The organism is Streptomyces cupreus (assembly GCF_014257025.1).
In the GTDB taxonomy this organism is placed as follows: Bacteria; Actinomycetota; Actinomycetes; order Streptomycetales; family Streptomycetaceae; genus Streptomyces; species Streptomyces cupreus.
Genome location: NZ_JACMSF010000002.1, coordinates 113,828 through 344,513, shown reverse-complemented (window position 1 = coordinate 344,513; position 230,686 = coordinate 113,828). Strand labels below are relative to the sequence as shown.

Sequence of the window (230,686 nt, the reverse complement as noted above, 5' to 3'; positions counted from 1 at the left end):
GGGGACTGCACCTTCCGGACGAGGCGGGGCCCTTCCTCACCGAGGCGAACGCGATGCCCGACTTCGTGTACCGGCTCCCAGGCGGAAACGTGGCCGTCTTCGTCGACACACCCGACAAGGAACAGGACGCCTTCCGGGACGAGGACGCCGAGGACCGTCTCTTCAACGCCAGTTGGGACGTCGTCCGCTTCGCGCACGGCGACGACTGGGACGCCATCGCTGCCGCCAACGCCCGCTACTTCGGCACGCCGACCGCCAACTGACGACCGCCTTCTCCTGAGGACTCGAAAACACACATGGCACTCACGTACTCCGCAGGTTCCCTGGTGAAGGCCCGCGGCCGCGAATGGGTGGTGCTCCCCGAGAGCAAGCCCGACCTGCTCGTCCTGCGCCCGCTCGGAGGCTCGGACGACGACATCGCCGCCGTGTTCCCGGCGTTCGAGACGGTCGAGGAGGCCCGGTTCGCCGCGCCGGAGCCGAGCGACCTCGGCGACCAGCGGGCGGCCGGCCTGCTCCGCACCGCCCTGCGCGTCGGCTTCCGCTCGGGCGCGGGCCCGTTCCGCTCGCTGGCCGGCATCGCCGTGGAACCGCGCGCGTACCAGCTCGTCCCGCTCCTGATGGCGCTGCGTCAGAAGACGGTCCGTATGCTGGTTTCCGACGACGTCGGCATCGGCAAGACCGTCGAGGCGGGCCTGATCGCGAGCGAACTCCTCGCGCAGGGCGAGGCGTCGGGCCTGGCCGTGCTGTGCTCGCCCGCGCTGGCGGAACAGTGGCAGCAGGAGCTGCGCGGCAAGTTCAGCATCGACGCGGAGCTGGTGCTGTCGTCGACGGTGACGCGCCTGGAGCGGCGCCTGGACCTCGGCCAGTCCCTCTTCGACCGCTACCCGAACGTCATCGTCTCCACGGACTTCATCAAGTCCACCCGCCACCGCGACGACTTCGTACGGCACTGTCCCGACCTGGTGATCGTCGACGAGGCCCACACATGCGTGGCGGCCGACGACACCAAGACCGGCACGCAGAACCAGCTGCGCTACGAGCTGCTGCGACGGGTCGCCGAGGACGCGGAACGGCACCTGCTGCTGGTGACGGCGACACCGCACAGCGGCAAGGAGTCCGCGTTCCGGAACCTGCTGGGCCTGGTCAAGCCCGACCTGGCGCACGTGAACCTGGAGTCGGAGACAGGCCGGAAGCTGCTGGCGCAGCACTTCGTGGCCCGCAAGCGCGCGGACGTACGCCAGTACCTCACCAAGGAGGACGGACTGGCCGACGACTCCCTCGCGGAGCGCACCGCGTTCCCCTCGGACCGCTACTTCAAGGACGAGACGTACAAGCTGTCCCCGGAGTACCGGGCCCTGCTGGACGACGCGATCGCCTACGCGAGCGAGCGGGTGGAGGAGGCGGACGGCCGAGGCCGCAGGGAGGCCCGAATAGCGTGGTGGTCGGCGATCGCGCTGCTGCGCTCGCTGGTGTCGTCCCCGCGGGCGGCGGCTCAGACGCTCCGCACGAGGTCCGCGGCCGCGGTCGCGTCCTCGGCGGAGGAGGCCGACAAGCTCGGCGCCCCGCTGAACAGCGACGCGGCCGACAGCGACTCGATGGAGGGCATGGACGTAGCGCCGGGTGCCGAGATCGAGGCCGACGACCCGCGCTCGCGCCTCGCCGAACTCGCCGAACGGGCGGAGGAGTTGGAGGGACCGGCGCAGGACCTCAAGCTGAAGGCCCTGATCAAGCACCTCAAGGGCCTGCTCGCCGACGGCTACAACCCGATCGTCTTCTGCCGCTACATCCCCACGGCCAAGTACCTGGCCGAGCAGCTGGCGAACGACCCGGAGACGAAGAAGCGCGGCCCGCTGGGCGCGAAGACGGTCGTCAAGGCGGTCACGGGCGAGCTCTCGCCGCAGCAGCGCATCGACAACATCGAGGCGCTGGCGACGGAGGCCGGCGAGGACGCCGCCGCGCGCCGGGTGCTGATCGCCACGGACTGCCTGTCGGAGGGCGTGAACCTCCAGCACTACTTCGACGCGGTGGTCCACTACGACCTGGCGTGGAACCCCACCCGCCACGACCAGCGCGAGGGCCGCGTCGACCGCTACGGCCAGCGCCGCGACGAGGTCCGCGTCATCACCCTGTACGGCGAGGACAACGGCATCGACGGCAAGGTCCTCGAAGTCCTCATCAAGAAGCACCGCCAGATCAAAAAGGACCTGGGCATCTCGGTGTCCGTCCCGGACGAGCTGTCGACAGGCGTGACGGACGCGATCGTGGAGTGGCTGCTGATGCGCGGCCGCGAGAACGAGGACGCCTTGTTCGGCGCGGACGCGTTCAAGGTGAGCACGGCGAAGCTGGACAGCGACTGGAACTCGGCGGCGGAGCGGGAGAAGGCGTCGCGTTCGCGGTTCGCGCAGCGCTCGATCCACCCGGAGGAGGTGGCCAGGGAGGTCGCCGCGATCCGGGACGCGCTGGGCGGTACGGGCGAGGTCAGGACGTTCGTACGGGAGGCGCTGGGCTCGCTGGGCGCGGTGCTGCGGGGAACCGACCAGTTGGAGGACTTCACAGCCCAGGTGGGCGGTACGCCGGCGGGGCTGCGGGACGCGCTGGCGACGGCCGTGGGTGCGGAGGTGATCGAGCAGGACCGCCCGATCCCGTTCCGGACGGACCCGGCGGTGGCGCGGGGCGAGGCCGCTCTGGTGCGGACGGACCCGGTGGTGGGCGCGCTCGCGTCGCACGTCCTGAACGCGGCGCTGGACACCCAGGCGGACGGCGCACGCCCGGCACGCCGCTGCGGTGTGGTGACGACGGACGCGGTGACGACGCGTACGACCCTGCTGCTGGTCCGCTACCGCTTCCACCTGACCCTGCCGTCGCGGAGCGGCGAGAAGCAGCTGGTGGCGGAGGACGCGCGGCTGCTGGCCTTCGAGGGCTCCCCGAAGAGCGCGGTGTGGCTGTCGCAGGAGCGTGCGGCGGCGCTGCTGGACGCGACGGCGTCCGACAACACGGACCCGCACTTCGGTGAGCGCATGATGAAGCGCATCCTCGACCAACTCCCGGAAGCGAACGGCTACCTGGAGACGTACGGCGAGGAACTGGCCGCCGAGCTGGACGCCTCGCACCGCCGGGTGCGGCAGGCATCCGGCGAGATCGTCCGGGGCCTGTCGGTGACGGCGCAGAAGCCGGCCGACGTCCTGGGCGCGTATCTGTACCTGCCCGCCAACCCCTCTGCTTCCTCTCCTGCCCCTGCTGCTGTCTCTGGAGCGTCCGCCTGATGTCCGCCACGACCCGCAACCAGGTGTTCACCGCCGTCCACACGGTCGGAGGTTTGCTGCCGGCCGACATGCTGCTGCGCATCTCCGAGGGCAAGGACGTCCCGGGCTCGAAGCCCGCCGACTACGGCCTGCCGTCGTCGCGTTCGGTACGGGACGAGGCGGAGCGCAGCTGGGAGTATCTGAAGCCGCTCTGGCGCGAGCTGCGCAAGCACCTCCCCGAGGACCGGGAGACGGGCCTGCCCGCGACCGACCCGACCGGCCGTGCGGGCGCCGACTGGCTGGCGCCGCTGTGGCGGGAGCTGGGCTTCGGCCGCCTGACGCCGATCGGCACGGACGGCGTTACGGCGGACTCGGACACGGAGAAGCGGTTCGAGGTCTCGCACCGCTGGCAGCACGCGCTCATCCACCAGGTGTCCTGGAACGCCAACTTGGACAAGCGACCGGGCGGCGCGGGCACGGTCCCGCCGCAGTCGATGCTCCAGGAGTGTCTGAACCGGACAGAGGCCCACCTGTGGGGCATCCTGACCAACGGCCGCCAGGTCCGCCTGCTCCGGGACTCCAGCGCCCTGGCCACGGCGTCGTACGTCGAGTTCGACCTGGAGGCGATCTTCGACGGCGAGCTGTTCAGCGAGTTCGTACTGCTGTACCGCCTGCTGCACGTGTCCCGCTTCGAGGTCGCGGAGGACGCGGCGCCGTCGACGTGCTGGCTGGAGAAGTGGCGCACGGAGGCGATCGCCCAGGGCACGCGGGCGCTGGACCAGTTGAGGAAGGGTGTGCAGCGGGCGATTACGACGCTGGGCACGGGGTTCTTGAAGCACCCGGAGAACCGAGAGTTGAGGGAGAGCCTGGAGGTCAAGACCTTCCACTACGCGCTGCTGCGCATGGTCTACCGGCTCCTGTTCCTGTTCGTGGCTGAGGACCGCGAGGTCCTGCTGTCCCCGTCGGCCGACGAGACGGCGAAGGAGCGGTACGCGGCCTACTTCTCCTCGGCCCGCCTGCGCCGGCACGCCCAGCGCCGCCGGGGCACGGCCCACGGCGACCTGTACCAGGCGCTGCGCTTCGTCCTGTCGGGCCTGGGCAACGACGACGGCCTTCCGGAGTTGGGCCTGCCGGGTCTGGGCGGCATCTTCGACGACACGGAGGCGGACAAGGTCCTGCACGGCCTGTCCCTGTCGAACGAGCCGCTGCTGGAGGCGGTCCGGGCGCTGTCGATCGTCCGGGACACGAGCAGCAAGCGGAACCGGGTGGTCGACTACCGCCACCTGGACGCGGAGGAGCTGGGCTCCATCTACGAGTCCCTGCTGGAGCTGGTCCCCAAGCACAACGCGACCGAGCGCACCTTCGAGCTGGTCGAGCTGGCGGGCAACGCGAGGAAGACGACGGGTTCCTACTACACCCCGTCCTCGCTGATCGAGTGCCTGTTGGACTCGGCGCTGGATCCGGTGATCGACGATGCGGTGAAGCGGGGTGAGATCCGGGCGACGCACTCGGGCCAGCCGGACCCGGGCCCGGTCATCGTCGAGGAACTACTGAACCTGACGGTCTGCGACCCAGCTTGCGGGTCCGGCCACTTCCTAGTGGCTGCGGCTCGGCGGATTGCGAAGCGGGTGGCCGCGGTACGGGAGCAGAACCCGGAGCCGACGATCGACGCGGTGCGGCACGCGCTGCACGAGGTGGTGGCCCGGTGCATCTACGGGGTCGACCTCAACCCGATGGCGGTCGAACTGGCCAAGGTGTCGCTGTGGCTGGAGGCACTGGAACCGGGGAAGCCGCTGGGCTTCCTGGACGCTCACGTCAAGCACGGGAACGCGTTGATCGGGGCTACGCCGGCGCTACTGGCCAAGGGCATCCCGGACGACGCGTTCAAGCCGATCGAGGGCGACGACAAGAGGATCGCGTCGGCCATCAAGAAGCGGAACGCTGCGGAGCGCGGAGGCCAGTTGAGCTTCCACACGGAGGAACGCATCTGGGTGTCGAACGCGGCCTTCGCGGCGAGCCTGCGCGACATCACTGAGGCGCCGACCAACACCTTGCGCGACGTCCGACTCCAGTCCAGCCGGTTCCGTGACCTGGAGCAGTCGGCGGACTATCTCCGAGCGCTGCACATCGGCGACGCCTGGTGCGCTGCTTTCGTCTGGCCCAAGGTCCAGGGCGCGCCGACGCCGGTGACGGAAGCAGTATTCCATGACCTCCAAAGCGCGGGCGCGGGCATCCCGGTGAGCACAAACGACGAGATTATCCGGCTCGCGCAGCAGTACAAGTTCTTCCACTGGCATCTGGAGTTTCCGGAGGTGTTCGCAGTCTCCGAGGCTGCGGACAGTGACGTTGATTCGACTACGGGGTGGCTTGGAGGCTTCTCCTGCCTATTGGGGAACCCTCCTTGGGAGCGCATCAAACTTCTGGAGCAGGAGTTTTTCGCTCAGCGAAATACCGCGATTGCAACGGCAGAAAATGCCGCCGCACGCCGAAAACTGATTTCCCAGCTGGCCAGCACCCAGCCGGAGTTGGCACTCGAATTCAGCGAGGCCAAGCGGCAGGGCGATGGCGAGGCGCACTTTATCCGAGATTCCGGAAAGTTTGAGTTGACCGGAATCGGCACAGTAAACACGTATGCAGCATTCTCTGAAAGTAGTCGCCGCCTCACCGACCCACGTGGCCGTATGGGCGTCATCGTACCTACGGGCATCGCGACGGATGCGACGACGCAGTACTTCTTCAAGGACCTGGTACACAACGGTTCGATCGCGGCGCTGTACGACTTCGAGAACCGCAGCAACCTGTTTCCTGCTGTTGACTCCCGGATGAAGTTCAGCATTCTGTCGCTGACCGGCCGCGGCATGCGTGAACCGGCCGCACGATTCGCCTTCTTCCTCCACGATCCGTCCGATCTGGACGATTCAGGCAAGACCTTCACGCTCACTCCGGAGGAGATCACCCTCCTTAACCCCAACACGGGCACCTGCCCCGTCTTCCGATCCCGCCGTGACGCCGAGATCTGCATTTCTATCTATCAGAGAATCCCGGTCCTGAACAAGCTAAACGACCCACATGGAAACCCCTGGCGAGTATCTCTCGGTCGAATGTTCCACATGTCCCAGGATTCACACCTATTCCAAACGGCCAACTCCCTAGAATCCAGCGGATGGTCCATTCACGGAAACCGATTCGAGAATGAGGGATATAAGATGCTGCCACTTTATGAGGGGCGAATGGGACACCAATACAATCATCGCTTCGCCCACTCGACAGACGGCCGCGAGGCCACTGAAATTGATTTGCTGAAGGCGGATTTCGTAGTCCAGCCACAATACTGGGTTACCGAAACAGAAACTCGCAGCCGCCAAGAGCGGCGGCACCATGAATGCAAAGTCGGACTACTTGGGCAGCGACGTATCGCTCGAAACAACGACGAGCGTACATCCATCGCTGCTATCATTCCGTGGGGCGCCGCTTCATACGGATGGACTCTTTCCACCGGACCCTCCACCATTCAGATTTCCTTGTTGGTGGCCGTATACAACTCCTTCCCTTATGACTATGCACTACGAAACAGTTTTAGCCAGCCGAGTATTCCGCAAAGCACATTCGAGCAGATCCCCGTCCCCCCATCAAAGGCTCTTGAACGACACCGTGAGTTCATCATTCCGCGCGTCATGGAACTGACTTACGTCGCCTATGATATGGCCCCGTTTGCGCACGATCTAGGTGATACAGGAACTCCTTTCCATTGGGATAAGCGGCGCCGGGCAATTATTCGGGCCGAACTCGACTCCCTCTTCTTCCACATCTACGGAATTTCACGCGCCGACGTCGACTACATCCTCGACACCTTCCCCATCGTCCGCCGCAAGGACGAGGCCAACTATGGCACCTACCGCACCAAGGAACTGATCCTCGCCGAGTACGACCGCATGGCCACAGCTGGCGTCAGCCTCGGAAACCCCTTGGTGGACGGCGAGAATTACACCTCCACTCTCACCCCGCCCCCGGGCCACGGCCCCCGGCACCCCGCCTGATCGCCCGGCGATCGCCGCGCGCACCCCCGATCACCCTCAACTGCGACAAGCCACTTCAGGAGCGGGCAATGGCCAACGAGATTCAGCTGATCAGTGACGGCGACGGACTGGCGGTCATCGGGAATGCGACGGATGTCGAACGCTTCCTCCTCTCGGAGGGACTGCCGTCGAAGGACCTCGGTGTGCAACGCCTCAAGTCCGTCTTCGGTACCGGGGCCGCAGCCGCTCAGGCAGGTTCGGAGATTGCCGCCAACTCCGGTCGGTGGGTGATGCTGACCAAGGAGTCCGCGGAGCGTGTCAAGAAGTTCGGGCTTACGGAGACCAAGAGGCCAGGCATCAGCCATGCGATGGTGGGGAAACCTGGCTCGATCAAGAACTGGCTCCAGGTCGAGAAGGGGGCCGGCTCGTTCCTGGCCAACCCGGCGCGTCTGGCTGGTGCCGCAGGGATCATGGCACAGCTCGCGATGCAGCAGACCATGGACGAGATCACCGACTATCTCGCGAGGATCGACGAGAAGGTCGACGACGTGCTCCGCGCTCAGAAGGACGCTGCGGTGGCCCGCATGATCGGGGTGGACCTCATCATCGAGGAGGCCATGACCATCCGGGAGCAGGTGGGCCGGGTCTCCGAGGTCACGTGGTCGAAGGTGCAGGCCGCGCCGACGGCGATCGCAGACACCCAGGCGTATGCGTTGCGTCAACTCGATGCACTCGCGGAGAAGATGGAGGGCAAGACCAAGATCGGTGACCTCGCCACGACGGCCAAGGAAGTCGAGTCCAAGGCTCGGGAGTGGCTCGCTGTACTGGCTCGTTGCTTCCAATTGCAGGACGCGTTCGCGTTGCTCGAACTCGATCGAGTGCTGGACGCGGCTCCGGACGAGCTGGACCGGCATCGCCTCGGGCTTCGGGTTGCCCGAGAGAAGCGGCTGGATGTCATCTCGCGGAGCACCGAGCGTCTGGTGGCCCGGATGAATGCGGCTGCTGACGCGGCCAACGCGAAGGTGCTGCTGCACCCGACCAAGTCCCCGGCCGTAGTCCAGTCGAGCAACCATGTCGCAACCGGCGTCCATGACTTCCACGGGCGGCTCGGGATTGAGTCTGGTCGCCGGTCATCAGAGGCGAGGCGATGGGTGCACGCGGCCGCGGAGGTGAGGGACAAGGCGCTCGAGACAGGAGCAAAAGGCGTCGATGCCGCCAGAAGCCTCGGCAGCGAGACGCTCGACCGGGCCACCTCGGTCAAGGGCAGGCTCTCCAGTGAGATCGCCGAGCGGGCGCGCCGTCGGCGTGGGGGTGAGGAGGAACGCGCCGAGGAAGGCTGAGTGAACGCCGACCGTCAGCCACGTGGACAGCCCCAAGTACACCGTCAACTGCGAAGAGCCGGTCTACGCGTCACGGTGGCACGCGCCTGCGGGCCTGCCACCGTGACGCTTCGTCTTCAGGCCTCCGCCACAAGGTTCAGGAAGCGCGACCAGCCGTCCCGGCCCACAGCAAAGGGGGTGCGCATCACATCCTTGGAGTCCCGCACGTGAACAGCCTGCTCGGTGACGGCCACCTCCACGCAGTCGTCGCCCGAACTGCCGCTGTAGCTGGACTTGAACCAGGCGAGTTCCGTCGTGCTCATAGATCTCCTCGCATCCGCTCCAGCAGGCCTTGTGAGTCTTTGGGGTGCAGGGCCTGCGAGCGCAGTGTGTCATAGCGTTGACAGAGAACGCTCACCTCTTTCGGGCCGGAGATCAAACGGCCGCTTTCCTGCCCCTCCGAGTACGCGAGCCGCCTTCCCTCCGGGGTCTCCAACAGCCGTAGCGGGCCGTCCATGCATGAGTGGTACTCGGCCTCCAGCGGCACAATTTGCAGAGTCACGTTTCGAGCGGCCGTCTGCTCCAGTACGTGGTCCAACTGATGGCGCAGTACCTCGACGCCGCCCAGCCTCCGCCTGAACACAGACTCCTCAACGATGAAGCTGAAGGGAACAGTCGGCCGCTCACGCAGCATTCTCTGCCGCTCCAACCGAGCTGATACCTGTGCCTCCAGCTGCTCGTCCGTAAGCAGCGGAATGCGGTTCTCGAACAGCGCCCGCGCATACCCCTCTGACTGCAACAACCCAGGCACCAACCGGCACTCATACGTGCACAGACTCACCGCCCTCCGCTCCAGCCGAGCCCACTGCCGGAACCACGCAGCCAGCCCCGCCTCCCCCCGAGTCAGAAACCGCGCCGAATGCCGCAACGCCCCGGTGTTGCCCAGGGCCTCCTCCGCCCGCTCCACGAACGACGCGTCCGGCATCCGCCGCCCCAACTCCACCGACTCCACAGTGTGCTTGGAGAAGCGGACCATCTCCCCGAACTCCAAACCCGGCTCAGCCCCGCATGCTCGCGCAGCGCCTGTACCACCGCCCCGAACGTCCGCAGACTGTCCGACGGATCCGGTTCCCGCTCGCACTCTCCGCCCAGCCCCACCGGTTCGACGTGGTCGGTCGTCATTCGAGGCCCACCTCCAGGTGCACGCGTGCCAGTTCCCCCTGATCGAGAACACCCAGAGTGGCCAAGCCAATTCGTACTGTCCACCGAACGTGTCCGTACTCTGACTCAACGTACGGGCCACGCTCCTGGCGCACGCCGCCCACGCGGGTCACGGTGGCCCCATGAACGTGAGCTCGCCGCACTCCCCCGCCACCGTCAACTGTCGTCCACCCGTCGCGGCGCACGACTCGCCCGTCTGCTCGCTGTCGCGGAGTTCCAGACCTGGCAGGTGCCGCCGTCCGTGGCCGAGCGCGCGGAGCAGATCGTGGCCGAACTGGCCGCCAACGCGGCACTGCACGGCCGCACCCAAGGCTGCGACCGTCCGCCGACGTCGTCCTCCGCATCGCCGTCACCGATGCCCGAGGTGATCAATTGCCCACCCCGTCGACGGATGTCGAGACACCACCGGACGCCGAAACGGGCCGTGGGCTCCTGCTCGTCACCGTCCTGGCCGACCGATGGGGCACCGAGCCGTATCCGCCCAGTGGGAAGACCGTGTGGGCCGAACTCGGCCTCGGTCCATGCGAGCCGAGGCCGATCCGTTAGGAGTTGAGAGTCACCGGCTCACCAGCCGGGAGAGCGGTCCCGTTCTCCCCTGGCCCTACAGCCCCTCGTTCCCCGGATCGGGTTCATCGTCCGGAACCGTCTGCCCAGCCCCCAACGCAACGGCGGCCGGGCCCTGGTCTGTGTGGGTGTGCACGTCCAGAAGGGCCACGAGGCGCTGTCGCATGCGCTCCCGGCGTACGTCGTAGAACTCCAGGAACCCCGTCACGTCCTCTGGCAGGTCGATGGCGTCGAACTCCCGCAGCCAGCTTTCCCGCTCGGCGTCCGACCGGAAGTGCTTCCGAAGCCAGTCGGCCGGCAGAGAGGCCTGCTTGGAGGTGTTCTCGCCTCCTCTGAGGAGTTGCAGGTTGGCTGCCCTGTCCGCGCGGTCCTCGATCAGCGGGAGCGCGTCCTCGGGTACACCGGTCTTGCGCAGCTTGGCCCGTGACCGCAGGAGACTGCGCGGGAAGATGTGGTCCTCGTGGAAGTGGTCACGGGTGTCGACCCCGGGGTACAGCATCGCCAGCATCGGGAACAGCCGCTTCGATCCGTACTTGAGGTCCAGGAGATCGTCGATCTCGGCCGGCTCGAAGCGCAGCGACTTGCCCTGTCGGGCCATCTCACGTTCGATGGCCTCGGTCGGCCAGCCGTGGCCGCCCTCCTTCTCCAGAGTCGTGCGCAGGCCGGTGAGCAGCCGGTCGAGACCGCTGCCCCACACGCCGGACTTCATGAGCGAGCGCTGGAGCCAGCGGCGGATCGCCGCGCGATCGTCTCGGGAAGCGTCCGAAGTGCGGTAGTTCTCACCCAGGTTGCGGTGATGGAGGTGGTAAGCCAGCGGGATCAGCACACTGTTGGCCGTGAGCGTGACACCGGAGAACCCGAAGTCGGCCAGCAATGCCACGCCGAGACGCAGGGCGCCCTCGATGTCGGACCAGTGCTTCTCCAGGTTGGTCATGGTCTCGCGGTCGAAGTTGTCGACCTTGAAGCGGATGTCCCCCTTGCCGAGCAGCACCAGACCCGTCTTGAGGATGAGGTCCTTGCTGAAGGCGAATCCCTGGCCGACTGCGTTCAGCTCGTCGACGAGCCGGTGGATGGTCTCCCTGGCGTCACGCTCACCCCACTGCGCGGTGGCGACCGACAGCAGCAGATCGGAGTAGGAGAGAACCGCCCCGCCCGAGTTGACCCGGATGAAGATGTTGAGGACCTTGTCCAGCTCCTGCGCTTCTTCCAAGAAGAAGTTCACGGTCGGGGTGACGTGGACAACTTCCTGGAGACGGCTCAGCACGTCGCCGGCCGTGTCGTTGTCTACGATCCCACGGTGCTGAAGCGTGCGGACGGCGTCCCGGACGGTGCGCACTTCGCGCACGTCCTGGACGCGGTACCAGTGAGCGTCTCCGCTCTCGGTCCCCGCCGTGGCCTCCTCCGGCGCGAGGAACCGGAAGTCGTACTCGACTCCCAGGTCGTCGTCCTGCCCTCGATTCAGGAGATCCACGTACAGGAACTTCTTCGGGTAGGCGAGGGGGTTGTTCGCCCACATGCGCGGGAGCTTGGCGGTGAACGACCCGTACAGGCCGATGTTCAGGGCCGTCAGCCGCTGTTGGCCGTCCAGGATCGCCGTGACCGCCCGGCTGCCGAGGGGGCCCGTCGGCGCGCAGTGGGCGTTGTCGCGCTCGTGGTAGTCGCGCATGAAGTCGTAGAAGGTGAAGCGGCCGGAGTTGCCCTCCTGGACCTGCCACATGAGGAAGGAGCCGATCGGATAGCCACGCATCAGGCTGTCGAACAGCCGAGTGATCTTGTCGCGTGACCAGACGAACTCCCGCTGGATCGCCGGAAGCACGTACTCACGGCGATGGATTCTCTCCAGCGCGCTCGCGATCGTGATCGGCGTCTGGAATGACATGCGTCCCCCCACCGGACTCAGACTTCGTCCACACCGTATCGCCCCCGGTCGGGGCCCGCAGCGAACGGCGACGATCAGAGCGACGCAGGCTCCCACCGGTAGTCGTCGCGGACCTCGCCGTACGGCCGCAACAACGGCTTCAGCTCGGTGCGCACGAGGTCGGCATCGCGAGGCGGCAGCGTCAGCGACGCCCGTCGCATGCGGGCGCTCCACGTGGCCGGGTCGGGGAAGACCGACAGCCGCGGAACCATGTCGCGCAGGACCAGCCCCTCGCGGAAGCTGGCCAGGCCGGACACCTCCAAGCGGCAGCCCTCGGTGAACGCGCGCTCTCCGAAGACGACCGGCTCGTCCAGGACCCGCACGGGACTGGCAACCAAAGCCCGGCCGACGACACGTCCCAGGTCGCGCGTAGGGTTCCGGAAGCAGGTTCGAGTGGTGTAGAGGAAGACCTCGTCGCCCTCCTCCAGAGCACGGGCCGCCGTGGACCGCCCCGCCGGGAACGCCATCCGCTGCTCGGTCACCACCCAGCTCAGGGCGGCCCGGTCTCCGATGATCAGCAGGTGCGTGGACGGCATGCCGATCACGATAGCCGGGGTCGGGCCGCCGGGCGCGCCTGCGGCTCCACGCCTCCGTATCACGCGCGGTGACCTGGTGATGCTGACCGCAGCCGGGCCCCGGGCCGGGGCTTCGGCCCCGGCAGCCGTCTCACAGACGGGCCCGCCCGGCACAACCGCCGGCGCCTGCCGCCTCACTGTCTGCACCGACCGGTGTCGCGCAGCGCTCACGGTCGTGTGAACGGTGACTGTCGACGGCCGGCGGCAAGCGCACTGAGGCGGTCGCCGATGACGGAGACACCAGGGCGGGGCTCGGTTGCGTAGTACCAGGGCTTGCGTCGGCGCAGCAGCGCCTCGCCGTGCTCGCTCCAGGTGAATCCGGGCTTCCGCAGCAGCTTTCGGAACACGGTGTCGGCTGTCTCCGGGTACGCGGCAGCCAGTCGGCGGATCGGCAGCGGTCCGATCGACTCCTCGCGCAGGTACGTGCGCAGCAGGTCCTGGTGCTGCCTGCGACCCGCGAGCGCCGGGTCCGCGAAGAGGTCTCGCAGCATTCCGTAGTCCGCGTAGAAGTTGAGCCCGTCGACCTGGTCGTAGATGACACCGATGGTGTCCGAGCCCGCCAGTTCCGGCGGCAACTCGAAGAAGGGCAGGTCCAGGCCGGGCAGCCGTCTGCCCTGGGCGCGGTCGGGCCGTCCGGCGACGGCGGCCTCTTGGCGGTGGCGGTAGTAGGCGTTGAGGAGGTCCTCGACTTCGGCAGGCGGAAGGACCAGTTCGTCGCCGCCGCAGAACTCGACGAACGCGGCCCGGTCCTCCCGCATCGTCTGCCATCCCTGCTCGATCTTCTGGGGGTTGCGGAAGACCAGTTCGGGTCGGGTGGTGGCCAGTTGGAGAGCGGCCTGGGCGATCTCGGTCGCGCTGGACTTGGGGTAGCTCGACATCGCCCCGGACACCAGCCACGCCCCGTCGGCCGCGTGGACGGGTACCAGGCAGGTGTGGAGGAAGTCCCCCTTGGACACTCCGCGGAACGCCGCCCGCCCGACGTTCGAGTACGTGCGGTACTCCAGGTCGTCGACCAGGTTCAGCAGAACGATGGCATCCTTTTCCTTGCGCTGGATCTCGAAGATGCCCTCGACCGGGTCACGCCAGCCGAGCAGCATGTCCCGGTCGACCGCGGTCAAGTCCGTCCGTCCGGCGACGAACCGGTCCACCACGGTCGAACCGTCCGGCAGCCGGTACCGCAGGATGAAGTGGTCGACGATCCGGATCGCCTCGCCCTCGTCCAGCTGCCGCTCGGGCCCTGCGGCCTCCAGCAGGAGGGGCGTCAACCACCGGTCGAAGCGGGAACTCTGCCCGAAGGCGACCAGCTGCCCCTTCAACTCGGCACTGCGCTCGATGAGGTCGGTCAGCGACCGTTCGCCGGCTTCCTGATGCGTGCCCTGTTCGGCGTCAGTCATTTTCAGCCCTTTCACACAACCGCTTTCGCGTGCGTGCGAGTGCCCGGCCTCAACCGGCCCAGTGACGGTACGCCTCGATCCACTGCGCGCCCTCGGGCGCCGGGCTGGGCAACGGCAGATCCAGGATTCCGATCGACTGCCGCATGCCGCCGTGAGAGCACAGGACGACGATCCTCCCGTCCAGCGTGAGATCGATGCCGCCCACGGTCACCTCGACGCCGAGAACCACGGTGGTGAAGGGCAGGTCGAGGTGCTCCTCAAGCATGGTGAATAGGCCGGTCAGCTGCTCGTCCTCGTTGTAGGCGTCAACAGTCGCCTCTTCGATCATGGCCGCGAGCTCGGCCTTGTCCAACGCGCTCATGGGGCAACACTAACGACCCACGTCGGCACTCGCCGTTGTCTGAGGAGGGCCCTATCGTTCTTGGTGGATCTTCTGCGCGGTGTGGGGGGAGTGGTGACCATGGCCGACGACGGTCTGGGATACCCGGAGTTCTATCTGCGGCTGCCCAACGGCGGGCCGGTCGCCCAAGGGCGCCCTACGGATGAGGTGGGCGACAACGGCAGCCGCAGCTTCGTCGTGGATGCCGGCCAGCCCGTGCGGCCCGAGGTCGTGCCATCGTTCGCCGGCCGGGCAGCGGCCGCGCACCGGCAGCGTGAGGAGCTGATGCGGGAGGGACGGATCGGGCCGTCCGAGAAGTGGCCCGGTTGGCTGGAGACGACGGAAGCGATCACCTTCGGTTCCCCGTCGAGAGCGGCGGCGGTGCTGACGGGGCGCAACCCGAACGGCTGGGTCGACTGGAAAGCCGAGGACGGCCGGCCCCTCGCCGACTTCATGCCGGGGACCTGGCCCGGCCCGAACCGCCCGTGGCTGGTGCGTGGTTCGAACGTCAGCGGGCTGGACCTCGTCCAGCGGCTGTGGCTGTCCGAAGGGCGGGTCACCCTCGCCGCGTCGCGGCTGCGGCAGGGTGTCGGGCAGGGCATCAGCAAGGACCAGCTGCGCGCACTGGTCCAGGAGGACTACGAGTCCACGGCCACCTACAGCCAGAAGCAACAGCTGGTGGAAGAGTTCCACGCGTTCCTGTCGCGCATGAAGCCCGGCGACACGGTCTGCACCATCTCCGATGGGAGCCTGTACGTCGGGGAGATCACCGGTGAAGTGGAACAGACGGAGTCCGAGGACCGGCGGTCCAACCTGCGCCGGCCCGTGGAGTGGCAGCCCGAAGGCCATCCGTATGACGAACTGCCCGAGGAACTGCAGCAGAGGCTGTCCGTCCAGCACGACGTCGTCGACCTGTCGTCCGTCCAGGCCCTCGTCGAGGGTCTGGGCCTGAGCGATCAGGAGCTGGCCGAGGAAGCCGAGGCCATAGAACGGGATCCCAGCATCGAACTCGCCGCACTCACCGCCCGCCGCGAGCTCGAACTGCCCGAGCCGACGGACGAGCTGGCCGCCGAACTCCTCGTACATGACGTGGAATGGCTGCGCGAGGTTCGAGATCTGCTGTGGGACGAGCGGCAGCTTGTGCTGTACGGGCCGCCCGGCACCGGAAAGACGTACCTCGGGCTGAAGCTAGCGGAGTTCCTGGGTGGGGGCCCGGAGCAGGTCAAGCTCGTGCAGTTCCATCCCTCCTACGCGTACGAGGACTTCTTCGAGGGCTTCCGGCCACAGGAGGACCCGGAGACGCGGGAGGTCGCCTTCCGGCTCACTGCCGGGCCGCTGCGCGAACTCGCCGACCTCGCCTCCCGCGAGGGCAACCGGCACATCCCGCACTTCCTGATCATCGACGAGATCAACCGCGCCAACCTGGCGAAGGTCTTCGGCGAGTTGTACTTCCTGCTGGAGTACCGCAACAAGTCGGTTCGGCTGACGTACTCCGGCGATGACTTCGCGCTGCCGCCCAACCTCTTCGTGATCGGCACCATGAACACCGCCGACCGGTCGATCGCCCTCGTCGACGCGGCGATGCGCCGCCGCTTCGCCTTCGTCGAGCTGTCCCCGCGCACCGAGCCGACGAGCGGGCTGCTGCGCCGCTGGCTCACGCGCGAAGGCCGCGATGCCGAGCCGGCTGATCTGCTCGACGCACTCAACTCCCGTATCGACGACGCCGACTTCCGCATCGGGCCCTCGTATCTGATGAAGAGGGGTGTCTATCGGGAGGGTGGTCTCGAGCGGACGTGGCGGACCAAGATCCTGCCGCTGCTCGAGGAGTACCACTACGGGGAGGGCGTGGACGTCGAGAAGCGGTACGGGCTCGCCGCCTTGCGGGAGTCGTTGGGGTGACCCAGGTCGTCGAACTCGTCGAGCACGCACCGGCCATGGGCGTCGCCCTGCCGGACACTGTCGGACGCGCGCTGGCGGCCGGGGACATCGTCGACGCGGCTCCTGATCCGTACGTCTCGGGGCACTGGTCACTGCGGGCCGGCAGCAAGGTCGGCGCCGTGGCGGTCGCGGTGCCAGGGAATGACCAGCCGATCACCGTACGCGTCACCCCCAAGGTCCCCGTCGCCCGCCTGTTCTTCCTCCTCGGGTACAGCCTCGACCCGAAGGGCGGCTGGCGAGAGGGGGAGGTCGACGTCGCCGAACACCACGATCTGCTTCCCGCACTCGCCCATGCCGTGGAGCGGCAGATCGACCGCGCCCTGCGGCAAGGGCTCCTCCAGGGATATCTGGTGACCGAGGCGACGTCCCTGGTCGTCCGGGGTCGCATCCGGGAAGCCGAGCAGATACGGCGGCGGTTCGGAGCGACGCTGCCGGTGGAGGTGACGTACGACGAGTTCACCACCGACATCGCGGAGAACCGCCTGCTGCGCGCCGCCGTCGAGCGCCTTCTGCGGCTGCCCGGCGTACCCCACGATGTGCGTCGCGGGCTGCTCCACCAGCGTGCCCGCCTGGCCGATGTCACGGTGATCGTGCGCGGTCGGCCGCTGCCTGCCTGGCAACCGAACCGACTCAACTCGCGCTACCAGCACGCCCTGCATCTCGCCCGTACCGTCCTGGAGAACGCCTCCGTCGAGCACGCGCCCGGCGGACTGCGCGTCGACGCGTTCCTGTTCGACATGAACAAGCTCTTCGAGGACTTCGTGACCGTGGCACTGCGTGAGGCATGCCGTAGCCTCGGGCACTCGGCGCGGCTCCAGGATCCGCATCACCTCGACGAGGCGGCCGCGATCCGCATGAAGCCCGATTTCGTGCTGTACGGGCCGAACGGCGCCCCGTGCGCCGTGGTGGACGCCAAGTACAAGGCCGAGAAGCGGGACGGTTTTCCAGACGCCGACCTCTACCAGATGCTCGCGTACTGCACCGCCCTGGGCCTGCGCGAAGGCCACCTGGTGTACGCCAAGGGCAACGCGCCGCACGCGGCCCACAGGGTGCGGCACGCGGGCGTCGTCATCCACCAGCACGCCCTCGACCTCGACCAGGAACCCTCCGGGCTGCTCTCGGATGTGAAGAAGGTGGCCGCCAGTCTGGTGAGCACCCCGCGCGTATGATCGACTGCGGAGTGTCCGTTCAGGGTGGGGAGTGCGCCTCGTGCCGCAGCTCGCGTTCGCCAACAGCTTCTGGGAGAGCTACGACGTCCTGGAGCGGCCCGTCAAAGCCGGTGTGCGCAAGGCGATGCAGAAGTTCCAGCAGCTCACCGTACCCGAACTGCAGGCGGACAAGGGGCTGCACCTGGAGTCCGTGGAGAACGCCCGCGACCCACGCATGCGGACCATCCGCATCAACGACTTCTGGCGGGGCGTCGTCCTCGCCCCGGACGACGGCAGTGACGTCTTCCTGCTCGTCAACGTCGTCCCCCACGACGACGCCTACACCTGGGCCGCGAAGCGGCTGTACACGACGAACTCCGCGACCCGGGCGCTGGAGGTCCGCAACGTCGCGGCGATCGAACAGCTGACCCCGGCCCTGGAGAAGGCCGCCGCGGTCGCCGACTCGCTGCTCTTCGCGAAGTACTCGGACACGGTGCTGCGCGAACTCGGCATCGACGACCAGGTACTCAGGGCGGTGCGGACCATCCTCGACAAGGCGCAGCTACGGGCCTTCGAGACACTGCTGCCGGAGGACCAGTGCGAGGTGTTGCAGTATCTGGCCGAGGGGTTTAGCCCCGAGGAGGTGTACCGGGACGTGGTCGCCGTCCGGCGGCCCGTCGATGCGGGGCCCGACCCGGATGAGAGCCTGGCCGTCGTCATCGCCAACACCACGAGCCGCATCACCCTGGTCACCGGCCCGGAGGAGCTCGCCGACATCCTGGAGAAGCCGTTCGCGGCCTGGCGGGTATTCCTGCACCCCTCGCAGCGCCGTGTCGCCTACCGGGTGTCGTACGGCGGCCCGGTGCAGGTCACCGGCGGCCCGGGGACCGGCAAGACGGTCGCGGCACTGCACAGGGTCAAGCACCTGCTCACCCGCTCCCCGGACGCCCGCGTGCTGCTCACCACGTTCACCAATGCCCTGGCCGCGTCGTTGCGGGAAAACCTGACCGCTCTCCTGGACGACGACGAGTCGCTGCTCACCCGTGTCGAGGTGACCACGGTCAATGCCTACGCGCACGGCATCGTGACCCGTCTCGACGGCCGGGCGCCCTCCCCGATCGGCGACCGGGAGGAGCGGCAGGTGTGGCAGCGGGTCGTCAAGAAGCTCGGCCTGCCATGGACGGAGCAGTTCCTGGCCCAGGAGTACCGCCACGTCGTCCTCGCCCAGGACCTGCGCAGCCTGGACGACTACCGCGCGGCCTCCCGGCGCGGTCGCGGAAGCGCACTGTCGCCGACCAAGCGGGAGCAACTGTGGCCCGCCGTCGAGCTGTTCGAGTGCATGCTCCGCGACCGGAAGTCCACTACCCACCTCAAGGTGTGCGCCCGCGCGGCCGAGCTCCTGGCGGCTTCCTCACCCACGCACGACCACGTCGTGGTCGACGAGGCACAGGATCTGCACCCGGCCCAGTGGCGCGTCCTACGTGGCGCGGTGGCGCCCGGCAGCGATGACCTGTTCATCACCGGCGACCCGCACCAGCGGATCTACGACTCGAAGGTCTCACTCGGTTCGCTCGGTATCTCGGTGGCCGGGCGCACGCACCGCCTGCGCATCAACTACCGCAGCACGGAGGAGATCCTCGCCTGGTCGACAGGCATCCTCAGCCCGGTGTCGGTCGACGACCTGGGCGGCGAGGGCAGCGACACCCTGGCGGGTTACCGGTCGCTCCTGCACGGCCGCAGACCGCACGTGGACGGGTACGCCTCGGAGCAGGCGGAGATCGCGGCGCTCGTCGAACGCGTCGAGGCTTGGATCGCGCAGGGCATCCGGCCGTCGGAGATTGGCGTGTGCGCCCGCTTCAACGTGCTGCTCGACAAGGCGTACGACAAGCTGGCCGCGGCCCGGGTGCCGGTGGTCCGGGTCAGAGACAATCCGGGACCGGATGCGGAGGGCGTACGGCTGGCCACGATGCACGCCATGAAGGGACTGGAGTTCCGCTGCGTCGCCGTCCTCGGAGCGACGGCGAGCGCGCTCCCCTTCGCCCGCGAAGTGACGCCGGCCTCCGTGGATGCGCTGCAGCACGACTCGGACCTGCTCCGGGAGCGGTGTCTGCTGTTCGTGGCCTGCACACGGGCGCGGGAGGCGCTGGCGGTGTCGTGGAGCGGATCGGCCAGTCCATTCGTTCCGCAGGCGAAGTGACGTACCGCTCCGATGACGTGACTGCCCGTCAATCCCCTGGTGTAAGCGCCCCGTTGCCGAGCCCGTCCCGTGCCAGCGACGCTGCCTGCTTGCTGAGTTCGGCCACCTTCCGCGCCCGCTCCTCGAACTCCTGCAGTGCGCGGAACGCTGCCCCGTAGCGACGCTGTTCGGCGATGTCCATCTGCGGGATGCGGGCGCCCTTGCCGTCGAGCCGGTAGGTGCCGCTGGCGCTTGTGGACCGGCGGGTGTTCGCCGCGCTGCGCAGAAAACCCTGGAGATAGTCGGTGTCGAGCTGATCGCTCGCCGAAACCGGCTCCGGATCGCCGTACTCGACCAGCCCGGCACGCGCGAGGTCGGCGACACTGACGGACGGCCCCTCCAGGGCGCTGGAGCCGACGCCCCCCATCAAGGTCGGCAGCAGGTCGGCCAGCAGCCGCACCTGCTCGGCCAACTCCTGCCGCAGAGCCCGGTACTCGGTCGCGTAGTCGCGGTGGGACTCCTCGACGTGACGGCCGGGAGTGAGATCCACGGCGTCGTCGAGGAGTTCGATCAGGGGTACGTCCGCCGTCTGGTCGGGCCCTGGCTCCAGCGGGCCGTCCAGATCGTTCGCCGTAAGGTCGACCATGCGCACCCTGGCGACGGCATCATCCGGGGACTGCGGGCGACGCAAATGCCAGAGGTGCACGGGGAGGGCATGCGAGGCAGCGCTCCCAGGTGGTAGTGCGATGACGTGCGTGAGGATGCCGCGGCGCACGAGCTCGGCCCGGATACGGCGGCCGGCCTTTCGGTAGGCGACCGAGGCGGGCATGACCAAGAGGACGCGCCCGCCCGGACCGGTGTGCGCGTAGGCGTGTTGCAGCCAGGCGAGTTCGCCTTCGGCACGCGAGGGTGTGCCGAGCTCCCACCGGGGGTCGAGGAGCAGGTCCTCGCGTCCCCAGTCGGTGCCACCGACGGGCGGATCGCAGACGACGAGATCGGCCTTGAGGTCCGGCCAGTGGTCGTCGCGCAGGGAATCTCCGGTGAGGATGTCGACGCCGGTGCGTCCCGTGAGATCGGCTCGCAGCTGCGCGAATCGAGCACTGCGGGCGTCGGCCTCCTGACCATAGCGCTTTGGCCCGAGCTCGGGTCCGACAGTCAACAGGAGCGTTCCGATACCGCACGCCGGATCGAAGAGGGTCGCATCAGCAGGCACCTCGCCTGCAAAGTGCCGCACCGCATGGACGATGCGCGGTGATGTGACCTGGTCGGACCCGGCCCGGCGCACTGAGTCGGTGAAGCGCTCGGTAAGCGCGCTCAACACGTCACCGGGTGATCCACTGTTGCCGAGCTTCCGCGCCAGTCGAACGGCATCCGTTGGCAGAGCTTCCGGGGCCTCGCCCTCGGCACCGGCGAGCAGCTGGGCGACATCGGCGAGCCCGCCGATCATCTCGTCGCCGTAGGCCGCTCGCAGGGCCTGCCACAGCTGCACCTCCTCCGAGACGTCCTGCCCCTTGCGCTGTTTGTCCAGCCACGCCTGCACCGCGGCCAGGTCGAACAGCGGACTGTTCGCACCGCCGCCTGCGGGCGCGGGAAAGTCCTCGTACCGCCGCCTCCAGTTGGAGACTGCGGCACGCGTGACACCAGCGAGCCGGGCGATCTCGGAGCCGGTGACAAGCGGTCCACCGACTGGCGGGGCGGGATGGTCTGCCATGCGCGTCACCGTACACGGGTCCTATGGCTCCATCAATCAAGAGAGTGCGTTGACAGTGTACACATACCTATGTCTGCCGCCTGGGATCCCTCATGGAGATGCCGCTCTTCACGCTGCTTCTCGAGAAGGCCCTGAACCGAGTCGCGTACGAGTTCGAGCAAGGGCAACGGGTCGGCCTGGCGCAGTCGTAGTCCTCGAAGGAGGACCCCATGCCGCGGGCGAGCTATCGGGCCACATGTCGAACGTTCCGAGCGCACGTCAGTAATCAGACACTCGCGCCCACACAGCGGGCGGGCGGTCAGCAAGCGGGGACTCGACTGCGACACATGCTGACCGTTTTGCTGACCCGAGGTGAGCCAACAGGGCCCTGACCTGCACAAACGTCCAGGTGCTAGATCTTGGACTTGAACATGGTGCGAAGCATCGAGGCACTCCCGGATCTAGGCTCCCTGCCTGCGTTTTTGCAGGTCAAGGGCTGTTTTCTCAGCTTACAACGGCTCGTCCGCCGGACAACGCTCGCCACCCGTTGAGGGTTTACACCGACCGCTTGCCGAGTTCGCTGACGGGTTCGCCAGTCAGGCATCGAAGACCGCTCATGTCCTTCCGCCTCACCCGCGACCGACAGCCAGAGTATGGACCTGCACCCCCGAGCCGCATCGAGATCCCGGTCACGTCACGTTGGGGCGGCGAACGCGGGTGGCCGGGGATGCGGGTTCCGGTCCTGACGCCGGCTCCCGGCATCGAGATCAAGGGCCGCTAGCGGCACGTCGCGGGCGACACCGGCAGGCTGCCGCTGTCACCAATCGGTTCCCGGCCATGCCTCCACCTCCGTCGGCTCGCCGTTCACCACAGCCGTCAGGGCCGTCGACGCGCTGTGCGGCAACCCGCCCACGGCGATGCGCAGTCGAGGCCCGCCGCCCTCGGTGCGGGCCGTCAGGAGGTCGCCGTCGGACAGGTCTGCGCTGATGACGGCACGGGCGCCGCCCTCGTCATGCAGGACCGTCCGAGCCGTACGGGAGGCCGCGGCCTGTGGGTGCACCCAGACGGCCGTCACCTCGCGGAAGGGGGCACTGCCCGCGCGGTCGGCTGAGGCCATGGTGAGCAGGAGGGCGCCGACGCGCAGCCAGAGCGGTGCGGTGGCGAGCGGGAGTTCGACGTGGTGCCAGGCCGGGCCGGTGACCGGTGCGCCCCCTCGGTACGGCAGCCAGGTTCCGGGAGGGAACCACACCTGTCGCCGTCCTCCCGGCGCGTACAGCGGGGCGACGAGCAGATCGGGGCCCAGCAGGTACTGGAGGTCGGCGGTGTGGGCGTCCGGCCGGTCGGGGTGGTCCAGGAACATGGGGCGGGCGAGGGGCTCGCCGGTGCGGACCGCCTCGACGGCGGCCGAGTAGAGGTGGGCCAGGAGGCTCATGCGCAGGCGGGCCGCGTGCAGGACGGCCGCGTACGCCTCCTCGCCGAAGTCCCACGGCAGCCGGGAGGTCATGCCGTGGAATCGGCTCAGTGGTGACAGCAGGCCGAACTGGGCCCAGCGGACGAAGAGTTCGGCGTCCGGAGTGCCATGGAAGCCGCCGATGTCATGGCTCCAGAAGGGGTGTCCGGAGAGGGAGAGGGACAGGCCCGCGCGGAGCGTCGAGGCCAGGTCCGGCCAGCCGGCGTCGGGGTCGCCGGTCCACTTGGCGCCATGCCGCTGGCCGCCGGTCCAGGTGGAGCGGCCCCAGGTCAGGCCATGGCCGGCGGTGGCCTCCCGGGTGACCTCGGCGACCAGGTCGTTGTAGAGGAGGGGGTAGAGGTTGTGCAGGCGGTCGCCGGTCATGCCGTTGTGGGCGACCGTGTCGGCGGGGACGGCCTCGCCGAAGTCCGTCTTGAGGACGGACGCGCCGCTCGCGAGGGCCTGGCGGATGCGGCCCCGGAACCAGTCGACGGCCCCGGGATGAGTGAGGTCCAGCACGGCGGTGTCCGGATGTGTGCCGCCCCAGACCTGGCCGACCCAGGTCGTGCCCGAGGAGGTGCTGCGCAGGAACCAGCCGGCCCGGTCCGCCTCGCCGTAGAAGGGGCTGTCGACCCCGACGTACGGGTTCATCCAGAGCGAGACATGGAAACCCTGCCCGCCCAATTCCTCCACCAGCGCCCGCGGTCGGGGGAACGCCTCGGTGTCCCAGCGCATGTCGGACCAGGAGCCGTGCGGCTGCCAGTACGTGTCGATGTGCAGGACGTCGCAGGGGAAGCGGTGTTCGCGGATACGGCGGGCGCGTTCGCGGACCTCGTTCGCGGTGTCCTGGCGGAAACCACCGGAGATCCACGGGCCGAAGGCCCACTTGGGCGGCAGCAGGGCGGGGCCGGTGAGGTCGCGGTAGACGGCCAGGCACTCGGCGGGGGTGCCGGTGATCACGTAGTAGTCGAGCAGCTCGTCGGGGACGGTCATCGACCAGGCGCCGGTGTTGCTGTGCGCGAGGTCGAAGACCGCCGCCGTCGTGGTGTCCACGAGGACGGCGTAGCCGCGGCTGGAGAGAAGGTAGGGCACCGCCTTGTAGGAGCGGGTTCCGGTGGAACCCTGGGCGTCCTGGATCCAGCACTCGACCGACTGACCGCGCAGGTCAGGGCCGGTGAAGCGTTCACCGAGGCCGTAGAAGTGCTCGTCGGGTTCGGTGATCCAGCTGTCGTGGTGGGCGAGCCGGCCGTCGGCGAGCTCGGTGACGCCCAGCGGTAGCACGGTGAGGTCCCCGGACGGGCCCCGTACGTCCGTCGCCTGGCGCAGGACGTGACCCTGACAGTCGGTCAGTTGCATGGAGAAGGGCGCCAGACGGACCTCCACGCGCAGGGCGTCGAGCTGGAGTGCGACGGCGTTCGGCGCCCGCTCCGTGTGACAGCGTTCGCCGGCCGGCGCGTCGACGACGGAGACCCGCGGTGCCGTCGGCACTCCCGCCATACGGAGGGTGACCCGCACTGATCGTGCCGTCGTGGGCCGCAGACGCAGGGTGCCGGCGCGTCCCGCGGCGGTGCGCACGTCCAGAACCGCGGCGTCCGCGCCGGCCCGCACGATGGTGGCGGTGACAACCGGGTCGAGCGCGGTGGGACCGGCGGGGATCAGAGGCGGGGGCGGCGCCACGAAGGACGCCTGGTCACGGGGATGCAGTGGTGAGGGCATGGCTCTCCAGACGGCTTTCGGGCATGGCGCTCTTCGGCGGACGCATCGTCAGCCCCGGACACTGCCGGCGGTGAGCCCGCCGACGATGAAGCGCTGGAAGAGGGCGAAGACGCAGACCACCGGAAGGCTGATGAGAGTGGCGGTGGCCATCAGCGCGCCCCACGACGTACCGTGCTGGCCGACGAACGCGTTGAGCAGGACGGTGACGGGCTGGACGTCGGGCCCGGCGGCGAGGGTGAGGCCGAAGAGGAACTCGCCCCAGCCGATCAGGAAGGCCAGCCCGGCCGCCGCGACCAGTCCCGGCACCATGAGCGGCAGGACGACCCGCAGCAGTACGCCGAGCAGTCCACACCCGTCGACCAGGGCAGCCTCCTCCAGTTCACGCGGGATGCTGCGCAGTACGGGACGCAGCACGATCACGGTGAAGGGAAGCGTGAGGGTCGTGTCGGCGGCGATCAGGCCCACGTATGTGTCGTCGAGACCCGCCCGGCGTTCGAGGATGAACAGGGGTGCCGCCAGCACGATGGCGGGCGGCAGCTGGGCGACGAGGAGGGCGAGCACCATGCCGCCCGAGCCCCGCATCGGGACCCGGGCCAGGGCGTAGGCGAGCGGGACGCCCAGCAGCAGGGTGACCGCCACGACCCCACTGGAGATCACCAGGCTGTTGAGCAGCGCCCGCGGAAGCCCCTCGTAGTCCAGTGCCGTCGAGTAGTTCTCGCCGGTGAGCGGTGCGGGCACCCATTGCGGGGACGGGGTCAGGATCCGGTCCGGCGGGGTGAGGCTGGTCTTGGCCATCCAGTACACCGGCAGCAGGAAGGCCGCGGTGATCAGGGTGGCGACCGCGGTGAGCAGCCAGGGATGGCGGGGTGGCTTCACGCGGACCCCCCTGCCGGTTCCTCCCGGCGCAGTCGTCGTACGTACCACACGCCCGTGAGCAGCGGTACGACGAGCAGCAGCAGGCCCGCGGCGGCGCCCTGCCCGAACCGGAAGAACTTGAAGAAGACCTCGTAGACGTAGAGGGAGAGCACCCGGGTGGCGTCCACGGGACCGCCGCCCGTCATCACGAAGATCAGGTCGAAGACCTTGAAGGTGTAGATGAGGCCGAGCAGCAGCACGGTCACCGACACCGGCCGCATCAGCGGCAGCGTGATCCGGCGCAAGCGCTGCCAAGCACCCGCCCCGTCGATGGCCGCCGCCTCGTACAGCTGCGGGTCGATGGTGTGCAGGCCCACCAGGAGCAGCAGCATGTTGAAGGGCACGCCGACCCAGATGTTGGCGAACACGACGCCGGCCAAGGAGGTGGACGGGTCGGTGAGCCAGTCGTGGGACAGGGAGCCCAGGCCGACCGCCCGCAGAAGCGCGTTGTAGGCGCCGGACTCCGCGTCCAGCAGCCAGCGGAAGAGGGTGCCGCTGACCACCGGGGGCAGCAGCCAGGCCACCAGAAGCAGCGAGCGCAGCAGGCCGTTGAGCGGGAACGGGCGGACGAAGAGCAGGGCCAGCGCGAAGCCGAGGATGAACTGGAGGACGAGCGAGCCGATGGTGAAGATCAGTGAGAGGCGTACGGAGTGCCAGAAGGCCGCGTCGTCGACCACGGCCCGGTAGTTCTCGAGGCCGTTGAACCGTTCGGCTCCGCCGAGCAGGCTGCTCAGCTCCACGTCGTGGACGGACGTCCAGATGTTGTAGAGCAGGGGGTAGGCCAGGAAGAGCGCGAGGAAGGCCATTCCGGGGAGGCAGAACAGGTAGCCGGCGCGTCGGCGGTGCGTGGACGGGGCGCGGCGGTGCCTCATCGTCAACCCAGCGCCTTGTTGATCTTCGTTGCCGCGGTCCTCGCCGCGGCCGAGGGCGACGCGGAACCGGTGAGGACGGCCTGCTCCGCCTCCGCGATGGCCTGCGAGGCGTCGGCGTAGTGCTCTCCGTACTGACGCGGGCGGGCGAGCGGTAGCTGGCTGAGGAACAGCCGCAGGGCCGGGTCGGACGCCCAGGTGCCCTCGTCGGCGAGGTCCTTGCGCGCGGGGAGCTCGCCGAACGACGTCAGGTAGGGCACGAGAACAGACGGTCGCTGGGTGTACTCCAGGACTTCCCACGCCTTGTCGAGGTGCTCGCTCTGGGCCATCACGACCCAGTTCTCCCCGCCGAGACAGGTGGCGGCTTCCTTGTCGCGGGGCAGGGGGACGACGACCCAGTCGAAGTCCGCCTTCTTGAGGGTGGGGATCTGCCATGGGCCGTTGATCTGCAGGGCGGCGCGCTGGTTGAGGAACCGCGTGTTGACGTCCTGCTGGGTCCAGCCCACGCACTGCTCGGACAGGGAGCCCTTGCGGACCAGGTCCTCGATGAACGACAGGGCCGTCGCGCCGTCCGTGGCGAAGGTGTCCAGGTCGCCGCCCGCCTGCCACAGGAACGGCAGGAACTGGAACACGCCCTCCTCGGTCTTGATCGCGCTGAGCGCCAGGCCGAACCGGTCCCCACTGGTCAGCCTCTGGGCCGCGGACGCCAACTCGTCCCAGGTGGTGGGGGGTTCCACGCCGGCTTGGTCGAGCATGCGGATGTTGCAGTAGAGGGCGAGACAGTTGCTGTTGTTGGGGATGCCCAGGGTCTTCCCGGCGACCTGGCAGCCCTCCCACGGGCCCTTGTAGTACTGATCGGCCTGGCCCCACTGCTCCACCCGGTCGGTGAGGTCGGCCAGCAGGCCGCCGCCGCCCAGAGTGTTCATGGCGACGTTGTCGACGATGGCGATGTCCGGCAGGTCGCCGGAGATCGCGCCCAGGGTGATCTGCCGGTCGAGCTCCGCGAAGGGGAAGGTCCGCCGCTCGATCCTCACGTTCGGGACGCCCGCCTCGATGTCCTTGATGAGGCGGTTCATTCCGGGCTGGAAGTTGTCCAGCGTGAAGTAGTCCCACCAGGTGAGGGTGACCGTGTCCGTCTCGTCGGACCCGCAGGAAGCCAGGGACCCGCCGAGGCCGAGGGCAGCCGCTCCCGCGCCCGCGGTGCGCAGGAAGCCGCGGCGGTCGACCTTGTGCGACATGTTCCCCTCCAGGAGGACGTATCGGATAAAGAGCGAGAAAGCGACGTATCCGAAGTACGGCGTATCAGAAATCGATGTCGAATTCCGGGAACTCGGGCTCGGGTTCCGATCCGGGCACCGAACGGCAGGGACCGGTGCTGGCGCGCAGCGTGATCAGGGGTCTGAGCAGGACGTGCCGGGGAGGCGCCCCTGGCTTGCGCAGGCGTTCCACCATCAGCTCGACGGCGGCCCGGGTCATCTCCTTGGTGGGTATCTCGGCGGCGGTGAGCTGCGGACTCACCTGCTCGGCCCAGGGGCTGGCCGCCACGCCGACGACCGAGAAGTCGCGCGGCACGCTGCGGCCGTGCCGGGTCAGACCGCGGTAGACGCCCTCCAGGGCCGCCTCGTTCTGGGTGACCATGGAGGTGGTCATCGGGTCGTCCAGCAGGATCCGCTCGACGACCTCCTCACCGGAGGCGAGGTCGTCGCCGCAGAGGTAGGCGCGCGGCACGAGCCCGAGCTGGGTCATCGCCTCGGTGTAGCCCTCGTCGCCGAGCCGGGCGAAGCCGTAGCCGCTGTCGAACAGCTGCTCAGAACGGTTCACGAAGACGATCCCGCGGTGGCCGAGGTCTGCGAGATGCCGCACGCAGCCGCTCGCCAGGCCGGCGAAGTCCAGATCGACCCAGCCGACCGCGTCGGCCCGGTGGTTGCGGCCGATGGCGACGAAGGGGAAGCCGGTGGCGGCCAGGTGCTCGACGCGGTCGTCCTCCCGGCGGATCTCCATGACGATCACGCCGTCCACGCGAGGACCTCCGTACGCCGGCTCCTCGCCGACCATGCGCCGGAACGAGGGGTCGTCGTCCGTGGCGGCAGGAGAGAGCAGCAGGTCGTAGCCGTGTCTCGTGGCGGACTCGGCCACTCCGCCGATGAAGGCGAGCTGCATGGTGGTGTAGACCTGGTTGCGTCCGGCCGGCGGATAGAGCAGCCCGAGTGTGTGCGTCCTGCCAGCGGGGGACGCTGTCGTCGGCTCGTCCCTGTGCTCGGTCATGGTCAGCTGACGGGGAGGGGTTGTTCGGCCCAGATGGTCTTCCCGGTGGCTGTCTGGCGGGTCCCCCAGCCCTGGGTGAGCTGGGCGACCATGTGCAGGCCCCGCCCGCCCTCGTCGTACGTGCGGGCCCGGCGCAGATGGGGCGCCGTGCTGCTGGCGTCGGACACCTCGCAGATCAGGGTCCGGTCCCGGATCAGCCTCAGTCCGATCGGTACGGCTCCGTAGCGGATGGCGTTGGTGACCAGCTCGCTCACCACCAGCTCGGTGACGAACGCCGCGTCCTCCAGCCCCCAGAGCGCCAGCTGCCGCGAGGCCTGGGCCCGGGCGTCGGCCACGATCGCCGGGTCGGACGGCAGTGCCCAGGCGGCGACCTGGTCGGCGTGCAGCGCCCGGGTGCGGGCGAGCAGGAGGGCCACGTCGTCGGCGGGGCTGTCGGACAGCAGGGCCTTGAGGATGGCGTCGCAGGTCACCTCCAGTGAGGGAACGGGAGAGGCCAGGGCCTCGCAGAGCCGCTCCAGGCCCAGGGTGATGTCGCGGTCGCGGGCCTCGATCAGGCCGTCGGTGCAGAAGGCGAGCAGACTGCCCTCGGGCAGCTCCAGCTCGGTGGCCTCGAAGGGCAGACCGCCGACGCCCAGCAGCGGACCGGGAGTGAGACGGACCACGCTGACCGTGCCGTCGGGCAGCAGCACGGCGGGCGGGATGTGTCCCGCGCTGGCCATGGTGCAGACGCGGGAGACCGGATCGTAGACGGCGTACAGGCAGGTCGCGCCGATCTCACCGGTGTCGTCCCGGAAGCGGCTGTCCACGGTGTCGTCGTCCGAGGTCAGGTGAATGACCAGGTCGTCGAGGTGGGTGAGGAGCTCGTCCGGCGGCAGGTCCACGTCGGCGAGGGTGCGTACGGCGGTGCGCAGCCGCCCCATGGTGGCCGAGGCGTGGATGCCGTGCCCGACCACGTCGCCGACGACCAGGGCCACCCGGGTGCCCGACAGGGGCACGACGTCGAACCAGTCGCCGCCCACTCCGGCGCCCGTACCGGCCGGCAGGTACCGGTACACCGCCTCGACGGCCGCCTGCTTGGGCAGGTCGCGGGGCAGCAGACTGCGCTGGAGGGTGAGCGCGTTGGTTCGCTCGCGGGTGTAGCGGCGGGCGTTGTCCACGCCGACGGCGGCCCGGCCGGCGAGTTCCTCGGCGACGATCAGGTCGTCCTGTTGGAAGGGCTCGGAGCCGTCGGTACGGAGGAAGACCGCCACTCCGAGGGTGGTGCCCCGGGCCCGCAACGGGGTGGCAATGATCGAGTGATACCCGTACTTCCGCGCCAGGGCGGACCGGGCCGCGTCCTGGCTGATCCAGCGGACGAAGTCCGGATCGTCCGCTCCGCTGAGCACCGGCTGCCCGCTGACCAGCGAGCGGGCGGGCGGCGAGAACGAGGGGTAGGCATCGGTCTCGCCGAGATCGACGGCCGTCTCGGCCGCGCCCTCGGCGGAGAACTGCTGCGCGACCCGGCGCAGCACCACGTCGGCGTCGACCGGCCCGGGGGTCGGCTCCTCGCCGCACATCACCGAGTCGAGAAGATCCACGCTCACGAAGTCGGCGAGCCGGGGGACGGCCAGATCGGCGAGCTCCTGGGCGGTGCGCGTCACGTTCAGCGTCGTCCCGACGCGGGTGCCCGCCTCGTTCAGCAACGCCAGCCGTTGACGGGCCGAGTGGTGCTCGCTGCTGTCGAACGCCGCGGTGCCGACCCCGACCACCTCGCCGGTATCCGGGTCCCGGACGGGCCACAGCTCGACGATCCAGGTGCGCTGGCGGGCGGAGGCGGTCGGCGGGGCCGGGGCGAAGTGTTCGTACCGCATCGGCCGGGCATCCTCGGCGACCCGGCGGACGCAGCGCAGGAAGCCTTCGTCCGTGGCCGTCGGGGCCTGCTCGTCGCCTTCCGCGACCGCGTGCGGCTGCCGTGAGCCCGGCGAGGCCGAGTCCGCTGCGCCCGCGCCCGGACTCGTCGAGGCCGGATAGGCCGACAGTGCGATCGAGGACTGGGCGAAGGCCCACTCCCGCAGCCGCCGGTCCGGCTCCGACTCGGCAGGTCGGCCGGTCATGGCGGTCACGACGAACCCCTGGGCCGCGCCGTCGCCGCCCAACAGGGGATCGACGAGCAGGGTGAACTCGACGGGATGGCCGTCCCGGTGCCGGAGCACCGCCGTGCCGCTCCACTCCCGGGAGCCGAGCGGGAGGAATCCGGCGGGTGGTTCCGGCCCCGCGAGGAGGTCGGTCACGGCACGTCCCACGATGTCCGGAGGCGAGTGGCCCAGCATCCGCCGAGCGCCCTCACTCCACCCCATGACGACGCCTTCCAGGCTGATGGTGGCTGTCGCGGCATCGGTTGACCACCCATAGTGATCGCTTTTCTGATCAACAGTGGTCATTGTCGTGCTCATTCTGGGTCAATTCGCGCCGGTGAGGCGACTCACCGTTCCAGCGTGCGCGCCAGGAGAGAATCGGACAAGTCGGATGTGCGTACACATACAGGGGGTGCGGATGTGCGGCCCGCCGGTGCGGACGGCGGCTCACACGGGGCAAGTGACCCGCAGCCGGAACCGCCGATGCTCCGCGTGAGACCAGGCTTCGCGCCCCGTCAATGACCCCTGCCGCACGCCGGGGCGCCCACCCCTACGATGACCGCGTGATCGACGACGTGAGCGGGCGGAGCTATCGCGCACAGCGGTGGGCGGCGCGGGTGGCGCTGGCGGCGGCCGGGCTCGCGCTGCTCGTCCCGCTCGGTTACGGCGGCCTCGACGGCGTGCTCATGCTCGTCGGCGGCGCCGTGGGGCTGGTCGTCACCGCCGTCGCGGTGTGGTGGACGGTGAGTCTGCGGGGGCCGTTGCGGTGGGTGGCGGCGCTGGTGGCCCTGGCCGTCCCCGCGTGTGTCGTCGCCCTGTTCGCCGCCACCGTCTTCTGGGCACTTCCGCTGTCGTTGGCGCTGTGGGGCCTCGCCGTCTGGTGCGGCCGGTACGCGCTGCGCGGTACCGGGTCCTACCGGGTGAAGGAGCGCCGCTGTCCCCCGCCGAAGCGGCCGTTCCTGATCATGAACCCGCGCTCCGGTGGCGGGAAGGTCGTCCGGTACGGCCTGGTGGAGCGGGCCGAGCGGCTCGGCGCCCGGGTCGTCGTACTCGATCCCGAGCGCCCGCAGGACGTGACCGCGCTCGCCGAGGCCGCCGTCGCCGACGGTGCCGATCTGCTCGGGGCCGCGGGCGGCGACGGCACCCAGGCGCTGGTCGCGGCCGTCGCCGCCGGGCACGGGATCCCGTTCCTGGTGATCAGCGCCGGTACCCGCAACCACTTCGCGCTGGACCTGGGCCTGGACCGCGACGACCCCGCCGCCTGTCTCGACGCGCTGACCGACGGCGTCGAACTCCGGGTGGACCTCGGTTTCGCCGGTGACCTGCCGTTCGTGAACAACGCCTCCTTCGGCGCGTACGCGGCGATCGTGCAGAGCCCCTCGTACCGCGACGACAAGCTCGGCACCAGTCTTGAGCTGCTGCCCGATCTGCTCGCCGGCCGGCAGGGGCCGCGGCTGACCGCCCGCGCGGGAGCGGTCACCCTCGATGCCCCGCAGGCCGTGCTGGTGAGCAACAACCCCTACCGGACCGGCGATCCCTTCGGGGTCGGGCGGCGCGACCGGCTCGACACAGGCGTGCTCGGCGTCCTCGGGATACGGGTGGAGAGAGCCGCCGAGGCCGCCGCGCTGCTGCTCGATCCGGCCCCGGCCGCGCTGACCGTCCACACCGCCGCCGAGGTCGTCGTCGAGTCCGACCGGCCGGAGGTCGAGGTGGGCCTCGACGGCGAGGCGCTGGTGCTGCCCTCGCCGGTGCGCTGCCGCATCGCGCCCGGCGCGCTCAGCGTCCGCGTGCCCCGCAAGCGGCCGGGGCTCGCCCGACGCGAACCCCGCCTGGACTGGCGGCGGCTGCGCAAGCTGGCCGCGACGGTCGGACGTACGGCCGCACCCCGCCGCCGGCCCTGATCACTCCGTCGACGTGGGCCGCCGCGAGGCCCGGGTCGCCTCGGCCACGTCGGTCAACGGGCGCAGCCGGTAGGTGTAGGCGTAGTCGCGGTTCGCGAACAGCTTGTACTCGTCGTGCGTGTGCGCGCCCCAGCTGTTGTCGCCGCCCACGCCCATCTGGCGGTGGTTCACCCGCAGGACGACCTCCTCGCGCGGGGTGAGCTGGTAGTCGTGGCGCGCTCCGGTCGACAGGTCCTCCGGGGTGAGGTGCGAGGCGTTGATCTCCAGCAGCGGCTCCCCGCTGACCAGCAGCCCGACGCCGTCGCGGTCGGTGAGGGCGGCCCAGCGGACGTCGGTCTTGTTGCCGTTCTCCTGCGGGCGGATGTACGAGGTCCACTGCTCGGCGACGGTGCCGGACCACAGGCCGACATCGGTGCCGTTGTTGCGGTCCCAGTGGTTCTCCTCGGGGCCGCGGCCGTAGTAGTGCAGCCTGTCCAGGCGGCCGGGGAGGAAGAGGAGGGTGCCGACCTCCGGGATGTACGGCAGTGAACTCGCGCCCGGGTGGAGGGTGTTGTCGACCTTGATCTCGCCGTTGCCGAAGACGGTGTAGGTGGTGGTGTACGTCGACTCGGTGGCCGTCGGCAGGGTGCCGCTGACCTTGATCTCCACGGCCCGGTCGCGCAGGCTCCGCACGCCGACGTCGGTCACCTCGCGGTGCGCACCGGCGTCGCGCCAGGTCTGGTTGCGGGTGTGCTGGCCGTTGCCCTTGTCGTTGTCGGTCGGTGCGCGCCAGAAGTTGGGAGCCGGTCCGGAGTCGATCAGCCGGACGCCCGCGGCCTCGTACGACGTGATGACACCGCTCTTCTTGTCGACGGTGACGGAGAAGCCCTCGCCGGTGACGGTGACGGAGTTCTCGCCGTCGACGTGGCGAAGCGCCGGCACGTCGTCGAGCGGTACCGGTGTCACCTTCGGGCTCCCGGCGTCGACGGGGAGCTGCTGCCGCGCCACCTCGAAACCCGCCTCGGCCCACTTCGTGGACTCCTTGGTGGTGAAGGAGAGTTCGAGGAAGTACTCGGCGCCCGGTGCCGGATCGGCCGGCGGCCTCAGCGGCACCGTGACGTCCTTGCTCGACAGCGGCGGCACATCGAGCTGCGTCCGGCTCAGCTTCCCCCGCTGCACCACCTTGCCGTCGGCAACGAGGGACCAACTTCCGTCGAACTCACGGAGGTTGGTGAACAGGAACTCATTGGTGAGGGTGACCGTGCCCGCGGGGCCCGCTGCGGTGGCGGCGTTGATCGCCTGGTAGACGCGCTTGATCTCCGCCGCCTTGCAGGTGTGCCCGCGGTCGGCGGTGACGACGCCGTCCGCGACGAAGTTCCCGTCGTTGGGGTTGTCACCCCAGTCGCCGCCGTAGGCGAAGAACCTCTTCTCCCTGGGCCGTTTCTCGGTGAAGCCGACGGTGGCGGCGTCGAACCAGAAGCGCACGCCGTCGTCGTCAGGGCGGCGGCTGTCGGAGGCGAGTTCGGCGGCGCTGAGGGCTCGGGCGTAGACGCGGGCGCGCCGGATCGTGCCGCTGAACTCACGGGTCCAGTTGTCGACATCGGTGGCGAGGGCGAGGGGGGCGGTGTTGCTGCCCGGCCTACGGGTGGTGGTGCGGGTGGCCTTGGCCTCGCCGTCGACGTAGAGGGTCAGGGTGCCGGCGTCGGCGTCGAAGACGCCCGCGACGTGGTGCTCGGTGCCGGTCCAGCCGTCCGACGGCAGCGCCCAGGTCGCGGTGATCCACTGGCCGCCGCCGTAGATGAAGAACTCCAGGTTCCTGTTGGTCTGCTTCAGGGCGTACTGGGTGTCGCCCTTGGCGATGATCGGCTGGTGGTAGCCGGTGACGTGCGGGGTGACCCAGGCCTCCAGGGTGAGGGAGCCGGTGAGGTCCAGGGCGGGGTCGCGGGCGAAGACGGTGCCGCCGTGGACGCCCTTGGCGCGGTCGAAGGTGCCGGAGGGGGCGAGGATCTCGCCGCGCAACCCGGTGGGGCCGGTCTCGGTGAGCAGCTTGCGTGTCGGCGTCGGCCAGCTCAGGGACTGGTCGACGAAGTCCCAGATCCAGCCGCCCTGGAGGACGTCGTAGCTGCGGACGAGGTCCCAGTACTTCTTGAAGTTGCCGTTGGAGTTCCCCATCGCGTGCGAGTACTCGATCATGACGTACGGCCGGGTGTCGGCCGTGTCCTTCGCGCGGGCCTCGACCCGGGCCGGGCTGTCGTACATCTCGGAGCGGATGTCGCTGATGCCGGGCCGGTCGTCGCCCTCGTACTGGATGACGCGGGTGGGGTCGTAGGACTTGATCCAGTCGTGCATGGCGGTGAACGTGCTGCCGGTGCCCGCCTCGTTGCCGAGGGACCAGATGACGACCGAGGCGTGGTTCTTGTCGCGGTGGACCATGTTCTGGGCGCGGGCCACGCAGGCCTCGGTCCAGTCGGCGTGGTTGCCGGGGTACTGGCCCCGGATGCCGTGTGTCTCCACGTTGGCCTCGTCGACGAGGTAGAGACCGTACTCGTCGGAGAGTTCCAGCCACAGCGGGTTGTTGGGGTAGTGCGAGGTCCGGACCGTGTTCATGTTCAGCCGCTTGATGATCTCGATGTCCTGGATCATGTCGGCGCGGGTGAGCGCGGTGCCGCGGTCGGGGTGCATCTCATGGCGGTTGGTGCCGCGGAAGGACACCGGCTTGCCGTTGATGCGCATCAGGCCGTCCTTCAGCGCGAACTCGCGCAGCCCGACCCGGTGGGACAGCGTCTCCACCACCTTGCCGGCCGGGTCGCGCAGCCGCAGCACGGCGGTGTAGAGGTACGGGTGCTCGGCCGACCAGAGCTTCGGCGCGGGCACGGACTTCGCCGCGTCCACGGTGGTGTCCTCACCGGCCGGTCCGACGTCGACGGTCTGGTTCAGCGGCCGGGACCAGACGGCGTGGCCGTCGGCGTCGTAGAGCTGGGTCTCGACGGTGTACGAGCCCGAGGCGCCGCCCTCGTAGGCGCGCACGCTCACCGTCACCGAGAGCTCGGCCGCCTTGTGGTCGGCGCTCAGCGGGGTGTCCAGCTTGAAGTCACGCAGATGCACGGCCGGCGTGGAGTAGAGGTAGACCGAGCGGAAGATGCCGCTCAGCCTGATCATGTCCTGGTCCTCCAGCCAGTCGCCGTCGGAGTAGCGGTACACCTCGACCGCGATCTGGTTGGTGCCGGGCTTCAGGTGCTCGGTGATGTCGTACTCGGCGGGGGTGAAGGAGTCCTCGTGGTAGCCCACGAGTTCGCCGTTGATCCACACGTAGTGGGCGGACTTCACGCCCTCGAAGTGCAGGAACGTGCGCCGTCCGGACCAGGAGCCGGGGACGGTGAAGGTTCTTCTGTACTGGCCGACGGGGTTGTAGCGGGTCGGCGCGGCGGGCGGCCGAGGTTCTTCGCCCAGGCCGTTGGGGCCCCAGTACGGGTAGGTGATGTTGACGTAGATCGGGAAGTCGTAGCCGTGCATCTGCCACACGGAGGGGACGGGAATGGTGTCCCAGCCCTTGTCGTCGACATCGGTGCGATAGAAGTCCGCGTCCCGGTCGTCGGGGCGGTCGACGTAGGCGAACTTCCAGGTGCCGTCGAGGCTCAGCCGGTACGGCGAGCGAGTGCGGTCGGCGGCCAGGGCCTGCTTGACGTCCGCGTACGGCATGAGCGTGGTGTGCGGCGGCTCGGTGCCCAGTCGGAAGACGGCGATGTTGTTGTTCCACTCCGGGGTGGCGTCCGCCTCCTCGGCCGCGTACGCGCGGGCGGACGGCAGTCCGGGCAGGGCGAGCGCGCCGAGGACGGCGGCTCCCCCTTCCAGGAGACGGCGACGGCTGACGGCCACACCCTGGGGGCGGTTCGAGTGGCCGGGAGACACGGGGGAGAGCGACATTGACCGTGGCCTTCCTCGGGACGACAGTGCGGCTCTGCACTTGCTGTGAGGGAGCGTCAGATCCTGTGCGGTGCTGTCGGGAAACCGACCAGAACCCTAGGATGTGAACACAAGTGAAGCAATGCTGCTGTCGTTCTTTGTGTGTTTCTGATGGGCGAGTTGGGCCGCACGGCTGGATCTCGTCCCTGAGCCCCTAGGCCGCCGGGGCCTCCGCCCGCGGGTCCGCCGTCGTCCGCTCCTCGAACTGCGTCCGGTGGAGCTCGGCGTAGCGGCCCTCGGCCAGCAGGAGTTCGTCGTGGGTGCCGCGCTCCACGATCCGGCCGTCCTCGACCACCAGGATCTGATCGGCCGCCCGCACCGTCGAAAGGCGGTGCGCGATGACGACCGCGGTCCTGCCCTCCAGGGCCTCGGCGAGGGCTTCCTGGACGGCGGCCTCGGAGGTGTTGTCGAGGTGGGCGGTGGCCTCGTCGAGGATGACGACGCGCTGGCGGGCCAGCAGCAGCCGGGCGATGGTCATCCGCTGGCGCTCGCCACCGGACAGGCGGTAGCCGCGCTCCCCGACCACCGTGTCCAGGCCGTCGGGCAGGGCGCGGACGAGGTCGTCGAGGCGGGCGCGGCGCAGGGCGTCCCACAGTTCGTCGTCGGTCGCGGTGGGGCGGGCCAGCAGCAGGTTGGCGCGGACCGTGTCGTGGAACAGATGGCCGTCCTGGGTGACCATGCCGAGGGTCTCGCGCAGGGAACGGGCGCTCACCTCACGGACATCGACGCCGCCGAGGCGTACGGCACCGCCGTCGACGTCGTACAGCCGCGGCAGCAGGCTCGCGATCGTCGACTTGCCGGCGCCGGAGGAGCCGACGAGCGCGACCGTCTGTCCCGGTTCGGCGCGGAAGGTAAGGCCGCGCAGGACCTCGGCGCCGCCGCGGGTGTCCAGCGAGGCGACCTCCTCAAGGGAGGCGAGGGAGACCTTGTCGGCGGACGGATAGCCGAAGCGGACGTCGGCGAACTCCACGGAGACCGGGCCCTCGGGGATCTCCTTGGCGTCGGGCCTGTCCTGGATGAGGGGTTCGAGGTCGAGCACCTCGAAGACGCGCTCGAAGCTGACGAGGGCGCTCATCACCTCGACGCGCGCTCCGGCGAGGGCGGTCAGCGGGGCGTACAGACGGGTCAGGAGCAGAGCGAGCGAGACGACGGCGCCGGGTTCGAGGCTGCCGCGCAGGGCGAAGAAGCCGCCGAGGCCGTAGACCAGGGCGAGTGCGAGGGCGGAGACCAGGGTCAGGGCGGTGATGAACGCCGACTGGGCGGTGGCGGTGCGGATCCCGATGTCGGCGACGCGGCGGGCGCGGGCGGCGAACTCCTCGGACTCCTGCTCGGGGCGGCCGAAGAGCTTGACGAGGGTGGCGCCGGGGGCGGAGAAGCGCTCGGTCATCCGGGTGCCCATCGCCGCGTTCAGGGTGGCCGCCTCGCGCTGCATCCGGGCCATTCGGCGGCCCATGCGGCGGGCCGGGATCACGAACACCGGGAGCAGCACCAGCGCGAGCAGGGTGATCTGCCAGGACAGGGTCAGCATGACGACGAGGGTGAGCAGCAGCGTGACCAGGTTGCTCACCACTCCGGAGAGGGTGTTGCTGAAGGCGCGCTGGGCGCCGATCACGTCGTTGTTGAGACGGGAGACGAGCGCTCCCGTACGAGTGCGTGTGAAGAACGCGACCGGCATGCGCTGCACATGATCGAACACGGCCGTCCGCAGATCGAGGATGAGTCCTTCCCCGAGCGTCGCCGAAAGCCGCCGGGCGACGATCCCGAGCGCCGCCTCCAGGACCGCGATGAGGGCGATCAGCAGGGCGAGGCGTACGACCTTGCCCTCGTCGTCGCCCGACACGATCGTGTCGACGACCAGGCCGGCCAGCACGGGCGTCGCCACGGCGAGCAGCGCGGTGACCACCCCGAGCACCACGAACCGCGCGATGCGCGCCCGGTGCGGGCGGGCGAAGGCGCCGATGCGGCGCAGCGTCTCGCGCGCGAACGGGCGGCGCTCCTGCTCGGCGTTCATGACGGTGTGCAGCTGTGTCCACGCTGTGGTCTCCATGCTCATGGGAGAGAACCTAGAACCTCAAGCTTCCTTGAGGTCAACGCGCTTCCCGAGACCACCTGTACGAAGGTCCCGATGACCGGACGTAAGCCGGAAGCCCCGATTCCGCAACCCGCAGTTGGCGCGGCGCGGAAAACCTCTCCGAGTGTGACTGCGGTACAACTCCCCGACCCGCCCAAGGGACGACTCCCCCGACGCGTCCCCGTCCGGCAGATCCTGTGTCTGCTTCCACTCGTGCTGGTCGCGGTGGTGGCGGTGCAGCACCGTGCCGTGCTCGCCGAGGGCTTCGCGCATCTGGGCACCGCCGAGTGGCCCTGGCTGGTCGCGGCGGCCGGCGCCACCTGTCTGACGTGGGTGGCGGCGGCGTGCTGCCGGCAGGGCGCGGTGGTCGAACGGCTGCCTTCGGCACGGCTGCTCGCCACCCAGTTCGCGGCGGGCGCCGCCAATCATCTGCTGCCGACCGGCCTTGGCGCGAGCGCGGTCAACCTGCGGTTCATGACCGTGTGCGGGCTGCCGCTCGCCCGCTCCTCGGCGGCCATCGCGCTCTATCTGCTGGCCGAGTCCATAGGCCGGGTCGCCCTGCTGGCGGCACTGCTGCTGGCCTTCCCCGACGCGCTACGGCTGAGCAGCCTGCTGCCGGAGGGGGCGGTGGGCCCGCTGATCGTCGCGCTGGCCGTGGCGGTGCTGCTGACGGCGGGCGTCCTGGGGTTGATCCGCCGCGTGCGCACCACGGTCGTCTCCTTCCTGCGCACCGCGCTCGGCGAGGCCCGCTCGGTGCACACCCGCGCGTCCCGGGCGCTGGCCCTGTGGGGCGGCGCGTTCGCGTTCCCGGCTCTCCAGGCGGCGGGACTGGTCGCGGTGGGCGAGGCGCTGGGCCTTGATGTGCCTCCGCTGCACATGGCGGTCGCCTACCTCGCCGCGACGGTCGCGGTCGCGCTGATCCCCACGCCGGGCGGCCTCGGTTCGGTCGAGGCGGCGCTGATCGTGGCGCTGGTGGCGGCGGGGGGTCCGGCGGCCGTGGCAACGGCGGTGGTGCTGGCGTACCGGATCATCACGGTGTGGCTGCCGATACTGCCGGGGGCGTTGACGCTGGGGGCGCTGGTGCGGTGGAAGGTCATCTGACGGCGCATTGATGTTGCCGGAGAACCGGAGAGGACGAGGCGCCCCCGCCCTACCGGGGGCGCCTTTCGTGTGCGTGTGCCGGGGGGATCTCGAAAAACCTGAGCGAAAAGATGTTGGCCCAGCATGCCCCGCAGGCGCCCGTTCACGAGGCCCGGCTGACTCTCCCCTCGGTCGAGGTCTCGGTTCCCGCCTCCCGGCACTTCACGGAGGACCGGCTCAGCAGCTGGGGCGTCGACGCGGACGCCTGCGCCTCCGCCGCACTGATCGTCGACGAGCTGGCCTCCAAGCTGTCGCGGCGGTGAGTGCTGGGAATTCCCGAAACTTCGTGTATTGACTGCGCAGCGGGCACCCTTTCGCGGGCCCGATTGACGTCCCTGAGCTGCTGATGAATGGGCCGGCAGGGGGCGGGAACTTGGTCGGCACGGAAGGCGTCTTCCCGAGCGAGCGAGGTGGGGCTGCCCACCTGCCATACCAAGAGACGAGGACGACGCATGAGTGACAAGGCCCGGCGACTGTTCGAGGCGCTCGACCTCGACCAGAACGGGACCCTCACCCGGGACGAGGTGATCGTCGCCCTGCAGAAGAAGGGACCGTCGCTGGCCGCAGCGGGCGTTCTGCCGGTTTGGGGGGTGCAGGACATCGAAGCGTCGTCGGCACTGTTCGACGCCGCAGACCAGAACGGGGATGCCGTACTGACTCTGGAGGAGTTCACCGCGGTGGTGGACCGCCGGTTCGGCTGGAGCTGACGCCGGATCGGCGAAACCGCGGACCAGGCGCGGGTCCCCACAACATCCGCCTGCTCGTGCACCAGAAGGCCGAGGTCGGACATGGCTCCGGGGTGGCCGGCGTCGGCGGAACGCTGCCAGGCGCGCTCCGCCGGGGTGCGACGCCCCGCGACGTACCGCCGTATCGGTTCCGACTGATCATCGGCCCCGCCGATGGGTCGGGCCGGACCCCGAGTACTGTGCCGATCCGACTCACGGGAAGGGGCTCTCTCATGCCGGTCCGGATCGAGCGCCGGCGTCATGTCACCACCGTCGTCCTCTCCCGCCCCGAGGTCCGTAACGCGGTGGACGGTCCGACGGCCGTCGAACTCGCGGCCGCCTTCCGGGAGTTCGAGGCGGACGACGAGGCGCGCGTAGCGGTGCTGTGGGGTGAGGGCGGCACGTTCTGTGCGGGTGCCGATCTCAAGGCGCTCGGCGGCGACCGTGGGAATCGGGTCGCCGAGGACGGCGACGGCCCGATGGGCCCGACCCGGCTGCGGCTCTCCAAGCCGGTCATCGCCGCGGTCGCCGGGCACGCCGTGGCCGGTGGCCTTGAGCTGGCGCTCTGGTGCGATCTGCGGGTCGCCGAACAGGACGCCGTCTTCGGGGTCTTCTGCCGCCGCTGGGGCGTGCCGCTCATCGACGGCGGCACGGTACGGCTGCCCCGGCTGATCGGCACGAGCCGCGCCATGGACCTGATCCTCACGGGACGGGCGGTGCCGGCCACCGAGGCCTACGAGATGGGCCTCGCCAACCGCCTCGTACCGACCGGCACCGCCCGCGCCGCGGCCGAGGAACTGGCCGCCACCATCGCCCGGTTCCCGCAGGAGTGCCTGCGCGCAGACCGTGCGTCCGTGTTCGACCAGGAGGGGCTGGACGAGCCGGGCGCGCTGCGCTCGGAACTCCGGCACGGCATGGGGGTGTTGGCGCAGAGCCTGGAGGGAGCGGCACGGTTCGCCGCGGGGGCGGGGCGACACGGGGCTTTCGAGGATCTGTGAGCTGCAGGGCCGTCAGTCTCTGGGCGACCGAGGCGGCCCGGGGTGACTCGCACACCTGACCCCCGCTCCACCGGGTGCAGCACGGTGCCCACGGTCGGACGGCCGTCGTGGTGGCGTATGCCTCCCGTAGATCACCGCACGCCGGCCTGCCGCCGGGGCCGCGCGCGGCGTCAAGCGAGGGACCGGCGGGCGGAGTTCACCGGAGAATGCCCGAAGCCGGTCGAAAGCGTCGCCGGGGTGGCACGATCCGGTCGCCCGCCCTGGTACGAACACCTGTGCCCGATACGGCAGGATGGGCCATCGCGTCGGACTTGGGGGAAGGTTGGCCGGCGCCCCGGCACATCGCGGACATCGAGCAGGTGACAACGTGACGAAACTTCACATCCGGCCGTCGGCGGAGTATTTCGCCGTCGCTTCTTGTACCGGAGGTGACCGGTGAAGCGGGATCTCACCATGGATGACCTGGTCATTGCCGGGATCGCCGTGGCCGCGGGGCTGCTGGCGGCATTTCTGCTCCGGATGTTGCTGCGCTGGCTGGGCAAGCATGCCGATCGGACCCGCTGGAGCGGTGACGATCTGATCGTGGACGTGCTGCGGACCGTGGTGCCGTGGGCGGCGTTCCTCGGCGGCGCGGCCTCCGCGGGGGCGGCGCTGCCGCTGACGAAGACGGTTCAGCACAACGTCAATCAGATCCTGACCGTGCTGCTCATCTTCGTCGTGACGCTGGCGGCGGCCCGCGGCATCGCCGGTGTGATGCGGACGGTCACCCAGTCCCGCCCCGGTGTGGCCGGTTCAGCCACGATCTTCGTCAACATCACCCGGATCCTGGTCCTGGCCATCGGCTTCCTGGTGGTGCTCCAGACCCTGGGCATCTCCATAGCGCCCCTGCTCACCGCCCTGGGCGTCGGCGGTCTGGCGGTCGCGCTCGCCCTTCAGGACACGCTCGCCAACCTCTTCGCGGGCATCCACATCCTCGCCTCCAAGACCGTCCAGCCCGGCGACTACATCCGGCTGAGCAGTGGTGAGGAGGGCTACGTCGAGGACATCAACTGGCGCCAGACGACTGTGCGCAACCTGTCCAACAACCTGGTCGTGATCCCCAACGGGGAGCTCGCCAAGACGAACATGACCAACTTCATGCGCCCCGAGCAGGAGTTGACGATCCTGCTCCAGGTCGGCGTCGCCTACGACAGTGATCTGGAGCAGGTCGAGCGGGTGACCAACGAGGTCATCGCTGAGGTGATGACCGAGGTCGAGGGCGCCCTCCCGGACCACGAGCCGATCATCCGTTTCCACACCTTCGGCGACTCCCGGATCGGCTTCACCGTCATCCTGGGCGTCGGTGAGTTCAGCGACCAGTACCGGATCAAGCACGAGTTCATCAAGCGCCTGCACAAGCGCTACCGCCAGGAGGGCATCCGTATCCCGGCGCCCGCCAGGACGGTGGCGCTCCAGCAGGGCTCTGTGGCGATCCCGCAGCAGCGCGGCCCGGAGAACGAGCCGGGCGAAGCCCCGTCCGCCCGGCTCGACTGACACGTCAGAGCGTGGCCGAGTTGTCGTGGTGGTGGCCGTTGCGCCGCCTGTTCGGACTGGCCGACGGCGCCGTCACGGGGTTGACCGTCCAGTCCGGGTGGCCCGGCATCCGCGGCGTCTTCGTGCTGTAGAGCCACTCCCGCAGGAAGCCCGACAGATCCTGCCCGGACACCTCGCAGGCGACGGCGATGTAGTCCTCGGTCGAGGCCGACGCGTCGCGGTACCGCGCGAGGAAGGCGCGCTCGATCGCGTGGAAGGCGTCCTCGCCGACCGCCTGCCGCAGGGCGTACAGGACGAGGACGCCGCCCAGGTAGCGCTGGGAGTCGAAGAGGTTGACGGCGTTCGGCGCGGCCACCGGTCCGGAGGTGGCACGCCACTGGTCACCCTTGGCGTAGGTGTCCTTCATCCGCGCTTCCATGGTGGTCATGCCGAGCGAGTCGGGCCAGCCGCGCTCGTAGCGGTACAGCAGCCCGTAGAAGTCGGCGTGGCCCTCGTTCAGCCAGAGGTCGGACCAGGTGGCGGGGCTGACGCTGTTGCCGAAGTAGGAATGGACCAGCTCGTGCATCATGTGCGAGCCGATCTTCGACTCCTCCTGGAGGAGGTACTTCGGCCGGTAAATGGTGAGCGTCTGGGTCTCCAGGCCGGTGAAGCCGAAGGGTTCCGCGAGGTCGGAGTTGCAGGGAAGCAGGCCGTACGTCTCGAAGGGGTAGGCCCCGAGGCGCCGCTCGACCCACTCGACCAGGGCCGGGGTGAGCGCCAGCGCCGGTTCCAGTGCGGCGGCCCGCGCGGTCGGTACGACGTCCCTCAGCGGCAGCCCGTGCGGGCCCTGCCGGTCCTTGATCACATAGTCGCCGACGGTGATCTGCACGATCTCCGTGGCGATCGGCGAGCGGGAGCGGTAGGTGTACGCGGTCCGGTCGCCGTCGAGGGTCTCGGTGCGTACGAGCTGCCCGCTCGCGACGCCGCGCAGGCCCGTGGGGACGGTGAGGCGGAAGGTGAAGTCGGCCTTGTCGAGCGGGTGGTCGTTGCAGGGGAAGACGGTGTGCGCGGAGTCCGGCTGGCAGGCCACCGCGAAGCCGTCCGGGGTGGGGACCCAGCCGGTGTGCGGGAGGCTGCGGCGCGGGTCGGCGCCGTACTCCACACAGACCGTGACCCTGGCCTTCGCCGGCAGGGTGGCGGCCGGTGTGATCCGCAGCTTCTCCCCCGCCTGCTCGAAGGTCGCCACGCGCCCACCGACGCGGACGGCGCGGATGTCCAGGCCGAGGGCGTCCAGGGAGAACCGCGTCAGGGACTGGGTGGTGCGGATGCGCAGGGTCGCGGTGGCGTCGACGAGCCGGGTCGTCGCGTCGTAGGCGAGATCGAGGTGGTACGCCGAGACGCGGTAGCCGTCGTTGCCGAGGGCGGGGTAGACGGGGTCACCGAGGGTCTCGGGGCCGGGGGTGCCGCTCCTGCCCCCGGTGGCGTGGGCCGAGGGTGCCACGGTCAGGGCCGCGGCTGTGCCTATCAGGGCGGCCGGGGCTGTCACTCTCGTGCGATATCTCATGGTCTGCTTTCGCTCGGGCGGCCGGGTGGTCAGGTCCGGCCATCGCCTCGGATGAGTGATCCACCTGCAGGACCGCCGAAGCGCGGGCGGAGGTTGCACTTCCGGCCGAAACTCGTGTCCGGCTCGTCCCGCCCGAGTGCGGACCCCTGTCGAGTGAGGGGGGATCACGAGATATCTTGATGTCGAGCAATGTTGCAGACGTGGAGCGGAGCACCCGGTGACTGACTCGACCATCATCTATACGCACACTGACGAGGCCCCGGCCCTGGCGACGTATTCCTTCCTGCCGGTGGTCCAGGCGTACGCCTCGCAGGCGGGTGTCGCCGTCCAGACGCGGGACATCTCGCTGGCCGGCCGCATCATCGCGGTGTTCCCGGAGTACCTAGCCGAGGACCAGCGCATCCCGGACGCCCTCGCCGAGCTCGGTGAGCTCGCGAAGACGCCCGCGGCCAACATCATCAAGCTGCCGAACATCTCGGCGTCGATCCCCCAGCTGAAGGCGGCCATCGCCGAGCTGCAGGGCCAGGGCTATGCGCTGCCGAACTACCCGGACGACCCGAAGACCGACGAGGAGCGGGACGTCCAGGCCCGCTACGACAAGATCAAGGGCTCCGCGGTCAACCCGGTCCTGCGTGAGGGCAACTCCGACCGCCGCGCCCCCGCCTCGGTCAAGAACTACGCCAAGACCCACCCGCACCGCATGGGCGCCTGGACCGCCGAGTCCAAGACGAACGTGGCGACGATGGGCGGGAACGACTTCGCCAGCACCGAGAAGTCCGTGGTGATCCCCGAGGACACCACCCTCCGCTTCGAGCTGGTCGGCGCCGACGGCTCCACCACCGCCCTGCGCGCGCCGCTGAAGGTCATCGCCGGCGAGGTCGTCGACGCCGCCGTGATGCGGGCCGCCGCGCTCAACGAGTTCCTCGCCGCGCAGGTCGCCCGTGCCAAGGCGGACGGCGTGCTGTTCTCCGTGCACCTGAAGGCCACGATGATGAAGGTCTCCGACCCGATCATCTTCGGTCACGTGGTGCGCGCCTTCTTCCCGAAGACCTTCGAGCAGTACGGCGCGGCGCTGGCCGCCGCCGGCCTGTCCCCGAACGACGGTCTCGGCGGCATCCTCAAGGGCCTGGAGGCGCTGCCCGAGGGCGACGCGATCAAGGCGTCCTTCGACGCCGAGCTCGCCGAGGGTCCGGCCCTGGCGATGGTCGACTCCGACAAGGGCATCACCAACCTGCACGTCCCCTCGGACGTCATCGTCGACGCCTCCATGCCGGCCATGATCCGCACCTCCGGCCACATGTGGGGCCCGGACGGCCAGGAGGCCGACACCCTCGCGGTGCTGCCGGACCACTCCTACTCCGGCGTCTACCAGGCCGTGATCGAGGACTGCCGCGCGAACGGCGCCTTCGACCCGTCCACCATGGGCTCGGTGCCGAACGTCGGTCTGATGGCGCAGAAGGCCGAGGAGTACGGCTCCCACGACAAGACCTTCGAGATCCCGGCCGACGGCACCGTCCGCCTGGTCGACGAGGCCGGCAACGTCGTCCTGGAGCAGGCCGTCGCCGCCGGTGACATCTTCCGCGCCTGCCAGACCAAGGACGCCCCGATCCGCGACTGGGTCAAGCTGGCTGTGACCCGCGCCCGCGCCACCGGCGACCCGGCGGTGTTCTGGCTGGACGAGAACCGCGGTCACGACGCCGTGATCATCGAGAAGGTCAAGCAGTACCTGCCGGAGCACGACACCGAGGGCCTGGACATCAAGATCCTCAGCCCGGTCGAGGCCACCAAGCTCTCCATCGAGCGCATCCGCCGCGGCGAGAACACGATCTCGGTCACGGGCAACGTCCTGCGTGACTACCTGACCGACCTCTTCCCCATCCTGGAGCTGGGCACCAGCGCCAAGATGCTGTCGGTCGTCCCGCTGATGGCGGGCGGCGGTCTGTTCGAGACGGGCGCCGGCGGCTCCGCGCCGAAGCACGTCCAGCAGCTGCTCAAGGAGGACTACCTGCGCTGGGACTCCCTCGGTGAGTTCTTCGCGCTGGTGCCGTCCCTGGAGCAGTACGCGACGGCCACCGGCAACCCGAAGGCCAAGGTCCTCGCCGACACCCTCGACCGCGCCACGGCGACCTTCCTCAACGAGGACAAGTCCCCGACCCGTCGCGTCGGCGGCATCGACAACCGCGGCAGCCACTTCTATCTGTCCCTGTACTGGGCGCAGGAGCTGGCCGCCCAGACCGAGAACGCGGACCTGGCGAAGGCCTTCGCCCCGCTCGCCGAGACGCTCGCGTCGAACGAGCAGAAGATCGTCGACGAGCTGCTCGCCGTCCAGGGCAAGCCGGCCGACATCGGCGGCTACTACCAGCCCGACCCGGCCAAGGCCGCCGCGGTCATGCGCCCGTCGGCGACCTGGAACGAGGCGCTGGCGTCCCTGAGCTGAAGCGTGCGCTGACTGACTGAAGGGCCGGCACCCTCGCGGTGCCGGCCCTTCGGCTCACCGGACGATCTCGTTCAGCCCTGGGAAGGAGGGCCGGCTGCGCCGACGTCGCGCTGCCGAGCACCGCCCGCGCCGAACCGAGGCAACGGCAACCGAGTTCGCCCCTGACATGCTGTTTGGCGGCAGGTCCTATCTGACCTTCAGCGACACCAGCGCGGACCTGCACATCGAGTTCCGTGCACGGCCGCGTTGTCAGTGCCGTCCGCTACCTTCGGGGCCATGTCGATCACCGCACACCTGCGCGACTCGGTGAGGCTGCCGGGTGGAAGAGCACTGGTCAATGGCTTCGCCCTGGAGCACCGCGGTGGCAGGGCGCCGCGCGCTCTGCTGCACCACGGGCACGAGCTGGAGCTCTATGACCTGTACGAGGTCTTCGACGGGGAGTCGGCACCGGCCGCCGTCTTTCCGCTGCCCTGGCCCGGTTGGGACCGCGGCGTTCATTCCGTGGGTCCCGATGGGGAGTTCGCCGTGTTCTCGGGGCAGCGTGCGGTGCGGGCCGTGGGTGTCGGTGGGGAGACGCTGTGGGAGTACCGGCACGGCTGCTGGGGGCCCGAGATCGGCCACCCGCACAGCGGGGACGAGCAGGAAGTGTGCCGTGGCCTTGAGCACGGATCGTGCCGGGTCTCTGACGACGGCCGGCTGGTCTGGGCGCATGTCGTGCTGGAGCCGGAAGAGGGCGCTTGGCAGGAGTGCTGGGCCGTCCTCGACGCCCGGGACGGACGCGAGCTGGCCCGCCTGCCGCTGGACAGCGCCGCCGCCGGCTCGCACCAGCTCTCCCATCCGGACGGTGCGCACATGGGCCTGTGCATCGGCATGGGGCAGGACGGCATCCTGATCCACTGGGCGCGCTGGGACGGCGTAAAGCTGACCAGCCGGGACAACCAGGGGACCATGGACCGCATCCTGACGGACGTCCACCCGGCGCATCCGGGCTTCCTGACGGTCGAGCACTACGGCACGGACCTGCGCCTGCACGCCCTGGACGGCACCGTGCTCGCCGAGCGGGAACCCGAGGAAGCGGACTGCTGGGACTACGGCTGCGGCTTTGTCGACGCCGACACCGTCATCGCCTCTACCGTCGAGTCCGACGAGGACCCGGACCTGGCCCGCCACTGGCTCCTCGATGCCGCCACCCTGGCGATACGCGGGACGGTCACCTACCCCTCGGGATCGGTCGACAGTTACGTATCGCCCCTCGGCGACGGCACCTGGCTCACCTACGACGACGGGACCGAGACGCTCAACCGCTGGGTGGTGCAGTAATAATCGCTTGCGCGCCGCGCCCGCGCTCACCATCGTGAGCCCCGTGAGCGACGACACACCCCAGCGGTGGACTCAGGCCAGCGTCTACCCCGACATGTGGGCGGACCCCGACGAGGATCCCCGCGACAATGACGGTCCAGGTCCGGACGGTGAGTTGGCGACGTACCAGTCCGTCCTGCGGGACTTCCGGCTGACCCTGGAGATGAAGTGCCAGGGGCTGGACCCGGAGCAGCTGGCGCGCCGCTCGGTGCCGCCGTCGACCATGTCCCTGCTCGGTCTGGTCCGCCATCTCGCCGAGGTCGAGCGGGACTGGCGCAACTGGATCGTGCCGGGCGACCCGGAACCAAAGCTCTACGGCGCCCGTGACGCCGACTTCGACGACGTCGCCGCGGAACAGGCCCTGGTCGACGGTGCGTTCGCCGACCTCGCCCGCGAACAGACGGCGACGGACACGGTACTGACCGGCTATCCCGACCTGGCCACCCGGGTCGGCAAGGACAGCAACTCCATCCGCGAACTGTGGGTCCACCGCATCGAGGAGTACGCCCGCCACTGCGGCCACGCGGATCTGCTGCGCGAGTGCGTCGACGGCCGGGTGGGGCAGTAACGACCAGGCGTTGTCAGTGCCATGTGGCACCTTGATCATCCAGTACGTCGACGACAACGCCCCGGAGCCCGCCCATGAACTTCGCCCTCTCCCCCGGTGCCGAACACTCCCCCGTGATCCTGCATGTCCCGCACTCCTCGCGGGAGATACCGGACGACGTGCGGGACGGCATCGTGCTGGACGATGTGGCGCTGGAGCGGGAGCTCGATCACATCACCGACTCGCACACCGCGCGGATCGCCGGTGAGGCGGCGCAGGCGGCTGCCCTGAGACCCTGGGTGTTCGCCAACCGGCTGTCCCGGCTCGTCGTCGACCCCGAGCGGTTCCCCGACGAGCGGGAGGAGATGCTCGCCGTCGGCATGGGCGCCGTATACACGCGGACCACGCACAAAGAGGTGCTGCGGGATGAGGGCGGCGATCCCGAGCCGCTGCTCGCGCGGTACTTCCGGCCGTACGCGCAGGCCATGAGCGATGCCGTCGCGGGACGGCTCGCCGCCACCGGGCGGGCCGTGATCGTCGATGTGCACTCCTATCCGAGCGCCCCCTTGCCTTACGAGCTGCACGGCGACGGCCCCCGGCCGACCGTCTGCCTCGGTACCGACTCCTTTCACACGCCCCCCGGGCTGCTCGCCGCGGCCCGCGAGGCCTTCGCGGACTGCGGGGACATCGGGCTCGACAGTCCCTTCAGCGGGACGTATGTGCCGCTGGAGTTCTACGGGACCGATCCGCGCGTGAGTGCCCTGATGGTGGAGATACGTCGGGACATCTACATGACCGAGCCCGGTGGACCCGCGGGGCCCGGGCTCACCCGCCTCGCCTCCGCCCTCGCGCGGCTCGTCGACGCGCTGCCCGGGTGAGAGCCTGTGTCACATCCCCGGCCGGATCAGCGCGCGACGTCTGTTGGGTGCGAGCGTGCGTGCGTGCCAGACGACGTGCGCCCGGCCGGGGATGTGACACAGGCCCTGGTCTCCGGCTGATGGTCGCTCGGTGACTCAGGCGCGCAGCCACTCCGTGACGACTACCTCCCCGCCGGTCCGCAGCCGCAGCGCGAAGGGGCCGGTGGGCGGGGCGTCGGTGGTGAAGCGGCCCATGGCGTCCGCCGTGAGGGGCGCCGCCGACTGAGGGCCGCTGAGCACCTCGATCCGGGCCGGCTGGGGCGGCAGCACCTGCCCCATCAGGCCCTGACCGGTCACCTCGACGTCGACGGTGACCTCGCCTGCGCGGAAGGTCAGCATCCGCGGGACGTCCGTTGCTCCCCGTACGGGGATGGCGTCCACCACCGAGTCGAAGGTCAGCTCGGCGATCCGGGCGTCGAGGTCGTGCAGCACGTAGGCGTCGACGGCGATCCGGCTCAGTTCCGCCGGCACCGGGTCCAGGATGGCGGCGGCCCGCCGGAGTTCCTCCTCCAGCAGGGCGCCGTCGAAGCCGTCCTCGTCGAACTCCTCCAACTCGTCGTTCATGTCGTCGTCGTTCACAGCGCTCCCCGTGCGTCTAGTCGGGCCCTCAGGCGGCGCAGACAGCGCTGGCGCAGCGGCCCGATGCTGCCCACGGCGATGCCCAGCGCGGCGGACACCTCCTGGTAGCTGGGCGGCGGTGTGGACATCAGCACGCGCAGCAACTGACGGCAGCGATCGCCGAGTTCCTCGAACTCCTGCCACAGCCGCCGGACGCGTTCGCTCTGGGCGGCCGCCTCCTCGGAGTCCAGCAGCGACTCCTCGGGCGTACGGTCCTCGCTGACCCGGTCCAGCAGTTGCGGGTCGTCCGTCGGTGTCAGCCGCCTCAGGCTCTTCAGGACCTTCAGGCTCTCGTGCCGGGCGGTGCTCGCGAGCCACGACCCGGCCTTGTCCGGTTCACGGATACGGCCCAGATGCTGGGCGAAGCGGAACCAGACGGTCTGGTACACCTCGTGCGCGTCGGCGTCGGAGAGCCGGTGCGCGCGCACCACCGACCACACCAGCGGGCTCAGCCCTTCCACGAGCGCCTTCCAGGCCGCCGCGTCACCGTCGACGGCGGACTGGACGAGCGCGCCGACATCTGCACGATCCACGGCCCCACCCCTCGTGTACGGCAAGTCATCGTACGCCGCGGAGGGGGCGGTTCCGACCCTCATGCGGGAGGAGTGAGGGGCACGACGGGGACCGGGCGCCAGGTGGGCGGGCGCAGCGCCGGCACATGCGCCCCGCGCACCTCCGCGAACTCGGTGTTCGCGGCGAGCAGTTGCGTCCGGGCGGTGCGCGGGTCGGTCTCCTTGTGCGCGGTCATATGGGCGGCGACCATGCCGGCGACCACGGGCGTGGCGAATGAGGTGCCGCTCCAGTGCGCGAACCCCTCGAACATCACCTGGTCCGGCTTGCCGGAAGTGGTCGCGGCCGGCTCCTCGCTCAACAGGCCGATGTGCCTGGGCGACTGGCAGGTGCACACATAGGCGAAGCCGTAGCGGCAGGCGTCGTACGTGGAGTGCTGGTACACGTAGGGGACGGGCACGTCGAAGCCGGTCAGCGAGCTGGTGAGGCGCTCGCCGGGGGCGTAGGCCTTCACCCAGGCGCCGTGGTTGCTGAAGCAGGCGCCGTACTCGCCGTCCCCGCGCAGCGCGCCGATCGACAGCACGGAATCGGCGTAGTCGGGGAGGTCGGCGTAGGCCGCGGGCCAGAAGGGTGTGGCGCTGGCGTTGTTGCCGGCGGCGGCGACCAGCAGGGTGCGCTGGGTGCGCAGTTCCTGCATGAAGGCGTCGAGGCCGAGCAGTCCGTCGCTGCGGCCGTTGGAGGTGCCGGCGGACAGGCTGAGGATCTCCGGCCAGCCACCGCGGTCGACGGCCTCGAAGAGCTTGTCGCCGAACTCGGACTCCAGGATGGCCCCGGCGTCGTTGAGGGTGTTGCGGACGGTGATCTCGGTGTTGGGGGCCACGGCGGCGACGAGTCCGGCGATGAACGTGCCGTGTCCGACGTACTGCTGGAGGATCCCGTTGTCGTCGCACTCCTTGATCTGCGCGTCGCCGTCGGTGTGCGCGAGCAGGGGGTAGGAGCGGTAGTCCTTCATCAGACCGGTGTCGATGACGAGGACGCCGACGGCGGTGTCCGCGTCGTAGAGACCTTCGGCCGCCGAGGGGTTGGGCGGCTGGGTGAGCGGGGCCGGTACGGGCTCGTCGCCCGGGCAGGCGTTGACGGCGATGGACACCACATGGTTACGGCTGACCAGGCGGCGTCCGGCCCGGCCCTCCGCGGTGCGCAGGGCCCTGAGCGCGCCGGCGACGGCCCGGTCGCCGCGCCGGTCACCGTGGCCGGGGTCGCCGACCTGGATCCGGGTGATGCCGGAGCGGTTGGTCTCCGGGCTCGCCCGGCGCACATGGTCGGCGGTGAGACCGGTGAACGCGGTGAAGTGCTCGCGTACGGTGTCCTCGACGACGCGGGCCTCCTCGCCGTCCCGGGCCAGCACGACGCCCTTCTCGTAGAAGAACTCGGCGGAGTCGTCCGGCCCCATCGCCAACGGGATGTCGGGCATGGAGCGTTGGATCTGGTCGAACTGTTCGTGGAATCGCTGAGGTGCCATGGCGTGTCCTCCCCCTGAGGCCGACAGTCGTCAGACAGAGCCTCGGAGCCGTCGATTGATACAGCGCCAAACCTGTATGGCAGGCAAGGGGGAGCACTACCATCCGTGGAGTGACAGCGGGAAGCGACTCGGTTCTCGAACTGCTGCCGAAGGTGTTCGCCGCGCCCGGTGAGGCTCTGGCCGGGGCGGAAGAGGTGCTCGGCGCCGATCCCTCACCGTTGCACGCCTCGATCGCCCATCAGGTGATCGGCATCTGGCAGCGGGACTTCGGCGATCTGCGGCTCGCGCTCGCCCATCTGCGGCGGGCCCGCGATCTCGCGGCGCGCGCGGACTCCGCGGACCGGGAGGCGGACGTGCTGGGCACGCTCGGCGTGGCGCTGGTGCACGCGGGCCGCACCCGACAGGGGCTCGCCGCGTTCGAGCGGGGTGTCGCCCGCGGCACGGGACACACCCGGGCGCGGGTGCTGTACCGGCGGGCGTACGTCTGGTGGGTGCTCGGGCATCACCGCGAGGCGCTGGAGGACGTACGGCGGGCGATCCCGGTGCTGCGGCAGGCGGATGACGTCATCTGGACGGCGCGGGCGCTGACCCTGCGCGCCACGGTGCATCTGGCGCTGGGCGCGGTGGAGCGGGCGGACGCGGACTTCACGGCGGCCGAGGCGCTGTGGGACACCACGGGCCAGGAGCACGACAAGGCGGACGCCGTGGAGAGCCGGGGCCTGGCCGCGTTCCGGTCCGGGGACATCCCGGCGGCGCTGCGGCTGCTGGACGAGGCCGAGGAGCGGTACGCCAAGCTCGGCACGCCGACGTTCATGCTCGACATCCGGCGCTGCGAGGTGCTGATGGCCGCCGGTCTCGCCCCGGAGGCGCTCGCCGAGGCGGACGCGGCGATAGGGGTGCTCGACGAGATCGGCGGGCAGTCCACCCGCAAGGCGGAGCTGCTGCTCGTCGCCGCGCGGGCGGCCCGGCTCGCGGGCGATCCGCACACCGCCCTGGCGCGCGCGGCGCTGGCGGTACGGCTGTTCGCCGGGCAGCGGCGCACCTGGTGGGAGACGCACGCCCGGCTGGTGCTGATCGAGGCGCGGCTAGTCACCGGACGCGCCTCGGGGCGGCTGGTCGCGGACGCCGCCGGGGTCGCCGAACGGCTGGCCTCCTTCGGTGCTCCGGCCGCGCCCGAGGCCTCGCTGCTCGCGGGCCGGATCGCGCTCGCGCTGGGCTGGCGCGCGGACGCCGAACAGCACTTGGGGATCGCCGCCCGCAGCAGGCACGCCGGACCGCCGCTCGCGCGGATGACCGGCTGGGCGGCGCAGGCGCTGCGGGCGCGGGCCGCCGGGTCCGGGCGCGGGGTCCTGGAGGCGTGCCGACGCGGCCTGGACGTGCTCGACGACCACCGTACGACGCTGGGCGCCTCCGAACTCCGGGCGCGGGCCACCGCACAGGGCGCCGAACTCGCCGCGCTGGCACAGCGGGTGAGCCTGGACTCCGGGGGGCCGCGACGGCTGCTGGTGTGGAGCGAGCGCTGGCGGGCCACGGTGCTGACCGCCCCGCCGACCCGGCCGCCCGCCGATCCCGCCCTGCAGAGCGGACTCACGGCGTTCCGGGAGATCGCGGCCCGAGCGGAGGCCGCCCGTATGGAAGGCCGGCCGGTGCCCGCCCTGGAGCGCGAACAGCGCCGACTGGAACGGGAGATACGCTCGCGGACCCTGCACATGCGCGGGGAGGCCCCCGGCGACGGCGACCGCTTCGACCCGGCGCGGTTGCTGAAACGGCTCGGCGACGACACCCGGCTCGCCGAGCTGGTCGTGGTGGACGGGCGGGTGCAGGTGCTGCTGTGCGGGCAGGGGCGGATACGGCGGTACGAGGCCGGGCTGCTGGCCGACGCGGAGACGGAGGCCGAGCATGTGCAGGCCGGGCTGCGGCGGCTGGCCCACCCGGGCGCCGAGGGACGGCTCCCGGTGGTGGAGGCGGCGGGTCGGCGGCTTGAGGAGCTGCTGCTGGGCCCGGCGGCCGAACACCTGGGCAGCGGCCCTGTGGTGGTCGTGCCGCCCGGCCGGCTGCACCGGGTGCCGTGGTCGCTGCTGCCGTCGCTGCGGGAGCGGGTGGTCAGCGTGTCGCCCTCGGCGAGCAGTTGGCTGCGCGCCCGGGAGACCGAGCCGCCGCCGGGCGGCCGCCAGGTGCTGGTGCGTGGTCCCGGCCTGGCCACCGGGGGCGCGGAGGTGCCCGAGCTCGCCGACCGGTATGGCACGCCGACGCTGCTGGAGGACGACCACGCGAGCGTGCCGCGCGTGCTGGAGGAGCTGGACGGGGCCGCGCTGGCACATATCGCCGCGCACGGTACCTTCCGGGCGGACAGCCCGCTGTTCTCCTCGCTGCGGATGGCCGACGGCCCGCTGATCGTGCACGACTTCGAACGCCTCGACCGCAGCCCCTACCGCATCATCCTCCCCTGCTGCGACACGGCCCGCTTCGCCTCGGTCGGCGCCGATGAACTCCTCGGCCTGGTCACCGCGTTGCTCCCGCTCGGCACGGCAGGGGTCGTGGCGGCCAGCGCACCGGTCAACGACGCCGCGGTGGTCCCGCTGATGGTCGCGCTGCACAAGGGCCTGAGCGCCGGGCTGTCCCTGGCCGAGGCGCTCCGTGACGCCCGCGCCGCGGTGCCCGGCGACGCCGTGCACCAGGCGACGGGGTGGGCGTTCTCCGCGTTCGGGGCGGCCTGAGAGCGCCCGTCACGCGGGCTGCGCCTCCGGCAGTTCCACCAGCCACGTCAGCGCGCCCCGGTCGCTCGCGCCGAGGCGGGCGTACGCACTGTAGAGGTGGTTGCCGACCGTGCGGACGGACAGGGTGAGGCGTTCGGCGATCTGGCGGTTGCTGAGGCCTGCCGCGGCCAGCGTGACGATCTGGCGTTGGCGGGCGGTGAGTTCGCCGAGGACCAGGCCGGACAGGGCGGGGGTGCGGGCGCCCTGGCAGCGGCGGGCGAGGGCCACGGCACGGGTGCGGGAGGTGCGGGCCGCCCGGGGGTCGCGGTGGGCGCGTACGGCCTGGGCGTGCGCCTCGGCCGCGTACAGCAGCAGCCCGCGCTCCTTGAGCGCCTCGGCGGCCCGGTCCAGCGCGGGACCGTCACCACGCGCGAGCGCGTCGGCATGCTGCGCGAAGACTCCGTCGAGCCGTCCTGCGGCACGCTCGGGCGCGCCGAGGCGTACGGCGTCGTAGGGCTCCACGGTCGCCAGCGCGGCGTCGATGTCACCGCGCGCGACGGCCGGCCAGCCGTTCCTGGCGTCGTCGGCCACGGCTGTCACCTCGCCCGACTGCGCCACCGCGAGGGCGAGTTCATCGCGGCAGTGCCGGTCCTCCGGCGCGTCCCGCAGGCCCTCCCTGGCCCACGCCTCGGCCTCCCGAAGCCGCCCGCCGATCCGCGCGAACCGGGCGCGTACGGCCGCGTATCCGGCCGGGACCCGCGCCCCTTCGTCCACCAGCCACTCCCCCACGGGCGCCGACACCGCCCGTACGTCGGCCTGTCGGACACTGCGTGCCAACGCGGCCGCCTCGGCGTCGAGGGCCGCCGCGCACTGGTCCGGGGTACGGGCGAGTCGCCTCGCCCGGAGCCGGCCGGCCGCGGCCCGCAGCACCGGGCCGTGCAGGGGGTGGGCGAGACGGACGGTGCCCTGGTCGTCGATGCGGATCAGTGCATCGGCTTCCAGGCGTTCGAGGACCCACAGGTCGAAGAGGTCCATGTCCAGGGCGAGGGGTTCGCCGAAGGCGAGGCGTTCGAGGGTCTCGCGCTCCTCGGGATGGGCGCGCTCCAGGACGTGCGCGGCGCGCTCGCGCACGGTCGCCGTCAGCGGCAGCGGGCCCCGCCAGGCCCAGGTGTCCGCGTCCGGGACCCGGGTGAGCATTCCGCGCTCGCGCACCGCGCCCAACAGGTCGCGCAGCAGCCGTAGATCCCCTTGGCACAGGCGGTGCAGCCGGTTCACGGTGAGCGGATCGAGGCCACCGCCGAGCAGGTGTGCCGTCTCCTCGGGGGGCAACGGGTCCAGGAGGAGGCGGGGCAGCAGTTCGCCGGTCCACAGCCGGGAGATCGCGCCGGGCGCGGGGACGCCGTCGGTGGCGGCGACGACCAGCAGGCGGGTGCGGCCCTGTACGGCCAGCTGGTGGACCAGGGCGGCGGAGGCGTCGTCGAGGAGGTGTGCGTCGTCGATGATCAACAGGCGTACGGAGGACAGGAGTTGTACGGCCCGGTGCAGGGTGACCCCTTCGGGCAGCAGATGCGCGAAGGCGGCGAAGGGGATCGTGCGGGCCTCGGGTGTGCCGGCCACCTTGGCGCAGTCGGTGCCACGGGTGGCCTCCGCGACGAGCCGGGTCTTGCCGCAGCCCGCGGACCCGGTCACCACGATGCCGTGCCGGCCGGCCGCCAGGGACCGGCGGATCAGCTCGACTTCGCTGTCCCGTCCGGTGAACGGCCAGGGCAGCTCCAGGGTCTTCGCATCCCGTTCGAATGTCATCACACCTACAAGAGCCCCCCTACTCATCCCTGATACAGGGCGACTTGAGTAGCCCCCGACTCAGGCGCCAGGACGCCGCCGACGGCAACCTTGGCGCATGACCGCTCGCTACTGCTCCCTCGCACAGCAGTCGGCCCCGCTTCCGGCACCGGGGCTGACCGCCGAGCGGCAGCGCGCGATCGTCGGGGGACGCCGGATGTGGGTCAACAACACGGTCCTGCACTACTACTTCTTCGACGGCGACAGCGACGCGTCCGTGATTCCCGTACCGGGGACCGGGGGGTCCCGGCGGGTGTCGTGGGTCGGCTCGAAGGAGCAGCAGGACGTGGTGCGCGAGTGCTTCCAGGAGTGGCGGGGCCTTGGCATCGGGGTGTCGTTCACCGAGGTCTTCGACCGCTCGGAAGCCGAGTTGCGGATCGGGTTCCAGCTGGGTGACGGTTCGTGGTCGACCGTGGGCAAGGACGCGCTCCAGGTCGGTCAGAACGAACGCACCATGAACTTCGGCTGGGACCTGACCGTGCCTTCGGAGCGCGGGACGGCGCTGCACGAGATCGGGCACGCGCTCGGCATGCTGCACGAGCACCAGAGCCCGTTCGCCGGCATCCACTGGGACGACGAGGCCGTCTTCGCGGATCTCGCGGGTCCGCCGAACTTCTGGAGCCGGGAGACGACGTCCTTCAACATCCTGCGCAAGCTGGACCCGGACGAGGTCAACGGCTCCGTCTGGGACCCCCAGTCGATCATGGAGTACCCCTTCGAGGCGGGGCTCATCCTGGAGCCTGAGCAGTTCCGCGCGGGTCTGAACCCGCCCGGCACGCTCTCCCCCGCCGACAAGGAGTTCGTCCTGCGCTGGTACCCGCCGGCCGGCCCTCCTCGGCCGCCCGCGCTGGTGCCGTTCCGCTCGGCGCCGATCGGTCTCGGCCCGGGCGAACAGGCCGACTTCGTCGTCGAGCCGCCGGAGACCCGTGAGTACACGGTGGGCACCTTCGGCGACAGCGACACCGTCGTGGTCGTCTTCGAGGAGCGGGACGGCGAACCCCGCTACCTCACCGGCCAGGACGACGGGGGCACGGCCGGCAACGCCACGATCAGGGCCCATCTCGTCAAGGGCCGCCGCTACTTCGTCCGTGTGCGCCTGTACTCCACCTGGGGGTCGGGGGAAACCGCGGTGATGTGCTGGTAACGGCACGGGTACAGCCGCACGCGGGCGGACGGACCACCAGTCCGGCGCCGGGGGAGTGGCCGAGAGACGTCGCCTTCGGGGGAGGGTGACGTCTCTCGGCCGCGTCGCTGTCCGTGGCGACGGACAGCTTCGCTCAGTGCAGCTCCGCCCGTGCGGGGCTGTCGTCCAGGAAGCCCCCCGACTGGTGCTGCCACAGCTTCGCGTAGGCGCCGTCCGAGGCGAGCAGTTCCTGGTGGGTGCCCTGTTCGACGATCCGTCCGCGGTCGAGGACGACGAGTCGGTCCATGGTGGCGACCGTGCTCAGCCGGTGTGCCACCACGAGCGCCGTCCGCCCCTCCATCAGCCGCCACAGCGCCTCCTGGACCAGGATCTCGCTCTCGGAGTCCAGGGCACTGGTCGCCTCGTCGAGCAGCAGGATCGGCGCGTCGCGCAGGATCGCCCGGGCGAGGGCGACGCGTTGGCGCTGTCCGCCGGAGAGCTTGATTCCGCGTTCGCCGACCATGGTGTCGAAACCGTCGGGCAGCGCGTCGGCGAACGCCGTGACGTGAGCCGCCTCGGCCGCGCGGCGGATCTCGGCGTCCGTGGCGTCCGGCCGGGCGAACGCGATGTTCTCGCGCAGCGTGCGGTGGAACATCGCCGGGTCCTGCGGTACGTAGGCGATCAGGCTGCGCAGGTCGGCCTGGCGCAGCTTGCTGATGTCCTGGCCGCCGAGCAGGATCCGGCCGGCGTCGATGTCCGCCATCCGCAGCAGCAGCCGGGTGAGCGTGGTCTTGCCGCCGCCGGACCGCCCGACCAGGCCGACCCTGGTGCCGCAGGGCACCGTCAGGTCGAGGCCCTCGAACAGCGGCTCGGCGCCGCCGTGGGCGAAGGTCACCTGCTCGAAGCGGACGTCGGCCGGCCCGGACGGCAGCGGTTCGGGCACCGGCGGGTCGAGCACGGTCGGCGGTGTCAGCAGTAGTTCGGTGAACTGGGCGGCCTCCGTCATCGAGCTCTCCAGACGGCGGTAGATCTGGTTGAACTCGAACATGATCCGCGTGGCGTTGGCGTAGTACGTGAAGGCGACCACCACCGCCTCCACACCGTGGTCGCCGCCGCCGAGTGCGACCGCGAGCAGCAGGCCCAGCGCGTTGGTCAGGACGGACATCGGCGCGACCAGGGTGTCGATGCGCAGATTGCCGTAGTCCCAGGACCGCAGGGTGAGGCGGCGGGACACCGCGACGCGGGAGCGGTGCTCGGCGGCCTCGCGTTCCTCGGCGGCGAACGCCCGGACCGTGTCCATGTTCATCAGGCTGTCGGCGACATGGCCCGACACCCGGGCGATGGCCTCCTCCCGCCGTCCGACGAGTACCTGGCGGCGCCGGATGAGCGGCACCGCGCACACCGCCGTCAGCGCGATCATCGCCAGGAGCCCGACGACGAGCAGCGGCTCGTAGCGCCACAGCACCACCGCGCCGAAGGCCAGCGGCACCAGGCTGCCCACGATCTGGAACGTCAGCGTGTCGACGAACTGCTCGAAGCGGGTGGCGAAGCTCAGGACACGCTTGGTCAGCGATCCGGCGAAGTTGTCGTGGAAGAACGCGGCGTCCTTGGCGAACAGTTCGTCCACGCCGATCACGTACAGGTGCTCGATGCCGAGGGCGTCGAGGCGGTTCAGGCAGTGCAGGGCGACGCGCCACAGCGCCTCCGCGAGCAGCAGGACCCCGGCGAAGCCGAGGACGTACGGCAGCGTCGAGGCGACGGTGACGTCCGTGTCGTCGGCGAGGTCGCCGACGAGCTTGGCGACGATCAGCGGCGCGATGTAGTTGAGTCCGATGTTGCCCAGCGCGGACAGCAGCATCGCGGGCGCGGTCAGCCGGCGAAGCCGGGCCAGCTCCTGTCGGTAGTAACGAAGTACGAGGAGCACCGAGCCCCTGCGCGGCGGGACCTTGCGTAATTCAGGCGTTTCCATCCCCACCCCCCGAGTAGCACGGCAGTGTCCCGCGGCGGCGACCGCGCAGTCCAAGCGTTTTCCGGCTGATTGATACCGATGGACCGTCAGTTCACGACTGCTGCAAGGGCATTGACGTAGAAACCGCTTGCTACCTACGGTCTCAACCGGAATCGCGGACATCATTCGGTATTTCGAATATCCAGAAGGAGTCGAAGCGGGATGCGTACGCAGCGAAGACTCGGATGGGCGGCGCTCGCCGCGGCGACCACCGCGGCACTGGCCGCCGGAGTGCTCACCGCCCCGGCCGCCCACACCGCGGAGGACCCCGTGGAGATCGTGGTGAACGGGGACCACGTGCGCGCCGACAACGTCAACGGGCTGACCTACAAGGGCCTCGGGCTGCTCAGCTGCAACAGCACGAGCAATCTGCTGATGGACTACAAGGCCGAGCAGCCCGAGCGGTACTGGCAGCTCATCAGGGAGTTGTTCGGCGGCCGGAACCCGCTGATCAACCACGTGAAGATCGAGATGGGTTCGGACACGAACACCTCGACCGGCGCCGACCCGGCGACGATGCGCACGGCGGACGAGCACGCCGACGCCTCCCGCTCCCCCGGTTTCCAGCTGGCCGCCGACGCCAAGACGGTCAACCCGGACCTCAAGGTCTCGATCCTGCGCTGGGTGATGCCCCGGTGGGTCCAGACCGAGTGGAACAAGGGCACCGGCTCGGACGAGATGTACAAGTGGTACAAGGAGACGATCCTCGACGCGTACGAGAAGTACGGCTACATGGTCGACTACGTGAATCCGGACACCAATGAGACGCGGAATCCGGACGTGTCGTTCATCAAGTGGTACAAGAAGGCGCTCACCAGCGACAACGACTTCGCTGATCCGCGGTACGGCCTGCCCGCGGACAAGCGGCAGGAGGCCGCTCGGGCCTATCGCAACATCAAGATCGTCGCGTCCGACGAGAACACCACGAAGAACATCGGGCCCGCCCTGCTCACGGACGCCGAACTCTTCGGCATGGTCGACGCGGTGGGCTACCACTACACCACCGACGACCGGCTCGACGGCTCCCCCGACAGCGCGACCTACCAGCCGTACACCAAGCTGGCGACCGGCGACAACACGTACCAGCAGGACAAGGAGGTCTGGTACAGCGAGGGCGTCGGCTCCTTCGGCCGGACCGACTACCGCGTCCGCAACACCGAGGGCCCGGGCGGCGCGAGCACCGGGATCGGCGGTGTGCAGAGCGCCCTCGACCTCGCGAACCGCTCCGTGAAGGGCTACGCCAACTCCAAGCGGACGCACTACGTCTTCCAGCCGGCGATCGGCGCCTTCTACGAGGGCGCGCAGTACAGCCACAAGGAGCTGGTGAGCGCCCGCGACCCGTGGTCGGGCCACCTCCACTACGACGCCGCCCTGTATGTGATGCAGCACTTCACCCAGTTCGCGAAGACGGGCTGGGAGAACGACACCAACACCAAGGGCATCTGGCGCACGGTGCCCGAGGCCAGCTACAGCGGGGTCAGCGGCACGGAGAACGTGGACGGCTCGAACGGGGCGCCCAGCTACATGACGCTCGCCGACCCCGCCCTCAAGGACTTCTCCACGGTCGTCGTCAACGACAGTGACAGGGCCAGGACTTACCGCATCAAGGCCGAGAACATGCGCCTGGGTGATCCCGCCCTGGAGGTGTGGGAGACCCGCGCGGCCGACCCCGGACAGGCCTACGACGCGAACTTCAAGCACCTGGCCGACGAACTCCGCCCCGACGACGACGGCTTCTACACCTACACGGTGCGGCCGCGGTCGATCACCACCCTGACGACGCTCGACCGCAGCGACGACGAGGAGACCCTGCGACGCCTGCCCGAGTCCGGCCGGCGCACGGTCCTGGACACGGACACGACCGGCAAGGCGCACGACACCCGTGACTCCGTCCTCTACGCCGACGACTTCGACTACGAGGAGGAAGGGAAGGTCCGGGTCGGCACGGACAACGGCGCGCGCCGGACGGCACAGCCGTATCTGAAGTCCCGTGGCAACCAGCCGCGTTACCTCGTCGACCAGACCGGCGCCTGGGAGGTCGGCCGCGACGCGAACGGCGACCACGTCCTCTACCAGTACATGGACCAGTCCATGAAGGACACGGGCGCCTGGAACAGGAACACCCCGAACACCACGGTCGGAGACTTCCGCTGGGAGAACTACCGGGCCTCCGTCGACATCTCGTTCCCGGACCCCGCGGGCGGACGCGCCACACTGGGCGTGCGCCAGCAGAAGGGCATGGCTGCGACGGATGCCGCGTACAGCGTGGGCATCGGCCCGGACGGCGCATGGACGTTGTACGACTACGGCACCGCGGTCGCGCACGGCACGGTCGCCGCGTCCGACGGCTACCGGCTGGCGGTCGAGGCGAAGGGCGCGACGATCACCGCCTACGTCGACGGCACGGCCGTCGCCACGTACCGGGACGCGACCGCCGAGACGCAGGGCCGCGTCAAGCTCGGCACCGACTTCCACCGGACGGCCTTCGACAACCTGAAGGTCGAGAAGATCGACGGATACACGCCCTACGCCACCACGCTGCTCGACAGCATGGACAGCTCGGTCGCCCACGAGGGCGCCTGGAGCAGGAAGGCCTCACTCGGCGACGCCATGGACTGGTACCGGTCCACGTCGACGAGCACGACCGCCGGCGCGTCCGTCACGGTCCCGTTCAGCGGCACGGGCATCGACGTCATCGGCGGGAACGACGGCAGCGCCGTGCTCGACGTCCACATCGACGGCAAGCCCGTCGCCAAGGACGCGACCACCACCGCGACCGCCAAGCGCCAGGCGACGTACACGCTGCGCGGACTGCCCGACGGCAGACACACGGCGACGTTCGTCCTGAAGTCCGGGAAGCTCGTCGTCGACGCCTTCCGCTCGCTCTCCGCGGACGTGGACGGGACCGTGGACACCTCCCCGGTCCGCTCCGCCCTGGAGGCGATCGGCAACCCGGCGCAGGACGACTACACGGCCGACTCCTGGGCCCTGTTCGACACCGCGCGCTCGGCCGCGAAGGCCGCGGTGAGGGGGCAGAAGGGCCTCGACGTCATCGGCGTCGAGCAGCTCACGCACCGGCTGGACCTGGCCCACGCCGGTCTGGTGCGCCGGTAGAAGCAGCCGGCGGGCCTGCCGTCTCCGGCAGACCCGCCGGCGTGCAAGTTGTGTGCAGGAGGCTCCGTAATATTTCGGGGTACAGCCACTCATTGCGGCGCCCCACGGATACCATCCAGCCGGCCTGGGATCGAGCGCCGCCCGCACCGTCGACCGGGCGGCCCAGTACGGCTGCCGGGCCCTGCCGTACAGCCGCCCACCGCCGGCTGGCGCCGCCGCGCCTCGGACGCCTCGCCCCGCTCCTCGGTCGGCGCGCGGGAGCCGGTCTCGGCCATCGCGCTCCAAGCGGAGCTCATTCGCCGTAGCGGGCAGCCGCGGCCGAAGCCGAGCGCGCCGCCCGGGCCGCTTCGGCGGGCTCGCCGCACTCGACCGCGTCGAAGGCGGCCGTCGCGCAGAGCCGCTGCCACGGGCCGTCGGCGATCTCCCGTGGGCCCCACCTGCACCCCGAAACCGCCGAGCGACCGGATCCGCAGTGCGAGCATGCGCGACCGCCTTCGCAGCCGATACTTCGAATCCACGCCCGGGGACATCCCCCGCGCGCTCTCGCACCTGCTCCGGAGCAGGCCGGTATCGCCACCCGCGACGTGCGCGTCTTACCCTCTGTTATGAGGGCGGGCGGTGGCCGGCCTCTCGACTGACGCCCGCCTCGTTGAGAGGAGGCGGACATGAAAGCGTCAGTACGACGGTCCGCGATCTTCGCCGGCGCGGCGGCCCTGCTGGTGGCGGCCGTGGGCGTGCCGGGCGGTGCCCAGGCCGTGGCCCCGGCCGGTGAGGAAGACGGTGAGCTCAAGTTCGGCTACGTGCTGCCGGAGACCGGGCAGCTCGCCTTCCTCGGACCGCCGCAGATCGAGTCGTTGAAGTTCGCGATCCAGACGATGAACGATGCGGGCGGCGTCCTCGGCAAGCCGGTCCCGGCCGTGGTCTCCGGAGACGAGGCCGGTCAGGAAGCCGTCGCGGCCCAGTCGGCCGACCGGGTCCTCGCCGCCGGCGTGGACACGATCATCGGCGCGGCGGCCTCCGGGATGTCCCTGGCGTTCATCGACCGGGTGACCGGAGCCGGCGTGGTCCAGTGCTCGGGTTCGAACACGGCACCCACCTTCACCGACTACGACGACGGCGGCTTCTACTTCCGCACCGCCCCGAGCGACGTACTGCAGGCGCCGGTCCTGGCAGACGTCATCCGCGGAGACGGCCACGACCGGGTGGCCCTGATCGGGCGGGCCGACGACTACGGGCGCGGCCTGCTGGAGTCCACCGAGAAGGAGCTGGAGGACGACGGTGCGACCGTGGCGCTCGCGGAGACCTACGACCCGAAGGCGACCAACTTCGACCAGATCGTGCAGAAGGTGAAGGACTCCAGGCCGGAGGCGGTCGTGGTGATCGCGTTCGAGGAGGGCGCACAGGTGCTGCAGGCCCTGATCGAGGCAGGGCTGGGTCCTGACCGGGTCGGCGTGTACGGCGCCGACGGCCTGCGCAGCGAGGAACTGCCCTCGCTGGTCGCTCCCGGCAACCCGCAGCGACTCGCCGGGATGAAGGGGACGGCCCCCGCGTCGGCGACCAACGCGCAGTACGTGAAGGACCTGAAGAAGTTCGCGCCCGACCTGAAGGAGCTGCAGTTCGCGCCGCAGGTCTTCGACTGTGCGATGACCGTCGCCCTCGCGGCGGAGCAGGCGAAGTCCGACAACCCCGAGAAGTTCGCGGAGGAAATGGTCGGTATCACCAAGGACGGGGAGAAGTGCAACACGTTCGCCGCGTGCAAGGAACTGATCGCGGACGGGCGCGACATCGACTACGACGGAGTGAGCGGTCCGCTCGACTTCACCGACGACGGTGAACCGGGCCGGGCCACGATCGAGGTGTACGCCTACGACGACCAGGGGAAGCTGCAGACCGTCCGCACCGAGGAGAGCACCGCCCAGGAGTGAGAGAGGGGGTTCACCCGAGCCGAGCGGGGTCAACGGACGCGGGCGAGGGTTCCCAGGTAGAGCTCGATCACCTTCTCGTCGTGCAGCAGCCCCGAACCCGTACCGGTGTACGCGTTCCGGCCCTGGTCCAGAACGTACCCGCGGTGGCAGATCTGCAGGCATCTGCGGGCGTTCTGTTCGACCATGAGCACGGCGACGCCCGCGCCGTTGATCCCCTTCACTCGCTCGAACACGAGATCCTGATGAGCCGGGGACAGTCCCGCGGACGGCTCGTCGAGCAGCAGCAGCCGCGGCTCCATCATCAGCGCCCGTGCCATGGCGAGCATCTGCCGCTCGCCGCCCGACATCGAGCCGGCCTTCTGCTTGCGGCGGGCGGCCAGCACCGGGAAGAGTTCCTCCAACTCCGCGGCCCGCCGGGCGAAGTCCTTGGGCCGCAGATAGATCCCCATCCGCAGGTTCTCCTCGACGGTCAGCGCCGGGAACACGTTCTGCAGTTGGGGTACATACCCCACGCCCCGGCGGACCTGTTCGTGCGCCGGCCGGTTGGTGACGTCCTCGCCGAGCAGCCGTACCGTCCCGCCCCGCACGCGCAGCAGACCGAAGACCGCCTTGATCAGGGTCGACTTGCCGGCGCCGTTGGGGCCGATCACACCGACGAGTTCGCCGGGCTCCACCCGGACACTGCATCCGCGCAACACGTCGACTCCCGGAAGGTATCCGGCGACGAGGTCTTCGGCCGTCAGCACCGGTGGGTGTTCGTCGGCGGACATCACAGTCACGGCTCCTCCTGGATCGTTCCTGGTTCGTCGTGCCGTTTGCCCAGATAGGCGTCCACCACCGCTCGGTTCCGGGCGATCGTGTGCGGTGGGCCCTCCGCCACCAGACGGCCGTCCGCCATGACGGCGACCCAGTCGCTGATGCCCATCACCACGTCCATGTCGTGTTCGACGAAACAGACGGTCATTCCCTCGTCCCGCAACTCGGTGATGTGCCCGAGCAGGCTCTGCGTCAGTGCCGGGTTGACGCCGGCCATCGGCTCGTCGAGCAGGACCATGACGGGCCGGGCCATCAGGGCGCGGGCCAGTTCGAGCAGCTTGCGCTGGCCTCCCGACAGTGTGCCGGCGTGGTCGTCGCGGAGCCGCCCGAGCCTGAACCGCTCCAGCAGTTCGTCCGCCCTGTGCCCGGCCTCCCGCTCCTGGCCGTGCCACAGCGGCCGCAGCAGTGCGGGCAGCAGTTGCTCGCCGCGCTGCCCGGAGGCCGCGAGCAGCATGTTCTCCCGCACGGTCAGCCGGGGAAGCACCCGCGTGAGCTGGAACGTACGGACCAGGCCGTCACGCGCCACCCGGTGCGCGGGACGCCCGGTGAGGAGACGCCCGTCGAACCACCACCGGCCGCCGTCGGCCCGGTCGAATCCGCTCACGATGTTGAACAGCGTCGTCTTGCCGGCGCCGTTGGGGCCGATGAGCGCCGTGATGGCCCCGCGCTGCACCTCCAGATGGTCCACCCGCACGGCGACGAGTCCGCCGAAGCTACGGGTCACCCCGTCCAGGACGAGCAGCGCGTCGGGCTTGGGCACGCCCGGCTCGGGCGCGGTCCCGGCGAGCCGTCGGCCGGCCGCGGCGGACGCGCGAACGGTGGGTGCCTGGTCATCGCTCACTGAGCAGCATCTCCTTCCGGCTGCCGAGGATGCCCTGCGGCCGGAACACGATCAGCAGGATCAGGGCGAGACCGACCAGCGCGAAGCGCACGGCCCCGATCTCGGACGTGCTGATCAGGTCGGACGATATGTACCCGGCGTCGATGGCCTGCCGCAGCGCGCTGTCGAGGAAGGTGAGCACGAACCAGAACAGGATCGAGCCGATGACCGGGCCCAGGATCCGCCCGGCACCGCCCAGCACCAGCAGCGTGTACAGGAAGAAGGTGACGGCCGGGTCGAAGCTGTCGGGGTTCACCGACTGCACCTGGATCGCCTGCAGCATGCCCGCGACCGCCCCGATCACTCCGCCCAGCACCAGGCTCTGCATCTTGTACCAGTAGACGTTCTTGCCGAGGCTGCGGGCCGCGGTCTCGTCGTCGCGGATGGAGCGGACGACGCGGCCCCACGGGCTGTGCACCAGCAGGGCGAGCAGCACCCCCACCACGGCCACCAGTCCCCATCCGACGATCAGCACCCACAGGTCCCGTGCGTTGAACTCCACGAGCCACACCCCGTAGGTGCCCGGCGGTATCGGACTGAGGTCGTAGAAGTCGCTTGCGAAGCGCTGCAGACCGAACACCCCGCCGGTGACGTCCTCGGCCCAGCTGGAGCGGTAGAACAGCCGCAGTGTCTCCCCCGCGGCGATCGTGGTGATCGCGAGATAGTCGGCCCGCAGCCGCAGCGTGGGGACACCCAGCAGGAGGGCCAGCACGACGGCGCAGGCGAGTCCGGCCAGGACACCGAGCCACATGGATCCGTCGTACGTCGCGACCGTGACCGCGAGCCCGTAGCCGCCGACCAGCATGAAGCCGACCTGGCCGAAGTTGAGCAGGCCGGTGTAGCCGAAGTGCAGGTTCAGACCCATTGCGGCGAGCGCGTAGACGGCGGCGATGGGACCGATGCCGGACCGCAGCGCGTCGGAGAAGATGACCGAGAAGTCCATGCTCCCGCCCCCTCATCCCACGCGTTCGCGACGGCCGAGGATGCCCTGCGGCCGGACGAGCAGAACGGCGATGAGGACCAGCAGCGCCCAGGCGTACTGAAGGTCGACCGGGAACCACAGGGTGGACACCTGGGCGACGATCCCGATGACCAGGCTGCCCACCATCGCGCCGTAGGCGGAGCCCAGGCCGCCCAGGATGATCCCGGCGAACATGAGCAGCAGCAGCTTGAACCCCATGTCCCAGGTGATGATCTCCACCAGTCCGAAGAAGACCCCGCCCAGGGCGGCGAGGGCCCCGCCGAGCATCCATACCGCGAGCACCACCCGCTGCACATCGATGCCGGATGCCTCGGCGAGGTCGCGGTTGACGGAGACGGCGCGGACGGCCGTACCGATCCGTGTCCGTTGCAGCAGCGCGGCGACGCCGAGCAGTACCAGGACGGAGAGCAGGGTGACCGTGAGGTCCCGCGGGGTGATGGCGACCGGCCCCAGGTCGATGGTCTCCTGGATGTCGTACTGGGCGAAGGAGCCGGGCCGTGTCCCGTACAGCACGAGCACGATGTGCCGCAGCAGCAGGGACAGCCCGATCGTGACGATGAACAGGTTGATCAACCCGGTGCCCCGCCTCCGCAGCGGGCGCCATATGACGCGGTCCACGGCCCCGCCCAGCAACGCTCCGAAGAGGACCGCCGCGATCGCGGCCGGCACGAGGTGCCAGCCGGGCCCCGTCGGCGAGACGTTGAGGAAGAACGCGAACGTCGCGCCGATCGTGACGAACTCCCCGTGCGCGAAGTTGATCAGGTGGATGGTGCCGAAGATCAGCGACAGTCCGACAGCGGTGATGGCGATGATCACGCCGAACTGCACACCGTCGATCAGCGCCTGCAGCAGCCGCGCACCGAATCCCCGGCCGCGTGGGACCTCCTCGCCCTGTCCCCACGCGGGGGATGCGCACAGCACCACGAGTGCCAGAGCGAGCGCCGGAAGGAGAATGCGCGGACGGCACATGATGTTCCCGGTATGCCCTGAATATTCCTGTTACTCAGTGTAGGAGCGGAATAGGCCCTGCGAGCGGGCGCCGGTTGAGTGGCACACCTGATGCTGGGCTTGGGGAAGGCGCCGGACGTGCCCAGGGTCCGGTCAGCCCGCCGCCGTGGGACCAGGACGGAGGTCTGGGGCGCGGTCGGTGCGGCACACCTGGTGGGAGCAGCGTTGGCTGTCACCGGGTGGTGGGCGGTCGAGAGTTCAAGGTCAAGTAGCCATGGCGGGCTCCGATAGTTCGCTGGGCGAACTTGTCGACGGCGGTGATAACCACGGCGGGGCGAGGCGCTAGGGCAGGCACAGTCGGCGCTCCTCCGGCTCCTCGGAGGCCCCCGGAGGACCGGGGCCCAGCGGGTCGTCGATCGGCAGGAAGACGGCCGCCCGGTCGTCGGGGAACGCGGCCGCTCGATCCTTGAGGTACCGCCGGACCTGTCGCTTCGCCCGCGGCGCACGTCCGTGGTGCGATGGAACTGGGGGCGGAAAGGAGAGCGATCATGCCCGCAGCGAAGCGAACGAGTGCCGCCGCCTCGGTGTCGGTCCGCCCGCTGGTTGAGCCGGACCTGGATCGGGCCGACGAGATCTTCAGGGTCGCCTTCGGGACCTTCCTCGGGGCCCCCGAGCCGGAGACGTTCTTCGGGACCGCCGACTATGTCCGCACCCGCTGGGCGGCAGATCCACACGCGGCCTTCGCAGCGACCGTCGAGGGCGAGGTCGTCGGATCGAACTTCGCCGCCAACTGGGGCAGCGTCGGGTTCTTCGGCCCGCTGACCGTACGTCCGGATCTGTGGGACCAGGGCATCGGCAGGCGCCTCATGGAACCGGTCATGGCCTGCTTCGACACCTGGGAGAACCGCCACCTCGGTCTGTTCACCTTCTCGCACAGTCCCAAGCACCTCGAGCTCTACCGCCGGTACGGTTTCTGGCCCCGATTCCTTACAGCCATCATGAAGAAACAGGTCGCCGTCAGTGCCGCAGCCCCCGGCCTTGCGCTGTACGGCGAGCTGACCGCCGCCGAGCGGCCCGACGCACTGAGCCTCAGTCGCGCACTGACGGGGGCCGTGTACGAGGGCCTGAGCCTGGAGCGCGAGATCATGGCCACACAGGCGCAGGGGCTCGGTGACACCATCCTCCTCGAGGGCGCCGACTCCGACCTCGACGGTCTGGCTGTCTGCCACTGCGGAGCGGGGTCGGAGGCCGGTGAGGACGTGTGCTTCGTCAAATTCGGCGCCGTACGCCCTGGCCCGGACGCCGCGGACCGGTTCGAACGACTGCTGAATGCGTGCGAGCAGTTGGCCACCGAGAAGGGACTGGGGCAACTGGACGCCGGAATGAACCTGGCCCGCCAGGACGCCTACCGGCGCATGGTCGACCGCGGTTTCCGTACCTGGCTGCAAGGCGTGACCATGCACAAGCCCAACGAACCTGGCTACAGCCACCCGGACGCCTACGTGATCGACGACTGGCGCTGAGTCCACCGCCATACTCGGCTTCGGGGAAGACCCGATGCCGTCAGGAGACGACTGACACCAGGACTCCACGCTGAACGACCTGTCGCTCACCGCCCGTCACCGTTCCCACTGACCACGTCGGCATACCGCAGGGATCACGAGACGTGAACCCTGCGACACCACGCTTTGAAGGTCAGTAGTCCTTGGGCGCCCGTTCAAGACGGACAACCAAGCGCGTGTACGTCCATCCCGACCCGCAGAGTCTCAAGGCAGGCTCGGAGAAGCTGAGCGAGCTACTCGGTTGAGGGTGTGGGAGGCTCACGACAGGACCCGTGCGAGCGCCGCGGCTGCGGCGGCACCCGACCCAGTCGCATGCGTTCATGACGGACGCGCCATCACTGATACTGGCATCCATCAACTCGACGATCGGTACATCCAGATCTAGTTCCAAAGGCCTGTCTCGATCGAACTGTTGGCTGGGGATCGCATGTCGTCCAGAGTTCTTGATCTCGACGACAACGAGGTAGGGATCAGTTGGCAGTATTCCGTTGCGGTGCACCTCAATCGTCCCACCACCTGCCTGAAGGCCAGCTCTGTTGACCAAGGCCGTGGAGCTTGCCAGAGCGGGCTGACTGCAATGCTGGCCCCCTTCCCCCAGACCGCCCCGCAGGGGCAGTTGTGCCCGGAAAGGTACCGCCCGCTGAGAGCGTCGGCACCACCGTTGCTTAAGTCGTGACCGAGCGGCCCCGGTTGCGAATCGCGGCCTCATATTGTGAGTCGAAAGCCTCAGAAACGATCAAGGGCCTCGTCTCACCTAAGTGATCCAAGGCCCTGACCTGCGACAACTAGTCGTATAGCTGTCGGGACGACAGGATTTGAACCTGCGACCCCTTGACCCCCAGTCAAGTGCGCTACCAAGCTGCGCCACGTCCCGGTGCGTTCCTCTCGCGCTGATCCGCGAGAACTCGCAGGTAAACCATAGCGTATGCGGCCGGATGCTCCTGTCTGACTCCCGCTCTGGCGTACGTACGTCCCCCTCGCCGGCCGTCCCCCGATCGGCCGGCGACGAGCCGGTCAGGCGGGCGGGTTGAGGCCGAACTTCTCCGCCGCCTCCGTCAGTTCGCGCCACACCCTCGGCGTGACCGGGATCCCCTGCGCGGCCCGCTCGTCGGCCACGGCGGCGTCCGGGTCACCGAAGGCCGCCGGGTCCACGGCGATGAGCAGGGCGTTCTGGCGGTGCTTACGGCCAGGAAGGCCAGTCAACAATCTCATCGACGATTCGGTACGGCCCCTGACGCGGTCGCGCTACGCGACCGGTGGCGTCCCGTGCGTATGGAAGGACTCGATGGTCTTCAGGCCCCAGGCCTGCCCCTTCTTGCGCTCCTCCTCGGTCCAGGTGATCAGCGGCCAGTCGGGCGCCAGCACCAGCCGGGTGAGCGGATTGCACAGCTCGATCCGGTTGCCGCCGGGCTCGTAGACGTACAGGAAGAACGTCTGCTGGATGGCGTGCTTGTGCGGTCCGGTCTCGATGAACACCCCGCTGTCGATGGCGAGATCGGCGGCGCGCAGGATGTCCTCGCGGGTGTCGGTCGCGAAGGCGATGTGGTGCAGCCGCCCGGCGGAACCGGTCCAGTCCGAGGTGTAGACGACGTCGTACGACTTGTTCGTGTACGTCAGCCAGCGCGCCGCGATCTTCCCGCTGTCGAGCCGGATCTGCTCCGTCGGCCGGGCGCCGAGCACGTTCTGCTGGAACTCGGCGTTGGCGAGCACGTCGGCGGCGAGGAAGTTGATGTGGTCGAGCCGTCGTACGCCCACGCCCCGGTTCGGTTTGGCCTGCGGCTGGTTCTTCAGCGCGGGCCTCAACTCCTCGGGCGCTTCGTAGTGTTCGCTCTCCCAGTACAGGGCGTGTTCATGGCCGTCCGGGTCGGTGGTGACGTACAGCTTGCCGAGACCGGGCTCGTCCTCCACCCAGCGGCCGGAGCCGCCCGCCTCCTCCACCGAGCTCACCCGCCGCTGGAGCGCCTCCTCGCTGGAGGTGCGCAGGGCGAGCCGGCCGAGGCCGGGCCTCTCCCGGGCGGTGAGCACCAGGCTGTGGTGCTCGTAGTCGTCGAAGGTCCGCAGGTAGACGGTGTCGTCCTGCTGTCCGTTGACCGTCAGGCCCAGGTAGTCGGTGCAGAAGGCGACGCTGGCGTCCAGGTCGGGGGTGAACAGCTGCGCATGGCCGATGTGGGCGATGTCGCCGAGCGGCGGAGTCATCGTTGACCTCCTGTGGGTTGTTCGGCGGACCTGGGAAACACGGAGCCGTCGAAGATCTTGCGGGCCGTACGGAGCACGGCGGTACGGCGGGGGAAAGGAAGACCGTCGGCGTCCGCGCCGAGGCTGCTTTCGATGTCCAGGAATCCCGTGGGATGTTCTATGCGAATCCGTTCACTTCCGGGATCGATCTGGGCGATCCCCTCCCCCACGCTGCCCTCGATCCGAAGGCCTGCGGCGACACTCGCCGCCCCGAGCACTCCGATCGCGGTATGGCAGCGTACGGGAATGAAGGTGCGGGTGGTCACCGCGCCGCCGTCGCGGGGCGGGGCGAGGAGCGTGAGCTTGGGCACGGTGGTGTCCGAGACGTCACCGAGACCCATGAGCCGTCCGGCCGCCAGTCGTAGCTTGCGCAGCCGGTCGGCGAGGGTGACGTCCTCCTCCAGGTCCGTGGGTGTCTCGTACCCGGTGACCTTCAGATCGGAGGCTGCGATCAGCACGGTCGGCATGCCGTTGTCGACGCAGGTCACGGGGGTGCCGTGGATCTCGTCGCGCACCCGCCCGGTGGGCAGCAGCTTCCCGGCGCCGGCCGAGAACTCGATCACCACGGGCGCGGCAGTGCCCGGCACACCCGAGATCGCGGCGCTCCCGGTGTAGTCGACCCGGCCGCCCGGCGTGGGGAAGGTCGCCGTGGCCCGGTCGCCGGAGTTGACCATCCGGATACGGACCGAGGTGCACTCCTCACCGGGCCGGACCAGTCCGCGCTCGACGGCGAACGGGCCGACGCCGGCGAGGATGTTCCCGCAGTTCTGACGGTCGCTCACCTCGGGCCGGTCGACGGCGACTTGGAGGAACAGATAGTCGACGTCGGCGCGCGGATCCGCCGAGGGCGAGACGACGGCGACCTTGCTGGTGAGCGGGTGCGCGCCGCCCAGGCCGTCGATCTGCCGCTCGTCCGGGCTGCCCATGATCCTCAGCAGCAGCTCGTCACGGGCAGCCGGGTCGGCGGGCAGGTCACCGGCGAGGAAGTAGGCGCCCTTGGAGGTGCCGCCGCGCATCAGCAGACAGGGCACCTCCTCGGTCACGGCCGCTCCCCTTCGTACTCCTCGTACGTCCGGTACTCGACGCCGAGTTCCTTCAGCTTCCCGCGCAGTCCGTAGCGGTCCAGGCCGAGTTGGCCGTCGAGGAAGGCGGCCCGGGTGGCGGCCTCCTTGGCCTCGCGGGCCCCGGACTTCTCGACGGTCTCGCGGACGCGTTCACGAGGGACGACCACGACACCGTCGTCGTCGGCGAGGATCGCGTCGCCGGGGCGGATCACCTGGCCGTCGATGGCGATCGGCACGTTGACCGACCCGCCCGTCGCCTTGACCGTGCCCTGCGAGGAGACCGCCCGGGACCAGGCGGCGAAGCCCATGTCCCGCAGCTCCTGGGTGTCGCGGACGCCCGTGCTGAGGACGACGCCGCGCACGCCGCGCTGGTGCAGGGCGGTCGCGAACAGCTCGCCGAACAGGCCGTCCGTGCACGGCGAGGTGGTGGTGACGACCAGGATGTCGCCCTCGCCGCACTGCTCAACGGCCGCATGGATCATGAGGTTGTCGCCGGGCCAGCTCAGTACGGTGACGGCGGTACCGGCGACCCGGACACCCTGCTGGACGGGGCGAATTCCCGGGCCCAGCAGGCCGGTTCGGCCCATCGCCTCGCTGACGGTGGCCACGCCGTGACCGGCCAGCGCGTCGACGTCCTTCAGATCCGCCTTCGGCGGGCCGGTGACGATCACGCCGCTCATGCCAGCTCCTTCGCGATCTGCGGGTAGGGGCGCATGTATGCCTCGGCCATGGTCTTGTGAGCGAGACCCAGGTTGGGGCCGGCGTTGCGCCTCAGCTGGACGCCGCGGCGGACGGCGAGGTCGGTGTAGTAGTCCCACAGATGCTGCTGGGCGCCGAGGCACTCCATGGCCTTGCGCTTGGTCTCCCAGACCTCGGTGATGTCGAGGAGCACCTCGGGCCTGAAGCCGCTCATCTCGGGCTGGTGGGGCTCGAAGAAGAAGACAGGCGGGGCGCCGATGATCTCGCCCTTGCCCGGGTAGCCGATGGCCTGGGCGAGCACCCGGGCCTCCAGGGCCATGCGGTTGGCGGCGGGGTGGTCGCCGTTGTACGGGTCGTCGGTGGGGTGGGTGAGGACGACGTCCGGCTGGGTCTCGCGGTACACCTCGACGAGCTGGTCGGTCAGCTCCGGGGTGGCGATCAGCGGGTAGTCGCCGGCGTCGAAGAAGCGGACCTCGGCGCCGAGGGTGGCGGCGGCCCGCTCGGCCTCGTCCCGCCGTATCGCCTTGATCTCGTCCAGTTTCCTCCCCTCGCGCCACGCCTTGGCGGACTCCCCGCGCTCACCGAAGGTCAGACAGGCGATGGTGACCTTCTCGCCGCGGGAAGCGGCCAGGGCGATGGCACCACCGGCGCGCCACACGAAGTCCCCGGCGTGCGCGGTGACGACGAGCGTCGAACGTGGGCGGGCGGGCGCGTTGGCCTGGGTCATTGCTCAAAACTCCTCGGGTGACAGGTGTGCCCGCCTCACCCCCCGTCTCAGTCGCGCAGCGCCTCGATCACGCTGGTGAGGTGGGCGCGGACGGCCGCCTCGGCCGCCTGCGGGTCCCTGGCCCTGATCGCCTCGATCATCGCCAGATGCTCATTCAGGGACTGCTGCGGACGCCCCGGCCTCAGCGCCAACTGGAAGCGGTGACGCACCAGTTGGGCGTTGAGCCGCTCCAGCAGCTCCAGCGCGGTCCGCTGGCCGGAGAACTCCCGGATCCTGGTGTGCAGTTCGTGGTTGAGGTCGGAGTAGGTGAGCGGCTCGCCGTCGGCCACGGCCTTGGTCATCGCCGTGCCCAGCTCGGTGAGTTCGGCCAGCTGCTCGTCGCTCGCCGCGACGGCCGCCTTTGCCGCGCACAGTCCTTCGAGGACCATGCGGCATTCGGTGATGGCGACCGCTTCCTCCACCGTCACCACCCGCACCCGCGAGCCGCGGTTGCGGATCCGCTCGACGAGGCCCTGGGCCTCCAGATCGATGAGCGCCGCGCGGATGCTCGCCCGTGTCACACCGAACTGCTCAGCAAGTTCGTTCTCCACCAGCCGCTGTGCCGGTGCCATCTCGCCGTGCAGGATCGCCTGCCGCAGCCGCGCGAGCGCGTGCCGTTTGGCCTGCTCCCCGGTGCTCGGACGGGCTTCTTTCGGCATCGTTGCCCTCCCTGAGTGAGTGCCTGTCGAACGTAAATCTAGCCAAACAGAATTGTCAACAATTTTGTCCGACGTATTGCCCGCACGAATCGGCGGCGAGGGACGACGGAGAGGCCGGTTGCCCTTCAGTCAGTTGCTTGACTTAATCAAGTGCGACATGCTTGCCTGAAGCAAGGAAAAGAAAGCGAGGCATCCCATGGCCACGATGAAGACCGTCAGAACCGGCGCCCAGAACCAGATCGAGATCGTCGAGGCCGAGCGGCCCGCCCCCGGCCCCAAGGACGCCCTCGTACGCGTCCGCGCCTGCGGAATCTGCGGCACCGACACCTTCTTCCTGCATATGGGCGGTGCCCCCTTCGGCCCCGGCGGATCCATGGTCTCCCTCCCCCTCGGTCATGAACCGGCCGGTGAGATCGTCGCGGTGGGTGCCGAGGTCACGGGGCTGAAGGCCGGCGACCGCGTCGTGGTGAACCCGCAGGGCGCGCCGTCCGGGATCATCGGCTGCGGCGGACCGCTCGGCGGCATGAGCGAGTATCTGCTCATCGAGAACGCCGAGGTCGGCACGAGTGTCGCCGTCTTCCCCGACCATGTCCCCTTCGACGTCGCGGCACTCAACGAGCCCATGGCGGTCGCCCTGCACTGTGTCAACCGCTCGGAGGCGAAGCCGTCCGACAAGGTCGTGGTGTTCGGCGCCGGGCCCATCGGCCTGGGTGCCACGATCTGGCTGAAGCTGCGCGGAGTGGAGCACGTGGTCGTCGCCGACGTCCTCCCGGAGCGCCTGGAGACCGCGCTCGCGGTCGGCGCCGACGCGGTCGTGAACTCCGCGACGGAGAACGTCACCGAGCGGCTGACCGAGTTGCACGGCGGGGCCGCCAACGCCCTCGGGCAGCCGCGCGCCGGGACCGACATCTACATCGACGCCGCCGGTGCCCCCGCGGTCTTCGACGCCGTCATCGGCGCCGCCAAGTGGGGCGCCAGGATGGTCATGGTCGCCGTACAGAAGAAGTCCGACGCCATCGACCTCGGCGGGATGCTCCGCAGCGAGTTGACTCTGATCGCCTCCCAGGGCTACCCCAGCGAGATCTTCGAGGTCACCCCCCAACTCGTCGAGCACCAGCAGCGGTTCGCCCGACTGATCAGCCACCGCGTCCCGTTCGCCGAGGCGGAGCGGGCCTTCGCGCTGGCGATGACGCCGGGCGCGGCGGAGAAGGTGGTCGTCACGTTCGACGAGTAGGGCTCACTGAACGGGCGGCGCTCCCTCGTACGCCCCGCGCAGCACCTGAAGCACCCCGTCCATCGTCACGGGGCGGGGGTTGACGAACACCTCGCCCGTGGTCTGCGCGGCCGCCGGCTCCAAGTCGGCCTCGGCCAGGCCGAGTTGGGCGAGGGAGTGCGGGGCGCCGAGGCGCCTGGGCAGCTCCCACAGGGCGCGGGGGGCGTCGTCCGTGTGCAGGGCGCGGGCGACGGCCGCGGCGGCCTCGGGGGCGGCGGGCGCGTTGTAGGCGAGGACGTGCGGCAGCACCAGCGTGTACGTCTCGGCGTGCGGGAGGTCGAAGGAGCCGCCGAGGACATGGCACAGCTTGTGGTGCAGGCCCATGGTGGCGGCGCCCAGACTCACCCCGCACAGCCAGGCCCCGTACAGCGCGCGGCTGCGGGCGTCGAGCGACTCGGGGTCGTCGGCCACGGCGGGCAGGGCGGCAGCCATCGCCCGGAGGCCCTCCTCGGCCGTCAGCCGGGTCAGGGGCGAGGCGTCCGGCGCGTAGAGGGCCTCGACGGCGTGCGCGATGGCGTTGACGCCGCTGGTCACGGAGAGCGGGACCGGCAGGGAGAGGGTCAGTTCGGGGTCGTAGACGACACTGCGCGGCTGTACGACGGGGTCGCGGCCGGTGCGCCTGACGCCGTGTTCGGTCAGGCCCCAGACGGGGGTCATCTCCGAGCCGGAGTAGGTGGACGGCACCGCGATCAGCGGCAGGCCGGTGCGCAGGGCGACAGCCTTGCCGAGGCCGATCGAGGAGCCGCCGCCGACCGCGACGCAGCCGTCGGCGCCCGCCGCGCGCGCCGCCTCGACGGCCCGGTCGGCCACCTCCACCGGGACATGCATCAGCGCCTCGGCGTGCACCGCGACGCAGAGCGGGCCGAGGGAGTCCGCGACGGCCTGCGCGGTCCCGGCGCCGCGCGGGCCCGAGAGCACCAACAGCCGCCGCAGCCCGAGCCGTCGGGCCTCGTCGGCGGTGGCCGTGATGGCGGCGCCGGGGCGCAGCACGATCCGCACGGGCGGGGACTCGTGGATGAATGCGAGGGGGTCCTTGTCGTTCACGATCGCTCCAGTACGGGGTCGTAGCGCGCGTTCACTTGATGAGCGCGTTGGCCACCACTACGCCTACCCCGAGCAGCGCGTCCACCAGCCCGGTCAGTACCGCGGCCGCCCATGACCGCTGCGACCACCGGGCCGTGACCAGGCCCAGGGTGAACAGCAGGGCGATGTTCAGGGTGAAGGCGGGGTACTCCACACCGTTCGCGGGCCACCAGCCCCAGCCGGCCCCGGCCAGGATCGCCACCGTGGGCAGTGCGGCCGTGACCAGGGGCCATTCGTCGGCGAGGGCGCGCAGCGCGTCCCAGCGGCGGCGCGGTGAGCGCTCGGCGATGTGGTGGGCGTATCCGTGGGCGAGGGCGGAGGCCAGCGCGGTCACCAGCAGCCACAGGGCGTCGTAGCGGCGGCTGGCCTGGGAGGTGTGGCCGTACTGGGTGAGGGCGGCGACCATCGAGCAGGCGAGGACGGCGCCGTAGACGCCGCCGAACAGGATCGCCTCGCGGGTGTCGTGCCGGTGCGGTTCCGCGACGGCGACCTCGGTGCCCTGCGCCATGCCCTCCACGATCACCCGGCTCCGGCCGCCCCGCCAGTCGTGACGGCATGAGCCACGGTTTCGTCGTCCACGTCCCCGAGGCGGTGCCGCGCGAGGGCGACCGTACGACCTGGACGGTGCACGAGACGCTGCGCGTACGCGATCAGTCTGTGAGCGGCGGGGCCGTGGTGCCCCGCGTCTTCAGCGCGGGCGCGGCCAGATGGACGCGGCCCGGTTCCTCGGGACGGTCGAAGCGGTCCAGGAGGCAGCGGGCGGCGCGCCGGCCGACGTCGTGGCCGCCGCCGTCCACGGTGGTCAGCCACAGGTGCCGCAGCCGGGAGATGCTCGTGTTGTCGTAGCCGACGACGGACAGGTCGCGCGGCACTTCGAGGCCGAGTTCCTCGGCCGCCGACAGCGCGCCGACGCAGGCGATGTCGTTGACGGCGAACACGGCGGTCGGCCGGTCGGGGCGGCCCAGCAGCCGGACCATCGTGCGGTAGCCGCCCTCCTCGGTCATGTCGCTCGGTTCGACGCGCGCGCCGTCCGCGAGTCCGTGCGCGCGCATCGTCGCCTCGAAGCTGCGCCGGCGCAGTTCGCCGACCGCGCCGTATCCCGCGATGTGCGCGATGCGCCGATGGCCGAGGCCGATGAGGTGCTCGGTGACCAGCCGGGCGCCGTGCTCGTCGTCACCCGCGACGACGTCGACGCGCGGCGGCACGGCCTCGCGGGCGCCCGCCACGACCACCGGCATCCGCTCGGCGACCGCCCCGAGCGCGGCCGGGTCGGGCAGGGTGCCGACCACGACCAGGCCGTCGACGCGCAGGTCGAGGAAGGGGTCGGCCGGGTCCTGACCGGTGCGGCGGTTGAGCCGGGCGTCGGCGAGCAGCATGTGCAGGCCGTTGTCGTGCAGCAGCGAGTTCAGCCCGTCGAGCAGCTCCACGAACCAGGGGTTGCGCAGGTCGTTCAGCAGGACGCCGACGGTCCGGGTGCGCCGCTCGCTGAGGCTGCGCGCGGCGGTGTTGGGCCGGTAGCCGAGTTCCCGCACGGCCCGCAGCACGGCCTCCCGCTTCTCGGGCCGCACCTGCTCGGAGCCGCGCAGCACCAGGGAGACCAGGGACTTGGAGACGCCGGCCCGTTCGGCCACGTCACGGATCGTCGGCGGTCTCATGGCATGGACCGTTCCATGGCCCGCCGGAGCTTGTCAAAGGGTTGACACCCGGCTGCAATCCCGCTCAGTGTGGGTCGGACAGGTTCTGGACCGGTCCAAAGAGGGGCTGTCATGGTGGATGCGCTCGGGGTCGCCGTCGTCGGGTTCGGCTGGATGGGTCGGGTGCACACCCAGGCCTACGCCCGCGTCCGCCACCACTATCCGCAACTTCCCCTGCGCCCGGAGCTGGTCACCGTCGCCGAGGAGGTGCCGGGCCGGGCCGAGGAGGCCGCCGCACAGTTCGGCTTCGCCTCGACGACCCGCGACTGGCGCGAGGTGGCCGCCGATCCCCGGGTCCGGGCGGTCAGCATCACCGCCCCGAACTTCCTGCACCGCGAGATCGGCGTCGCGATGGCCGAGGCGGGCAAGCACATCTGGATCGAGAAGCCGGTGGGCCTGACCGCCGAGGACGCCCGCGCGGTCGCGGACGCGGTCGCCAAGGCGGGTGTGCGCAGCGCGGTCGGCTTCAACTACCGCAACGCGCCCGCGGTGGAGAAGGCGCGTGACCTGATCGCCTCGGGCGGGATCGGCACGGTCACGCACGCGCGCGTGCGGCTGTTCAGCGATTACGCCGCCCATCCCGAGGGCGCGCTGACCTGGCGCTACGAGCGGGAGCGCGGCGGCAGCGGAGTCCTTGGCGACCTCGCCTCGCACGGCGTGGACCTGGCCCTCTACCTACTCGGCGACATCACGTCCCTCACCGCCGACACGGCCGTCTTCGTGCCGGAGCGGGCCCGCCCGACCGGCGCCACCGCGGGCCACTCCAGGGCCTCGGGCGGTGAACTCGGCCCGGTCGAGAACGAGGACTACGTGAGCTGCCTGCTCCGCTTCGCCTCCGGGGCCCGAGGTGTCCTGGAGGCCTGCAGGGTCTCGGTCGGCGAGCAGAACAACTACGGCTTCGAGGTGCACGGCACCAAGGGCGCGGTCCTGTGGGACTTCCGCCGGATGAACGAGCTCGGCGTCAGCCGCGGTACGGCCTACCAGGAACAGCCGGTCAGCACGGTGTACGTCGGCCCGGGCGACGGCGAGTTCGGCGCCTTCCAGCCCGGCGCCGCGAACGCCATGGGCTACGACGACCTGAAGGTCGTGGAGGCGTACCGCTTCCTGCGCTCGATCGCCGAGGACAAGGCATACGGCGCCACGCTCACGGACGCCGTGCGCAGCGCCGCCACGCTCGACGCGATGGCCCGCTCCGCCGAGACCGGCACCTGGGTCGACCTGCCTTAGAGCCTGTCAAGCCGTAGGCATGTTGTAGGGCGTGACCACCTGGATCGCGGACGGCAGCGAGGGCCCTGCGGGCGGCAGGGCGCCATGGGACCGCATCACGTGGTGGCAGGCCTCGCGCATGTCCTGGCGCAGATCGTGGTGGAGGACGACGGACAGCCGGTGCTCGCGCAGCAGACGGGTGTTGTCGTGGTCAAGGTCGTGGGCGACGAACACCGCGCACTCGCGGCCGAGGTCCTCGAAGGCCCGCAGGGTGGCGATGTTGCCGCCGCCGATGGAGTAGACGGCCCGGATCTCCGGGTCGCGTGCGAGGGCGGCCCGGACGAGGTCGTACTGGGTGGCGTCCAGGCCCTGGCCTTCGGCGATCTCCACCAGCGCGCGCTCGGGGTGCCGGGCGCGCATGGCGCTGCGGAAGCCCATCTCGCGCTCCTCCTCGTTGCGGAAGAAGCCGCTGGAGAGGCTGGTGAGCACATTGCCGGGGCGGTCGCCGAGCCACTGGCCCATGAGGTACGCGGCGGTCGCGCCGGCGGCCCGGTTGTCGATGCCGACATAGGCCAGGCGCGGGGTGGACGGCAGGTCGGTCACCAGCGTCACCACCGGAATCCCCGCCTCCGTCAGCCGGCCGACGGCGGCCGTGACCTCTGGGACGTCCGGCGCCTTGAGGATCACGCCCTGCGAGCCGCGCCGGGCGATCCGGTCCAGCGTCCGGGTGAGCTCCTCGACCGGCCCGGTCTCCCGGAAGTGGAACCGCGAGCGCACCACCGCCGGGTGCAGGGACGGCAGTTCCGCCTCCAGGGCGGCCCGCACGGCGGTGGAGAACCGTTCCGGGGACTGCATCACGATGTCGACCATGAAGGTACGGCCGACCAGACGGACCTGGGTGCGCTGCCGGTCCAGGTCGGCGATGGCCTGGCGGACCTCACGCTCGGTGCTCTCCCGCACCCCTCCCCTGCCGTTGAGCACCCGGTCCACGGTGGCCTCGCTCAGGCCCGCCTGACGTGCGATCTCGCGGATCGGGAACGGGTGGCCCATGCCGATGCTCCTTGAGGGGTTTTTGATGGCCGCCTGCTGGTTGTTCGACGTCTTTGTCCTGACAAGAATGACAGCACTGAGTCGCCGCTGTCACCGAGAGGACACCGATGTCCTTCCCCTCCTGGCTGTCCGCGCAGGACTGCGACCTCGACTCCTTCCGCAAGCTCGTCGAGCGGACCACCGACCCCGCCGGCTACCCGCACGCCGTCGCCGTCGAGCGCAATGTGCTCGTCTACGACGGGACCGTCCCCGGTGACGAGCTGGTCCGCGCCCTCACCGACGGCCCCGGCGTGGTGGTCTTCCGCGACGCCTTCCCCGACCCGGCGGTCGTCGACCGGGTCACCGAGGTCTTCGAGGCCCTGATCGCCGAGCAGCGCGCCTCGGGCGCGCACGCCGGCGACCACTTCGCCCGGCCCGGGGCCAACGACCGGGTCTGGAACGCGCTGGAGAAGGCCGCCCTCCACGCCCCCAAGGCCTTCGCCGACTACTACGCCAACGACATCCTGGCGCTGGTCTCCCGGGCCTGGCTCGGCCCCGGCTACCAGGTCACCTCGCAGGTCAACGTCGTGAACCCGGGCGGCGCCGCCCAGACCGCGCACCGCGACTACCACCTGGGCTTCCTCTCCGACGAGACGGCGGCCGCCTATCCGGCGCATGTGCACCGCCTCTCCCCCGTGCTGACCCTCCAGGGCGCCGTCGCACACGGCGACATGCCGGTGGAGTCGGGGCCGACGATGTACCTGCCGTACTCACAGACGTACGAGCCCGGCTATCTGGCCTGGCGGCGCCCGGAGTTCCAGGAGTACTTCGGCACCCACCACGTCCAACTCCCGCTGGCGAAGGGCGACGCGGCCTTCTTCAACCCGGCCCTGTTCCACGCCGCCGGCACCAACCGCTCCACCGACATCCGGCGGATGGCCAACCTCCTTCAGGTGTCGTCCGCGTTCGGGCGGGCGATGGAGACGGTGGACCGGGAGGCGGTCGTGAACGCCGTCTATCCCGTGCTGCTCAAGCGCCGCAGTGAGGGCGCCGACGAGACCGGTCTTGAGAACGTGATCGCCGCGAGCGCCGAGGGCTACCCCTTCCCCACGAACCTCGACAGCGACCCACCCGTCGACGGACTCGCCCCGCCCTCCCAGGCGGACGTCGTCCGGCGCGCGCTCGCCGAGACATGGACTCCCGAGGCTCTGCGGGATGAGCTGCGGGCCGGCGCCGAGCGGCGCCAGAGCTGAAAGGACCCTCAAAGACATGGGACTTCTCGACGACAAGGTCGTCCTCGTCAACGGCGGCACCCAGGGCGTCGGTGCCGCCGTCGCGCGGGCGGCCGCGCGCGAGGGGGCGGTCGTGGCCGTCACCGGCCGGCGCCCGGAGCCTGGTGAGGCGCTGGTGGCGGAGCTGACCGCCGCCGGCGGCAAGGCCCTGTTCGTCCGCGCCGACCTGGCCGACGCCGAGCAGGCGAAGGCCTCCGTCGCCGAGGTCGTGGCGGCCTACGGCCGGATCGACTGCCTGGTGAACGCGGCGGGGCTGACCTCCCGGGGCACCCTGCTGGACACCACGCCCGAACTGTTCGACCGGCACATCGCGATCAACCTCAAGGCGCCCTTCTTCGCCATGCAGGCGGCGGTCGCCGACATGGTGGCCCGCGAGGCACCCGGCACGATCGTCAACATCATCACGTCCTCGGCGCACGGCGGACAGCCGTTCCTCGCGCCGTACGTCTCCGCCAAGGCCGGGCTGATCGGGCTGACCCGCAACGCCGCCCACGCGCACCGCTTCGACCGGATCCGGATCAACGGCCTCAACATCGGCTGGACCGAGACCGAGGGCGAGGACGCGACCCAGCGGACCTTCCACGGCGCCGGGGACGACTGGCGCGAACGGGCCGCCGCCCGGCTGCCGATGGGCAAGCTCGGCCAACCGGACGAGATCGCCGACTTCGTGGTGTTCCTGCTCTCGGATCGCTCCGGGGTGGTCACCGGATCGGTGATCGACTGGGACCAGAACGTGCTCGGCGGACTCGACTAAAAAACCCTCAGCTAGGAGTTGCACCACCATGCGCATCGGAATCCTCGGCCTCGGCCGTATCGGCGCCTTTCACGCCGAGACCCTCTCCGGACTCGACGCCGTCGACTCCCTCGTCCTCACCGACCCGTTCGCGGACGCCGCCAAGTCCGCCGCCGAGCGGTTCGGCGGCGAGGTCGTGGACTCGCCCGAGGCCCTGCTGTCCGCCGGGGTGGACGGCATCGTCGTCGCGGCGGCCACGGACGCCCACCCCGCGCTGATCCTCGCCGGGGTCGAGGCCGGCATCCCGGTCTTCTGCGAGAAGCCGGTCGCCAAGGCCATGAGCGAGGGCGTCCGGGTGCTCAGGGCCGTCGAGGGCAGCGGCGTGCCGATCCAGATCGGCTACAACCGCCGCTTCGACACCGGATTCGTCGCCGCCCGCGCCGCCGTGCAGGCCTGTGAGCTGGGCAAGCTGCACACCGTACGGTCGACCACACTGGACCCCGCTCCCCCGCCGGCCGCGTACATCGCCGCCTCCGGTGGCATCTTCCGGGACTGCTCGGTGCACGACTTCGACATCATCCGCTGGGTGACAGGGCGTGAGGTGACCGAGGTGTACGCGGTCGGCGGCAACCGGGGCGCCGACTACATCAAGGAGGCGGGCGACGCCGACACCACGGGCGCGATCCTCACCCTGGACGACGGCACCATCGCGGTGGTCTCCAACTCCCGCCACAACGCCCGCGGTTACGACGTGCGCATGGAGCTGCACGGCTTCCAGGACTCCATCGCCGTGGGCCTTGAGGACAAGCTGCCGCTGCGCTCGGTGGAACCCGGGGTGACCTTCCCCGGGGGCACCCCGCACGACTTCTTCATGGACCGCTTCGCCGCCGCCTACCGCGCCGAACTCACCGCGTTCACCGAGGTGGTGGCCGGCACCCGGACCTCCCCGTGCACGATCGCGGACGCCCTGGAGGCCGGCTGGATCGCCGAGGCGTGCACACTGTCGCTGCACGAGCACCGCCCCGTCACGATCGAGGAGGTACGGCAGGCATGAGCGAACCGGGCCGGGAACCGCTGCGCATCGGAGTGCTGGGCGCGGCACGCATCACCGAACGCGCCCTGGTCGACCCGGCCCGGGCCACCGGCCACCGTCTGGTGACGGTGGCCGCCCGCGACCGGTCCCGCGCCGAGGCCTTCGCCGAGGCGCACGGCGTGGAGCGGGTCGCGGACTCCTACGCCGATCTGCTCGCCGACCCCGAGGTCGAGGTCGTCTACAACCCGCTCGCCAACGGACTGCACGGACCGTGGAACCTCGCCGCCCTCGCGGCGGGCAAGCATGTGCTCTCGGAGAAGCCGTCGGCGAGCAACGCCGAGGAGGCCACCGAGGTGCGGGAGACCGCCGCGCGGGCCGGGACGGTCTTCATGGAGGGCTTCCACTACCTCTTCCACCCGGTCACCCGGCGGCTGCACGAGCTGCTGGAGAGCGGCGAGCTCGGCGAACTGCGGCGGGTGGAGGCGCTGGTCGCGATCCCCGCGCCGGACGCGGGCGATCCGCGCTGGTCGCTGCCGCTGGCGGGCGGGGCGCTGATGGACCTGGGCTGCTACAGCGTGCACGCCGTACGGTCCCTCGCGCCCTGGGCGGGCGGCGCGCCACGCCTCACCGGCGCCCGGGGCGGCGAGCGCGCCGGCGCGTCCGGTGTCGACGAGTGGCTGGACGCCGACCTGGAGTTCCCGGCCGGTGCCACCGCCTCGGCGCGCTGTCACATGGCGTACGACGGTCTGGAGATGAGCTGCCGGATCGTCGGCACGCGCGGGACCGCGTACGCCCCGAACTTCGTGCTGCCGCATCGGGACGACCGGGTCGTCGTCCGCACCCCCGACGGCGAGCGCACCGAGTATCTCGGCACCCGCTCCTCGTACACCTACCAGCTGGAGGCGTTCGCGGCGCGGGTGCGCGAAGGGACGCCGCTGCCGCTGGACGCGGACGACGCGCTGGCGACGATGACACTGATCGACGCGAGCTATCGCGCGGCCGGGTTCGAGCCCCGGCCGCGCACGGCTGTCAGCCCTCCGAGCCGCTGATGTTGACCATCCACGGCACGCCGAAACGGTCGGTGCACATGCCGAAGACGTCGCCCCACATCTGCTTCTCCAGCGGTACCGACACCTGGCCGCCCTCGGACAGCTTCTCCCAGTAGCCGCGCAGCTCGGCGTCGTCGTCGCCGCTCAGGCTCACGGAGAAGTTGTTCTCGGCCTGCTTGCCGGTCCCCTCCGGGTTGTCGGCGCCCATGAGGGTGAAGCCGCTCGGGGTCTCCAGCATGCCGTGCATGATCTTGTCGGCCATCGGGGTGTCCTTCTGCCCGAAGTCGCCGTAGGAGTTCAGCACCAGGGTGCCGCCGAAGACCTCCTTGTAGAACTCCATGGCCGGCCGGGCGTCGCCGGCGAAGGTGAGGTAGGGGTTGAGTCGCGAAGCCATCAAAAGCCTCCCGGGGCGGGAACGGTCACTGCTGTGCACGCTAGCGCCCGGCACTGACAACGGCCTGTCGAGCGCTCAGCCGTAGAGCGACGGCCGTTCGACCAGCTCCACCTCGACCCGGCCGCCCTCGTGCAACGCCCGCACGCCCGCCTCGCAGACGGCGGCCGCCGCGTAGCCGTCCCAGATGCTCGGCCCGGTGACCTCGCCGCGCCGGGTGGCGTCGACCCAGGACTGGATCTCCCGGTCGTAGGCGTCGGCGAACCGCTCGGTCCAGTCCTGGGCGATGCTGCCGCCCCAGCGGCCCGCCATGGCGGTGACCAGGGCGTGGCCGTCGCCGACGCGGGCGGTGCCGCGTTCGCACACCACCTCGGCCTGGACCTGGTAGCCGAATCCGCAGTTGACGAAGATCTCCACGTCCGACAGGGCGCCGCCGGCCGTCTCCAGGACGACGAACTGGGGGTCGGCCAGGCCCTCGGGGGCGCCGGCCGAGGACGCCGGGCGCAGCACGGTGACCGCCGTGATCTCGTGGCCGAGCAGCCAGCGCGTCACGTCCACCTCGTGGGCCACGGAGTCGGTGATGAGCATCTCGGAGGTGAAGAAGGCCGGGCTCGCGACATTGCGGTGCCGGTTGTGCAGCATCAGCGGGCGGCCCAGTTGCCCGGTCTCCAGCAGCGCCTTGAGCCGTGTGTGCTCCGGGTCGTAGCGGCGCATGAAGCCGACCTGGACGCGGCGCCGGCCGAGGGTCTGTTCGGCCTCGACGAGGCGCAGCGCGGAGGCCGCGTCGGGGGTGAGGGGCTTCTCGCACAGCACGGGCAGGTCGTGCGCGAAGGCCGCCATGAGCGCCGCCTCGTGCGCCGGGCCCGGGGAGGCGACGAGGACGGCGTCGACGTCCGCCGACGCCATCGCCGCGGCCGCGTCGGTGTGCACGGCGCAGCCGTCGACGCGGGCGGCCACGGTCTTGGCCCGCTCCGCGTCGACGTCCACCACGGCGGTGACCCGCGCCCCGCTGATGACCTCCTGGATACGGCGGACATGGTCGGCGCCCATACGGCCGGTGCCGATGACGGCGACTCCCAGGGGTGTGGCCATGACCGTCCTTTCAGGCGCCGCAGGACCTCAGGAACTTTCGGGTGCGCACCGCGATCGGCAGCGGCTTGTCCGGCTCGCAGGGGTACATGTCCTGCTCGACGATGGCGAACAGCTCGACCCCGAGCCGCTGCGCGGCCACCAGGACCGGCTCCAGCTCCGGGACGCCGGAGGGCGGTTCGCACATCACACCGCGCTGCACCGCCGGGCCGAAGGGGATCTCGTTCTTGACGACGTCCGCGAGGATCTCCGGATCGACCTGCTTGAGGTGCAGATAGCCGATGCGCTCGCCGTAGGCCTCGATCAGCTTGACGCTGTCGCCGCCGCAGTAGGCGTAGTGCCCGGTGTCCAGGCAGAGGTTGACGAGCTCGGAGTCGGTGGAGTCGAGGAACCGCTCCACATGGTCCTCGGTGTCGATATGGGTGTCGGCGTGCGGGTGGACGACGATGTCGAGGCCGTAGACCTCCTTGACCTCGTGGCCGAGCCGCTCCATGCCCTTGGTGAGGTGGGCCCACTGCTCGCCGGTCAGCTCCGGCGGTTCCAGGATCTCGGCGGTCTTGTCGTCGCGCCAGAAGGAGGGGATGACGACGAGGTGCCGCGCGCCCATCGCCTGGGTGAGCGCGGCGACCTGGCTGACGTGCTCCCAGGTGGACTCCCAGACGGAGGGGCCGCGGTGCAGGCCGGTGAAGACCGTCCCTGCGGACACCTTGAGGCCCCGGCGGGCGACCTCGTCGGTGAGCCGGGCCGGGTCGGTGGGGAGATAGCCGTACGGGCCGAGTTCGATCCACTCGTATCCGGCCTCGGCGACCTCGTCGAGGAAGCGTGCCCAGGGCACCTGCTGGGGGTCGTCGGGGAACCACACGCCCCAGGAGTCCGGGGCCGAGCCGACCCGGATGCGGTCGAGCGCCGCCATGTTCACGCCCTCCCTTCGGGGGTGCCGGCCACCGGCGCGGTGAGCTCGTCCTCCTCGGGGAGCTCCTCCACGTCGACTCCCCGCACCTGCGACAACTCGTGCTTGAGGGCGGCGAGTTCGGCGCCGCCCGCCATGTGGTTGGTGAGCTCCTCCAGGCTGACCTGGTCGCGGGAGGCGGACAGTTCCAGGGTGCCGAGCCGCAGCACGCTGAAGCGGTCGCCGACCATATAGGCGTGGTGCGGATTGTGGGTGATGAAGATGACGCCGAGGCCCCGGTCACGGGCGGCGGCGATGTACTTCAGGACCACTCCGGACTGCTTGACGCCGAGGGCGGCGGTGGGCTCGTCCAGGATGAGGACGCGGGCTCCGAAGTAGACGGCACGGGCGATGGCCACGCACTGGCGCTGGCCGCCGGAGAGGGTGCCGATGGGCTGTTCCAGATCGTCGAGGACGATGCCCATGTTGCGCAGTTCCTCGTCCGCGGTCCTCTTCATCCGGTCGATGTCGAGGCGCCGGACCGGCCAGGGGCCCTTGGTCATCTCGGAGCCGAGGAAGAAGTTGCGCCACACCGGCATCAGCGGGACCGTCGCCAGGTCCTGGTAGACGGTGGCGATACCGCGGTCGAGGGCCTCGCGGGGGGTGGTGAAGCGGACCGGTTCGTCGTCGACGAGGAACTCGCCCTCGGTATGCTGGTGCAGACCAGAGATGATCTTGATGAGGGTGGACTTGCCGGCGCCATTGTCGCCGAGCACACAGGTCACCTTGCCGGGGTGGACGGCGAGGCTCACGCCGTGCAGGGCGCGGATGTTGCCGTAGGACTTGCCGGCGCCGCGCAGTTCGACGATCGGCCGTTCCTCCTCGGGGACCGTGTCCTTGAGGATGGCTCCGTGAGGGGTCGTCATTGCGGTCACCTCCGGGTCGCCGTCTGGCGGACCCACAGATTGATGAGCGTGGCGCCGAGGAGCATCACGCCCAGGAACGCCTTGAACCAGTCGGGGTTCCAGCCGGCGTACACGATGCCCTGCTGGACCATGCCGAACATGAACGCGCCGAAGACCGGGCCGATCGCCGAGCCGTAGCCGCCGGTCAGCAGACAGCCGCCGATGACGGCCGCGGCGATGTAGATCAGCTCCTGGCCGACGCCCTCACCGGACTGCACGGTGTTGAAGGAGAACAGCTGGTGCATGCCGACGAACCAGGCGCCGAAGCCGACCAGCATGAACAGCGAGATCTTGGTGAACGTCACCGGTACACCGACGGCCCGGGCGGACTCCTTGTTGCCGCCGACCGCGAAGATCCAGTTGCCGTACTTGGTGCGCAGCAGCACCCAGGTGGCGAGCGCGGCGAAGACCAGCCACCAGACGATGGTGATCTTCACCTGGACTCCGCCGACGTCGAAGGAGGAGGCGAACAGGGCCTTGGCCTGGTCGAATCCGTCCATGGTGCTGATGTCGTCGGTGGCGACGTTCCCGGTGACCAGCTTGGTGATCGCGAGGTTCGCGCCCTGGAGGATCAGGAAGGTGCCGAGGGTGACCAGGAAGCTGGGCAGTCCGGTCTTGACCAGCATCCAGCCGTTGAAGAGCCCGACCGCGAGCGACACGATCAGGGCCACGATCACACCGACCCAGACGTTCATGGTCAGTTGGTAGCTGATCATGCTGGCGGTCAGCGCGGAGGTGATCACCGCGACGCCCGACGACAGGTCGAACTCGCCGCCGATCATCAGCAGGGCCACAGGCAGCGCCATGATCCCGATGGTCGACGACTGGTACAGGATGTTGGCCATCGAGCCGCCGTCGCGCACCGGCGGGGCGGTGATGAGGAAGAAGACCAAGACCGCCACGGCGCCCAGGAAGACGCCCACTTCGGGCCGGGCGAGGAGCCGCAGCGCCAGGGGGCGCTCGGCGGTCCGCCCGTCGGTGTCCTTGGGGCCGGGGGCCGGCGGTGAGGTCACCGCCGGCTCAGCCTGTTGGGTCATGCTCATCACCGGGTGCCCTTCGCGGCGAAGCCCGCGACCGCGTCGACATTGGACTTGTCGACGAAGGCCGGACCGGTCAGCACCGGCTGCTCACCGCCGCCCATGTAGTTGCCGTTGTTCTTGTAGAGCCACAGCGAGTCGATCGCCAGGTAGCCCTGGAGGTAGGGCTGCTGGTCGACGGCGAACTCGATGCTGCCCTTGCTGATGGCTCCGGTCAGGTCCTTGTTGAGGTCGAAGGTGGCGACCTTGGCCCCGCTGCCCGACTCCGACACCGCCTGCGCCGCGGTGAGCGCGAAGGGGGCGCCGAGCGTGACGACGTAGTCGATCGCCTTGTCCTCGGCGAGCTTGGCGGTGATCGTCGACTTCACGGACGGCATGTCGGTGCCGTTGACGTTCAGTGTCTCGACGGTGCCGGAGAAGGTCTTCTCGACGCCGTCGCAGCGCTGGGTGAGGCCGATGTTGCCCTGCTCCTGGATGACACAGACGGCCTTCTTGGCGCCGGCTTCGTTCAGCCGCTTGCCGAGCGCCTCGCCCGCCACCGTCTCGTCCTGGCCGAAGAACTCCATCAGGCCGAGCTTCTGCCACTCGCTGACCCCGGAGTTGAGGCCGACGACGGGTATGTTCGCCGCCTTCGCCTTGGCTATGACGTCCTTGAGGGCGTCCGGCTTGGCGAGGGTGACGGCGATGCCGTCGACCTTCTGGTCGATGGCGTTCTGCACCAGGTTGGCCTGGACGCCGGCACTGGGGTCGGCCGAGTAGATCAGCTTGACGTTGTCCTTGGCGGCGGCGGCCTCGGCCCCCTTGCGGACGATGTCCCAGAAGGTGTCGCCCGGCGACTGGTGCGTGACCAGGGCGACCGTCATACGCGGTGTGTTCGCCTTGCCTGCGGCGGCTCCTTCCGCGCTTTCCTCGGCCTTCTTGCCGCCGGAGCCGCTGGAGCAGCCTGCGAGGGTCAGTGCTGCCGCAGCGGCCAAGGCCACCAGGGGCGCCATTCTGCGGGAGCGGGAGTGCGAAGAGCGGTCCATCTTTCCTGCACCTCACTGTGCTACGGGGGAACGACGGGAAAGAAACGCGGCTGGTGCGTTGGTCCCGGATCCAATCCCCTGAGGAGCCCGCTGTCAATACTTTGTTAAGACATCATTTCACAATCAGGTCCGAATGTAAGTACAAACTATTGACACCGCCATGCACGGAGGCCTACACCTGGGAGGCGGCGGGGACGATCTCTACCCGCTGCGATCGGGCGTATCCCTGACGCGGGTGTAGACCTTGAACGGAGCCCCAGTTGAGCAACACGACCGTCCGTCTGACCGTCGCCCAGGCGCTGGTGCGGTTCCTGTCCGCCCAGTACACCGAGCGTGACGGAACCCGGCACCGGCTGATCGCCGGGACCTGGGGGATCTTCGGGCACGGCAATGTCGCCGGGATCGGGCAGGCCCTGCTGGAGGCGGGCGGGGAGGCGATGCCGTTCCACCAGGGCCGCAACGAGCAGGCCATGGTGCACGCCGCCGTGGGCCACGCCCGACAGCTCAACCGTCTGTCCGCACAGGCCGTGACGACCTCCATCGGCCCCGGCGCCACCAATCTGGTCACCGGAGCCGCCCTCGCGACGATCAACCGCATCCCGGTCCTGCTACTGCCCGGCGACTACTTCGCCACCAGGCCCGCCGACCCACTGCTCCAGCAACTGGAGCACCCCGCCCAGGCCGATGTCTCGGTGAACGACACCCTGCGCCCGGTCTCCCGGTACTTCGACCGCATCACCCGCCCCGAGGCCCTGATCCCCTCCGCCCTCGCCGCGATGCGCGTCCTGACCGACCCGGCCGAGACCGGCGCCGTCACCCTCGCCCTGCCGCAGGACGTCCAGGCGGAGGCCTTCGACTGGCCCGAGGAGTTCTTCACGGACCGTGTCTGGCGGGTACGGCGGCCCGCGCCCGACCCCGTCGAACTGGCCGACGCCGTAAGGGCGATCAGGTCCGCCGCCCGGCCGCTGATCGTGGCGGGCGGCGGGGTCCACCACAGCGAGGCCGAGCGGGCGCTTCAGGCGCTGGTGGACGCCACCGGCATCCCGGTCGCCTCCACCCAGGCCGGCAAGGGCTCCCTGCGCCACGACCACCCCGCCGACCTCGGCGGCATCGGCCACACCGGCACCGCGGTCGCCGACGACCTCGCCCGCACCGCCGACCTGGTGATCGGCGTCGGCACCCGGTACACCGACTTCACCACGGCCTCGGGCACCCTTTTCCAGCACCCGGAGGTCCGGTTCCTCAACCTCAACATCACCGCCTTCGACGCCCACAAACTGGCGGCCAGGACCCTGGTGTGCGACGCGCGGACCGGTCTGGAGCAGCTGACGCAAGCGCTGGACGGGCAGCGCTTGGACCCGGCGTACGAGGCCGAGTACCGCGCGGGGAAGGCGAGTTGGGAACAGGTCGTCGAGGGCGCCTACCGCGCCGACGACCCCAGCGCCGTACCGACCCAGACGCAGGTGCTCGGCGCGCTCGACGCGGTCGTCGGGGACGAGGACGTGATCATCAACGCGGCCGGTTCGCTCCCCGGCGATCTGCACAAGCTGTGGCGGGCGCGGAGCCCGCGCCAGTACCACCTGGAGTACGGCTACTCCTGCATGGGCTACGAGATCCCGGCCTCGATCGGCGTCCAGCAGGCCACCCCGGACACCCCGGTGTGGGCGCTGGTCGGCGACGGCACCTATCTGATGATGCCGACCGAGATCGTCACCGCCGTCCAGGAGGGCCTGCCGGTCAACCTGGTCCTGATCCAGAACCACGGCTACGCCTCCATCGGCGGTCTGTCCGAGTCGGTGGGCGGCGAGCGGTTCGGCACCGCCTACCGCCATCGCGCCGCCGACGGCACCTTCACCGGCGCCCCGCTCCCCGTCGACCTCGCCGCGAACGCGGCCGGCCTCGGCATGGACGTCCTGCGCGCCAAGACGGTCGGGGAGCTGCGCGAGGCCCTCGCCGCCGCCCGTGACTCGGACCGCCCGACCTGCGTGTACGTCGAGACCGACCCGACGCCCACCGCTCCCCCGGCCGAGGCCTGGTGGGACGTACCGGTGGCTGAGGCCGCCTCCCGCCCGGCCGCCGTAGAGGCCCGCCAGGAGTACGACCGGCAGGCCGCCGCCCGCCGCCGCCATCTCTGAAACACCCCACGAAAGGCAGGTACGTCCATGGCGAAGACCCGAGACCGCGCCCGCGACCGGGCCGCCTCCGCTCTCGACGCCCTGCACTTCGCCCTGGACCGCAACAGTCCGGTGCCGCTGTACTACCAGCTCGCCCAGCAACTGGAGGCGGCGATCGAGCACGGGGCGCTGGCCCCGGGCAACCTCCTCGGCAACGAGATCGACCTGTCCACCCGGCTCGGCCTGTCCCGGCCCACGGTCCGCCAGGCCATCCAGTCCCTCGTCGACAAGGGACTGCTGGTACGCAGGCGCGGGGTCGGCACCCAGGTGGTGCACAGCCAGGTCAAGCGCCCGCTGGAACTGAGCAGCCTCTACGACGACCTGGAGGCGGCCGGACAGGGCCCGACCACGCAGGTCGTACGCAACGAGACCGTCCCGGCCGGCGCGGACGTGGCGGCCGCCCTCGGCCTCGCGGAGGGCGCCGAGGTGATCCTCCTGGAGCGGCTGCGCTGCACCCACGGCCAGCCGGTGGCGCTGCTGTGCAACTACCTGCCCGCGGCGCTCCTGGAGCTCGACACGGCCCGTCTGGAGGCGACGGGCCTGTACCGGATGATGCGCTCGGCCGGGGTCACCCTGCACAGCGCCCGCCAGACCATCGGCGCCCGCTGCGCCACCGCCGAGGAGGCGGCCCAGCTGGACCAGAAGGAGGGCGCCGCCCTGCTCACCATGCAGCGCACGGCGTACGACGACACGGGCCGGGCGGTGGAGTACGGCACCCACATCTACCGCGCCTCCCGCTACGCGTTCGACTTCCAGCTGCTGGTGCGGAGCTGAGCGCGAGGCGGCGGCCCCCGGCGCGGTTCACTTCGTGAGCGACTTGCTGAAGAGGGTGACCGGGCGCTCCTGTCGTTCGCCGTCCACGACGAGGTCGACGGCCTCGTTGTAGAAGGCCAGATGTCCCTCGATGGCGCCGACGGCGGGCAACGGCTCCGGGTAGCTCCAGACGACGTTCCGCGGGACGTCGGCCTCGCGGCTGAAGCTCCAGTACCGGGCGTTGCCCTTGTAGGGGCACAGGGACTTGTGCGCGGTGGGCTCGAACAGGTCGAGGCGGACGTCCTCGACGGGGATGTAGTACCGCTCCGGCAGCCCGGTCTCGAAGAGCAGCACCGGGCGGCGGGTGTCCGCCACGACGGTGCCGTCGATCTCGACCTGGACATGGCGGCTGCTGCGCAGGGCGTCCACCCGGTGGTGCGGGTCGCGCGGGTGGCCGAAGATCTCCTCTTCCTCCTCGTACCAGTGGTCGAGGCCGTCATCCCAGCGCAGGAACCACTCGAAGGCGATGTGTCCGGCGAGGTCGGCGGCGGGGAACGTCCATGCGGCGTTCTCCACCCGCTCTCCGCCGACTTCGAGGTCGTAGAAGATCTGCGAGCCGGTGTGGGTGCCGGTCGGGGGTTTCTCAGCCGGGTGCAGGAGGTCGGTGCGGACCTCCTCGCGCGGGAAGGCGTAGCGCGGGACGGGGATCCCCTCGGGCTCCCAGACGAGGACGGGGTGGCGGCTGTCGACGACGGTGACCTCGCCCTTCACACCGCGCACCCAGCGCTCGCAGGGCTCCCACAGCAGGCCTTCGGGGGTCGTACGGACGGACCGATCGCCAGGAATGGGCATGATCCACGCTCCTTCGGCTCCCTCTTCGGAGCGTAGTCCACCCAGGCTCAGTGGGCGGCGTCAAGACGGCCCCGCTGCTCGGCCGTCAGCTCCAGGTCCACCGCGGCCAGATTCTCCTCCAGCTGGGCCACCGAGGACGCCCCGGCCAGCGGGATCACCGGCAGCTCCGCCCCGATCTGCCACGCCAGCACGACCTGGTTGACGGTCGCGTCGGCCTCCTGGGCGACCTCCCGCAGCACTTTGAGACGGGCCGGGGTGCCCGGGTGGTCGTAGTCCGGCGGCAGCGGCTTGTCCTGCCGGGTGTAGGCGCCCGTGAGCAGCGGGGAGTACGCGACCAGGGTGAGGTCGGGCTCGGCGCGCAGATACCCGAGGAGCTCGGGCCCCGCGTGGCCGAGGCTGCCGTCGGGGAAGAGGTCGCTCGGCACGTCGAAGCGCGGGCGCAGATGGCTGTGCTGGTACTGGAGCACCTGGTAGCCGGGCAGTCCGGCCGCGGCGGCCAGCGCGCGGGCCCGTTCCACCCGCCACACGGCGTGGTTGCTGACGCCGAGCACTCCGACGGTGCCCTCGGCGACCAGCTCGGCGAATCCCCCGACGGTCTCCTGGAGGGGCACCCGCTGGTCCTCGATGTGCGCGTAGAGCAGGTCGATCTTCTCCACGCCGAGCCGTTCCCGGCTGCGCTCGGCGGACTCTCGGATCACCTTGGCCGACAGCCCCTCGGGGTTGTCGACGTAGCTGGTGCCCGGGGCCAGGGGGCGGGCGCCGAGCTTGGTGGCGAGGACGATCTCGTCGCCGACGCCCCGGCTGCGCCGCCACCGGCCGAGCAGTTCCTCGCTCTGGCCGCCCTGGCCGCCGTCCTCCCAGAAGGCGTAGTTGTCGGAGGTGTCGATGAAGTTCCCGCCGGCCTCGACATAGCGGTCGAGTACGGCGAAGGACGTCTCCTCGTCGGTGCGTGAGCCGAAGAGCATCGCGCCGAGCGCGAGGACGCTGACCTCGCGGCGGTGTTGTGGGTCGGTGCCGATCGTGCGGTACTTCATGCCGGATCCCTCCCGTTGGTGGTGGTCGGGAGGGAGTCTTCAGCTTGAAGCGCACTTCAAGTCAAGTGCGCAGAGCCTACTTGGCGAACGGTCCTTCCAGCGCCGCCCATTGGAGCAGCATGATGGTCTTGGCGTCGGCGATCTCCCCGGTGCGGATCATCTCCAGGGCCCGGCGGAAGGGCAGTTCGAGGATCTCGATGTCCTCGCCCTCCTCGTCGAGGCCGCCGCCCTCGTGGGTGCGGGTGAACGGCCCGTACTCGGCCGCGTAGAAGCTCACCCGCTCGGTGACCGAGCCAGGGCTCATATAGACGTCGAACACATGCTGTACGGCCCCGATGGTGTGGCCGGTCTCCTCCACCACCTCGCGCCGCACGGCGATCTCGGGGTGTTCGTCGTCCTCGTCGAGGAGTCCGCCCGGGGTCTCGACGAGCATCCCGTCGGGGTGGCCGTTGACGTACACAGAGAAGCGGAACTGGCGGGTGAGCAGCACGGTTTCGCGTTCCGCGTCGTACAGGAGCATCGTGGCGCCGTTGCCGCGGTCGTGGGTCTCGCGCTCCTGGGTGCTCCAGGTGCCGTCGGCGTGCCGGAAGTCGAAGGTAGTGGTCCGCTCGATGTACCAGTGGCTGGAGAGCAGCTTCACGTCGCGCACCTTCACGCGCGGGTTGCCGGTCAGGTCCAGTCCGGTCCGGTCGAGTCCGGTACGGCCGCGGCGGTCAGGGGTGTCGATTCCGGGCACGGAAGAAGAGGTCATGGTCCGCTTCTACCATCACGCGCCGCGTCAGCCCTCGGCGCCCGTGTGCAGCGCGGCCAGCACATCGGCGTCCGTGACCTGTTCGAAGTTGTCGTACCAGAGCCCGACGGCCATGAAGTCGACCGGCTGGTGCAGACAGATCACCTCGTCGGCCTCCGGGCTCAGCAGCTCCACGCCCTCGGGCGATCCGACCGGCACGGCGAGGAGCACGCGCTCGGGCGACTGCCCCTGGATCCAGCGCAGCGCGGCCCGTGCCGTCACTCCGGTGGCGAGTCCGTCGTCGACCACGATCACGGTACGTCCGCGCAGGTCGAGGGCCGGACGGCCGTGCCGGTAGAGCTCCTCGCGGCGGTGGAGTTCCGCGCGCTCACGCGCCACGATCGGCGCCAGTGTGGCCTCGGTGAGCCCGAGCCGGCCGAGGGCCCAGTCGTCGAAGACCGGAGGATCGTCGCCGCAGATCGCGCCGACGCCGAGCTCCTCCTGGAAGGGCGCGCCGATCTTGCGCGCGACCAGTACATCGAGCGGGGCGTCCAGCGCGCGGGCGACCTCCTGGGCCACGGTGACCCCGCCCCGAGGAAGCGCCAGGACGACGGGATCCTTCTCGTGTCGGCTCCGTAGCTTCTGGGCCAGCTCCCGTCCGGCGTGCCCACGATCACGGAACAGCGTCATGATCGTCACCCCATTCCCGTGCCGCGCGCTCCGCGTACCCAGGGGACGAGGGATCGATGCACCCCGAAGGGATCAGCTGGAAGGATGACCGCCTCCGACGCGTTCATGACACTCTCCTCCAGGCCATGGATGACGCCTGAAGGACCAGCGACGCCCAAGCGCACCGGCCCAGATCCCCTACCGCCGATCGCCGCAGGCTCGATCGACGGCTCCCGCGGCACCTGGGTCCGGGACCGCCTCAAGATGACCGGGGTGCAGCGGGGCCTGACCAGCCGTCACCCGTGACCATGCGGGCCTGCTGAGAGCAGTTCGCCGGCGGCGCGCTCGACGTCGGCCTGGGACACGAGTACCAACTGCGCTGCCTTACCCAGCGGGATGAAGCTGTCCTGGCCGGCGACCCGTCGGATGGAGCCGGTGAATCCGGCATCGGCCAAGGCGGTGACGACTCCCTCTGACACGCCTCCCGTACGGCGGGTCTCGTCGACCACGAGGACGCGTCCCGTCGCACGGGCTTCCCGCAGCAGGTCGTCGACCGGCAAGGGTGCCAGCCAGCGCAGGTCGACGACCCGGCACGCGATGCCCTGCTGCTCCAGCCGGCGGACGGCCCGAAGCGAGATGTGCAGGCCGTTGCCGAATGTCACGAGGGTCAGGTCCGTGCCTGTGCCGTAGGTGCGTGCCCGGCCGATCGGTACGTGCTCTGCGGGTGACGGGTACGCGGCGAGCCAGGCGTTGTCCCCCTCCGTATGGAGATCTCGCGTGTGGTAGAGCGCGATCGGCTCCAGGAAGACGCTGACCGTTCCGTCCACCTTCCCGGCCGCCACACACGTACGAAGCATCGCGGCGGCGTCGTCAGGGCGGGACGGGGAGGCGACGACCAGACCGGGAATGTCACGCAGGACGCCCAGCGCGTTGTCGTTGTGGAAGTGACCGCCGAACCCGCGCTGGTAGCCGTAGCCGGCGATGCGCACCACAAGGGGGTTGCGGTACTGGCCCTGGGAGAAGAACTGCAGCGTGGCGGCCTCGCCGCGCAGTTGGTCCTCGGCGTTGTGCAGGTACGCGAGGTATTGGATCTCCGCCACCGGCAGCAGCCCGGACAGCCCCGCACCCAGCGCGAGGCCGAGGATGGCCTGCTCGTCGAGCAGGGTGTCGAAGACCCGAGCGGTACCGAAACGCCGCTGCAGTCCTCGGGTCAGCCCGTAGACCCCGCCCTTGCGGCCGACGTCCTCGCCGAAGACGACCATCTCCGGGTGGCTGCCGAGCAGGTCGGCGAGTGTGTGGGTGATGGCCTGGGCGACAGTGACGGGCTCGTCCACGGGCACCGCGGACGGTTCGCTCGTACGGCGTGCCGCAGCCGCCACCAGGCCGGGACGGCGGGGTGCGATGGGGGCGGCGATCTGCGTGGCGGTGGTCAGGGGCTCGCTGTCGAGGGCCTCCTTGGCAAAGGCGAACACCCGTCCGCCCACCTCGTCGTACCGGTCGAGAATCTGCTGCGGGGTGCGGACGCCGGTCGTTGTGAGCAGCCGGGCCGTGGCCAGCAGCGGATCGCGTTCCAGATCCGCGGTGACTTGGGACGGCGTCCGGTAGGCGGCTTCGGCGTCCGAGCCCGCATGGCCGAGGAACCGCACCATCGACAGGTGCAGGAACGCCGGTTGCCGGTTCTTGCGTACATGGTCCACTGCCTCGCACGCGGTGTCGAAGGCGGCTTGCGGATCGCACCCGTCCGCGGCGAAGTAGGCGAGAGAGGGCCGGTTGCCGTAGGCGCGCCGCACCCAGTCATGCGGTGTCGGCACGCTGATCCCCAGGCCGTTGTCCTCGCAGACGAACAGGATCGGCATCGGCAGGCCCTGGTAGGCCGCGTGGCAGGCGCTGTTGATGGCGCCTGCCGCCGTGGAGTGGTTGACCGAGGCGTCACCGAAGGAACAGCAGACCACGGCATCGCCGGGCCAGGCGCACTCGGTCCCGAGCCGCTTGGCGCGGGCGATGCTCCACGCCACCCCCACTGCCCGGGGCAGGTGGGAGGAGATGGTCGACGTCTGCGGGATGACGGCCAGTTCGCGACGCCCGTACACCTTGTGCCGTCCACCGGCGATCGGCTCGTCGGCCCCGGCGGCCACCCCCAGCAGCATGTCCCTGACCGCGTCGACGCCGCCGGCCTGCCGGGCGCGGGCGCAGTAGAAGGCGCCGGAGCGGTAGTGCAGCAGCGCCGGGTCGGTGGGGCGCAACGCGAGGGCGAGTGCGGCGTTGCCCTCGTGCCCGCTCGATCCGATGGTGTAGTAGCCGCGGCCCTGCTGCTGCATCCAGCGCGCGGCGGCGTCGGTGTGGCGGCTCTCCAGTTGGGCGTCGAACAGGTCCAGTGCCGTACGGGTGTCCAGTGCGGTACGGGTGTCCAGTGGGCCTGCGGCGTGGGCGGCAGGCCCGAGACCGGCCACTGCCTCGCGGAAGTGCCGGTCCAGGTCCTCGACGCCGCTCACAGGCGGAAGGACAGGTCGGGTTCGAGCGTGGCCACGTCCATCTGTGCTTTCTGCAGACGGCCGGAGTGGTCCCAGTTCATCGACTGCCAGCGGGTGAACTGGTCGAGCACCCACTGCCCCGACTGGCGACTGCCGTTGCCCGACTTGCCGTTGCCGCCGAACGGCAGGTGCGCCTCGGCTCCGGAGGTGGTGTTGTTGACGCTGACCATGCCCGCGGAAATGCCGCGCCGGAACGTCCACACCTCGTGCGGATCGGTGGTGTAGATCGCGGCGGACAGCCCGTAACCGTGGGCGTTGGCCAGATCGAGGGCCTCGTCGAAGTCCCGGTAGGTGGTCACTGAGACGATGGGCCCGAAGGTCTCGGTGAGGAACAGGTCATCGTCGCGGCGCACTCCGTCGACGATCACCGGGTGGTAGAACATGCCCGCTTCAGGGTCCCCGACGAAGCCCTTGCGCGGGTTGTCGGTGGTGATCCGCCCGATGCCGTCGGAGCCGTACGTCCGGTGGTGGTCCTTGATCCACCCGAGGAAGGTCTCGTAGCGCTGCGCGAACCGCTCGTCGAGCATCGGGCCGTACAGGACGTCCTCGAACGCGTCGCCGATCCGGGCCGCGCGGCTGGCGGCGTCGAAGCGGGCGAGGAAGTCCTCGTGCACCGACTCGTGCACGATGAGCGTCCCAAGAGAGGTGCACCGCTGCCCCGCGGTGCCGAATCCGGAGAACAACGCCCCCTCGACCGCCAGGTCGAGGTTTGCGCTCGGGGTGACCACCTGGGGGTTCTTGCCGCCCAGCTCCAGGCACGGGGTCTGCAGGTGGCTTCCGCACAGGGCGCCGATCTTCCGGCCGACGAGCGTGGACCCCGTGAAGCCGACCTTGTCGACCAGCCCGGCGTCGAGGGAGGCCTCCAGACCGGCGTACGTCTGCTCCCCGTCGGCGAGTACGAGGTTGAGCACGCCGTCGGGCAGGCCGCCGCCGTGCACGAACAGCTCGAAAAGGGCCTTGGCGCTCGCGGCGGCGTACTCGGCGGGCTTCCACACCACGGTGTTGCCGGTCACGAGCGCCGGCACGAGGTACCAGGACGGCACGGCCACCGGGAAGTTGCCCGCGGTGATCACCGCGACCGCGCCCATGGGGTTGCGGAAGGTGAACAGTTGCTTGTCGGGCATCTCCGAGGGCACCGTCTGCCCATACAACCGACGGCCCTCGCCCAGGAAGAAGTCGCAGGTGTCGATGATCTCCTGGACTTCGCCGAGTGCCTCGGCGAGCGGCTTGCCGATCTCTTCGGTCACGATGCGGGCGAGCCGGTCCTTGTTGGCTTCGACGAGCCGGCCGATCTTTCCGATCGCGGACCCGCGCACCGGCGCCGGGACGTCCGCCCAGGACCGCTGGGCCGCCTTCGCGGCCCTGGCGGCCTCGACGAACGTCGAGGCGTCCCCGAGCGAGACCTCGGTGACCAGCTCGGCGGTACGGCCGGGATTGGGGCGCTGAAGAGTCCCGCCGGGAGCGCCGGCGACCAGGCGGCCGGCAACGATCGAGGCGACGGAACGGGCCATGACTTTGCTCCTTGTCGGCTGGTACGGGGTCAGTGCACACCGGCGAGCACGCGGTCGAGGGCCCGCAGGGCGATGCCGAGCTCGTCCTGGGTGATGGACAGGGCAGGGCGGAAACGCACCCCACGCTCACCGCACGGCAATGCGATCACCTGCTCCTCGGTTCGCAACCGGCGCAGCACCTCGTCGCGAACGCCGCTGTCGGACAGATCGATGGCACTCATCAGTCCGCGCCCCCGCGAGTTGGACGCCACCGCTGCATGTCGAACTTCCAGATCACGCAGTTCGGCCAGGAACCACGCTCCCACGGCAGCGGCATTGGCCACCAGATCGTCCCTCTCGATGATCTCCAGAATGCGGCGTGCCCGGACCATGTCGACCAGCCCGCCGCCCCAGGTGGAGTTGATACGCCCGGAGACCCGGAAGACGTTGTCGGGCACCTGGTCGACCCGGCGGCCGGCCATGATGCCGCCGAGTTGGACCTTCTTGGCGAAGGCGACGATGTCCGGCGCGAGGCCGAGTTGCTGGTAGGCCCAGGTGGTGCCGGTGATCCCCACCCCGGTCTGCACCTCGTCGAGCACGAACAGCGCGTCGTACTCGTGACAGAGCGCCTGCATCGCCTGCAGGAACTCCGGGCGCATGTGGTTGTCGCCCCCCTCGCCCTGGATGGGCTCGGCGATGAAGCAGGCGACGTCGTGCGGGTTGTCCTCGAAGGCCTGTCGCGCCTGCTCAAGGGCCCGTCGCTCGGCCTCCTCGACCTCGGCAAGGTGCTGCGCGAGGGGGAACCGCACGGCGGGTACGTCGATGCGCGGCCAGTCGAACTTCGGGAAACGGGCCGTCTTGTTGGGCTCGGTGTTGGTCAGCGAGAGCGTGTATCCGCTGCGGCCGTGGAACGCCCGCCGAAGGTGGAGCACCTTGGTGCCGAGCTCCGGTGAGCGGCCTGCGGCCTCGTTGCGGCGGCTCTTCCAGTCGAACGCCGCCTTGAGCGCGTTCTCGACGGCGAGCGCCCCGCCCTCGACGAAGAACAGTCTCGGCAGGTCCGGATCGCCCAGCACCCGGGCGAACGTCTCGACGAATTCGGCGTAGTGCGTGGTGTAGATGTCCGGGTTGGCGGGCTTGTTCGCCGCCACCTGCGCGAGCAGGGTCATGAACTCCGGATCGTCCACGATGCCCCGGGCGTTGAGCCCCAGCGGAGCGGACGCGAAGAACGAGTAGAGGTCGAGGAACTTCTCACCGGTGCGCGCGTCGACGATCCACGAGCCCCGGCTGGCGAGCGGGTCGAGCACAAGTTTGAAACCATCGGTCAGCACATAGCGGCCGAGCCTCTCGTGCACCTCGTCCGGGCGGACCGTCGACGCAGCAGCAACCGTCATGGAGCACCTACCCTCGATAGCCGATCACGGAAGATCTTTCGCCAAATGCGAGAAGCGGCGAAAGTATTTTAGGTATGGCGCAATAACAGCCGCAAGGTATTGCTCACCGGCAGATGCTCGCAAGGGTGCAGGCGTACTCGGACGGGTAAAGGAGGTCCGTGCGTCCGCCCGTGGGCCGGCACGTCACGAGCGCTCCTGCGGTTGGATCCACCCCAGGGACCGCTCGACGGCTCGCTTCCAGCTGGCGTACTCCCACTCCCGCCGTTCGGGGTCCATGTCCGGCATCCATTGAGCGGCCCGGTGCCAGTTGCGGCGCAGGACCTGCAGATCCGGCCAGTAGCCGGCCGCGAGGCCGGCGGCGTAGGCCGCGCCCAGCGACACCGTCTCGTGGACGAGGGGCCGCACCACGGGAACGTCGAGCACATCGGCCAGGATCTGCATGAGCAGGTGGTCGGACGTCATGCCGCCGTCCACCTTGAGCTGCTTCAGGGCGAGCGCGGAGTCGGCGTTCATGGCGTCGACGACCTCACGGGTCTGCCAGCCGGTGGCCTCCAGGACGGCACGGGCCAGATGGCCCTTCGTGATGTACGACGTGAGGCCGACGATGACGCCGCGGGCGTCGCTGCGCCAGTGGGGTGCGAACAGACCGGAGAACGCGGGGACGATGTAGCAGCCGCCGTTGTCCTCGACGGTGCGCGCCAGTGTCTCGATCTCGGGAGCGCTGTTGATCAGGCCGAGCCGGTCGCGGAACCACTGGACGAGCGAACCCGTGACGGCGATCGGGCCTTCCAGGGCGTAGATCGTGGGCTGGTCGCCAATCTTGTACGCGACGGTGGTGAGCAGCCCGTGCCGGGAGCGTACGAGGTCGGTGCCGGTGTTCATCACCAGGAAGCTGCCGGTCCCGTAGGTGCACTTCGCCTCACCCGGCGAGAAGCAGGTCTGCCCGAAGAGAGCCGCCTGCTGGTCGCCGAGGGCCGCTGCGATGCGCAGGCCCGGCAGCACCGCGCGGGCCTCGCCGTAGATCTCGGCCGAGGACCGGATCTCCGGCAGCATCGGGCGCGGGATGCCGAAGAAGTCCATGAGCGCTTCGTCCCAGGTCAGCGTCCGGATGTCCATGAGCATGGTGCGGCTGGCGTTGGTGGCGTCGGTGATGTGCAGGCCGCCGTCCGTACCGCCGGTGAGGTTCCAGATCAGCCAGCTCTCCATCGTGCCGAACAGCACCTCGCCGTCCCGGGCACGCTGCTCCACCCCGTCGACGTGGTCGAAGAGCCAGCGGATACGGGGCGCGGAGAAGTAGGTCGAAGGGGGAAGACAGCAGTGTTCGAGGAAGAACTCGTCTCCGGGCTGTTTCCTCAGCTCCTCGACGAGCGGGGCGGTGCGGGTGTCCTGCCAGACGATGGCCCTGTCCAGCGGAGCCCCTGTCCGCCGGTCCCAGAGCACCGTCGTCTCGCGCTGGTTGGCGATCCCCATGGCCGAGATCTGGCTCGCGTCCACGTCGGCGTTCGACAGTGCCTCGGGTACGACGCGCTGGAGATTGCGCCAGATCTCGACGGCGTCGTGCTCGACCCAGCCGGGCCGGGGGAAGTACTGCTGGTGCTCCCGCTGGGCGACCGACGCCAGACGACCGCCGTGGTCGAACAGGATGCATCGTGTGGAGGTGGTGCCCTGATCGATGGACATCACATACCGTTCCACCATGATCGGCCCTGCCTTCCGATGTGTCGCGGAGTGCTGGGGGCCTACCAGCGGGCCGCGCCCAGGTCTCTGGAGATCGCGCGTGCCGCCTCCCGCAGCACGGTGATCAGGGCCGGCTGAGGCCGGCCTTTGGTGTCGCAGATCCGCTCGACGGCGCCGGACACTCCGATCGCTCCCACCACGAGACCGCCCTGTCCTCGGATCGGCGCGGCGATTCCGGCTTCGCCCATGCTCATCTCCTGCACCTCGGCGCCCCAACCGAACTCCCGTATCTCGCCGAGCGCCCGGTTGAGCTGCTCCGGGTGGACCAGGGTGTGCCGGGTGTACGCCTCCGGTTCGTCCTCCAGCAAGGGATCGACGGGCGTGGCCCCGAAGGCCAGCAGGACCTTGCCGAGCGAGGAGGCGTGCAACGGCAGCAGCGCGCCGACGTCCAGGGTCTGCAGGGTGTCGTCCGGCCGGAAGACATGGTGGATGACGAGCACCCTGCCCTCCAGAGGCGTGCCGAGGCGCACGGCCTCCCCGCTGCGGGCGGCCAGGGCGTCGGCCCAGTTGATGGAGCGGGAACGCAGTTCATTGACGTCGAGGTAACTGGTGCCGAGGTGCAGGAGAGCCGCCCCGAGCTGATACTTTCCGGTCGCCGGGTCCTGCTCCACGAAGTCCACATGTTGCAGAGTGCGCAGAATTCCGTGGGCGGTGCCCTTGGCCAGGCCCAGCGACGAGGCCACCTCCCCCAGTCCCAGCCGACGGGATCCGCCGGCAAGCAGGCGCAAGATCGCCGCCGCCCGCTCGATGGACTGGACTGGGCCGGCCATGAAAGCGATTTTAGTCCCGGTTTTCCCGATTGGGGACTGCCGTTCGACAATGCCGACCGAGGTTCGTTGACGGGCGGCATTTACCTCCTTAGCGTTCCTTCACGCCCGGCCCGGCAGCCGGCAGCGCTTCCCTGAGGAGGAGGAAACATGACAACAGCGCAGCTCGGCGCCGCGCCTCGCGGGGGAGTCGAACACGTCTTTCCGTTGCCGCACACCGCCGGGGCCGTCTCGGCCCTACGCGGACGCATCCGTACGGTCCTCACCGACTGGAACCTGGCCGCGGACATCACCGAAGACGTACTGCTGGTGGTCTCGGAGCTGCTCACCAACGCGATCGTCCACGCCCTGCCCCCGGCGACGCTGACGCTCTCACACAGCCACATGGACACGGGCGAAGCCGTACGCGTCGAAGTGACCGACATGGGGCCTGCCCACTTGGCAGGGCCGTCGGCTTCCCCTCTCGACCCGGACGAGCACGGCCGGGGCCTCAGGATCGTCACCGCCCTGGCAACCCGGTGTGGCATACGAGTGCACTCCGGCGGGACGAGTCGGTGGGCAGAGCTGCCGTTCGGCCAGAACTGAGGCCGGCCACCTTCAAGGGCGGCCGCCGGCAGCCGACTTACACGCAAAAGGGCCCCCACAGGCTCTCGCCTGCGAAGACCCTTCGCATCGTCGGGACGACAGGATTTGAACCTGCGACCCCTTGACCCCCAGTCAAGTGCGCTACCAAGCTGCGCCACGTCCCGGTGCGCTCACACGGAGTGAACCGCGTGATCGCGCGAACAGAACTTTACCCCACATCGGGGGCGGCACCGAAGGGGGCACGGGACGCGGGACAATCGGGACCATGGGCAGCACATCGTCAGGACGGGCGGCCGGCGCACGGGACCGGGACAGCGCGGGGCGGGCACGCAATGCCCGGCCCCGGGACGGACTGGGGCGGCCTCTGCCGTACGGCGCGGACGGCGTGGACCGGCAACCGGAGGGAGTCGTCCGCACCCCGGAGCAGACCGTCGCCGAGGCGCAGGAGCTGCTGGACGCGGGCAAGCCGTTCCACGCGCACGAGGTCTTCGAGGACGCCTGGAAGTCGGGCCCCGAGGACGAGCGCGAGCTGTGGCGGGGGCTGGCGCAGCTCGCGGTGGGCCTCACCCACGCGGCCCGCGGCAACACCACGGGCGGCGCTCGCCTGCTGCGCCGAGGCGCCGGGGCGTTGCAGGAGTGGACCTCGGCTTCCGGACGGACGCGACCGCACGGGATGAACCTCAGGAGCGTGACGGCCTGGGCTCGGGACCTGGCGGAGTCCGTGGAGGGCGGCTCGGAGCCTGTGGACGCGGAGGGGCGGGCGCCGCGGCTACGAGGGTGACGGGCGCCGTGGGCGCCATCGGCCGGATGTTCGTCCCGGGTGAGAGTGCGATGCGGGGCGACGAGCCGCCGCGAAGGCCGCCACCCACGGCCCGGCGCGCGGGGCGGCGAGCGCCGGGCTCGCGCGGCCAAGGACCGTCGCCCGGGCACCGCGGACACAGGCGGCCCGCCCGACCGTGACCGCCCCCTGCCCACGCCCCGGTCGCGACCGGCACCCGATCGCCGACGCGGTGTCCAAGCCGTCAACCCCGTGCGGCAGACTCGGGGCGTGCGAAAGATTCATGTCATCGGTATCGGCGCGGGCGACCCCGACCAGCTGACCCTCCAGGCGGTCAGGGCGCTGCGGAACACGGACGTGTTCTTCGTCCTGGACAAGGGCGAGGTGAAGTCGGACCTCACCCAGCTGCGCCGGGACATGCTCGACGCACATGTGCCGCAGGGAACGTACCGCGTGGTCGAGGCGCGCGACCCGGAGCGGGACCGCTCGGCCGGCGGCTCCGCCTACTCCCCCGCGGTCGGCGACTGGCGCAGCGCCCGCGCCGACATCTACGAGCGGATGATCACCGAGGAGCTCGGCGAGGACGGGACCGGCGCGTTCCTGGTCTGGGGCGATCCGGCGCTGTACGACAGCACGCTCGGGATTCTTCAGGAGGTGCTGGAGCGGGGGCGGGTGACCTTCGCGTACGACGTCGTGCCCGGCATCAGCAGCGTCTCCGCGCTCGTCGCCCGCCATCGGACCGGGCTCAACCGTGTCGCCCGTCCCGTGCAGATCACCACCGGGCGGCGGCTCGCCGAGGGGTTCCCCGAGGGCGTGGACGACGTGGTGGTGATGCTCGACGCACACCAGACCTTCCGGCAGTACGCCGACCAGGACATCGACATCTACTGGGGCGCCTACATAGGCACCCCGGACGAGATCCTCGCCTCCGGCCCGATCGCCGAGGCGGCGCCCCGTATCGAGCGGCTGCGCGCCGAAGCCCGGGAGCGCAAGGGCTGGATCATGGACACGTATCTGCTGCGCCGCAACCCGGACAACGACTAGCGGACCCGCGCGGGCCGCTCCCACATGCGGGGGCGACCCGCCGGTGTGATCGTGTCCTCGTGACCATCGCCGAGGAAACCGCGCGGCCGCCCGCCTCGGAGCCCCCCGTGCTGGACGCGCGCCGCCGCAACATCGTCTTCGTGACGATCATGCTCGGCATGCTGCTGGCCGCCCTGGACCAGACGATCGTCGGCACCGCCCTGCCGACGATCGTGTCGGACCTCGGCGGTGCCGAGCACATGTCATGGGTGGTGACGTCGTACCTCCTCGCCGAGACCGTCGCGACCGTGCTGGTCGGCAAGTTCGGCGACATGTTCGGCCGCAAGGTGGTCTTCCAGGTCTCGGCGATCGTGTTCATCACGGGCTCGTTCCTGTGCGGCCTCGCCGACAACATGACGCTGCTGATCGTGTGGCGGGCGATGCAGGGCATCGGCGCGGGCGGGCTCATGGTCACGTCGATGGCGCTGATCGCCGATGTGATCCCGCTGCGCGAGCGCGGCAAGTACCAGGGCGCGATCGGTGCGGTGTTCGGGGTGGCCACGGTCATCGGGCCGCTGCTGGGCGGGTTGTTCACCGACCATCTGTCGTGGCGCTGGGCGTTCTACGTCAACGTCCCCATCGCGATCGTCGTCGTCTTCGCCGCCGCCCGCACCATCCCCGTCATCAAGGCGGCCTCCCGGCCCGTCATCGACTATTTCGGCATCGCCTTCGTCGCGGTCGGCGCCAGCGCGCTGATTCTGGCGACGAGTTGGGGCGGCAACGAGTACGCGTGGAGTTCCGGCGTCATCATCGGCCTGTTCGTCGGCGGTGTGCTCGCCCTCGGGCTGTTCTGCTGGGTGGAGACCCGCGCGGCCGAACCGATGCTGCCCATGCGGCTGTTCGGCAACCCCGTCTTCACGGTCTGCTCGGTCCTCAGCTTCATCGTCGGCTTCGCGATGCTCGGCGCGCTGACCTATCTGCCGAGCTATCTCCAGTACGTCGACGGCGACTCGGCCACGGTCTCCGGCGTACGGACGCTGCCGATGGTGATCGGCCTGCTCATCGCGTCGGTGTTCAGCGGCAACGTGGTCAGCAGGACCGGCAAGTACCGGCTGTTCCCGATCATCGGCTCGCTGGTGATGGGGATCGGCCTGTATCTGATGTCCCTGATGGGGCCGTCGACCGGGGCCTGGCTGGAGTCGCTGTACATGTTCGTGCTCGGCACCGGCATCGGTCTGAGCATGCAGGTGCTGACGATCGCGGTGCAGAACACCGTCGACTACGCCGATCTCGGCACCGCGACCTCGGGCGTCACCTTCTTCCGCACACTGGGCAGCTCCTTCGGTACGGCCGTCTTCGGCACGATCTACACCAACAACCTCGCCCCCAACCTGCGCCAGGGCATCGCCGAGGCCTCCGCGGTCCCCGGCGCGGACCCGGCGACCGTCGCCCAGGCGGCGACCAGTCCGGAGGGCGTGCACGAGCTGCCGTCGGCGGTGGCCGCGCCGATCGTGGACGCCTACGCGGACACGCTCCAGACCGTGTTCCTGTGGACGGTGCCGGTCGCCGCACTCGGTTTCCTCATCGCCCTCTTCCTCAAGCAGGTCCAGCTGCGGGACAGCGCCCGGATGGGGTCGACCGACATGGGCGAGGGGTTCGCGCAGCCGCGCGGCGCCGACTCCCAAGCGGTCCTGGAAGCCTCCGTCGCGAAGATCATCGGCAGTACGGACCTGGACACCGCGCGCCGTCTGGTGCGGTCCTCCGACACCCGGCTCGATGTGGCGGGGGCCTGGGCCGTGATGCAGGTGGAGCTGTTGAACCGGGTGGTCGGCCATGCGAGCCTCGGGCTGATCGCCGCCCGCCGCCATCTGCCGCCGGAGGTGCTGCTGCCGGTCTTCGACCGGATGGTCGACGAGGGCTATCTGACCCGCGACGGCTCACTGCTCTCGCACACCCATGCGGGCGCCCGCGAGGCCGAGGTCATCACCAGCGCCTGGGCCGCCTGGCTGGAGGAGCGAGTGGAGCAGGACATCGGCCGCCCCTCAGGCACGGCCCTGCGCGCCGCCGTCGACACCATCGCCAAGCGCCTGCTCGTGGAGGACCTGACCAGCGGCCTGCCGGGCGGCAAGCCGGTACCGGCTGAGACCGGCGCCCACTGAAAGCCGATTGCTCCAAGGCGCCGGCCACGGTCATGATCGGGCCATGTCTCCCGCCCCGGTCCGCTTCCACGACCCCGGCACGACCGCCCACGCCTTCCGTGACTCGGTGCTGGTCCGCTGCCCGCGCTGCGACCGGGTCGCGCGCTTCGAGCGGGCGCGCGTGATCTGCCGGTCCTGCGGCCTGTGCGGCCCCGTCGCCCAGGGCACCTGGCCGACGCTGTGGCTTCAGGCCGACACCCGGCACGGTGAGCTGTGGGCGTACGGCCTCGAACACCTCGATCTGATCCGCCGGTTCGTCGCGGCGGATCTGCGCGAGCGGGCGCCCTGGTACGAGCACGGCCGGAAGATGACCTGCGTCGGCAGACTCCCCGCCTGGGTCAAGAGCGCCAAGCACCGCACCGAGGTGCTGCGGGTCATCGACCGGATGCGGACCTCGGTCATCGAGGACTGAGACCGAGCCACTCCAGCACCCCGGCCACGTCCGGCACCGGCACGACGTCCTCGGGCAGTGGAGGACGTCGTACGACCACCACGGGCAGCGCCAGATGCCGCGCGGCGGTGAGTTTCGCGGCCGTCGCCGCTCCCCCGCTGTCCTTCGTCACCAGTACGTCGACGCAGTGGGCGGAGAGCAGGGCGGTCTCGTCCTCCACTGTGAACGGGCCCCGCGCGAGGAGGACTTCGGTGCGCGGCGGCAGCGGCGGCTCGGGCGGCTCCACGGAGCGTACGACGAAGTGCAGGTCCTTCAGATGGGCGAAGGCCTTGAGGCCCAGGCGGCCCGTGGTCAGGAAGATCCGGCGGCCGAGGCTCGGCAGCAGGTCGGCGGCCGCGTCCAGGGAGGCGACCGGATGCCAGCGGTCCTCGGGTCCCGGCCGCCAGCCGGGGCGGCGCAGCACGACCGCCGGAACGCCGGTCGCCGCGGCGGCGTGGGCCGCGTTCGCCGTGATCGACGCGGCGAAGGGGTGGGTGGCGTCGACGAGGGCGTCCACACGCTCCTCACGCAACCAGTTCGCGAGCCCCTCCGCACCGCCGAACCCCCCGATGCGGACCTCCCCGGTGACGGTCCCCGGTCGGCTCACCCGCCCCGCGAGCGAGGTGGTGACGCGGACGCCGGGCAGCGCGGTCAGCGCGGCGGCGAGCTCACGGGCCTCGGTGGTGCCGCCGAGGATGAGGACGTGTGGGGGCATGGGGTGAGCCTACGGCCGGGCGCCGCTTGAGTCCTGGCCGGTATGGCAGGTGGTCTTCGTGGCGAGCTGCGTTCCGCGAAATCGTCCATGACCGCCTGGGCGGCCGGAACCCGTTCGCCAGCCGGGGTGTGTGGTACTCGGGTTCGCACGACGACCGGCCGCGCAGGAGGAGGCGTGGAGCCGTGTCGCGGGGGTCGGGATCGCGCCCTGAGGCGCCCCGGTCGCTATGGTCCGGGCATGGAATCCGTGCGCGCCGTGCTGATCGACATCGATGGTGTCCTCACCGTCTCCTGGCAGCCGCTCCCGGGTGCCGTCGAGGCACTGCGGGAGATCCGGGAGGCCGGGTTCGGGGTCGCGCTGGTCACCAACACGACCTCGCGGACGCGCGCTTCGATCGCCCGGACGCTGGCGGACGCGGGGTTCCCCGTGTCGGCGCAGGACATTCTCACCGCGCCCTCGGTCACGGCGGCTCATGTCGCCGAGCGCTTTCCGGGGGCGCGGTGTGCGCTGCTGAACAGTGGGGACGTGCGGGAAGACCTCACGGGGGTCGAGTTGGTCGATGAGGCTCCGGATGTCGTGATCGTCGGTGGTGCCGGGGAGGAGTTCGGGTATGCGGCGCTGAACCGGGCCTTCGGGTATCTCCAGGGCGGGGCGCGGTTGGTCGCCATGCACCGGAATCTGTACTGGCGTACGGACGAGGGGTTGCAGCTCGACTCCGGGGCCTTCCTGGTCGGGCTTGAGCAGGCGGCGCGTACCGAGGCCGAGGTGACGGGGAAGCCGTCGGCGGCGTTCTTCGAGGCGGCGCTGGGCCGGCTCGGGGTGGGCGCGGAGCAGGCGCTGATGGTCGGGGACGACGTGGAGTCGGACGTGCTGGCGGCACAGCGGGCCGGGGTCACCGGGGTGCTGGTCAGGACCGGCAAGTTCCTCCCGGAGACCCTGCGCGAGGCGAGCGGCACGCCCGACCATGTGATCGACTCCTTCGCCGACCTGCCGGCGCTGCTGCGCGGCTCAGGGCAGCAGTAGCTGGACGCCGCCCACCACGGTCGCCGCGATGACGAGTTGCTCGAACAGTCGCTGGTTGATCCGGTTCACAGCCCATTTGCCGATGAACGCACCCGGTACGACGAACACCGCGAGCGCGGCGTCAAGCAGCAGTGAACGGCCGTCGATCAGGCCGAGCCCGACGCTGAAGGGCACCTTCGAGACGTTGACGATCAGGAAGAAGAAGGCCGAGGTGCCCAGGAAGCCGAGCTTCCGGAAGCCCGCCGAGAGCAGATACATCGACATCACCGGGCCACCGGCGTTGGCGACCATGGTGGTGAACCCGCCGAGGACGCCGTAGGAGCGGGCCTTGATCCGGCCGCCGCGGGTCGCCACCCCTTCCGGATCCCGCTCGGCGTCGGCGGCCCGGCGCCGCCACACCGTCACGGCGGCCATCAGCAGCAGGATCGCGCCGATCGACGTCCGGACGATCCCGTCGTCGGCCCACATCAGGAACAGCGTGCCCGCGACCACACCGCCCGCGACCGCGGGGAACAGCCGCCACAGCGTGGGCCAGTGCGCGTGCCGCCGATAGGTGAGCACGGCGAGCACATCCCCGGCGATCAGCACCGGAAGCAGTACACCCGTGGAGGCACGGGCCGGCAGCACCGCGGCGAAGACCGCGAGACTGACCGTATTGGCTCCGCTCACGGCGGTCTTCGAGAACCCGACCAGCAGAGCCGCGAAGGCGAGCGCGACGAACTCCCAGCCGGTGATGTGCCACAACGTCATCGTGTCCATGCGGAGACTGATGCTATGCACATTCAACCAACGCCGTCAGTACCGTCTCACCAGATGACAGATGCACTCATGGCGTGTGCCCAGGCAAGCCGGGCGTGTATGCGGCTCCGCCGCGGGGCGCGACCAGCCGCGACGGCGCCGCAGCGAACCGACGTCACATCGCGGCACTTGCAGCGGAACGCTCAGTGGCGCTCCACCAGCAGCGCACTCCCCTGCCCCACCCCGACGCACATCGTGGCGAGCCCCCGTTCCGCCCCCGTGCGCCGCATCCGGTGCAGCAGGGTCGTCAGGATGCGTGCGCCCGAGCAGCCGAGCGGATGCCCCAGCGCGATCGCGCCGCCGCTCGGATTGACCAGTTCCGGATCGATTCCCAGCCGGTCGACACAGGCCAACGCCTGCGCCGCGAACGCCTCGTTGAACTCGGCCTCCTGGAGGTCCCCCACACTCCATCGCGCCCGGGCGAGCACCTTCTGCGTGGCCGGAACCGGCCCGATCCCCATCACATCCGGATGCACACCCGCGGACGCGCCGCCGACATACCGCCCGAGCGACTCAAGACCGAGCTCGTTCAGCGCCTCCTCGCTGACCAGCAGCAGCCCCGCCGCACCGTCGTTCATCGGCGAGGCGTTCCCCGCGGTGACGGTGCCGCCCTCCCGGAAGACCGGCTTCAGCCGCGCGAGCTTCTCGTACGACGTGTCCTCGCGCACGCACTCGTCAAGCTCCACGACGATCCCGTCCGGCCGCTCCACCGGCAGCAGCTCGTCGTCGAAGTGGCCGTTCTTGCGGGCCTCGGCGGCCAGCCGGTGGCTGCGCAGCGCGAACTCGTCCTGCCGCTCACGCGAGACGCCGTGCCGCGAGGCGACCTCCTCCGCGGTCTCCCCCATGGACAGCAGCCCGTGGAGATCCTTCATCGCCGGGTTGACCAGCCGCCAGCCGAGCCGGGTGTCGACGGTCTCGATACGGTGCGGGAGGGCCTCGTCGGGGCGGGCCATGACGAAGGGCGCGCGGCTCATCGACTCGGAACCGCCCGCGAGCACGATGTCGGCCTCGCCCGCGGCGATGGTGCGGGCCGCGGTGGTCACGGCCTCAAGGCCGGACGCGCACAGCCGGTTCACCGTGGCGCCGGGCACCGACTCGGGCAGCCCGGCCAGCAGCGCGGCCATGCGGGCGACATTGCGGTTGTCCTCGCCGGCCTGGTTCGCGGCGCCCCAGTACACGTCGTCGATGCGCGCCGGGTCGAGCGCGGGCACATCGGCGACCAGCCCCCGGATCACGGTCGCTGCGAGGTCGTCGGGCCGCAGGGAGGAAAGGGCTCCGCGCAGTTTGCCGATGGGCGTGCGGCGGGCGGCCGCGAAGTGGACGGGACGCACGAGAAGGACTCCTGACCGACAGCGCCGCCGGCCTTACGGCCGGCCATGAACAGCGGCCTCTTAATTAGCACCGCTAGTTTTGGACTATAGACCGCCGACCGCACCCCTGGGAAGATCCCCGAGAACCTTCACCGACGCAGCCGGAGGAGACATGGCCGACCCCCGCGAACACATCCTCGCCGGAACCCACGGCCCGATCGTCGTGCGCGAGTGGCCGAGAAGGGAGCCGCGGTACACGGCGCTGCTGGTGCACGGCTACGGGGAGCACGTCGGCCGGTACGAGGGGGTGGCCGGTGTCCTCACCGGGCATGGCGCGGCCGTGTTCGCCCCCGATCACATGGGGCACGGGAAGTCGTCGGGCGAGCGGGTCGTGATCGAGGACTTCGAGGACGTCGTCAGCGATGTGCACACGGTGGCGGACCTCGCCCGGACCGCCCACCCCGGCATCCCGCTGGTCATGGTCGGGCACTCGATGGGCGGCCTGATCTCGGCCCGTTTCGCCCAGCGGTACGGCGCCGAGCTCACCGCACTCGTCCTGTCCGGGCCGGTCATCGGCGACTGGCCGCTGCCGCGCCGGCTGCTCGCGCTGGACGAGATCCCGGACACCCCGATCAGTCCGGGCGCGCTCTCCCGCGACCCGGAGGTGGGGGCGTCGTACGCGGCGGATCCGCTGGTCTGGCACGGCCCGATGAAGCGGCCGACCGTGGAGGCCTTCACCCGGACCCTGGAGACCGTGTCCAAGGGCGGCGACGTGGGACCGCTGCCGCTGCTGTGGCTGCACGGCGACGACGACCGTCTGGTGCCGCTCGCCGGAAGCCGGGCCGGCGTACAGGAGTTGCGCGGCGACCGGCTGACCGAGCGCGTCTATCCGGGCGCCCGGCACGAGGTGTTCCACGAGACGAACAAGGCCGAGGTCTTCGACGACCTGGTCCACTTCCTGGACGCCGTACTCGAAGACTGAGACGACGGACCGCCGCGTTTGCACCAGTACGCCCTGGGCACCCGCGCCCGCATGGAGCGGTTGCGGAGAGCGGCCTGCGTGGGGGAGCAGGCGGACAGGCCTCCGGCGTGCGGGGCGGGAACCCGCGAGGAGGAGCGCGCCGTACTGCTCCGGATGTCCAGGCAATACGCGGAGAGGAGAAGCGCGCCATGACCGTGGTGAGGAGCACCCTGCCCGACAAGGAACGCCGGATCGCCGGTGACGCCCTCCAGGACACACTGGTCGACCTGCTCGGTCTGTCATTGGTCGGCAAGCAGGCGCACTGGAACATCGTCGGACCGAGGTTCCGCTCGATCCACCTCCAGCTGGACGAGGTCGTCTCGGCCGCCCGCGACTACGCCGACACCGTCGCCGAACGCGCCGCCGCGCTCGGCGTCCCGCCGGACGGCCGCCCGGAGACCGTCGCCGCCTCCTTCGGCCTGCCCGGCCCCGGGGACGGCTGGCTGCGCGACACCGAGGTGGTCCAGCTGATGGTGGCCTCGCTGGAATCGACCATCGGCCGACTGCGCGACCGTATCGAGGCCACCGACAAGGCGGACCTGGTCACCCAGGACCTGTTCATCGGCATCACCCGCGAACTGGAGAAGCAGCGCTGGATGTTCGACGCCGAGAACTGGCCCCGGGACGAGTGAAGGGGGAAGGAAATGACGGACTCCCTCGAACTCGACGCGCTGTGGGAGAACTTCCACCGCGCGGTGAACATGACCTCGCAGGAACTGGCCGCCTGGCTGCGGGTCAGCGACGCCTCCGAGGAGACCGAACCGCTGCCGGACCACGCGGGCACGCCGACCGGACAGCATGTCCTGGCGATCCTCCAGAAGCGCCGCACGGACCTCACCGACGACGACATCGAGGTGATGTACGAGGTGGTCGACACGGTCGCCGAACAGGCGGACGTGGAGAACGAACCCGAGGCGGAGGACTCCCGACGCAGGCATCTGCTGATGTCGCTCGGCCATGACCCACTGAAGCCATGAGTCCCGAACCGGGCGCGTCCGCACGGGCGTTGAGGTGCCCGGCGCCCGCCCGGGAGGTGGCCGAAGACAGTCTCCGCCGTCGACGATGATCGTGAAAGACTGCCCGCAGCGCAGACCTTGCCGAGCGAGCAGAGGAGCACCGTGTGACCGGGACCGAGCCGGCCGTCCGTATCGACACGACCCGGCCCCATCCGGCCCGGGTGTACGACTGGTACCTCGGCGGCAAGGACAACTACCCGGTCGACGAGGCCCTCGGCCGGCAGATCATGGCGATCGACACGGGGGCGCCGCGGGCCGCGCGCAGCAACCGCTGGTTCATGCAGCGGGCCACGCGCCACCTCGCCGGAGCGACGGGAATCCGCCAGTTCCTGGACATCGGCACCGGCATACCCACCGAGCCCAACCTCCACCAGATCGCCCAGTCCTTCGCACCGGACGCACGCGTGGTCTACGTCGACAACGACCCCATCGTCCTCGCTCACGCCGAGGCACTGCTGCGCGGCACCCCGGAGGGCGTGACGGAGTACGTCCAGGCCGACGCCCGCGAGCCGGGGGCGATCCTCGAACAGGCCGCCCGCGTCCTCGACTTCGAGCGCCCCATCGCCCTGTCCCTGATCGCCCTGCTGCACTTCGTCGCCGACGAGGACGGCGCGTACGACCTGGTGGACACCCTCGTCGAGGCGCTGGCGCCGGGCAGTTGCCTGGTCCTGTCGTGCATGACCGCCGACTTCGAGCCGGAGAACGTACGGCAGGGCATCGAGCGCTACTCGGCGGGCGGGGTGACGCTCGTCGCGCGCTCGCACGCCGAAGTGGGCGGCTTCTTCAGGGGACTCGACCTGATGGAGCCGGGGATCGTGTCGGTGAAGGACTGGCGCCCCGACCTCGCGCGGGACGAGTCGCCGCTCGGCGACGGGCCCGTGTCGCTCTACGGCGCGGTCGGCGTCAAGTACTGAGGGACCACGAAGGACTCCGGCCCGCTTCACCTACGGCTGATCGCGCGGACCGGTGAGCATCCGCTCCAGCCGGTCGAAGCGGGCGTGCAGGGCGCGGGTCGTCTCGTCGTACAGCTCCTCGGCGTCGTGGGCGAGCCGGTGCCGGCGCTTCTGCTCCCGCCCGACGAACCAGGTGGCCAGCGCGGCAGTGACCATGCCGTACGTCGTAATCCCCACGGCCATTACCACCGCCGCGATGACCCGGCCCCAGAAGGTGACCGGGTAGAAGTCGCCGTATCCCACGGTCGTGGCGGTCTCGATCGACCACCACAGGGCCTTCGGATAGGACGTCAGGTTCGCGCCCCTGGCGCCCTGTTCGGCGGCGACCACCGCCCATGACCCGGCGAGCATCACCACGCCGAGGGCGCCCGTCGCCCCGATCGCCGCCTTCAGATGCAGCGAGCGGCCCTCCCGGCCGAGCAGCGCGGCGACCGCCCTGGCGAGGAATCCGGGCAGCATGGTGACTCCTTCGGGTACGGGCACGTCATGGGGTCAGTGTCGGGGCGGCGCCAGGACCGGGCATGCCGGGAGGCGCGTTCGAGTTGCCGCGCCGCCACCAGCCAAGGCAACACCCGCCCCGCGCCACCACCAGCGCCGCGCGACGGCACGCTCCTCGTGCCGCGCGCCCGGCGCGTGCCGGGCAGCGGGGCGTACGCATCGCTGGACGGCACCGTCCTGATCACCGCCTCCGGCGAGGGCGCCGCCGCCATCGCCCTCGTCCATCACCCCGCTCACCCGATCGGGCCGGTGCGGCTGGTGGGACCGCAGGGCCGGTGGTGCGCTGAGGGAACGTGTCACGTTCTCAGGAGGCCCCCCGCCATGACCCGCTCCCGCCCTGTCCACGCCCTCGCCTCGGCCCTGGCGGCAGCCGCCCTGCTGACCTGCGCCGCCTGCTCGGACGACAGTGACAGCGCTGCGGACGTCGCCGCCTCCCCGCTCGCCGCGCAGACCACCGCGGCGCCGGCGGAACTCACCGAGGCCGGAGCCCAAGCCGCGCTGATCACCGAGTCCGACATCGAGGACGACTGGACCCAGGTCGAGGACGCCTCCGGCTGGCGCGACTCCCTGCTCGTCGGCCAGGTCGACGTGGCCGACTTCCTCACGGCGAAGGCGGACGCCGCCGACTGCCAGCGGCTCCTGGACCGCCTCTACAGCGAGGACCTGCTCGGCAAGCCCTCCGGCGCCTCGGCGCTGCGCGGCTTCGAGCAGGGCGACTCCCGGCTGCTGTACCAGGTCGCCGCCTACGACCGGGCCGCCCTCAGCGCCTCCCTGGCCTGGCTGAAGACCCTGCCGGTGAAGTGCGACCAGTTCACCGCGACCGACGACGCCGGCGAGGAGCGCACCGTCCAGGTGATCGAGACCTCGCTGCCCGACGAGGGCGACGCCCGCCAGGGCCTGCGCGTCACCGTCAAGGGCACGGCCGACGGCTCGCCCGCCACGCTCACCCTGGACGTGGCCGCCGTACGCGTGGGCTCCGACGCGATCACGGTCACCGCGGGCGGCCTGGACGGCGGCGAGGACGACTCCGTCGAGGACGCCGTCGAGAAGGGCACCCAGCGCCTGAAGGACGTACAGGCGGGAAAGACCCCTTCGCCGTGACCGCTCGAACTCCGCCGATTTTCCGTTGAGTTCACCCTCCCGCAGCCCAACCGCCGCCGATCCTGTGCCGATTCCGGAGACAGAGTGATCAAGGGACGGCACAATGGCCACCACGGCCGGTTTCGGCCGTACGTGCGAGGAGAGGACGAGTCGTGACCGAAGGCCACACCCCGGCGGACGAGTCGGCGAAGCTGAACACCGGTGTGGCGCACAACGCGCGTGTGTGGAACTACTGGATCGGCGGCAAGGACAACTACGAGGTCGACCAGCAGGTCGCCGAGCACGTCGCCGGAATGTTCCCGATCATCCGGGACATCGCCCGCGCGGACCGCGAGTTCCTCGGGCGGGCGGTGCGATTCCTCGCCGAGGAGCGCGGGGTACGGCAGTTCCTGGACATCGGCACCGGCCTGCCGACGGCGGACAACACCCACGAGATCGCCCAGCGCGTCGCCCCGGACGCACGGATCGTCTACGTCGACAACGACCCGATCGTGCTCCTGCACGCCCGCACCCTGCTCACCGGCACCACCGAGGGCGTCACCGACTACATCGACGCCGATGTCCACGACCCGGAGGCGATCCTCGAACGCGCCGCGCACGCCCTCGACTTCACTCGGCCGGTCGCGGTGCTGATGCTGGGCATCCTCAACTTCGTCCTCGACATCGACAAGGCCCGGGACATCGTCCACCGCGTGATGGCGGCGGTCCCCTCCGGCAGCTTCCTGGTCCTGACCCATCCCACCCACGACGACGAGGTGGGCGGCGCGGGGCAGATCCCGGCGATGGAGTTCTGGAACGAGAACGCCACTCCGCCGATCACCGCCCGCAGCGGCGCGGACATCGCCACGTTCTTCGAGGGTCTGGAGCTCCTCGAACCGGGCCTGGTGTCCTGCTCGGCGTGGCGTGCCGAGTCCAACTCTCCCGTGGTGGTTCCACAGTACGGCGCCGTGGCCGTGAAACCCTGACGCCCACAGCGAGTTTCGCGGCCCAGCTCGACGAGGAGAACGCATGACCACCCTTGCCGATCCCGTGCCCGGAGGGCGTCCCGGAGACATCGAGCGGGCGACCGCGCTGAGCGGGGAGCTGTCCGGGCGGGGCGTGCACGGAATCGTGCTGGCCTATGTGGACACCGCCGGGATCGGCAGGGTGAAGGCGGTCCCGACGGCGAAGCTGCCCTCGGCGGCGGCCTGGGGGGTCGGGATGTCCCCGGTGTTCGACACGTTCCTGGCGAACGACTCCATCGTCACCACCGACGTCCTCGGCTCCCCGGACGGCGATCTGCGGCTCTACCCCGACCTGGACCGCCTGGTGGTGCTGTCCGGACAGCCCGGCTGGGCGTGGGCCCCGGTGGACCGGATCACCCAGGAGGGCGACCCGCATCCGGGCTGCGGCCGCACCTTCCTCCGGCACCTCCTCACGGAGTCCGCCCGCCAGGGCATCGCCTTCCGGGCGTCGATCGAGATCGAGTGGGCCGTCGGCCACGGCCCCGCCGCCGAGGGCGAGTTCGTGCCCGCGGTGACGGGTCCGGCGTACGGCGCCACCCGCCAGGTCGAGCTGAGCGAGTGCACCGCCGAACTGCTGGCCGCGCTCGCCGAGCAGGGCGTGGACGTCGACCAGATCCATCCCGAGTACGCGGCCGGGCAGTTCGAACTGTCGGTGGGCGCGCTGGACCCGGTGGCCGCGGCCGACCGCAGTGTGCTGGTGCGCCAGACGATCCGGGCGGTGGCCCAGCGCCACGGCCTGGTGGTCTCCTTCGCCCCCGCGGTCTTCGCCGAGGGCGTCGGCAACGGCGGCCACCTCCATCTCTCCGCCTGGCGCGACGGCGTCAATCTGCACGCGGGTGGCGACCGCCGCCACGGCATGACGGCCGATGCCGAGTCCTTCACGGCCGGAGTGCTCACCCGCCTACCGGCGCTCACGGCGGTGACGGCACCCAGCCCCGCCAGCTATCTGCGGCTCAAACCCTCCCAGTGGGCGGGGGTGTTCACGGCCTGGGGCCGGGAGACCCGCGAGGCGGGCGTGCGCGTGATCACCGGCACCAGCGGCCTCCAGGACCAGGCGGCGAACATCGAGATCAAGCCGGTCGACCTCGCCGCCAACCCCTACCTCGCCCTCGGCTGCGTCATCGCCGCCGGTCTCGACGGCATGGCGAAGTCCCAAGCCCTGCCCCAGGAGATCACCGGTAACCCCGCTGACCTGCCCGCCGAGGAGGCCCACGCCCGTGGCGTGCGCCGGCTGCCGACCTCGCTCGGCGCGGCCGTGGAGGCGTTCCGCGGCGACCAGGTGCTGCGCACCGCGCTGGGGCCGGTCCTCGCCGACGCGGTGATCGCCGTGCGACAAGGGGAGATCGCGGCCGTCGACGGGCTCGATGAGGCAGGGATCGCGGCGGCGTACCGCTGGCGGTACTGACGTGACGGCCACCGCGGTCCACGAGACCCTCGCCGCCCAGCCACTGACCGACCACCACTGCCACGGCGTGGTCACCGAGGGCCTGGACCGCCCGGGCTTCGAGTCACTGCTGACCGAGGGCGCGCCCTGGCCCGGGATCTCCCCGTTCGACACCCCGGTGGGCGTGGCGGTACGCCGCCACTGCGCACCCCTGCTGGACCTGCCCCGGCACGCGCCCGCCGAGGAGTACCTGGCCCGGCGCGCCGAACTCGGCCCGCGGGAGGTGAACCGGCGCTTCCTCACCGCCGCCGCCACCGACGTCTTCTGCGTCGACACCGGCTACACCCCGCACCCCCTCACCGCCCCGCACGAACTGGCCGAGGCGGTCGGCGGCAGCGCCTTCGAGGTCGTACGACTGGAGAACGTCGCCGAGTCGACCGTACGGGCCGGGGTCGAGCCGGACGCGTACGGCGCCGCCTTCCGCGCGGCCGCCGAAGAAGCCGTACGACAGCCTGGCGTGGTGGCGGTGAAGTCCGTCGCCGCCTACCGGACCGGCTTCGATCTGGACCCGGCGCGCCCCACGGACGCGGAGGTCACCGAGGCCGCCCGGCGCTGGCTCGCTACGGGCGGACGCCTCGCCGATCCGGTGCTGGTACGGCATCTGCTGTGGACGGCCGTCGATCTCGGCCTGCCCCTCCAACTGCACACCGGGTTCGGCGACAACGACATCCGGATGCACCGCGTGGACCCGGCCCACCTCACGGACTGGCTGCATCTGAGCGCCGGCACGATCCCCGTACTGCTCCTGCACTGCTGGCCGTATCAGCGCCAGGCCGCCTATCTGGCCGCCGTGTTCGAGCAGGTGTATCTCGATGTGGGCCTGACCCTGCACCATGTCGGTCCCGCACGCGCGCGTGCGGTCCTGGAGGAGGCGCTGGAGATCACCCCGTTCCGCAAGCTGCTGTACAGCTCCGACGCCTACGGTCTGGCCGAGTTCTACCTGCTCGGCGCGCTGTCCTTCCGGCAGGGTCTCGGCGCGCTGCTCCAGGACCGTGTCGAGGCCGACGAGCTGAGCCTGCCGGACGCGCTGCGGATCGTCCGGTGGACCGGCTCCGCCAACGCCCGCCGCCTGTACGGACTTCCCTCCGAAACCGTCCCCCGTCGCGACTGAGCGCGCGTCGATCCCGGAAAGTATGATCAAGCAATGTCTGATATGACCGAAACCACGCCCGGTTGGCTGACCTCCGACGAGCTGGAGATGGCTCGCGCCCGTATGCCGATCCTCTATGTCGAGGCCGTGCCCGTGCGCGTCGACGACAGCGGCGAGGTGACCAGCATCGGCCTGCTGCTGCGGATCGGACCGGACGGAACGGTCAGCCGGACCCTGGTCTCCGGCCGCGTGCTGCACCACGAGCGGGTCCGCGACGCTCTCCTGCGGCACCTGGAGAAGGACCTCGGCCCGGTCGCGCTGCCCCGGGTACCGGCCTCCCTCCAGCCCTTCACGGTCGCGGAGTACTTCCCGACGCAGGGCATCACGGCGTACCACGACCCACGCCAGCACGCCGTCTCCCTTGCCTATGTGGTGCCGGTGACCGGCGACTGCCGTCCGCGCCAGGACGCCCTCGACCTGGTCTGGTTCAGCCCCCAGGAGGCCCTGTCCCCGGCGGTGCAGAGCGAGATGCCGGGCGGCCACGGCGTGCTGCTCAAGCAGGCGCTCGCGCATGTCGGCTGTGTGATCTGACGGTCACGGACTGTTTCTCGTGCGCGCCATGAGGCGGAATGGAGTCGCGTGCGGGAGGGTGCTGCCGTACGAGTGACAAGGCCTCGCGGACCGGCCCTCCCCTCGACGTCTGCGCGCCACCAAATTTGAACCGTTAGTTTTCTTGAATCGTTCGTGTTTATGAGGGTAGGTTCGGCGTATGAGCTCATCCGGAACCCCGACCACCGCCGAGGAGCTGCGCGGTGCCGGCCTGCGGGTGACGGCTGCCCGGGTCGCGCTGCTGGAGACCGTCCGGGACGGCGACCACCTGGGCGTCGAGGCCATCGCCTCCGGGGTGCGGGACCGCGTGGGCCACATCTCCCTGCAAGCCGTGTACGAGGGCCTGCACGCCCTCACCACGGCGGGGCTCATACGCCGTATCGAGCCGGCCGGCAGCCCGGCCCGGTTCGAGGGACGGGTCGGGGACAACCACCACCACGTCCTGTGCCGGTCGTGCGGTGTCGTCGCCGACGTCGACTGCGCGGTCGGCGACGCCCCCTGTCTGACCGCCTCGGACGACCACGGCTTCGCGATCGACGAGGCCGAGGTCATCTACTGGGGCCTGTGCCCCGCCTGCTCGACTTCGCAGACTCTCTGAGCACGAGATCCACCAAGCCCGGAAGGATTCGCCATGGCTGAGAACCCCGACGCAATCGTCACCGACCCGAAGACGGAGGAGAGCACGGGGGGCTGCCCCGTCGCGCACGGGCGTGCCGCGCACCCGACCCAGGGCGGCGGCAACCGCCAGTGGTGGCCGGAGCGCCTCAACCTGAAGATCCTTGCCAAGGACCCGGTCGTCGCGAACCCGCTCGGTGAGGAGTTCGACTACGCCGAGGCGTTCGAGTCCCTCGACCTGGCGGCCGTGAAACGGGACATCGCCGAGGTGCTGACCACCTCCCAGGACTGGTGGCCGGCCGACTTCGGCAACTACGGCCCGCTGATGATCCGGATGGCCTGGCACAGCGCCGGCACCTACCGCATCAGCGACGGCCGCGGCGGTGGCGGCCGCGGGCAGCAGCGTTTCGCGCCGCTGAACAGCTGGCCGGACAACGGCAACCTCGACAAGGCCCGCCGTCTGCTGTGGCCGGTCAAGAAGAAGTACGGCCAGTCCATCTCCTGGGCCGACCTCATGATCCTCACGGGCAACGTCGCGCTGGAGCAGATGGGCTTCGAGACCTTCGGCTTCGGTGGCGGCCGCGCCGACGTCTGGGAGGCCGACGAGGACGTCTACTGGGGTCCCGAGACCACCTGGCTCGACGACCAGCGCTACACCGGCGACCGCGAGCTGGAGAACCCGCTCGGCGCCGTCCAGATGGGCCTCATCTACGTCAACCCGGAGGGCCCGAACGGCAACCCGGACCCGATCGCCGCGGCCCGCGACATCCGCGAGACGTTCCGCCGCATGGCGATGAACGACGAGGAGACCGTCGCCCTCATCGCCGGTGGCCACACCTTCGGCAAGACCCACGGCGCCGGGCCGGCCGACGCGGTCGGCAACGACCCCGAGGCCGCCGACATGGAGCAGCAGGGCCTGGGCTGGAAGTCCACCTACGGCACCGGCAAGGGCGGCGACGCGATCACCAGTGGTCTGGAGGTCACCTGGACCACCAAGCCGACCCAGTGGAGCAACGACTTCTTCAGCATCCTCTTCGGCTACGAGTGGGAGCTGACCCAGTCCCCGGCGGGCGCCCACCAGTGGGTGGCCAAGGACGCCGAGGCGATCATCCCCGACGCGCACGACCCGTCGAAGAAGCGTCTGCCCACGATGCTCACCACCGACCTCTCGCTGCGCTTCGACCCGATCTACGGCCCGATCTCGAAGCGCTTCCACGAGAACCCCGCCGAGTTCGCGGACGCCTTCGCCCGCGCCTGGTACAAACTGACCCACCGTGACATGGGCCCGAAGTCGCTGTACCTCGGCCCGGAGGTCCCGGAGGAGACGCTGCTGTGGCAGGACCCGCTGCCGCAGGCCGAGGGCGAGGCCATCGACGCCGCCGATGTCACGGCCCTCAAGGCCAAGATCCTCGACTCGGGTCTGACCGTCTCGCAGCTGGTCTCCACCGCGTGGGCGTCGGCCTCGACGTTCCGCGGCAGCGACAAGCGCGGTGGCGCCAACGGTGCCCGGATCCGCCTTGAGCCGCAGCGCGGCTGGGAGGTCAACAACCCCGACGAGCTCGCCCAGGTGCTGCGCACCCTTGAGGGCGTCCAGAGCGAGTTCAACTCCGGCGCCAAGAAGGTCTCCCTGGCCGACCTGATCGTCCTCGGTGGCTCCGCCGCCGTGGAGAAGGCCGCCAAGGACGCCGGCGTCGAGGTCGAGGTGGCCTTCTCGCCGGGCCGTGTCGACGCGACCGAGGAGCACACCGACGCCGAGTCGTTCGCGGCCCTGGAGCCGACATCCGACGGGTTCCGCAACTACCTCGGCAAGGGCAACCGACTGCCGGCCGAGTACCTGCTGCTGGACCGGGCGAACCTGCTCACGCTGAGCGCCCCCGAGATGACCGTTCTCGTCGGCGGTCTGCGCGTCCTCGGCGCCAACCACAACGGCTCGAAGCACGGTGTCCTCACCGAGACGCCGGGCAAGCTGACCAACGACTTCTTCGTCAACCTGCTCGACCTGGGCACGGAGTGGAAGTCGACGTCCGCCGACCAGGCCACCTTCGAGGGCCGTGACCTGGCCTCGGGCGAGGTCAAGTGGACCGGCACCCGTGCCGACCTGGTCTTCGGCTCCAACTCCGAACTGCGGGCGCTCGCTGAGGTGTACGCGAGCGACGACGCGAAGGAGAAGTTCGTGAACGACTTCGTCGCGGCGTGGACCAAGGTCATGGACCTGGACCGCTTCGACCTGGTCTGAGCGACCCGACCCCGACACCCGGGCCGGCCGACACACCCGTCGGCCGGCCCGGCCGTCTGTCCGTCCGTCCGAAATGAGGCTGAGCTCTTGGAATTCGCCTTCACCGGCCAGGTGATCGAATGGCGCGGCCCGTCGCCTTACTACTTCGTCCCCGTACCGGACGAGCTGACGGTCCGGTTGAAAAACCCCGAAACATGCAGGTGACGAGGGCTGCGGGGCGTATAGAGCAGTCGCAGCGGGGAAGCGGCGTGGGTTCAACAACTCAGCCGCGTCCGCGACATCCGGGCCCGCGTCTGTCTCGCGCTCTCCTGACCTTGGTCACCAAGGTCAGGAGGAAGAGTGTGGGCGCACAAGACCGGGAGCGTCGGCCCTCCCTCCGGCCACGATGCCGCGGAGGCCGCCGCATCAGCCCCTTCGTCACCACCGAAAGCGAGACAGGGCCGTTCGTTTGACACCCCCCCGGTAGGTCCCTGGGCCGCCGTAACCCGTGGCACGCGTTCGCAGTTCTCATGCAGCGAGGAGGCGGCAGTGTAGTGCCACGTGCTCGCAAGCGCTACATGTGCACTGTTGCTCACTCACCGAGAGTCGATCGAGGGATACGCTACGTCAGGGCGGAATTCCCGGCGCGCAACGGAGGGCACCATGCCGCGAGGGGAACGAGTTGTGGTGGGTCGGGCCGAGACACAGCAACGGGGGACGCAAGCGGGAGCCGGGGAACAGTGCGATCGGAACCCGGGGGGCGTCCCGAAAACTCTTGAACGAGACGTGGAACTTGCTGTTGCACAGGCGGCGTTGGACGCCCTGAGCAGTCGTTCACAGACCGGCGGGGCGAGCCTGCCGCCGCGCCGGAGCGGCGTGCTGGCCTTCACGGGTGCTGCGGGAGCGGGTAAGACGACCCTTCTGGACGAGGTGCGCAGGCTCGCGGCGGAGCGCGAGTGCCGTGTGCTGTCCGCCAAGGGGGGCGAACTGGAGCAGGGCGTAGCCTTCCATGTGGTGCGGCAACTGTTCCAGCCGCTGTTGGCCTCGTACTCCGACAGCGAGCGGCGCGAGGTGCTGGGCGACTGGTACGCGATCATCGGGCCGTGTATTGGCCTGTGCCCCACGGGAGAAGGGGTCGCACCCGATCCGCAGGGTGTGCTGGACGGCTTGGACTGGTTGGTCACCAATGTGGCGCTGCGGCGCGGGCCGTTGGTCATGATCGTCGATGATGCGCACTGGGTGGATCTCGAGTCCCTGACGTGGCTGACCTCCTTCGCCCGACAGGCCGAGGACCTGCCGACACTGATCGTGGTCGCATACCGGCCGGAGGAATCGACCGAGGCCGCGAAGGCGTTCAGCGGCATGATGGAACGGAACCGGGTGAGGCCGCTGGCCCTGGAGCCGTTGACCCCGGCTGCGGTCTCCGCGCTGCTGCGCGGGGCGCTCGGGACGGACGTCGACGAAAGCTTCTGCCACGAGGCGTGGCAGGTCACTGGCGGCAATCCCTGGGAGACAGTGGAGTTGGTTGCCAGGATCCGCGAACGGGGAGTGGATCCCGTACGGGAGAACGTCCGGCTGCTGCGGGACCTGGCGGCAGCCACCACCATGGGCGGCGGCCTGGTGGACCGCCTCGAGCAACTGGGCACGTCCGCCACACGCCTCGCCTGGGCGGTGGCCATTCTCAGCTCGGAGGCAACCCTGGATCTGGTGGCCTCCCTGGCCGCACTGGGCCCGGCCAACGTTTCGCAGTCAGCGGATCTGCTGCGGGCCGAGCACATCCTCAAGCCCGGCCGGCGGCTGGAGTTTACGCATCCGCTCATTGCCACGGCGGTGTACCGGTCGATTCCTGGCGGAACTCGGGTGGCCATGCACGGCAAAGCGGCGCGGGAACTCATCGACGCGGGGCTGGGTCCGGCAGTGGCGGCGCGGCATCTGCTCGAGACCCAGCCCGAGGGCGACGACGCAGTGGCGCGCCAACTACGCGACGCGGCCCGCGAGTACGTGCGCCTGGGCGCGCCCGATGCCGCCCGCCGCTGTCTCAGCCGCGCGTTGCGCGAGTCTCCCGTCGGGGAGTTGCGGGCCGCCATCCTGCACGAGCTCGGTTCGCCGGCTCTGGCACACGAACCGGCGACCGCGGTCAATCATCTGCGGGCGGCGCTGGACGAACCCGACCTGCCGCCCGTGTTGCGTCAGGGCATCGCGACCCGTCTCGCGCGGGCGCTTGCGTACTGCGACCGGATGACCGAAGCCATGAGCGTCCTGGAAGAGGAAGCCCGCACGACCGCGGGCGCGCGGGGCCGTCTGCGGCTGCTGACCGAACATTTCCTGCAGGCGGCGTTCACGTCCGAGGCCCACGATGCCCCGGCACTGTCCCGTCGGCTCGCCCAGCTCACCGAGCGTCTGACCGGACGCGAGGCAACAGAGCGGTATCTCTTCGGGCTACGCGGGTGGGACGCCGTAGTACGCGGCGAGTCGGTGTCGACGGCCCTGGAGTACGCCGAGCGGGCGATGAGCGACGATATGAGCTGGACCGACGAGCGCTGGGGGTTCGAGATCCCGGCGCTGGTGGCGCTCACCTTCCTGCACTGCGACTGCCCCAAACGGGCCGAAGAACTGTTCACCCGCGGCATCGCGGAGTTCGAGCGCGAGGGCTGGCGCGGAACTCCCCTGGCACTCGGTTACACCTTCCTCGGCTACATCCGGTTCCGTTGCGGTCGGCTCACCGATGCGGAGGACTTCGTACGGGCAGGGCTGCGGCTGGCCGACCGAGTGAGTCCCGACGTGCCCGTGCACTGGTACGCGATCGGAAGTCTGATCGAGATCCTGCTCGCCCGGGGGCAGGTCGAGGCTGCGGAGAGGATGGCAGCGGAAAACGGACTCGGTGAGCCGTTCCCGTCCGCCGTGACGTTTCCCGACGCACAGACCGTCCACGCCGAGCTACTGCTGGCCCGGGGGATGGCAAAAGAAGCGGCAGCGGAACTGTCGCAGGTGGGACAGCGACTCGACGCACACGGAATGCGCAATCCGGGGCTGTGCCCTTGGCTTCTGCAGCTCGCCCTCGCAACCGCCGCCACGGATGTCCAGCAGGGCCGGGAACTGGCGCAGGAAGCGCTGCACCGGGCCGAACGCTTCGGCGCGGCGTCCGCCCTGGGGCATGCGCTACGCGTCATGGCACGCCTGAGCGACGGTCCAGGGTCCATCGCTCTCCTGCACCGTGCGGTCACGGAATTGGAGCGGTCGGACGCCTCGTACGAACTCGCCTGTGCACTGGTCGAGTTGGGAACGGCACTTCGCCGGGGCGGCAGGGCATCGCAGGCCGCCGAGTCGCTGTACCGGGGGGTGGATCTCGCCGTTCAGTGCGGTGCCGACGCACTGGTGACTCAGGCACGTGACGAACTCATCGCCGCGGGGCTGGGGCCGCGCCGCCTGAAATAGGAGCCCAGGAGCAGCCACTTGGAGAGTGTTCCCCCGGAGCGGGACGCGTCCTGCCCGGCGCGCGACGCCGCGCTCTGGTGGGAGCGCGAGGGAACCCGGGAGTGCGCCCCGAACACACCGGGTCGTGAACCGAGGTGCGCGTGGGGACCGTTGCACGTTTCGCTAACGCGTGACCAGTGAAAGCTCCACGTGAGCCCTGGAGGAATGAGGATTTTCCCGAACCATCACTGTTGACGCCCGTCCGGCAGCCCCCTCCGGAGCTCCTCTGTCACGGCGCATCCCTTGGGGGGGCCATGCGAGCGGCGATCGGCACAGAGAATCGGACCTTGACCACACTCGATCACTCAGCGCTGGAACTTTCGGAGATCCGGCATATGACAGACGCTGCCCTGGACGAATTTCTCGACCGGAAATCTCTCACGGCAGCGTCCCATCAGATGCTCGAACTGGTTGAGACACTCCGTGGTTTCCTGTCCTCGGGTGGCAAACGCATCCGGCCGGTCATGTGCCTGTGCGGCTGGTACGCGGCGGGCGGTAAGGAGACTCCGAGGCCGGTGGTGAAAGCCGCCGCGTCTTTGGAGCTGTTTCACGCCTGCGCTCTTATTCATGACGACGTCATGGACAACAGCGACGCGCGCCGAGGACGGCTGACTCTCCACCGGCTTCTCGCCGAGCGTCACCGGCGCCGGGACCCTCCGGGGAATGCGGAACGGTTCGGCACCAACGCCGCCATCCTGCTCGGAGATCTCGCCCTGGCATGGTCGGACGAGATGTTCCACACGGCAGGTCTCTCCCCCGCGCAGGTGCAAGCGGCTCTCCCCATGCTCGACGCGATGCGCAGCGAGGTCATGTTCGGCCAGTATCTCGATCTTCTGGGCACCGGGCGGCCGACCGGCGACGTCGGGGAAGCTCTGATGGCCAGCCGCTTCAAGACCGCCAAATACACGGTCGAGCGCCCCCTGCACATCGGTGCCGCGCTCGCAGGATCCGGTCCCGCCATCCGGGACGCGCTGACCGCCTACGCGCTCCCTGTCGGCGAGGCCTTCCAACTGCGAGACGATCTTCTCGGAGTCTTCGGCGACTCCAGGCAGACGGGCAAACCCGTCGACGACGACCTCCGCGAGGGCAAGTGCACGGTACTCATGGCGCTCGCAGTGGCACGAGCCGATGCGGCACAACTGAGGGTGCTGCGCTCGCTGGTGGGCTGCTCGGACCTCGATGCGGAAGAGGCCGACGCCATCCGTGACGTTCTGGTGTCCACCGGTGCCCGTTCTGTGGTGGACCAGATGATCACCAGCAGATGCCGCAGGGCCCTGGGCGTGCTGGACCGTGCGCCCTTCCCTCTTCCTGCCACCAATGCCCTGCGCCGCCTGGCTCACTCCGCCTCCGTGCGTACCTCCTGAACGCCTCGGCGCAGGTGTGGGCCACACCCGTCAAGAACTCCCGTGACTCCAGGGGATCGCATGTTTGACATCGCACCGCAGCGCACCGGCACCTCGTCGCCCGCCCGGCACGAGTACGAGAAAACCGAGGGGTTCTTCCTTCCCGAGTTGCCGCGGCTTCTTCCCGTGGCGTACCACCCCAAGGCCGCGCAGATCGAGTTCCGATCGAATGCCTGGCTGCGCCGATATCTGTCCGGGTGTTTCGTCGGCGAAGGGGACCTGCTGAAATTTCTGCGCGAGCGAGTGGGACTGTACGGACCCCTCATAGCCCCGACGGCCGACGAACAACACGCGCTCGATCTCGCCGACTTCTACCATTTCGTCGCCGTCATCGACACTATGGCAGCGGACCACTCCGGGCTGGGAGCCAGCCATTGCGGAGCACGCGATGTCTTCGACAGGATCATCGCCGACTTTGCGGCCGTGATCGAACCCGGAATGAGCGACAATTCCCCGTTCGGACCGGCGGCCCGGGACCTGTGGCTGCGCATCAGCGCGGGGCTGACGCCACATCAAGTCGAGCGGTTCAGGACAAGTATGAGCAGTTTCCTGCGAGGAGTCGCCAGCGAGCTTCCCTACCAACTGAATGGCTCGGTTCCGGACTACGACACCTACATGGCCGTGCGACGGGACAGCTTCGGCTGCGACTTCATCCTGCTGCTCACCGAATACTCCCTCGCCGTCGACATGACGGAGTTGGCCGCATCACCACAGTTCGCGAAGGTGCACGCCCACGCGATGCGCCAGTTGATCCTCGTCAACGATGTGCTGTCCCTGCGCAAGGAACTGGGGGATCCCATGAACGCGGTCCGCGTGCTGCGCCGCCACAACGGGCTGACGCTCCAGCAGGCCGTCGACGCGGTCTGCGAGTTGGCCGAGCGCCATGAGCGTGCGTATATCGCGGCCCGGGACGCCGTGCGGTACGGCCCGTTCGGCGCCCACACCGACGTCCGCACCTACCTCGAGGGGCTCGATCATCTACTCGCCGGCAGCCAGGAGTACGAATACCTCACCCCTCGCTACTTCGGCGATGGATCCGTGTGGGACGGCTCCACCTCCGGGTGGGTCAGCCTCACCGCTCCGATCGCCAGATTCCTGCCCCAGGCCGGTCCCGCCTCGGAACAGCGGCGAACCAAGGCCGTCAGGATCCACACCCGAAGGAGCTGAAGAGATGACGACGAGCCACGAGGCGCGAGCGGAATCGTGCCCACCGACCAGGGGCATGGCCCCGGGTGGACTCCCGCTGCTCGGCCATGCGTTACCGCTGCGGCGTCGGCCCTTGGAGTTCCTGGCCGCGCTGCCGGCCCAAGGCGATCTCGTGGAGGTGCGGCTGGGCCCACGCCGGATGTATCTGGCCTGCCATCCCGACCTGGTCCAGCAGGTCCTCCGCGACTCACGCACCTTCGACAAGGGCGGCCCGATGTTCGACAAGGTCCGCCTCCTCACGGGGAACGGCCTGGCCACGTCCTGCTGGGCGGAACACCGGCGTCAGCGCAGGCTGGTGCAGCCTGCCTTCCACCAGGAAAGGATGGCCGGCTACGCCGCCGTGATGGACCACGAGATCACCTCCATGCTCGACTCATGGCAGGAAGGCCGTGTCCTCGACGTTCACGCCGCGATGCAGGCGCTCACGGCGCGCGTCATCGTCCGTACGCTGTTCTCGACCCGGATCGAGGACTGGGCCGTCGACGAGATACAGCGCTGTCTCCCGGTCATCACGCGAGGATTCTTCACGCGCATGGTCGCGCCACTCGGCCTGATGGAGAAGCTGCCCACCCGGCGCAACCGCGAGTTCGACCGGGCGCTGGAGCGGATGCGCAACGTCATCGACCAGACCGTCAGCAGCCATCCGACCGGAACCGATCACGGGGACCTGTTGTCCAGCCTGCTCGGGGCCGAGGACGAGGAAACCGGCGAGCGTCTGGCCGGGCACGAGATCCACGATCAGGTCATGACCTTGCTCATGGGAGCGATCGAGACCACTTCGAACACCCTCGCCTGGACGTACCACCTCCTCGGCGAGAATCCCGAGACCGAGGCACGGTTGCACCGTGAAATCGACAGCGTCCTCCCCGGCCGCCGGCCCGGCTTCGACGACCTACCCCACCTGGGCTACACCCAGCGTGTCGTCACCGAGGCACTGCGCCTGTACCCGCCCACGTGGTTGCTCACCCGGTCGACCACATGCGAGGCGGAGCTCGCAGGACTCCGACTGGCCCCGGGCACCACCGTGGCACTCAGTTTCTACGCCCTTGGCCATAACCCGGCCCTGTTCTCCGACCCCGAACGGTTCGACCCCGACCGCTGGCTGCCCGAGCGGGCCAAGACCGTACCGCGGGGTGCCTGGAACTCCTTCGGTGGCGGCAGCCGCAAATGCATTGGCGACAGGTTCGCCACGATCGAGACCACGCTTGTGCTGGCCGCCGTCGCCTCGGGCTGGCGTCTGAAGCCCCACCCGGGCCCGAGCATCCGACCAGAGCCAAAGGCGAGCCTGAGCACCGGCCCCCTCCCGATGATCCCCGAGCGACGCCGTCAAGGCAGCTCCGCCCCGCCCGGCCCACTCAGCAGGGAGTAAACCGGTCCCCAGCTGGTCCCCAAAACATCCGGCGCCGGCACTCAAGCGGCACGCTCGCCGTGGACGCTCACCGCGCCGCCGTCCGATGATCACTGTTGAGCCGGAGTCACCGGTCATGACCGTAATCGCGTCCGACAGGGGTCCGGTACCCGGTCCGTCCGACGTCTTCCGTACCCCAGCACCCCAGGGCGTTGTCAGCGGTCAAGGGCCCGCTCGCAGTCGCCCCGATGTTCCTGCACCAGATCAAGAGGCCGTATCGGCATGCCCCGATACGGCCCCTGACCTGCTACTTCGCAAGTCGGGACGACAGGATTTGAACCTGTGTTTTCAGACCCCCGCCGGGCAGCCTCGTCGCCTCCCGAACCTCTTCCCCTGATCGATGGGAGCCACTGCGAACGCTTCCATCGCCACGCCTCAGCCGAGAGCAGGCAAGTCAGCGGATGAGAACGGCCCTTGCGCTCTGAGCATCCGTGGCCGACCTCCCTCCTTGTGGCCTGGTACGGCTCCCCCACACGCGCTCGCAAAGAACTGATTGGTTATCAGGTATGCGAAGCATGCAGGCGACGACGCCTGCGGGGCGTATAGGGCAGAAACATGGCTGGTCTCCTGCTCAAGGGCCATGGGGCCCGGCAGCCTTCGGTAGGCACCGCGAGCGGACAGCTGATCAGCCGGTGCAGTCGATACCTCTCGGCCCCAATCCGCGGTGGGCGCTGGGGAGTCGGTACGCGTTACCAGGCGGCACGTTGGCCCTTGGGGCCGGAGGAAGGACCGCCGTGGCTCAGGGTGGAGCGGCCGGTGGTTGACCGAGCGAGGGGAGCTGCGGGCTCCGCCGGTACCGTGTTCCCTGTGGCCGGACAGCTGAGTGACGCGGAGCTCGACGAGCTGGTCGAGCAGGCCACCGTGGACGCCTACGCCGACGAGGAGCAGCTCACGGGCCTCTTCACGATGCTCGCAGAGCATCTGGCCGTCCCATTCAAGACGGTCGTTCTCGGGGTCGAGGTCACCGTGAAGAAGGTGGACCTGCTGCCCGGCAGCCAGATCGTGGCGGTCTGTACGCGAGGCAGGCACCGGCAGGCGATCGGCATTCTCGACCTTCCGTTGCCGGATCCGGCGCCCGAGGGGGCCGAGTGGATCGAGGGCTATCGGCACTGGGGACCGTAAGAGCGCCCGGGTCAATGGCCGGTCGGCAGCGCCGGCCGGTAGCCCTGATCGGCGAGCCAGGTCCGGGCCCGGCCATGCTGCCGTTCCGCGGAGAACAACCAGTACCGCTGCAGCTGCGCCGGTGACGTGGCCAGCATGTCCTTGAAACGGCGGAACGCCCCAGGGCCCTGGAACGCGATGCCGAGGAAGCGGGCGAGGTCCTGGTCGTCGAGGGTGGCGATGAAGTCCTCCATGTCGCGGTAGGCGTCGCGCGATCCGGCGCATGGGACATGGAGCCACCGCTCGGTGCCGTCCGGTTCGTTCTCGTCCCACGACTCATCGGTGTCCGCGAGGGCGGCTCGGCACTCGCCGGTGTCCAGGTCAATGCGGCCATCGCCCCAGGCCGGGTCGCCTTCGAGCAGACCGGAGAGTTCCTCCAGGTCGACCGGCAGCGGCCGCAGCATGCGGCCGGCATCGCCGCCCGCCGTGTCGAGTTGCCGGGCGAGGACCTCGTCGCCGGGCCAGCCCCGTTCGCGCAAGGTGGTGGTGCAGGCGGTCGCTGTCTCCTGGGCGCCGGGCACAGCCCGGGAAACGGCTGCGGTGAGTGCGTCCCCGCACTGCTGCAGCACGCCGGCGGGGTCATGCGTACGCAGCAGGGAGAGCAGGGACGGGCCGTCGGCGGTGTGGCAGCTGGCGCGGAGTGCCTTCAGCGCGTGGTCGGTCCATGCCTGGGTCATGCCCGCGAGGCTACTCCCCAAGTTCTCGGCTGTGCTCGAACAGGGCCCCCATGGCGCACTGCGAGCGCCATCGTCTCCGGTGCGACAATGCGCCGGTGAGCACGGCAGACAAGTCCCCTTCAGACGTCGGCCGTCGACGTTCGGCCCGGAGCCGTGGCCTCATCCACATCGCCGCCATAGCCCAAGCCTCCCCGGAACCGCCCGCCTCCGCTCACCCCAGGACCCTTGAGTATGACGTCCGGTCAACTCCGGCCGCCTTGCACGCTCTCCGTCCGAGCCCACCCACCAGCGGCGGCGATAGGGTCCGCCGTGTGAGCGAGTACCAGTACTACGAGTTCCAGGCCCTCGACCGCCCGCTCAGCCGCGAGGGGCAGGACCAGTTGCGGGCCCTCTCCAGCCGGGCCCGGATCACCGCCACCAGTTTCACCAACACCTACAACTGGGGTGACCTGCGCGGGAATCCGCGCCGCATGGTGGAGCGCTACTTCGACGCCCACCTGTACGTCACCAACTGGGGCACCCACCGCCTGATGCTCCGCCTGCCCAGGCAAGCCCTGGCCCTGCCCACGGTGAAGCCGTACTGTCTCGACCACCACATCGACGCCCGGACCACCCGCACCCACCTCCTGCTCGACCTCACCAGCGAGGACGATGGCGGCGACTGGATCGAGGGCGCCGTCGACTCACTGGCGGCCCTCATCGGCGTACGCGACGAACTCGCCACCGGAGACCTGCGCCCCCTCTACCTCGCGTGGCTCTCCGCGCTCGCCGCCTGGGAACTCGAGGACGACGACGAAAACGAGTACTTGTCCTGCCCCGAACCGCCCGTCCCGGTCGGCCTCGGCGAGCTGACCGCCCCGCAGCGCGCGCTCGCGGACTTCCTGCGTGTGGACGCCGATCTGCTCGCGGCCGCGACCCAGGCCAGCCCACCGAGCCCAAGGAAGTCCGCCGATCCCACGAAGACGGAACTCTCGCCTCTGATTGCCGCCCTCCCGGAGAAGGAGAAAGACGCCCTGCTCCTGCGGCTCGCCCTCGACCCCGAACCGCAGCTGCGCACCGACCTCCTGCACCGCCTGCGCGGCACCACCGCCCCCACTGCGATCCCCGGGCGCCGCTCCGCCGCCCAACTCCTGGACGCCGCCCACACCCTGCGCACCGAACGCAGACAGCACGCCGAACACGAACGAGCCGAAGCCCGCGCCCGGCACCTGACCGCCCTCGCGCACGAGGCCGAGTCCGCCTGGCAGCGGATCGAGGCGCACATCGCCACCAAGAAGACCACCGCCTACGACCAGGCCGTCGCCCTCCTTGCGGAACTGCGCGACGCCTACGCCCACACCGGACGGGACACCGACTTCCACCAGCGCCTGACCCGCCTGCGCGAGCACTACCAACGCCGCCCCGGCCTCATCCACCGCCTCGACCGCCAAAGTCTCCGGTAACGCCCCCACTGCCACGGGGCCGAGGAAGCACGGGCAGGACTCCTCAGGGAAGCAGTGTGAACGCAGGAACGTGCTCGGGCACGAGGGCCCGGAAATGCCGGTGGTCGAGCGTCGCGACATCCGTCAGCTTCAGCCGCTCCGCCACAGCGAATCCCGTGCATCGGGAAACACCTGCACGAGATCACCGCCGACCACAGACTCCACCAGGTTGACTTCAGCCTCGGCACCCAGATACTTCCCGACCAGATAACAGCATTCGGTCAGCACATACGGAGTGACCAGCAAGTCACCGTCGTACGACTCCAGTAACTCGGCGCACCGCTAGTGATCAGGGTCGTTACGGTTGAGGAAGGCGACAAGCGGTCCGGTGTCAACGATCAGCATCGTCCTCGCCGATCTCCGCCCGTGCGATGTCCTTCGCCCGGGCGCCTAGATCGGTCGCCGGGCCATCGAAGCTCCGCAGTATCCGGAACCGACTCGGCGCGGGCTTCACCAGACGCAGGGCGTGACGATGCAGCTCCTCCGCCTGCTCGGGCTCCAGGCGATCGATGAGCTCGTGCAGTTCTCTGTAGTCGTACGCCGAGGTCATGGCCGCTTCCTCTCCGCCACGCAGTACGTCCACGATAGCGTTGGCATCCCGAGCCCGTGACCATGTCAGCAGGCTCCAGGTTCATCGTCCGGGCTGGGTTCCGCCGACAGCGCCGCCGCGTCCGCGGCATCCGTGGCCGCGTCTGCATCGCGCCCTACGGCAGCGGCGGCGTCTTGCCCCGTGAACCGTCGCTCTCATCTTCCTCAGCCTCTCGGCGTCGCTCAAATCTGACCCACTTGTGACCTTCATCCGACCCTGACCTTGGTGATCAAGGTCAGGAGGAAGAGGCGATCCACGTAAGACTTCCGAGCCGCGTTTCCCTTGGCGCACAGCCAAGGGAAACGCGCTGGTCGCGGCAGGCATGGGAGGTTTAGTTGTCGCATGTGGTCGCACGAGCTGGGAGTGTCGGCCCTCCCTCCGCCTCCTGGAGGCGATCGTCATGCGTACTACCGCCGACCGCGGCCGCGTCTACCGAGGGTGCGGCTGCCGAGACGCCCACCGCCGCCGGCTCGGAGCCCTGCCCCCGCCTGCTCACCGACGATCACCACGGGACGTGGACGTTCGCCGTCGACGTCCCCGCACCACACCACCGCCGGACGACCGTCCGGCGAGGCGGCTTCACCAGCCACGACGCCGCGGAGACCGCGGTGCGGACCTTCCTGGAAGGCGAGGCCGGCGGGTTCGACGCCGACCCGATCCAGGCCGTCCCGACTACCTGAACACCTGGCTGACGGCCAAGGCGCTGGTACTCAAGCCGACCACCATGGCCGCTACCGGGACGACGTGCACAACGATCTCGCCCCCGCCTTCGACAGCCTCAAGCTGGACGAACTCAGGCACCGGCACATCAGCGCATTCGTCACCAGCCAACTCTCCGCCGACCGCGGTCGCACCACCCTCTACCGGTGCCTGGCCACGCTCTCCAGCGCGCTGGGGGACGCGGTCCACCAGCACCGCCTCGCCCACAATCCGGCCAGCCCTCCGGCCCTGCGGCGGCCACCCGCGCCGGAACGCAGGATCTGGACCGCCGACGAGGCGGTCCGCTTCCTCCGGCACTGCTACCAGGCGGACCCGGACATGGCCGACCTGTTCGAGTTCCTCATCGGCACCGGCCTGCGCAAGGGCGAGGCCCTCGGCCTGCACTGGGACGACGTCCACCTACGCGAACGCGTTCTCTACGTGCGCTGCACACTCTCCGCCATCGACAACAACCGGCTCGCCATCACCGCCCCCAAGACCCGCTCCAGCAAGAACTGGGTGGCCATCTCACCCCGCGTCACCGCCGCCCTCCAGCACCGCACCCGCTCCAGCGCCCACGCCCACAGCGACCCGAGCGCCCCCTTCACTGGGCTGGTCTTCCGCCGACCCGACGGCTGGCCACTGCGGCCCAGCGCCGTTCTGGACCGGCTCCGGCGACTGTCCGACGAAGCGGGTGTTCCCCGGGTGACCGTTCACGATCTGCGGCATCTGGCAGCCACCCTGACCATCACCGCCGGTGTGCCGCTCACCGTGGTCTCCAAGACCCTGCGTCACTCCACCGTGTCGACCACGGCCAACATCTACAGCCACCTCACCCGGCAAGCCGCCCGCGAAGCCGTCGACACCATCGAGCAGACCCTCACACTGGCCGAGCAGAAGGCCGACCGGCAGGCCCGGCAGAAGCGACTGCGATCACCACGCGACCACATCCAACGGCTCCGCGAAGCCCTCCACCGGCTCCGCGCCCCCGCCCCGCCGTCCTTCTGCACCACCGCGACGCGTCCCCAACTCCGGCCTGCGACCACACTGCGACCACCAGCCCTCCGGGAACGCGAAAAGCCGCCCTCCCGTAAGCGGCAGAACGGCTTCCGACCTGCATCAAAGCTGGTCGGGACGACAGGATTTGAACCTGCGACCCCTTGACCGCCAGCGTGCCGCCAACCGCTGTGCATATCCGGTTCGTTGCCTTCACGGTCTGCCTGTCAACGCCCCAACAGGCCTGCTGTCGTCGCTGGGCGACGACCATCGCGTGCTGCTCCACCCCTGTCGTGCCGTCCGCGGCGGTGATGGCCGAGATCTGCGTTCGGGGGAACGCGTGGGGAACGTCCGCGACCTAGCGTCGGGAGACAGGCCACGGACTAGGAGCGAGGTGGTCACGATGCAGGAACAGGGCAGGTACTGGGCTTCGGGCAACTGGCGGGTGACCGACGGCAAGGCCGAGGAGTTCATCGCCCGCTGGACGGAGTTCCTCACCTGGACCAAGCGGGCCAGTGACGGCTTCGAGGCGGCCCGGTTGATCCGCGATCTGCAGGACCCGGACCACTTCGTGTCCTTCGCGTCCTGGCGGGATGCCGAGGCGATGGGGGCATGGAAGAACAAGCCAGAGTTCGCCGAGCACTTCGGGAGCTGCCGTGCACTCTGCATCGATATGCAGGGCGCCGGCTACCAACTGGTACGCGCCATCTGATCCAGTGATCAGCGCAACGGCCTGGCGGCAGATCTGCCGCCAGGCCGTGCATCGAGTCGCCGTCAGCCGGGTTCTCACCCCACCTCCACGGGCACGCCAACCAGCGAGCCGTACTCGGTCCAGGAGCCGTCGTAGTTCTTGACGTCCGGGTAGCCGAGCAGTTCGTGCAGGGCGAACCAGGTGTGCGAGGAGCGCTCGCCGATACGGCAGTACGCGATGACCTCGCTGTCGGGGGTGAGCCCCTTGCCCTCGTACAGGTCGCGGAGCTGCGCCGCGGACTTGAAGGTACCGTCGTCGTTGGCGGCCTGCGCCCAGGGGACGTTCGCCGCGTGCGGAATGTGGCCCGGCACCTGCGCCTGCTCCTGCGGGAGGTGCGGGGGTGCCAGCTTCTCGCCCCGGAACTCCTCGGGCGAGCGCACGTCGACCAGGCCGATGCCGGTGTCCTCCTTGGCCAGCACCTCGTCGCGCAGGGCGCGGATCTCCGGGTGCTCCTGCCCGGTCACCTGGAAGGAGGTGCGGGGGTAGTCCTTGACCTCCTGGGTCATCGGACGGTTCTCCAGCTCCCACTTCTTGCGGCCCCCGTCGAGCAGCTTCACCTTGTCGAAGCCGCGCAGCCGCAGGATCCAGTAGGCGTACGCCGCGAACCAGTTGTTGTTGCCGCCGTAGAGCACGACGGTGGTGTCGTCCGTCGTGCCGACCGCGCCGAGCAGCTCTCCCAGGCCGTCCACGTCCACGTAGTCCCGGCCGACCTCGGTGTGCAGGTCGGTCGTCCAGTTCCAGCCGACGGAGCCGGGGATGTGGCTCTGCTCGTAGGCGCTGGTGTCCTCGTCCACGTCGATGATCCGCAGCGTCTTGTCGGTCAGGTGGTCGGCCAGCCACTCCGTGCTGACCAGTGTCTCCGGATGTGCGTAGCCGTTGGTGCTCATCCTGTTCTCCCTTCTGTGGTGGGGTTCGTCAGGTCCCGTGCCCCGCCCCTGACCACTGCTGTGACCGGGATGCCGGCCCGGTCGAGAAGGCTGGCCGCGACGGCCGCGCGCCGCCCGCGACCGCAGACCGTCCACACGTCGCGGTCCCGGGGGATCTCGGCAAGCCGCCGGGGCAGTTCGCCGAGCGGGATGGCCAGTGCTCCAGGGATGGTTCCGGGCTCGGTCGGGGCGCGGACGTCGAGAACCCGCACCCGGGCGTCGCGCACGAGCAGCGAGAGCAGTTCGTGCGCGTCCGCGGCGCGGAAGGAGCGGATCGGGCGGCCCTCGGCCTGCCATCGTTCGATCCCGCCGTCCAGGTAGCCCTCGATCCGCTCGTAGCCGATCCGCAGCAGCTGGATCACCGCTTCGGCCGCCGCGTCGGCGACCGGCTCCGGGAGGACCAGTACCAGGGGTGTACCGAAGGGCACGACCTGGCCCACCTGACCGGCAAAGCTGTCGTCCAGCTCGTCGCAGAGCGATCCGGGCAGGTGCGCCGCGGCGAACGCCCGGCGCTCGCGCGCGTCGACCACCAGCGCCCCGCCCCTGGTCAGCCGGTCGACGGTCGTCGGCGTGAGCGGCCGAGAACCGTGCGGCGGACCGCCGAGCACGGTGGGACCGGCCCGGTTGAGCGAGGCCATGTGCCGGTAGTACGCCGGGTACGGGGGCAGACCGAATCGCTCGCTGACGAACTTCTCCTCGTCCACCGCCAGGGCCGGGTTGGTGCGCCGCTCCGCGCCCACCGTCGTCGTCCGGTCGGCCGAGGCGGGGCCGGCGGAGCAGGAGCTGCCGGCCCCGTGCGTGGGCAGCACCAGGGTGCCGTCCGGCAGCAGCGCCAGCCGCCGCAGCGACCGGAATTGTGCATGGGCCAGGCTCTCGGTCCGTTGCTCGCCCGACAGGTCGGTGCGGCCCGAGCTGCCGACGAGCAGGCTGCCGCCGCTGAAGACGGCCTGCGGTGCCAGCTGGGCGTCGCCGAAGACCAGGTACGAGGTGTGCTCGGCGGTATGGCCGGGCGTCTCCATGGCCCGGACCCGCAGGTCGCCGACGACGATCTCGTCGTCCTCGGCCATCGGCAGGTGGTCGAAGGCGTACGCGGCCCGGGCCGGACCGGCCACGGTGGCCCCGGTGGCGGCCTGTACTTCCAGGGCACCGGAGACGTAGTCGTTGTGCACATGCGTCTCCAGCACGTACCGGACCCGCACCCCGCGTGCAGCGCAGTCGGCCAGCAGGCCCCAGCAGTCCCTCTGGGGGTCGACCAGGGCGGCCTCGTCACCGCTGACCAGGAGGTAGCTGGTGTCGCCCAGCGGGGCGGTGGTGACGATCCCGATCTCGTACTCGTCCATGTCAGTCAGCCTGTCCTGCCGCCGTTCCCTGGGCGTTCCGGAGGTCAGTCGGCCCGTCGCCGGGCCAGTACCTCCACGCTGGGGGCCGCGTTGCAGCCGTAACCCATCGCATTCCACGGCGCCCGCAGCGGCTGCGTCTCGCCACGCGCGTCGGTCGCGCGGACCAGCAACCGGTGGCGCCCGGCCCGTCGCGGGGTCCAGCGCAGCGACCAGCCCGTCCACGCGTACGGTCCGCTCGGCCGGCCGAGTGCGGCGCGGTGCCAGCCCTCGTCGTCCACCCGCATCTGGACCAGCCGCACGGGTACGCCGCCCGACCACGCCCAGCCGCGGACGATCACTTCGGTGCCGAGGACGAGGACCGCGTCCGGTTCCGGGGCGGTGATCAGCGACTTGACGCGCAGGGTCGAGACCGGGCCCTCGGGGGTGCCGCGTGCATCGCGGTAGACGTACTCGTCCGTCTGGAACACCCCGGTGAACGGTTCGGCCACGGCCCTGGCCCCCACCAGCCACTTCACATCGGCCACCCCATAGCGGCCGGGCACCACCAGCCGCACCGGGGCCCCGTGGACGGGGGCGAGCGGCACCCCGTTCATGTGGGTGGCGAGCAGCGTGTCCGGGTGCAGTGCGACCTCCAGCGGCAGGCTGCGTTCGAAGGCCACCCGGCGGCCGTGCTCGTCGCCGGAGTCCGCGCCGGTGAACACGAACTCGACCGTCCGGGGGTTCGGCCGGGCCCGCGCGGCGACTGCCCGGAACGGCACGCCGCCGAAGCGGGCACAGCCCACCGCCCGCTCGCCCCAGGGCAGTCCCGGCGGGCGTGGAGTCATCAGACCGCGCCCGTTCCCGGCACACTCCAGTACGACATCGAGCTCACGCCACCCGAGCGCCGACAGTTCGTCGTACCCGACCGCGCAGGGTGCCTCGACCAGGCCGCCGAGGCTCAGCCGCCACCACCGCGGCTCCAGCCGCGGAATGCCGAAGTGATCGCGGACGAAGAGCGCGTCCACGGGCGTGGTCCGTTCGGCGAGCGCGGCCGCCGGCGTCTGGGCGTTGTACGGGTCGGCCGTCACCGTCTCGGGCGCGAGGGTCCCGGGCCCCCGGGGCTGGATCCCTCCAGTCATCTCGCTCACCTTCCTCCGGAGCCCTGCGGTACGACGGCGACCGCGCGCAGCGGGCGCTCGGCCCCGAGCGCCTCGAAGGTGGCGGCTGCCTCGTCCAGGAGCCCCTGGTCCCCCGTCGGCCGCGGACCGGCGAGCGCGGCCCGCACCTTCGACCGGGCGGCCCAGTACGGCTGCCGGGCCCGCCCGTACAGCTCTGCCGCCGCCAGGTGCCGCCGCCGCGCCTCGGAGGGCTCGCCCCGCACCTCGGCCAGTGCGCCGGAGGCGGTCTCGGCCATCGCGCTCCATGCGGAGCTCCGGAACAGGCCCGCCACGCGTTCGGCCGCCCGCGCGTGCTCGGCCGCTCCGGCCGCGTCGCCCAGGGCGGCGAACGCCTCGGCCGCCACGGGGTAGAGCAGCGCCGTACAACTGGGGCATTCGCCGTACCTGGCGGCGGCGGCCGATGCCGAGCGTGCCGCCCTTACCGCTTCGGCGGGCTCTCCGCGCTCGACCGCGTCGAAGGCTGCCGTCGCATACAGCCGCCCGAAGGCGTGCTGGGCCAAGGGGGAGATCGCCGCGGCGGCCATGCCCCGCCGCAGCTGCCCCGCCACCGCCTCGCTGTCACCGCGGCCGGCGGCGAGCTCGGCCAGCCGCTGCCGCGGCAGCGCGCTGGACCGGCCGCCGAGTTCGTCGTGGATCTGTGCGCTGCGCTCCAGGCACCCCGCGGCCTCGTCCCAACGGCCCTGGAGCAGCAGCGACTCACCGAGCAGGCACCACGCGAACGCCTCGGCCCGGCGTGCGCCACGCGACAATGCCAGATCCAGCGTGCGCCGGGCGTACTCCTCGACGCTGTCGCTGAGGCCGTCGCCGTACAGGTGGTACTGCCCGATGCAGCAGTGGATGTCGAAGATCCGCGCCAGCGTGGCGTCCTTGTCCGCGCCGGCCCCGAGCCGCTCGATCTCGCTGTGCAGGCCTTCCCGCCAGTTCCCCCGGCAGTGGTGGACGATGGCCAGCTGCTCTTCGGCAGCGGCCACGTCCTCGGACGTGCCGTACCGCTCGGCGGCGTGCCGGCTCGCCTCGGCCGCCTGCTGCGCCTCGGCGTAACGGCCCACCTCCCACAGCCAGTTCGCCCGCACTCCGCGCACCCGCCCGGCCTCGGCCCGGTCCTCGTGGGCCGCTCCCCGCCACTCCTCGGCGACCCGCAGGTGCAGCCCCGCGGCCTCGCTGTCGTGCTGCTGGAGGTACGCCGTCGCCGCCTTGCGGTGCAGTGCGACGCCGGTCAGGTCCCGCGGACCGCGCCCGGCCGCGTCCAGCGCGCAGGTGTACGCGGCAGCCGCGCCGGCGGCGTCCCCGGAGAGCATCCGCAGATCGCCCACCTGCCCCCACAGGTCGCCGGTCAGCTCCGGCTGGAAGACCTGGCCGGTCCGGATCTGCTCGTGCAGTCGCTCAGCGGCCGGGCCGGGGCCCGCAGCCGACTCGCGCTCCATGGCCGCCCGCAGCCGCCGGTACTCCCCGAGCGCTTCATGCCGCCGGCCCGCCAGCGCATACACCCGCATCAGCGCCACGGCCGCGTCTTCATACGGCGGGTCGATCCCCACCGCCGTGCGCAGCACCGCGGCGGCCGAGTCGAAGTCGACGCGGGCCTCCAGCAACCGGCCCAGCTCCACCAGCAGAGCGAGGTACTCGGCCCGCAGTGCCTCCGCGCGTTCGATCGCCCACTCCGCGTAGCGGTCCTCCGGAAGCAGGTCCCCGCCGTACAGCGCGATCGCCCGCCGGTATTCCGCCGGATCCCCCGCGCGCCGCGCCTGAAGCGCCGCGTCCTCGAATGCTTCGACGTCGACCCAGGTCACCGCCCGACAGAGCCCCAGCCGCTCACCCGACTCCAGGTAGCGGTAGGTCGCCGCCGGATCCGGATCAAGGGTGCGCCGCGCCTCGTGCAGCACCTTGCGCAGCTGGTTGTCGCCGGCCTCCGGACTGAGCTCCGGCCACAGCACGTCCATGACCTGCTCCCGGTGGAGACGGTGGCCCGGCGCCAGCGCCAGCAGTTTGACCAGGCTCTTCGCCTTTCTGAGTCGCCACTCCCCGTCGGCGATCTCCCGTCGACCGACATCGGCCCTGAAGCCGCCGAGCAACCGGATTCGCAATTCGAACATGCGCGACACCGCCTTCGCGGCCGACACTTCGAATCTACGCCTGGAACACCTCAGCCGCTCGGTCACCTGCTCCCACTACCGCGTCACCCGGTCAGCGGGCGGCACGGAGAGGTCGTCACGCCGATGAGGGAACTGCGAGGCAAGGACGGTTTCTCGGTTACGAGATCACGACTCAGCAGGCCCGGCTGAAGCAACTGCGACCACCACGCGACCACATCCAGCGGCTGCGCGAAGCCGTCGACCGGCTCCGCTCCCCCGCCCCGCCGTCCTTCTGCACCACCACGAACCAACGCCAAACCGGGCCCGCGACCACAGTGCGACCACCCGCCCGCCGGGAACACGAAAAGCCGCCCTCCCGTAAGCGGGAGAACGGCTTCCGACCTGCATCAAAGCTGGTCGGGACGACAGGATTTGAACCTGCGACCCCTTGACCCCCAGTCAAGTGCGCTACCAAGCTGCGCCACGTCCCGATGCCGTCTGACCTGGGCTTTCCCCTGGCCGAACGAACAGGGAAACAATACCGCACTCGGGTCCGTGGTCGCGCACCGGTTATTCGGCGCGTGCCCGCTCCGGCTCCCCGGCGGGTATCGATCCGGCGGTGGGTGTGCCGGCGCGTTCCAGGGCGCGGATCGGCCGTACCGCGAGCAGCGCGGCCGCCACGACCAGGCTCATCACGCCCGCGACCAGCAGCACGTTCTCGGCGCCCAGGGCCGACGCGGACGGGCCCGCCAGGGCCTGGCCCACCGGCATCATCGCGAGGGAGCCGGCCACGTCGTAGGCGTGGATGCGGTTGAGGACGTCGGGCGGGACCTGGGTCTGGACGGTGGTCGCCCACATCACGCTCCAGAAGGACATGCCCGCCCCGGCCACGGCGGCGCCCGCCGCCATCGCCGGTACGTCGAGGCCGAGCCCCACCGTCGCCGGGAAGCCGACGAAGGCGAAGAGGCTGATCGCGCCGGCGTGGAGCATGCGGCGGGGGCGCAGACGCAGGGCGAGGAGGCCGCCGATCACCGTGCCCGCGCCCAGGGCGGAGTTGATCAGGCCGTAGGCGCCGGGGCCGTGGCCTTGGACCACCTCGGTCGCGACCAGGGGGAGGCTCGGGCCCCAGACCATGAGCATGTAGAGGCACCAGACGGCTATGACGCCCCAGAGCCAGGTGCGTGCGCGGAACTCCCGCCAGCCCTCGACCAGGTCCGCCCGGAAGGTGCTCGGTATCGGCGCGCTGCCGGGGGTGAGCGGGGGCAGGCGGAGCAGCAGGAGGCACAGGGCGCTCACCGGTCGCCGCGTGGGCCGCGAAGACGCCGCCCGGTGAGGCGAGGCCCACCAGGAGACCGGCGAGCGCGGGGCCGGCGAGCTGGGCGGCGGACTCCGCGATGCGTATGGCGCCGTTCGCTCCCTGGACGTCGGTGGCGAGCCGGGGTGTCGTACTGGCGACGCCGGGTTGGAAGACGGCGCCCGCGACGCCGTTGACGAAGCCGATCGCGCAGATCTCCCACAGCACCACATGGCCGGAGAAGAACAGGCCCGCGGCGAGCGCCTGAGTGCCGAGGCGCACCACGTCGGCGCCGATCATCAGCCTGCGCGTGCTGAAGCGGTCGGCGATCACTCCACCGAAGACGACGAACCCGGCGAAGGCGGCGGCCGTGGCGGCCATGGCGAGGCCGACCGCGCCCGCGCCGTAACCGTGCTGGAGCAGTCCGGCGGCGAGGGCCACCGGCAGCATGGTGTCGCCGAGCCGGGCCACGGCACGGGCGACGAAGAACAGGGCGAAGTCACGTGACCAGACCGGATGAACCCCGGCCGACGCCTTCGACAGCCCCCTTGCCATGCCCCGCGCTCCCCTCCCCGTGAACCGGATGTGGGGGGAGCCGGGGTCCCCTCCCGCCCCGGCTCCCCCCACACGCCTTCGGATCATGCCACGCGGCACTGACAACGCCCGAGGGGATTTCAGTCCGCGGTCGGCAGCCCCAACTCCGGGTAGGCGTCGAGGAGTCGGGTGGGCGCCGCCTGGCGCCAGGAGTCGGCGAGGATGTCCCGCAGCTCGTCCTCGTCCTCCAGCGCCGCGAGCCGGACCCGAACCCAGGCGAACTGTGCTTCGTGGTCGGCGATCCAGAACTTCTCCGGTTCGGCCAGCACCAGTTCGTCGCGCTCCTCCTTGGGGCAGCGCACGGCGATGGAGGTCTCGTCCTCGGGCAGCGTCGCGAACATCTTCCCCGCCACCCGGAACGTGGGCATGCTCCAGGCGATCTTCTCCGTGGTGTCCGGCAGGGACAGGGCGGTACGGCGTACGTCTTCGGCATCCTGCATGGCAGGCACCGTAGCCGCTCCCACTGACAGTCACGCGCGCACGCGTTTGTAGTAGAGGGTCGTCCCGCGCAGCACCCCGCCGGGGTCGGCGGCATAGTCGGGGATCACCCCGGCCCGGGTCCAGCCGGCCGAGCGGTAGAGGTGCTCGGCGGGGCTGTCGGTCTCGGTGTCCAGATGGAGGAGGGTGATGCCCGCGGCGGCGGCCGCCTCCTCGGCGGTGGTCAGGAGCGTACGGCCGAGGCCGCGCCCACGGGCGTCCCGGTGCACCATGAGCTTGACCAGCTCGGCGCGGTGGCGGCTGTTGGGCTTGTCGGGGAAGGCCAGACTGACGGTGCCGACGATCCGCTCGCCGTCGCGCGCCACCCACACCGCGAACTGCCCGTCCGCCCGCGACTTCCACCAGGCCTCCGCCACCGCACGGTCCAAAGGCGCGAGGAAGCCGATCGAGGCGCCCGCGTCCACGGTGTCCACCATCAGGTCCGCCAACTCGCCGGTGCACGCCGGCAGTTGGGCTTCGTCCAGTCGCGAGAGGATCACGGCAGCACCACCGCCAGCACATACCGCGCCTCATCCGGCCCTGCGCACCGGAACCGCGTCGGCCCCCACACCCGCAGCCGCAGACAGTCCCCGGCGTCCAGATGGTGCTCGGCATCCTGAGCCGTGACGTCGAGCGCCCCTTCGAGCACCCAGATGTGCTGCTCCAGACCCGGCACGGGCGGCCGGTCGTAGGCGATGTCGGCACCCGCGGCGAGCCGCCCCTCGACCAGCTCGCCGCGCAGCCCGGGATGGGGCGGGGACACGGAGCGCCGTACGAACCCGGAGGCCCGGTCCTCCCAGACCTGCTGCTCAGCGGCCCGCACCAGCAGGGCGGGCTCGGACTCGACCTCGCTGAGCAGCTGGGACATGGTCCGCCCGTACACGCCACACAGCCGGTTCAGCAGCGAGGCGGTGGGGCTGATCTCCGCGCGCTCGGCCCGGGACAGGGTCGACTTGCTGATCCCGCTGCGCTCCGCGACCTCACCCAGCGACCAGCCGCGCTCGGCCCGCAGCTCGGCCAGCCGCGCGCCGAGCCGGGCGTCGACGGGATTCAGATCCACGCTCTGTTTCATATCCGGGACCCTATCCCAGATACGCAACGAACTGTTACTCCCTGCCGCCGAAGGCCGCCAGCGTCCGCTCCAGCGCCGGCAGCGCCCGCACCACCCGCTTCGACCTGATCAGCAGATCCCACGCGGGCTCGAACTTCTTCCACCCGCCCGCGTACGCGAGATGCCGCAGCCGCTCATGCGTACCGGGCTGAGCACCGGCGCCCCGCCAGATGTTGGACCAGCGGTAGAAGTCGCGGTACGCCCGCCAGTAGCCGTCCTCCAGCTGACGTGGCGTCATGCCCTTGGGCCGGTAGACGACATGACGCGTGTCGTACAGATCCCAGTCCCGGTGCACGATCCGGTCCTCGGCCTCCAACTGCTTCCACAGCCCCGTCGACGGATACGGCGTCATGATGTGGAAGGTCGCCGTCTCGATCCCCTGTTCCACCGCCCAGGCCACCGTGCGGTCGAAGACATCGGGCCCGTCCTGGTCGAGCCCGAAGACGAAACTGGCGTTGACCATGACCCCGGCGTCATGCAGGCGCCGTACCGCCGCCGCGTAGTCGGTGCCGATGTTCTGGTTCTTGCGGCGCTCGGCGAGGTTGGCGTCGTTGACGGTCTCGAAGCCGACGAACAGACTGCGCAGCCCCGCCTCCACCGCACGCTCCAACAGGTCCGGTTTCAGTACCGAGTTGACCGTCCCGGCCGCCTGCCACAGCCGTCCCATGCCCTTCATGCCGTCGAACAGGGCCTCGGCGAAGCGGCGGTTGCCGAGCAGATGGTCGTCCAGGAAGTACAGGTGCCGGCCGGGGAGGCGGTCGATCTCCGCGAGGGCGTCGTCGACGGTCTGGGTGTAGAAGGACTTCCCGCCCTCGAAGAAGGCGTCCTTGTAGCAGAAGTCGCAGTGGTGCGGGCAACCCCGGGAGACGACGATCGAGTTCGGCACCAGATAGAGGTGACGCTTGATCAGGTCCCGTCGTACCGGCGGAAGTCCGGCCAGGGTCCGCTGCTGCGAGTCGTAGCGCCGCGCGGGGACGCCGTCGCGGAAGTCCTTCAGGAACAGCGGCCAGGTGTCCTCCCCGGGGCCGGTGAAGATCGTGTCGGCGTGGGCCGCCGCCTCCTCGGGCAGCGAGGTGACATGCAGGCCGCCCATGGCGACATGGACGCCCCGGGCGCGGAAGTGGTCGGCTATCTCGTAGCTGCGCCGGGCCGAGGTGATGTACGGCTGGATCACCAGCAGGTCTGGGGTGTCGAGGGACTCCAGGTCGATCCGCTCGACGTGCTCGTCATGGAGGGTGACCTCGTCGTCGGGATCCAGGTAGCCGGCCAGGGTGGCGAGGCCGAGCGGCGGGAACAGCGAGTACTTGATGGGCCGGAACAGGGGGCTCGTCGCCTCGGTCAGGGCCGGGAGGATCATCGTCACATGCATGACAACCGAGACTGTGTTCACCCTGTGGCCGGTTCCCTACCCTTCGGCCGCCGCCCGCAGAGCGTCCAGCACCGGGCGGATCAGCGGGTGCTCCTCGGCGCCACGGCGTACGGCCGCGAAGACCCGGCGGGTGGGCGCGACCCCGTCGACCGGGCGCACGACCACCCCGGTGAGGTCCATGCCGCGCAGCGCCGAGCGCGGGACCAGGGCGACGCCCGCGTCCGCCGAGGCCAGCGCCACGACCGCGCGGAAGTCGTCCGAGGAGTGTTCCAGGCGTGGCTGGAACCCGGCGCTCTCGCAGGCGAGGACGACCACGTCATGGCAGGGGTTTCCGGGGTACGGCCCGATCCACGGGTCCTTGGCCAGTTCCCCCAACGGCACCTCGGCCGCATCGGCCAGCCGGTGGGTCATCGGCACCACCGCGTCGAAGGGCTCCGCGTACAGCGGGACATGGCTCAGCCGGGGGTCGTCGGCGGGTGGGGCCCCGCGGTACTCGACGGCCACCGCGATGTCGACCTGCCGGTCCAGCACCATCGGCAGGCTGGCGTCGCCCTCGGCGTCCTGGACCCGGATCCTGATGCCGGGCGCCGACTCGGCGAGGCGGGCCACGGCCGGGGCGACGACCTGGGCGATCCCGGTCGCGAAGGCGGCGACGGTGACCGTGCCGGCCGCCCCGGAGCCGTAGGCGGCCAGCTCCGCCTCGGCGCGCTCCAGCTGGGCGAGGACGGCGTTGGTGTGGCTGAGCAGGATCTCACCGGCCGGGGTGAGCCGTACGCCCTTGGCGCCGCGCTCCACCAGGCGGTGGCCCGTCTCCTGCTCCAGCGCGGTGAGCTGCTGCGACACGGCCGAGGGCGTGAGGTACAGCGCGGCGGCAGCCGCCGTCACCGTGCGATGGTCGGCCACCGCACGGAGGATGTGGAGCCGCCGCGCTTCGATCACCAATCGATTCTCTCAGGTCAGCCGGCCAGCTCCGCCCGGGCGGCGACGAAGGCGTCCACGGCCCGGTTCACGTCCTCGGTGGAGTGTGCGGCGGACAGCTGCACCCGGATGCGGGCCTGGCCCTGCGGCACCACAGGGTAGGAGAAGCCGATCACATACACACCGCGCTCCAGCAGCAGCTCCGCCATCCGGCCGGCGACGGCCGCGTCACCGATCATCACGGGCGCGATGGCGTGGTCGCCGGGGAGGATGTCGAAGCCCTCCTCGGTCATCCGACGGCGGAACAGCGCGGTGTTCTCGTTCAGCCGGACGCGCAGGTCGTCGGCCGACTCCAGCAGATCGAGCACCTTCAGGGAGGCCGCGGCGATGACCGGGGCGAGGGTGTTCGAGAAGAGGTACGGCCGGGACCGCTGCCGGAGCAGGGCGACGATCTCCGCGCGGGCCGCCGCATAGCCGCCGGAGGCGCCGCCGAGGGCCTTGCCGAGGGTGCCGGTGATGATGTCGACGCGGTCCATGACGCCGTGCAGCTCGGGGGTGCCACGGCCGCCGGGGCCGACGAAGCCGACCGCGTGGGAGTCGTCGACCATGACCATGGCGTCGTAGCGGTCGGCGAGGTCGCAGATCTCGGCGAGGGGCGCCACATAGCCGTCCATGGAGAAGACACCGTCGGTGACGATCAGCCGGCGGCGCGCCGACTGGGCCTCCTTCAACTGGGCTTCCAGATCGGCCAGATCACGGTTGGCGTAGCGGAAGCGGCGGGCCTTGGACAGCCGGATGCCGTCGATGATGGAGGCGTGGTTGAGGGCGTCGGAGATCACCGCGTCCTCAGGGCCGAGCAGGGTCTCGAAGACACCGCCGTTGGCGTCGAAGCAGGAGGAGTACAGGATCGTGTCCTCCTGCCCGAGGAAGGCCGAAAGCCGCGCCTCCAGCTCCTTGTGCACCTCCTGCGTGCCGCAGATGAACCGCACGGACGCCATGCCGTAGCCCCAGCGGTCCAGCGCCCGGTGGGCGGCGGCGATCACCTCGGGGTGGTCGGCCAGGCCGAGGTAGTTGTTGGCGCAGAAGTTGAGGACCTCACCGGGGCGGCCGCCCGCGCTGACGTTGACGGTCGCGGACTGCGGGGTGTCGATCACGCGCTCGGGCTTGTGCAGACCGGCGGCGCGGATCTCGTCGAGGGTGGCGCGCAGGTCGTCGCGCACGGAGTCGAACATCGAAAAGGCTCCTAAGGGGGTTACGCGGTCCAGTCGAGGATGACCTTGCCGCCACGGCCGCTCGCCGCGTCGGCGAAGGCCGACTCGAAGTCGCGGTAGTCGTACCGGCCGGTGATCACGGGGGTGAGGTCGAGGCCGGCCTCCAGCAGGACGGACATCGCGTACCAGGTCTCGAACATCTCACGGCCGTAGATGCCCTTGATGGTGATCATCGAGGTGACGATCCGGGCCCAGTCGACCGCGAACTCCTCGGCGGGCAGGCCGAGCATCGCGATCCGGCCGCCGTGCGTCATGTTGGCGATCATGTCGCGCATGGCCTCGGGGCGGCCGGACATCTCCAGGCCGATGTCGAAGCCCTCGCGCAGGCCCAACTCCCGCTGTCCGTCGGCGATCCGGGTCTCCGCCACGTTCAGCGCCAGGCTCACGCCGACCTTGCGGGCCAGGCCCAGGCGTTCCTCGCTGACATCGGTGATGACGACATTGCGGGCACCCGCGTGCCGGGCGACCGCGGCGGCCATCAGACCGATCGGGCCCGCGCCGGTGATCAGGACGTCCTCGCCGACCAGCGGGAAGGACAGCGCGGTGTGCACGGCGTTGCCGAACGGGTCGAAGATCGCGGCGACATCGAGGTCGACCGGGACCCGGTGCACCCAGACGTTGGCGGCGGGCAGGGCGACGTACTCGGCGAACGCGCCGTCGCGTCCGACCCCGAGCCCGACCGTGGCCCGGCACAGATGACGGCGTCCGGCCAGGCAGTTGCGGCACTTGCCGCACACCAGATGGCCCTCTCCGCTGACCCGGTCGCCGGGCCTGATGTCGGTGACGTCCCGGCCGGTCTCGACGACCTCGCCGACGAACTCGTGGCCGAGCACCAGCGGGGTGCGGATCGCCTGCTGCGCCCAGCCGTCCCAGGACCGGATGTGCAGATCGGTGCCGCAGATGCCGGTGCGCAGCACCTTGATGAGTACGTCGCCGGGTCCGACGGCGGGCTCCGGGACGTCCGCGAGCCACAGCCCGGGCTCCGCCTTCTCCTTGACCAGCGCCTTCACGCGTACGGCTCCTGAGGGGTACGACCCCGGGTCCGGGCATGCCGAAGGCGCCCGCAACCGGGGAGAGGAGTGGAATCGCCCAGCAATCTGCCGTACGAAGCCGTCCCCGGTCCATCGAGGATTTCTTAAGCGGAGCCGCAGATCTCCTTCACACCGGGGCCCGTAAGACCCCCCACGCCCCCGCGACACCAGCGACAATGAACGCGGGACACCGCCCGGCCGACGCCTCTGGAGCCGCTCATGAACACCGCACGGGATCTCGCGATCGTCGCCCTGGAGCCCAGTCGCTCCGTGGAGCAGGGCGACCTCTCGCTCGCGCTCGCGGGAGCCGAGGTGCTGGACCTGGTGGCGGCCGGGGCGCTCACGCTGGACGACGACCGCCTCGTACCGGGCCCGAAGTCGGCGACGGGTGACCGCCTGCTGGACGAGGCCACCGCGTCGCTGGTCCGGCAGGAGCCCTTCGAGACGATCGAGGACTGGCTGTGGCGCCGGGGCCGCGAGCTCTCCTCGGCCTACGTCGACGATCTGGAGAAGATCGGCCTGACCGCCCGTAGGCGCGGGCCCCGTTTCCCGTTGCGGTCCGGACGGGCCGTGCCCGTCGAGTCCCCGGCCCGCAGCCGCGCCGAGGAGCGCCGGGCGTCCGGCGAGCCCGTCCTCACCGCGCTGGCCGCGGCCGTCGGCATCGAGGACGAGACCGCGCCCCCCGAGAACCTCACCGACGACACCGTCACGACCGTGCTGGCCGCCGTGGGCCACGCGGTGATGGAACTGGAGGCGGTACGGCAGCGGCGGTCGATCGAGGACGCCGCGTTCGACAACGTGTGGCGGGGCTTCTAGATCAACGACCCGTCTGGATCAACGACCCGTCTGGATCGGCAGCCCGTCGCCCTCCCGTCGCTCCAGCCGGGCGACGAGATCCGCGGCCGACGCCTTGATCGTCTCCAGGCCCGGCCTCCCCCACGGCCGTGGCTCCACGTCGACGACGCACACGGTGCCGAGCACCATCCCCGTACTCTCGATCAGCGGTGCGCCGAGATAGGAGCGGATGCCGAACTCGTCGACGACGGGGTTGCCCGCGAACCGCGGATAGTCGCAGACGTCCTCCAGGACGAGCGCCTTGCGCCGGACCACCACATGGGGGCAGAACCCGTGGTCGCGCGGCAGGGTGCGGCCGACTTCCGGACTGGTGCCGTCGCCCTTCACGAACAGTGCGGCAGCCGGAAGGTGCAGGCCGGCGAAGAACTGCCGGTTCTCGTCGATGAAGTTGACCATGGCGTACGGCGCCCCGGTCACCTCGGCGAGAGCGTCGGCGTAGGCGTCGAGGACGGGCTCCGTCCGCTCCCCGAGGCCGAGTCGGCGCAGCCGGTCCGCTCGGGCGGGTGCCTCCTTGTCCTCGGGCGTGAGCAGCAGTCGACCTGCCGGGCGGGGCGGGTCGTAGCTCATCGGCGCACTCCATCGATATGGGCGTACTGCATAGGCGGGCTCCGTGGGGTGTGCGGGGATCACATATGGGCGCCGTGGCCGGTCGCGGGGGCCGGGGCGTGCGCGATGAGGTGTTTGACCAGGGTCAGCAGGGTCTGGACGCCCGAGCTGGAGATCCGGGCGTCGCAGCGCACGACGGGGATCCCGGGGTCGAGGTCGATGGCGGCGCGCACCTCCTCGGGGTCGTAGCGGTAGGCGCCGTCGAACTCGTTGATCGCGAGGATGAAGCCGAGGCCGCGCTGTTCGAAGAAGTCGACGGCGGCGAAGCAGTCCTCCAGGCGCCGGGTGTCGGCGAGGATGACGGCGCCGAGCGCGCCTTCGCAGAGCTCGTCCCACATGAACCAGAACCGTTCCTGTCCGGGTGTGCCGAACAGGTACAGCACATGCTGGGGGTCGAGTGTGATGCGGCCGAAGTCCATGGCGACCGTGGTCTCGACCTTGTTCTCGACGCCGTCGAGATTGTCGGTCGCGGCGCTGACCGTGGTGAGCAGCTCCTCGGTGCTGAGCGGTGCGATCTCGCTGACGGCGCCGACGAAGGTCGTCTTGCCGGCCCCGAACCCGCCCGCCACCAGGATCTTCAGCGCGGTGGGGAAGGGGTCGGTGCCGCCGTCGTAGTCAGAGCTGTCGTCGTAGTCCATCGAGCACTGCCTCCAGAAGAGCCCGGTCAGTGGGGTTGTGGTGGAACTCGGGGGGCTTGGTGGTGAGCGCCCCGCAGTCGACGAGGTCCGACAGCAGCACCTTGGTGACTGCCGCCGGCAGCTTCAGGTGGGCCGCGACCTCGGCGACCGAGACGTGGGCGCGGCACAGGTCGAGCGCCTCCGTGTGTTCGGGGCCCAGATAGCCGAGGGGGGTCGCCCCGGTGGCCATCACCTGGGAGATCAGGTCGAGGGCGACGGTGGGCCGGGTCCGGCCGTTGCTGACCGTGAAGGGGCGCACCAGTCGTCCGGCCGCGTCGTCGAGCCAGGGCCCGTCGCCGGCCGCCGCCACGCTCAAGGCCTCGACGCCGACGGTTCGACGGTGTGCTGCCGGGGTGCGGTCACCAGGTAGGGGCGGACGCTCTTGACCAGCATCGCCATCTCGTAGCCGAGGACGGCGGCGTCGGCGTCACGTCCTGCCAGTACGGCGAGACAGGTGCCGGATCCGGCGGTGGTCACGAACAGTAGCGTCGAGTCGAGTTCGACGACGACCTGGCGGACGTCTCCGCCGTCGCCGAAGCGGACCCCGGCGCTGCGGCCGAGGGAGTACAGGCCGGAGGCCAGGGCCGCCATGTGGTCGGCGCTGTCCGGGTCGAGGCCGTAGACCGACTTGACGAGCCCGTCGCAGGAGAGGAGCACCGCACTGTTCGTGTGCGGTACGCGCTGCACGAGGCCGCTCATCAGCCAGTCGAGATCGGATGCATGGCCGGTCGGCGCTTCGCTCGCCATGGTGGATCGACTCCTTGAGGTACGAAGGTCTGACGGAGCGCTGGGGGTGGGGGTGGGTGCGTGCCTGGTCATCCGGCTGATGCGCTCCCGTCGTGCCGGTTGGTGTGCTCGGAGCGGGACAGGTGTGCGGGGCGCGCCTCCGGTATGCGCGCCGGGGTCACGTCCGCCTCCATGAAGTCCGCGGTGAGGGCGTCGGAGCCGAGCTGGTCCGGATGCTCCGACTCCAGGTGCTGCTGTGCCTCGGCGAGGCCGATCCCGCGTTGGAAGGCGGCCATCAGTCCGGGGTCGTGTCCGGCGAGGTGCTCGGGTTCCTGGCGCGGCGTGGGACCGTCGCGCAATTGGGGGGCGATGTGTTCCTGGGCGCGGCGCCGGGGCAGTTGGGGCCTGCCCATGGTGCCGCGCACGGCGCCGGAGCGCGGGGTGGGCGGGGCGACGGTGTGCTCGGCGACGACCGCCCGGTCCTCGGGCCTGATGCCGGGCACGGCCTCCGCGATGTTGCGCCGCGCCTCCTGGGCGCCGCGCACGGGCAGCGGCACGGGTCCGACGCCGTTGGCCATGGGCGCCGCGGCCCGCGGGTCCGGCCGCTGCGGCGCGGTCGGCGAGGGGGGCGGCACGGCCGACTGCGGCTGCGGTACTTGCGGGGCCCCGGCTGCCTGGGCGCCGCCCGGCCCGGTGCCCAGCAGCCCCTGCGGTACGACGAGTACGGCCTGTACTCCGCCGTAGATGTTGGTCTGGAGCCGGACGTTGATGCCGTGCCGTCGGGCGAGCTGGGAGACCACGAACAGGCCGATGCGGCCGTCGGCGAGCAGGCTGGCGACGTTGACCTGGTCGGGGTCGGCGAGCAGGGCGTTCATCCGCTCCTGTTCGCCGACCGGCATGCCGAGTCCGCGGTCCTCGACCTCGACGGCGAGCCCCGAGGTGACGAGGTTGGCGCGCAGCAGTACCTGGGTGTGCGGGGCGGAGAACACGGTGGCGTTCTCGACGAGTTCGGCGAGCAGGTGGATGACGTCGGCGACCGCGTGTCCGCGCAGGGTGCCGTCGATCGGCGGCACGAGCTTGACCCGGGAGTACTGCTCGACCTCGGCGATGGCCGAGCGCAGCACCTCGGTCATGGAGACCGGGTTGCTCCACTGGCGGCGCGAGACGGCGCCGCCGAGGACAGCGAGATTCTCGGCGTGACGGCGGATCCGGGTGGCGAGGTGGTCGACGTGGAAGAGGCCCTTGAGCAGGTCGGGATCCTCGATCTCGTTCTCCAGCTCGTCGAGGATGGAGATCTCGCGGTGCACCAGCGACTGCAGGCGCCGCGCCAGGTTGACGAAGACCTCCAGCTTCTGTTCGCTGCCTGCCTGACTGGACAGTTGGGCGGCCTTGACGACGGCGGTGACGGCTCCGTCGTGGGCGCGGGCCAGGTCGGCGGCGAGCAGTTCGAAGTCGTCGGCGTCCTCCGGCGGGCCGCTGCGTGGCTTGCGCCGGGGCGGGCTGTCGCCCCGGCGCAGCGTTTCGACGAGGGCGCGCAGATCGGCCTCGCCGCGGGCGCTGCTGTGGCGCAGGGCGCCGACGCGCTCGCTCACGGAGCGGGCGGTGCGGTCGGCGACCACGGCGGCGATCACCATGGCCGACAGGGCCACGGCGACCGCGCCGGCGAGCATCCCCCACAGGGTCAGACTCGGCCGTGCGCCGGTGGTGCGGACGGTGAACAGCACGGCCGCGCAGGCGGCGAGGGCGACGGCGACCGGCGGCAGCACGGCGAGCCGGAGGAGCTGCGGCCGTATGTGCGTCTCGGGCAGCGCGGGGGTGGGGCGAGCGACCGGCCGTCCGTGCCGCCCGCCCTCACGGCGGTCTGCGCGTGCGGCCGGTGCGCGGAGGTGAGACATCGGTGTCCTCGTACTGTCCGTCGGGCGTGCCGCCGGGCCGGAGCGCGGGCGGGGGCGGCCTGTTCCACACGACGCCCGGCTCGGTCTGCGCGTCGGGCGTGCGCCATCGCGGTGTCGGTCGAGAGAGCCGAAGAAAACGGCCCTGCGTCGCCCGACGGACACTGACAGTAGTCGCCAACGCATCATGTGCGGTGGGCAGTTGACAAACTCATACACGGAGCGTCCGGCTCTGGTATGAGGGCCCGTACGGGAGATCGACAGCCGACGGCAGACTCCGCTCCCGAACGACAAGACTTCGATCACACCTGATTGGAAGCGGTCTCGGGCGAACGGCGAGGGCCGGGGCGCCACGCGCTCCCCGGCCCTCGCCGTTCGCCTTTTCTCCGACTGCGGTCAACCTGCCGATGCCGTTTTCACACTCTCGGGGGTTCTGGCCCGACTGTCACCGGCGGTGTCGGCGACGGTGTGCCCTGCTTCAGCGACACCGCCGACTCACGGGGGGAGTGCGACGCCAGCTTCCGAGCAGGTCCGCCGGGACGGGAGCTTTCGCCGCTGCTCTCCGGGTCAGTAGCGCGGGTCGGGCCGGGAACGGACCCTGGGAGTATGGAAGAGGTTCTCGCGTATGCCGCCGCGGGCCTGGTCGGGCTGTCGAGCGCTGCTGACCTGCTCGGCAGTGCTCTTGCTGATCGCCGGCCTCGCCTGAACATTGCTCAGACCCATGGCGTATGAGTCATCTCCCGAGGATCTGGTCCGAGCGGCGCGGGCCGTGGGGGTGACGGACGAGCGGCTGCTCGATGCCGTCCGGGGCATCCCGCGGGCGGAGTTCGTCCCCGCCGAGCACGTGGCGTCCGCCTACCGGGACACGCCCGTACCGCTCCCACACGACCAGGTGACGACCCAGCCCTCGCTGGTGGCCATGATGGTGTCCGCGCTCGGCCTCACCGGAGGCGAACGCGTCCTGGAGGTCGGCACCGGCTACGGCTGGCAGACCGCGCTGCTGGCCCGTCTCGCCGCGTATGTGGTCAGCGTCGAACGCTGGCCGGACCTGGTCGAGGAGGCCCGCTGCCGGCTCGGCGGACAGGGCATCGAGAACGCCGCGATCGTCCTCGGCGACGGAACCCTCGGTGTGCCGGACCGAGCTCCGTATGACGCAGTCATCGTCTGCGCGGCCTTCCCCGAGGTACCGGAGCCGCTGGTCGCGCAGCTGCGGACCGGTGGCCGGCTCGTCCAGCCCATCGGCCCCGGCGGACGGGAACAGGTCGAGCTCTACGAGCGGCGGGCTCACGGCCTGGTGCACCACTCGACGGTCACGCCGGCCCACTTCGTCCGCCTTTACGGGGCGCATGGCTACGATCAGCACGATCAGCGCTGATACGTGCCGACCAGGGCGCCGACGGCCAGCTTCTTGCCCTCGACCGCACCAGCCAGCCAGAACACCCGAACCGCGGCGTCCACACGCCGAGCGCGCGCGAAGACGGCAGTGTGTCCAGGATGGCAGTGTGCCGACAAGGATTCTGCTCGAAGGGCGCCCGGGCATGGGCAAGACGACCGCCATGCGGCGGCTCGCGGCGCTGCTGCGCACGCGCGAGGCGGTCGGCTTCACCACCGAGGAGATCCGGGAGGCCGGTACCCGGGTCGGTTTCGCCCTGGAGACACTGACAGGCCGGCGGGCCGTCCTCGCCCACACCGGCTTCCCGGGCCCGACTCGTGTCGGACGGTACGGCGTCGACCTGAGCGTCATGGAACGGCTGGCGGCCCCCTCGATCCAACCGACGGCGGCACCCGGTCGGCTCGTTCTCATCGACGAGCTCGGCCGGATGGAACTGGCCTGCACCCCGTTCCGGGACGCGGTCCAGGCGTTGTTCGACTCGGACGCGGACATCGTCGCCACGGTTCACGCGGGCCGCGACCCGTTCACGGACGCCCTCGGACAGCGGCCCGACGTCGAGGTCGTCCACCTCACCCCGGCCAACCGGGACAACCTGCCCGAAGCCCTCGCGGCCCGGCTGGAGCACAGGGGCCCTGATGAACCGTCCTCCGCCTGACAACCGGCTCCCAGGACGTCCGGGCAGCAGAAACCGATCTCCACCTCGGTCTGTGCAGCGGGCTCAGGGATCGCGACGCACTCGACGTGACAGGTGAACTCGGCAAGGTCGTCGCCGATCGACCTTACGGCTCGCCCGCGAGGTCGAGATCGCCGCTGCGCGGCTCGGTCGCGGCCTCGGCACGCCGGGGGCGGCGCCAGGGGTGGTTGAGGGGCGCGGAGACGGATCGCCACCAGGGCTGGACGGGCAGCAGTCCGGCGGGCTCGAAGGGCTCGCCGGGCCGGGGGAAGGCGGCCGCCTGGCCGGCCTCGTCGGCCGCGTCCCGGGTCCACTCCCCCGGCTCCGCCCACGCGTGCGGGGCGAGGTTGAAGGTGGCCCAGTGGATCGGCAGCAGCACGCCGTGCGGCTGTCCGCCCTGCAGGTCGAGGTGGGCGCGCATGCCCTCCTCGGGCGTCATGTGGATGTCCGGCCAGAATTCGGCGTACGCGCCGATCTGGATCATCGTCGTGTCGAACGGGCCGTACTCGGCGCCGATGTCCTTGAAGCCCTCGAAGTACCCGGTGTCACCGCTGTGGTAGATCCGGTGCTCGGAGCCGGCGACGGACCAGGAGGCCCACAGCGTGTGCTGGGTGTTGCGCAGGCCGCGCCCGCAGAAGTGCCGGGCCGGGGTGGCGGTCAGGGTGAGCCCGCCGATCTTGGTCGACTCGTGCCAGTCCAGCTCGCGCAGCCGGTCGGCGGAGACTCCCCAGTGCTCCAGGTGGGCGCCGACGCCGAGCGGTACGGCGAACACGGTGTCCGTGCCGGCCAGCGTCTTGATCGAGGGCAGGTCCAGGTGGTCGTAGTGGTCGTGCGAGATCACGACCACGTCGACAGGGCCGAGCGCGGCCAGCGGCAGCGGCACCGGGTGCAGCCGCTTGGGTCCGGCGAAGGAGAACGGGGAGCAGCGCTCGCCCCACACGGGGTCGAAGAGCACCCGGTGCCCGTCGATCTCCGCGAGCACGCTGGAGTGGCCCATCCACGTGATCCTGAGTCCGGTGGCGGGCGGGTGCGCGAGGTCGGCGAGCGTGGTGGCGTGCACGGGCACGGTGCCCTGGGGGGACCTGCGCGGTCGCTCGTCCTTGGCGAAGAAGACCTTCGCGAACTCCAGCATCGAGCCGGAGGGCCGGGTCCGGGCGACCCCGCCGGGGTTCTGGAACACGCCCTCCTTGAAGTGGGGCGATCTACGGATGCGCGCCAAGCGATCGCCCGTCGGCTCCGCGCCGAAGGCCGCCGGCTCCAGCGTGCGGAGCACGGAGCTCAGGGAACGGAAACCGGTCACGGTACCTCCATGTGGAGTCGTCGAGGCATCCCATTATGGTCGGCTCCTCCGACAACTACGTCAGCCCGTTCCCTACTGAAGATCCGTTCAGCACATTGACAGTGCCGGCGTCCGCTCAAGATACTGACCGGTTATTCAGTAAGGAGCTCCTTATGGCCACCCCCCTGCTGTCGCTCACCTGGACCGATGACGTCACCAGCCGCCAGGGCTTTCTCGTGATCGACCGGCTGGTGCGCGGGGTGTGCAGCGGCGGACTGCGGATGCGTGAGGGCTGCACCCTCGACGAAGTCACGGGGCTCGCCCGGGGCATGTCCATGAAGGAAGCGCTGCATTACGACCCGGAGGGCCGCTACATCCCGCTCGGCGGCGCCAAGGGCGGCATCGACTGCGATCCGCGCGATCCTGCGGCGTACGACCTGCTCGTGCGCTATCTGCGGGCCGTACGGCCGTACGTCGAGAGCTTCTGGACGACGGGCGAGGACCTCGGGCTCAGCCAGGACCTGGTGGACCGGGCGGCCGCCGAGGCGGGCCTGGTGTCGTCGATCCAGGCCGTGTATCCGCTGCTCGACGACGAGGTCGCCGCGCGGCGGCGGCTCGCGGACGCCTTCGCCGTGGAGGTGGACGGCATCGGGCTCGACGAGCTGGTCGGCGGCTGCGGGGTGGCGGAGTCGGCGCTCACGGCCCTGGACCGGGCCGGGGTGCCGTACGCGGGCACGCGCGTGGCCGTGCAGGGGCTCGGCACCATGGGCGGGGCCACGGCACGGTTCCTCACGCGCGCGGGGCTGACGGTGGTGGCCGTCGCCGATCTCAAGGGCACCGTCGCCAACCCGGCGGGCCTGGACATCGAGAGCCTGCTCGCCGCGCGGGACGCGTACGGCACCGTGGACCGCGCCGCGCTGCGCCCCGGTGACCGTGAACTGCCGGGCGACGCCTGGCTGTCGGCGGACGCGGAGGTGCTGGTGCCGGCGGCCGTGTCGTACACCGTCGACACCGTGAACCAGGAGCGGATCACCGCCCGCTGGATCGTCGAGGCGGCCAACATGCCGGTGCTGCCCGAGGCGGAAGCGCTGCTGGCGGCGCGGGGCATCACCGTGCTGCCCGACGTCGTGGTCAACTCCGGGACGAACGCATGGTGGTGGTGGACCCTCTTCGGCGACATCGGCCCGGACCCGGCCGAGGCCTTTGCCCACACCCGCCGCTCGATGCGCGCCCTCACCGAGCGGCTGCTGTCCCGCGCGGAGGCCGACGGAACGACCCCGCGCGCGGCAGCCCACGCCATCGCCGCCGACCGACTGCCGGTGATCGCGGAGCGGTACGGCCGGTACCGGTGAGCGCGTGCCCGGTGCATCTGTCTTAGGGTGAGCCGCGTGGCGAGGGTGCGGTTGAGTGTGGCGGAGCGGCGTGAGGAGTTGCTGCGGGCCGCCATCGAGCAGATCGAGGCGCGGGGCGTGGCGGCGGTCAGGATCGCCGACGTGGCCTCGGCGCTCGGCGTGAGCAACGCCCTGGTGCTGTACCACTTCTCCACCAAGGAGAAGCTGGTCGCGGCCGCCTTCGCGTACGCCGCCGAGGACGACCTGGCCCATCTGCGCAAGCTGCTCGGGCGCCGGACGACCGCGCTGCGCCGACTGCGCGCGGCGGTGCGCTGGTACGCGCCCACCGGCCAGGCCAAGGGCTGGCGGCTGTGGATCGAGGGCTGGGCGGCGGCGCTGCGCGAACCGGCGCTGCGCGAGGTCACCCAGGCCCTCGACACGGAGTGGAAGGCGGCCATCGCCGAGGTCATCGCCGAAGGGGTGGCCGCGGGCGAGTTCCACTGCCCCGACCCGGTCGGCGCCGCCCTGCGTCTGACGGCCCTGCTCGACGGGCTCGCCGTCCAGCTGACGTCCTACCGCGGCGCACTCTCACGCGCGCGTGCGCAGGAGTGGGCCGACGAGGCGCTGGCCCGCGAACTCGGTGTGGAGCGGGAGGCGTTGACCACGTCGGCGCGGTGAACACCGCAGTCAGGCAGGCCCGTACACCGCCGTGACCCTGACGTCGTCCTGGATCTCGCCGGCGGCCGCCTCAGACCGCCGACTCGATCCGCATCTTGATGTCGTCCGGCGACAGGCTGCCCTTGGCGGTCACATGGTCGCCCGACGACTCCCCGCGCAGCCGTCGTCCGATCCACGGCACCAGGTATTCGCGCGCCCAGTGCACATCGTCCCGCCGGACCTCCAGCGTCCCGCGCGGCGGCAGCGGCGGCCAGGGCTGGTCCGGGTCGGCCGGCACCTCCATGCCGAGGACCTGGCCCGCGCGCAGCGCCACGCGCGTGTGCCCCTCGGGCGACAGATGCAGCCGGTCGTCGTCCCAGGCACGCCGGTCCTGCACGGTCTTGAGGGACCACAGGTCGAGCACCGGGCAGCCGTACCGGTCGGCGATGGAGCGCACATGCAGGTTGTACGTGGCGATCTTGCCGCGCAGATGCTTGAGCACGGGCACGCCACGGGTGTCGAAGCCGGTCGTCACCATCACGGTGCCGACCGCCTCGGTAAGCCGGGCGACGGCCCGCTCGAACCGCTCGGCGACCTCGTCGGGGTCGGTGCCGGGCCGGATGATGTCATTGCCGCCGGCGCAGAACGAGACCAGGTCCGGGGCGAGTTCGAGGGCCCCCGGGAGCTGGTCCGCCACGATCTGGTCCAGCAGTTTGCCGCGTACGGCCAGGTTCGTATAACTGAAGTCGCCCTCGGGCCGACGGTCCGCGAGCAGCACCGCGAACCGGTCGGCCCAGCCGACGAACGCCCCGTCCGGGCCGGGGTCGCCGACGCCCTCGGTGAAGCTGTCCCCCACCGCCACGTACGACCCGATCACTGCCCTGTCGTCACTCTTCGAATCGTCTGCCACGTCGGCCCATGATTCACCTTCGAATGTGACCTACGCGACCGTAGGCAGGGGTTGACGGACGGTGAGATAAGCCACTGATAAAGCCTTCACCAACTCCGGAATAGACCTCGGATCAACGCTGTTGAGGCAGCGACCGCCACACCCGGGACCCGCTGAACAGGAAGTGGCTCCAGGTCGTACGGAAGGCGAAGTGCCCACCCGTGTACGGCTCGGGGTCGGTGTGGTCGAAGACGAGCCGCCCGTTGTTCCACCACTGGACGGTCGAGCCGTCGGAGACGATCCGGACCCGGTGCGGCTCGTTCGGCACCAGCAGCGGCTCGGTGTAGTCGTGGATGTGCGGGCGGACCCCGGCCTCGCCGACGTACCGGCGCAGCCGCGTCGTGGTGTTGTAGTTGGCGCCGAAGCCGGAGTAGTACGTCTTGAGGTAGTCGTACTCGGCCAGCGCCCCACCCCTCGGCGTGGCGAAGATGTCGCCAGGGGAACGGACATCGACGGCGTTCCAGAAGTTGTTGAGGTCGGCGACGCGGTCGTTGAGCCCGCCTGCGGAGACCGGCGTGGCCGTGTACTCCAGGACGTACGGGCCTTCGAGCCTCTCCCGGAACCAGATCGTCGCCCCCGCGGGCACGTCCACTTCCAGGGTGCCGCGGGCGGCGGTGACACTGCCGCCCTTCTCCAGTTCCACGAACCATTGACCGAGACCGTGCCGGAAGTCGTCGCGGGCGAGGAGGCGGCGGCGGGGCGAGGCGCTCGCGGCGGCCGCGGGGGCGAAAGCCGCCAGGGCGGCGAGGGCGCCGAAGGCTCTGCGGGTGGCCATGGGACAGGGCTCCTTCGGGTGATCGGCTGCAGAAAGCGCTTACCCCGCCCGGAGCCGTACAACACCGAAGGCCGGACCCGGGGATCAGGGGTCCGGCCTTCGGCGGCGTGTCAGGCAGGTGGTTCTTCAGCGGTACGTCCGTCAGCCGACGGAGACGCCCTTCGCGCGGAGGTAGGCGACCGGGTCGACGTCCGAGCCGTAGTCCGGCGTGGTGCGGATCTCGAAGTGCAGGTGCGGGCCGGTCGAGTTGCCGGTGGAACCGGAGAGGCCGACCTGCTGGCCCGCCGTCACCGACTGACCGCTGGAGACGGAGAGCGAGGACAGGTGGGCGTACTGCGCGTAGTGGCCGTCGGCGAGCTGGATGACGACCTGGTTGCCGTACGCGCCCGCCCAGCCGGCCGAGACGACGGTGCCCGCGCCCACGGCCTTCAGGGAGGTGCCGGTCGGCACGACGAAGTCGACGCCGGTGTGGTACCCGCTGGACCACATGCTGCCCGCGACCTTGTAGGCGGTGCCGACACCGGCGCCGGAGACGGGGGCGGTGAAGCCGCTGGCGGAGGACTGTGCGGCCTGCGTGGTGGTGGCCGCCTTGGCCGCGGAGGACTGCGAAGCCTCCGAGGACTTGGCGGAGTTCGAGGAAGAGGACTTCGCGGAGGACTTGGCGGCCGGCTTCTCGGCGGTGTCCGTCGTGGCGGCCTTCTTGCCGATCGACAGCTTCAGACCGGGGTGGATCAGTGAGGGGTCGTCGCCGACGGCCTCACGGTTGTCCTGGTAGAGCTTCTCCCAGCCACCGCTGATGTGCTGCTCGTTCGCAATCTTAGAAAGGTAGTCTCCCGGCCGCACCGTGTACGTCTTCGAGACGGCCTTCTTCTTGGCGGCCTTCTTCTCAGTGGCCTTCTTGTCCGCCGTCTGGATCGACTGAACGGCCTTTTCCGGAACGGACTGCGACGGGGCCGCGTGGGCGCCGGTGGCTCCCAGGAGCGGGAGGGCGAGCGCGGCGCCACCGGTTCCGGCGATGGCGATCGAGCGGGTGAGGCTCAGGGTCTTGGGACGGCGGTGCTTACCCTTCGCGGGCATGGCGAATTCCTCTCCGGCGCCTACGAGGTGAGCTGTCGGGTTCGGACTGGAGATGTCCGGCCGCGCGCTGGGCGCGACTTGACCCCAAGCCTGTTCCGGAGACCGGACCAGGCGGTGATGCCTGTGGGTCCCCCGCTCCTGCCGTGCACGGGTGAGTGTGTGCGGATTCCGAGCAGCGGCAGGATTCGGCGTCCGCTCGGAGTGGTGTGGAACGTAAGCGACCAAGACGCAAAGGGACAAGCAGAAGGTTCCGCCCGAAGGCATACCTCTTGATCCCTTGTGGGAATTCCCAGTCACTTTCCGTGCATTAAGTGATGATCGGTTCCCGCAAATGCCCTTGAAAAGCACATGAATTACGTGAACATGACGGGCGACTCACCGTCACGAATATGACCCTGCTCACGTGACGTTGCTCCAGACTCCTTTATTCCAGAGCGAGTTGGAATGAAGGCTGCAATTCGGACAGAAGGCCCAGAAGTGGCACAGATGGAGAACTGTCGCATCAGGGTTGCCGTGTGAACCCGTGATGAATCAGCAGGGTTTCAGCATTGTTCACCCGTTTTGCCACATTCCATCGGCGGCCGGTTTCGATGTCGTATCGTCGAGGCGTGCCCGTCGGCGCCACGAGCCGGCGGGATCCGGTGGGAGGAGCCCAAGTGACGCAGCAGGTCCCGTCGACCGAGCCCGAGCTGGCCGGAGTGCGCAACTTCCGTGATGTGGGCGGGCTGCCGACCGCGGACGGACGGCGGGTGCGGCACGGGGTGCTGTTCCGCAGCGGTCACCTCGCGCACGCGACCGAGCAGGACGCGGCGTTCCTCGACTCCCTCGGCCTGCACACGATCTTCGACTTCCGCAATACGGCGGACCAGAAGCTGGAGGGCCCCGACATCGAGCTGGCGGGGGTGCGCAATGTGAACCTGCCGCTGTCCGACCCGGCCGACGGCGCCGAGTTCTGGAGGATGGTCCGCGACGGCGACATCGAGCAGCTGCGGGAGATCCTGGCCGACGGCAAGGCCGCGAACCGCATGATCGAGTCGTACCGCATGATCGTCAAGGAGCGCACCGCCGAGCACTCCCAGGTGCTGCTCTCCCTCGCCGAGGACAGCGTTCCGGCCCTGATGCACTGCGCGGCGGGCAAGGACCGGGCGGGCCTGTCGATAGCGGTGACCCTGCTCGCCCTGGGCGTCGAGCGGGAGGCGATCCTCGCCGACTACCTGGAGTCCAACGCCAAGCACCGCCGCTACAAGGTGCAGCGCAACAGCACCTACACCCCCGAGGTCATGGAGCTGCTCAGCCCCCTGTTCGACGCCCGCGCCGAGTACCTCACGGCGGCCTTCGACACCATCGCGGAGACCTGGGGCGACGTCGACACCTACCTGGAGCGGGCGCTGGGGGTCACCCCCGAGATCCGCGAGCGGCTGCGGGAGCGGCTGCTCGACTGAGCCAGGCGGCTACCGCTTGGCCCCCAGCTCGAACAGCAGGTAGATGAACGCGGCGAAGGCGTGCCCCACCGCCAGATAGATGATCAGCCGGATCCACAGGGCGCGAGGGAACTTCTCCTCCATGTCGCTCATGGCGTCTCTCCAGGGATCGGGCCCAGGCACAGGGCGGCCGTGGGGCTCTGCAGCAGGGTGTGGACGAACAGGAGCTCTACCCCGCCCCGGTCCAGGGCGGCGATGCGGTGCGGGGTGAGCGAGTCGAAGTGGGCGCTGTCGCCCGGGGCGAGCCGGTGCGTGGTGTCCCCGAGGCGCAGCCGGAGCCGCCCGGCGAGGACGTAGAGCCACTCCTCGCCGGGGTGCACCCGCACGATGTCGCCCTGTGAGCCGAAGGGGACGTGCAGGCGCAGTGCCTGCATCCCCCGGCCGGGCGCGCCGGCCTGCCGGTACGTCCAGCCGCCCGCCTCGGTCGGTTCCATGTCGGCGGCGCGTACGACGGCGTCCCGGTCGGCGACCGTCTCGCCGAGCAGCTCCGAGACGGTCGTACCGTAGACGCGTGCCAGCGAGAGCAGCATCGGCAGCGAGGGCTGGCGCCGCCCCGTCTCCAGACGGGAGAGGTGGGCCGGCGACAGACCGGCGGCGTGCGCCGCGGCCTCCAGGGTGAGGGCGGCCTGGCGCCGCAGGGCACGAAGCTGCGGCGCCACCACGGGCAGGTCGTCGGCCGGCCCGGTCTCGGGAGAGCTCATGCTCTCCATTCAGCCGGAGCCTTGCCTGTAAGGCAAATTTCTTGCCTTACAGGCAAAAACTCAGCGGTTGGCGACGGCCTGCTTGACCAGCGTCTTCCCGAAGTCCCACATCAGCCCGCCCCCGCTGTGCGCGTCGTCCATCACGTCGGTGAAGGCGTCCACGAACCGCTCCACCTCCCGCTCCCCGATGATCAGCGGTGGAATCAGCTTGATCACCTCCAGATGGTCGCCGGAGACCTGGGTGAGGATCCGGTGCCGCTGGAGCAGCGGTACGACGACCATCTGTGCGAAGAGTCCCTTGCGGGCCGCCTGGAGCATGGTCCACCGGCTGCGCAGTTTCAGCGACGAGGGCCTGCCGAACTCGATGCCGATCATCAGGCCCCGGCCGCGTACGTCGGCGAGCAGCTCGTACTTGTCGACCAGCGCCGCGAGCCGGGACCTCAGCAGCTCGCCGGTGGCACGGGCGTTCGCGACGATCTGCTCGTTCTCCATGACCGCGAGTACGGCGAGCCCGGCCGCCATGGCCTGTGCGTTGGACCCGAAGCTCGCCGAGTGCACCAGCACCCGGTCCATCGAGGAGTAGACCTTCTTGAAGATCCAGTCCTTGCCGAGGGTGGCGCCGACCGGCACATAGCCGCCGGACAGGGCCTTGGCCAAGCACACCAGGTCCGGCTCCACTCCGTCCTCGTGCTGGTGGGCGAAGAAGTCCCCGGTCCGGCCGAGCCCGGTCTGCACCTCGTCGGCGATGAGCAGCGCCTTGTGTTTGTGCAGCAGCTCCTGGGCGGCCCGCAGATACCCGGGCGGCGCCTCGAGCACACCCTTGCCCTGGATCGGCTCGACGATCAGTGCGGCGACGTCTCCCTTCTTCAACTCCCGTGCCAGGGCGTCGAGATCGCCGAGGGGTACGGCCGTGTCGGGCAGCAGCGGGGCGAAGCCGTCCCGGAAGCCGTCCTCGCCGTTAACGGACAGGGAGCCGGTGGTCAGGCCGTGGAAGGCGTGCTCGCAGTACAGGATCCGGGGTCTGCCGGTGGCCCGTCGGGCGAACTTCAGGGCGGTCTCGACCGCTTCGGTGCCGCTGTTGCCGAAGAAGGCCCGGTCCAGGTGCGGGCTGTGGACGAGGAGCTTCTCGGCGAGCAGCCCGGGCAGGGGCTGGCAGTCGAAGCGGGTGAGGTCGGCGAGCTGGGCGTCGAGGACGTCGTGCAGCGCCTTGCGGACGACGGGGTGATGGCGGCCGAGGCCCATCACCCCGAACCCGGCGAGCATGTCCAGGTAGTCGTCACCGTCGGCGTCCCAGAAGTAGGCGCCCTCGGCCCGCTCGTAGACCTTGTCGAAGCCGATGGTGTGCAGCATGCGCGGGAGCTGGTGGTTCAGGTACTTGCCGTGCAGCTCGTAGCGCTCGGCTCCGCGCTCGGCCAGCAGCGCGCCGAGGTCGAACTCCGTGGTCATTCCGCTGTCTCCTTGACTGGCTCCTGGACGGCCAGGCTCGCGCTGATCCGTCCGGCGACCTCGACGGGCGTGAGCCCGATGTCGGCCAGCACCTCGCCGCGTTTGGCGTGGGCGAGGAACTGCTCGGGGATGCCGAACCGCCGTACGGGGACATCGACATCGGCGTCTTCGAGGGCGAGGGCCACGGCGGCGCCCACCCCGGCGGCGCGGCTGTTGTCCTCGACGACGGCGACGAGGCGGTGTTCGGCGGCGAGGCCGGGCAGCGCCGGGTCGACGGGCTTGACCCAACGGGGGTCCACGACCGTGCAGTTGATGCCCCGGGCCTCCAGCAGCTCGGCGGCCTGGAGGCAGACGGGCGCCATGACGCCGACGGCGACCAGGAGCACCTCGGGCCGTTCCCCCCGGTGCAGCACGTCCAGTCCGCCGATCCGGTCCACCGCCGGGATCGACGGGCCGACGGACTCCTTCGGGAACCGGACGAGGGTGGGCGCGTCGTCGACGGCGACCGCTTCCCGCAGCTGCGCCCGGAGTTGGTCGGCGTCGCGCGGCGCGGCGATCCTGAGGCCGGGGACGACCTGGAGGATCGACATGTCCCACATACCGTTGTGGGAGGCACCGTCGACCCCGGTGACCCCCGCCCGGTCCAGCACGAAGGTGACGCCGCAGCGGTGCAGGGCGACATCCATCAGGAGCTGGTCGAAGGCGCGGTTGAGGAAGGTGGCGTAGACGGCGACGACGGGGTGGACGCCGCCGGTGGCGAGGCCGGCCGCCGACACGGCCGCGTGCTGTTCGGCGATGCCCACGTCCCACACCCGGTCCGGGAAGCGGGCGGCGAACTTGCCGAGCCCGACCGGGTGCAGCATGGCCGCCGTGATCGCCACGACGTCCTCCCGCTCCTCCCCGATCCTCACGATCTCGTCGCCGAACACCGAGGTCCAGGAGGGGCCGTTGGAGGGAGCGAGCGGCTCGCAGGTGAGTGGGTCCATCACGCCGACGGTGTGGAAGTGGTCCTCCTCGTGGGCGAGGGCGGGTTCATAGCCGCGGCCCTTCTCGGTGAGGCAGTGGACCAGGACGGGCCCATGGAAGCGTTTCGCGCGGCGCAGCGCGGACTCGACGGCGCCGATGTCATGTCCGTCGATCGGGCCGACGTACTTCAGTCCCAGGTCCTCGAACAGGCCCTGCGGGGCGAAGGCGTCCTTGAAGCCCTTCTTGGCGCCGTGCAGTGCCTCGTAGACGGTGTGGCCGACCACGGGGGTGCGCAACAGCACGTCCTTGCCCCAGGCCAGGACCTTCTCGTAGCCGTCGGTCGTGCGCAGGGTGGCGAGATGGTTGGCCAGGCCGCCGATGGTGGGGGCGTACGACCGCTCGTTGTCGTTGACGACGATGATCAGCGGCCGGTTCTTGGCGGCCGCGATGTTGTTCAGCGCCTCCCAGGCCATGCCGCCGGTGAGCGCGCCATCGCCGATGACCGCGACGACATGGCCCTTCTCGCCCTGCACCTGGCGGGCCTTGGCGAGCCCGTCCGCCCAGCCCAGCGCGGTGGAGGCGTGGCTGTTCTCGACGATGTCGTGCTCGGACTCCTCACGCGAGGGATAGCCGGACAGGCCGCCCTTTCCGCGCAGCTTGGAGAAGTCCTGACGTCCCGTCAAAAGCTTGTGCACATAGCTCTGATGGCCGGTGTCCCACACGATGCGGTCGACCGGCGACTCGAAGACCCGGTGGAGCGCGATGGACAGTTCCACCACCCCCAGGTTGGGCCCGAGATGTCCGCCGGTCCTGGCCACCGCGTGCACCAGGAACTCCCTGATCTCTTCGGACAGTCGACCGAGCTCCGGCTCGGACAGCGCCTTCAGGTCGCGTGGTCCCCGGATGTTCTCCAGAATCGTCACGTCGGGCCCCCTTCGGTCCGTGCTGCTCAACTCACGGTGACGGCCGGCTCCCCCGACGCGACGCCGTCCTGCTCCATCTGTTCGGCGATCTTCATCGCCTCCTCGATGAGGGTCTCCACGATCTTCGACTCGGGTACGGTCTTGATGACCTCGCCCTTCACGAAGATCTGCCCCTTGCCGTTGCCGGAGGCGACCCCCAGGTCCGCTTCCCGGGCCTCGCCGGGACCGTTGACCACACACCCCATGACGGCCACCCGCAGGGGCACTTCCATGCCCTCAAGGCCCGCCGTGACCTCGTCGGCCAGCTTGTAGACGTCGACCTGGGCGCGCCCGCAGGAGGGACACGAGACGATCTCCAGACGCCGTTGCCTCAGGCCCAGGGACTCCAGGATCTGGATGCCGACCTTGACCTCCTCGGCGGGCGGGGCGCTCAGCGAGACGCGGATCGTGTCGCCGATGCCCCTGCTGAGCAGCGCCCCGAAGGCCACCGCCGACTTGATCGTCCCCTGGAACGCCGGTCCCGCCTCGGTGACCCCCAGGTGCAGCGGGTAGTCGCAACTCTCGGCGAGCAGCTGGTAGGCGCTGACCATGACCACGGGGTCGTTGTGCTTCACGGAGATCTTGATGTCCCGGAAGCCGTGCTCCTCGAAGAGCGACGCCTCCCACAGCGCGCTCTCCACCAGCGCCTCGGGCGTGGCCTTGCCGTACTTCTGCAGCAGCCGCCGGTCCAGCGAGCCCGCGTTGACCCCGATCCGGATCGGGGTGCCGTGGTCGGCCGCGGCCCGCGCGATCTCCTTCACCTTGTCGTCGAACTGCTTGATGTTGCCGGGATTGACGCGTACGGCCGCACAGCCGGCCTCGATCGCGGCGAACACGTACTTGGGCTGGAAGTGGATGTCCGCGATCACCGGGATCTGCGACTTGCGGGCGATGGTCGCGAGGGCGTCCGCGTCGTCCTGCGTGGGGCAGGCGACGCGGACGATCTGGCAGCCGGACGCGGTGAGTTCGGCGATCTGCTGCAAGGTGGCGCCGATGTCCGAGGTGCGGGTCGTGGTCATCGACTGCACCGACACCGGGGCCCCGCCCCCTACCGCCACAGGACCGACCTGGATCCGCCGCGACGCTCGTCGCTCGGCTATCGGCCGGACCGGGACCTCGGGAACGCCCAAGGGGATGGCGGTCATGATGTCACTCCCGGTTTCCGTTGACCGTCTCGCGCATGGCGCGCAGCGACTCCTTCAGGGAGCCCATGGTGGCGAGGACGGCGGTGGGCTCGTAGCCGCAGTGCGCCATGCAGTTGGCGCAGCGCGGGTCCTTGCCGCGGCCGTACTTGTCCCAGTCGGTCTCCTCGATGAGTTCGCGGTACGTCGGCACATAGCCGTCGCTCATCAGGTAGCAGGGGCGCTGCCAGCCGAAGAGGGAGTAGTTCGGGATCGCCCACGCGGTGCACGGGAAGTCGACCTTGCCCTCCAGGAAGTCCAGGAAGAGCGGGGAGTGGTTGAGCCGCCAGCGTCGCCGGTTGCCGCCCGCGAAGGCCTTCTTGAACAGTTCGCGGGTCTGTTCCACGCCCAGGAAGTGCTCCTGGTCGGGCGCCTTCTCGTAGGCGTAGGCGGGCGAGATCATCATCTCGTCGACCTTCAGGTCGTCGTTGAGGAAGTTGAGGACCTCGATGATGGTCTGCGGGGTGTCGGTGTTGAAGAAGGTGGAGTTGGTGGTGACCCGGAAGCCGCGCCGCTTGGCCTCCTTGATCGCCTCCACCGCCTCGTCGAAGACGCCCTCCTTGGCCACCGACTCGTCGTGGCGCTCGCGCAGGCCGTCGATGTGCACGGCGAAGGCGAAGTAGGGCGAGGGCTTGAACTTGTCCATCTTCTTGCGCAGCAGCATGGCATTGGTGCACAGGAAGACGTATTTCCGTTTGGCCACCAACTGCCGCACGATCTCGTCGATCTGAGGGTGCATGAGGGGCTCACCGCCGGCGATGGACACCATCGGCGCGCCGGATTCGAGCACCGCTCCCACGGCCTGTGCGACCGGCATGCGCTGCTTGAGCACACCCGCCGGGTGCTGGATCTTGCCGCATCCCTCGCACTTGAGGTTGCACGCGAAAAGCGGTTCCAGCTCGACGATCAGCGGGAACTTGTCGCGCTTGCGGAGCTTTTGTTCGGCCAAGTAAGTAGCGACCTTGATGGACTGACGCAGCGGCATGGCCATCTGGCTCACCTCCTGGGGAGCAGCAAAGAACGGTGCCATTCGAAAAAAGCGGGAAGGACCGACCTAAGGACACGGAACGCTGATATTCCCCCGCGCACCGTGCCGATCCGGACGAGTTCATGTTCTGGAGCGTCCACGACCACCCGTACGGCCGCAACGGGGCGTTCGCCCGCGCGCACGGCGCTCAGGAGCGTCGCCGCCGACTCCATGTCGACCGCGATCGCGCCGGTCGCGAGCAGATCGGACCGTTCCTGGCCACGGACCACATGGTCGGAGCCGGTGAGCGGTCCGGTATGCACGGTCCGCCCCGGGACGACGCGGACGAGTTCCTTGACGAGCAGTTCGGTCGCGACGCACTCGGTGGTCCCGCGCGGATCCCGGGTCTCCTCGGCGACCACCAGGTCGCCGGGGTGCATCCCGGGGGCGAGCCCCGCGCAGAAGCCGGTGGCGAGGACCGCGGCCCCGGCGAGCGCCGGATCGGCGAGGACCCGGGTGACGGACCGCTCGGCCGCCTTGGGCCCCATGCCGGTCCGCAGGATCGTGACCGGCCCGTCGGCGCCCCCGCGCTCGCTCGTGCGCAGCGCGAGATGCTCGATGCCGAGCGCGCAGGCGATCAGCAGCGGAGCCGGATCGGGCTGTGTGCTCATCAGCCCCCCTCGGCCTCGGCGAAGGGTTCGCCGTGCACGTACCGGCCGAGCGCGGTGAGCGGGAACACCTGCCGGTAGAGGTGGTAGTTGATGGAGAAGTCCCAGGGGAACCCGGTGCCGGTGAAGTAGGGCTCGTCCCAGGAGCCGTCCTCGCGCTGGGTGGCGGCGAGCCACTCGACGCCGCACTGCACGGCCTTGGAGTCCTTCTCCCCCGCGGCCAGCAGCGCCATCAGCGCCCACGCGGTCTGCGAGGCGGTGGAGGCGCCCCGGCCGCTCCAGCCCTTGACGTCCTTGTACGAGCGCAGGTCCTCGCCCCAGCCGCCGTCGTCGTTCTGCACGGACTCCAGCCAGTTCACGGCCCGGCGGATCGCCGGGTGCGAGGCGGGGATCCCGGCGGCCGTGAGGGCGGGTACGACGGAGCCGGTGCCGTAGACGTAGTTGACGCCCCAGCGCCCGAACCATGAACCGTCCGGCTCCTGTTCGGCCAGCAGCCACTGGATGCCCCGCCGGGTGCGCGGGTCGTGGGCGAGGCCCTCGACCGCGAGCATCTCGACGACATGCGCGGTGACATCGGCCGACGGCGGGTCGATGACCTCACCGAAGTCGCAGAACGGCAGCCGGTTCGGGAACGGACTGGTGTTGTCGACGTCGAAGGCGCCCCAGGCCCCGTTCCTGGACTGCATACCGAGGTTCCAGCGCACCCCGCGCCCGATCGCCCTCTCCACCCGCTCCGGCTCGTGGTGCCGGACCCGGCGCAGCGCGAGGACCACCTCGGCGGTGTCGTCGATGTCGGGGTAGTTGTCGTTGTGGAACTCGAACGCCCAGCCACCGGGCGGAAGTTGGGGCCGCTTCACGGCCCAGTCGCCGGGCCGGACGATCTCCTCGCCGAGCATCCAGTCGGCCGCCTTGACCAGTTGCGGATGATCCGCGGGCACTCCGGCGTCGGCGAGCGCGATGGTGGCGAGGCAGGTGTCCCACACCGGCGACTGGCAGGCCTCGATCATCCGGGCCCCGTCCTCGCGCCAGACGGCGAAACGGTCCAGCGAGGCCAACCCCTCGCGGAGCACGGGATGTTCGAGGTCGTAGCCGAGCAGATGCAGCGCGATGATCGAGTACACCGCCGGCGGCTGGATACCGCCCCAGCAGCCGTCGTTCTCCTGCCGCTCGATGATCCAGCGGGCGGCGGTGTTCATCGCGGCCCGGCGCAGCCTGCGCGGGGCGACCTTGCGCAACTGGTGCAGCGCCTTGTCGAGACGCTGGAAGGCGCCGTCCCAACTCGCCGCCGGGGCAAGGGGCTTGGGAGGGTTGGGGTTGGCCGGGTCGGTGTGCAGTTCGTCCAGCGGGAAGGGCGCGGGCCGTACCGGACGCTTGGCGGAGACGATCGTCAGCGGAACGATGGTCTGCCGGGCCCAGCAGCCGAAGTCGTAGATGTTGAGCGGCACCCAGGTGGGGAAGTAGATGAGCTCGGGCGGGAGTTCGGGCAGATCCTCCCACTTCCACCAGCCGAACAGGGCCAGCCAGATCCGGGTGAACACCCGGGCGGCGGCGATGCCTCCCTGGGCCCTGATCCACTCCGCGGCCTTCGCCATGTGCGGCGCGTCCGGAGTGTCACCGGCCAGCCGGAGGGCGACGTAGGCCTCGATGGTGGTGGAGAGTTCGCCGGGCCCGCCGTAGAAGGTGCCCCAGGTGCCGTCCGCGCGCTGCTCGCCGCGGATGAAGAGGGCGGCGGCGCGGGTGGTGGACTCGTCCCGGATGCCCAGGAACTGACGGAGCAGCAGATCCTCGGCGTCCATGGTGACGTTCGTCTCCAGGTCGCCCTTCCACCAGCCCTGGGCGTCCTGCCGGGACAGCAGGAAGTCGGTGGCGCGCCGCAGGGCGCGCTCGGCGGCGTCATGAACCCCCGCCGCCGCGGGGGTGGTGCTGTCGGTTTCGCTGGCCGCGGCAGCGCGGGGCGGCAGGGCCCCGGTGCTTCCGTCGGTCGTCGCTGTCATGGCTTCCCCTTCGTGCAGTGTGCAAGTGGTGCTCTGCTGTGGGTCCGCCGTCGGCCGGTGCTCGTGTCCCGCGACACCGGCCGGCGACTACGCGAGGGCTATTCGACCGATAGTGATCATCTCTTTCGTACGACGACGAAGTCGGCGAGCGCGGCGAACTGCGCCCGCACCCGGTCGGGCATGTCGACGGCGTCCAGGGCCTCGATGGCGATGGTGTGCTGACGGCGGGCCTCTTCGGCGGTCCACTCGCGGCCGCCGGCCTGCTCGATGAGGGCGGCGCGGGCGGCGAACTCCTCCTCGGAGAAGTTCTCGAAGTCGCTGCTCTTGGCGTCGGCGGCGAGCAGCTCGCCGAGCCGCTCGGAGGCGGCGCCGCCCGCGGCGAGCGCGGCCACGACCGGCAGGGACTTCTTGCGCTGGCGCAGATCGCTCCAGGTCTGCTTGCCGGTGGCCTCGGGGTCGCCCCAGATGCCGAGGATGTCGTCGACGGCCTGGAAGGCGAGGCCGAGGTGGTAGCCGTACTTCTCCAGCGTGTCGGCGGTGCGGTCGTCCGCGCCGCCGAGCACGGCGCCGATGGAGCTGGCGCAGGCCAGCAGGGCGCCGGTCTTGTTGCCCTCCATCTCCAGACACTCCTCGACGCTGACGCGGTCGCGGTGCTCGTAGGAGATGTCCTGGGCCTGTCCGTCGATCAGGGCCCGGGTGGCGGTGGTCAGCCGACGGGTGGCGCGGCCGGCCTGGACGGTGCCGAGTTCCAGCAGCAGCTCGTTGGCGAGGGCGAACAGGGCGTCGCCGACCAGGATGGCCTGGGCGGGGCCGTGCACCTTCCACACCGTGTCGCGGTGCCGGCGCTGCTCGTCGCCGTCCATCAGGTCGTCGTGCAGGAGCGAGAAGTTGTGGACCAGTTCGACGGCCACCGCGCCCGGGATGCCGACCTCGGGAGCGGCGCCGGTGGCCTCGGCGGAGAGCACGGCGAGGGCGGGGCGCACGGCCTTGCCGCCGTCCCCGGCCGTGGGCCTGCCCTGGGCGTCGATCCAGCCGAAGTGGTAGGCGGAAACGGTGTCCATGGGAGGCGCCAGTCGGTCGACCGCCGCCCTCAGTACCGGTGTGGCCAGGGTCCGGCCGCGCTCCAGGAGCGCGGTCACGTCCACTGCGGTCTCGCGAGCGGCCGCCGAGGCCGGGGGCACAGTGGGCACAGTCTCTCCTCTTGTTGCGGTACCGGGGGTGCGGGGGCCTGCCGCGCGCTGATGGAGCATCAGGCCGCCTCCTCGACTTCGAAGAGGTGGCGGGGGCGGGGCCGGCCCAGGGCGCTGAGCGCGGCGTCGGCCGCGCTCACGCCGCTGCGGACCGCACTCTCCATGGTCGCGGGCCACCCTGTGGCGGTCCACGCTCCGGCCAGACAGAGGCCGGCGGCCTTGGTGCGGGTGCCGGGCCGCAGCCGCCCGACGCCGGGGGTGGGGGCGAACGTCGCCGTGCGCTCCCGGGTCACGAAGAAGTCCTTCACCTCGGCGCCCCGGGCCAGTGGCAGCAGCCGGGCCAGCTCCGGCAGGTACTTCTCGCGCAGCTGGGCGACCGGCGCGTCGATCTCGTGGTGCGCGGCCGACTGGGACAGCGCGAGGTACTGGCCCTCGCGCAGCCCGGAGGAGCCGGTCCGGTCGAACACCCACTGCACGGGCGTGCCGAGAGCGGCGAAGAAGGGTGCGTTGAGCACCGGGCGGTCGTAGACGACATGGACGTTCAGGATCGGAGCGGTGCCGATGTCGAGCAGTCGTCCGGGGTCGTCCAGGGCGCCCTCGGGCAGCAGGTCGTGGGCCTCGCTCTGCGGTACGGCGAGGACGACGGCGTCGGCCCGGATCGTCTCGCCGGGAACCTGGACGCTCCAACGGCCGTTGTCATCAGTGGAGATGGAGGTGACGCGTGTACGGACCTCGGTACGCACACCCGCGGAGTCGAGCGCCTTGCGGGCCAGCCGGTCGTGCAGTTCGCCCAGCGGGACATGCGCCCATCCGATGTCGGCGGCGCCCGGGGCGGACAGCAGACCGGTCTTGAACACCATCGCGGCGAGCCCCAGTGAGGCGTCATCCGCGACCGCGTTGAGGGTGGCGATCCCGACCAGGTTCCACAGGGCCTGCACGGCGCGCGCGGACTGACCGTGCTCGGCCAGCCAGGTGCCGAAGTTCTGTGCGTCCAGGGTCGGATCGGCGAGGTCGAGCGCCATCAGCGCGAGCGCGGCACGCCCGACGGCGGCGCGCTCGGTGAGGGAGAGGTGCGGGTAGGTGGCGAGGCTGCGCCCCAGATGCAGCGGTACGGGCAGCGGGTCGCGCTGGATCCTGCCAAGACGCCGCCCCTCGGGCTTGGCCAGATCGAGTACGGGCACGTCGAGACGATCCTGCAGCGGCGCCAGCGCGGTCCCCCCGATGCGGTCGAGGAACCAGCGGTAGGCGGTGCAGCAGCGCAGATAGACATGCTGGCCGTTGTCGACGGTGAGGTCGCCGCGCTGGAAGGAGAAGGCGAGTCCGCCGAGGCGGGGCCGGCCCTCCAGGAGCGTGACACGCACTCCGGCGTCGGCGAGCGCCAGCGCCGCGGTGATCCCGGCGAGTCCGCCGCCGACCACGACGGCGTCGCCTCCGGTCGTGATGCCGTCGGTCATCGTGTGCCCTCCCCCGAACGGCCGCCGCGGTGCTTGAACGGTGCACGGTCGGCCGTCTCAGTCAGGGACGCCGCTTGACTGCGGAGGGTTGCCTGCCACTTTTCGCCGGTGGCATCACCTTGGACCGAATTGTCCATCAGGCTCGCCTCCTGAGGGGCCGCCGCGTCACATGCCGGGTGTCCAGACCGGAGAGGCCGCGCACGGCGACGTACGCCTTCTCGCGTCCCGGCAGTGAGACACGCCCGCGCAGCACCGCCTCCGGCTCGCGCTCGATGCGGTCCAGGAGGCGGCGGTAGATGCCGGCCATGGCGGCGACGCAGGCGCCGCTGCGCCGGTCGAGCATCGGGAGCAGCCGGTAGCCCTCGGCGAAAAGGGCGCGGGCCCGTCGCACTTCGAAGTGCACGAGGCCCGCGAAGTCGGCGCCCTCGGGCACGGTCGGCCCGGCGAACCCGGCCGAGCAGCCGAACTTGGCGAGGTCGTCGGCGGGCAGGTAGGTGCGGCCCCCCTCGGCGTCCTCGCGCACATCCCTGAGGATGTTGGTGAGTTGGAGCGCCAGCCCGAGCGTGTCGGCATACTCCGGCGCCCGCTCGGCGCCGCGCGCCCCCGGTTCGATGCCGAACACACCGAGCGAGAGCCGCCCGATGGCGCCCGCCACACAGCGGCAGTACACCTTCAGGTCGTCCCAGGTCTCGTAGGTCTCGCCGCGTACGTCCATCAGCACGCCGTCGATCAGCTCGTCCAGGCCGCCGAGGGGGATCGGGAAGACCTCGGTGGCATGGGCGAGGGCGACCGCGACCGGGTCGGTGTCGTCCTCGTCGACCGCGCCGTCCCGCACCCGGGTGAGCAGCACCCGGGTGTCCTCAAGTCTGGCGATCTTGACGTCGTCGGCCAGCGCCCCGTCACCGATGTCGTCGACACGGCGCGCGAACGCGTACAGCGCCGACACCGCGCGGCGCTTCGGCGTCGGCAGCAGCCGGATGCCGTACGCGAAGTTACGGGCCTGCTGTCCGGTGACGGCCTCGCAGTAGCTGTAGGCGGCGAGTACCGGTGCGGACGCGTGTGGTACGAAGTCCACGGTCCGGATCACCCCTCTCCTCGCAGAGTCACGCCCACCTCGCGCAGCAGCTGAACCTTGCCGGGCTTGGGCGGGCCGGGAAGTACGTCGTAATCGGCGGCGGCGATCGCGTGGATCGCCGCCCTTCCCCCCGCCACGAACCCCCCGAGCAGCAGCCTCAGCCTGCCGTGGACGCTACCCACGAGGGGGGCGCCTTCATTCAGGAGATCGCGGGCGCGTTGTGCTTCGTATGCAACCAGTGCGCGCACGGATGCGCCCGCGGTTTTCGTGGCGAGATCCGCCTCCTGGACATGAAAGCGCTTCATGTCCTCGGCGGGCAGGTAGATGCGGTCGCGGCCGAGGTCCTCGGCGACGTCCTGGAGGTGCTCGACGATCTGCAGGGCGGTGCAGATCGCGTCGGAGCGGCGGATCCGCTCGGGGGTGGCGGCGCCGGTGACGGCGAGGACGAGATGTCCGACGGGGTTGGCGGACAGTTCGCAGTAGGCAAGCAGGTCGTCGTAGGTCTCGTAGCGGCTGACGACCTGGTCCTGACGGTTGGCCTCGATCAGGCCGAGGAACGGCTCGGGGGTCAGCGAGCGGCGGCGGACCGTGGGCTGCAGTCGGCGCAGCAGGGGGTGACAGGGGGTGGAGTCGAAGACGCGCCGCAGGTCGGCCTCGAAGGCGTCCAGCATCAGCAGGCGGTCCTCGGCGTCCGTGGCCGACACGCCGAGCAGCCGGGCGTCGGCGCCGCCGGGGGCCAGATCGCCGTCGCCGATGTCGTCGACGAGGCGGGCGAAGCCGTAGACGGCCATGAGGTCGGTGCGCCAGGCCCGGGGCAGGAAGAAGGGGGCCACGGGGAAGTTCTCGTGCGCGGCCTTGTCGAGCGTGCCGCGTTCCGTGTCGGCGGCGTGCGGCGTGCCGGTTCCCGTCACCGCGTACTGCCTGGGGCGGGGACGGCACATGCTGCGTTGAGCTGGGGAGTTTCCGTAGCCATTGCCGTCACATCTCCCGTTCTACACCGACGACCCAATACACACTATTTCGGACACGCCGCCCGGCCGTCCGCGCGGGCTCCCTGGCAGAGGGTGTGGGGCATTATCGCCCCACTTGCCGCGATTGGGGACCGGTACAGCTTACGTTGTACAACGCACGGTGGTTCGCCGGGGTGTCCTGCGCATCACAAGAACACACCGATTGGTCCCAAGATTCCTAAGGCCAGCCGAAGTTGACGTTTCCTTTGCAGACGCGGAGCCCCGCCGGAAGGGTTCCGGCGGGGCCTGGGGAAGCGGGCCGGGCCGGGTGAGCCGGTCCGGGGTGGACTACTTGCCCGTGAACTTCTCGTACTCTTTGATGACCTCGTCGGTCGGGCCGTCCATGCGCAGTTCGCCGCGTTCCAGCCACAGCACACGGTCGCAGGTGTCCCGGATCGACTTGTTGTTGTGACTGACGAGAAACACCGTGCCGGCCTCCTTGCGCAGCTCCCGGATGCGCGCCTCGGAGCGCTTCTGGAACTTGCGGTCACCGGTGGCCAGCGCCTCGTCGATCATCAGGACGTCATGGTCCTTGGCGGCGGCGATGGAGAACCGCAGACGGGCCGCCATGCCGGAGGAGTAGGTGCGCATCGGCAGGGTGATGAAGTCGCCCTTCTCGTTGATGCCCGAGAAGTCGACGATCTCCTGGTAGCGCTCCCTGATCTCCTCGCGGGACATGCCCATGGCGAGCCCGCCCAGTATGACGTTCCGCTCGCCGGTCAGGTCGTTCATCAGGGCCGCGTTCACACCCAGCAGAGAGGGCTGGCCATCGGTGAAGACCTTGCCCTTCTCCGCCGGGAGCAGCCCCGCGATGGCCCGCAGCAGGGTGGACTTGCCGGAGCCGTTGGAGCCGATCAGACCGATGGCCTCGCCGCGGTAGGCGACGAAGGACACGCCCTTGACCGCGTGCACCTTGCGCACCCCGCGCTCCTCGCCGCGCTTCAGGATGCGGCTGAGGGCCGCGGTCGCGCTGCCCTTGCCGGTCTTGGCGCCGTTGACGCGGTAGACGATGTGCAGCTCGTCGGCGATGACGGTGGGAACTCGGGTGTCAGCCACGGCCGTACCTCTCCTCCGCCTTCCAGAAGTACACGAACCCGCCGAGCGCGAACAGCAGCGCCCAGCCGCCCGCCGCCGCCCAGACGTGGTCGGGCAGGTTCTCGGAGCCGTAGCCGTCGATCAGCGCGAAGCGCATCAGGTCCATGTAGATGGCGGCCGGGTTCCACTGAAGGACGTCAGCGATCCACTGCGGCTTGTCGGCGAGCATGATCGGGATCGAGTACATGACGCCGGAGGCGTACATCCAGGTACGCATCACGAACGGCATCAGCTGCGCCAGGTCCGGGGTCTTGGCCCCGGCCCGGGCCATGATCAGGGCGAGGCCGGTGTTGAACAGGAACTGAAGCGCAAGGACCGGAACCATCAGCAGCCACGACAGGTCCGGGTAGCTGCCGAACACGCAGGTCACCGCGACCAGCACGATCATCGACGCGAGCAGCTGCTGGAGCTGCTGGAGCGAGAACGACACCGGCAGCGAGGCGCGCGGGAAGTGCAGCGCTCGGACCAGGCCGAGGTTGCCGGAGATCGCGCGGACGCCCGCCATCACCGAGCTCTGTGTGAAGGTGAACACGAATACGCCGGTGACCAGGAACGGGATGTACACCTCGCGGGACATGCCCCGGTCGGCTTCCAGGATGACGCCGAAGATGAAGAAGTACACGGCCGCGTTCAGCAGCGGTGTCACCACTTGCCAGAGCTGGCCGAGCTTGGCCTGGCTGTACTGGGCGGTCAGCTTCGCCCGCGAGAAGGCGAGGATGAAGTGACGCCGGTCCCAGAGCTGGCGGACGTACTCGACGAGCGAGGGGCGGGCGCCGCTCACGCTCAGCCCGTACTTGGCGGCCAGTTCGGCCGCCGTGAGTCCCTCGTCGGGCGACGGAGGCGCGGTCACCGCGACCTGTCCGTCGTGCGTTGTCTCACTCACTGGTGGAAACTTTCGTCTTCGAGATGCGCAGCCTGTGCGGGCATGCCGTGAGCCTGAGGCCTGGGTGTGGACCTCCTGTGCGTTCAGTGAAGCTTGTCAGATGACAGGAGGACGGCCCAGCCGGGTCAGCCGCCACACCGTACGCCACTTCATGGGCCGGCGGGGGCCGCACGGGCTCGTCCAGCCTTCCCGGAAACCGCCGAACCATGCCCTCAGCGCGGGCCGCGAGGGGCGGCGCACCAGGGTGAGCAGCATCCAGACGCCCAGGTAGACGGGGATGAGGAGCGTGGGGAGATTGCGGCGGGCGAGCCAGACCCGGTTGCGGGCGACCATGCGGTGGTAGACCGCGTGCCGGGAGGGGGCGGTCGTGGGGTGGTACAGCACCATGTCGGACCGGTAGTCGATCATCCAGCCCGCGTCGAGGGCCCGCCATGCCAGGTCGGTTTCCTCGTGTGCGTAGAAGAATTCGTCCGGGAGGCCGCCGACTTCGGCGAAGACCTGGGTGCGGACCGCGTTGGCGCCGCCGAGGAAGGTGGTGACCCGGGAGGAGCGCATCGGGTCCTTGGCGCGCAGCCGGGGGACGTGGCGGCGCTGGGTCTCGCCGGTTTCCGGGTCGGCGATGCGGAAGCTGATGATGCCGAGCCGGGGGTCGGCGGCGAAGGCCTCGCGGCAGAGCTCGGCGGTGTCGTGCTGGGCGAGGAGTCCGTCGTCGTCGAGGAAGAGCAATATGTCGACGTCGCGGCCGCTGGGGCCGAAGGCCTCGATGCCGACGTTGCGCCCGCCGGGAATGCCCAGGTTCTCGGGCAGCTCCATGGTGCGCACGCCCTCGGGGACGTCCGGGACCGGCGAGCCGTTGCCGACCACGACCACCTCGACGCGGTCGCCGTCCTGCTTGGCGATCGAGTCGAGGAGGGCGCGCAGTTCGTCGGGGCGGTTGCCCATGGTGATGATGACCGCCCCGACCTTCATCGGGGCGCTCACTTCAGCCTGCTCGACGCGAGGATGGACACCAGGTGCAACAGGGTCTGCACCAGCGCGATGCCGGCGAGTACGGCGACACCGAGCCGCGAGTAGAACAGGTCGCCGCGCAGCTCGTCCACGATCGCCAGCAGGAGGATCAGCAGGGACGCCTCGATGCCCAGGATCAGCCGGTGGAACTTCAGCGCGGCGGCGGCCCGGCGGGCCAGCGCCATGCCGGAGGAGCGCATCTCGGCGGCGGCCTCCTTGACCGGCGGCAGCCCGCCCTGGTGCCGGGCGACGCCGACCAGGTCGGTCTCGGCCTTGATCAGGATGGCGCCGAGCGCGGCCAGTGTGCCGAGGAAGGCCCACAGCCAGTCGATACGGCCGCTGCCCCACAGGTCGGCGGCGCGCAGCCCGAAGCCGACGAGGACGGCGGCGTCGGTGAGGTAGGCGCCGACGCGGTCGAGGTAGACGCCGTTCAGCGAGTACTGCTTCTTCCAGCGGGCGATCTCACCGTCGACGCAGTCCAGCAGCAGGTACAGCTGGACGCAGACCACGCCGAGCAATGCGCCCGGGATCCCCGGCACGAGCAGTGCCGGGGCCGCGAGCACACCGAAGACGGTCATCAGGTACGTGAGCTGGTTGGGCGTGACCCTGGTGTTGACCAGGTAGCGGTCGACCCGCAGGGACACCTCACGCATGTAGAGGCGTCCCATCCAGTGCTCACCGCTGCGCCGGTCCTTCACCCCCGCGGGGTGGACGACCGGACGGAGTTCAGCTACCGATGGCCTTGACATAGTCGGCGTAGATGTCCTTGATCTGGTCGGTTTTCAGGTCGAGGTGTTCGAGGATCGTGTAGCGGCCGGGCCGGGTCTGAGGGGCGAACTCCACCGCGCGGACGAACTCGTCCGTGCTGAAGCCGATCTCGTCCGGCAGCACCGGGAGCCCGTGCCGACGCAGCACCCCGGCCATGTAGGCCGACTCCTCGTGGGCTCCGCGCAGATACATCGCGAAGGCCGCGCCCAGTCCGCACTGCTCACCGTGGGCGGCCGCCCGCCTCGGGTAGAGCAGGTCGAAGGCGTGGTTGATCTCGTGGCAGGCGCCGGAGGACGGGCGGGAGTCGCCCGACACCGACATGGCGATGCCGCTGAGCACCAGCGCCTCGGCGAGCACCTGGAGGAAGTCGGTGTCCCCGACGCCTCCCGGGTGCCTGAGCACCGCCTCGCCGGCCTGCCGGGCGATGGCGGCGGCGAGGCCGTCGATCTTCTCGCCCTTGACGCGGTTGGCCAGCTCCCAGTCCGCGATGGCGGAGATGTTGGAGACGGCGTCGCCGATGCCGGCCCGCACGAAGCGCACCGGGGCCTCACGGATGACGTCGAGGTCGATGACGACCGCGATCGGGTTGGGCACACCGTAGGAGCCACGGCCCGCGTCGTTGTCGAGGGTGGCGACCGGCGAGCACAGACCGTCGTGCGCGAGGTTCGTCGGTACGGCGACCAGCGGGAGGCCGACCCGGGCCGCGGCGAACTTGGCGCAGTCGATGATCTTGCCGCCGCCGAGCCCGACGACCGCGTCGTAGTGGCCGGCCTTTATGTCGCCGGCCAGCCGGACCGCGTCGTCGAGGGTGCCCCCGCCGACCTCGTACCAGGTCGCGCCGGGCAGACTCGGCTCCAGCCGCTGACGCAGCTTGGCGCCGGAGCCGCCGCTGACGGCGACGGCAAGCTTGCCGGAGTGCGAGATGCGCTCATCGGCGAGCACACAGCCCAGGTCGTCGAGGGCACCCGGGCGGATGTCCACGACGAGCGGCGAGGGAATCAGCCGGGTCAGTACTGGCACGCGATCTCCCGTCCGCGGGCGAGATCGTCGTGATTGTCGATCTCCACCCACTGAACGTCACCGATCGGCGCCGTGTCGATGGTGAAGCCGCGGTTCACGAGCTCCTGGTAGCCGTGCTCGTAGAACTGCTGCGGGTCGGTCTCCCAGACCGTCTTCAGGGCGTCGGCCAGCTCGGGGGCGGCGTCGCCCTCGATGAGGGTGACGCCGATGTACTCGCCGGTGGCCTCGGACGGGTCCATCAGCTTGGTGATCTTCGTGACGCCCTTGTCGGGGTCGACGACGACCTTCATCTCCTCGTCCGCGAGCGACTTCACGGAGTCGAGGGCGAGGATGATCTTCTTGCCGTCGCCGCGGGCGGCGAGCAGCGTCTTCTCGACGGAGACCGGGTGGACGGTGTCGCCGTTGGCGAGGATCACGCCGTCCTTGAGGGCGTCACGGCCGCACCACAGGGAGTAGGCGTTGTTCCACTCCTCGGCCTTGTCGTTGTCGATGAGGGTGAGCTTGAGGCCGTACTTGGCCTCCAGCGCCGCCTTGCGCTCGTACACGGCCTCCTTGCGGTAGCCGACGATGATCGCGACCTCGGTGAGACCGATCTCGGCGAAGTTGGCGAGGGTGAGGTCGAGAACCGTTGGTTCGCCCTCTATGCCCGCGGGGCCCACCGGCACCAGAGCCTTGGGAAGGCTGTCGGTGTAGGGGCGCAGACGCCGTCCGGCGCCGGCCGCCAGCACGAGGCCGATCATGCGGGTTCTCCTTCATCGTGTACGGCAGGGGCTCCAGCGGAGACCCAGAAGCGGATGCTCTCGACGAGCACCACCAGTGCCACGGCCACGGCCAGGACCGTGAGCGCGACCTTGAACTGTGCGGCGGTGAACAGCACGGCCAGCACCGTGACCACCAGCGTCCGGCCCTCGTGCCCCCCGATCGCCCGCACCAGCCAGTGCGGGGGCGCGCCCGCGTTGCCGCGGATGCGATAGACCGTGTCGTAGTGATGGTAGGCGACAGCGGCCACCAGCCCGAAAGCCGCAGGAAGGGCTCCGTTCACCCCGGCGTTGACAGCGAGGGCCAGCACGGTGCCGTACTCGGCCGCCCGGAAGAACGGCGGGACCAGCCAGTCGAGGGCGCCCTTGAGGGGGCGGGCGACGGCGAGACCCGAGGTCACCGCGTAGAAGAGGGCCGCGACGATCGGCCACGGTCCGCCGAAGTCGGTGAGCGCGGAAGTGGCGACGACCACGAGACCGCCGAGCAGGGCCACGGCGGGGGCGGTGAAGCCCGGCAACCCCCGCGCGGGGTTCTTGAACGCCTCGGCGAAGCCCAGGGCGAGGGGGCCGGAGTCCGCGAGGTCGGACAGTGCCTGCGCGGCCCGGTCGGTGCGGTTGGCCTTGCGCGTCAGGGAGCGGAGCACGCGGCCCGCCGTGGTGTAGGTGGCGGCGAAGGCACACCCGATGAGCAGGGCGTAGAAGGTGATCCGCGGTGTCGTGACCGCGGTCAGGACAGCGATCATCGCCCAGCGCTCGCCGATGGGCAGCACGATCATGCGGCGCACCCAGACCGTCCAGCCGACGCTGTCGAGCTTGTCGGAGAGGGCGGCGGTGGGGCTGGTGTTGGCGGTGGCGTCGTGGTTGGCCTCGTTGAAGGAGAAGTCCACGACGTGCCGGCAGGACTGCAGGACCATCGCGCCGAGGGCGAGGGCCCATACGTCGTCGCCGCCGCGGGCGGCTCCGAGGGCGAGGCCCGCGTAGTAGGCGTACTCCTTGGCCCGGTCGAAGGTGGCGTCCAGCCAGGCGCCGAGCGTGGAGTACTGCAGGGAGTAGCGGGCGAGCTGGCCGTCGGTGCAGTCCAGCACGAAGGAGAACAGCAGCAGCACGCCGGCCGCGACGAAGCCGCCGCGGGTGCCGGTGGCCGCGCAGCCCGCCGCGATGAGCGCGGTGAGCAGGGATGCGGTGGTGACCTGGTTCGGGGTCAGGCCGCGCCGCGCGCACCAGCGGGCGAGGTAGCGGGAGTAGGGGCTGATGCAGAAGGTGGTGAAGAAGCCGTCGCGGGCCTTCACCGCCGACTTCAGGCGTACGGCTTCGTCGTCGACGGCGGCGACGGACTGCCGCGCCTCATTGCGGGCCTGGGGGTCGGTGGGGACCTCCGCGACCAGGCTGCCGAGTTCGGGCCGGTGCACCTCGGTGTCGAGGGCCCCGACGAGGCGGTCGGCGAGGCTGTCGACGAGGGTGGTTCCCCCGGCGGAGTTCTCGCGGGCCAGCGCGCGGGTCAGGGCCTGCCGGGCGGCGGGCTGGGCCGTGACCGCGCCCGGAATCGCGGCGAGCGGGAAGCGGGGGTCGGTCAGGCCCAGGCGCAGCGCGTGCACATGGCCGACGAAGCGGGCGTCGACCAGGGCGACCCGCTCCTGGCTCGGCACCCGGGCCAGCAGCGTCTCGGCCTCCGCGGCGTCGGCGGCGGTCCGGACGTCGAAGCCGAGGGAGCGCAGATCGCCCTCGATCGACGCTCCGGGGACCGGCTGGCCGGTGAGGATGGCGGTCGACAACCGAACTCACTCCCTGGGTGCCGACGCGCGGGCGCCGGTCATTGACATGGTGGGGCGCCCCTGGTCCGTGACACCCGGGCGGCATGTCGGCAGAGGCTATCGGATACCGGGAACGTGGCGTTCACCGCCCGTTTCACGGCCCGATCGACGTGGTTCGCACACGCCCTTGCCGCGATCATCATCGGGGAAACGGGGCCCGGCCCACAAACTGCGCTTCCAGAGCGGACATTTACCGCATTTCCTACGGTCGCGGGGGCTGAGCATAGGGTGGGCGACCATGACATGGCTGATCACAGGCGGGGCGGGATACATCGGGGCACACGTGGCGCGGGCCATGACCGATGCCGGCGAGCGCGTGCTGGCGCTGGACGACCTCTCGGCCGGGGTGCCCGCACGGCTGCCCGAGGGTGTGCCGCTGATCCAGGGCTCGTCCCTCGACGGCGACCTGCTCAAGCGGGTGCTCGCGGAGCACGCGGTGACGGGTGTGGTGCATCTCGCCGCGCGCAAGCAGGTCGCCGAGTCCGTGGCACAGCCGACTCGCTACTACCGGGAGAACGTGGGCGGTCTGGCCACGCTCCTGGACGCGGTGGCCGAGGCCGGTGTCCGGCGGTTCGTCTTCTCCTCCTCGGCCGCCGTCTACGGCAACCCGGATGTGGACCTCATCACCGAGGACACCCCGTGCGCGCCGGTGAACCCGTACGGCGAGACAAAGCTCACCGGCGAGTGGCTGGTACGGGCCGCCGGGCGGGCACACGGAATCTCCACGGTCTGCCTGCGGTATTTCAACGTGGCCGGCGCCGCCGCGCCCGAGCTCGCCGACACCGGCGTCTTCAACATCGTGCCCATGGTCTTCGACCGGCTCACCCGCGACGAGGCCCCGCGGATCTTCGGCGACGACTATCCGACGCCGGACGGCACGTGCGTCCGCGACTACATCCATGTCGCCGACCTCGCCGAGGCCCATCTCGCGGCCGCCCGTCGGCTCTCCGACCCGATCGGTGATCTGACGGTGAACATCGGCCGCGGCGAGGGCGTCTCCGTGCGCGAACTGATCGACGTCATCGGCGAGATCACCGGCGACGCCCGGCCGCCCGTCGTGGAAGGCCGCCGTCCCGGGGACGCGCCGCGGGCCGTCGCCTCGGCCGCGCGGGCCGCGGACGAGCTCGGCTGGACCGCCCGCCGCTCGGTCGGCGAGATGGTCGACTCGGCGTGGCGAGGGTGGCTGCTGCACCACGGCGGATGATCGCCCAGCGCCCTGACCTGCGCATCGTTTCTGCAGGTCAGGGCATATGACAACGGTGTTCAGTGCCGCGTTGCTCGATACCCCCCACCCGTAGTTCACTGTGATCCGGCAGCGAAAACGGGAGGCGGCTTTCCATGGGGGCTGGGCACGATCACGGACACGTGCACGGCGGTCACGCCGGCGGTACGGCGACCGCGGCGTACCGCGGCAGGCTGCGTATCGCGCTGTCGATCACGCTCACCGTGATGGTGGTGGAGATCGTCGGCGGTGTGGTCGCCGACTCGCTCGCCCTCGTCGCGGACGCCGCGCACATGGCGACCGACGCGGTGGGGCTCGCCATGGCGCTGCTGGCCATCCACTTCGCGAGCCGCCCCGCGACCGGCAACCGCACCTTCGGCTACGCCCGCGCCGAGATCCTCGCCGCGCTCGCCAACTGTCTGCTGCTGCTCGGCGTCGGCGGCTATGTCCTGTACGAGGCGATCCAGCGGTTCATCACACCGGCCGAGACCGAGGGCGGGCTGACCATCGTGTTCGGCGCGATCGGTCTGGTCGCGAACATGATCTCGCTCACCCTGCTGATGCGCGGCCAGAAGGAGAGCCTGAACGTCCGCGGGGCGTTCCTGGAGGTGGCCGCCGACGCGCTGGGCTCGGTGGCGGTGCTGATCTCCGCGGTGGTGATCCTCACGACCGGCTGGCAGGCGGCCGACCCGATCGCCTCGCTCCTCATCGGCCTCATGATCGTGCCGCGCACGGTCAAGCTTCTGCGCGAGACCCTCGACGTCCTGCTGGAGGCGGCCCCCAAGGGCGTCGACATGACCGAGGTGCGCGCCCACATACTGGCTCTGGACGGTGTCGAGGACGTCCACGACCTGCACGCCTGGACCATCACCTCCGGTATGCCGGTGCTCTCCGCGCACGTGGTCGTCAGCTCCGAGGCGCTCAGCGCGATCGGGCACGAGAAAATGCTCCACGAGCTCCAGGGCTGCCTCGGCGACCACTTCGACGTGGAGCACTGCACCTTCCAGTTGGAGCCCGGCGGGCACGCCGAGCACGAGGCGCGGCTCTGCCACTGAAACCGGTCCACGACGGAGCGCAGCGGTCCAGCGCGCGGCGGCGTCTTCACTCCCACAGCCGGGCCGCGCCAGGGTTCCGCCTTCGCCGCGCCGGGCACGATCAACTGCCGGGAGTGCCGGATTCGTGCGGCACACTTGGGGCGCACAACCGATGTGAAGGATGGGTATGCCGATCACACCTGCCGCCGCGACGCACACTCCGTCGAACGGCACCGCAGACGAGATTTTGCTCGAACTGGTCGACGAGAACGGTGTGACGATCGGCACCGCGGAAAAGCTCGCCGCCCACCAGCCGCCGGGGCGGCTGCACCGCGCCTTCTCCGTGTTCCTCTTCGACGAGCGGGGCCGGCTGCTGCTCCAGCGGCGGGCGCTCGGCAAGTACCACTCCCCCGGCGTGTGGTCCAACACCTGCTGCGGCCACCCCTACCCCGGTGAGGCACCCTTCGCGGCGGCGGCCCGGCGGACGTACGAGGAGCTCGGGGTGTCGCCGTCGCTGATGGCGGAGGCAGGCACGGTCCGCTACAACCATCCGGACCCGGACTCGGGACTGGTGGAGCAGGAGTACAACCACCTCTTCGTGGGCCTGGTGCAGTCCCCGCCGCACCCCGACCCGGCCGAGGTCGGGGACACCGCCTTCGTGACGCCCGCGGAGCTGGCGGAGCGGCACGCGAAGGACACCTTCTCGTCCTGGTTCATGACCGTGCTGGACGCGGCCCGTCCCGCGGTGCGCGAACTGACGGGCCCGTCCGCCGGCTGGTGAGCCCCCCTACGGGACGTGCGCGGGCTTGAGCGGCAGGGCGGCCCAGATCACCTTGCCGCCGCTCGCGGTGTGCTCGACGTCGCAGACGCCGCCCGCCTCCCGGGTGACCTCCCGCACCAGCAGCAGCCCGCGCCCGCCGGTCTGGGCGTGGTCGGCCTCCAGGGCGGTCGGGCGGTAAGGGTGGTTGTCCTCCACGGACACCCGCACCCACTCGGCGCCCACCGCGACCTCCACGGCGAGCATCGGCGACAGCAGCGCCGCATGCCGGACGGCGTTCGTGACCAGCTCCGAGACGATCAGCAGCAGGGCGTGCACCTGATCGTCCGTCAGCGGCACCCCCTGGCGGTAGAGCAGATCCCGTACGGCGTGCCGCGCCTGCGGGACGGACGCGTCGACGGCCGAGGCGGTGAACCGCCACACTCCCTCGTAGGGCAGTGGGTCGCCTGTTGGGCGTGGGGCGGGCCCGCGCCCGTGGTTCTCCATCGTCCGGTCGCCACCCTTGCGCTCGATTGTCACCACGAGTCGAGTGTTGGTAACGAGCCGCTCCGGTCCATGGAACTGAACACAAGTCAGCGCTTTTCGACCGCTTTCTGATCGAGGGCGCATGACGTGGTCATGTGCGGGACCGGTCCTGTCCCGCCTGTGCCGACTTTACGAACTATTCGGGTTGTACGGGTTTGGTGGTGTCGGGATCCGGGGCTCGGTACCTTCTTGATCGGCCGTCCGGTGGGGTGGATAGCATCCGGCGCATGGAGCCGCAGCTGCTGCACAGCGTCACCGACTCGGTGGCCACCGTCGTCATCCACCACCCCGAGAAGCGCAACGCCATGACCTCGGCGATGTGGGCCGCGCTGCCGCCGCTGCTCGACACGCTGGCGGCAGATCCGCGGGTGCGGGCGCTGGTGCTGACCGGGGCGGGCGGGACGTTCTGCGCGGGGGCCGACATCGGCGCGCTCAAGGACACTCCCGATGAGGCACAGGGCCTCGCCAAGCTCGCCGAGGACGCTCTGGGAGACTTCCCCAAGCCGACGCTGGCGGCCGTTCGCGGGCACTGCGTGGGCGGTGGGACACAGCTCGCGGCGGCCTGCGATCTGCGGTTCGCCGAGGAGGGCGCGCTGTTCGGGGTGACGCCTGCGAAGCTGGGCATCGTGTATCCGGCCTCCTCCACCCGGCGGCTGGTGGCGCTGATGGGCCCGTCCACCGCCAAGTACCTGCTGTTCTCGGGCGAGTTGATCGACTCCGCGCGGGCCCTGCGCACGGGTCTGGTCGACGAGCTGCTGCCCGTGGGCGAACTGGACAAGCGGGTGGCGGAGTTCACCCGGATCCTGGTGAGCCGCTCGCAGCTGACGCAGGCCTCGGCCAAGGAGTTCGCGAACGGCCGTCCGGACCGGGACGCCCACTGGACCGAACAGGCACGCGGCAGCGGCGACCTCGCGGAGGGGGTCGCCGCGTTCCTTGAGCGCCGGCGGCCGCACTTCACCTGGAGCGTTCCTACGTCAGAATGAACCGGCTCTTGGAGCGGAACTCCGCCACGAGATGCGCGGGCGCCTTCTCGGGCGAGCCCGCGTCGTAGGGCGGCTGCGGGTCGTACTCCGTCAACAGCTGTACGGCCTGAGCGTGTTCGTCGCCCGCGATGCGCCCGAGGAGCGTCAGGCCCATGTCGATGCCGGAGGAGACTCCGGCGGCGGTGACGTACTTGCCGTCGGTGACCACCCGCTCCCCCGTGGGCTCGACGCCGAACCGCTTCAGGAAGTCCAGGGCGAGCCAGTGGGAGGTCGCCCGGCGCCCCTTGAGAAGACCCGCCGCGGCCAGCAGCAGGGAGCCGGTGCACACGGACGTCGTCCAGGTGCTGGTCCCGTCGGCGGCGCGCAGCCAGTCCAGGAGCGCCTCGTTCTCCATCTGCGGGGTCTGGCCGGGGCCGCCCGGCACGATCACGATGTCCGGGCTCGGCACCTCGGCCAGGGTCCGGTCGGCGGTGAGCGCGAGGTTTCCGGTGTCGGTCCGGACCGGGCCCGTTCGCTCGGCCACGAAGACGGTCTCCGCGTCGGGGAGACGGCCGAGGGTCTCGTAGGGGCCCACGGCGTCGAGGGCGGTGAAGCGGTCGTAGAGGACGATGGCGATCTGCATCGTGGGCCTTTCCTTCGGCGTCAGCGTGTGGGTGCGGGGTGGAAGCGCCGGCGGTACTCCGCCGGGGCCGTGCCGAGGGCCTTCAGGAAGGCTCGGCGCATGGCCTCGGGGGTGCCGTAGCCGCTGGCTCGGGAGATCTCCTCGACGCCTCCGGCGGTGTCCTCCAGGAGGCGGCGGGCGTGTTCCAGGCGGACCCGGTCGACATAGCGGCCGGGGGTCGTGCCGGTCTCGGCGCGGAAGGCGCGGGCGAAGTGGCGCGGGGAGAGTCCCGCGCGGGCGGCGAGCGCCTCGATGCCCAGGTCCTCGGCCGGGTGCTCGGTGATCCACTGCTGGACGTCCCGGAGCGGTTCGCGCCGGGCGGTCTGGGCGGCGAGCTGGGCGCTGAACTGGGCCTGGTTGCCCGGTCGGCGCAGGAAGACGACCAGGTGGCGGGCGATGGTCAGGGCGGTGTCCCGGCCCAGGTCCTCCTCGACCAGGGCGAGCGCGAGGTCGATGCCCGCGGTGACGCCGGCCGAGGTGGAGACGTGTCCGTCGCGGACGTAGATGGGGTCGGGGTCGACCTGGACGGCCGGGTGGTCGCGGGCGAGCTTGGCGCAGTACGCCCAGTGGGTCGTCGCGCGGCAGCCGTCCAGCAGTCCGGCCTCGGCGAGCAGGATCGCTCCGGTACAGACGGAGACGAGGCGCTCGGCGCGCGGTCCGTTCTCGCGCAGCCAGGCGGTAAGGCGCGGGGCGGGACCGCGGGTGCCCTTTCCGCCCGGGACGAGGAGGGTGTGCGGGGCGGGTGCGTCGGCGAGGGAGGTGTCCGGTACGAGGGTCAGACCGCTGGAGGTGCGGACGGGGCCGCCGTCCAGGGATGCCGTGCGGATGCGGTAGGTGCCCGGCGCCTGGTTCTCCGCGCCGGTGAAGACCTCCAGTGGGCCGGTGACATCGAGGCTCTGCACACCGTCGAAGAGGACCAGGAGAACCGTTCGCTGCGCCATGCCCACGATTCTTGGTGGGCGCGCCGCATGGCCGCAATGACGAGTCCCCCACCTTTTCTGCCACCTGGTGCCGCCCGTCTGGACCTGGGATACCAAGCGGTCGGTAACCTGCCGGGCATGACTACAGCTGCTCTGGACCCGCGCGCGGGCCGCCGCTGCCACAACGCGCTCAACACGCTGCACTCCATGCACTACTTCGCGCCCGAACTGGGCAAGGAGGCGGGTGACCTGGGGATCACCCACCCCAAGGCCGTGAACTTCGCGGTGCGGGCCGCCGCGCTCGGCGCCGTCGGGCCCGGCACGGTCGCGGCGACCTTCTACAACTACAAGTACGAGGCCGTGGCCCGCCATGTCCCCGCCGTGTGGGACACCGCCACGCCCAAGCAGGTGCTCGCGGCACGCGCGCGTGCCGTCGACGCCATGCTGCGCCGGCTGCTCGGCGAGGAGGTCGTCGCCTCCGCGGAGCTGGCCGAGGCGGCACAGCTGGCACTGCGCGCCACCGAGGCGTGCTCGCGCCACGCGCGCCCGCTGTACGCGGCCCACGCGGACCTGCCGGTTCCCGAGGAGCCGCACATGGCGTACTTCCACGCCGCCACGCTGCTGCGCGAGCACCGGGGCGACGGGCATCTCGCCGCGCTGATGTCCGCGGAGCTCGACGGCCTGGAGGCGCTGGTGACGCACACCGCGACCGGCCGGGGCTTCACCCCGAGGTGGCAGCTGGTCACCCGCGGCTGGAACCAGGAGGAGTGGGACGCGGCCTGCGCCCGCCTGCGCGAGCGAGGACTGCTGGAGGACTCCGGCGAACTGACCGAACAGGGCGTCGCCCTGCGCGATGGGATCGAGCGCGAGACGGACCGTCTGGACCGGGCTCCCTATGAACACCTGGGCGCGGAAGGCGTGGCCCGGCTGACCGAGCTCGGCTCCGGCTTCGTCCGTACGGCACTGGCGGCGGGCGCGTTCCCCGCCGACCTGATCGGCAAGGCGTGATCGCCGCCACGCATGGCTGAGGGCGCGCGCGGTACCCGGTCCGCACCGGCCGACTCGGCCGCGAAGGAAAGGGGATGCTCGTGTTCCGCGCTATCGCAGACGTTCTGCGCCAGATCGGTGGGGCCGTGGCCACCGTGGTGACGCTGCCGTTCCGGGCGCTCGCCCGGCTCTTCGGCGGCGCGTCCGGCGGCACCCGGCGGCGCAGGGCCTGACTCGGACCCGCCCTGAGCCCCGGCTGTCGGTGTCACCTGCCACAATTGCCGCGCAACCTCAGTGAGAAGGCGGTACCGGATCGTGACGACACCCGGGTCCAGCGGGTCCATGGCAACAGGGTCCATCGAAGGCAGGATCGCCGAGGAACTCGGCGTACGGGAGCGGCAGGTGAAGGCCGCCGTGGAGCTGCTCGACGGCGGTTCGACGGTGCCCTTCATCGCCCGCTACCGCAAGGAAGCGACCGAGATGCTCGACGACGCGCAGCTGCGCACGATCGATGAGCGGCTGCGCTATCTGCGGGAGCTGGAGGAGCGGCGGACGGCGATCCTGGAGTCCGTGCGCGAGCAGGGCAAGCTCACCGACGAGCTGGAGGCGCGGATCCGGGGTGCCGAGACCAAGGCGCGCCTGGAGGACATCTATCTGCCGTACAAGCCCAAGCGGCGGACCAAGGCGCAGATCGCGCGCGAGGCGGGCCTTGAGCCGCTCGCCGAGGGGTTGCTCGGCGATCCGGGCGTGGAACCGCTGGCCGCGGCCGCCGCGTTCGTCGACGCCGACAAGGGCGTGGCCGATCCGCAGGCCGCCCTCGACGGCGCCCGGGCGATCCTCACCGAGCGGTTCTCGGAGGACGCCGATCTGATCGGCGAGCTGCGTGAGCGCATGTGGGTGCGTGGGCGGCTGGCCGCCAAGGTGCGCGAGGGCAAGGAGGAGGCGGGCGCCAAGTTCGCCGACTACTTCGACTTCGCCGAGCCGTTCACCGAGCTCCCCTCGCACCGGATCCTGGCGATGCTGCGCGGCGAGAAGGAGGAGGTCCTCGACCTCGTCCTGGAGCCGGAGGAGCCGACGGACGGGCCGTCCTCGTACGAGGGCATCGTCGCCTCGAAGTTCCAGATCACCGACCGGGGCCGGCCCGCCGACAAGTGGCTCAAGGACACCGTCCGCTGGGCCTGGCGGACCCGGATCCTGGTGCACCTCGGCATCGACCTGCGGCTGCGGCTGCGTACGGCCGCCGAGGACGAGGCGGTCGACGTCTTCGCCGCGAACCTGCGGGACCTGCTGCTCGCCGCGCCGGCCGGCACGCGCGCGACGCTGGGCCTGGACCCGGGCTTCCGTACAGGCGTGAAGGTCGCCGTGGTCGACGCGACCGGCAAGGTCGTCGCCACCGACGTCATCCACCCGCACGTCCCGGCCAACAAGTGGGACGAGGCCATCGCCAAGCTCGCCCGGCTGGCCAAGGAGCACGCGGTCGAGCTGATCGCGATCGGCAACGGCACCGCGTCCCGCGAGACCGACAAGCTCGCCGGTGAACTCATCACCAAGCACCCCGAGTTGAAGCTCACCAAGGTGATGGTGTCCGAGGCCGGCGCCTCGGTGTACTCGGCCTCCGCGTTCGCCTCGCAGGAGCTGCCCGACATGGACGTGTCGCTGCGCGGCGCCGTCTCCATCGCGCGCCGGCTCCAGGACCCCCTCGCGGAGCTGGTGAAGATCGACCCGAAGTCGATCGGCGTCGGCCAGTACCAGCACGACCTGTCCGAGGTGAAGCTGTCGCGCTCGCTGGACGCGGTGGTGGAGGACTGTGTGAACGGCGTCGGCGTGGACGTGAACACCGCCTCCGCCCCGCTGCTCGCCCGGGTCTCCGGCATCACCTCCGGCCTCGCCGAGAACATCGTGGCGCACCGCGACTCCAACGGTCCCTTCACGTCCCGCTCCGAGCTGAAGAAGGTCGCCCGGCTCGGCCCGAAGGCTTACGAGCAGTGCGCGGGCTTCCTGCGGATCCGGGGCGGCGACGACCCGCTGGACGCCTCCAGCGTGCACCCGGAGGCATACCCGGTCGTCCGGCGGATGGTGAAGACCTCCGGCCAGGAGGTGGCCTCGCTCATCGGGAACACCGGTGTGCTGCGGTCGCTGAGGCCGCAGGAGTTCGTGGACGAGACGTTCGGTCTGCCGACCGTCACCGACATCCTCAAGGAGCTGGAGAAGCCCGGGCGCGACCCACGGCCCGCCTTCAGGACGGCCACCTTCAAGGAGGGCGTCGAGAAGATCTCCGACCTGTCGTCCGGGATGGTCCTGGAGGGCGTCGTCACGAATGTCGCCGCCTTCGGTGCCTTCGTCGACGTCGGTGTCCACCAGGACGGTCTGGTGCATGTCTCCGCGATGTCGAAGACGTTCGTCAAGGATCCTCGGGACGTCGTCAAGCCGGGTGACATCGTCAAGGTGAAGGTCCTCGATGTCGACATCCCGCGCAAGCGGATCTCGCTGACGCTCCGGCTGGACGACGAGGCCACCCCGCAGGGCCAGTCCGGCGGCGGTGAGCGCCGTCAGCAGCGCGGCGGGCGTCCGCCGCAGCAGCGGCAGGGGCGTGGCGGCGGTGGCGGTGGCGGCAACGCGCGCCAGGCGCCGCCTCCGGCCAACAGCGCGATGGCCGACGCGCTGCGCCGGGCGGGGCTGCTGGACCCGAAGAAGGGCAAGCGCTGACCCATGGCCCGGCCTCTCCCCCACGGAGAGGCCGGGCCATTGGGCCGTGTGCAGCAACACGAGCGGCCCACGGATCGGTGGGGAGCAAGGCTGGACCGCGACCAGCCAGAGCCTCCCGGGAGTGCCCATGCCGATCCGCCGCCGTGTCCCCCGCCGCCTCCGACTGGGGACGGTCCCCCTCATCGCGCTCTGTCTGACCACGCTGTCCCCCACCGTCGCGGGCGCCGCCACACATCCCCGACCGGACACCGACCCCTCCCTCCAGGGCCAGTTGGAGGACCTGGTCCGCAGACCCGGCGGTCCGCCCGGTGTCATCGCCGTACTCAAGGACGGCCGCAAGACCCGCGTCGTGAAGGCCGGAGTGGCCGACCTCGACACCGGGCGCAAGCCCAGGCCGTACGACCACATGCGGATCGCCAGCGCCGCCAAGGCCTTCAGCGGCGCGGTCGCGCTGTCCCTCGTCGACGTCGGCGACCTGAGCCTGGACGACACCCTGGGCGAGCGCCTGCCGAACCTGCCGGACGCATGGAGCGCCGTGACCCTGCGCCAGCTGCTGAACCACACCAGCGGCCTGGCCGACTACTCCGAGTCGCCCGAGTTCCTCAAGACCCTGCTCGCCGACCCCCGGCACCACTTCGACTCCCGCAAGCTGCTCGACTACATCGCCGACCGCCCCCTCAACTTCCCGCCGGGCACCCGGTACCAGTACTCCAACTCCGACAACATCGCCGTGGCCCTGATGGCCGAGGCGGCCACCGGCGAGCCGTACGAACGGCTGCTGCGGGAGCTGGTGTACCGGCCGCTCGGTCTGCACCGCACCAGCCTGCCGCAGGGCTATCGGATGCCGAGGCCCTTCCTGCACGGGTACGACGTGTCCCCGCCCGAGCCGCCGGAGGACGTCAGCGAGCTCATCAGCATGTCCGGCGTATGGGCCTCGGGCGGCATCGTCTCCACCCCCGCCGACATGACCCGTTTCATCCGCGGCTACGCCGGAGGCAAGCTGTACGGCGACCACGTCGTCCAGCAGCAGCGCGACTGGATCGACGGCGCCTCCGAGCCCGCCGGGCCGGGGCGCAACGAGGCGGGGCTGGCCATCTTCCGGTACACGACCCGCTGCGGAGTGGTCCTCGGCCACACCGGCAACACGCCCGGCTACACCCAGCTGATCGCGGCGACCCCGGACGGGCGCAAGTCCCTGACCTTCTCCACCACGACGCAGATCAACCAGACCCTCAAGCCGGATCTCCTACGGCAACTGCGCGCCGTCCAGGAGAAATTCGTCTGCGCGCTGCTGAAGGGCAAGGGCTAGCGTTCGGTCACCTTCCCGTCGGCGACCTCCAGGCGGCGGGTGACATGGACCGCGTCCAGCATGCGCCGGTCGTGGGTCACCAGGAGCAGCGTGCCCTCGTAGGAGTCGAGCGCCGACTCCAGCTGTTCGATGGCGGGGAGGTCGAGGTGGTTCGTCGGCTCGTCGAGGACGAGGAGGTTGACGCCCCGGCCCTGGAGAAGGGCCAGGGCGGCCCTCGTGCGTTCGCCGGGTGAGAGCGTGGCCGCCGGGCGCAGGACATGGTCCGACTTCAGACCGAACTTGGCCAACAGGGTGCGCACTTCGACCGGTTCGGTGTCCGGGACCGCCGCGCAGAAGGCGTCCAGCAATGCCTCCTCGCCGTGGAACAGCTTGCGGGCCTGGTCGACCTCGCCGATCAGCACGCCCGAGCCGAGCGTCGACTGCCCCGCGGTCAGGGGGATACGGCCCAGCAGGGCCCCCAGCAGAGTCGACTTGCCCGCGCCGTTGGCGCCGGTGACGGCCACCCGGTCCGCCCAGTCGATCTGGAGGGAGACCGGGCCGAGGGTGAAGTCGCCTCGGCCGACCTCCGCGTCGCGCAGGGTCGCCGCCACTGCTCCCGAGCGCGGGGCCGAGGCGATCTCCATGTGCAGTTCCCACTCCTTGCGGGGCTCCTCGACGACATCGAGGCGTTCGATCATGCGCTGGGTCTGGCGGGCCTTGGCGGCCTGCTTCTCGCTGGCCTCGCTGCGGAACTTGCGGCCGATCTTGTCGTTGTCGTTGCCCGCCTTGCGGCGCGCGTTCTTCACGCCCTTGTCCATCCAGGAGCGCTGCATCTGGGCGCGGTCCTGGAGGGCGGCCTTCTTGTCGGCGTACTCCTCGTAGTCCTCGCGCGCGTGTCTGCGGGCGACCTCGCGCTCCTCCAGGTAGGCCGCGTAGCCGCCGCCGTAGAGGTTGATCTGCTGCTGGGCGAGGTCGAGTTCGAGGACCTTGGTGACCGTGCGGGTGAGGAACTCGCGGTCGTGACTGACGACGACGGTGCCGGCGCGCAGGCCGCTGACGAAGCGCTCCAGGCGCTCAAGGCCGTCCAGGTCGAGGTCGTTGGTGGGCTCGTCGAGGAGGAAGACGTCGTAGCGGGACAGGAGCAGTGAGGCGAGGCCGGCCCTCGCCGCCTGGCCGCCCGAGAGGGACGTCATGGGCTGGTCCAGGTCGACGGCCAGGCCCAGGGAGTCGGCGGTCTCCTCGGCGCGCTCGTCGAGGTCGGCGCCGCCCAGGTCCAGCCAGCGCTCCAGGCTCGTCGCGTAGGCGTCGTCGGCGCCGGGCGCCCCGTCGACCAGGGCCTGGGTGGCCTCGTCCATGGTGCGCTGGGCCTCGGCGACGCCGGTGCGCCGGGCCAGGAACTGGCGGACGGTCTCACCGGGCCGCCGCTCCGGCTCCTGCGGGAGGTGGCCGACGGTCGCGGTCGGCGGGGAGAGCCGCAGCTCGCCGTCCTCCGGCGCGAGCAGCCCGGCGAGCATCCGGAGCAGGGTGGACTTTCCGGCGCCATTGGCACCGACGAGACCGATCACGTCGCCGGGCGCGACGACGAGGTCCAGCCCGCTGAACAGGGCGCGGTCGCCGTGGCCGGCGGCGAGGTTCTTCACGACGAGGGTGGCAGTCATCAGACCCCGAATCCTAACGGCCGGGGGCGGGCGGCTTCACTGCCCCTTATCAGCGGGCCATCGCCTCCACCAGCACGCTTGTCGAGGTCCGCGCCACCACATAGGACTCCCCCTTCACCGCCTTGGCGTCCAGGGCGATGCGATGCCGGCCGGCCTCCAGGACTCCGTCGAAGACCTCGTGGGCGTGGGTGCGGTAGAGGCGGTCCAGACGGTACGCGGTCAGGCGGACCCGGCACGGTGAGGTGACCTCCACGCCCGCCTCGCCGTCCACCGCGACCAGCCGGGTCAGCCGACGCTGCTGCGGAGGGCTGCGGTCCAGGGCGTTCTCTATCTGGGCGACCAGCAGCGGGACGATCGGGGCCAGGCCGTCGACATAGGCCACCTCGACACCGGCCCGGTCGAAGGCCCGGCGTACGGCGGCACGTTCCTCCTCGGTGACCGCGCGGCCGAAGGCGACGGCGCCGTAGGCGCGCAGTTCGTCTGCGGGCACGCCCTCGGCGTCGCGGGTGATGTCGGCGCCGATGCCGATGGTGCGCAGGGCGGCGGCGAGCTTGGCCAGCAGCGCGACCCGGGCGCCGATCAGCAGGACCCGGCGGCGGGAACCGCCGGGCGCCTCGTCGAGGAGGGAGGCCAGCGCCGCCCGGTACTCGGCGCCCCGGAAGCGGAAGGGCCCTATGCCGTGGTAGCCGTTGAGCTCCAGATCGGCCTGTTCGTCGGTCTGCCAGGCGAAGTCCCGCCAGATGAAGTCGTGGCCGGCCCGGTCGATGGCGGCGGTGACCGCGCCGCACGCCAGGCTCTCGCACTCGGGACAGCCGTAGATCACGTACCGGCCGTCCGGAAGCGGTGGGTCCGCCTCCAGCAGGAGGCTCTGGACCTGGGCGGTGAAGATCGCGGGCGGGACGTCGGAGGCGAGCGGGGAGACGGCGTCGAGGTCGGAGAGCTGGTACAGCAGCGGGCGTCCGTCGACGATGAAGTCCACGAAGTCCCGGTGGACTTGGTAGTCACCGTTGGCGAGGACTCCACCGGCACGCATCGCCGGTGCCAGGCCGAAGGTCGCGTACTCGGCAGACATGCTGTGAGTATCCCCAGCGCGGGGGTGATGTGAGCACGGCATGGCACATTCCGCTACCGTCCCCGGGTGGAGAAGCGGCGAAACGACGAAGTCATCGTGGTCGGCGGCGGTGTCATCGGCCTGACCACGGCCGTGGTCCTGGCCGAGGGCGCCGGCCGCCGGGTGCGGGTGTGGACCCGGGACCCCGTCGAGCGAACCACCTCGGCGGTCGCGGGCGCGCTGTGGTGGCCTTACAAGATCGAACCGCTCGCCCTGGCCCGGGAGTGGGCGCTGAGGTCCCTCGATGTGTACGAGCAGCTGGCGCAGCGCCCCGAGGCCACGGGCGTACGCATGGTCGAAGGGGTACTGGGCGAAGGGGACCTGGACGGGGCGGACGCCTGGGCGACCGGGCGGGTTCCGGGGCTGCGGGCTGCGACGGCCGAGGAGCACGGCGGGGCGGGGCTGTGGGCCCGGCTGCCGCTCATCGACATGTCGACTCATCTTCCCTGGCTGAGGGAACGATTCCTCGGCGCCGGCGGCTCGATCGAGACGCGTGAGGTGTCCGCGCTCGCGGAGGCCGAGGCGCCGGTCGTGGTCAACTGCACCGGGCTCGGGGCGCGTGAGCTGGTGCCGGATCCTTCCGTGCGGCCCGTGCGGGGGCAGTTGGTGGTCGTGGAGAACCCCGGGATCGACACCTGGCTCACCTCCAGTGACGCCGCCTCCGGGGAGATGGCGTACTTCTTTCCGCAGCCCGGACGGCTGCTGCTGGGCGGCACGGCGGACGAGGGCTCGTGGTCGCTGGATCCTGATCCGAAGGTGGCGGAGGCGATCGTGGTGCGATGTGCCGAGCTCAGGCCGGAGATCGCCGGGGCCCGGGTCCTGGACCACCGGGTGGGGCTGCGGCCGGTGCGGGACGCGGTCCGGCTGGAGCGCGAACTCCTGCCGGACGGGCGGATCCTGGTGCACAACTACGGCCATGGCGGCGCCGGAGTGACGGTGGCCTGGGGCTGCGCGGAGGAGGCGGCCGCCCTCGCCTCCCCCTGAGCCTCGGAGCCTGTGTCAGCAGTCCGTGTCGGGCTCCCCGATCGTGAGGTGGTACGGGGCGCGTACGTCGAGGAGCAGCGGGACGAGGGCGCGCAGGGACTGGCGGAGCGGGACGTACGTGCCCTGTGTGCGCACTCCGTGCAGGGAGAGTTCGTCCTTGAACTGCGTGTACTGATCGTCCGTCAGCCGGTAGCCGCAGGGCGGGTCCTGGATGACCTCGGCGGGTTCGGGCGGATCATTGTCGGCGCCGCCGACGTAGACCGGTCCGGTGTCGCGCCAGCCGGCGAGCCGGGCTGCGGAGGTGGCCTCGTCGACCTGCCTTCCCCGCTCCCCCGCGAAGGAGAACAGGCCCTTCAGTGCGGAGAGTTGGGAGTTGACCCGGCGCAGGTTGTTCACCGGCTCCGACACCTCGGTCAACGGTTCCACCCGGCTCTCGATGAGCAGGCCGACGGTGTGCTTGATTCCGGACATGTTCCGCAGGATGCGCTCCTGCCCATCGCCGGCGACCTGCCGGATGGGGTCGCCGGTGACGGGGTCGGTCCAGATGCCGTACGTGCCGGTCGTGTAGCCGTCGGCCCGCGCCGCGGGCCGCACGTAGTCCAGCGACAGGGTCTGGGCCTCCTCGTGCACGTCCGGGGCGGTGTTGAGGTTGCGCGGCCAGAGGTCGAACAGGTCCTTGTCGTAGTACGGGGGTGTGCCGCCGTACTCGTGCAGGTCGTAGACCATGTCCGGCTTCCGGTCGCGGATCACCGCGGCCAACGCCCTTCCCTCGGCGGTCCGAAGGGCGATGTGGTCGCGGTTGATGTCCACGCCGTCGCTGTTGCCGCGGGTGTCCGCGGCCCGGCCGTCGGGGTTGGCGGTGGGTACGACGAGGACGGTGGTGGACGTCAGCAGACGCCGGGTCCGCTCGTCGTCGCCGTAGGCCAGATCGCGGATCGTGGTCAGGCACGCCTCGCGGCCGGAGGGCTCGTCGCCGTGCTGGCTGCACACCAGCAGGACGGTGCGGGTGGTCGGGCGGGTGCCGATGCGGACGAGTTGGAGCGGGCGGTCCTGCTTGGTCGTGCCGATCCGGCTGATCGACACACGGTCGCTCGCCTCGTCCACGGCGGCGAGGAAGCCCTGTTCCTCGGGCTGGCTGGTCCAGCGGGCGCCGCCCGACTCCTCGAAGCCGGTGCGGGGCGGGGTGTCCGCCGCGTGCGCCGGGATCGACAGCAGGGGTGCGGCGAGGGCGGCCGCGATCACCGCGGCGACACGGGACTTCACGATGCCTCCGGGACACGCTGGGCGGTGCGCGGCTCGCCCACCCCGTCGAGGACGGCCTCGCCCGGGGCGGCGGTCACGCCGGAGGTGGCCTTGCGGAAGGCCTCGGCGCCGCCGACCAGCGGCACACTGGCCGAGGTGCGGGACAGATCGAGCGTCAGGGTCGGCTGCGTGGACGGCGGTTCGATGAGGTCCTTGTCGGTGCCCGCGACGATCAGCGCGAGCCGGTGGCCGGCCGGGACGACATGGTCGGTGGCCGCGAGGTCGAGGGTGATGGTGTACGGCGTGCCGGGTGTGAGGGGGGCTCCCCCGAGCGAGGCGAGGTCGGCCCAGCCGCGGCTGAGGATCGTGTAGTCGACGTCGGCGGTCTTGGCCGCGGTCTCCTTGAAGCAGGCGCTGTCGCCGGTGGTGCTCGCGCCCCAGCAGGTGCGCTCGGTGAGGGTGGTGATGCCCTCGCCCGCGGTGGCGTAGTCGCGGATGGTGTCGGGGCCGAGGTCCACCAGGACGGCCGAGAGATGGGCCGTGGACGTGGTCGGGGTCGCGGTGACGGTGACCTTCGAGGAGCCGGAAAGACGCAGGTCGCGGGTGAGCGGTCCGGTGACGAAGCCCGCCTTGTCGGGAGTGGGCCGGTCGATGTGGGCGGCCCAGTCGGTCTCGTCGTGCTCCGGGTTGTCGGTGAAGGTCTCGGTGCCGGTGCCGGGGGTCAGGCCGAGGGTGCCGACGCCGTCCTGGGCTCCCTCCGCGGGGCGCAGGGTGGTCTTCTCGGTGGCTCGCGGCGGCCAGACGTTCGAGGTGGCCCACTGGTCGGGCCGGCGTTCGATGTCGGCCATCGGTTCGTCGTCGATGCCGTTGTCGTAGCCGAGGAGTTCATGGTCGAACCAGCGGTGCAGGGTGTCCACCCATGCGGCGCGCCGGAAGTCGAAGGGGTCGACGTGGCCGACCTGGGAGAGCCAGATCTTGCGCTCGACGCCGTTCCTGGCGAGCGCGTCCCACCACTGACCGAAGTGCTTGGCGCGGACGTTGAGGTCCTGCATGCCGTGGATCACGAAGACGCTGGCCTCGACCTCATCGGCGTCCGGCACGTAGTTCCGCTCGCTCCACAGCGGCGTCCAGTCGCCGGTGCGCGGGGCGCCGTCGACGATCTTCTGCTGTACGGCGGCACAGCGGGCGCGGGCGTCCGGGCTCTCGACGTAGTTCGACAGCCAGTCGGGGCCGGAGTCGAAGAGCGGGGCGCCCTTGGCGAAGTAGTAGTCGTACCAGGAGGAGATGGCGCCGATGGGGACGATCGTCTCCAGGCCCTCGACCCCGGTCGCGGCGACGCCGTTGGCGATGGTTCCGTCGTAACTCTTGCCGATCATCCCGGTCTTGCCGTCAGTCCAGCTCGTGGCCTTGGCGCGGGTGGTGCCGGTGCGGGTGGTGTAGGCCTTGGCGCGGCCGTTCAGCCAGTCGACGACGGCCTTCGCGGACTGGATGTCGGAGCGGCCGCCGACATCGACGCAGCCGTCGGAGCGGTTGGTGCCGGCGAGGTCGACGCCGACGAAGGCGTAGCCGCGGGGCACGAAGTAGTTGTCGTAGAACAGCGGCATCTGGACGACGTCGCCGTCCGCGTCGTACGTCTTGCGCTGGCCCTCGTTGCCCCGTCCACAGCAGGAGTAGTAAGGGCTGGCGTCCATGATGACGGGGATCCTGCGGCCCTGTTGGGCCGGTTCGCGGGGGCGGACGATGTCGACGGCGACCCGGTCGGTGCGTCCGTCGGCGTCGCCGTCGAGTCCGGTGTCCACCCATACGGCCTCGCGGATGGCGGCGTCGTAGGAGTAGACGGGTTCACTCGTGCGCGGGGCCGCTTGGGCCGTCACGGGTGAGAGGAAGGTGGCCATCAGGGCGGCCGTGGCCGCCGTCGCGAGCGGTCTCCAGATCGTGAAGCGCGTGCGTATCGGCATGCGCGGGACGGTACATCGGTCAACTCCCGTGCAGAAGAGGGCAACCGGACGTGTGAGTGGTCCGAGGGGGCCCTCGGCTCATGTCGGCCGAATGGCGATCGTGTGACAGCCGCGCCTGTGGACACGTGCGGGGCACAGGGAGTGAATAGGGTCCGAACAGCCTTCGGTCCCCTACGACTTGGAGCTTTCGTGCACCGCAGATTCTTCGCGCCGGGCGCGCTCGTGGCGGCCTCCGTACTGCTGGCGATCCCGGCATCGGCCGCGAGTTCCGCCCCCGGCGCCCCGGGCATCGGCGATCCCTACTACCCGGCCTACGGCAACGGCGGATACGACGTCTCGCACTACGACCTGCGGCTGAAGTACCAGCCCGCGACGGACCGTCTGGAGGGCACGGCGACCCTGCTGGCCCGCACCACTCAGGATCTGTCGCGTTTCAACCTGGACTTCCTGCTGGACGTCGGCGAGGTGCGGGTCAACGGCGCGAAGGCGTCTTTCACCACCTCCGGCGAGCACGAGTTGGAGATCACCCCGAAGACCCCGCTGGCCAAGGGCTCGGACATCACCGTGGTGGTGCGCTACAGCGGGGTGCCGTCCGGCGAGCAGGCGTACGGCTTCACCAGCTGGCACCGCACCGCGGACGGCGGAGTGGCCGCCAACGAGCCGGAGGCCGCCTGGTGGTGGTTCCCGAGCAACGACCATCCGCTCGACAAGGCGACCTACGACGTCTCGGTCCAGGTCCCGGACGGCACCCAGGCCATATCCAACGGCACGCTCCAGTCGACGAGTTCACGCCTTGGCTGGACCCGCTACAACTGGCGGTCCAACAAGCCGCAGGCGACCTATCTCGCCACGCTCGCCGTCGGCCGGTTCGACATCACGACCGGCCGGACCGAGAGCGGGATCCCGGTCGTCAACGCGTACAGCAAAGACCTGGGCGACAACTACAACGCGGCACGGGCGAGCATCGAGCGGAGCGGGGAGATCGCCGACTGGCTCGCCGAGTACTTCGGGCCGTACCCCTACAACGCGCTCGGCGGGTACGTGCCGAACACCGCCACCAGATACGCGCTGGAGACACAGACACGGCCCTTCTACAGCCCGTCCAGGTTCGCGAGTGGGACGAACACCTACCTCGTCGTGCACGAGCTCGCCCATCAGTGGTACGGCGACCTCGTGTCGGTCGCCGGATGGAAGGACATCTGGATCAACGAGGGCTTCGCACGCTACTCGGAGTGGCTGTGGTCCGAGCACGAGGGCGAGGGCACGACGCAGGAGATCGCCGACTATGTGTACGCCTCGCGCGCGGCCGACGATCCGTTCTGGACGGTGCGGCCCGGTGACCCGGGGCCTGACAACCAGTTCCACATCGCCGTCTACGACCGGGGCGCGCTGGCGCTCCAGGCGCTGCGGGGCGAGATCGGCGACGAGGACTTCTTCGCGATCCTGAAGGGCTGGACGGACAAGTACGCCTACGGCAACGCGTCCGTGGCCGACTTCCAGGCGTACGCCGAGCAGGTGGCCGGGCAGCCGCTGGCGGCGTTCTTCGACACCTGGCTGTTCCAGCCGTCGAAGCCGGCCGCGCCCGAGGCCCGCGAGGCGTCCATCGCACGGGACTCCGGTGTTCCGGCACAGCCGAAGTCGTGGAAGAAGATCGCGGCGACGAGCGACGTGCACGAGCACTAGGCGCTTCGCTGGAGGTGCCGGGATGGGCCGGCGGCCGCTCTCCTGAGGTGGCCGTGGGTGGCCCGGGCTCGGGCCTGGGTCACCCGGTCAACTCCGGCCCTCCCCATGGTCGTAGACCGTGACGGGGATCCCCTGCCGCACCAGCCGGTCGGTGATCAGTGGCTCGATCCGGGACCACTTGCCGCCCGCCAGGCCGCAGCCTATGCGGGGCATGTGCACGGAGGCGCCCAGCTCGGCCGCCTTGGTCGCGAGGCCGTCCAGGGCCGTGTCGATCGCCTCGTAGCGCACGGGGACGCCCTTGCTGCCGGTGCGTATGCCGCGCTGGCCGACCATGTTGGCCACCCAGACATACGGCTCGACCTGGACGAACTGGACGGCTCCCAGGGCGAAGTCGTTCGCGGCGCGGTCGCGGTGCCAAGCTCGGTACGCCTTCTCCGGCTCCGGCCAGCGGCGCGACACGGCGAGCACGAAGCCCTTGCCCCATCCCCCGATGTCGTTGCAGACATGGGCGATCAGCTTGACGCCCTTCACCGACGGGACGGTGGCGTCACCCCGGACATACGTGATCTCCAGCATGACGCCACCGTAGGCGGTGCCACTGACAGTGGCTCCTGAATTACTTCGTGAGCTCGGCCAGCTCCTGTTCCGCCGTCTTCGCCACCCGGCGCCGGACGCCGAACCAGCCGGCGACCAGCATCACGGCGATGACCGGGACGAGCAGCAGGGTCTGGCGGCCGACCTCGGGGTCGTTCCACATCAGGCCGAGCACGGCGAGCAGGAAGGCGATCGTGACGATCTCCGTGACCGGGCTGCCGGGGAGGCGGAAGGAGGGGCGGGCGACCAGGCCGGCCTTGGCGCGACGGACGAACATCAGATGGCAGATCATGATGATCACCCAGGTGCTGATGATGCCGAGGGAGGCGACGTTCAGCACGATCTCGAAGGCCTGGCTCGGCATCAGGAAGTTCAGGCCGACGCCGAGCACACACACCGCGCAGGTCAGCAGGATGCCGCCGTAGGGCACCTGGCTGCGATTCATGCGGGCGGTGAACTTGGGGGCGGAGCCCGCCATCGCCATCGAGCGGAGGATCCGGCCCGTGGAGTACAGGCCGGAGTTCAGCGACGACATCGCGGCCGTCAACACCACCAGGTTCATCACATCGCCGGCGCCCTCGACGCCGATCTTCGACAGGACGGTGACGAAGGGGCTCTCGTCGGCCGAGTACACCGAGCCCGGCAGCAGCAGGGCCAGCAGGACGACCGAGCCGACGTAGAACAGGCCCACGCGCCACATGATCGAGTTCACCGCGCGCGGGACGACCTTCTCCGGCTCGGCGGTCTCGCCGGCGGCGACGCCGACCAGCTCCAGGGCGGCGTAGGCGAAGATCACGCCCTGCATGACCAGGACGACCGGCATCAGGCCGTGCGGGAGGACGCCGCCGTTGTCGGTGACCACGCTCAGGCCGGGTGTCGTGCCGCCGACCTCGTGCTGGGTGGCGAGCAGGAAGATGCCGACGAACATGAAGGCCACGAGCGTGGCGACCTTGATGATCGCGAACCAGAACTCCAATTCGCCGAAGATCTTCACCGAGATCAGGTTCACCGCCAGGACCACCGCGAGCGCGGCGAGGGCCAGGACCCACTGGGGGATGTCGGTGAACATGCTCCAGTAGTGGGTGTAGAGCGCGATGGCGGTGATGTCGGCGATACCGGTCGTGGACCAGTTCAGGAAGTACATCCAGCCGGCGACATAGGCGCCCTTCTCGCCGAGGAACTCGCGCGCGTACGACACGAAGGAACCGGAAGAGGGGCGGTACAGGACCAGCTCACCGAGGGCCCGTACGACGAAGAAGGCGAAGATTCCGCAGACCAGGTAGGCGATGGCCAGCGCCGGTCCGGCGTTGTGGAGGCGTCCTCCGGCGCCCAGGAAGAGTCCGGTGCCGATCGCTCCGCCGATGGCGATCATGTTGACGTGGCGGGCCTTGAGGTCCTTGCTGTAACCGGCGTCGCCCGCATCCGCGGGCGTCTGGGCCGCCACGGTGAGGGATGCGGCCTGTGCCGTGTCCACGGCGTCCTTGCTCACGGGTGGTACCACTCTCTGGTGCGCCCGAGCGGATCACGCTCGGGTGTCCGGACGTACGTATGGCCCGCGCCCTTGGTAAGAGCACAGACCAAGGCGTCACCTTCCCCCATGGGTGGCGGCTCACGCGGTGGCGGACGTCACAGAGCGGAACATCTCACATGGTCGGCACATGAACTGCCGAGGAACTCCTCGTGATCATCTCCGAGTGCTCGACAGGTTTCACAGCAGTGGTGAGACAGCGATACTGCTGCACATGAAGACCGACGCCGAGGACCCGACCCTCACCATCGACGAGCTGGCCGCGCGGGCGGGCGTCACGGTCCGTACCGTGCGGTTCTACGGCACGAAGGGGCTGCTGCCGCCGCCGGTGATCGGTCCGCGTCGGGTGGGGCACTACGGCCGGGATCATCTGGCGCGGCTGGCGCTGATCGAGGAGCTTCAGCAGCAGGGGATGACGCTGGCGGCGATCGAGCGGTACATGCAGCGCCTGCCGTCCGGGCTGAGCCCCGACGATCTCGCCATCCACCGGGCCGTGGTGGCCTCCTGGGCGCCGGACGCCGTGGAGACGGTGACGCGCGCGGAGCTGGAGCGGCGGGCCGGGCGCGAGCTGGCCGACGAGGACGTGGAGCGGCTGGCCGCGATGGGGGTGATCGGGGCCGACGGCGAGGTGTTCCGGGTGGACGTCGGACTGCTGCGGCTCGGGGTGCGGCTGCTCGACATGCCGCTGTCGCAGGAGGCGATCCTCGCCGCGCGCAAGGTTCTGATCGAGCATTCGCGCGCCGCCGCCCATGAGCTGTCGCAGCTGTTCCGCGGAGAGGTCTCCGAACGGGCGGCCCAGGATGTGAAGTCGCTCTCCTCCGACATGCAACCGCTCGTCGTACAGGCCCTGTTGACGTCGTTCCAGCGCTCGCTGAAGGAGGAGCTGCGGGAGTGGGTCAAGGCGTCAGAGGCGGACGGATCCGCCTGAGGCGCACCGGAACGCCGGGCGGGCCGACATTGCCCGCCCGGCGTCGGTGAGTCCCGTCACGCGTCCTTGAAGCGTTCCCCCTTCTCCGCCTTCTCCACCAGCAGTGCCGGCGGCAGGAAGCGGTCGCCGTACCGGTCCGCCAGTTCACGCGCGCGTGCCACGAAGCCGGACAGGCCGTTGTCGTAGCCGTTGATGTACTGGAGGACGCCGCCCGTCCAGCCGGGGAAGCCGATGCCGAAGATCGAGCCGATGTTGGCGTCTGCCACCGAGGTCAGAACTCCCTCCTCCAGGAGGCGGACCGTGTCCAGGGCCTCCGAGAACAGCATGCGTTCCTGCATGTCCTTGAAGGGGATCTCCGTGCCCTCGCGGGTGAAGTGCTCGCGCAGGCCCGGCCACAGGCCCGCCCGCTTGCCGGACTCGTCGTAGTCGTAGAAGCCCGCTCCGCCGCTGCGGCCCGGCCTGTCGAACTCGTCGACCATGCGGTCGATCACGGCCTCCGCGGGGTGGGTCGGCCAGGTGCCGCCCGCCTCCTCGACGGCCCGCTTGGACTCGTTGCGGATCTTGCGCGGGAGCGTGAGCGTCAGTTCGTCCATCAGGGAGAGGACCTTCGCCGGGTAGCCCGCCTGGGCCGCCGCCTGTTCGACGGAGGCCGGCTCGATGCCCTCGCCGACCATCGCCACGCCCTCGTTGATGAAGTGGCCGATCACGCGTGAAGTGAAGAAGCCGCGTGAGTCGTTGACCACGATCGGGGTCTTCTTGATCTGGCGCACCAGGTCGAAGGCCCTGGCCAGCGCCTCCTCGCCGGTCCGCTCGCCCTTGATGATCTCGACCAGCGGCATCTTGTCCACCGGTGAGAAGAAGTGCAGGCCGATGAAGTCCGACTGTCGCTCCACGCCTTCGGCCAGGGCCGTGATGGGGAGCGTGGAGGTGTTGGAGCACAGCAGCGCGTCCGGCTCGACAAGGTGCTGGATCTCCTGGAAGACCTTGTGCTTGAGCTCAGGGTTCTCGAAGACCGCCTCGATCACCGCGTCGCAGCCCGCCAGGTCGGCGGGGTCGGCGGTCGGGGTGATGCGGGCCAGCAGCTCGTCCGCCTTCTCCTGCGTCGTACGACCCCTGCTCACGGCCTTCGCGCAGAGCTTCTCGGAGTACCCCTTGCCCTTGGCGGCCGCCTCCGGGGTGACGTCCTTCAGGACGACGTCGATGCCCGCGCGGGCGCAGGAGTAGGCGATGCCCGCGCCCATCATCCCGGCGCCCAGCACCGCGACCTTGCGGACCTGCCGCGGTTCGATGCCCTTGGGGCGGTTGGCGCCGGAGTTGACGGCCTGGAGGTCGAAGAAGAACGCCTGGATCATGTTCTTCGAGGTCTGCCCGGCGGCCAGCTCGACGAAGTACCGGGCCTCGATGACCTGCGCGGTCTCGAAGTCGACCTGGGAGCCCTCCACCGCCGCCGCGAGGATGTTGCGCGGGGCGGGGTAGGGGGCGCCGTTCGTCTGCTTGCGCAGGTTGGCCGGGAAGGCGGGCAGGTTGGCCGCGAACTTGGGGTTGGCGGGGGTGCCGCCGGGGATGCGGTAGCCGGGCTTGTCCCAGGGCTGCTGCGACTCGGGGTTGGCCTCGATGAAGGCGCGGGCCCTGGCGAGCATCTCCTCCTGGGTGGTGGCCACGTCGTCGACCAGGCCGTTCTCCAGGGCGCGCCGCGGGTTGTACTGGGTGCCCTGGAGGAGGACCTTCAGGAGGGCGTCGGCGATGCCCAGCAGGCGGACCGTGCGGACCACGCCGCCTCCGCCGGGGAGCAGGCCGAGGGTGACCTCGGGGCAGCCGATCTTGGAGCCGGGCGCGTCGAGGGCGATGCGGTGGTGGCAGGCGAGGGCGATCTCGTAACCGCCGCCGAGGGCCGCGCCGTTCAGCGCGGCGACGACCGGCTTGCCGAGGGTCTCGATGCGGCGCAGGTTCCGCTTGATGGCCATGCCGCCGTCGAACAGCTCCTGCGCGGTCTCGGGGGTGACCCGGATCAGGTCGCGCAGGTCGCCGCCGGCGAAGAAGGTCTTCTTGGCGGAGGTGATGATGACACCGCGGACGGTGTCCTTCTCGGCCTCCAGGCGGTCGGTGACCTGCGCGAGGGAGTCGCGGAAGGCCTGGTTCATGGTGTTGGCGGACTGGTCGGGGTCGTCGATGACGAGGGTGACGACGCCGGTGCGGTCCTGTTCCCAGCGGATGGTGGTGGTCATGAGGTGATCTCCGTAGAAGTCTCGTGTGGCCGCTGGGGTCTTCAGATGCGTTCGACGATCGTGGCGATGCCCATGCCGCCGCCCACGCACAGCGTGGCGAGGCCGTAGCGCTTGTCCTGGCGCTCCAGTTCGTCGACGAGCGAGCCGAGGATCATCGCGCCGGTGGCGCCGAGCGGGTGGCCGAGGGCGATGGCGCCGCCGTTGACGTTGACCTTGTCCAGGGACAGGCCCATGTCCTTGGCGAAGCGCAGGACGACCGCCGCGAACGCCTCGTTGATCTCGACGAGGTCGATGTCGTCGATGGTCAGTCCGGCCTTCGCCAGGGCCTTGCGGGTGGCGGGGGCCGGGCCGGTGAGCATGATCGTGGGCTCGGAGCCGGAGACGGCCGCGGAGACGATCCGCGCGCGGGGGGTGAGTCCGTAGCGCTCGCCGACCTCCTTGGAGCCGATGGCGACGAGCGCGGCTCCGTCCACGATGCCGGAGGAGTTGCCCGCGTGGTGGACGTGGTCGATCCTCTCGACCCAGTGGTACTTCTGCAGCGCCACGGCGTCGAAGCCGCCCAGGTCGCCGATGTCCGCGAAGGACGGATTCAGCTTGCCCAGGGAGTCGGCGGTGGTGCCGGGGCGCATGTGCTCGTCGTGGTCGAGGACGACCAGGCCGCTGCGGTCCTTCACCGGGACGACCGACTTCTCGAAGCGGCCCTCCTTCCAGGCCGTGGCCGCCCGCTCCTGCGAGAGGGCCGCGTACTCGTCGACGTCCCGCCGGGAGAAGCCCTCGATGGTGGCGATCAGGTCGGCGCCGATGCCCTGCGGCACGAAGTTGACGGCCAGGTTGGTCATCGGGTCGTTGAACCAGGCGCCGCCGTCGGAGGCCATCGGCACCCGGGACATGGACTCCACTCCGCCCGCGAGGACGAGGTCCTCCCAGCCCGAACGGACCTTCATCGCGGCCATGTTGACCGCCTCAAGGCCCGAGGCACAGAAGCGGTTCTCCTGCACGCCGGCCACCGTGTCCGGAAGTCCCGCGGCGACGGCGGCGATACGGGCGATGTCGGAGCCCTGGTCGCCGACCGGGCCGACGACGCCCAGCACGATGTCGTCAATCGCGGCCGGGTCCAGGCCGGGGAAGCGGTCGCGGAGCTCGTGGATGAGTCCGACGACCAGGTCGATGGGCTTGGTGCCGTGCAGGGCGCCGTTCGCCTTGCCGCGGCCGCGCGGGGTGCGGATCGCGTCGTACACATACGCTTCGGTGCTCACAGGGAAGCCTTTCGGTGAGGGTCAGCCCAGCAGGGAACGGCCGATGATCTCCTTCATGATCTCGGTGGTCCCGCCGTAGATGGTCTGGATGCGTCCGTCGGTGAAGGCCCGGGCGACGGGGTATTCGCTCATGTAGCCGTAGCCGCCGTGCAGTTGCAGACAGCGGTCGGCGACGCGCTTTTGCAGTTCGGTCGCCCACCACTTCGCCATGGAGGCGTCGACGGCGTCGAGTCCGCCGTTCGAGTGCTCCTCGACACAGCGGTCGAGGAAGGTGCGGGTGACGGCGCACTCGGTGGCCATCTCGGCGATCTCGAACCGGATGTGCTGCTTGGTGGCGAGCGGCCGGCCGAAGGCCTCGCGCTCCTTGACGTAGCGCGTGGTGATCTCCAGCAGGTGCTCCGCGCCCGCGATGGCCGCGACCGCGATGCTCAGGCGCTCCTGGGCGAGGTTCGTCATCAGGTGGACGAAGGCGCCGTTGAGCTCGCCGAGGAGGTTCTCCTTGGGCACGCGCACGTCGTGGAAGAACAACTCGGCCGTGTCCTGCGCCTTCTGGCCGATCTTGTCGAGGTTGCGGCCGCGCTCGAAGCCCTCCGTACCGCGCTCGACGACCAGCAGGGACAGTCCGTGCGCGCCGCCCTCCGGGGTCGTCCTCGCCACCACGATCACCAGGTCGGCGAGGATGCCGTTGGAGATGAACGTCTTGGAGCCGCCCAGCAGCCAGTGGTCGCCGCGGTCCTCGGCGCGGGTCCTGATGCCCTGGAGGTCGGAGCCCGCGCCCGGCTCGGTCATGGCGATGGCCGTGATCAGCGAGCCGTCGCAGAAGCCGGGCAGCCAGCGGCGCTTCTGCTCCTCGGTGGCGAGGCCCGTCAGATAGGGCCCGATGATGTCGTTGTGCAGGCCGAGGGCGAGCCCGGGAGTGCCCGCACGGGTGAACTCCTCGGCGAGTACGGCGCTGTAGCGGAAGTCGGCGGTGCCGCCGCCCCCGTACTCCTCGGGCACCGCGAGACCCAGCAGACCCTGCTTCCCGGCCGCGCGCCAGGCGTCGCGGGAGACGATGCCGTCCTTCTCCCACTGCTCGTAGAACGGCAGCACCTCCTTGGCGAGGAAGCTGCGCACGGTCTCGCGGAACGCGTCGTGCTCTTCGGAGAAGATCCGCCGCTTCATTCGAGGCCCTTCATCAGGTCGGGTACGTCCCAGTCACGCGCCACGTCCACGGTGTCGGCGCCCGGCCGCGCGGGCCCGGAGCGCACGGCGGTGGGGGTCGCGGAGAAGCGGGGCGCGGGGGCGGGCTGGGTGATGTCGCCGTGGTCGGTGAAGGTGCCACGGGCGGCCAGATGCGGGTGGTGCGGGGCCTCGGTCAGCGAGAGGACGGGCGCGACGCAGGCGTCGGAGCCCTCGAAGACCGCCGTCCACTCGTCTCTGGTACGGGTCTTGAAGCGGGCGGTGACCGTCTCGCGCAGCTCGCCCCAGCGTGTCCAGTCCTTGCGGGCCGATGCCTGGTCCTCGATGCCGAGCAGCCGCACGAACTCCGCGTAGAACTGCGGCTCCAGGGCGCCGACGGCCATGTACTTGCCGTCGGCCGTCTCGTAGGTGCCGTAGTACGGGCAGCCGCCGTCCAGGAGGTTGGCGGCGCGGCGGTCCTGCCAGCCGCCGGCGGCGAGCATGCCGTGGATCATCGCGGCGAGATGGGAGGTGCCGTCCACGATCGCGGCGTCCACGACCTGGCCGGTGCCGGTGGCGCGCGCGTGGTGCAGGGCGGCGAGGACGCCGACAACGAGGTAGAGGGAGCCGCCGGCGTAGTCGCCGAGGAGGTTGGCCGGGGCGGGCGGGGGTGCGTCGGGGGCGCCGATCATGCCGAGGGTGCCGGTGAGCGCGATGTAGGCGATGTCGTGCCCGGCGCGCTGGGCGAGGGGGCCGTCCTGGCCCCAGCCGGTCATACGGCCGTAGACGAGCCGCGGATTGCGGGCCCGGCAGGCCTCGGGGCCCACGCCGAGGCGCTCGGCGACGCCGGGGCGGTAGCCCTCGATCAGGATGTCCGCGCGGGCGGCGAGAGCGAGCACGCGCGCGGGGCCGTCGGGGGTCTTCAGGTCGACGATCACCGAGCGCTTGTTGCGGTTGGTGATGTCGTACGCGGGGTCGATCGCGAGTCCGGGGCCGCCGGGCCGGTCCACGCGGACGACGTCCGCGCCGAGGTCGGCGAGGAGCATCGCGGCGAACGGGCCGGGCCCGATACCGGCCAGCTCCACGACGCGTACGCCGGTGAGCGGGCCGTGTCCTGGCGTCTTTGCCATCCGGTCCCCAGGGTAGGTATGACACTACTGATGTAACACCAGGGATGTTAGGAACTTGTTCCAGTGAGCACAAGACCTGGGCGAGCAAGCGCTTAGTGAAGTTTCGGCACCCGCTCAGCCTCCGTCCAGTTCCGCTATGAGCCGCTTCGGTGCGATCGTGCGGTAGCTCTCCTCCACCCAGTCGCACAACAGCTCCGCGGCCGGGGCGCCCTTGTGCCCCAGCGGGATGCTGACCCAGCCGGACTTGCCCAGGCCGTAGCCCGCGGGCTCGGCGCCGGGGCAGGTCAGCGCGTGGGCGTGGGCCGCCTCGTCCTTGAGCTTCACGGTGACGCCGAGCGGATGGCTGCCGTCGTCGACGCCGAGGAAGACGAACACCTTCTTGTTGACCTTCGCGACGGTCTCGCCCCAGGGGAACTCCTCGGCCGCGCCGGGCATACCCAGGGCGAATTGGCGTATCTTCTCCCACTTCTTCAGGGCGTTCCGGTCCACGGCCATCCGCTGCCTCCCGGGCTCGTCGTCGGGCTCCGCACTCCTCACGCTAGCCTCGGCCACCGACAACGGCGCGTGGTGCGGGACGAGAGGTGTCATGAGCAGGCTGAACAGGACGGACCGTCCCTACGACATCGTGCTCTTCGGGGCCACCGGCTTCGCCGGGGCGCTCACCGCGGAGTACCTCGCGGCGCACGCGCCCGAAGGGCTGCGCTGGGCGGTCGCGGGCCGCGACGAGGGGAAGCTGGAGCGGCTGCGTGAACGGCTGCCCGGCGGTGAGAACGTCGGTGTCCTGCGCGCGGACGTCGCGGATGCCGCCTCGCTGCGGGAACTGGCCCGGCACGCACGCGTGGTGGCCACGACGGTGGGCCCCTATGTGATGTACGGCGAGGAGCTCGTCGCCGCCTGCGCGGACAGCGGGACGGACTATCTGGACCTCAGCGGTGAGCCGGAGTTCGTGGACCTGATGTACGTGCGCCATGACGCACGCGCGCGTGAGACGGGCGCCCGGCTCATCCATGCGGCCGGGTTCGACTCCGTGCCGCACGATCTGGGCGTCTACTTCACGGTCCGTCAACTGCCGGAGGGCGTGCCGCTGACGGTGGACGGGTTCGTCACCGCGAGCGCCATGTTCTCGGGCGGGACGTTCGCCTCGGCTCTGGGCCAGTTCGCGCGCGGACCCCAGATGATCGCCGCCGCGCGGGACCGTCACCGGCACGAGCCGCGCCTCGTGGGCCGCCGGGCCCTGGCCCCGACCGGCACACCCCGGTACGCCGGGGAGGTCGGCGCCTGGGCGCTGCCGCTGCCGACCATCGACCCGCAGATCGTCCGCCGCTCGGCGAAGGCCCTGGACCGCTACGGCCCCGACTTCCGCTACCGGCACTACGCGGCCGTACGGCATCTGCCCGTCGCCGTGGCCGGCGTGGTGGGCACGGGCGGTCTGTTCGCCGCCGCCCAACTGCCGCCCGTGCGCCGGTGGCTGTCGGACCGGCTCAAGCCGGGGGACGGCCCGAGCGCGGAGAAGCGGGCGAGGAGCTGGTTCTCGGTGCGCTTCGTCGGACAGGGCGGTGGCCGCCGGGTCTTCACCGAGGTCTCGGGCGGCGACCCCGGCTATGACGAGACGGCGAAGATGCTCGCCGAGTCGGCACTCTGCCTGGTCTTCGACGAACTGCCGCCGACGGCCGGCCAGGTCACCACGGCGGTGGCCATGGGCGACGCCCTGACGGAGCGGCTGCAACGCGCGGGGATCGTGTTCCGGGTGGCCGCGAGCCGCTGACCCTCAAAGGGGCCACTGGGCGACGGTGTAGATCATCCCGCAGATCCAGGCGAGCCCCGCGAGCGCGGCGAGGACGAGCGCGGCCGTCACGGCGCGCTCGACGGGGCGGTCGGGGTCGGCGAGGGGCTTCGGGGAGCGGTGCGAGGTCATGCGGTGCGAGGTCATGCACCCAGCCTGTCGAGCGGACCGGGGGCGGACATCCGTACGGGTACTCAGACGATGTACTCATACGACACGCTCAGCCGACGTACTCCGACGGCGGCCAGTCCCCCAGCGCGGCTTCGAGGCGCTCTCGGAGCGCGGGATCGGCAGACGCCGCCGAGATCCGGCAGGCGAGCGGCCCGATGTCCCAGCCCGCGTGATAGTCGAAGTACGGCGGAGGACCCGCCGCGTTGTGGGCGAGCTTGGCCACCAGCTCGGCGAGCCGGAACACCAGCTGGTCCTCGGCGTCGACTCCGGCGCCCCGCACCCGTCCGAACAGCTCTCTGCCCCGGCCCCACTCGTCCCGGTCGGCCGCCATGGCCAGCACGGCGTCGATCTCCGGCGCCCGTGGTCCGCCCACGACGGCCGCTTCGAGCACCCGGCCTGCCCAGGCGACCGGGTTGCGCTGGGCCTCGAAGAGGGTGCGCCCCCATGACCTGCGCTTGTCCGCACGCGCGTATGCGGCGAGTTGCTCGTTCGGCGCCGTGGCCTCGCGCAGTGCCCGTCGGCACAGGGCATCCGCTCTGCGTGTCGTCTCCGGGAGGCGGTACGAGGGGGTGAGTGCGAGGGTGTGGGCGCAGGCGTTGTCGAGGGTCACGCGGTGGCCGACGGAGACGAAGACCGGCTTGACGGCCTCTCGGGTGCGCAGGGCCCGGCCCACCTCCTCGGTGCCGGAGAGCAGCGGGGACGCGGATCCTCGTGCGGCGCCCGGCTCGTCGTAGGAGAAGGTGAAGGGGTTCTTCGCGACGCCGACGGTGGGCAGGCCGGTGAGGACGCCGAGGTGGCTGGCCAGGCCGAAGCGGCGGGGGTGGGCGAGGCCGTAGCCGTCGCAGACCACCAGGCCGGGCTGGCAGGGCAGAGCGTCGAGGGCGGCCAGGACCGTGGGGATCTCACGGAAGGCGAGCAGGCCCGGCACGTACGGAAAGGAGATCCGGCCGACGGCCGTCGCCTCCGCGACGACGTCCAGAGTCGCCGCGTCCAGGACGACGGCCGCCGCCGCCACGACGTCCAGCTCGTCGTCGTAGGCCACGTCGACGCCGGTGACGTGCCCGGTGCCGGGCGGTGGGCCCGACTCGTCGAGCACCACGCGTGCGCGTAGCTCGTCCTGGACGGCACGGGCGTCTTCCTCGGTGGCGGGCCAGCCCGTGGGGATGCGTACGGTCGTCATGATGCGGACGAGCGTACGGGCCCCGGGGTCAGCCCTTCCCACCCAGGGCGCGCTTGAGCTGGCTCTTGTTCATGTCCGAACGGCCCTGGATGTTACGGCGCTTGGCCTCCTCGTAGAGCTGGTCGTACGTGGGGCCCTGGGAGCCCTTTCCGGACCGCTGGCCGCCCCGCCTGCCGGACGACATGTCCTGGGTCGAGGTGCGGCTGGCCGTCCTGGACTCACCGGAGCGGGCGCGTTCCTTGTTCACGGTGCGCGCCGCGATCTCCTCGGCCCGCTCGGTGCTCTCGCCGCGCTCCTGCGCGCTCTTCTTGATGTGCTCGTACTGCCGCTCCCGCTTGGGACTCGAACCGCGTGGCATGTGCGCTCACTCCTTCCGCAGTCGGCGGCCGAGTACCCACATTCCGGATCACCTCTCCAGCCGTGCCACGCGCCCCTTCTCACCCGCCGCCCAGCACCCGAGGTCGGGGGTGCAGTCCACGGTGTCGTACGAGCCGGTGTCGACGGTCCGCCAGGTGCGGCCGCCGTCGGTGGTCAGGTCGGTGCCGGTGGGGCCGACCGCGAGGGCGGCGGTGCGGCTGTGCGGGAGCCAGGCGACGCCGGAGCGGTAGGCGCTCACCGGGGTCGCGGCGGGCTGCCAGCCTGCGCCACCGTCCGCGGTGCGGGCCGCCGCGTCCGGGGAGGTCTGGTCGGGGCGGTAGTCGCCGCCTACGGCGAGGCCGTGGGCGCGGTCGCGGAAGGCGAGGGCGAACACGCCCCGGGCCGGGTCGCCGGCCGGGATCGGGGTGTCGGCGGCGGTCCAGGTCCGTCCGCGGTCGGCGGAGTGCAGGACACGCGCGCGTGCGGCGCCGCCGGTGGCCAGCCAGACGTCCTTGGACCCGGCCGTCACCAGGCACTGGCCACTGGCCGCGAACCCGGCCTCGCCCTCCAGCGCGGCGGGCATGCCGTCGGTGGGCAGGACCGTCCAGGAGCGGCCGCCGTCGGCGGTCGACAGGATGCGGAACTTCCCCTCCACCGGGTCGCTCATCGCGAGGCCGTGCCGCCGGTCGAAGAAGGCCATGCAGTCGTAGAAGGCGCGCGGATCGGTGTTGCGGAACGCCTCGGTCCAGGTCGCGCCGCCGTCCTCGGTGCGGTACACCCGGGACGCCTCGCCCTCGCCGATGGCGAGCACCACGGCCCGGCGCGCGTCGAAGGCCTCGACGTCCCGGAACTGAAGCTCTTCGGCGCCCGGCGGCGAGACGTTTCGCCAGCTCGCCCCTCCGTCCGTCGTCCGCAGCACCGTGCCGGCGCTCCCGGCCAGCCACGCGGTGTCCCGGTCGACGGCGGCGAGCCCCCGGAACCGTACGGTCGGGCTCCCGGTGTCCTTCGGCTCCCAGTGCGCGGGCTCGTGCGCCTGCGCGGGTACGGCCGTCAGCGCGGCCAGCGCCGCCGCGCACACCACCCCCGCGGCCGTCGTGCGAAACGTGCGTCCCCAGCGTCGCGTGTTCCCCAAGGCCCTCATGGCGGGCGAAGCTAGCCCACCCCCACGGTGCCGTCCAGATCGCATCGCCAGCCCCAAATGGCCGGTACGGGACCGGGAGACGAACCGCGCCACTCGTATGCATGAAAGCGGTGACCGAGGTCACTCGACCTCGGTGTGCACGAATTCATCGATTCCGTCGTCTCTTACAGTGCCCGGCCTCATCCGCCCGGAGCCACGTCCAGCCGTCGCAAGCCGTCGCAAGGGAGCAAGGCGTTGTCCTACGTCATCGAGCAGCCCGTAGAGGCCCGTCTCGTCGCCGCCGCGCCGCGGATGTCGAGCATCCCCGCCGCGCTGCACTACGACCGGCGCGACCCGTTCGCCGTCCGTATGACCTTCCCGGCCCCGGCCACCCTGGAGGGCGTGGAGGTCTGCTGGACCTTCAGCCGCGAGCTCCTCACCGCCGGGTTGCGGGAGAGCGTGGGACACGGCGACGTCCGTGTCCGGCCCTACGGCTACGACCGCACGGTCCTGGAGTTCCACGCCCCCGAGGGCACGGCCGTCGTCCATGTCCGCACCGGTGAGATCCGCCGGTTCCTGGACGCCACCGCGGCACTGGTACCGGTCGGTCTTGAGCACCTCCAGCTCGACCTCGACCACGACCTGGCCGTGCTGATGCGGGACGCCAGTTAATTTCCGTTGACGCCCTCCCCATCCCCTCCTACGTTGTACAGCGGTCCTGTTGCCGTCGATTGGAGAAGGACGTTGCTCGTCTGAGGTCCTGAGACACCGCGCCACACCCTTGAGGTGTGGCTGCCGCGTGCGACCTCGGCGTTCGAGCCGTCCTCCGGAACAGGGCTTTTCCTCTGCCCTCCGAGGCCTCCCCGTGGGTCGCAGGTGTCTCGATACGCGTTTGCCCTTGATCGCTTCGAGCAACCGCGGAGGCCCGCATGTCAAGTTCCATCACCTGCACTTCCCTCGCCTTCACCTGGCCCGACGGCACCCCCGTCTTCGAGGGCCTCGACACCGCCTTCGGCCCCGGCCGCACCGGGCTCGTCGGGGTGAACGGGTCCGGGAAATCAACCCTGTTGAAGCTCATCGCCGGTGAACTCGCCCCCGCCGACGGCACCGTCCGGGTGGCCGGCGAGGTCGGCTGTCTGCCGCAGAACGTCACGCTCGACACCGCGCTGCGGGTCGACGAGGCGCTCGGCATCGCCGCCAAGCGGGCCGCGCTGCACGCCATCGAGGCGGGCGACGTGGCCGAGGAGCACTTCGAGACCGTCGGCGACGACTGGGACGTGGAGGAGCGAGTCCTCGTCACCCTCGGCGAACTCGGCCTCGCGCACATCCAGTTGGACCGCACGGTCGGCGAGGTGTCCGGCGGCGAGTCGGTGCTGCTGCGGCTCGCGGCGCTGCTGCTGCGCCGCCCGGACGTACTGCTCCTGGACGAGCCGACCAACAACCTCGACCTGTACGCGCGTCGGCGGCTGTACGCCGCGGTCTCCTCCTGGCCGGGAGTCCTGGTCGTGGTCAGCCACGACCGTGAACTCCTCGACCTCGTCGACCAGATCGCCGATCTGCGCTCCGGCGAGATCACCTGGTACGGCGGCAACTTCTCGGCGTACGAGGAGGCCCTCGCGGTGGAACAGGAGGCGGCCGAGCGGATGGTACGGGTCGCCGAGGCCGACCTGAAGAAGCAGAAACGCGAACTGGTCGACGCCCAGGTCAAGTTGGCCCGCCGGAAGCGGTACGGCCAGAAGATGTGGGACCAGAAGCGGGAGCCGAAGATCGTCATGGGGGCGCGCAAGCGGGCGGCGCAGGAGTCCGCGGGCAAGCACCGGATCATGCACGAGGAGCGGCTGGCCGAGGCCAAGGAACGGCTCGACGAGGCGGTGGAGGCCGTACGGGACGACGACGTGATCCGCGTCGATCTGCCGTACACGGCCGTACCACCGGGTCGTGAGGTCCTGACACTCCTGGATCTGGAGCTGGCGTACGGCGCGCGCGTGGCCGGTGGTTTCGATCTGCGCGGGCCGGAGCGGATCGCGCTGATCGGGCGCAACGGCGCGGGCAAGACGACGCTGCTGCGCACGATCGCCGGGGAGCTTCGGCCGGTGTCGGGCGAGGCGCGGGCGCATGTGCCGATGCGGTTCCTGCCGCAGCGGCTCGATGTGCTGGACGGCGAGCGGACCGTCGCCGAGAACGTGGCCCGGTTCGCGCCGGGCGCCACCAACAACCGGATCCGGGCGCGGCTCGCCCGCTTCCTGTTCCGGGGCGCCCGCGCCGACCAGAAGGCGGCCACGCTCTCCGGCGGCGAGCGCTTCCGTGCGGCGCTGGCCGCGTTGATGCTGGCCGAGCCGGCACCGCAGCTGCTGATGCTGGACGAGCCGACGAACAACCTGGACATGGCGAGCGTGAAGCAGCTCACCACGGCCCTGGAGTCGTACGAGGGGGCGCTGATCGTGGCCAGCCACGACCTGCCGTTCCTGGAGTCGATCGGCATCACCCGCTGGCTGCTGCTCGACGGAGAACTGAAGGAAATCACGCCAGAGGCCGTCGGGTATCCCGCTTAGCGGACGGTGGGGAGGTGATCTTCACCGGTACTCCGCGGCAACTCCTCGATGTCCCGGGGTCCTTCACGGCGGAGCGTCTCAGGAGGGCCACAGCCTGGTGACGAGGGTTTTGTCGGGGCGGACCCGGCCTGCATGATGGCGGACCGGTGCCGGATGATGGGCGCCGGAAACTGCCGCCGATTCGGAGAACCTCGTGCCCAGCAAGAAGGCCCTCGTCCGCCGCCCCAGCCCGCGCCTCGCCGAGGGGCTGGTGACGCACATCGAGCGGGAGAAGGTCGATGTCGACCGTGCGGTGGAGCAGTGGGAGGCGTACACCGAGGCCCTGCGCACCCACGGCTGGGAGACCGTCGAGGTGGATCCGGCCGACGACTGCCCGGACTCGGTGTTCGTCGAGGACACGGTCGTCATGTACAAGAACGTCGCGCTGATCACCCGCCCCGGCGCCCGGTCCCGGCGCGCGGAGACCATCGGCGTCGAGGAGGCCGTCGCCGCCCTCGGCTGCTCGGTGAACTGGATCTGGGAGCCCGGCACCCTGGACGGCGGCGATGTGCTGAAGGTCGGTGACACGATCTACGTCGGCCGCGGCGGGCGCACCAACGCGGCCGGTGTCCAGCAGGTGCGGGCCGCCTTCGAGCCGCTCGGGGCGCGGGTGGTCGCCGTACCGGTGAGCAAGGTGCTGCATCTGAAGTCCGCGGTCACCGCGCTGCCCGACGGTACGGTGATCGGGCACATCCCGAAGATCGACCGGCCGGCGCTCTTCCCGCGCTTCCTGTCGGTGCCCGAGGAGGCCGGCGGCCATGTGGTGCTGCTCGGCGGCCACAAGCTGCTGATCTCCGCGAGCGCGCCGAAGACCGCGGAGCTGCTCGCCGACCTCGGCCACGATCCGGTCGTGGTCGACATCAGCGAGTTCGAGAAGCTCGAAGGTTGTGTGACATGTCTCTCGGTTCGCATGCGGGAGCTGTACGCCTGACCGGGTGAGCTCCCCACCCCCTCAGCCCCGGGACCTGGGCTTCCCGGGGCTCTTTGGCATGCCCTCAACGCTCATGGGAACCCGGCTGATCAGCGATCTTTACACCGCTCTTAACCTACGGCTTCGTAACCTACGGATTCGTAGCCTACGATCCCGTAGGTTCCACTGACCGCTCGCCGGTCCGCCTCCGCTCGTGTTACGTCCCCCTGGAGTTCCCGTGACGATCACTTCCCCGCACCTCGGCAGCCCGTCCTCGGCCTGGACCGACGCCCGGCTGCTCTACGCGCTCGAGGAAGTGGTCGAGAAGGAGCTGAACCGCCATCTGACGGTCGCCAAGGACTGGATGCCGCACGAGTACGTGCCGTGGACCGACGGCCGTAACTTCCCCGGCTTCTTCGAGGACGGCGAGGCCTGGGACAAGGAGCAGTCCAAGGTCACCGAGATCGGCCGGATCGCGCTGGTCGTGAACCTGCTGACCGAGGACAACCTGCCCAGCTACCACCACGAGATCGCCTCGCTCTTCGGCCGGGACGGCGCCTGGGGCACCTGGGTGCACCGCTGGACCGCCGAGGAGGGCCGGCACGGCATCGTGATGCGCGACTACCTGCTCGCCTCGCGCGCGGTGGACCCGGACAAGCTGGAAGCGTTCCGTATGGCCCACATGAGCGAGGGCTTCGAGTCGGACAACCGCCACTCGATGCTGCACTCGGTGGCCTACGTCGCCTTCCAGGAGCTCGCGACGCGGATCTCGCACCGCAACACCGGCCACCAGTCCGGCGACCCGGTCTGCGACCGCATGCTCGCGCGCATCGCGACCGACGAGAACCTGCACATGGTCTTCTACCGGAACCTGCTGAAGGCGGCCTTCGAGCTCGCCCCCGACCTGACCATGCAGGCGGTCCGGGACGTCGTCGTCAACTTCCGGATGCCCGGCCACGGCATGCCCGGCTTCGAGCGGTTCGCCGCGCAGATGGCGATCGGCGAGGTCTACAACCTGCGTATCCACCACGACGACGTGCTCCAGCCGGTGCTGCGCCATCTGAAGGTCCTGGAGATAGACGGCCTCGGCCCCGAGGGCCTCAAGGCCCAGGAGGAGCTCGGCCTGTTCATGGGCGGCCTGGACGCCGAGGCCCTGAAGTTCGACGAGAAGCTGGCCGCCCGCAAGGCCCGCATGGCGGCGCGCGCCGGGGGCTGACGCCCTCCCCAGTATTTGCTTGGGGAAGATCGCGGGCCTGCGGCATCATGCAGGCCATGCGTGAGAACAGCAGGTCGGAACAGGCGGTCGGGTTCCTGCTCGGCCTGGTCGACGAGGACACCGCCGCCCGGGTCCGGGCCCGGACCGGCCTGCCCGGACCCGAGGCCTCGGACGCGTCCATACGGCGGCTCCAGCGCGCGTGGACGTGGTCCCGGCTGCTGCCGGCCTCCGTCGCGCTCTGGATCCTGGAGAACGACGACCCGACGCTCAACTCCGTGGTGTGGCGGCACTTGGAGACGGACGCCGGACTGCGCCGCGCCGTCGTCCGCGGCATCCCCTTCGGCCCCGGCCGCACCGAACCGGTCCGGGTGGACGCCCTGCTCGTCGGCCAGGAGCCGGAGGTGCCCGGGAGTTACGTCCGCCACGGCCTCGTCGGCTGTCTGCGCGCGGCCACCTCGATGAGCGAGGGCCGCGCCGCCGCGTCGATGGTCCTCACCCGCGCCGACTGGGACACGGTCGCCGAGGCGGACGGCGAGGCTCCGCTGCCCGGTTACACGCGCTGGGCACTGTCCGTGCGCCCCGACTGCCCGCCCGCCGTACGCGCCGGGTTCGGCTCGCACGCCAAGTTCACCCACCGGGTGCGGCAGGCCGGCGTACTGGAGGGACCGGCCGACTTCGCCCTGGAGTACGACCCCGCGGTCAGCGTCCTTGAGGTGCTGGCGATGGGGCAGACGCTCTTCCCCGCGCGCGTGCCCGCGGCCGAGGACGCGCTGCGGCCGCTCGTGCGGGAGCACTTGGGCGAGCGCGAGGAGGCGTGGGCGGTGCTGGCGCAGCTGATGGAGACGTACCACGGGACCGCGCCCGAGCTGATCGTCACCGCGGGCGCCATCGCCTGAGCGCCGCCGAAGGGGGGCGGGGCGGCCGGATTCGAACCGGCGTGTTCTGGTTTTGGAGACCGGTGCGCCTGCCTCTGCGCTACGACCCCGCCCTTGGGGGCAGATCGTAATGCCTTGGCCCGTTGTCAGTGGGTCCTGGTACCAATGATCCACGGGGGAAATCCGGTACGGGGGGCGGCACATGGCGTACGGCGAGCGGGGGCGGCGGGTCCCTGTGGTCGATCTCGCGGACCGCAGGGCGCTTCAGCGGTACCGCCCGGCGGATGCCGAGGTGATCGAGGAGGCGCGGCGGCTGAAGGAGGCCGCGTTGCTGGACTTCGGGCTGACGGAGTCGGCCGTGGCGTCCTGGCTGTACGCGAAGTGCCATCACCAGATCCCGACGACGGCGGTGGACACCGCGGCCGTGGTGGCCTCCGGGGACGGTTCCTGTCTGCTGCTGTACAACCCGGACTTCTTCGTCGGCCTCGGCCTGGACGGCGTGAAGTTCGTGCTGTTCCACGAGGCCCGGCATCTGGTGCACCGGCATCTGTTCGCCGATCCCGACCTGCGCGCCGACCCGGTCTTCGAGCTGGCCTCGGAGGTGTCCATCAACCATGTGGCGCTGGTCCGGCTCGGCAGAGCGGAGCTGCCCCTGCTGAACGGCAGGCCGACGGGGGTGAACCCGCGCGAGGTGTACGAGCTGTACCGCGCGGACCTGACGGCGCACGGCCTGGAGCCGCTGACGTACGAGGGGTTCGTGGAGACCGACATGCGGGTCTACGGCGAGCTGAAGCGGATGCATCACCCTCCGGTGCCCGAACGGCGGCTGTGTGTGCGCCTGGTGGCCGACGCGGTCCCGGCCGACCAGGAGACCGTCGACCTGGTCGCCTCCTCCGCGCTGCTCAACTCCCTGCTGGCGGCCAGGCGTGGGCACCCGGGCGCGGAGGTGGAGCTGCTGGACCTGATGGGCCGCACCGAGGACGGCAACGCCCGCGCGGCCAGGCTCTGGGGAAAGCTCGGCGCGGGCGTCCTGCGCGGCGAGACCACGCGCACGCGTACCGTCGACTGGTGGCAGCGCTGGCTGGTCGACGTGCTCGCCTCCAAACTGCGCGAGGGCGAGCGGCTGGTGTACCCGAAGAAGCGCGGCGCGCTGCTCGCCGCGCTCGGCCAGGACCCACTGCTCTCACGCCGCGGCCCGGTCCGGGACAAGGTCCTCGTCATCGCCTACGACACCTCGGGCTCGATGCCGAACCGTGTGATCACCTGGCTCACCGAACTCGTCGGCCGCATCGACGGCGTTCAGGCGCACTGGCTGTCCTTCGACGCCGTGGTGATGCCCTTCGTACCGGGCGAGCGGGTCTACGGCGGGGGCGGCACCAGCTTCCAGGTGGTCGCGGACTACGCGGAGGGACGCACGGAGGTCAACGGGCGCCGTTTCGAGGAGACCCCGGACGCCGTCGTGATGCTCACCGACGGGTACGCGCCGCCGATCACGCCCGCCGAGCCGGAGAAATGGATCTGGCTGATCACGGAGGGCGGCGACGAGTGGCCCGACCGACACACCCCCGCGATGGACTGCCATCGCGTCACCACAGGATCACGGTAGATGACCACGGAAGTGAAGCAGTCGACGCTCTCCCGCCTGGAGTCCTTCATCGACGCGATGATCGACATGGGACAGACGGGGCAGATCTTCGGCGAGCACGGCATCGGCAAGACGGCGACGTTCTTCTCGCACATCGGCCGGGCGTATCCGGACACGGCGCTGGTGTACGTCCCGGCGGCGAACCTCACGCCGGACGATCTGCTCGTGAACGCGCCAGTGCGGGACGCGCACACCGGTGAACTGGTGCTGCGCCAGCTGGTGATGAGCCAGCTGAAGCCGGGCCGGCCCTTCGTGCTGCTCATCGACGACTCGCTGCAGGCGGGCGAGACGATCCAGTCGCAGCTGATGCAGATCGCCTGCAACTGGACGCTGGGCGAGCACGATCTGCGCGCGCTCGGCTGCGTGGGCGTGTTCCTCACCGACAACGAGTCGCTGACCGAGACCGCGGCCCGGCGCGGCGATCTCGCGCTGCTGGACCGCATGGTGACGATGCGGATCACCGCCAACGACACGTCCTGGCGGCGGCATCTGGCGGGCAAGTACCGTCCGTGGGACCTGCGTCCGGTGTTCTCACTGTGGGCCTCGCTGCCACCGGCGCTGCGTGACCTGCTGTCCCCGCGCACCCTCGACCATGTCCTGGCCAACGCGCGCGAGGGCTTCCCGCTGCGCTGGGGCCTGCCCCTGGTCGACGGCGAGCGGCTGCGCCTCGCGGAGCCCGCGCCTGACGGCAGGCCCGGTCAGAACCGCACGGCCGAGATCCTGGACCGGATCGCCAGGTCGGTGGGCGTGCCCAACCCGTCGACGATCCCGGACCCGGTGCGCCAGGTGGTGCGGGCCGCGCTGCGCAACCGCTGGACGGTCCTGCTCCAGGGGCCGCCGGGGTGCGGGAAGACGGAGCTGGTACGGCAGACGCTGCGGGAGGGACTGGGCCGGGAGGCGCTGTACTTCTCGCTGCCGGTGACCAATGTCGAGGATCTGTGCGCGCCGATCCCCTCGGCCGACGGCACCCTGGACAACCTGCTGGCCGCGAAGTTCACCGGGCCCGAGCCCAAGGCGATCGTGTGGGACGAGTACAACCGGCCCAAGGACAAGGCCGCGTTCGCCAAGCTGATGGAGGTCACCCAGGAGTGGTCGCTCGCGGGCCGCCCGATCGAGAACCTGCGCGCGCAGATCGCGGTCCAGAACCCGCCCTACCACCTGGGCCGCAAGCTGCTGGTCGCGCGGAACAACATCGCGCAGGCGACCCGGTTCA

Annotated in this window: 194 protein-coding genes, 4 tRNA genes, 4 pseudogenes and 1 riboswitch (2 of these 203 cut by a window edge); of the genes and pseudogenes, 82 read left to right on the top strand and 120 right to left on the bottom strand. The window is 70.4% G+C overall.

All coding sequences use genetic code 11. The annotated features are described in order from the left end of the window. From H4N64_RS03315 to H4N64_RS03300, 4 genes are all read left to right on the top strand, one after another. Positions 1-263: the 3' portion of a protein kinase domain-containing protein gene (locus tag H4N64_RS03315; RefSeq protein WP_186280542.1), read on the top strand. 6,028 nt of this gene lie to the left of the window's left edge; the window shows 263 of its 6,291 coding nt (coding positions 6,029-6,291); the start codon falls outside the window, past its left edge; it ends in the stop codon at positions 261-263. Positions 264-296: 33 nt separating this feature from the next. Beyond that, on the top strand, positions 297-3,263 hold the full coding sequence (locus H4N64_RS03310) for a DEAD/DEAH box helicase (protein WP_186280541.1): 2,967 nt from the start codon (positions 297-299) through the stop codon (positions 3,261-3,263). Continuing rightward, the gene (locus H4N64_RS03305; protein WP_186280540.1) at positions 3,263-7,279 is read left to right on the top strand and encodes an Eco57I restriction-modification methylase domain-containing protein; all 4,017 of its coding nucleotides are present in this window, start codon (positions 3,263-3,265) and stop codon (positions 7,277-7,279) included. Before H4N64_RS03310 ends, H4N64_RS03305 begins: the two co-directional genes overlap by 1 nt. 68 nt (positions 7,280-7,347) lie before the next feature. After that, positions 7,348-8,598, top strand: a complete 1,251-nt coding sequence (locus tag H4N64_RS03300; RefSeq protein ID WP_186280539.1) for a hypothetical protein — start codon at positions 7,348-7,350, stop codon at positions 8,596-8,598. A gap of 116 nt (positions 8,599-8,714) precedes the next feature. On the opposite strand, the gene H4N64_RS03295 is transcribed toward H4N64_RS03300, so the two are convergent. Next, positions 8,715-8,900 (bottom strand): DUF397 domain-containing protein, encoded by a 186-nt coding sequence (locus H4N64_RS03295; RefSeq protein WP_186280538.1) that lies wholly within the window; start codon positions 8,898-8,900, stop codon positions 8,715-8,717. Further along, a pseudogene (locus tag H4N64_RS03290) lies at positions 8,897-9,759 on the bottom strand (helix-turn-helix domain-containing protein). The gene H4N64_RS03295 and the pseudogene H4N64_RS03290 overlap by 4 nt, the downstream one beginning before the upstream one ends. 199 nt (positions 9,760-9,958) lie before the next feature. Between H4N64_RS03290 and H4N64_RS03285 the strand changes: the two are divergent. After that, positions 9,959-10,344, top strand: a pseudogene (locus tag H4N64_RS03285) (ATP-binding protein). A gap of 55 nt (positions 10,345-10,399) precedes the next feature. Here the strand turns inward: H4N64_RS03285 and H4N64_RS03280 are convergent. From H4N64_RS03280 to H4N64_RS03265, 4 genes are all read right to left on the bottom strand, one after another. Beyond that, complete coding sequence (locus H4N64_RS03280; RefSeq protein WP_186280537.1) at positions 10,400-12,241, bottom strand: DUF262 domain-containing protein; 1,842 nt, start codon at positions 12,239-12,241, stop codon at positions 10,400-10,402. Positions 12,242-12,315: 74 nt separating this feature from the next. Next, positions 12,316-12,816 carry a hypothetical protein gene (locus H4N64_RS03275; protein WP_186280536.1) on the bottom strand — a complete coding sequence of 167 codons (501 nt, stop codon included), beginning with the start codon at positions 12,814-12,816 and terminating at the stop codon, positions 12,316-12,318. Between the two features lie 206 nt (positions 12,817-13,022). Further along, positions 13,023-14,249 (bottom strand): hypothetical protein, encoded by a 1,227-nt coding sequence (locus H4N64_RS03270; protein WP_186280535.1) that lies wholly within the window; start codon positions 14,247-14,249, stop codon positions 13,023-13,025. A gap of 49 nt (positions 14,250-14,298) precedes the next feature. Further along, positions 14,299-14,610: a calcium-binding protein gene (locus tag H4N64_RS03265; protein ID WP_186280534.1), complete on the bottom strand. Its 312-nt coding sequence runs from the start codon at positions 14,608-14,610 to the stop codon at positions 14,299-14,301. A 99-nt stretch (positions 14,611-14,709) separates the two neighbouring features. On the opposite strand from H4N64_RS03265, the gene H4N64_RS03260 reads away from it, so the two are divergent. The 3 genes from H4N64_RS03260 to H4N64_RS03250 are packed head-to-tail and all read left to right on the top strand — an operon-like array spanning position 14,710 to position 19,911. Further along, entirely contained in the window at positions 14,710-16,527 is a 1,818-nt protein-coding gene (locus H4N64_RS03260) for a DUF4357 domain-containing protein (RefSeq protein ID WP_186280533.1), read from the top strand. Further along, positions 16,524-17,735, top strand: coding sequence for a 5-methylcytosine restriction system specificity protein McrC (locus H4N64_RS03255; protein WP_186280532.1), 1,212 nt, complete (start codon positions 16,524-16,526; stop codon positions 17,733-17,735). Before H4N64_RS03260 ends, H4N64_RS03255 begins: the two co-directional genes overlap by 4 nt. 40 nt (positions 17,736-17,775) lie before the next feature. Beyond that, positions 17,776-19,911: a UvrD-helicase domain-containing protein gene (locus H4N64_RS03250; RefSeq protein ID WP_186280531.1), complete on the top strand. Its 2,136-nt coding sequence runs from the start codon at positions 17,776-17,778 to the stop codon at positions 19,909-19,911. 28 nt (positions 19,912-19,939) lie between these two features. Here H4N64_RS03250 and H4N64_RS03245 read toward each other — a convergent pair whose 3' ends face one another. From H4N64_RS03245 to H4N64_RS03215, 7 genes are all read right to left on the bottom strand, one after another. Continuing rightward, positions 19,940-21,601, bottom strand: a complete 1,662-nt coding sequence (locus H4N64_RS03245) for an N-6 DNA methylase (protein ID WP_186280530.1) — start codon at positions 21,599-21,601, stop codon at positions 19,940-19,942. Positions 21,602-22,397: 796 nt separating this feature from the next. Next, the gene (locus tag H4N64_RS03240) at positions 22,398-24,746 is read right to left on the bottom strand and encodes a glycoside hydrolase family 31 protein (RefSeq protein WP_186280529.1); all 2,349 of its coding nucleotides are present in this window, start codon (positions 24,744-24,746) and stop codon (positions 22,398-22,400) included. Between the two features lie 48 nt (positions 24,747-24,794). Beyond that, positions 24,795-25,622 carry an ABC transporter permease subunit gene (locus tag H4N64_RS03235; protein ID WP_186280528.1) on the bottom strand — a complete coding sequence of 276 codons (828 nt, stop codon included), beginning with the start codon at positions 25,620-25,622 and terminating at the stop codon, positions 24,795-24,797. Further along, positions 25,619-26,533 carry a carbohydrate ABC transporter permease gene (locus H4N64_RS03230; RefSeq protein ID WP_186280527.1) on the bottom strand — a complete coding sequence of 305 codons (915 nt, stop codon included), beginning with the start codon at positions 26,531-26,533 and terminating at the stop codon, positions 25,619-25,621. Before H4N64_RS03230 ends, H4N64_RS03235 begins: the two co-directional genes overlap by 4 nt. A 2-nt stretch (positions 26,534-26,535) precedes the next feature. Further along, a complete protein-coding gene (locus H4N64_RS03225) occupies positions 26,536-27,768 on the bottom strand; it encodes an ABC transporter substrate-binding protein (RefSeq protein ID WP_186280526.1) in 1,233 nt (410 codons plus the stop codon). A 64-nt stretch (positions 27,769-27,832) separates the two neighbouring features. After that, entirely contained in the window at positions 27,833-28,795 is a 963-nt protein-coding gene (locus H4N64_RS03220; RefSeq protein ID WP_186280525.1) for a LacI family DNA-binding transcriptional regulator, read from the bottom strand. 2 nt (positions 28,796-28,797) lie between these two features. Then, complete coding sequence (locus H4N64_RS03215; RefSeq protein ID WP_260859515.1) at positions 28,798-31,131, bottom strand: SpoIIE family protein phosphatase; 2,334 nt, start codon at positions 31,129-31,131, stop codon at positions 28,798-28,800. Positions 31,132-31,472: 341 nt separating this feature from the next. Here H4N64_RS03215 and H4N64_RS03210 point away from each other — a divergent pair, with 341 nt between their 5' ends. After that, on the top strand, positions 31,473-32,810 hold the full coding sequence (locus H4N64_RS03210; RefSeq protein WP_186280523.1) for a diacylglycerol kinase family protein: 1,338 nt from the start codon (positions 31,473-31,475) through the stop codon (positions 32,808-32,810). Here the strand turns inward: H4N64_RS03210 and H4N64_RS03205 are convergent, their stop codons facing one another. Beyond that, a complete protein-coding gene (locus H4N64_RS03205) occupies positions 32,811-36,713 on the bottom strand; it encodes a glycoside hydrolase family 2 TIM barrel-domain containing protein (RefSeq protein ID WP_186280522.1) in 3,903 nt (1,300 codons plus the stop codon). A 193-nt stretch (positions 36,714-36,906) separates the two neighbouring features. Further along, positions 36,907-38,805, bottom strand: a complete 1,899-nt coding sequence (locus H4N64_RS03200; RefSeq protein WP_186280521.1) for an ABC transporter ATP-binding protein — start codon at positions 38,803-38,805, stop codon at positions 36,907-36,909. Positions 38,806-38,949: 144 nt separating this feature from the next. On the opposite strand from H4N64_RS03200, the gene H4N64_RS03195 reads away from it, so the two are divergent. The 5 genes from H4N64_RS03195 to H4N64_RS03175 all read left to right on the top strand — a co-directional run bounded on the left by H4N64_RS03195 (position 38,950) and on the right by H4N64_RS03175 (position 43,219). Beyond that, on the top strand, positions 38,950-39,924 hold the full coding sequence (locus H4N64_RS03195) for a flippase-like domain-containing protein (RefSeq protein WP_186280520.1): 975 nt from the start codon (positions 38,950-38,952) through the stop codon (positions 39,922-39,924). 110 nt (positions 39,925-40,034) lie between these two features. Then, positions 40,035-40,226 (top strand): hypothetical protein, encoded by a 192-nt coding sequence (locus H4N64_RS03190; protein ID WP_186280519.1) that lies wholly within the window; start codon positions 40,035-40,037, stop codon positions 40,224-40,226. Between the two features lie 189 nt (positions 40,227-40,415). Beyond that, complete coding sequence (locus H4N64_RS03185) at positions 40,416-40,670, top strand: EF-hand domain-containing protein (RefSeq protein ID WP_186280518.1); 255 nt, start codon at positions 40,416-40,418, stop codon at positions 40,668-40,670. 251 nt (positions 40,671-40,921) lie between these two features. Continuing rightward, on the top strand, positions 40,922-41,686 hold the full coding sequence (locus H4N64_RS03180; RefSeq protein ID WP_186280517.1) for a crotonase/enoyl-CoA hydratase family protein: 765 nt from the start codon (positions 40,922-40,924) through the stop codon (positions 41,684-41,686). Positions 41,687-42,139: 453 nt separating this feature from the next. Further along, the gene (locus tag H4N64_RS03175) at positions 42,140-43,219 is read left to right on the top strand and encodes a mechanosensitive ion channel family protein (RefSeq protein ID WP_222108440.1); all 1,080 of its coding nucleotides are present in this window, start codon (positions 42,140-42,142) and stop codon (positions 43,217-43,219) included. Positions 43,220-43,223: 4 nt separating this feature from the next. Here the strand turns inward: H4N64_RS03175 and H4N64_RS03170 are convergent, their stop codons facing one another. Then, entirely contained in the window at positions 43,224-44,762 is a 1,539-nt protein-coding gene (locus H4N64_RS03170) for a M1 family metallopeptidase (RefSeq protein WP_186280515.1), read from the bottom strand. Between the two features lie 217 nt (positions 44,763-44,979). Here H4N64_RS03170 and H4N64_RS03165 point away from each other — a divergent pair, with 217 nt between their 5' ends. From H4N64_RS03165 to H4N64_RS03150, 4 genes are all read left to right on the top strand, one after another. Beyond that, positions 44,980-47,199, top strand: coding sequence for an NADP-dependent isocitrate dehydrogenase (locus tag H4N64_RS03165; RefSeq protein ID WP_186280514.1), 2,220 nt, complete (start codon positions 44,980-44,982; stop codon positions 47,197-47,199). A gap of 276 nt (positions 47,200-47,475) precedes the next feature. Next, positions 47,476-48,519, top strand: coding sequence for a hypothetical protein (locus tag H4N64_RS03160; protein ID WP_186280513.1), 1,044 nt, complete (start codon positions 47,476-47,478; stop codon positions 48,517-48,519). A 43-nt stretch (positions 48,520-48,562) separates the two neighbouring features. After that, complete coding sequence (locus H4N64_RS03155; protein WP_336246621.1) at positions 48,563-49,126, top strand: DinB family protein; 564 nt, start codon at positions 48,563-48,565, stop codon at positions 49,124-49,126. A gap of 74 nt (positions 49,127-49,200) precedes the next feature. Then, complete coding sequence (locus tag H4N64_RS03150) at positions 49,201-49,983, top strand: N-formylglutamate amidohydrolase (protein ID WP_186280512.1); 783 nt, start codon at positions 49,201-49,203, stop codon at positions 49,981-49,983. Positions 49,984-50,118: 135 nt separating this feature from the next. Here H4N64_RS03150 and H4N64_RS03145 read toward each other — a convergent pair whose 3' ends face one another. The 3 genes from H4N64_RS03145 to H4N64_RS03135 are packed head-to-tail and all read right to left on the bottom strand — an operon-like array spanning position 50,119 to position 52,672. After that, entirely contained in the window at positions 50,119-50,586 is a 468-nt protein-coding gene (locus tag H4N64_RS03145) for a hypothetical protein (RefSeq protein WP_222108486.1), read from the bottom strand. A gap of 11 nt (positions 50,587-50,597) precedes the next feature. Further along, positions 50,598-51,173, bottom strand: coding sequence for a sigma-70 family RNA polymerase sigma factor (locus H4N64_RS03140; protein WP_186280510.1), 576 nt, complete (start codon positions 51,171-51,173; stop codon positions 50,598-50,600). Positions 51,174-51,232: 59 nt separating this feature from the next. Continuing rightward, positions 51,233-52,672 (bottom strand): S8/S53 family peptidase, encoded by a 1,440-nt coding sequence (locus tag H4N64_RS03135; RefSeq protein WP_186280509.1) that lies wholly within the window; start codon positions 52,670-52,672, stop codon positions 51,233-51,235. A 110-nt stretch (positions 52,673-52,782) separates the two neighbouring features. Here H4N64_RS03135 and H4N64_RS03130 point away from each other — a divergent pair, with 110 nt between their 5' ends. Beyond that, positions 52,783-55,389 (top strand): CHAT domain-containing protein, encoded by a 2,607-nt coding sequence (locus H4N64_RS03130; RefSeq protein WP_186280508.1) that lies wholly within the window; start codon positions 52,783-52,785, stop codon positions 55,387-55,389. Positions 55,390-55,398: 9 nt separating this feature from the next. Here the strand turns inward: H4N64_RS03130 and H4N64_RS03125 are convergent, their stop codons facing one another. Further along, positions 55,399-57,171, bottom strand: a complete 1,773-nt coding sequence (locus H4N64_RS03125; protein ID WP_186280507.1) for a LuxR family transcriptional regulator AbsR2 — start codon at positions 57,169-57,171, stop codon at positions 55,399-55,401. A gap of 97 nt (positions 57,172-57,268) precedes the next feature. Here H4N64_RS03125 and absR1 point away from each other — a divergent pair, with 97 nt between their 5' ends. Continuing rightward, positions 57,269-58,354, top strand: coding sequence for a beta-glucuronidase AbsR1 (absR1, locus tag H4N64_RS03120; protein WP_186280506.1), 1,086 nt, complete (start codon positions 57,269-57,271; stop codon positions 58,352-58,354). 133 nt (positions 58,355-58,487) lie between these two features. On the opposite strand, the gene H4N64_RS03115 is transcribed toward absR1, so the two are convergent. Further along, entirely contained in the window at positions 58,488-60,302 is a 1,815-nt protein-coding gene (locus tag H4N64_RS03115) for an ABC transporter ATP-binding protein (protein ID WP_186280505.1), read from the bottom strand. A gap of 201 nt (positions 60,303-60,503) precedes the next feature. On the opposite strand from H4N64_RS03115, the gene H4N64_RS03110 reads away from it, so the two are divergent. Further along, on the top strand, positions 60,504-63,455 hold the full coding sequence (locus H4N64_RS03110; RefSeq protein WP_186280504.1) for a glycoside hydrolase family 30 protein: 2,952 nt from the start codon (positions 60,504-60,506) through the stop codon (positions 63,453-63,455). A 665-nt stretch (positions 63,456-64,120) separates the two neighbouring features. Then, complete coding sequence (locus H4N64_RS03105) at positions 64,121-65,380, top strand: ABC transporter substrate-binding protein (RefSeq protein WP_186280503.1); 1,260 nt, start codon at positions 64,121-64,123, stop codon at positions 65,378-65,380. Between the two features lie 29 nt (positions 65,381-65,409). On the opposite strand, the gene H4N64_RS03100 is transcribed toward H4N64_RS03105, so the two are convergent. Genes H4N64_RS03100 through H4N64_RS03085 form a run of 4 tightly spaced genes read right to left on the bottom strand, consistent with a single transcriptional unit; the run spans position 65,410 to position 69,027 of the window. Continuing rightward, positions 65,410-66,150: an ABC transporter ATP-binding protein gene (locus H4N64_RS03100; protein WP_186280566.1), complete on the bottom strand. Its 741-nt coding sequence runs from the start codon at positions 66,148-66,150 to the stop codon at positions 65,410-65,412. A 5-nt stretch (positions 66,151-66,155) separates the two neighbouring features. Beyond that, on the bottom strand, positions 66,156-67,037 hold the full coding sequence (locus H4N64_RS03095) for an ATP-binding cassette domain-containing protein (protein WP_186280502.1): 882 nt from the start codon (positions 67,035-67,037) through the stop codon (positions 66,156-66,158). Further along, on the bottom strand, positions 67,027-68,019 hold the full coding sequence (locus H4N64_RS03090) for a branched-chain amino acid ABC transporter permease (protein WP_186280501.1): 993 nt from the start codon (positions 68,017-68,019) through the stop codon (positions 67,027-67,029). The genes H4N64_RS03095 and H4N64_RS03090 overlap by 11 nt, the downstream gene beginning before the upstream one ends. Positions 68,020-68,031: 12 nt before the next feature. Next, a complete protein-coding gene (locus H4N64_RS03085; protein WP_186280500.1) occupies positions 68,032-69,027 on the bottom strand; it encodes a branched-chain amino acid ABC transporter permease in 996 nt (331 codons plus the stop codon). A 527-nt stretch (positions 69,028-69,554) separates the two neighbouring features. Here H4N64_RS03085 and H4N64_RS03080 point away from each other — a divergent pair. Next, entirely contained in the window at positions 69,555-70,529 is a 975-nt protein-coding gene (locus tag H4N64_RS03080; RefSeq protein WP_186280499.1) for a GNAT family N-acetyltransferase, read from the top strand. An 839-nt stretch (positions 70,530-71,368) separates the two neighbouring features. Here the strand turns inward: H4N64_RS03080 and H4N64_RS03075 are convergent. The 7 genes from H4N64_RS03075 to H4N64_RS03045 all read right to left on the bottom strand — a co-directional run bounded on the left by H4N64_RS03075 (position 71,369) and on the right by H4N64_RS03045 (position 75,991). Further along, positions 71,369-71,442: transfer RNA gene (locus H4N64_RS03075), tRNA-Pro, on the bottom strand. A 140-nt stretch (positions 71,443-71,582) separates the two neighbouring features. Continuing rightward, on the bottom strand, positions 71,583-71,780 hold the full coding sequence (locus H4N64_RS03070; protein WP_260859513.1) for a hypothetical protein: 198 nt from the start codon (positions 71,778-71,780) through the stop codon (positions 71,583-71,585). 33 nt (positions 71,781-71,813) lie between these two features. Next, entirely contained in the window at positions 71,814-72,764 is a 951-nt protein-coding gene (locus H4N64_RS03065) for a catechol 2,3-dioxygenase (protein WP_186280498.1), read from the bottom strand. Next, positions 72,761-73,819 (bottom strand): 4-oxalomesaconate tautomerase, encoded by a 1,059-nt coding sequence (locus H4N64_RS03060; RefSeq protein ID WP_222108484.1) that lies wholly within the window; start codon positions 73,817-73,819, stop codon positions 72,761-72,763. Before H4N64_RS03060 ends, H4N64_RS03065 begins: the two co-directional genes overlap by 4 nt. Positions 73,820-73,842: 23 nt before the next feature. Continuing rightward, positions 73,843-74,547 (bottom strand): 4-carboxy-4-hydroxy-2-oxoadipate aldolase/oxaloacetate decarboxylase, encoded by a 705-nt coding sequence (locus H4N64_RS03055; protein WP_186280496.1) that lies wholly within the window; start codon positions 74,545-74,547, stop codon positions 73,843-73,845. Further along, positions 74,544-75,293: a PIG-L deacetylase family protein gene (locus H4N64_RS03050; protein WP_186280495.1), complete on the bottom strand. Its 750-nt coding sequence runs from the start codon at positions 75,291-75,293 to the stop codon at positions 74,544-74,546. Before H4N64_RS03050 ends, H4N64_RS03055 begins: the two co-directional genes overlap by 4 nt. Before the next feature lie 47 nt (positions 75,294-75,340). Beyond that, the gene (locus H4N64_RS03045) at positions 75,341-75,991 is read right to left on the bottom strand and encodes a GntR family transcriptional regulator (RefSeq protein ID WP_186280494.1); all 651 of its coding nucleotides are present in this window, start codon (positions 75,989-75,991) and stop codon (positions 75,341-75,343) included. A gap of 196 nt (positions 75,992-76,187) precedes the next feature. On the opposite strand from H4N64_RS03045, the gene H4N64_RS03040 reads away from it, so the two are divergent. Then, positions 76,188-77,225, top strand: a complete 1,038-nt coding sequence (locus tag H4N64_RS03040; protein ID WP_186280493.1) for a zinc-dependent alcohol dehydrogenase — start codon at positions 76,188-76,190, stop codon at positions 77,223-77,225. 3 nt (positions 77,226-77,228) lie between these two features. Here the strand turns inward: H4N64_RS03040 and H4N64_RS03035 are convergent, their stop codons facing one another. From H4N64_RS03035 to H4N64_RS03025, 3 genes are all read right to left on the bottom strand, one after another. Continuing rightward, on the bottom strand, positions 77,229-78,308 hold the full coding sequence (locus H4N64_RS03035; protein ID WP_186280492.1) for an iron-containing alcohol dehydrogenase: 1,080 nt from the start codon (positions 78,306-78,308) through the stop codon (positions 77,229-77,231). A gap of 31 nt (positions 78,309-78,339) precedes the next feature. Then, positions 78,340-78,855, bottom strand: a complete 516-nt coding sequence (locus H4N64_RS03030; RefSeq protein ID WP_186280491.1) for a hypothetical protein — start codon at positions 78,853-78,855, stop codon at positions 78,340-78,342. 142 nt (positions 78,856-78,997) lie between these two features. Then, positions 78,998-80,002: a LacI family DNA-binding transcriptional regulator gene (locus H4N64_RS03025; protein WP_186280490.1), complete on the bottom strand. Its 1,005-nt coding sequence runs from the start codon at positions 80,000-80,002 to the stop codon at positions 78,998-79,000. A 111-nt stretch (positions 80,003-80,113) separates the two neighbouring features. Between H4N64_RS03025 and H4N64_RS03020 the strand changes: the two genes are divergently transcribed. Beyond that, positions 80,114-81,268: a Gfo/Idh/MocA family protein gene (locus H4N64_RS03020; protein WP_186280489.1), complete on the top strand. Its 1,155-nt coding sequence runs from the start codon at positions 80,114-80,116 to the stop codon at positions 81,266-81,268. Between the two features lie 6 nt (positions 81,269-81,274). On the opposite strand, the gene H4N64_RS03015 is transcribed toward H4N64_RS03020, so the two are convergent. Continuing rightward, complete coding sequence (locus tag H4N64_RS03015) at positions 81,275-82,297, bottom strand: LacI family DNA-binding transcriptional regulator (protein ID WP_186280488.1); 1,023 nt, start codon at positions 82,295-82,297, stop codon at positions 81,275-81,277. 107 nt (positions 82,298-82,404) lie between these two features. Here H4N64_RS03015 and H4N64_RS03010 point away from each other — a divergent pair, with 107 nt between their 5' ends. From H4N64_RS03010 to H4N64_RS02995, 4 genes are read left to right on the top strand one after another with little or no spacing between them, the layout of a single operon-like run. Next, positions 82,405-83,529 (top strand): phytanoyl-CoA dioxygenase family protein, encoded by a 1,125-nt coding sequence (locus H4N64_RS03010; protein ID WP_186280487.1) that lies wholly within the window; start codon positions 82,405-82,407, stop codon positions 83,527-83,529. Positions 83,530-83,545: 16 nt separating this feature from the next. Continuing rightward, positions 83,546-84,322: an SDR family oxidoreductase gene (locus H4N64_RS03005; protein WP_186280486.1), complete on the top strand. Its 777-nt coding sequence runs from the start codon at positions 83,546-83,548 to the stop codon at positions 84,320-84,322. Between the two features lie 28 nt (positions 84,323-84,350). Further along, positions 84,351-85,355, top strand: coding sequence for a Gfo/Idh/MocA family protein (locus tag H4N64_RS03000; RefSeq protein WP_186280485.1), 1,005 nt, complete (start codon positions 84,351-84,353; stop codon positions 85,353-85,355). Then, on the top strand, positions 85,352-86,383 hold the full coding sequence (locus tag H4N64_RS02995; RefSeq protein WP_186280484.1) for a Gfo/Idh/MocA family protein: 1,032 nt from the start codon (positions 85,352-85,354) through the stop codon (positions 86,381-86,383). Before H4N64_RS03000 ends, H4N64_RS02995 begins: the two co-directional genes overlap by 4 nt. On the opposite strand, the gene H4N64_RS02990 is transcribed toward H4N64_RS02995, so the two are convergent. From H4N64_RS02990 to H4N64_RS02965, 6 genes are all read right to left on the bottom strand, one after another. After that, a complete protein-coding gene (locus H4N64_RS02990) occupies positions 86,364-86,777 on the bottom strand; it encodes a VOC family protein (protein ID WP_186280483.1) in 414 nt (137 codons plus the stop codon). The genes H4N64_RS02995 and H4N64_RS02990 overlap by 20 nt on opposite strands. A 75-nt stretch (positions 86,778-86,852) precedes the next feature. After that, positions 86,853-87,866, bottom strand: coding sequence for a Gfo/Idh/MocA family protein (locus H4N64_RS02985; RefSeq protein WP_186280482.1), 1,014 nt, complete (start codon positions 87,864-87,866; stop codon positions 86,853-86,855). 10 nt (positions 87,867-87,876) lie between these two features. Continuing rightward, on the bottom strand, positions 87,877-88,776 hold the full coding sequence (locus H4N64_RS02980) for a sugar phosphate isomerase/epimerase family protein (protein WP_186280481.1): 900 nt from the start codon (positions 88,774-88,776) through the stop codon (positions 87,877-87,879). A gap of 2 nt (positions 88,777-88,778) precedes the next feature. Then, the gene (locus H4N64_RS02975) at positions 88,779-89,678 is read right to left on the bottom strand and encodes an ATP-binding cassette domain-containing protein (RefSeq protein WP_186280480.1); all 900 of its coding nucleotides are present in this window, start codon (positions 89,676-89,678) and stop codon (positions 88,779-88,781) included. Positions 89,679-89,683: 5 nt separating this feature from the next. Beyond that, the gene (locus tag H4N64_RS02970; RefSeq protein ID WP_186280479.1) at positions 89,684-90,760 is read right to left on the bottom strand and encodes an ABC transporter permease; all 1,077 of its coding nucleotides are present in this window, start codon (positions 90,758-90,760) and stop codon (positions 89,684-89,686) included. Next, positions 90,760-91,779, bottom strand: coding sequence for a sugar ABC transporter substrate-binding protein (locus tag H4N64_RS02965; protein WP_186280478.1), 1,020 nt, complete (start codon positions 91,777-91,779; stop codon positions 90,760-90,762). Before H4N64_RS02965 ends, H4N64_RS02970 begins: the two co-directional genes overlap by 1 nt. 260 nt (positions 91,780-92,039) lie before the next feature. On the opposite strand from H4N64_RS02965, the gene iolD reads away from it, so the two are divergent. Both iolD and H4N64_RS02955 read left to right on the top strand, forming a co-directional pair. Further along, positions 92,040-93,914: a 3D-(3,5/4)-trihydroxycyclohexane-1,2-dione acylhydrolase (decyclizing) gene (iolD, locus tag H4N64_RS02960; RefSeq protein ID WP_186280477.1), complete on the top strand. Its 1,875-nt coding sequence runs from the start codon at positions 92,040-92,042 to the stop codon at positions 93,912-93,914. 27 nt (positions 93,915-93,941) lie between these two features. Further along, entirely contained in the window at positions 93,942-94,727 is a 786-nt protein-coding gene (locus H4N64_RS02955; RefSeq protein ID WP_260859512.1) for a GntR family transcriptional regulator, read from the top strand. 27 nt (positions 94,728-94,754) lie between these two features. Here the strand turns inward: H4N64_RS02955 and H4N64_RS02950 are convergent, their stop codons facing one another. The 9 genes from H4N64_RS02950 to H4N64_RS02910 form a co-directional block, all read right to left on the bottom strand. Then, positions 94,755-95,558, bottom strand: coding sequence for a DUF427 domain-containing protein (locus tag H4N64_RS02950; protein WP_186280476.1), 804 nt, complete (start codon positions 95,556-95,558; stop codon positions 94,755-94,757). A 47-nt stretch (positions 95,559-95,605) separates the two neighbouring features. Beyond that, on the bottom strand, positions 95,606-96,592 hold the full coding sequence (locus H4N64_RS02945; protein ID WP_186280475.1) for an aldo/keto reductase: 987 nt from the start codon (positions 96,590-96,592) through the stop codon (positions 95,606-95,608). Positions 96,593-96,668: 76 nt separating this feature from the next. Next, complete coding sequence (locus tag H4N64_RS02940) at positions 96,669-97,343, bottom strand: NUDIX domain-containing protein (protein WP_186280474.1); 675 nt, start codon at positions 97,341-97,343, stop codon at positions 96,669-96,671. Positions 97,344-97,370: 27 nt separating this feature from the next. Continuing rightward, entirely contained in the window at positions 97,371-98,012 is a 642-nt protein-coding gene (locus H4N64_RS02935) for a phosphoribosyltransferase (RefSeq protein WP_186280473.1), read from the bottom strand. Positions 98,013-98,287: 275 nt separating this feature from the next. Further along, entirely contained in the window at positions 98,288-100,483 is a 2,196-nt protein-coding gene (locus tag H4N64_RS02930; protein WP_186280472.1) for a transketolase C-terminal domain-containing protein, read from the bottom strand. Further along, complete coding sequence (locus H4N64_RS02925; protein ID WP_186280471.1) at positions 100,480-102,033, bottom strand: aldehyde dehydrogenase family protein; 1,554 nt, start codon at positions 102,031-102,033, stop codon at positions 100,480-100,482. Before H4N64_RS02925 ends, H4N64_RS02930 begins: the two co-directional genes overlap by 4 nt. Positions 102,034-102,062: 29 nt before the next feature. Then, positions 102,063-103,403 carry an L-lysine 6-transaminase gene (lat, locus tag H4N64_RS02920; protein WP_186280470.1) on the bottom strand — a complete coding sequence of 447 codons (1,341 nt, stop codon included), beginning with the start codon at positions 103,401-103,403 and terminating at the stop codon, positions 102,063-102,065. Between the two features lie 183 nt (positions 103,404-103,586). Further along, the gene (gene glpK / locus H4N64_RS02915) at positions 103,587-105,101 is read right to left on the bottom strand and encodes a glycerol kinase GlpK (RefSeq protein WP_186280469.1); all 1,515 of its coding nucleotides are present in this window, start codon (positions 105,099-105,101) and stop codon (positions 103,587-103,589) included. A gap of 41 nt (positions 105,102-105,142) precedes the next feature. Then, positions 105,143-105,910 carry an IclR family transcriptional regulator gene (locus H4N64_RS02910; protein WP_186280468.1) on the bottom strand — a complete coding sequence of 256 codons (768 nt, stop codon included), beginning with the start codon at positions 105,908-105,910 and terminating at the stop codon, positions 105,143-105,145. A 147-nt stretch (positions 105,911-106,057) separates the two neighbouring features. Between H4N64_RS02910 and H4N64_RS02905 the strand changes: the two genes are divergently transcribed. Further along, positions 106,058-106,492, top strand: coding sequence for an ATP-binding protein (locus tag H4N64_RS02905; RefSeq protein WP_186280467.1), 435 nt, complete (start codon positions 106,058-106,060; stop codon positions 106,490-106,492). 90 nt (positions 106,493-106,582) lie between these two features. Here H4N64_RS02905 and H4N64_RS02900 read toward each other — a convergent pair. Then, positions 106,583-106,656, bottom strand: a tRNA-Pro gene (locus tag H4N64_RS02900). A 101-nt stretch (positions 106,657-106,757) separates the two neighbouring features. Between H4N64_RS02900 and H4N64_RS02895 the strand changes: the two genes are divergently transcribed. The 4 genes from H4N64_RS02895 (at position 106,758) to H4N64_RS02880 (ending at position 110,903) form a co-directional block, all read left to right on the top strand. Beyond that, complete coding sequence (locus H4N64_RS02895) at positions 106,758-107,273, top strand: DUF309 domain-containing protein (protein WP_186280466.1); 516 nt, start codon at positions 106,758-106,760, stop codon at positions 107,271-107,273. A gap of 267 nt (positions 107,274-107,540) precedes the next feature. Beyond that, positions 107,541-108,314 carry a precorrin-6A synthase (deacetylating) gene (gene cobF / locus H4N64_RS02890; RefSeq protein ID WP_186280465.1) on the top strand — a complete coding sequence of 258 codons (774 nt, stop codon included), beginning with the start codon at positions 107,541-107,543 and terminating at the stop codon, positions 108,312-108,314. A 59-nt stretch (positions 108,315-108,373) separates the two neighbouring features. Continuing rightward, a complete protein-coding gene (locus tag H4N64_RS02885) occupies positions 108,374-110,452 on the top strand; it encodes a DHA2 family efflux MFS transporter permease subunit (protein ID WP_186280464.1) in 2,079 nt (692 codons plus the stop codon). Between the two features lie 43 nt (positions 110,453-110,495). Then, positions 110,496-110,903, top strand: a complete 408-nt coding sequence (locus tag H4N64_RS02880) for a hypothetical protein (protein ID WP_186280463.1) — start codon at positions 110,496-110,498, stop codon at positions 110,901-110,903. Here H4N64_RS02880 and H4N64_RS02875 read toward each other — a convergent pair. After that, on the bottom strand, positions 110,890-111,636 hold the full coding sequence (locus H4N64_RS02875) for a cobalt-precorrin-6A reductase (protein WP_186280462.1): 747 nt from the start codon (positions 111,634-111,636) through the stop codon (positions 110,890-110,892). The two genes, H4N64_RS02880 and H4N64_RS02875, sit on opposite strands and share 14 nt — an antisense overlap. Positions 111,637-111,873: 237 nt before the next feature. Between H4N64_RS02875 and H4N64_RS02870 the strand changes: the two genes are divergently transcribed. Further along, positions 111,874-112,659: a TIGR01458 family HAD-type hydrolase gene (locus H4N64_RS02870; RefSeq protein ID WP_186280461.1), complete on the top strand. Its 786-nt coding sequence runs from the start codon at positions 111,874-111,876 to the stop codon at positions 112,657-112,659. On the opposite strand, the gene H4N64_RS02865 is transcribed toward H4N64_RS02870, so the two are convergent. Together H4N64_RS02865 and H4N64_RS02860 are read right to left on the bottom strand one after the other, a co-directional pair. Next, positions 112,645-113,418 (bottom strand): sulfite exporter TauE/SafE family protein, encoded by a 774-nt coding sequence (locus tag H4N64_RS02865; protein WP_186280460.1) that lies wholly within the window; start codon positions 113,416-113,418, stop codon positions 112,645-112,647. The two genes, H4N64_RS02870 and H4N64_RS02865, sit on opposite strands and share 15 nt — an antisense overlap. Positions 113,419-113,600: 182 nt before the next feature. After that, the gene (locus H4N64_RS02860; protein WP_186280459.1) at positions 113,601-114,788 is read right to left on the bottom strand and encodes an acetyl-CoA C-acyltransferase; all 1,188 of its coding nucleotides are present in this window, start codon (positions 114,786-114,788) and stop codon (positions 113,601-113,603) included. A gap of 151 nt (positions 114,789-114,939) precedes the next feature. On the opposite strand from H4N64_RS02860, the gene H4N64_RS02855 reads away from it, so the two are divergent. The 4 genes from H4N64_RS02855 (at position 114,940) to H4N64_RS02840 (ending at position 117,718) form a co-directional block, all read left to right on the top strand. Further along, positions 114,940-115,749, top strand: coding sequence for an alpha/beta hydrolase (locus H4N64_RS02855; protein ID WP_186280458.1), 810 nt, complete (start codon positions 114,940-114,942; stop codon positions 115,747-115,749). Between the two features lie 188 nt (positions 115,750-115,937). Further along, positions 115,938-116,420 carry a Dps family protein gene (locus H4N64_RS02850; protein WP_186280457.1) on the top strand — a complete coding sequence of 161 codons (483 nt, stop codon included), beginning with the start codon at positions 115,938-115,940 and terminating at the stop codon, positions 116,418-116,420. Between the two features lie 12 nt (positions 116,421-116,432). Next, positions 116,433-116,765: a DUF3140 domain-containing protein gene (locus H4N64_RS02845; RefSeq protein ID WP_186280456.1), complete on the top strand. Its 333-nt coding sequence runs from the start codon at positions 116,433-116,435 to the stop codon at positions 116,763-116,765. 143 nt (positions 116,766-116,908) lie between these two features. Next, a complete protein-coding gene (locus H4N64_RS02840; protein WP_186280455.1) occupies positions 116,909-117,718 on the top strand; it encodes an SAM-dependent methyltransferase in 810 nt (269 codons plus the stop codon). 30 nt (positions 117,719-117,748) lie between these two features. Here the strand turns inward: H4N64_RS02840 and H4N64_RS02835 are convergent, their stop codons facing one another. Beyond that, positions 117,749-118,216, bottom strand: coding sequence for a potassium channel family protein (locus H4N64_RS02835; RefSeq protein ID WP_186280454.1), 468 nt, complete (start codon positions 118,214-118,216; stop codon positions 117,749-117,751). A 360-nt stretch (positions 118,217-118,576) separates the two neighbouring features. Between H4N64_RS02835 and H4N64_RS02830 the strand changes: the two genes are divergently transcribed. From H4N64_RS02830 to H4N64_RS02775, 12 genes are all read left to right on the top strand, one after another. Next, positions 118,577-119,356, top strand: a complete 780-nt coding sequence (locus tag H4N64_RS02830) for a hypothetical protein (RefSeq protein ID WP_186280564.1) — start codon at positions 118,577-118,579, stop codon at positions 119,354-119,356. 152 nt (positions 119,357-119,508) lie between these two features. After that, on the top strand, positions 119,509-120,321 hold the full coding sequence (locus H4N64_RS02825; protein WP_186280453.1) for an SAM-dependent methyltransferase: 813 nt from the start codon (positions 119,509-119,511) through the stop codon (positions 120,319-120,321). Positions 120,322-120,364: 43 nt separating this feature from the next. After that, on the top strand, positions 120,365-121,765 hold the full coding sequence (locus H4N64_RS02820) for a type I glutamate--ammonia ligase (protein ID WP_186280452.1): 1,401 nt from the start codon (positions 120,365-120,367) through the stop codon (positions 121,763-121,765). Then, positions 121,725-122,915: an amidohydrolase family protein gene (locus H4N64_RS02815; RefSeq protein WP_222108437.1), complete on the top strand. Its 1,191-nt coding sequence runs from the start codon at positions 121,725-121,727 to the stop codon at positions 122,913-122,915. Before H4N64_RS02820 ends, H4N64_RS02815 begins: the two co-directional genes overlap by 41 nt. Positions 122,916-122,957: 42 nt before the next feature. Further along, positions 122,958-123,485 carry an NUDIX hydrolase family protein gene (locus H4N64_RS02810; RefSeq protein ID WP_186280563.1) on the top strand — a complete coding sequence of 176 codons (528 nt, stop codon included), beginning with the start codon at positions 122,958-122,960 and terminating at the stop codon, positions 123,483-123,485. Between the two features lie 178 nt (positions 123,486-123,663). Beyond that, positions 123,664-124,101: a Fur family transcriptional regulator gene (locus tag H4N64_RS02805; protein ID WP_186280450.1), complete on the top strand. Its 438-nt coding sequence runs from the start codon at positions 123,664-123,666 to the stop codon at positions 124,099-124,101. Positions 124,102-124,134: 33 nt separating this feature from the next. Further along, entirely contained in the window at positions 124,135-126,354 is a 2,220-nt protein-coding gene (gene katG / locus H4N64_RS02800; protein ID WP_186280449.1) for a catalase/peroxidase HPI, read from the top strand. A gap of 666 nt (positions 126,355-127,020) precedes the next feature. Beyond that, the gene (locus H4N64_RS02795) at positions 127,021-129,768 is read left to right on the top strand and encodes an AAA family ATPase (RefSeq protein ID WP_186280448.1); all 2,748 of its coding nucleotides are present in this window, start codon (positions 127,021-127,023) and stop codon (positions 129,766-129,768) included. Positions 129,769-130,094: 326 nt separating this feature from the next. Beyond that, positions 130,095-131,171 (top strand): polyprenyl synthetase family protein, encoded by a 1,077-nt coding sequence (locus H4N64_RS02790; protein ID WP_260859509.1) that lies wholly within the window; start codon positions 130,095-130,097, stop codon positions 131,169-131,171. A 60-nt stretch (positions 131,172-131,231) separates the two neighbouring features. Next, positions 131,232-132,377 (top strand): terpene synthase family protein, encoded by a 1,146-nt coding sequence (locus H4N64_RS02785; RefSeq protein ID WP_186280446.1) that lies wholly within the window; start codon positions 131,232-131,234, stop codon positions 132,375-132,377. A gap of 4 nt (positions 132,378-132,381) precedes the next feature. Further along, positions 132,382-133,785, top strand: a complete 1,404-nt coding sequence (locus H4N64_RS02780; protein ID WP_186280445.1) for a cytochrome P450 — start codon at positions 132,382-132,384, stop codon at positions 133,783-133,785. 846 nt (positions 133,786-134,631) lie between these two features. Further along, the gene (locus tag H4N64_RS02775; protein WP_186280444.1) at positions 134,632-134,946 is read left to right on the top strand and encodes a hypothetical protein; all 315 of its coding nucleotides are present in this window, start codon (positions 134,632-134,634) and stop codon (positions 134,944-134,946) included. An 11-nt stretch (positions 134,947-134,957) separates the two neighbouring features. Here H4N64_RS02775 and H4N64_RS02770 read toward each other — a convergent pair whose 3' ends face one another. Beyond that, a complete protein-coding gene (locus tag H4N64_RS02770; protein ID WP_186280443.1) occupies positions 134,958-135,662 on the bottom strand; it encodes a UPF0158 family protein in 705 nt (234 codons plus the stop codon). Positions 135,663-135,973: 311 nt separating this feature from the next. Here H4N64_RS02770 and H4N64_RS02765 point away from each other — a divergent pair, with 311 nt between their 5' ends. Beyond that, complete coding sequence (locus H4N64_RS02765; RefSeq protein ID WP_186280442.1) at positions 135,974-137,104, top strand: hypothetical protein; 1,131 nt, start codon at positions 135,974-135,976, stop codon at positions 137,102-137,104. Between the two features lie 129 nt (positions 137,105-137,233). Here the strand turns inward: H4N64_RS02765 and H4N64_RS44770 are convergent, their stop codons facing one another. Together H4N64_RS44770 and H4N64_RS02755 are read right to left on the bottom strand one after the other, a co-directional pair. Beyond that, positions 137,234-137,389, bottom strand: coding sequence for a PIN domain-containing protein (locus H4N64_RS44770; protein ID WP_260859508.1), 156 nt, complete (start codon positions 137,387-137,389; stop codon positions 137,234-137,236). A gap of 85 nt (positions 137,390-137,474) precedes the next feature. Next, entirely contained in the window at positions 137,475-137,693 is a 219-nt protein-coding gene (locus H4N64_RS02755; RefSeq protein ID WP_186280441.1) for a hypothetical protein, read from the bottom strand. A 783-nt stretch (positions 137,694-138,476) separates the two neighbouring features. On the opposite strand from H4N64_RS02755, the gene H4N64_RS02750 reads away from it, so the two are divergent. Then, positions 138,477-139,595, top strand: coding sequence for a tyrosine-type recombinase/integrase (locus H4N64_RS02750; protein ID WP_186280440.1), 1,119 nt, complete (start codon positions 138,477-138,479; stop codon positions 139,593-139,595). Positions 139,596-139,830: 235 nt separating this feature from the next. Further along, positions 139,831-140,139 carry an antibiotic biosynthesis monooxygenase family protein gene (locus H4N64_RS02745; protein WP_186280439.1) on the top strand — a complete coding sequence of 103 codons (309 nt, stop codon included), beginning with the start codon at positions 139,831-139,833 and terminating at the stop codon, positions 140,137-140,139. A 74-nt stretch (positions 140,140-140,213) separates the two neighbouring features. On the opposite strand, the gene H4N64_RS02740 is transcribed toward H4N64_RS02745, so the two are convergent. From H4N64_RS02740 to tdh, 13 genes and pseudogenes are all read right to left on the bottom strand, one after another. Beyond that, positions 140,214-141,065: a sulfurtransferase gene (locus tag H4N64_RS02740; protein ID WP_186280438.1), complete on the bottom strand. Its 852-nt coding sequence runs from the start codon at positions 141,063-141,065 to the stop codon at positions 140,214-140,216. Beyond that, a complete protein-coding gene (locus H4N64_RS02735) occupies positions 141,062-142,444 on the bottom strand; it encodes an MBL fold metallo-hydrolase (RefSeq protein ID WP_186280437.1) in 1,383 nt (460 codons plus the stop codon). Before H4N64_RS02735 ends, H4N64_RS02740 begins: the two co-directional genes overlap by 4 nt. 44 nt (positions 142,445-142,488) lie before the next feature. Beyond that, complete coding sequence (locus H4N64_RS02730) at positions 142,489-143,562, bottom strand: molybdopterin-dependent oxidoreductase (protein ID WP_186280436.1); 1,074 nt, start codon at positions 143,560-143,562, stop codon at positions 142,489-142,491. Between the two features lie 5 nt (positions 143,563-143,567). Continuing rightward, the gene (locus H4N64_RS02725) at positions 143,568-145,691 is read right to left on the bottom strand and encodes a BTAD domain-containing putative transcriptional regulator (protein WP_186280435.1); all 2,124 of its coding nucleotides are present in this window, start codon (positions 145,689-145,691) and stop codon (positions 143,568-143,570) included. A 393-nt stretch (positions 145,692-146,084) separates the two neighbouring features. After that, positions 146,085-146,161: transfer RNA gene (locus tag H4N64_RS02720), tRNA-Pro, on the bottom strand. A 79-nt stretch (positions 146,162-146,240) separates the two neighbouring features. Next, positions 146,241-147,519, bottom strand: a pseudogene (locus H4N64_RS02715) (MFS transporter). 119 nt (positions 147,520-147,638) lie between these two features. Next, positions 147,639-147,998 (bottom strand): MmcQ/YjbR family DNA-binding protein, encoded by a 360-nt coding sequence (locus H4N64_RS02710; RefSeq protein WP_186280434.1) that lies wholly within the window; start codon positions 147,996-147,998, stop codon positions 147,639-147,641. Between the two features lie 30 nt (positions 147,999-148,028). Beyond that, positions 148,029-148,535, bottom strand: coding sequence for a GNAT family N-acetyltransferase (locus H4N64_RS02705; protein ID WP_186280433.1), 507 nt, complete (start codon positions 148,533-148,535; stop codon positions 148,029-148,031). Beyond that, positions 148,532-149,107, bottom strand: coding sequence for a helix-turn-helix domain-containing protein (locus H4N64_RS02700; protein ID WP_186280432.1), 576 nt, complete (start codon positions 149,105-149,107; stop codon positions 148,532-148,534). Before H4N64_RS02700 ends, H4N64_RS02705 begins: the two co-directional genes overlap by 4 nt. A 34-nt stretch (positions 149,108-149,141) precedes the next feature. Further along, positions 149,142-150,515 carry a B12-binding domain-containing radical SAM protein gene (locus H4N64_RS02695; RefSeq protein WP_186280431.1) on the bottom strand — a complete coding sequence of 458 codons (1,374 nt, stop codon included), beginning with the start codon at positions 150,513-150,515 and terminating at the stop codon, positions 149,142-149,144. Between the two features lie 36 nt (positions 150,516-150,551). Continuing rightward, positions 150,552-151,454 (bottom strand): LysR substrate-binding domain-containing protein, encoded by a 903-nt coding sequence (locus H4N64_RS02690; RefSeq protein WP_186280430.1) that lies wholly within the window; start codon positions 151,452-151,454, stop codon positions 150,552-150,554. Between the two features lie 17 nt (positions 151,455-151,471). Beyond that, positions 151,472-152,665 (bottom strand): glycine C-acetyltransferase, encoded by a 1,194-nt coding sequence (locus H4N64_RS02685; protein ID WP_186280429.1) that lies wholly within the window; start codon positions 152,663-152,665, stop codon positions 151,472-151,474. 20 nt (positions 152,666-152,685) lie between these two features. Next, a complete protein-coding gene (gene tdh, locus H4N64_RS02680; protein ID WP_186280428.1) occupies positions 152,686-153,714 on the bottom strand; it encodes an L-threonine 3-dehydrogenase in 1,029 nt (342 codons plus the stop codon). Between the two features lie 240 nt (positions 153,715-153,954). On the opposite strand from tdh, the gene H4N64_RS02675 reads away from it, so the two are divergent. Beyond that, positions 153,955-154,551, top strand: coding sequence for a GOLPH3/VPS74 family protein (locus tag H4N64_RS02675; RefSeq protein WP_186280427.1), 597 nt, complete (start codon positions 153,955-153,957; stop codon positions 154,549-154,551). Between the two features lie 18 nt (positions 154,552-154,569). On the opposite strand, the gene H4N64_RS02670 is transcribed toward H4N64_RS02675, so the two are convergent. The 5 genes from H4N64_RS02670 to H4N64_RS02650 all read right to left on the bottom strand — a co-directional run bounded on the left by H4N64_RS02670 (position 154,570) and on the right by H4N64_RS02650 (position 158,494). After that, positions 154,570-155,157 carry a GAF domain-containing protein gene (locus H4N64_RS02670; protein ID WP_186280426.1) on the bottom strand — a complete coding sequence of 196 codons (588 nt, stop codon included), beginning with the start codon at positions 155,155-155,157 and terminating at the stop codon, positions 154,570-154,572. Positions 155,158-155,216: 59 nt separating this feature from the next. Continuing rightward, on the bottom strand, positions 155,217-155,834 hold the full coding sequence (locus H4N64_RS02665; RefSeq protein ID WP_186280425.1) for a GTP-binding protein: 618 nt from the start codon (positions 155,832-155,834) through the stop codon (positions 155,217-155,219). Further along, a complete protein-coding gene (locus H4N64_RS02660; protein WP_186280562.1) occupies positions 155,812-156,183 on the bottom strand; it encodes a DUF742 domain-containing protein in 372 nt (123 codons plus the stop codon). The genes H4N64_RS02665 and H4N64_RS02660 overlap by 23 nt, the downstream gene beginning before the upstream one ends. A gap of 2 nt (positions 156,184-156,185) precedes the next feature. Beyond that, entirely contained in the window at positions 156,186-156,620 is a 435-nt protein-coding gene (locus tag H4N64_RS02655; RefSeq protein ID WP_186280424.1) for a roadblock/LC7 domain-containing protein, read from the bottom strand. Positions 156,621-156,688: 68 nt separating this feature from the next. Further along, a complete protein-coding gene (locus tag H4N64_RS02650) occupies positions 156,689-158,494 on the bottom strand; it encodes a sensor histidine kinase (RefSeq protein ID WP_186280423.1) in 1,806 nt (601 codons plus the stop codon). A 603-nt stretch (positions 158,495-159,097) separates the two neighbouring features. Here H4N64_RS02650 and H4N64_RS44765 point away from each other — a divergent pair. The 3 genes from H4N64_RS44765 (at position 159,098) to H4N64_RS02640 (ending at position 160,539) form a co-directional block, all read left to right on the top strand. Further along, entirely contained in the window at positions 159,098-159,223 is a 126-nt protein-coding gene (locus H4N64_RS44765) for a hypothetical protein (RefSeq protein WP_260859507.1), read from the top strand. Continuing rightward, the gene (locus H4N64_RS02645; protein ID WP_186280422.1) at positions 159,213-159,866 is read left to right on the top strand and encodes a protein-L-isoaspartate(D-aspartate) O-methyltransferase; all 654 of its coding nucleotides are present in this window, start codon (positions 159,213-159,215) and stop codon (positions 159,864-159,866) included. The genes H4N64_RS44765 and H4N64_RS02645 overlap by 11 nt, the downstream gene beginning before the upstream one ends. A gap of 127 nt (positions 159,867-159,993) precedes the next feature. Further along, positions 159,994-160,539: a nucleoside-triphosphatase gene (locus H4N64_RS02640; protein WP_336246620.1), complete on the top strand. Its 546-nt coding sequence runs from the start codon at positions 159,994-159,996 to the stop codon at positions 160,537-160,539. Positions 160,540-160,663: 124 nt separating this feature from the next. Here the strand turns inward: H4N64_RS02640 and H4N64_RS02635 are convergent, their stop codons facing one another. Next, positions 160,664-161,857 (bottom strand): MBL fold metallo-hydrolase, encoded by a 1,194-nt coding sequence (locus H4N64_RS02635; protein ID WP_186280420.1) that lies wholly within the window; start codon positions 161,855-161,857, stop codon positions 160,664-160,666. A gap of 152 nt (positions 161,858-162,009) precedes the next feature. Between H4N64_RS02635 and H4N64_RS02630 the strand changes: the two genes are divergently transcribed. Both H4N64_RS02630 and H4N64_RS02625 read left to right on the top strand, forming a co-directional pair. Beyond that, the gene (locus tag H4N64_RS02630) at positions 162,010-163,188 is read left to right on the top strand and encodes a Glu/Leu/Phe/Val dehydrogenase dimerization domain-containing protein (protein WP_186280419.1); all 1,179 of its coding nucleotides are present in this window, start codon (positions 162,010-162,012) and stop codon (positions 163,186-163,188) included. A 36-nt stretch (positions 163,189-163,224) separates the two neighbouring features. Continuing rightward, positions 163,225-163,845, top strand: a complete 621-nt coding sequence (locus tag H4N64_RS02625) for a TetR/AcrR family transcriptional regulator (protein ID WP_336246619.1) — start codon at positions 163,225-163,227, stop codon at positions 163,843-163,845. A gap of 70 nt (positions 163,846-163,915) precedes the next feature. On the opposite strand, the gene H4N64_RS02620 is transcribed toward H4N64_RS02625, so the two are convergent. The 3 genes from H4N64_RS02620 to H4N64_RS02610 form a co-directional block, all read right to left on the bottom strand. Beyond that, on the bottom strand, positions 163,916-164,701 hold the full coding sequence (locus H4N64_RS02620; protein WP_186280560.1) for a GDSL-type esterase/lipase family protein: 786 nt from the start codon (positions 164,699-164,701) through the stop codon (positions 163,916-163,918). A gap of 145 nt (positions 164,702-164,846) precedes the next feature. Further along, entirely contained in the window at positions 164,847-165,548 is a 702-nt protein-coding gene (locus H4N64_RS02615; RefSeq protein ID WP_186280418.1) for a DUF6250 domain-containing protein, read from the bottom strand. A 141-nt stretch (positions 165,549-165,689) separates the two neighbouring features. After that, positions 165,690-166,625, bottom strand: coding sequence for a LysM peptidoglycan-binding domain-containing M23 family metallopeptidase (locus H4N64_RS02610; RefSeq protein ID WP_186280417.1), 936 nt, complete (start codon positions 166,623-166,625; stop codon positions 165,690-165,692). A gap of 4 nt (positions 166,626-166,629) precedes the next feature. Then, positions 166,630-166,793, bottom strand: a riboswitch (cyclic di-AMP (ydaO/yuaA leader). Between the two features lie 488 nt (positions 166,794-167,281). Here H4N64_RS02610 and H4N64_RS02605 point away from each other — a divergent pair. Continuing rightward, the gene (locus H4N64_RS02605; RefSeq protein ID WP_186280416.1) at positions 167,282-168,067 is read left to right on the top strand and encodes a tyrosine-protein phosphatase; all 786 of its coding nucleotides are present in this window, start codon (positions 167,282-167,284) and stop codon (positions 168,065-168,067) included. A 9-nt stretch (positions 168,068-168,076) separates the two neighbouring features. On the opposite strand, the gene H4N64_RS02600 is transcribed toward H4N64_RS02605, so the two are convergent. The 20 genes from H4N64_RS02600 to H4N64_RS02510 all read right to left on the bottom strand — a co-directional run bounded on the left by H4N64_RS02600 (position 168,077) and on the right by H4N64_RS02510 (position 189,024). Then, on the bottom strand, positions 168,077-168,199 hold the full coding sequence (locus H4N64_RS02600; protein WP_186280415.1) for a DUF6126 family protein: 123 nt from the start codon (positions 168,197-168,199) through the stop codon (positions 168,077-168,079). Continuing rightward, a complete protein-coding gene (locus tag H4N64_RS02595; protein WP_186280414.1) occupies positions 168,196-168,807 on the bottom strand; it encodes a helix-turn-helix domain-containing protein in 612 nt (203 codons plus the stop codon). The genes H4N64_RS02600 and H4N64_RS02595 overlap by 4 nt, the downstream gene beginning before the upstream one ends. Positions 168,808-168,867: 60 nt before the next feature. Further along, a complete protein-coding gene (locus H4N64_RS02590; protein ID WP_186280413.1) occupies positions 168,868-170,253 on the bottom strand; it encodes an aspartate aminotransferase family protein in 1,386 nt (461 codons plus the stop codon). Then, positions 170,250-172,142 (bottom strand): 1-deoxy-D-xylulose-5-phosphate synthase, encoded by a 1,893-nt coding sequence (dxs, locus tag H4N64_RS02585; protein WP_186280412.1) that lies wholly within the window; start codon positions 172,140-172,142, stop codon positions 170,250-170,252. The genes H4N64_RS02590 and dxs overlap by 4 nt, the downstream gene beginning before the upstream one ends. A gap of 26 nt (positions 172,143-172,168) precedes the next feature. Further along, entirely contained in the window at positions 172,169-173,326 is a 1,158-nt protein-coding gene (ispG, locus tag H4N64_RS02580; RefSeq protein ID WP_186280411.1) for a flavodoxin-dependent (E)-4-hydroxy-3-methylbut-2-enyl-diphosphate synthase, read from the bottom strand. 4 nt (positions 173,327-173,330) lie between these two features. After that, positions 173,331-174,353, bottom strand: a complete 1,023-nt coding sequence (gene hpnH / locus H4N64_RS02575) for an adenosyl-hopene transferase HpnH (RefSeq protein ID WP_186280410.1) — start codon at positions 174,351-174,353, stop codon at positions 173,331-173,333. A gap of 5 nt (positions 174,354-174,358) precedes the next feature. Further along, positions 174,359-175,000, bottom strand: a complete 642-nt coding sequence (locus tag H4N64_RS02570) for a 5'-methylthioadenosine/S-adenosylhomocysteine nucleosidase family protein (protein ID WP_186280409.1) — start codon at positions 174,998-175,000, stop codon at positions 174,359-174,361. After that, positions 175,000-176,991, bottom strand: coding sequence for a squalene--hopene cyclase (shc, locus tag H4N64_RS02565; RefSeq protein ID WP_186280408.1), 1,992 nt, complete (start codon positions 176,989-176,991; stop codon positions 175,000-175,002). Before shc ends, H4N64_RS02570 begins: the two co-directional genes overlap by 1 nt. A gap of 116 nt (positions 176,992-177,107) precedes the next feature. After that, a complete protein-coding gene (locus H4N64_RS02560) occupies positions 177,108-178,241 on the bottom strand; it encodes a polyprenyl synthetase family protein (RefSeq protein WP_186280407.1) in 1,134 nt (377 codons plus the stop codon). Next, positions 178,241-179,635: a hydroxysqualene dehydroxylase HpnE gene (hpnE, locus tag H4N64_RS02555; RefSeq protein WP_186280406.1), complete on the bottom strand. Its 1,395-nt coding sequence runs from the start codon at positions 179,633-179,635 to the stop codon at positions 178,241-178,243. Before hpnE ends, H4N64_RS02560 begins: the two co-directional genes overlap by 1 nt. After that, positions 179,632-179,772: a DUF6380 family protein gene (locus H4N64_RS44345; protein ID WP_222108431.1), complete on the bottom strand. Its 141-nt coding sequence runs from the start codon at positions 179,770-179,772 to the stop codon at positions 179,632-179,634. The genes hpnE and H4N64_RS44345 overlap by 4 nt, the downstream gene beginning before the upstream one ends. Beyond that, the gene (gene hpnD, locus H4N64_RS02550; RefSeq protein WP_186280405.1) at positions 179,772-180,722 is read right to left on the bottom strand and encodes a presqualene diphosphate synthase HpnD; all 951 of its coding nucleotides are present in this window, start codon (positions 180,720-180,722) and stop codon (positions 179,772-179,774) included. The genes H4N64_RS44345 and hpnD overlap by 1 nt, the downstream gene beginning before the upstream one ends. Next, a complete protein-coding gene (hpnC, locus tag H4N64_RS02545) occupies positions 180,719-181,621 on the bottom strand; it encodes a squalene synthase HpnC (RefSeq protein WP_186280404.1) in 903 nt (300 codons plus the stop codon). Before hpnC ends, hpnD begins: the two co-directional genes overlap by 4 nt. Positions 181,622-182,008: 387 nt before the next feature. Beyond that, positions 182,009-182,776, bottom strand: coding sequence for an ATP-binding cassette domain-containing protein (locus H4N64_RS02540; RefSeq protein WP_186280403.1), 768 nt, complete (start codon positions 182,774-182,776; stop codon positions 182,009-182,011). Further along, positions 182,769-183,698 (bottom strand): ABC transporter permease, encoded by a 930-nt coding sequence (locus tag H4N64_RS02535; protein WP_186280402.1) that lies wholly within the window; start codon positions 183,696-183,698, stop codon positions 182,769-182,771. The genes H4N64_RS02540 and H4N64_RS02535 overlap by 8 nt, the downstream gene beginning before the upstream one ends. A gap of 96 nt (positions 183,699-183,794) precedes the next feature. Beyond that, entirely contained in the window at positions 183,795-184,679 is an 885-nt protein-coding gene (locus H4N64_RS02530) for a glycosyltransferase (protein WP_186280401.1), read from the bottom strand. Continuing rightward, positions 184,676-185,455, bottom strand: a complete 780-nt coding sequence (locus H4N64_RS02525; RefSeq protein ID WP_186280400.1) for a CDP-alcohol phosphatidyltransferase family protein — start codon at positions 185,453-185,455, stop codon at positions 184,676-184,678. The genes H4N64_RS02530 and H4N64_RS02525 overlap by 4 nt, the downstream gene beginning before the upstream one ends. After that, the gene (locus tag H4N64_RS02520; protein WP_186280399.1) at positions 185,433-186,494 is read right to left on the bottom strand and encodes an iron-containing alcohol dehydrogenase; all 1,062 of its coding nucleotides are present in this window, start codon (positions 186,492-186,494) and stop codon (positions 185,433-185,435) included. Before H4N64_RS02520 ends, H4N64_RS02525 begins: the two co-directional genes overlap by 23 nt. Then, positions 186,482-187,234, bottom strand: coding sequence for a phosphocholine cytidylyltransferase family protein (locus H4N64_RS02515; RefSeq protein WP_186280398.1), 753 nt, complete (start codon positions 187,232-187,234; stop codon positions 186,482-186,484). Before H4N64_RS02515 ends, H4N64_RS02520 begins: the two co-directional genes overlap by 13 nt. Then, the gene (locus tag H4N64_RS02510) at positions 187,231-189,024 is read right to left on the bottom strand and encodes a DUF5941 domain-containing protein (protein ID WP_186280397.1); all 1,794 of its coding nucleotides are present in this window, start codon (positions 189,022-189,024) and stop codon (positions 187,231-187,233) included. Before H4N64_RS02510 ends, H4N64_RS02515 begins: the two co-directional genes overlap by 4 nt. A gap of 277 nt (positions 189,025-189,301) precedes the next feature. Between H4N64_RS02510 and galE the strand changes: the two genes are divergently transcribed. The 3 genes from galE to idi all read left to right on the top strand — a co-directional run bounded on the left by galE (position 189,302) and on the right by idi (position 192,100). Next, on the top strand, positions 189,302-190,267 hold the full coding sequence (galE, locus tag H4N64_RS02505; protein ID WP_186280396.1) for a UDP-glucose 4-epimerase GalE: 966 nt from the start codon (positions 189,302-189,304) through the stop codon (positions 190,265-190,267). Between the two features lie 134 nt (positions 190,268-190,401). Then, positions 190,402-191,340 (top strand): cation diffusion facilitator family transporter, encoded by a 939-nt coding sequence (locus tag H4N64_RS02500; protein ID WP_186280395.1) that lies wholly within the window; start codon positions 190,402-190,404, stop codon positions 191,338-191,340. A gap of 166 nt (positions 191,341-191,506) precedes the next feature. Beyond that, positions 191,507-192,100: an isopentenyl-diphosphate Delta-isomerase gene (gene idi, locus H4N64_RS02495; protein WP_186280394.1), complete on the top strand. Its 594-nt coding sequence runs from the start codon at positions 191,507-191,509 to the stop codon at positions 192,098-192,100. A 6-nt stretch (positions 192,101-192,106) separates the two neighbouring features. Here the strand turns inward: idi and H4N64_RS02490 are convergent, their stop codons facing one another. Next, positions 192,107-192,583, bottom strand: a complete 477-nt coding sequence (locus H4N64_RS02490; RefSeq protein ID WP_186280559.1) for an ATP-binding protein — start codon at positions 192,581-192,583, stop codon at positions 192,107-192,109. A gap of 266 nt (positions 192,584-192,849) precedes the next feature. On the opposite strand from H4N64_RS02490, the gene H4N64_RS02485 reads away from it, so the two are divergent. Continuing rightward, positions 192,850-193,605 (top strand): enoyl-CoA hydratase/isomerase family protein, encoded by a 756-nt coding sequence (locus tag H4N64_RS02485; RefSeq protein WP_186280393.1) that lies wholly within the window; start codon positions 192,850-192,852, stop codon positions 193,603-193,605. On the opposite strand, the gene H4N64_RS02480 is transcribed toward H4N64_RS02485, so the two are convergent. Together H4N64_RS02480 and H4N64_RS02475 are read right to left on the bottom strand one after the other, a co-directional pair. Next, entirely contained in the window at positions 193,592-194,227 is a 636-nt protein-coding gene (locus H4N64_RS02480; protein WP_186280392.1) for a DJ-1/PfpI family protein, read from the bottom strand. The two genes, H4N64_RS02485 and H4N64_RS02480, sit on opposite strands and share 14 nt — an antisense overlap. Positions 194,228-194,247: 20 nt before the next feature. Then, a complete protein-coding gene (locus H4N64_RS02475) occupies positions 194,248-195,207 on the bottom strand; it encodes a GlxA family transcriptional regulator (RefSeq protein WP_186280391.1) in 960 nt (319 codons plus the stop codon). A 117-nt stretch (positions 195,208-195,324) separates the two neighbouring features. On the opposite strand from H4N64_RS02475, the gene H4N64_RS02470 reads away from it, so the two are divergent. The 4 genes from H4N64_RS02470 to H4N64_RS02455 all read left to right on the top strand — a co-directional run bounded on the left by H4N64_RS02470 (position 195,325) and on the right by H4N64_RS02455 (position 200,188). Continuing rightward, entirely contained in the window at positions 195,325-196,194 is an 870-nt protein-coding gene (locus H4N64_RS02470; RefSeq protein WP_186280390.1) for an SCO6745 family protein, read from the top strand. A gap of 80 nt (positions 196,195-196,274) precedes the next feature. Beyond that, on the top strand, positions 196,275-196,406 hold the full coding sequence (locus tag H4N64_RS02465; protein ID WP_336246622.1) for an LPFR motif small protein: 132 nt from the start codon (positions 196,275-196,277) through the stop codon (positions 196,404-196,406). Between the two features lie 109 nt (positions 196,407-196,515). Then, the gene (locus H4N64_RS02460; protein ID WP_222108429.1) at positions 196,516-198,879 is read left to right on the top strand and encodes a Tex family protein; all 2,364 of its coding nucleotides are present in this window, start codon (positions 196,516-196,518) and stop codon (positions 198,877-198,879) included. A gap of 127 nt (positions 198,880-199,006) precedes the next feature. Next, the gene (locus H4N64_RS02455) at positions 199,007-200,188 is read left to right on the top strand and encodes a serine hydrolase domain-containing protein (RefSeq protein ID WP_186280388.1); all 1,182 of its coding nucleotides are present in this window, start codon (positions 199,007-199,009) and stop codon (positions 200,186-200,188) included. Here the strand turns inward: H4N64_RS02455 and H4N64_RS02450 are convergent. Next, positions 200,185-201,825, bottom strand: coding sequence for an ABC-F family ATP-binding cassette domain-containing protein (locus tag H4N64_RS02450; RefSeq protein WP_186280387.1), 1,641 nt, complete (start codon positions 201,823-201,825; stop codon positions 200,185-200,187). The two genes, H4N64_RS02455 and H4N64_RS02450, sit on opposite strands and share 4 nt — an antisense overlap. Before the next feature lie 49 nt (positions 201,826-201,874). Further along, positions 201,875-202,897 carry an oxidoreductase gene (locus tag H4N64_RS02445; protein WP_186280386.1) on the bottom strand — a complete coding sequence of 341 codons (1,023 nt, stop codon included), beginning with the start codon at positions 202,895-202,897 and terminating at the stop codon, positions 201,875-201,877. A 66-nt stretch (positions 202,898-202,963) separates the two neighbouring features. Between H4N64_RS02445 and H4N64_RS02440 the strand changes: the two genes are divergently transcribed. Continuing rightward, complete coding sequence (locus H4N64_RS02440; protein ID WP_186280385.1) at positions 202,964-203,920, top strand: FAD-dependent oxidoreductase; 957 nt, start codon at positions 202,964-202,966, stop codon at positions 203,918-203,920. Between the two features lie 15 nt (positions 203,921-203,935). On the opposite strand, the gene H4N64_RS02435 is transcribed toward H4N64_RS02440, so the two are convergent. Together H4N64_RS02435 and H4N64_RS02430 are read right to left on the bottom strand one after the other, a co-directional pair. After that, complete coding sequence (locus H4N64_RS02435) at positions 203,936-205,183, bottom strand: M14 family zinc carboxypeptidase (RefSeq protein WP_186280384.1); 1,248 nt, start codon at positions 205,181-205,183, stop codon at positions 203,936-203,938. Beyond that, positions 205,180-207,120, bottom strand: a complete 1,941-nt coding sequence (locus tag H4N64_RS02430) for a Xaa-Pro dipeptidyl-peptidase (RefSeq protein WP_186280383.1) — start codon at positions 207,118-207,120, stop codon at positions 205,180-205,182. Before H4N64_RS02430 ends, H4N64_RS02435 begins: the two co-directional genes overlap by 4 nt. A gap of 189 nt (positions 207,121-207,309) precedes the next feature. Here H4N64_RS02430 and H4N64_RS02425 point away from each other — a divergent pair, with 189 nt between their 5' ends. Next, positions 207,310-208,803, top strand: a complete 1,494-nt coding sequence (locus H4N64_RS02425; protein WP_186280382.1) for a M1 family aminopeptidase — start codon at positions 207,310-207,312, stop codon at positions 208,801-208,803. A gap of 87 nt (positions 208,804-208,890) precedes the next feature. Here H4N64_RS02425 and H4N64_RS02420 read toward each other — a convergent pair whose 3' ends face one another. After that, the gene (locus H4N64_RS02420; RefSeq protein ID WP_186280381.1) at positions 208,891-209,379 is read right to left on the bottom strand and encodes a macro domain-containing protein; all 489 of its coding nucleotides are present in this window, start codon (positions 209,377-209,379) and stop codon (positions 208,891-208,893) included. 40 nt (positions 209,380-209,419) lie between these two features. Then, a complete protein-coding gene (locus H4N64_RS02415; protein WP_186280380.1) occupies positions 209,420-210,886 on the bottom strand; it encodes an amino acid permease in 1,467 nt (488 codons plus the stop codon). A 253-nt stretch (positions 210,887-211,139) separates the two neighbouring features. On the opposite strand from H4N64_RS02415, the gene H4N64_RS02410 reads away from it, so the two are divergent. Then, positions 211,140-211,853 (top strand): MerR family transcriptional regulator, encoded by a 714-nt coding sequence (locus tag H4N64_RS02410; protein ID WP_186280379.1) that lies wholly within the window; start codon positions 211,140-211,142, stop codon positions 211,851-211,853. A gap of 56 nt (positions 211,854-211,909) precedes the next feature. On the opposite strand, the gene H4N64_RS02405 is transcribed toward H4N64_RS02410, so the two are convergent. From H4N64_RS02405 to H4N64_RS02385, 5 genes are all read right to left on the bottom strand, one after another. Continuing rightward, positions 211,910-214,078: a 3-hydroxyacyl-CoA dehydrogenase NAD-binding domain-containing protein gene (locus H4N64_RS02405; RefSeq protein ID WP_186280378.1), complete on the bottom strand. Its 2,169-nt coding sequence runs from the start codon at positions 214,076-214,078 to the stop codon at positions 211,910-211,912. A gap of 41 nt (positions 214,079-214,119) precedes the next feature. Next, complete coding sequence (locus H4N64_RS02400; RefSeq protein ID WP_186280377.1) at positions 214,120-215,334, bottom strand: acetyl-CoA C-acetyltransferase; 1,215 nt, start codon at positions 215,332-215,334, stop codon at positions 214,120-214,122. A 21-nt stretch (positions 215,335-215,355) separates the two neighbouring features. Continuing rightward, complete coding sequence (locus H4N64_RS02395; RefSeq protein WP_186280376.1) at positions 215,356-216,498, bottom strand: acyl-CoA dehydrogenase family protein; 1,143 nt, start codon at positions 216,496-216,498, stop codon at positions 215,356-215,358. Continuing rightward, the gene (locus H4N64_RS02390; protein WP_186280375.1) at positions 216,495-217,625 is read right to left on the bottom strand and encodes a CaiB/BaiF CoA transferase family protein; all 1,131 of its coding nucleotides are present in this window, start codon (positions 217,623-217,625) and stop codon (positions 216,495-216,497) included. The genes H4N64_RS02395 and H4N64_RS02390 overlap by 4 nt, the downstream gene beginning before the upstream one ends. Before the next feature lie 114 nt (positions 217,626-217,739). Further along, positions 217,740-218,120 carry an MmcQ/YjbR family DNA-binding protein gene (locus H4N64_RS02385; protein WP_186280374.1) on the bottom strand — a complete coding sequence of 127 codons (381 nt, stop codon included), beginning with the start codon at positions 218,118-218,120 and terminating at the stop codon, positions 217,740-217,742. 91 nt (positions 218,121-218,211) lie between these two features. On the opposite strand from H4N64_RS02385, the gene H4N64_RS02380 reads away from it, so the two are divergent. Further along, complete coding sequence (locus H4N64_RS02380; RefSeq protein ID WP_186280373.1) at positions 218,212-219,390, top strand: saccharopine dehydrogenase family protein; 1,179 nt, start codon at positions 218,212-218,214, stop codon at positions 219,388-219,390. A gap of 3 nt (positions 219,391-219,393) precedes the next feature. Here H4N64_RS02380 and mmpA read toward each other — a convergent pair whose 3' ends face one another. The 4 genes and pseudogenes from mmpA to H4N64_RS02360 all read right to left on the bottom strand — a co-directional run bounded on the left by mmpA (position 219,394) and on the right by H4N64_RS02360 (position 222,257). Beyond that, positions 219,394-219,540: a morphogenic membrane protein MmpA gene (gene mmpA / locus H4N64_RS02375; protein ID WP_418896239.1), complete on the bottom strand. Its 147-nt coding sequence runs from the start codon at positions 219,538-219,540 to the stop codon at positions 219,394-219,396. 535 nt (positions 219,541-220,075) lie between these two features. After that, positions 220,076-220,759: pseudogene (locus H4N64_RS02370) on the bottom strand (endonuclease V); the annotation flags it as partial. A gap of 28 nt (positions 220,760-220,787) precedes the next feature. Beyond that, complete coding sequence (locus tag H4N64_RS02365; protein ID WP_186280372.1) at positions 220,788-221,117, bottom strand: plasmid stabilization protein; 330 nt, start codon at positions 221,115-221,117, stop codon at positions 220,788-220,790. 48 nt (positions 221,118-221,165) lie between these two features. Then, positions 221,166-222,257 (bottom strand): WD40/YVTN/BNR-like repeat-containing protein, encoded by a 1,092-nt coding sequence (locus H4N64_RS02360; protein ID WP_186280371.1) that lies wholly within the window; start codon positions 222,255-222,257, stop codon positions 221,166-221,168. A 234-nt stretch (positions 222,258-222,491) separates the two neighbouring features. Between H4N64_RS02360 and ssgD the strand changes: the two genes are divergently transcribed. From ssgD to H4N64_RS02335, 5 genes are all read left to right on the top strand, one after another. Then, positions 222,492-222,908 carry a spore wall synthesis regulator SsgD gene (ssgD, locus tag H4N64_RS02355; RefSeq protein ID WP_186280370.1) on the top strand — a complete coding sequence of 139 codons (417 nt, stop codon included), beginning with the start codon at positions 222,492-222,494 and terminating at the stop codon, positions 222,906-222,908. 257 nt (positions 222,909-223,165) lie between these two features. Next, complete coding sequence (locus tag H4N64_RS02350; RefSeq protein WP_186280369.1) at positions 223,166-224,788, top strand: ABC-F family ATP-binding cassette domain-containing protein; 1,623 nt, start codon at positions 223,166-223,168, stop codon at positions 224,786-224,788. Positions 224,789-224,981: 193 nt separating this feature from the next. Next, on the top strand, positions 224,982-225,758 hold the full coding sequence (ddaH, locus tag H4N64_RS02345) for a dimethylargininase (protein WP_186280368.1): 777 nt from the start codon (positions 224,982-224,984) through the stop codon (positions 225,756-225,758). A 217-nt stretch (positions 225,759-225,975) separates the two neighbouring features. Then, on the top strand, positions 225,976-226,953 hold the full coding sequence (locus H4N64_RS02340) for an acyl-ACP desaturase (protein WP_186280367.1): 978 nt from the start codon (positions 225,976-225,978) through the stop codon (positions 226,951-226,953). A gap of 56 nt (positions 226,954-227,009) precedes the next feature. Further along, complete coding sequence (locus H4N64_RS02335) at positions 227,010-227,849, top strand: hypothetical protein (protein ID WP_260859505.1); 840 nt, start codon at positions 227,010-227,012, stop codon at positions 227,847-227,849. A gap of 15 nt (positions 227,850-227,864) precedes the next feature. Here the strand turns inward: H4N64_RS02335 and H4N64_RS02330 are convergent. Next, a tRNA-Trp gene (locus tag H4N64_RS02330) sits at positions 227,865-227,940 on the bottom strand. A gap of 90 nt (positions 227,941-228,030) precedes the next feature. Between H4N64_RS02330 and H4N64_RS02325 the strand changes: the two genes are divergently transcribed. After that, the gene (locus tag H4N64_RS02325) at positions 228,031-229,434 is read left to right on the top strand and encodes a DUF2201 family putative metallopeptidase (protein ID WP_186280365.1); all 1,404 of its coding nucleotides are present in this window, start codon (positions 228,031-228,033) and stop codon (positions 229,432-229,434) included. Then, positions 229,435-230,686, top strand: partial view of an ATP-binding protein gene (locus H4N64_RS02320; RefSeq protein WP_186280364.1) — the 5' portion only. 545 nt of this gene lie beyond the right edge of the window; the window shows 1,252 of its 1,797 coding nt (coding positions 1-1,252); it begins with the start codon at positions 229,435-229,437; its stop codon lies beyond the right edge, outside the window.

Bases quoted from the DNA above. Each gene is read 5' to 3' on its own strand.
- H4N64_RS02685 (WP_186280429.1), bottom strand. From the start codon at position 152,665: ATGTTCGACTCCGTGCGCGACGACCTGCGCGCCACCCTCGACGAGATC.
- H4N64_RS02515 (WP_186280398.1), bottom strand. From the start codon at position 187,234: ATGATCGGCCTCGTGCTGGCGGCCGGCGCCGGACGGCGTCTGCGCCCC.
- H4N64_RS02675 (WP_186280427.1), top strand. From the start codon at position 153,955: ATGAACACCGCACGGGATCTCGCGATCGTCGCCCTGGAGCCCAGTCGC.
- H4N64_RS03225 (WP_186280526.1), bottom strand. From the start codon at position 27,768: ATGTCGCACAAGGTCGACCGCCGCGGCTTCCTGCGCACCGCGGGCGCG.
- H4N64_RS03230 (WP_186280527.1), bottom strand. From the start codon at position 26,533: ATGAGGCACCGCCGCGCCCCGTCCACGCACCGCCGACGCGCCGGCTAC.
- H4N64_RS02335 (WP_260859505.1), top strand. From the start codon at position 227,010: ATGCGTGAGAACAGCAGGTCGGAACAGGCGGTCGGGTTCCTGCTCGGC.
- H4N64_RS02385 (WP_186280374.1), bottom strand. From the start codon at position 218,120: ATGGCCGTGGACCGGAACGCCCTGAAGAAGTGGGAGAAGATACGCCAA.
- H4N64_RS02390 (WP_186280375.1), bottom strand. From the start codon at position 217,625: ATGGCAAAGACGCCAGGACACGGCCCGCTCACCGGCGTACGCGTCGTG.
- H4N64_RS02630 (WP_186280419.1), top strand. From the start codon at position 162,010: ATGGCCACCCCCCTGCTGTCGCTCACCTGGACCGATGACGTCACCAGC.
- H4N64_RS02450 (WP_186280387.1), bottom strand. From the start codon at position 201,825: ATGACTGCCACCCTCGTCGTGAAGAACCTCGCCGCCGGCCACGGCGAC.
- H4N64_RS03240 (WP_186280529.1), bottom strand. From the start codon at position 24,746: ATGCCCTCACCACTGCATCCCCGTGACCAGGCGTCCTTCGTGGCGCCG.
- H4N64_RS02770 (WP_186280443.1), bottom strand. From the start codon at position 135,662: ATGACCCAGGCATGGACCGACCACGCGCTGAAGGCACTCCGCGCCAGC.
- H4N64_RS02835 (WP_186280454.1), bottom strand. From the start codon at position 118,216: ATGCTGCCCGGATTCCTCGCCAGGGCGGTCGCCGCGCTGCTCGGCCGG.
- H4N64_RS02925 (WP_186280471.1), bottom strand. From the start codon at position 102,033: ATGGCCCGTTCCGTCGCCTCGATCGTTGCCGGCCGCCTGGTCGCCGGC.
- hpnH (WP_186280410.1), bottom strand. From the start codon at position 174,353: ATGGCCATGCCGCTGCGTCAGTCCATCAAGGTCGCTACTTACTTGGCC.
- H4N64_RS03090 (WP_186280501.1), bottom strand. From the start codon at position 68,019: ATGGACTTCTCGGTCATCTTCTCCGACGCGCTGCGGTCCGGCATCGGT.
- absR1 (WP_186280506.1), top strand. From the start codon at position 57,269: ATGACCGCTCGCTACTGCTCCCTCGCACAGCAGTCGGCCCCGCTTCCG.
- H4N64_RS02905 (WP_186280467.1), top strand. From the start codon at position 106,058: ATGACAACAGCGCAGCTCGGCGCCGCGCCTCGCGGGGGAGTCGAACAC.
- H4N64_RS03100 (WP_186280566.1), bottom strand. From the start codon at position 66,150: ATGTCCGCCGACGAACACCCACCGGTGCTGACGGCCGAAGACCTCGTC.
- H4N64_RS02475 (WP_186280391.1), bottom strand. From the start codon at position 195,207: ATGGCGCAGCGAACGGTTCTCCTGGTCCTCTTCGACGGTGTGCAGAGC.
- H4N64_RS03005 (WP_186280486.1), top strand. From the start codon at position 83,546: ATGGGACTTCTCGACGACAAGGTCGTCCTCGTCAACGGCGGCACCCAG.
- H4N64_RS02595 (WP_186280414.1), bottom strand. From the start codon at position 168,807: ATGAGCTCTCCCGAGACCGGGCCGGCCGACGACCTGCCCGTGGTGGCG.
- H4N64_RS02870 (WP_186280461.1), top strand. From the start codon at position 111,874: ATGGAATCCGTGCGCGCCGTGCTGATCGACATCGATGGTGTCCTCACC.
- H4N64_RS03200 (WP_186280521.1), bottom strand. From the start codon at position 38,805: ATGAGCATGGAGACCACAGCGTGGACACAGCTGCACACCGTCATGAAC.
- H4N64_RS02460 (WP_222108429.1), top strand. From the start codon at position 196,516: ATGGCAACAGGGTCCATCGAAGGCAGGATCGCCGAGGAACTCGGCGTA.
- H4N64_RS02780 (WP_186280445.1), top strand. From the start codon at position 132,382: ATGACGACGAGCCACGAGGCGCGAGCGGAATCGTGCCCACCGACCAGG.
- H4N64_RS03050 (WP_186280495.1), bottom strand. From the start codon at position 75,293: ATGACCCAGGCCAACGCGCCCGCCCGCCCACGTTCGACGCTCGTCGTC.
- H4N64_RS02850 (WP_186280457.1), top strand. From the start codon at position 115,938: ATGACCGTGGTGAGGAGCACCCTGCCCGACAAGGAACGCCGGATCGCC.
- H4N64_RS02855 (WP_186280458.1), top strand. From the start codon at position 114,940: ATGGCCGACCCCCGCGAACACATCCTCGCCGGAACCCACGGCCCGATC.
- H4N64_RS02970 (WP_186280479.1), bottom strand. From the start codon at position 90,760: ATGAGCATGACCCAACAGGCTGAGCCGGCGGTGACCTCACCGCCGGCC.
- H4N64_RS03190 (WP_186280519.1), top strand. From the start codon at position 40,035: ATGTTGGCCCAGCATGCCCCGCAGGCGCCCGTTCACGAGGCCCGGCTG.
- H4N64_RS03170 (WP_186280515.1), bottom strand. From the start codon at position 44,762: ATGAGATATCGCACGAGAGTGACAGCCCCGGCCGCCCTGATAGGCACA.
- H4N64_RS02820 (WP_186280452.1), top strand. From the start codon at position 120,365: ATGACCACCCTTGCCGATCCCGTGCCCGGAGGGCGTCCCGGAGACATC.
- H4N64_RS03295 (WP_186280538.1), bottom strand. From the start codon at position 8,900: ATGAGCACGACGGAACTCGCCTGGTTCAAGTCCAGCTACAGCGGCAGT.
- H4N64_RS02490 (WP_186280559.1), bottom strand. From the start codon at position 192,583: ATGGAGAACCACGGGCGCGGGCCCGCCCCACGCCCAACAGGCGACCCA.
- H4N64_RS02910 (WP_186280468.1), bottom strand. From the start codon at position 105,910: ATGGCCGGCCCAGTCCAGTCCATCGAGCGGGCGGCGGCGATCTTGCGC.
- glpK (WP_186280469.1), bottom strand. From the start codon at position 105,101: ATGGTGGAACGGTATGTGATGTCCATCGATCAGGGCACCACCTCCACA.
- H4N64_RS02610 (WP_186280417.1), bottom strand. From the start codon at position 166,625: ATGCCCGCGAAGGGTAAGCACCGCCGTCCCAAGACCCTGAGCCTCACC.
- H4N64_RS03265 (WP_186280534.1), bottom strand. From the start codon at position 14,610: ATGAGCGCGTTGGACAAGGCCGAGCTCGCGGCCATGATCGAAGAGGCG.
- H4N64_RS03270 (WP_186280535.1), bottom strand. From the start codon at position 14,249: ATGACTGACGCCGAACAGGGCACGCATCAGGAAGCCGGCGAACGGTCG.
- H4N64_RS02325 (WP_186280365.1), top strand. From the start codon at position 228,031: ATGGCGTACGGCGAGCGGGGGCGGCGGGTCCCTGTGGTCGATCTCGCG.
- H4N64_RS02830 (WP_186280564.1), top strand. From the start codon at position 118,577: ATGACCCGCTCCCGCCCTGTCCACGCCCTCGCCTCGGCCCTGGCGGCA.
- H4N64_RS02735 (WP_186280437.1), bottom strand. From the start codon at position 142,444: ATGGACGAGTACGAGATCGGGATCGTCACCACCGCCCCGCTGGGCGAC.
- H4N64_RS02570 (WP_186280409.1), bottom strand. From the start codon at position 175,000: ATGAGCACACAGCCCGATCCGGCTCCGCTGCTGATCGCCTGCGCGCTC.
- H4N64_RS03020 (WP_186280489.1), top strand. From the start codon at position 80,114: ATGGTGGATGCGCTCGGGGTCGCCGTCGTCGGGTTCGGCTGGATGGGT.
- H4N64_RS02810 (WP_186280563.1), top strand. From the start codon at position 122,958: ATGACCGAAACCACGCCCGGTTGGCTGACCTCCGACGAGCTGGAGATG.
- H4N64_RS02360 (WP_186280371.1), bottom strand. From the start codon at position 222,257: ATGAGGGCCTTGGGGAACACGCGACGCTGGGGACGCACGTTTCGCACG.
- katG (WP_186280449.1), top strand. From the start codon at position 124,135: ATGGCTGAGAACCCCGACGCAATCGTCACCGACCCGAAGACGGAGGAG.
- H4N64_RS03205 (WP_186280522.1), bottom strand. From the start codon at position 36,713: ATGTCGCTCTCCCCCGTGTCTCCCGGCCACTCGAACCGCCCCCAGGGT.
- H4N64_RS02980 (WP_186280481.1), bottom strand. From the start codon at position 88,776: ATGGCGGCGCTCGACCGCATCCGGGTCGGCTCGGCCCCGGACTCCTGG.
- H4N64_RS02950 (WP_186280476.1), bottom strand. From the start codon at position 95,558: ATGCCCATTCCTGGCGATCGGTCCGTCCGTACGACCCCCGAAGGCCTG.
- galE (WP_186280396.1), top strand. From the start codon at position 189,302: ATGACATGGCTGATCACAGGCGGGGCGGGATACATCGGGGCACACGTG.
- H4N64_RS03310 (WP_186280541.1), top strand. From the start codon at position 297: ATGGCACTCACGTACTCCGCAGGTTCCCTGGTGAAGGCCCGCGGCCGC.
- H4N64_RS03150 (WP_186280512.1), top strand. From the start codon at position 49,201: ATGAACTTCGCCCTCTCCCCCGGTGCCGAACACTCCCCCGTGATCCTG.
- H4N64_RS03010 (WP_186280487.1), top strand. From the start codon at position 82,405: ATGTCCTTCCCCTCCTGGCTGTCCGCGCAGGACTGCGACCTCGACTCC.
- H4N64_RS03280 (WP_186280537.1), bottom strand. From the start codon at position 12,241: ATGTCATTCCAGACGCCGATCACGATCGCGAGCGCGCTGGAGAGAATC.
- H4N64_RS02405 (WP_186280378.1), bottom strand. From the start codon at position 214,078: ATGACCACCACCATCCGCTGGGAACAGGACCGCACCGGCGTCGTCACC.
- H4N64_RS03025 (WP_186280490.1), bottom strand. From the start codon at position 80,002: ATGAGACCGCCGACGATCCGTGACGTGGCCGAACGGGCCGGCGTCTCC.
- H4N64_RS03305 (WP_186280540.1), top strand. From the start codon at position 3,263: ATGTCCGCCACGACCCGCAACCAGGTGTTCACCGCCGTCCACACGGTC.
- H4N64_RS02615 (WP_186280418.1), bottom strand. From the start codon at position 165,548: ATGGCCACCCGCAGAGCCTTCGGCGCCCTCGCCGCCCTGGCGGCTTTC.
- H4N64_RS02805 (WP_186280450.1), top strand. From the start codon at position 123,664: ATGAGCTCATCCGGAACCCCGACCACCGCCGAGGAGCTGCGCGGTGCC.
- H4N64_RS02445 (WP_186280386.1), bottom strand. From the start codon at position 202,897: ATGTCTGCCGAGTACGCGACCTTCGGCCTGGCACCGGCGATGCGTGCC.
- H4N64_RS02410 (WP_186280379.1), top strand. From the start codon at position 211,140: ATGAAGACCGACGCCGAGGACCCGACCCTCACCATCGACGAGCTGGCC.
- H4N64_RS02665 (WP_186280425.1), bottom strand. From the start codon at position 155,834: ATGGACTACGACGACAGCTCTGACTACGACGGCGGCACCGACCCCTTC.
- H4N64_RS03015 (WP_186280488.1), bottom strand. From the start codon at position 82,297: ATGGGCCACCCGTTCCCGATCCGCGAGATCGCACGTCAGGCGGGCCTG.
- H4N64_RS02420 (WP_186280381.1), bottom strand. From the start codon at position 209,379: ATGCTGGAGATCACGTATGTCCGGGGTGACGCCACCGTCCCGTCGGTG.
- H4N64_RS03275 (WP_186280536.1), bottom strand. From the start codon at position 12,816: ATGCCGTCCACGCACCTGCTGATCATCGGAGACCGGGCCGCCCTGAGC.
- H4N64_RS03215 (WP_260859515.1), bottom strand. From the start codon at position 31,131: ATGGGGTGGAGTGAGGGCGCTCGGCGGATGCTGGGCCACTCGCCTCCG.
- H4N64_RS02975 (WP_186280480.1), bottom strand. From the start codon at position 89,678: ATGACGACCCCTCACGGAGCCATCCTCAAGGACACGGTCCCCGAGGAG.
- H4N64_RS02560 (WP_186280407.1), bottom strand. From the start codon at position 178,241: ATGCTCCATCAGCGCGCGGCAGGCCCCCGCACCCCCGGTACCGCAACA.
- idi (WP_186280394.1), top strand. From the start codon at position 191,507: ATGCCGATCACACCTGCCGCCGCGACGCACACTCCGTCGAACGGCACC.
- H4N64_RS02990 (WP_186280483.1), bottom strand. From the start codon at position 86,777: ATGGCTTCGCGACTCAACCCCTACCTCACCTTCGCCGGCGACGCCCGG.
- H4N64_RS03000 (WP_186280485.1), top strand. From the start codon at position 84,351: ATGCGCATCGGAATCCTCGGCCTCGGCCGTATCGGCGCCTTTCACGCC.
- H4N64_RS03260 (WP_186280533.1), top strand. From the start codon at position 14,710: ATGGCCGACGACGGTCTGGGATACCCGGAGTTCTATCTGCGGCTGCCC.
- H4N64_RS03080 (WP_186280499.1), top strand. From the start codon at position 69,555: ATGCCCGCAGCGAAGCGAACGAGTGCCGCCGCCTCGGTGTCGGTCCGC.
- H4N64_RS02485 (WP_186280393.1), top strand. From the start codon at position 192,850: ATGGAGCCGCAGCTGCTGCACAGCGTCACCGACTCGGTGGCCACCGTC.
- H4N64_RS02590 (WP_186280413.1), bottom strand. From the start codon at position 170,253: ATGACCACGGAGTTCGACCTCGGCGCGCTGCTGGCCGAGCGCGGAGCC.
- H4N64_RS02875 (WP_186280462.1), bottom strand. From the start codon at position 111,636: ATGCCCCCACACGTCCTCATCCTCGGCGGCACCACCGAGGCCCGTGAG.
- H4N64_RS02600 (WP_186280415.1), bottom strand. From the start codon at position 168,199: ATGAGCGACATGGAGGAGAAGTTCCCTCGCGCCCTGTGGATCCGGCTG.
- H4N64_RS03180 (WP_186280517.1), top strand. From the start codon at position 40,922: ATGCCGGTCCGGATCGAGCGCCGGCGTCATGTCACCACCGTCGTCCTC.
- H4N64_RS02935 (WP_186280473.1), bottom strand. From the start codon at position 98,012: ATGACGCTGTTCCGTGATCGTGGGCACGCCGGACGGGAGCTGGCCCAG.
- H4N64_RS02995 (WP_186280484.1), top strand. From the start codon at position 85,352: ATGAGCGAACCGGGCCGGGAACCGCTGCGCATCGGAGTGCTGGGCGCG.
- H4N64_RS03245 (WP_186280530.1), bottom strand. From the start codon at position 21,601: ATGGCAGACCATCCCGCCCCGCCAGTCGGTGGACCGCTTGTCACCGGC.
- H4N64_RS03145 (WP_222108486.1), bottom strand. From the start codon at position 50,586: ATGAACGACGAGTTGGAGGAGTTCGACGAGGACGGCTTCGACGGCGCC.
- H4N64_RS02395 (WP_186280376.1), bottom strand. From the start codon at position 216,498: ATGAAGCGGCGGATCTTCTCCGAAGAGCACGACGCGTTCCGCGAGACC.
- H4N64_RS03300 (WP_186280539.1), top strand. From the start codon at position 7,348: ATGGCCAACGAGATTCAGCTGATCAGTGACGGCGACGGACTGGCGGTC.
- H4N64_RS02710 (WP_186280434.1), bottom strand. From the start codon at position 147,998: ATGCAGGATGCCGAAGACGTACGCCGTACCGCCCTGTCCCTGCCGGAC.
- H4N64_RS02740 (WP_186280438.1), bottom strand. From the start codon at position 141,065: ATGAGCACCAACGGCTACGCACATCCGGAGACACTGGTCAGCACGGAG.
- H4N64_RS02500 (WP_186280395.1), top strand. From the start codon at position 190,402: ATGGGGGCTGGGCACGATCACGGACACGTGCACGGCGGTCACGCCGGC.
- H4N64_RS03070 (WP_260859513.1), bottom strand. From the start codon at position 71,780: ATGAGATTGTTGACTGGCCTTCCTGGCCGTAAGCACCGCCAGAACGCC.
- hpnE (WP_186280406.1), bottom strand. From the start codon at position 179,635: ATGACCGACGGCATCACGACCGGAGGCGACGCCGTCGTGGTCGGCGGC.
- H4N64_RS44765 (WP_260859507.1), top strand. From the start codon at position 159,098: ATGGAAGAGGTTCTCGCGTATGCCGCCGCGGGCCTGGTCGGGCTGTCG.
- H4N64_RS02365 (WP_186280372.1), bottom strand. From the start codon at position 221,117: ATGCCACGCGGTTCGAGTCCCAAGCGGGAGCGGCAGTACGAGCACATC.
- H4N64_RS02845 (WP_186280456.1), top strand. From the start codon at position 116,433: ATGACGGACTCCCTCGAACTCGACGCGCTGTGGGAGAACTTCCACCGC.
- H4N64_RS02700 (WP_186280432.1), bottom strand. From the start codon at position 149,107: ATGAAACAGAGCGTGGATCTGAATCCCGTCGACGCCCGGCTCGGCGCG.
- H4N64_RS02865 (WP_186280460.1), bottom strand. From the start codon at position 113,418: ATGGACACGATGACGTTGTGGCACATCACCGGCTGGGAGTTCGTCGCG.
- H4N64_RS03115 (WP_186280505.1), bottom strand. From the start codon at position 60,302: ATGGAAACGCCTGAATTACGCAAGGTCCCGCCGCGCAGGGGCTCGGTG.
- H4N64_RS02430 (WP_186280383.1), bottom strand. From the start codon at position 207,120: ATGCCGATACGCACGCGCTTCACGATCTGGAGACCGCTCGCGACGGCG.
- mmpA (WP_418896239.1), bottom strand. From the start codon at position 219,540: ATGACCTCGCACCGCTCCCCGAAGCCCCTCGCCGACCCCGACCGCCCC.
- H4N64_RS02785 (WP_186280446.1), top strand. From the start codon at position 131,232: ATGTTTGACATCGCACCGCAGCGCACCGGCACCTCGTCGCCCGCCCGG.
- H4N64_RS02965 (WP_186280478.1), bottom strand. From the start codon at position 91,779: ATGGACCGCTCTTCGCACTCCCGCTCCCGCAGAATGGCGCCCCTGGTG.
- H4N64_RS02525 (WP_186280400.1), bottom strand. From the start codon at position 185,455: ATGTCAAGGCCATCGGTAGCTGAACTCCGTCCGGTCGTCCACCCCGCG.
- H4N64_RS03060 (WP_222108484.1), bottom strand. From the start codon at position 73,819: ATGCGCGGCGGCACCTCCAAGGGCGCCTACTTCCTCGCCGGTGACCTG.
- H4N64_RS02815 (WP_222108437.1), top strand. From the start codon at position 121,725: ATGAGGCAGGGATCGCGGCGGCGTACCGCTGGCGGTACTGACGTGACG.
- H4N64_RS02655 (WP_186280424.1), bottom strand. From the start codon at position 156,620: ATGGCGAGCGAAGCGCCGACCGGCCATGCATCCGATCTCGACTGGCTG.
- H4N64_RS02470 (WP_186280390.1), top strand. From the start codon at position 195,325: ATGACTACAGCTGCTCTGGACCCGCGCGCGGGCCGCCGCTGCCACAAC.
- H4N64_RS03065 (WP_186280498.1), bottom strand. From the start codon at position 72,764: ATGACTCCGCCGCTCGGCGACATCGCCCACATCGGCCATGCGCAGCTG.
- H4N64_RS02670 (WP_186280426.1), bottom strand. From the start codon at position 155,157: ATGAGCTACGACCCGCCCCGCCCGGCAGGTCGACTGCTGCTCACGCCC.
- H4N64_RS02895 (WP_186280466.1), top strand. From the start codon at position 106,758: ATGGGCAGCACATCGTCAGGACGGGCGGCCGGCGCACGGGACCGGGAC.
- H4N64_RS02945 (WP_186280475.1), bottom strand. From the start codon at position 96,592: ATGAAGTACCGCACGATCGGCACCGACCCACAACACCGCCGCGAGGTC.
- H4N64_RS03045 (WP_186280494.1), bottom strand. From the start codon at position 75,991: ATGCCGAAAGAAGCCCGTCCGAGCACCGGGGAGCAGGCCAAACGGCAC.
- H4N64_RS03085 (WP_186280500.1), bottom strand. From the start codon at position 69,027: ATGTGCCGTCCGCGCATTCTCCTTCCGGCGCTCGCTCTGGCACTCGTG.
- H4N64_RS03125 (WP_186280507.1), bottom strand. From the start codon at position 57,171: ATGACATTCGAACGGGATGCGAAGACCCTGGAGCTGCCCTGGCCGTTC.
- H4N64_RS02755 (WP_186280441.1), bottom strand. From the start codon at position 137,693: ATGACCTCGGCGTACGACTACAGAGAACTGCACGAGCTCATCGATCGC.
- H4N64_RS02650 (WP_186280423.1), bottom strand. From the start codon at position 158,494: ATGTCTCACCTCCGCGCACCGGCCGCACGCGCAGACCGCCGTGAGGGC.
- H4N64_RS02455 (WP_186280388.1), top strand. From the start codon at position 199,007: ATGCCGATCCGCCGCCGTGTCCCCCGCCGCCTCCGACTGGGGACGGTC.
- H4N64_RS03105 (WP_186280503.1), top strand. From the start codon at position 64,121: ATGAAAGCGTCAGTACGACGGTCCGCGATCTTCGCCGGCGCGGCGGCC.
- H4N64_RS03040 (WP_186280493.1), top strand. From the start codon at position 76,188: ATGGCCACGATGAAGACCGTCAGAACCGGCGCCCAGAACCAGATCGAG.
- H4N64_RS02955 (WP_260859512.1), top strand. From the start codon at position 93,942: ATGGCGAAGACCCGAGACCGCGCCCGCGACCGGGCCGCCTCCGCTCTC.
- H4N64_RS02745 (WP_186280439.1), top strand. From the start codon at position 139,831: ATGCAGGAACAGGGCAGGTACTGGGCTTCGGGCAACTGGCGGGTGACC.
- H4N64_RS02985 (WP_186280482.1), bottom strand. From the start codon at position 87,866: ATGGCCACACCCCTGGGAGTCGCCGTCATCGGCACCGGCCGTATGGGC.
- H4N64_RS02480 (WP_186280392.1), bottom strand. From the start codon at position 194,227: ATGCAGATCGCCATCGTCCTCTACGACCGCTTCACCGCCCTCGACGCC.
- lat (WP_186280470.1), bottom strand. From the start codon at position 103,403: ATGACGGTTGCTGCTGCGTCGACGGTCCGCCCGGACGAGGTGCACGAG.
- H4N64_RS02940 (WP_186280474.1), bottom strand. From the start codon at position 97,343: ATGACCTCTTCTTCCGTGCCCGGAATCGACACCCCTGACCGCCGCGGC.
- H4N64_RS03055 (WP_186280496.1), bottom strand. From the start codon at position 74,547: ATGAGCGGCGTGATCGTCACCGGCCCGCCGAAGGCGGATCTGAAGGAC.
- H4N64_RS03220 (WP_186280525.1), bottom strand. From the start codon at position 28,795: ATGACCGAGCACAGGGACGAGCCGACGACAGCGTCCCCCGCTGGCAGG.
- H4N64_RS03110 (WP_186280504.1), top strand. From the start codon at position 60,504: ATGCGTACGCAGCGAAGACTCGGATGGGCGGCGCTCGCCGCGGCGACC.
- H4N64_RS03175 (WP_222108440.1), top strand. From the start codon at position 42,140: ATGGATGACCTGGTCATTGCCGGGATCGCCGTGGCCGCGGGGCTGCTG.
- ispG (WP_186280411.1), bottom strand. From the start codon at position 173,326: ATGACCGCCATCCCCTTGGGCGTTCCCGAGGTCCCGGTCCGGCCGATA.
- H4N64_RS02725 (WP_186280435.1), bottom strand. From the start codon at position 145,691: ATGTTCGAATTGCGAATCCGGTTGCTCGGCGGCTTCAGGGCCGATGTC.
- H4N64_RS02380 (WP_186280373.1), top strand. From the start codon at position 218,212: ATGAGCAGGCTGAACAGGACGGACCGTCCCTACGACATCGTGCTCTTC.
- H4N64_RS02645 (WP_186280422.1), top strand. From the start codon at position 159,213: ATGGCGTATGAGTCATCTCCCGAGGATCTGGTCCGAGCGGCGCGGGCC.
- H4N64_RS44345 (WP_222108431.1), bottom strand. From the start codon at position 179,772: ATGGACAATTCGGTCCAAGGTGATGCCACCGGCGAAAAGTGGCAGGCA.
- shc (WP_186280408.1), bottom strand. From the start codon at position 176,991: ATGACAGCGACGACCGACGGAAGCACCGGGGCCCTGCCGCCCCGCGCT.
- H4N64_RS02730 (WP_186280436.1), bottom strand. From the start codon at position 143,562: ATGACTGGAGGGATCCAGCCCCGGGGGCCCGGGACCCTCGCGCCCGAG.
- H4N64_RS02695 (WP_186280431.1), bottom strand. From the start codon at position 150,515: ATGCATGTGACGATGATCCTCCCGGCCCTGACCGAGGCGACGAGCCCC.
- H4N64_RS02350 (WP_186280369.1), top strand. From the start codon at position 223,166: ATGTCAAGTTCCATCACCTGCACTTCCCTCGCCTTCACCTGGCCCGAC.
- H4N64_RS03160 (WP_186280513.1), top strand. From the start codon at position 47,476: ATGTCGATCACCGCACACCTGCGCGACTCGGTGAGGCTGCCGGGTGGA.
- H4N64_RS02880 (WP_186280463.1), top strand. From the start codon at position 110,496: ATGTCTCCCGCCCCGGTCCGCTTCCACGACCCCGGCACGACCGCCCAC.
- H4N64_RS03135 (WP_186280509.1), bottom strand. From the start codon at position 52,672: ATGGCACCTCAGCGATTCCACGAACAGTTCGACCAGATCCAACGCTCC.
- H4N64_RS03185 (WP_186280518.1), top strand. From the start codon at position 40,416: ATGAGTGACAAGGCCCGGCGACTGTTCGAGGCGCTCGACCTCGACCAG.
- H4N64_RS03030 (WP_186280491.1), bottom strand. From the start codon at position 78,855: ATGGCGCAGGGCACCGAGGTCGCCGTCGCGGAACCGCACCGGCACGAC.